Raw genomic sequence first — 227,520 nt, forward strand, 5'->3', positions numbered from 1 at the left:
TCATCCCGTTCGTCGGCGCCTGGATCGCGCTCAAGGAGCAGCCGGTCGACGTCGAGACGGAGGCCTATGTGGCACTCGCCGGTCCGCTAGTCGGGACCGCGGCCGCGCTTGCGGTCTATCTGTGGGCGCGATCGGACGACAGCAATCTGCTGCTTGCGATCGCCTATTCCGGCCTGTTCCTCAACCTGTTCAACCTGCTGCCGATCTCGCCGCTGGACGGCGGCCGCGTCACCAGCGTGCTGAGTCCGCGCATCTGGCTGCTTGGCGTTCCCATGCTGCTGGCCTTGATGCTCTATCGGCCGAGCCCGATGCTGATCATCATCGCCATCCTCGCAGCCCCGCAACTGATGAAGGCCTGGCGCTACGATCCCGGCGCGCCCGAGAACGTCGCCTATTATGGCACGACGCTGCAGACGAAGCTCGAATATGCCGGGACTTATCTCGCGATCGCGGCGCTTCTCGCCGTCATGACCTACGACGTGCACGAGATGCTTGGGCACGTGCGTCAGTTTGGCTGAGTTGAGGTTGCCGCTTCAGTCGAGAAGCTTCATGTAGGTCAAAGGGCACCGCCTCGTCGTAAGGGATCGCCTCGTCGTAAGGACGTGGCCCTCTTCAACTCGGAATATCCGCTGCTGCAATGCAGCGGATATATTTGGTCCGCGCGCAGGAACCATGCAGTCCTGTAAGACATTCCGTGAGCCATGAGCGCGGCGCGCTATCACAATGCGCTGAGCGCAGAGCACGTCTCGGGATGTTCCCTTGCTCACTGGCATGTGGGAGACCAAAGTCGAGCCTGCCCGTCAGAGGCATAAGGATTCGGGAGGTTTCATGATTTCGCTCAAGTCCATCTTGCTTGCGAGCTGCGCAACTGCGCTCGTCTCCTCGGCCGCCTGGGCCGCAGACCCGATCAGGATCGGTGTCATCTCCGAGGCACAGGCCGTCGCCGGCTCGTCGATCGCACCCGCAGCGCAATTGGCCGCCGAGGAGATCAACGCCAAGGGCGGCATCGACGGGCGCAAGATCGAGATCGTCGTCTACGACAATCACTCCTCCTCGGCGGAATCGGTGCGCGCCTTCCAGCGCGCCGTCAGCGAGGACAAGGTCAACGCGGTCATCGCGAGCTACATCTCCGAGGTCGTGCTGGCGCTGGAGCCGTGGGCAGGGCGCCTCAAGACGCTGATGATCACGCCCGGTGCCGCGTCCGACGTCATCACCCAGAACATCGCCAAGAACTACGACCAGCTCAAATACACCTTCCACGGCTATCTGACCTCGACCTCGTTGGCCGGCCTCGTCTGCGACGCGGCCAAGGACCTGCTGGTCGAGCCCTACAAGATGAAGACCGCGGTGATCATGAGCGAGGACGCGGCGTGGACGACGCCGCTCGACGCCGGCTACGAGAAATGCCTGCCGGAGATCGGGCTCAAGGTCGTCGACCATATCCGCATGTCGCCTGACACCACCGACTTCACGCCGATCTTCAACAAGATCGAGGGCCTGAAGCCGGACGTCATGATCACCGGCATCTCGCATGTCGGCACCCAGCCGACCGTGCAGTGGAAGAGCCAGCAGGTGCCGATCCCGATGTTCGGCATTTCCTCGCAGGCGACCAACTCGACCTTCTGGAAAGACACCAACGGCGCCGTCGAGGGCGTCATGTACAATGCCGTGTCGGGACCGGGCGTCGCGGTGACGCCGAAGACGCTGCCGTTCGTGGAGGCCTATCAGAAGAAGTTCGGAAACTTCCCGTCCTATGCCGGCTACACCTCCTATGACGACGTCTACATGATCGCGGATGCGATCCATCGGGCCGGCGGCACCGATCCCGACAAGATGGTCGAGGCGATGGAAGCGACCGACTATGTCGGGACGATCGGCCGCATCGCCTTCAAGCCGAAGGGCGACCCGAACCCGCACGCGCTGCGGACCGGAAAGGGCTACATCACCGGGCTGATGCTGCAATGGCAGAACGGCAAGCAGGTCAACGTCTGGCCCAAGGAGCTCGCCGCCGGCACCGCCACCTGGCCGTCCTTCATCAAGCTCAAGGCGGCCAGCAACTGACGCATCGCGGGCCGCTCCTTCAAGGAGCGGCCCATTTTCTTGGTGCCTCAGTCTGACGTTGCAGGTCGATTTTCAATGCTTTTCTGGCAGATCTTGATCGATGGCTTTGCCATCAGCGCGCTGTATGCCCTCGGCGCGACCGGCTTCACACTGATCTTCGGTGTCTCGGGCGTGCTCAACCTTTCCCACGGCGCCATCATGGTCGGCGCCGCGGTTGCAGCCTGGGCTGCCGCCAGCGAATTCGGTGTCGGGCCCTACACCGGCGCGCTGATCGGAGTCCTCGCCGGCTTCATTTTGGCCTTCGCCACCTACTTCATCGCCGTCAGGCCGATCCAGCGCTCCAAGGTGATTGCTGAATCGGAGAAGGAGATCTTCATCCTGACCGCGACGCTGCTGTGGGGCATCATCATCCAGGAGGCGATCGCATATTTCTTCACCAACAATGCCAAGACCGTGCTGCCGATCGTCGAGGGCGTCACCACGGTGTTCGGCGTGCGCACACCACGCAACGAATACTTCACCGCCGTGATCTGCTGGGTGGCCATCGGGCTGTTGTGGTTCCTGGTCAACCGCACCAGGCGCGGCAAGGCTGTCATGGCGGCGTCGATGAATCCGCGCGGCGTCACCTTGCTGGGCATCGAACTATCGTCGATCTACCTCACCGTCTGGGCCATCTACGGCCTGCTGGCGGGGGTGGCCGGCATCCTGCTCGGCATGTTCTTGGGGGTCAGCTCCTACAGCGTCGGGCCGCTGACGGCGAGCGCGTTCTCGATCGTGGTGCTCGGCGGCCTCGGCAGCGTGTCGGGCTCCCTGATCGCGGCCTATGTGGTGGGCTATCTCGAGACCGGAACGGCCTATCTGATCTCGCCGGCCTACCGGACGATCCCGGCGCTGCTGCTGCTCGTCGTCGTCATGTATCTGCGCCCGCAAGGGCTGTTCGGACGGAGGTGAGCATGCCTGCATTCGTTACGTCGCGGCTGTTCTGGATCGCGCTCCTGACCGTGATCGTGGCTCTGGTCCTGCCGGCCTACGTCTCGGGCTACGTCCTCGGGCTGCTGACGGTCGCGTACTACACGGCCGTGTTCGCGATGTCCTGGGACCTGCTGTTCGGCTTCGCCGGCGAGGTCAATTTCGGACCGACCTTCCTGATCGGCGTCGGCGCCTATACGGCCGGCATTCTCGATGCGCACTTCTCGCCGGGCCTGTCGATCTGGCTGTGCATCGCCGCCGGCGCCCTGGCGGCGGTCGTCGGCGGCGTCGTGCTGGCGCTGCCGGCGCTGCGCGTCAGCGGGCCGTATTTTGGCCTGACGACGCTGGTCGCCGTGCTGATGCTGCAGAACTTCATCGTCGTCGCCGCGGGGCTGACCGGCGGCGAGATCGGCCTCGCCGTGCCGGACGTGATCTCGATCGACGCCAAAACCAACTACTGGATCGCGCTCGGCTTCATGCTGGTGAGCGGTGCGATCCTGTTCGGCTTGTCGCGCAGCGCCATCGGGCTGATCCTGCAGGCGAGCGGGCAGGACAAGATCCAGGCCGGCGCGCTCGGCTTCAATGTCACCAAGCACAAGCTCGCCGCCTTCGTCGTCAGCGCGTTCTTCTCCGGGCTCGCCGGCGCACTGATGGTGTTCTACATGGGCACGGCCTCGGTCTCGACCTTTGTCGATGTCGGCGTCGGCGTGCAGATCATCATCGCCGCGGTGCTCGGCGGCCGCCGCACCGTCATCGGCGCCGCGATCGGCGCGATCTTCCTGATCGGCATGGGCGAGCTGCTGCGGCCGCTCGGCGAGCTCGCCACCCTGATCGTCTCGGTGATCGCGCTCGTGGTCATCCTGTTCTTCCCCGACGGCTTCCTCGGCATGATCAGGGGAGGGGCCAAAGCATGAAACAAGGCATGAGCAGCGCTCCGATGCTGGAAGTCAGCGGCCTCACCAAGCGCTTCGGGGGCCTCGTCGCCGTCAAGAATTTGAGCTTCTCGATCCGCCGGGGTGAGATCCTCGGCCTGATTGGGCCGAACGGCTCGGGCAAGTCGACCGCGATGAAGAGCGTCATGGGCGTCGAGCGGCCGACCGCGGGCTCGGTCAGGCTCGACGGCATCGAGCTCGCCGGCCTGCCGTCGCACCGCATCGCGCGCATGGGCGTGGGGCTGGTGTTCCAGCATTCGCGGCCGCTGGCGCGCCAGACCGTGCTGGAGAACATCAAGGTCGCGCTGCTGCCGGACAAGCTGACGCGGCTGTTCGCCGACAAGGACGTCGATGCGCGCGCACGCGCGATCGCCGAGCGCGTCGGCCTCGGCAGCGTCATCGACCGGCGGCCGCCGACGCTGGCATTTGCCGACCTGCGCCGGCTCGAGCTCGCCAAGGCTGTCGCGCGCAGCCCGAAGCTGGTGCTGGTCGACGAGCCTTTCGCCGGCCTCACGGCGTCCGAGGTCGCCGACTTCTCCGAGCTCATCCGCGAATTCCGCGACGACGGCCACGCGGTGCTGCTGGTCGACCACAACGTCAAGAGCGTGTCGGCGCTGGTCGACCGCGTGCTGGCGATGTATCTCGGCGAGAAGATCGCCGAGGGCAGGGCGACCGAGGTGATGCAGGACGAGACCGTCCGCCGGGTCTATCTCGGCGGCGCGCTGGTCTCGACCGCGCGGCCGGAGGCGAGCTTCAAGGACGTCACGCCGGCGCTGCAGGTCGACAAGGTCGGCGTGCTCTACGGCAAGGCGCAGGCGCTGCAGGACGTTTCGCTGCACGTCCATGAGGGCGAGTTCGTCTCGGTCGTCGGCCTCAACGGCGCCGGCAAGACGACGCTGTTCAACGCGATCTCGGGCCTGGTGCCGTATTCGGGCGACGTGAAGTGGGCAGGGCGCAGCCTTGCCGGCGGCACGGCGGCGCAGATCGCCCGCTCAGGCATCGTGCAGTGTCCGGAAACGCGCGAATTGTTCGGCGACATGAGCGTGCGCGAAAATCTCGAGCTCGGCGGCAATGCGCTGTCCGACGCCGAGCGTGCTGAGCGGCTCGAATGGCTGTTCGGTCTGTTTCCGATCCTCAAGTCGCGGCAGCCGCAGCTGGCGCGCACGCTGTCCGGCGGCGAGCAGCAGATGCTGGCGATCGCGCGCGCACTGATGATGAAGCCGAAGCTCCTGATCCTCGACGAGCCGACGCTCGGACTTGCGCCGGTGATCCTAGAGACGTTGTCGAAGGCGCTCGATCGACTGCGCGAGACCACCAAGATCACGGTGCTGCTCGGCGAACAGAACGTCACCTTCGCGCTCCCGCACGCCGACCGCGTCTACGTGCTGGATCATGCCAAGATCGTCTGGGAAGGTCCGCCGGATCGGTTCGAGGCCGAAGCCGCGGCGAACTATCTGTGAGGGACGGGGGCAGGGAGCAGGGGCGTCCCTGCTCCCTGCCCGGATCTCATGAGTTCGGAGCTACGGGAAACGAGGCGGGCGCGCCTGTGGCGGCCGGGGCGCGAGGCGCGCCGCGGCGCCGACGGTCGTCGGCTCGGTCTTCGCTGCGCGGAACGCGCGTGCGAGCTGGTCCTGGCTGGCCTGCAGCTGTTCGATCGCCCTGGCGTGATCGCGGTTGGCCTGTTCCTGGCCGGACTTGAACTCCTGAAACCCGCTCTGCAGTTCGGCCAAGTCATGCGCGATCTTGTCGATCAGCGGCGCGACGTCCCGGTCGGGAGCAGACGGCACGTCATGCTCCGGCGTAGCCTCCGCCATCGCGGAGGATGGATCGCTGGCGCGCGTTGACGTCGATGCTGATGACGTCTCCGGTGTTGGTGAAACGGACGGTGATGGTAAGGCAGGGGCCGTCTCGGCCGCACTCGATCCGTTCGCCGCCGTCTCCAGTGCCACCGGCGGATTCGCCGCCTGAGCGTTCTCACGCCGGATGGATTGAACCGCCGCTTCGATCCGGTCGGTGACGGAGGTGATGGTCTCGGTATGGTCCCGCGCCAGGGTGATGGCAGCGCCGATGAGCCCGGCCGACGCCATCAGCGTGATCATGGCCCGCAATACGGGCCGGCGCCGGGCCGGAGGAGGCGTTTCCACGTGCTCGCTGCCTGCAGCGGGTTCGACAGCCTCGACCGCATCAGCAGCGGCCTGGGCCTCGATGTCGGCGATCCGCTGATCGATACGTGCGCGCACCTCGGCCAGCACCCGCTGATAGATCTCCTCGCAGACAGCGTCGTCAGGCGGCAGCGCGACATCACCCGGATCAACTTCCTTCGACGTCGACTGAACTGGCATGTCTTCGGATCCCATTCACGATACGCCCGTGCCCAATCCTGAAGGATGCGGTTTTGACCTCTGGGCTTTGACCAAACGAAGACTGCGGGGTGACGAGGCGGGGGCGATTTCGCACAGGCGCCGACGTGCGCTGGGCGGGCCGATGTGCGGCTTCCACGGTCAGGCAGTCGCCCATAGTCAATTCGCATAAGGTATATTATGGAATATTTATATGCATAGGGAGTTCAATGACTTGGCGCAAAATCCTCGAATTTGCGGCAGCCGCGGGCCCTTCAGACCCCCCGGCCAGCCCGAGCTGACGGGCGTTCGCCGTGGCCGAGACTCGCGCTGCGCATGACCTGCTGCGAACGCCGATATTGCTGCTGCGGCCCATCGCTGCAATAAGCGCAGATGACGTCGCTGATGTCGCTGGATTCGTCTGGCGATGCTTGCGGCGGCGCGATGCAACAAGAAGAAGCTTCTCCAGGGAGAAACGAGAATGAGCCTGTCACGACGCGCGCTGTTGAAGGCCTCCGCGGCGACAGCCGTACTGGGTGGAATTGGCACCGTCGCAGCGCCGCATGTGGCGCGTGCGCAGAGCGCCGAGTTCACCTACAAATACGCCAACAACCTGCCCGACTCCCATCCGCTCAACGTCCGCGCCAAGGAGATGGCGGCGGCGATCAAGGCCGAGACCGCCGGCAAGTTCGACCTGCAGATATTCCCGAACAACCAGCTCGGTTCCGACACGGACATGCTGAGTCAGATTCGCTCCGGCGGCGTCGAGTTCTTCACGCTGTCCGGCCTGATCCTGGCGACCCTGGTGCCGGCCGCGTCGATCAACGGCATCGGCTTCGCGTTCCCGGACTACGACACGGTCTGGAAGGCCATGGACGGCGATCTCGGCGCCTACGTGCGCGGCCAGATCAACAAGGCCGGCCTGGTGGTCATGGACAAGATCTGGGACAACGGCTTCCGTCAGACGACGTCGTCGACCAAGCCGATCAATGGGCCCGACGACCTCAAGGGCTTCAAGATCCGCGTGCCGGTGTCGCCGCTGTGGACCTCGATGTTCAAGGCGTTCGAGGCCGCGCCCGCCTCGATCAATTTCAGCGAGGTCTATTCGGCGCTGCAGACCAAGGTGGTCGAGGGCCAGGAAAACCCGCTGGCGATCATCTCGACCGCCAAGCTCTACGAGGTGCAGAAATACTGCTCGCTGACCAACCACATGTGGGACGGCTTCTGGTTCCTGGCGAACCGCCGCGCCTGGGAGGCCGTGCCGGCCGACATGCGCACGATCGTCGCCAAGCACATCAACGCGGCCGCCGTGAAGGAGCGTGACGACGTCGCCAAGCTCAATGCCGGCCTGCAAGCAGAGCTCGCGTCGAAGGGCCTGACCTTCAATCAGCCCAACGTCGCGCCGTTCCGCGACAAGCTTCGTACCGCCGGCTTCTATGCCGAGTGGAAGGGCAAATATGGCGACGAGGCCTGGGCGCTCCTGGAAAAGGCCGTCGGCAAGCTGTCGTAAGCGGGTCTGAGTTGCGCGCGTTCGGGTGACGTCATGGCGCATGCCGAGTACACGGAAATCGCGATCGGCGAGGTGATCATCGAGTCCCCTCGCCGCCGGTCGTTTCTCGATACGCTCGACGCGGGGCTGGGTCTCCTGGTGGAGATTCCCGCTGCGCTATTGGTCGTGGCCGAGATTGTCATCCTGTTCGCTGGCGTCGTCGCGCGCTATGGCCTGCACCGGCCGCTGATCTGGTCGGACGAACTGGCCTCGATCCTGTTCTTGTGGCTAGCGATGCTCGGCGCTGTCGTCGCATTCCGCCGGGCCGAGCATATGCGGATGACGGCGGCCGTCGCCATGGCAGGCCCTCGACTAAGGGCCTTCCTGGACGTCGCGGCGACCGTCGCGGCGCTGGCATTCCTGCTGATGGTGGCTTGGCCGGCCTATGAATACGCCTATGAGGAAAGCTTTATCACCACACCGGCGCTGCAGATCGCAAATATCTGGCGGGCGGCGGCGTTGCCGATTGGCATCGGCCTGATGGCGATGTTTGCGGTGCTGCGGTTGGCGCGGTGCGGCGACCACCGGCTAATCCTGGGCGCGATTCTATCGGTTGCCGTCATTATCGGGCTTTACTGGTATGTGCTCCCTCACCTGTGGGTGCTACCGCTTCCCAAACCGGCGAGTTGGCTCGGGGCGCTGGCTGTTGGTACCTGCTTGGCAGTGCTGTTTGCCTTCCTGCTGCTAGCGCGCAGCAGCCAGAACAGGTTGGTCGTAGGCGCGATCATGTGTGTCGTTGCCGTGGTCGCGCTGTTCTGGCTGGCGCAGCCGGCGTTGAAGCCGCTCGGCAATCTCAACCTGATCATCTTCTTCGTCGGGGTGGTCGGCTTCTGCGTCTTCGCCGGCGTCCCGATCGCGTTCGCGTTCGGGCTGGCGATCTTCGGCTATCTGGCGCTGACGACGCGCACGCCGCTGATGGTGCTGGTCGGCCGCATGGACGAGGGCATGAGCCACCTCATCCTGCTGTCGGTGCCGCTGTTCGTCTTCCTCGGCCTGCTCATTGAAATGACCGGCATGGCGCGTGCGATGGTCGCGTTCCTGGCGAGCCTGCTCGGTCACGTCCGCGGCGGGCTGCATTACGTGCTGGTCGGCGCGATGTATCTCGTGTCCGGCATCTCCGGCGCCAAGGCGGCCGACATGGCCGCGGTCGCGCCGGTGCTGTTTCCGGAGATGAAGGCGCGCGGTGCCAAGCCGGGCGATCTCGTCGCCCTGCTCGCCGCGACCGGCGCGCAGACCGAGACCATCCCGCCGAGCCTGGTGCTGATCACGATCGGCTCGGTCACCGGCGTGTCGATCGCGGCGCTGTTCACCGGCGGCCTGCTGCCGGGCGTCGTGCTCGCGTTCACGCTGTGCACGCTGGTGTGGTGGCGCTATCGGGGCGAGGACATGAGCGGCGTCCGCCGCGCCACCGGAGCCGAGATCGGCAAGGCGTTCATTGTCTCGCTCCCTGCCCTGGCCCTGCCCTTCGTGATCCGCGCTGCCGTCGTCGAGGGCGTCGCGACGGCGACGGAGGTCTCGACCATCGGCATCGTCTATGGCGTGCTGGCGGGCCTGCTGGTCTATCGCCATTTCGACTGGCGCCGCCTGGTGCCGATGCTGATCGAGACGGCGGCGCTGTCCGGCGCCATCCTGCTGATCATCGGGACGGCGACCGGCATGGCCTGGGGCCTGACGCAGTCCGGCTTCTCACGCGCGCTGGCGGCGGCGATGACCGGGCTGCCGGGCGGCCCGGCGACGTTCATCGCGGTCTCGATCGTCGCCTTCACGATCCTGGGCAGCGTGCTCGAGGGCATCCCGGCGATCGTGCTGTTCGGGCCGCTACTGTTTCCGATCGCGCGTGCCGTCGGCGTGCACGAGGTGCATTATGCCATGGTGATCATCCTGGCGATGGGAATTGGCCTGTTCGCACCGCCGTTCGGGGTCGGATATTACGCCGCCTGCGCGATCGGTCGGGTCGATCCCGCGGAGGGCATCCGCCCGATTTGGGGCTACCTGCTGGCGCTTCTCATCGGCCTCGTCATCGTTGCGATTTTTCCGTGGATTTCGATCGGGTTCCTGTAAACTCTTCAGATGACGAGGGAGGGTGGTGATGAGCACGAACCAGTATCAGCTCGGTCTGGGCAAGACGCCGGCCAACTACGTGCCGCTGACCCCGCTCAGCTTCCTGGCGCGCAGCGCGGCCGTCTATCCCGACCACGTCAGCACGGTCTATGAAGGCCGCAGCTTCACCTGGCGCCAAACCTATGACCGCTGCCGGCGCTTCGCGTCGTACCTCGCGGGCCGCGGCATCGGCGTTGGCGACACGGTGGCGGCGATGCTGCCGAACATCCCGGCGATGAACGAGGCGCATTTTGCCGTGCCGATGGCCGGCGCCGTGCTCAACACGCTCAACATCCGCCTCGACGCGCCGTCGATCGCGTTCCAGCTCGATCACGGCCAGGCCAGGATCATCCTGGTCGATCCGGAGTTCTCCGGCGTGATCAGCGAGGCGCTGAAGCTGATGAGCGGCGCAAAGCCGTTCGTGATCGACGTCGACGACGCCTCCTATGCCGGCGGCAGCCGCATCGGGGAGATCGAGTACGAAGCCGCCGTCGCCTCGGGCGATCCGCTGTTCGCGCCGCGCCGTCCGGCGGACGAATGGGACGCGATCGCGATGAGCTACACCTCGGGCACGACCGGCAATCCCAAGGGCGTCGTCACCCATCACCGCGGCGCGTACCTCAACGCCGTCAGCAACATTCTCGCCGGCGGGCTCGGCCAGCATCCGGTCTATCTGTGGACGCTGCCGATGTTCCACTGCAACGGCTGGTGCTTCCCCTGGACCATGGCCGCCGCGGCCGGCGTCAATGTCTGCCTGCGCAAGGTCGAGCCGACCCGGATCTTCGAGCTGATCAAGGCCCACGGCGTCACCCACATGTGCGGCGCGCCGATCGTCTACAACGTCCTGATCAATGCGCCCGACGCGCCCAAGGGCAAGCGCGACAAGCCGGTGGTGGGGCTGATCGCGGGCGCCGCGCCGCCGGTCGCGGTGCTCGAAGGCGCCGAGAGCATCGGCATCAAGCTGACGCATGTCTACGGCCTCACCGAGGTCTACGGCCCCGCCTCGGTCTGCGCCGAGCAGCCCGGCTGGGACGACCTGCCGGCGCCTGAGCGCGCGCGGCTGAAGCGGCGCCAGGGCGTGCCCTATCCGCTGCAGGAAGCCGTCACCGTGCTCGATCCGGAGACGATGCAGGAGGTGCCGCGCGACGGCGAGACCATCGGCGAGGTGATGTTCCGCGGCAACATCGTCATGAAGGGCTATCTCAAGAACGAGAAGGCGACGCAGGAAGCCTTTGCCGGTGGTTGGTTCCACACCGGCGACCTCGGCGTGCTCGACGAGCACGGCTACGTCATCATCAAGGACCGCTCCAAGGACATCATCATCTCCGGCGGCGAGAACATCTCCTCCGTCGAGGTCGAGGACATCCTCTACAAGCACCCGGCCGTGCTGTTCGCCGCCGTCGTCGCCAAGCCCGATCCGAAATGGGGCGAGGTGCCCTGCGCCTTCATCGAGCTGAAGGACGGCGCGCAGGCGACGGAAGCGGAGATCATCGCCTATTGCCGCAGCCACATGTCCGGATTCAAGACGCCGAAGGTGGTCGTGTTCGGCCCGATCCCGAAGACGTCGACGGGCAAGATCCAGAAATTCCTGCTGCGCAACGAGGTGAACTCGGCGAAGGCGATCTCGGCATAGGTGCCCATGAGTAGCCCATGAGTAGGGCGGGTTAGCGCCTTGGCGCGTAACCCGCCGTCCATGACGCCAGAATGGCGGATTACGCTCCGCTAATCCGCCCTACGCACTGCGCTCGCAATGACGAAAATGATCAAGAGCCCCTGCTCTTCTCCGGATAGTATTGCGGCGCCTCGCGTCGGTCGTACATGCCGTAGTCGCGGGTGACTTCGACAACGCGGATGTTGTCGGCGCCGGGTTCGGCGAGCAGATGCGTGCTCAGTGCGACGCCGGTCGGCTCGTCCGGCAATTCGACGAGATGCGCGAAGCGTCCTTCCCGGTAGACGCTGGAGAAGCTCGCGACCGGCAGGTCCTTCACGCCGCTCAATTGCGGGGCCGCCGTCTCGACGGCCAGCACATACGTCGGCGCACGCCGCTTCGGATCATTGTAGGTGCCTCGCCGCTCCGGCTGCCAGGCCGCCTGCCCTGGCTTTACCTCGTGGACCAACTCGGCGATACGCAGGCGATAGTCCGAGAACACCTTGTCGCGGCCGAGGGTCTGGATGTCGTGATGATGGGCATGGACGCGCCAGGCGGTCATGGCGCCCTCGTCCTGCCAGATCTGGTAGGACAGGATCAGATTGTCGCGCGACAGGCTCCGGAAGCGGTCGAGGAACAGGCAGCCGCCGAGCGCATCGAGCTCGGGCCGCAGCGCCGCGGCGAGTTGCAGATACTGGTCGAGGCGGCCCAGCTTGACCTCGACTTCGAAGAACAGCGACAGCATGGCAGCGTCTCCGTGTTTTTGGTGTTGGCCGAACTTGAAACCTCGTGGCCAACCAAAAGCGTCATTGCGAGCGAAGTGGAGCAATCCAGAGCCCCGTGACGACTCTGGATTGCTTCGTCGCCTTCGGCTCCTCGCAATGACGGCCTCGGTGGCTGAAGAGTCCTACCCCAGCTCCAGCCGCATTCCGTCATACGCCGGCACGACGCCGTCGGGCAGGCTCTGGCGCAGCACCTCGTAGTCGAGATCGGCGGTCATGTTGGTGATGACGGCGCGCTTCGGCTTGAAGCGCTCGATCCAGGCGAGAGCGTCGTTGACCGAGAAATGGCTCGGATGCGAGGCAGGGCGCAGGCCGTCGACGATCCAGAGGTCGAGATCCTCCAGCGCGCCCCAGCTCTCCTCGGGGATGTCGTTGAGGTCCGGCGTGTAGGCGGCATCGCCGATGCGATAGCCGAGCGCGGGGATGTTGCCGTGCTGGACCAGGAACGCCGTCAGCTTCAGCTCGCCGCCCTTGCCTTCCACCGCCTGGGTCTCGCCCGCCTCGATCGCGTGCTGGGTCAGGATCGGCGGATAGTCGCTTCCCGGTGGCGAGATGAAGCAATAGGAGAACCGGTGCATGATGTCTTTCGCGGTCGACTGGTTCAGGTAGACCGGAATGCGCCGGCGCTGATGCATCACCACCGAGCGCAGATCGTCGATGCCATGGGTCTGGTCAGCATGCTCGTGCGTCAGGAATACCGCGTCGATGTGATCGACGTTGGTGTCGATCAACTGCTCGCGCAGATCCGGCGACGTGTCGATCACGACCCGCGTGACGCCATGGGCTCCGCGGCGCTCAGCCAGAAGCGAGCAGCGCCTGCGGCGGTTCTTCGGGTTGTTGGGATCGCAGGCGCCCCACCCCAGCGCCGGGCGCGGCACGCCGGCCGAGGAGCCGCAGCCGAGGATGGTGAGCGTCAGCGTCATGCAGCCTCCTTTGGCCGCGGCACCTTGGAGAACAGCTTGAAGAAGGTCTCGGTGGTCTGGCGCGAGAATTCCTCGAACGAGACGCCGCGGGTCTCCGCCAGCACCTTCGCGGTCTCGACGACGTAGGCCGGCTCGTTGCGCTTGCCGCGGAACTTGCCGGGCGCGAGATACGGCGCGTCGGTCTCGACCATGATGCGGTCGGCCGGCACCTCGGCGGCCAGCGCGCGAAGTGCGTCCGACTTCTTGAACGTCACGATGCCCGTGAACGAGATGTGCAGTCCGAGGTCGATCGCCTTCATCGCCAGCTCACGCCCGCCGGTGTAGCAATGCAGCACGGCCTGGAAAGGTCCGCGCGCCATCTCCTCCTCGAGGATGCGGCTGCACTGCTCGTCCGCTTCGCGGGTGTGGATCACCAGCGGCAGGCCGGTTTCGCGGGCGGCTGCGATATGCGCGCGAAACCCGCGCTCCTGGGCGTCCTTCGAGCCGTGATCATAGAAGTTGTCGAGTCCGGCCTCGCCGAGCGCGACCACCTTGGGGTGATCGGTCAGCGCGATCAGCTCCTCGGCCGGAATGCCGTCCTCCTCGTCCGCATTGTGCGGATGGGTGCCGACCGAGCAGAACACGTTCTCGAACCGCTCGGCGATGGCGAGCAGCTCAGGAAGCCGGCGCACCCGCGTCGAGATCGTCACCATGCGGCCGACGCCGGCGGCGGCGGCACGCGTGACGATGCCATCCAGATCCTCGGCGAAATCCGGAAAATCCAGATGGCAATGGCTGTCGACCAGCATCACGCCGCCGTCGGCTCGATGTAGCGCGGGAACACCGCCTGCGGTGCCGGCAGCTGCGTGCCAGCCGCAATCCGGACGTCGCCGCCGAGTCGCGCAAAATTCCGTTCGTCCTCGGGAATGCCGAGGCTGTCGAGCAGCTTTGCCGACGCGGCCGGCATCACCGGCTGGGTCAGGATCGCGACCTGACGGATGACCTCGGCGGTGACATAGAGCACCGTATGCTGGCGCTGCGGATCGGTCTTCGCCAGCGCCCACGGCGCCTCGCCCGCGAAATAGCGGTTGGCCTCGGCCACGACCGACCAGACCGCATTGAGCCATTGGTGGATCTGCTGCGTCGCCATGGCCTTGCGCGCCGCGCCGATCATCGCATCGGCCTCCGCCAGGATCGCCTTGTCATTGGCCGAGAACTCGCCGGGCTCCGGCAGCACGCCGCCGAGCTGCTTTGCGATCATCGACAGCGAGCGCTGTGCGAGGTTGCCGAGGTCGTTGGCGAGATCGGCGTTGATGCGCGCGACGATCGCCTCGTGATTGTAGTTGCCGTCCTGGCCGAACGGCACTTCGCGCAGGAAAAAATAGCGCAGCTGGTCGACGCCATACTGGTCGGCAAGATTGAATGGATCGACGACGTTGCCGACCGATTTCGACATCTTCTCGCCCCTGTTGAACAGGAAGCCGTGGGCATAGACCCGCTTCGGCACGGGCACGCCGGCCGACATCAGGAACGCCGGCCAGTACACCGCATGGAAGCGGATGATGTCCTTGCCGATGACGTGCACGTCGGCAGGCCAGTATTTCCAGTTTGCATCGCTCTCGTCGGGAAAGCCGACGCCGGTGATGTAGTTGGTCAGCGCGTCGACCCAGACATACATCACGTGCTCCTCGTCATGAGGCACACGGACGCCCCAGTCGAAGGTGGTGCGCGAGATCGACAGGTCCTTCAACCCGCCCCTGACGAAGCTGATGATCTCGTTGCGGCGCGCATCCGGCCCAATGAAATCGGGCTGGCTCTCATAGAGCGCGAGCAGCTTCTCCTGATAGGCCGACAGGCGGAAGAAATAGCTCTTCTCCTCGACCCACTCCACCGGCGTGCCCTGCGGTCCGCGGCGGACGTTGTCCTCGCCGACGACGGTCTCATCCTCGGCGTAATAGGCCTCGTCGCGTACCGAGTACCAACCCGCATAGCTGTCGGCATAGATGTCGCCATTCTCGCGCATGCGGTTCCAGATCGCCTGGACGGAGCGATGATGCGCGGGCTCGGTGGTGCGGATGAAGCGGTCGAACGAGACGTTCAGCCGCTCGTCCATCTCGCGGAACCGGCCGGCATTGCGGGTCGCGAGTTCGGACGGCGTCATGCCCTCGTTCTGCGCGGTCTGCACCATCTTCAGACCGTGCTCGTCGGTGCCGGTCAGGAAGTACACGTCCTTGCCGTCGAGCCGCGCAAAGCGCGCGATGGCGTCGGTCGCGATCGCCTCATAGGCGTGGCCGATATGCGGGTTGCCGTTGGGATAGGCGATCGCTGTCGTGACGTAGAAGGTGTTCTTGTCGACGGGAGCTGCCGCGACCTGCGCTACGATCTCGTCGATCTCGACGACCACGGCCTCGACCTTCGGCTTGCGCGGTGCCTTCGGCTTCGCGGCGCGTGGCGGCTTCGGCGCTTCAACGATGGCCGGCGCGACCTTCTTCGGTGCAGCCGGCTGTTTCGGAGCGGCGGGCTTTCTCGCGGCCGAAGGCTTGTTCGTTGCTGCCGCGGGCTTGGCGGCCGTCTTCTTGACCGGCGCTGTGGCGGGCTTTGCCACGGCCTTCTTGGCCGGAGCCTTCACAGCTTTCTTGACCGCTTTCTTGGCGGCGCTCTTCGACGCTTTCTTGGCCGCGCTCGCCGCCGGGGCTTTGCTCTTGGCTTTCGCGGGCGCCGTCTTGGATTTGGCGGTCTTTTTCTTGGCGTCCTTGTCCTTCGCCGCCTTCGCCTTGGCGGCGCTGGCCTTGCCCTTCGCAGGCCCCTTGGCGGCAGCCTTCTTCGCGCCGCTCTTGCTCGCGGGCTTGCCCTTCTTCACGCTTGTCTTGCTGGCCTTCGCCACGGCAGATTCCTCTTTGACGACGTCGGTCGACGGATTGATCCTGATGATCCCGGGATGATGGTCGGCGCGGTTACCGCGTGGCTTCGGCGAGCATCCCGAACACCGAGAAAACCAGCGGTTTTCGCTCCAGATTATAGGATTCGGTGTCGCGCGCGGCGCGGACGATCTTTTCCCATACCTCCGCCAGCCGTGCAAGGCGCGGCAGTTCCGCGTTGGGATCTGCGGCGCGCAGCCGCTCCGCCACCCAGCGCTCGATGCTGTCGAGGAAGCTCGCCAGCGCGACGCGGTCGCTGGTGCCGAGCGCATCGCCCAGGGCATGCAGCTCGCCCGGGTCGATCCGAGGCAGGCTCGCGAGCAGCGCGGCGGTCCGGGTCTGCAGCTGCAGCCCGTCGCCGCCCAACAGCATGAGGGTCCGGGCGACGCTGCCCTCGGAGGCCCTGGCGGCCTCGCGCAGCGCCGGATCGGCTCCGTCCATTCCGGTGGCCTCGGCCGCGGCGCTGACGACGTCGTCGGTGGACAACGCCCGCAGCGCCAGCCGGCGGCAGCGCGACTTGATGGTGGCGAGCACCCGCGCCGGGGCGTTGCTGACCAGCAGGAACAGCGACTGCTGCGGCGGCTCCTCGAGGATCTTGAGCAGCGCGTTGGCGGCGTTCGGATTGAGCTCGTCGACGGTGTCGACGATGCACACCCGCCAACCCTCGACCGCCGCCGTCGAGCCGAAGAACGAGATCGTCTCACGGGTCTCGTCCACGGTGATGACGGTGCGCAGCACGCCCTTGTCGTTGGCCGAGCGCTCCAAGGTGAGCAGCCCGCCATGAGCCTCGGAGGCGATCAGGCGCGCGACGTGGTCCTCCGCGTCGACGTACAACGAATCGGCAGCGCGCACCTCGGCGGTGGTGGGATCGCGGTGGGCCAGCACGAAGCGCGCCATGCGGTAGGCCAAGGTGGCCTTGCCGATGCCTTGTGGGCCGCCGATCAGCCAGGCATGCGCCATCCGTCCGCTGCGGTAGGCGGACAGCAGCGCCGCCTCGGCGTCGCGATGCCCGAACAAGGCGGTGGTTTCGCGTGGATGGCGGACCGCGATCTCCGGCTCGACCTTGCGTGCGCTCATGACGCCGCCGCCACTTCCGTGAACAGGCGCTCGCGCACGGCGTCCCAAACGAGCTGCGAGACCGTTTCCGCGCTCGCCGTAGCGTCGATCAGCACGCAGCGCCGGGGATCCTCGGCCGCGATCTTGTGAAAGGCGTCGCGCAGCCCCTTGTGGAACTTGATGTCTTCGCCTTCGAACCGGTCCGGGGTTCCGGCGCCGCGCCGCGCCCCGGCACGCTGCAGACCGATCTCGACGGGAACATCGAGGATGAGGGTGAGATCCGGCTTGAGGTCGCCGATCGTGACCCGCTGCATCGCATTGAGCACGTCCGGCGCGACCTTCCCCTGGCTGCCCTGGTAGGCCCGGGTCGAATCGAAGAAGCGATCGCACAGCACCCAGCTGCCCTGGTTCAGCGCCGGCAGAATCACGTTGCGGACATGGTCGTCCCGCGCGGCCGCGAACAGCAGCGTCTCGGCCTCCGGGCCCAGCAGCTTGCCCATGCCCGACAGCACGAGGTGGCGCATGATCTCCGCGCCGGGCGATCCCCCGGGCTCGCGGGTCAGGACAACGCGCACACCCTCTTTCTGCAGATGGTCCGCCAGCATCTTGATCTGCGTCGATTTTCCGGCGCCCTCGCCGCCCTCGAAGGTGACGAATCGGCCGCGGCCAGGACCACGTTTCAAAGCTGCATCCGCCATCTCTCTAGAGCTTCTCGGCCCCGGCGCGGAACATCCCGATCACGAGCTCGCTGACCCCATCGATCGCACGCCGCATCGTGGATCCCCTGCCCACCGCCTCCGCAGCATAGACAGGGGCCTCCATGGCGATATTGGGGCCGCGCCAGACCCTGACAACCCCGACCTTCTGCCCGGGCTCGATGGGAGCCCTGACCGGGCCGCTGTAGACGATGCGGGCGATCAGCTTGTCGCCGCCGTTCTTCTGAACCATGACCTTGACCGGCACCGGGCTCGACAGCTTGACCGAGCGGCTCTCGCCGCCGAACACCTTGGCATAGCCGATCGGCTGCTCCGCGGCGAACAGGGTGCGGGTCTCGAAATTGCGGAAGCCCCATTCCAGCATCTTCTTGGCCTCGGTGGCGCGGTCCTCGGAATCCTCCAGGCCATTGACGACCACGATCAGCCGCGTGCCGTTCTGCACGGCCGAGCCGACCATGCCGTAGCCGCCTTCCTTGGTGAAACCCGTCTTGAGGCCGTCGGCGCCTTCCATCGCGTTCAAGAGCGGGTTGCGGTTCTGCTGGCGGATCTTGTTCCAGGTGAACTCCTTATCGCCGAAGATCTTATAGAACTCCGGGAAATCCAGGATGATGTGCCGGGCGAGCATGGCGAGCTCGCGCACCGTCATCTTGTTGCCGGGATCGGGCAGCCCGTTGGAATTGGCGAAGGTCGATTTGGTGAGGCCGAGCTCGCGCGCCCGCTTGGTCATGTAGTCGGCGGCGAAGATCTTCTCGTTGCCGGCCATGCCCTCGGCAAGCGCGATGCAGGCGTCGTTGCCGCTCTGGATGATCGCGCCATGCAGGAGGTCGCTCACCGACACCTTGCTGTTGAGCGCGGCGAACATCGTCGAGGTGCCGGAGGGCGCCCCGCCCCGGCGCCAGGCATTCTCGCTGATGCGGTATTCGTCGTTGAGCTTGATCGTGCCCTCCTTGACGGCGTTGAACACCACCTCGGCGGTCATCAGCTTCATCATGCTGGAGGGCGCTCGCAGCTCGTCCGCGTTCTTCTCGAACAGCACGCTGCCGCTGTTGGCCTCGATCAGGATCGCGGTCGGCGCATCGCCGTCGAAGCCGCCATCCTCCTTGCGCGCGCCCTGGACGCTCTGGTTGGCGGCGTACAGCGCGCCGCTCCAGCCGACGGCAACCGCCACCGTCAAGGCGATGAGCGCACGCGTCGCCCGTCCGGACGTGAAACCGGAGCGGCGCAGCGGTAAGGTCATGAAATTCATCGGCTAAGCTCTGGAGCGCACTGGGATTCTAGCAGTTGCGGGGGACGCAAACAACTCGGCAATCCCGCGGATGCGTCCGCTGTCCCGTGGATTTGCACGGCCCGTCGCGCGGTGCGATAGGTCGAGCGTCGGCAATCAACACGGCCAACTCGAAAATCGAGCGATCGAGGGTGGAAACAGTGTCATCGACGCGGATCATCAAGGCCAACGGAATCGAGCTGTTCGTGCGCGAACAGGGCGAAGGCCCCCTCGTGGTGCTCTGCCACGGCTGGCCCGAACTGTCGTATTCGTGGCGGCACCAGATCCCGGCCCTCGCCGCCGCCGGCTATCGCGTCGTGGCGCCCGACATGCGCGGGTTCGGCCGCTCGCAGGCGCCTGAGGATATCGGCGCCTATACCATCTTCGACACGGTCGGCGACATGGTCGGACTGGTCGGGGCGCTCGGCGAGCGTCGGGCCGTCATCATCGGCCACGACTGGGGCGCGCCGGTGGCCTGGCATGCGGCGCTGTTCCGTCCGGACGTGTTCACGGCCGTCGCGGGCTTGAGCGTCCCTCCCCCGTTTCGCGGTCGCGCCCGGCCGCTCGACACGCTCAGTGCCGGCGGCATCGAGAACTTCTACTGGCAGTATTTTCAAACGCCCGGCGTGGCGGAGGCCGAGCTCGAGCGTGACGTGGCGCTGACGATGCGCACGATGCTGGTGCGCGGATTCTCCGATCCGCAGTCGCTGTTCGTCGCACCGGACAAAGGCTTTCTCGGCGACGTCGCCCCCGATCTGCCTTTGCCTGCGTGGCTGAGCGAGGACGATCTCGCCGAGTTCGTCGCGGCTTACGGCGCCTCCGGCTTCCGCGGTGGCCTGAACTGGTACCGCAACATCGATCGCAACTGGGAGCTCACCGCGCCGTGGCAGGACGCGCAGATCCGCCAGCCGTCGCTGTTCATCGCCGGCAGCGCGGACGCCGTCGTGACCGGGCTGATCGGCGCCAAGCGCATCCAGGACATGGCGCGAGTTCTGCCGGATCTGCGGCGCAAGCTGATCATCGAGGGGGCCGGGCACTGGATCCAGCAGGAACGCTCTGCCGAGGTGAATGCGGCGCTGATCGCGTTCCTGCGCGAGGTGGCTCCCGTTCGCTAGCGCGCGAGCGGCAGCTCCATCATGCGATGCGACGCCATCGCCTCGTCCGCCACATCGCGGAACCCCAGCCGCACGTAGAACCGGATCGCGTCCTCATTCGTCGTCGCGACCGCGAGCGAGAGCACGTCGGCGCCCTGCTCCCGTGCCGCCGTTGCGACCGCCTGCATGATCTCGCGTCCGACACCGGCGTTGCGCGCGCCCGGCAGCAGCGCGAGATCGACCACGTGCCATCGCGACGCCGCGCGGTCGAGCCGCAGCCGCCCGACCGGCGCGGCATCGCGGAGAATGATCAGCGACTGCGCTGCCGGACATTGCGCCGCGTGGCCCGCGACCTGGGCGCGATACTGCTGCGCCAGCACGAGATCGAGCATCGCCGGCGGCAGACCGGCCGCGGCGAGCTGCGCACCTCTGACGGAGCCAAATAGGTCGCGCAGGAACGGCTCGTCGGCGGTCTCGGCGGGCCGCAGCCGCAAGCGAACATCCCGCGAGACGAGCTCGCTCCCGGTCGTCACTCCGAGCCTGCTCGGCTCAGGAGTTGTTGAACGACGGGAAGATACCCGCATAGCAGATGCACCAGATCAGTGCCTGGGTCGGCTGCATGTTGTCGTGCGGGATGCTCTGCCCGGACGTCGTGACCGCGTTGGGAGCGAGGTTGACGTTCGCCGGCGGCGCCACGAAGCCGTTGAACGAGGGATCGATCGCCACCATTGTCCCGGGCGTCCCCGGCCCAGGGGCCGCGTTCGGCGCGGACCTGCTGCCGAGCTGCAGGTTATGCGTGTGCGCGGGCATTTCGGCCGAAACCAGCCCGACAGTGCTGCTGCCCATCATCTCGCCGATCACGCGGGGCTGCAGGCCGGGTCCGTCGCCTTGGCCGTTGGTGATCGCGCCGCTCAGATTGGGGAGCTGGAAGTTGGTCGTGCCGTTGCCGCCGAAATAGGTGCCGATCAAGGCGAACAACGGCGTGTATTGCTGAATTGGAAGCAGCTGGCCGAAGCACGGCAACCACGCACTATTGAAGCCGCCGGTTGCAAAAGTGAAGGGAAAAGCCTGGATTTCGCCAACAAAGGGATCAGACACGTCGTCTCTCCTCGAGAATGTGCGATGAAGCCGGTCGAACCGCGACGCCTCAGCCTGGCGAGGGATAGACGCCGTTGATGCAGATGCAGTAGTTGCCCACGACGGTCGGCATGATGTTGTTGTGCGGGACGCTCTGTCCCGCGGCGGCCACGCAGGGCGCCATGACCGAGTAGGTGCCGGCATCGGCGATGGGGGCATCGAGATTCCCGGTGGACGCGGTCGCCAGATGGACCGTGGGTCCGGGGATCGCCGTGTCGGCCGTGACCGTCGACGACAGCAGGGCATGGCTATGCGCGGGCAACTCGGTCGTGATCAGCAGGTGCTCGTCCTCGCCCGCGACCTCGCCAAGCACATACGTTGCGCCACCGGGCGGCGTGCCCTGCCCGAGCGGCACGCGGCCGCGCAGATCGGGCAGGTTGAAGGTCTGGATGCCGTCGCCGCCATAGGTCGTTCCGAGGATCGTATAGAGCGCATCGTAGTTTGAAATGGACAGCGAGCTGCCGTCGCAGGCCAGCCAGCCGTCCGGTATGCGCGGAAAGGCGAACAGCCTGATCTCACCGAGAAACGGGTCTGACATCCCGACATCCTTTCATTGAGCCGTGGGCGCCGCGAGAGCAGGCGCGGCGCGGAACTGGGGGGATTTGATCGATCCGAAGACGCTCAGTTGCGCGAGGGGAAGACGCCCTGCATCGCGATCAGGTAGTTGATCACGAGGTAGGGCTGCATGTTGTTGTGCGCCTGCCCGCCGCCGATCTCGGGAATGTTCGTGCCCACGGCCAGCGGGACCTCGCCCGATCCTGCGGTCGCGAAGATCTTCTTGGGATCGTCCGCCGGCAGCGTATTGGTCCCGAACAGATTGTTCGTGGGACCCGCGCTTCTGCCGGCACCATTGGTCGTCGAGGCCTGCACCAGGTGATTGTGAGCCGGCATCTGAGCGAGGGTCAGCGTCACGGTCGTTTCGCCGCTGACCATCCCTGCGGGAAACTGACCGGAGCTGCCCGTCGATCCGAGGATGGCCCGGCCACGCAGATCCGGCAGCGCGAATGTCGTCACGCCGTTGCCGCCGTAATAGGTGCCGAGCAGTGAGAACAGCGCCTGGTTGGTCTGGATGGCGACTAGCGCGCCGTTGCAGAACGCCCACCCTCTCGGCGGCTGAGATCCCGCAAAAGGCATGATCTGCCCCAACACAGGCGTCAACGGCATGCGCGTCTCTCCCCAATGTCATTTTGAAACGAATGGCGGCGGCTTGATCAAACAGCCTCCGCATTGAAATTTTTGAGAGCGTGAGAAACAACCTGTAGGAGAAGTCTAGGTTGCGTCGCTCGGATCCGTCAAGACAATAAAGTTCCGTAGATTGCGCTGTTGCCGCTATGCAACGCCAAGCAGAAGTCGTGCCCGGTCTGGTTGAATCGACTTGCCCGGAAGGCGCTGCTTCTCCAAGGTTACGATTGCGTTACCAAAATTTCTTCGAACCAATTTTTTTCAGCGGCACTCTCAGCCAATGAGGGGCCGTAAGGGGCACGACCAAATTGTCAACCGGGACTTGGCGCCGGAATTTTCATGCGGCATGCACGCCTCTGCGGCGTGCGCTGGGTTTTGTTTCGGTGGTTCTTGCCTTGATGCTCGCCTCGATGGTGGGCGCGCAGGCGGCCTGTAACTTCACGACCGGCTCGACCACCAGCACCAGCATCACCATCAACGGAACGGGCGCCGGCAATGCCGTCGGTCTGTGCGTCACCAACGACGTGGTGCTCTGGGGTCTCTACGGACACTCGAATGGCACCAACAGCCCGCCGATTGATGCGTTCAACAATCTCCCGATGACGGCGGGCGGCCTGAGCTACACCAATCTCAGCTACACCGGCGCCAAGGCGACCTACACCCTGATTCCCGTGCCGATCGGCGGCGACTTCACGCAGGTGCCGGAATACACTATCCGGATCGATTCGCTGTCCGGATCGGGAACCGAGAACATCACGCTCTTTTATGCGAGCGACTGCTCGCACACCGCCGGCAATTGTAGCGGCGCCGGCACCACCAACACCTCGTTCACGATCACCGTCACGTTGCCCGGCCCGACCGCGACGCAGGCCATCGCGTCGAAGTCGCTGACCGTCAATACCGCCGCGACATCCTTCACGCCGGTCACCGGCTCCGGCGGCACCGCACCGCTCAGCTATGGCATCGCCCCGACGCTGCCGACCGGTCTGTCCTTCAACACGTCCACGGGCGCCATCACCGGTACGCCCACGGTCACCAGTGCCGCGACCACCTACACGGTCACGATCACCGATGCCAACTCCGCGACCGCCAGCAATACCTTCAGCCTCACGGTCAACGGCGCGGTGACGGCCACGCAGTCCGTTGCCTCCAAGACGCTGACGCAGAATCAACCATCGACCAACTTCACGCCGGTCACCGGCGGCGGCGGCACCCCGGCCTACACCTACAGCGTGTCACCGTCCCTGCCCACCGGTCTCACGCTCAACACATCGACCGGCGCGATCACCGGCACGCCGACGGCCGCGAGCGGCGCCACGACCTACACCGTGACCGTGACCGACGCGAACAGCGCGACCGCCTCGAACACGTTCAGTCTGACAGTCAACTCGGCCGTGACCGCGACCCAATCGGTCGCTTCGAAGACGCTGACGCAGAATGTGGCCGCGACATCGTTCACGCCGGTCACCGGCGGCGGCGGCACCCCGTCGCTCAGTTACAGCATCGCGCCCGCGCTGCCCGCCGGCCTCTCGCTCAACACCTCCAGCGGCGCGATCACGGGCACGCCGACCGCAAGCAGCGGCGCGACCACGTACACGGTGACGGTCACCGATTCCAACAGTGCCACAGCCAGCAATACGTTCAGCCTGACGGTGAACACCGCCGTCACCGCGACGCAGTCGGTGAGCTCGGCCACGGTGACCGTGAACACGGCCATCACGACGTTCACCCCTGTCACCGGCGGTGGCGGCACAACGCCGCGGTCCTATGCCATCGCGCCGACCTTGCCGACCGGACTCAGCTTCAACACCAGCACCGGCCAGGTCAGCGGCACGCCGACGGTGACCAGCAGCACGACCACCTACACGGTGACGGTGACGGATTCCAACGGCGGCACCGCCAGCAACACCTTCCAGCTCACCGTCAATGGGCCGGTGAGCGCGACGCAGGCGATCGCCTCGAAGACGCTGACGCAGAATGCCGCAGCGACGTCGTTCACGCCGGTGACCGGATCGGGCGGCACGCCGCCGCTCTCCTACGGCGTTGCCCCCGCGCTGCCGACGGGCCTGACGCTCAACACCTCGACCGGCGCGATCACCGGCACACCGACCGTGACCAGCGGCGCTACGACCTACACGGTCACGGTCACCGACGCCAACACTGCCACGGCCAGCAATACGTTCAGCCTGACGGTGAACAGCGCGGTCACCGCGACGCAGGCGATCGCCTCGCGGACCTTCACCGCCAACCAGGCCATCACCGCCTTCACCCCGGTCACCGGTGGCGGCGGCACGGGGACACTGACATATTCGATCTCTCCGTCCCTTCCGGCCGGCCTCAGCATCAGCGCCTCCACGGGCGCGATCTCCGGCACGCCTTCGACGAGCGCGGCGACCGCGACGTACACCGTGACCGTCACCGACACCAACAACGGGACCGCCACGAACACCTTCAGCCTGACAGTCAACGGCGCTGTCAGCGCCACCCAGTCGATCCCGGCCAAGTCCCTGACCGTCAATGTCGCCGCGACATCCTTCACCCCGGTGACCGGGGGCGGCGGCACGTCGCCGCTCACCTATGGCATCGCACCGACACTGCCCGCCGGGCTCAGCTTCAACACCTCGACGGGTGCCATCACGGGCACGCCAACCGCGATCAGCACGGCCGCGACCTATACGGTCACCGTGAGCGACGCCAACAGTGCCAGCGCCAGCAACACGTTCAGCCTGGCCGTCAACGGTGCCGTGACGGCGACCCAGGCGATCGCGTCCAAAGGATTGACCGTCAACACGGCGGTGACCTCCTTTACACCGATCACCGGCGCCGGCGGCACCTCGCCGCTGAGCTACGGCATCGCGCCGGCGCTGCCCGCAGGGCTCGCCTTCAATACGACCTCGGGTGCGATCACGGGCACGCCGACGGCCACCAGCGGCGCCACGACCTATACGGTCACGGTCACCGACGCCAACACTGCGACGGCGACCAATACGTTCAGCCTGGCGGTGAACGGCGCGGTCAGCGCGACCCAGGCGATCGCGTCGACCACCCTGACTGCGAACCACGCCGTGACGCCGTTCACGCCGGTCACGGGCGGCGGCGGCACCGCGCCGCTCGCCTATTCCGTCTCGCCGACGCTCCCCGCGGGACTGTCCCTCAATGCGGCCAACGGCAGCATCTCCGGAACGCCCACGGTGACCAGCGCGGCGACGACATTCACCGTGACCGTGACCGACGCCGCCAACGCGACCGCGAGCAACACATTCAGCCTGACCATCAATGGTGCGGTGACGGCCACGACGGCCGTGCCGTCCAGCTCGCTGCCGATCAACCAGGCGGTGACGCCATTCACGCCGGTCACGGGCTCGGGCGGTACGGGCACGCTGGTGTTTGCCGTTTCACCGGCCCTGCCGGCCGGCTTGAGCTTCAACACGAGCAATGGCCAGATCACCGGCACGCCGACGGTTCCGGCGGCAATGACCACGTATACGGTGAGCGTGACCGACACCAACAGTGCCTCGGCCAATGCCACCTTCAATCTGTCGGTGGGCCAATTGGTCACGACGGTCGCGCTGACCTCGTCGCAGAACCCGAGCCAGTTCGGGCAGCCCGTGACCTTCACGGCCACGGTTTCAGCGTCGGGCGGCACCCCGACCGGAACGGTCACCTTCAACGACAATGGCACGCCGATCGGCACGGCGACGCTGGCGGGCGGCGTTGCGACGTTCGCCACCTCGACGCTCGCGGTCGGCAGCCACACGATCACGGCGAGCTATGCCGGCACCACGCTGTTCACGGCGAGCACCTCGCCCGGCCTTGCCCAGACCGTCAACGTGCCGGTCGACAGCGTTCGGCTGCGCTCGCTGCAGCAGACCGTGAGCAAGCTGGTCGCGCAGAATTCCGGGCAGGCGATCTCCGGCGCGATCGATGACGCCATCGCCGACGGCTTCAACGATGGCGGTTCGTTCCTGACGCCCGGCAATGCCCGCATGCGCTTCAACTTCTCGGCCGATCCGCGCGATCAGGACGAGCGCTCCCCGGCCGGCGACCGCGCCGGCAGCGGCGACAGCAACGCCTATTCCTCGCTGCTGCCGGGCGCGTCCCAGCCACGTGGACGTGGTCGCGGCCGGATCGACGATGCGTTCGCGGCCATCGATCGCGGCGACAGGAAGCAGGCCGCGCCGAAATGGCACGAGCAGAAGGAGTGGCTGCTGTGGGCCGATGTGCGCGGTTCTGGCGTCGACCGCTGGGGCAGCACCAGCATCGGCGGCGTCACCCAGGCCAGCCAAGCCTCGATCTATGGCCAGCAGCTCAACGCCACGATGGGATTGACCTACCGCGCCGCGCCGAACTTCCTCGTCGGCGTGCTCGGCGGCTACGAGACCTTCAGCTACACCCAGCAGGACATCAACGGGAAGCTGAAGGGCGACGGCTGGACCACCGGCGCCTATCTCGGCTGGAAGATCATTCCCACGCTGCGCTTCGATGCAGCCGTGGCCTATTCCGGCATCGGCTATGACGGCAGTGCCGGAACCGCCCAGGGCAATTTCAGCGGCCAGCGCTGGATGGTTTCCACCGGTCTGACCGGCACGTATAAATGGGCCGGCCTGGTGCTGGAGCCGTCCACCAAGGTCTACGCATTGTGGGAACACCAGAACGCCTATACGGACTCGCTGGGCACGCGGCAGGGCACCAATGATTTCGCCAGCGGCCGCGCGTCGGGGGGCCTGCGCGCCGCCTACCCTGTCGTCTGGCTCGATAGCGGGCTTCTTCTGACGCCGTTCGTCGGCCTGTACGGCGACTACTACTTCACCAGGGAGGATGCCAACACGCTTGCCGCCGGCGCGCTGGCCTCGACGCCGCTGCTGCAAGGCTGGTCGGCCCGCGCCACCGGCGGTCTCGGCATCCAGACAGCCGGCGGCATCGGTGTCGGCCTCGGTGCCGAGCTCGGCGGCATCGGCAGCAACACCCGCGTCTGGACGTTTTCGGCCAAGGCGCGGGTGCCGTTCAGCGCCCAATAGGCATTCCCAATAGCCGTTGGCGGCGCACTCGAATCGAAACCGCCCCGGCTGGGGCGGCTGGTTCGACGTGCGAGATCGTATGGAAGATCAGTACAGTCCGCGGCCGCCAAGGATCTCGCGGGCCTCGTCAGCGCCGTCCGCCGCGCCGCTCGATGACGGCACGTATCGGCCGCCCTGATCGTAGGACACCGCGCGCGGGTTTTCGAGGCTCCGTCCGCGGGTCCGGCTGGAGGCCGACATCTCCGACGTCGCGGCAACCGATGCCAGGTCGGCGGAGGTGTTGCCGAGCGTGTAGGGACGCCCCTCGGGCAGCGGGACCTCGCCGCGAATCGGGCGGCCTGCGCCGATCTCGGGAACGAACGGCCGGGCGGAGGCGACGCGGACGAGAGAAGGCGCCGGCGCCGGGATGCCGGTGCGCAGGGTTGCCATCAGCTGGGTATCGTCGGACCCTTCGAGAGGGGCGCGGCCGACATATTCGACGCGGACGCGGGCGACGCCGTTGCCCTTGAACTCGAGCAGATCGGCCGCCTTGTTGGAGACGTCGATCAGCCGGTTGCCGTGGTACGGGCCGCGATCATTGATGCGGACGATGAGCGATTTGCCGTTGGCGAGATTGGTGACGCGGGCGTAGCTCGGCAGCGGCAGCGTCGGATGGGCAGCCGTCAGCGACGTCATGTCGAAGACCTCGCCATTGGCGGTCAGCCGGCCGTGAAAATCATCGCCATACCAGGAGGCCATGCCCTCGGCGCGATAGTTGGTATCCTCCTCGGGAACATAGGTCTTGCCGGCGACGGTATAGGGCTTGCCGATGCGGTAGACGCCACCGCCCTTCGGCACCGGCTCGCCGAATCCGACGACGCGCGGGCTCGACGACACGCCGTATTTCGGATCGACCTTGCTGGCGAACTTGTTGGAAGAGGCGCAGTTCGCGACCATCAGGCAGGCGAGGACGGCGACGGCACTGCGCACCGCTCTCTCGACCGGATCTGTTTGACCAATCCCCATCGACCCCAATTACCAATGTGCCGGTCGCAGCCGAGCCATCCCGTCAGGCCCGCGCGTCCCGGCTTGTCCCCGAGTCGCATCCCCGCAACTCAATGCACAAGGATAACGCAACCCGAAGACGGCGGAAATGGGGTGGGCCCCGCCGTGGTTAACCGGAGCTTTCCTGCGGTTGTGACGTGGACGGTGGCCGCCCAGGCGTGCACTCCGCTGTGCCTCCGTGTTGCGAGTGCACCTTTTTGGACACATATGTTGCGTGAAATCCTCACCTACGAGTGTTCTCATTTCCCGGGACCTGAATCATTTTGACTGTGCAGGGCTGCACGTCGTTTGCTTCACGTGGGGCGCAACAGGGTGTGTTCGCTATGATCGAAGCAATGACGGCAGTGATGGGCTTGGTTGGCGCCGGGATCTTCCTTGCTCATGCGTTTGAAGGCGTCCGCTCGCGGGCCTGAGTCCGGACAGATCGGACAGCCGACGCCATGGTCGGCTCTCGTCCGCGTCGATGTTTGCGTCCGCTTCAATAACGACACTTCAGGAGCATCCCTGAAGCTGGCAGTTTCGACCAGCAGATCATCCAGACCGCTCATCGCCCGGCCCTCGGTTTTCTCCGGCCGGTGCGAGATCGGACCGGTAGCGCAGCCGCAGCAGGTGGCCCATGCGACACCAAGATTTACGACATCAAGCGTTGCGACACCAAGACCTGCTCTCGGGGAGCTTTCTCGCCCTGGCAGCGCTGAGCACGGCAATCTTGTGCTCCGGCCTGATGGCTTTTGCGCTCAGGTGAGCGCGGGCTTTGAGCTGAGGCCGTCCGGGCAGGCGTGAATGCGCCGTTGACGAGCCGCAAGCCCGCACCCTAAACAAGGATCGCGTCGATACCGCGCCGCCGTGGCGTGGACGTCGCCGACGTCCCGGACACGACGCCGGATGGAAGGGTGGCCGAGTGGTTTAAGGCACCGGTCTTGAAAACCGGCGTGCCCGCAAGGGTACCGTGGGTTCGAATCCCACCCCTTCCGCCAAGACATCAATAAAATCAATAATTTGCAGAGCGCTTAGGCTTCCAGCGCGCAATCCAAGGCACAATGCGCTCAGGATTGCTTTCGGCCTTGTCCTGCTGACTGCCCTGCTCTGGCTGTCCTTGTGCTTGGCGGTCCTGTCGAGGGCAAAGGCTCGCGCTCGGCCATTCCTTGAAGCTGTCCGGATGCCAAGCGCGATGCTTTGACCGGGTGCGTTGTTGCCGATTGCATAAGGGGATGCACTCGCCCCCGCGGCCCAACCATGGGCTTCGAGAGGAGGTGAGTTGGCATGACACAATGCGAAGCTTGCGCGGGCAAAGGCTATCACGTGGAAATGCGGCCGGTTCGATGGGGCAAGAAAAACGAGCCCTATCGTGAGTGTCCAAAGTGCGAAGGGACTGGAAAAACCAAACCAGAGGCGTTCGACTAGGGCGTAGTCCGGGCCAAACACTAAACCCGCCGGTGCGGAGCCGGCGGGTCGTTCTCAGATCAGCTTTGCGACGATCTCGTCCTCTTCCACGTCCCCGAACTTGTTGCTGATCGCAGTGCGTGCGATGGACCGGCTGGCTGCGCAACGCTGGCGAGGCGCCCGCCGCCTCCCCGTGCTCAGAGCCGGGCGCCTGGCCAACGACCAGGGTGCGCTCCAGGGCTTGCCTGCGGCGCGCGGTGGCCGTTCACAGCGCCGGCGGTCTCGGGCGGCACGCCGACCCGCTCCATCAGTTCGCGAACGTCGCGGATGCGGCTGTCGAGAAGGCCGTGCATCTCAGTCAGCGTCCAGCGCAGCTCATCCACCGCGCCCGGCGCCGCGTCGGGAAAATGCGAGAGATGATAGATCATCTCGTTGAGCACCTGCCGCAGCCCGTACAGGTCGTCATGGGCGAGCTTCTGGACGTCGAGCTGGCCGAGCAGCCGCTGCACGAAGCTGCGCCGATCGGGCGGCACATGGCGCAGATCGACGAACCGGTTGACGTGGAAGGCGCGCGGCGCCTCGGCACTGCCGGCCGCTTGGGCCAGCGCGAGGCGCACGCTGTCCGCGTTGAGGTCCTCGGTATCAACGGAGAGCGTGTTGGGGAACAGGCTCTTGTAGCGTTCGATCAAGGCGTGGGTCTTGTCGTAGTACCAGCCGAACTTGTCGGCCAGCGACAGATCCATCCATTGCTGCTTCGACATCTCTTCGAAGTGGAAAGCGGTCGGACGCTTGCGCTGCGCGGCCGGCGAGTCGGCGTAGTAGAGGTGGTTCTGCGGCGACAGCTCGGCATTCTCCACCAGGCTTGCGATGCATGCCGCGCGGTCACGCCGGCGCAGATGCACCAGCGTGACCTGATCGCCGAGGAGCTCGGCGATGATCGGCAGCACGGCCGCATAACCATTGCCGACGACGCACGCATGGGGGCAATCGAGGATCGTCTGACGAATCTGATCCGTGAAGCCGGGATCGTTGGTTTCCTTGAGCTGGCAGAAGAGCTCATTGAGCTCGCTCGACGCCCATTCGTGCACGGCCCTGTCGCCGTTGCCCTGGTTGTCGAACACCTCCTGCATCATCCGCGTCAGCGACGTCGTGCCGTCCCGGCCGGTGCCGACGCACAGCACCCGCAGCGTGGAAGGCGGAGAATTCCTCAGGGCCGCGTCGCGGCCATTGCCGGAGGGGCGCGTCGCTCCATTGTCCGAGACCACGGCCAGGCGCTTACGCGCCAGCCGGCGAAGCTCCGCGGACGCCGCCTCCCACTCCAGCCTATAGCCGTCGCGCTCGTCGCGCAGGCGGCCCATGATCACGCCCCTTTCTTCCGTGATGCGCCTGTACCGCTCGGACTCGTCCTTCGCGGCGATCAACTCCGCTTGCAGCGCATCGACGAAGCGTTTCACATCCGCATCGAGGCGGCTTTCGGTGCTGGCGGTGTCAATCCCCAACCGGTTCTCGATCCACCGGCGCAGTCGCACTCTCGACAACAATAATCCTCCAAGAAATCGAGCCGAACGGCCTGCTGATCGTCAGCCGCCCGATCGCTGCTGCGATTCAGCACGCCTGCGAAGACCGCCCTGCCGGCTCCGGCTCTCCATGTAATACAATTGCAATGTACATCAAACTGCATCGCAATTCGGTTGCAGAGGCAGCGATGTTGGCCGGCACGTTGCGCGAGCCGCGCCCGCTCGTGCCCGAAAAATGTGCATGCCGCGCGACTAGTGGCCATTTGAGGGTATTAATACACCGCGATGCGGCGCGAGTGCGGTGGTCATGCGTCACGGCACGCCGCTGCTGCCAACGGGCACGGCCGCGACGACGCCAACTCCGTTGAGCTAGTCCAGCCCGCGCTCGCGACTCAGGCGCACCATCTCGTCGATGAAGATCTGCTTCTGCTTGTCGTCGAGGCTGGTGAACAGCGGTTCCGATGTGTCGGCCACCGCGCGCTGGTCGGCGGCGCGATCGACCAGGAACTGAGCCTCGTTGCGCATCTGCTCGACGATGTCGTCCGGCGGATCGCGCTTCGACCGCGCGATGCGCAGCTCGAGTCGATCCGCGCCGTTGCGGCCGAGCGCGTGCATCGCGTTGGCGAACGGACCCCAGTTCTTCGCCTGCTCTTCCGTCAGGTTCAGCCCGGTCTTCAGGCGCTCGATATTGCTATCGCTGTTGGCGACGATCTGGTCGGCCGTGAGTTGCGGGGCGCCCGGCTGCGTCAGCATCGGCGTCGCCTTGGCGACCTTGCTCGTCTTCGTCGCCTTGGAAGGCTTCGCCTTCCTGCCCTCGGCCGGCGGCGCCTCGGGCTGCGCACTCTGCTGGCCGCTGTTGCCGGTGAACGCCCCGGTCACGCCGGTGACCACGCCGACGACACCGCCGATCGCGCCGCCGAGCACACCGCCGACCGGGCCCGCCGCCCTGTTGCCTTCGCGCGCACCCTGCTCGACGCCCTTGAACAGGCCCTGCGCGGCAGGCTGACGCGCCAGGCCCACAAGGCCAATGAGGCCTATTGACACTCCTATTGCGATGCACCGGAAAGACCGGCGCCAGATGCCGGGGCTCATCATCATCAGTTCAGGCTCCGTGCGCAGTCGCTGGTCGTGACGACCATGATTCCAACGAATTCTACCGTTGCCGCAACGCGCAAGTCCATCTGCCGCACGCGGCGCGATGCATCGGACGTGCCCAGCTGCACTGGTTCCTCTCGGCTTCCTGCTCGGCCGAGACGCGCTTTGCACTGCAACGCTCAGCACTGCGATGCAATCAGTTGCGGAACCTGCGACGAAATGTGCACGCCATTAGTTCTAGGATTCGCCTCACCGGCTTTCTCGACAGCCGCTCGCAATTCTGCTCTGATTGCATCCAAGCGAAATCCATGCGCGCATGACGCGACGCAACAACTAACAAATCGGATTCGCATCGACAGAATGCTTGGCTCACCAGGGAGGGAACGCCATGTCACGGAGGAAGCTGAACCGCCGACAATTCGTTGCTGCGACCGCTGCCACCTCGGCGGTCATGATTGCCGCGCCCTATGTGCGTGGCGCCCACGCCGCCGGCAAGCTCTCGATCGGCTTCTGGGACCATTGGGTTCCGGGCGCCAACCAGGCTTCGACCGATCTCGTCAACGAGTGGGCCGCCAAGGAGAAGGTCGAGGTTCAGATCGACTACATCACCAGCCAGGGCAAGAAGATCGAGCTGACGATCGCCGCCGAGGGCGCCGCGAAGTCCGGCCACGATCTGATCGCCATGCCGACCTGGTGGCCGCATGCGCATGCGGAACTGCTGGAGCCGGTCAACGACATCATGGAGCCGATCATCCAGGAGAACGGCGAGGTCAACGGCACCGTCAAATATCTCGGACAATCCGGCGGCAAATGGCTCGCCGTGCCGGCCTGCGTCGGCAGTCAGATCAAGGGTCCCTGCTCCCGCATCGATCTGATGAAGAAGCATGCGGGCATCGACGTGCAGGAGATGTATCCGGCCGGATCTCCACCGAAGGCCGACAATTGGACCACGGAGACCTTCCTGAAAGCGGCGGAGGCCTGCCATAAGGCTGGCGTGCCGTTCGGCATCGGGCTTGGCGAAACCACCGACAGCGTGGACTCCGCCGGCGCGTTCTTCCAGGCGTTCGGCGCGGATCTCGTCAACGCCAAGGGCGATGTCACGGTGAAGACGGATGCCGTGCGCCAGGCGCTCGAGTTCTACAAGCGGCTGATCGCGGCGCTGCCGCCGGATGTCGCCTCGTGGGACGACGCATCGAACAACAAATGGCTGGTCTCGGGCAGGGGCGCGATGATCATGAATCCGCCGAGCGCCTGGGCGGTGGCCAAGCGCGACGCGCCGCAGATCGCCGAGCAGTGCTGGACCCACGGCTTCCCGGCCGGCCCCAAGGGCCGCTTCGCGCCGTTCCTGCCCTACTTCTGGAGCATCTGGTCGTTCTCCAAGAACAAGGAGGCGGCCAAGAGCCTGATCGTGCACCTGTCGAAGCCGTCATCGATCGAGAAGATGGTGGTGGCGAGCGGCGGCTACGATCTGCCGGCCTATCAGAAGCTGACGACGCTCAAGGTGTGGCAGGAGGAGGGACCGCCGAAGGGGACCCTCTATCACTATCCCAACCCCTATAATCACCAGACGCTGTCGATCGCAGCCTCCCCTGCTCCGCCCAAGATCGCGCAGCAGATCTATGCGCAGGCGACGATGACCAAGATGTGCCTGCGCTACGCTCAGGGCGAGAAGATGGAATCGACCCTCGCCTGGGCTGAAGGCGAGTGCGAGGGCTTCATGCGCAGCTGAGGCATGCTCGAAGCAACGCCGGCGGTCCGCTTCAGCAGGCGGGCCGCCCCCTTTCACCTTGTCAGTGTTTCCCATCCAGTGAGGACCCCGCTGTCGCAGGGGACATCACGAGGAGCCTTTTCTCATGGTTGATGCCGCCATCGGTGAAAACGCCGTCGCCCGCCCTCGCGCGGCCCGCCGCAATGGTCTGCACAGGGCGTTGAAGCGGAAATCGACCGCCGCTTTCCTGATGACGCTGCCGCTGATCCTGCTGATCGTGCTCCTGGTCGTCTATCCCGCCCTGTATTCGGTGCATCTGGCGACCCTGAACAAGTCGATGCAGCGCTTCGTCGGCTTCGGCAATTTCGAGTTTCTGTTCAAGCGCGACACGTTCTGGCTGGTCGTCAAGCAATCCTGCATCTTCGCCATCACGGCCGTCGTGTTCAAGGCGCTGATCGGCTTCATCGTCGCTCATTTCGTCCACAACATCCCCGCCAAGGGGCAGCGCAAATGGCGCGGCATGCTGCTGGTACCCTGGGTGATCCCGCCGGCGATGAGCACGCTGGCCTGGCTGTGGCTGTTCGACCCGTCCTACAGCGCTTTCAACTACACGCTCGCCTTCTTCGGCATCGGCCCGATCCCGTGGACCGGGGATGCCGCCTGGGCGCGGTTCTCGGTGATCCTGGTCAACATCTGGTACGGCGCGCCGTTCTTCATGATCATGTACCTGGCCTCGCTGAAATCTGTCCCGGATCAGCTCTATGAGGCCGCGGCGATCGACGGCGCCAATTGGTGGCAGCGGATCTGGTACGTGACCCTGCCGATGATGCGCAACATCATCGCGATCACGACGCTGTTCTCTCTGATCGTGACGTTCGCCAATTTCGACATCGTGCGCATCCTCACCGCCGGCGGCCCGCTCGACAAGACGCACATCTTCGCGACCTGGGCGTTCCGCGTCGGCATCGAGGGCAGCGACATTCCGCTCGGCGCCAGCGTCTCGCTGTTCATGGTGCCGATCCTGGCGGTCGCCGCCATCTTCATCCTGCGCGACGTCAACAAGCGGGGGAACGAGTCCTGATGAGCACCGTCACGATCGACAAGGCCGGCCCGACCCGTACCGTCAAATATGGCTCGATGAGCCGCGACCGCGCCTGGGCGCTGCGCTGGTCGTATTTCTTCCTGACGCTGTTCGCGATCTTCTCGCTGGTGCCGCCGCTCTACATGCTGATCACCTCGCTGAAGGGCAGCGCGGAGATCTCCGCGGCGACCAATCCGTGGTGGGTGTTCCATCCGACGCTGGAGAACTATGTCGAGCTGCTCACCTCGAACCAGTTTCAGCGTTTCTTCTTCAACTCGGCCATGGTCTCGATCGTCGTGGTGATCATCACCATGCTGATCAGCATCCCCGCCGCATTCGCGCTGTCGCGGATGAAGTTCTGGGGCTCGGCGACGCTGGCGACCGGCGTATTCCTGACCTATCTGATCCCGGACAGCCTGCTGTTCATTCCGCTGTTCAAGATGTTCGCGCTGATCGGCGACGTCACCGGCATCCAGTTGATCAATCGCTGGTACGTGCTGCTGTTCATCTATCCGACCCTGACGGTGCCGTTCTGCACCTGGATCATGATCGGCTATTTCGCCTCGATCCCGAAGGAGCTCGACGAGGCCGCGATCATCGACGGCGCCTCCTGGCTGCAGACGCTGACGCGGATCTTCATTCCCGTCGCCCTGCCCGGTCTGATCGCCGCGACGATCTTCGCCTTCACCGTCTCCTGGGCGCAGTTCCTGTATCCGCTGGTGTTCACGACCTCGACCGACCAACTGGTGCTGCCGGTCGGCATCGTCACGAGCCTGATCAAGGGCGACGTCTTCAACTGGGGACAGATCATGACCGGCGCGCTGCTGGGCGCGGCGCCGCCGCTGATCATCTACGCGTTCCTGATGGACTATTACATTGCCGGGCTCACCGCCGGCGCGACCAAAGGCTGATGACGGGGGTTGATCACAGATGGCTGAAGTGAGCTTGCGCAAGGTCGTGAAGCGTTACGACGACGTCGAGGCGGTCAGGGGCATCGATCTCGATATCGCCGACCACGAGTTCGTCGTGCTGGTCGGCCCGTCCGGCTGCGGCAAGTCGACGACATTGCGGATGATCGCAGGGCTCGAGGACATCTCCGACGGCGACATCACCATCGGCGGCGACGTCGTCAACGACGTGCCGCCGAAGGATCGCGACATCGCCATGGTGTTCCAGAACTACGCCCTCTACCCGCACATGACGGTGGCCGAGAACATGTCGTTCGGGCTGCGGCTGAAGCACTACCCGAAGGCCGAGATCAAGAGCCGCGTGGCGGAGGCCGCGCGCATGCTGGACATCGCCGACCTCGTCGACCGCAAGCCCAAGCAGCTCTCCGGCGGCCAGCGCCAGCGCGTCGCGATGGGCCGTGCGATCGTGCGCAATCCCAAGGTGTTCCTGTTCGACGAGCCGCTGTCCAACCTCGACGCCAAGTTGCGCGTGCAGATGCGCATCGAGATCAAGAAGGTGCACCAGAAGGTCCGCACCACGACGGTCTACGTCACCCACGACCAGGTCGAGGCGATGACCCTGGCCGATCGTGTCGTGGTCATGAACAAGGGCCGCATCGAGCAGATCGGCACGCCGAACGAGCTGTACCACAATCCGGCGACACGCTTCGTCGCCGGCTTCATCGGCTCGCCCGCAATGAACTTCGTGCCGTGCCGGCTCGAGGAGGCCAATGGCCGGCTCCACATCCGCCTCACCGACCGGATCGCCTTTCCGCTGCCGCCGGCGCGCGCCGCGCGCTATCAATCCGTGTCGCGGAACGAGCCGCTGCTGCTCGGCATCCGGCCCGAGCACATCGCCGAGACCAAGCCGCATGCGGAGCCTGGGATTGAGCCGTTCGAGGCGCTGCTCGACGTCACCGAGCCGATGGGCATGGAGACGCTTGTCTACTTCACCCTCAACGAGACGCCGGTCTGCGGGCGGGTCAACCCCAACGCCGGCGCGCGGGATGGCAGCCCTCTGCGCATGGCAATGGACCTCAACAACATGCACCTGCTAAATGAGGCTTCAGGCCTCGTCATCTGACGAGCATAAGAAGCTTCAAGGGCAGGACATGACCACCAGGACGGCAACCAACAAGAACAAGATCCTCGTCACGGAATCCTTCTCGGCCAAGGGCCGCGCGCTGCTGGCGGCGCGCGATGATGTCGAGATGATCGAGTTCCCCAACATGATCTCGGCGGTGGATTTTTCCGACCTGCTGAAGTCCCACGCGCCGGTGCACGGCGTCGCGCTCGGCGCCACGCGCTTCGGAGAGCCGGAGCTGATCGCGGCCGGCGACATGAAAGTCGTCACCCGAATCGGCGTCGGCTTCGACGCGGTCGATGTGCCCGCGCTCTCCAGGCACAAGGTGCCGCTGATGGTCGCGGGCACGGCGAACTCGCCCTCGGTTGCCGAGCAGGCGCTGTTCATGATGCTGACGCTGGCCAAGCGCGCCAACGAGATGCATGCGATGGTCAAGGACGGCACCTGGGGCGCGCGGCTCGGCGTGCTGCCGTTCGATCTCTACGGCAAGACCGTGCTGATCATCGGCTTCGGCCGCATCGGCACCCGCACCGCCAAGCGCTGCCTCGCGATGGAGATGCAGGTCCTGGTCTACGATCCCTACAAGCCCGCAGCCGACATCACCGCCGCGGGCTGCGAGCCCGTTGCCGATCTCGACACTGCGCTCCCGCGCGCCGACTTCGTCAGCATCCACTGCCCGAAGACCCCGGAGACCATCGGCCTGTTCAACGCCGCGCGTCTCAAGCTGATGAAGCCGACGGCGTATCTGATCAACACCGCGCGCGGCGGCCTGATCGACGAGGCCGCGCTCTATGACGCGCTGTCCTCGGGCCGGCTCGCCGGCGCTGGCCTCGACGTGTTCGAGCAGGAGCCGCCGCCGGTCGGCCACGCGCTGCATGCGCTGCCCAACGTGATCATGGCTCCGCACGTCGCTGGCGTGACGCGAGAGGCGGTCGACCGCATGAGCGAGCAGACGGCGCGCAACATTCTCAGCGTGCTCGATGGCGATCCGATTCGGCAGAACGTGATCAATCAGGACGTCTTGTAGTCGTCCGGCCGGTGCAATGGTCCTGTCCCGTCGGCGACGAGGCAGGACCCGCCCTCATCACGCGGATGTCAGGACCTTTCTCCACCGCTTTGGCGCCCAACTTTCAACGCATTCTTGCAACTTGGCCAAATCCAGCTACAACTGTGACTATCGGCGCCGGATTTTACGCGCGCCGGTAGGAACAGAGGCGGCCATGAGTGTTGCGACCGAGCACGCGCTCGCAACGATAGCGAGCATTCTCGATCAGCCTGAAGCGACGAGGTCGGCAGACAAGGCGGCGCCGTCGTCGAAGAAGGCTGCCGCGACTGTCGTCTCTCTCGATCAGGCCGACGGCTACACCAAGCTCGGACCTGGGCCGATTTCCGCGATCCGCTTCCGCTGGACGGCACGGCGGGGCGAGGACGGCTACTATGTCGACGAGACCGTCGGGCCGACCTCGATCGCCGTGAGCAGCGGACCGATGACCGCCGAAGCTGCCGTCAAGACGGTCGACACCCGCGCGCGAGAGGCGATCGAGCGCTTCGAGGCGCTGAAGAACGAGATGACCGGCAAGGGCCCGGTTGCGCCCAGCGAGAGGTAGCGCTCCGGCCGCCCGGACCACTCCGTCTTCGTTGCGATGTCTCCAAATCCCATGGCCGGGTTCCATCCTGGCCATTCGTATTTTGTGGACCTTGAGGCCGCCTGCCGTCCCGCTCCGGAAGGGCCTACCTCCGCGCGCCCAGATAGTCCGGCTTCGCCAGCGGCACGCCGGCGTGACGCAGGATGTCGTAGGCCGTGGTGACGTGAAAGAAGAACTGCGGCAGGCTGAACGTGAGCAGCAATGAGCGGCCATCGTCGAAGCTGCGCGTCGCACCGTTGCGGAAGGTGAAGCTGACCTCCCGCTTCGCGCCCTCCTCGATCGCCGCAGGTGGCACGCTGCGCACATCGTCGATCGCGGTTGCAATCCGCGCCTTCAACCCGGCCATATCCGTGTCGCTGTCGGCAACGGTCGGCTGCGCGCGGCCGGCGAGCAGCGCACAAGCGATGGTGGCGTGGCGGTTGGCTTCGCAGACCTGCCGGATCAGGTTGTACATGTCAGGCGCCAGCCGGGCCTGCAGCAGGTCGGCGGGATCGATGCGGCGCGCCTCGGCAAAGGCAGCGGCCTTGTCGAGCACCCCCGAGAGGTTGTGAAGATAAGGCACGAACACCTCGACCGACGCCTGCACCAAGGAAATGCTCATCAACCAACCTTCCTGCTTGCCCCTCGTCGCGCGTGGCGACCTCCGCTATGAATAGCGCGGCCACATCATGCGAGGTGATTCAATATGGGATTTTTCAACCGGACCGTCGCCGCCGTGACCGCAGCCGTGCTGGCCTGCGGTCTCGCCACTGCCGCACTCGCCGACCAGCCCTCGCGCCTCGACGAGATCGTGCAGCGCGGCAGCTTACGGGTCGGCATGACCGGCGACTACAAGCCCTTCACCTATCTCGACAAGGCGACCGGAAAATTCTCCGGCTTCGACGTCGACATGGCCGAGGCGCTCGGCAAGGCGCTCGGCGTCAAGGTCGAGTTCGTGCCGACGAGCTGGCCGCAGCTCATGAAGGATTTCGAGGCCGACAAGTTCGATGTCGCGATGGGCGGCGTATCGATCACGCTCGACCGCCAGAAGAAGGGCTTGTTCTCGACGCCGATCATGCGCGAGGGCAAGACCCCGATCGCGCGCTGCACCGACACCTCGAAGTACCAGACGCTGTCCGACATCGACAAGCCCGGCACCCGGGTCGTGGTCAATCCGGGCGGCACCAACGAGCGCTTCGCCCGCGCCAACATCAAGTCAGCCGACATCCGCGTCCACCCCGACAACGTCACCATCTTCGACGAGATCGCCAAGGGCGACGCCGACCTGATGATGACCGACGCCTCCGAGACGCGCTATCAGCAGAAGCTGCATCCCGGCGTGCTCTGCGCCGTGCACCCGGAGAAGCCGTTCGATTTCTCCGAGAAAGCCTACTGGCTGCAGCGCGACGTGGCGCTCAAAGCGTTCGTGGACCAGTGGCTGCATATCTCGACCGAGAACGGCAGCTACCAGGCGATCTACAAGAATTGGTTCGAGTAACATGTCCGCGGTCTTCCGTCGGGCAATGATGACCGGATGATCTTCTGGCCCGCCAGCAAAGGACGACATGCGATGAAGTGTCTTCGGATCTACGCAACGCCCGACGGCGAGTCCCGCTTCGGTGAAGTGGATATCCCGACGGCGGCGGCTGTGACCGTCGCCCCCGGCGCCAAGCCGTTTCAAGTTTCCAAGCGCTATATCGCCTCAAGCGTCGAGTTTACGCAGATCCCCGCCGGTATGCGCCAGGTTGACTGGCACACCGTTCCGGGGCGGGTGTTGACCGTCAGACTGAGCGGGGCGGTCGAATACGAGACGAGCGACGGCGAGGTGCGGCGCGTCTCCGCAGGCGAGTTTGTGCTGGTGGAGGACACGCACGGAAAGGGTCATCTGTCGCGTCACTCCGCGGACGCGCAAACCGTCCTGTGGATCAGGCTGCCTGACGGCCTCGATTTGCCGAGTGCATAGTCCCTGGAAGTCGCTGCCGTCTGCCGGCACCTGAGGAGAACCCGCAAGGAAGAGCTGCGCCGAAACAAAATGTTCTTTCGCAATTTCAGTAGGAAGACCCCTGTCCAGTCCCCGGGCGAAAAATATTCGACTTTCGTTTTTCAGAAAAATATGGTTCACTGCCGCCATCCCGCCTCATCGAAGAGGGGCGTCGCGCGCAATCGTCACGACACGCGAGGTGGGGAGGCGATGGCCGCGAGATGCCGAAAGCGTGCTTGCACGCGGACGAACGGCAGCTTGCGGACGTGAAGTCGCAGGGTCCTGACACCCCGACGCTGGTGTCACGTTCGCGGCGGCGCTAACGCGCCGCGCGGACCATGGTGGCCAACAAGCCCGGCGCACCAGGGAGACTGCGTATAAGCGTTAAGACCGTCGCGCAGGGAATGCCGGTTGATCGGCAGCACCTGTGGTACCTGCCGCCTGCATTTTTTTCGCAGGCGGGCCATGGGTGAGGCCCTCACCCGGCATTCCCTGCGCCCTCTTCTGATTGAGAGGGTTCGACTGATGGATCACTCGGACGCCATGCGTCGCGAGAACGCCAGCTCATGTGTAGCGATGTCATGCAAGCGAAAGTCTGTCAGCACACTCGCTGTCATTCCGGGCGCGCGCAGCGGAGCCCGGAATCCATACTCCGAAGCGGACTTTGTTGGAACGAGATGGAGCAGCCGGCGTGCCCAACACGTCCACGTGTGGTTATGGATTCCGGGCTCGCGCTGCGCGCGCCCCGGAATGACGGCGTCATGTGTGGATGGCTCGCGACGACACCACGGCCGGTGCTTATGAGTCCCGGCTCGGAGGCCGGGACGACAGCGGAGTGTGGCGTGGGAGCCCGGCTCACCGCGACGCTGCGAGGGACGATGAAGCCGCCCTCACCCGTTGCGATACGTGTAGCTGTAGCCGTTGATCGCCGGGGCGCCGCCGAGATGCGCATAGAGCACCTTCGACCCTTCCGGGAAGTAGCCCTTCTTGACCAGGTCGATCATGCCCTGCATCGACTTGCCCTCATAGACCGGGTCGGTGATCATCGCCTCGGTGCGGGCGGCCAGGCGAATGGCCTCGTTGGTCTCGGCGCTCGGCACGCCATAGGCCGGATAGGCGTAGTCGTTGAGGATCACGATCTCGTCGTCGCGGACCTTGCGGCCGAGCTCGACGAGCTCAGCGGTGTTGTCGACGATCTGCCGCACCTGGCTGCGGGTCTGCTGCGGCGTGCCGGAGGCGTCAATGCCGATGACGCGGTCGGCGCGGCCGTCGGCAGCGAAGCCGACGATCATGCCGGCCTGGGTCGAGCCGGTGACGACGCAGACGATGATGTAATCGAACTTGATGCCCATCTCGGCTTCCTGCGCCCTCACCTCCTCGGCGAAGCCGACATAGCCGAGACCGCCGAACTTGTGCACGGAGGCGCCGGCCGGAATGCCGTAGGGCTTGCCGCCGGCATCCTTGACCGACTGGATCGCATCTTCCCAGCTCTTGCGGATGCCGATGTCGAAACCGTCCTCGACGATGCGGCTGTCGGCGCCCATCAGGCGCGTCATCAGGATGTTGCCGACGCGATCATAGACGGCGTCCTCGTGCGGCACCCAGCTCTCCTGCACGACGACGCACTTCATGCCGATCTTGGCCGCGGTCGCCGCCACCATGCGGGTATGGTTCGACTGCACGCCGCCGATCGAGACCAGGGTGTCGGCATTCGATTCGATCGCATCGGGCACGATGTATTCGAGCTTGCGCAGCTTGTTGCCGCCCATCGCGAGACCGGAATTGCAGTCGTCGCGCTTGGCATAGATCTGCACCTTGCCGCCGAGCGCCGCGGTCAGCCGCGGCAGATGCTCGATCGGGGTGGCACCGAAGGTGAGCGGATACTTCTTGAACTTGTCGAGCCGAAGCACGGGTCTCTCCGTGGGTGGATGAAAGGGCCGGCCGAAACATACGAAAAAGGCGGAGAAAGGTGCTCTCTTTATTGGCCTGCATTTTCGTGCTTACGTCCGCAAGAATTGACCCAGGCAAGAGATATGTTCGCATATGACGGAAAAAATGAGAGAATCTTCCACCACTGACCTCGACCGGGTCGATCGGCGCATCCTGCAACTGCTGCAGAAGGACGGCCGGATGAGCAATGCCGAGCTTGCCGCCACCGTTCATGTCAGTCCGGCCACCTGCCATCGCCGCACCCAGCGCCTGTTCGAGGAGGGCTACATCAAGGGCGTGCGCGCCCAGATCGCGCCGGAGAAGGTCGAGCGCAGCGCGCTGGTGCTGGTCGGCGTCGTGCTTGATCGCTCGACGCCGGAGAGCTTTCGCACCTTCGAGGCGGCGATCCGCAAACTGAAATTCGTGCTCGATTGCCATCTCGTCGCCGGCGATTTCGACTTCTTCCTGAAGATCCGCGTTCGCGACATGCACGACTTCAACCGGATGCATGGCGACCAGCTGATCTCGCTGCCGGGCGTGCGGCAGACGCGCACGTTCTTTGTGATGAAGGAGGTGGTCGACAATGCGCCGCTCGATTTCTGAGCAGGCCGGGCATTGAACCGGTGGCGCCGCATCGGCGACTTACCAGCGCGTGAGCTCGCTCACATCAGCAACCGACATCGCGGAGACACGGATGAAAAGGCTGTTGGCCGTCGCGGCTTTGGTTCTGGCCAGCAGTGCCGCCGAGGCGCAATACGTCATCGAGTATGGCGGCAAGACGATCCGCATCGATCCCGACCGCGGCACCGTGCAGATCCCCGGCGTCTACGACAATACCGAGCAGAAGAAGACCAAGCGCACCAAGCGCGACCAGGACAATACGGCCAAGCCGCCTCCGGCGCCCACCGAGGCGGCGGTCACGCCGGCCCCGCCCGCGCAGGCTCCGGCTACGACCGCGCCCCCTGCTCCCGTCCCTGCGGCGCCCGCTCCGACGGCAGCCGCACCAGCGAGCCCGCCGGCGGCGCCTCCTCCCGTCCAGGCGGCCGCGCCACCGGCGCCGCTGCCGCCACCTCCGGCGGCCCCAGCCGCCAACGCCACCGCACCGGTTGCGCCGCCAGCCGCTGCAACGGCCGCCCCGGCTCCCGCCGCCGCGCCGCCGCCAGCCCAGACGCCTGCCGTGACCACGGCAGCCGCGCCGCCCGCCGCGGCGCAGACCGCCGGTCGCGATCCCAGCTCGCCGGTCGGCATCTGGTTGACCGAGGAGAAGGAGGGCCAGATTCGCATCGAGCCCTGCGGCACCAATCTCTGCGGCTACGCCGTGGATGCGAAGACCAAGCAGAACGGCGAGCAGATCCTGATCAACATGCGGCCGAGCGACAAAGCCCAGGAGAAGAAGTGGACCGGCCGCATCTTCGATCCGAACAGCGGCAGCACCTACGATTCGACCATCGCGCTGAAGGGGGCGGACAGTCTGCGCGTGCAGGGCTGCGCCTTCGGCGGCATGTTCTGCGGCGGCCAGACCTGGACGCGGGTGAACTGAGCCCGGCGCGCGACGCGCCTCCAAACGCAAAGCGCGCGGCCCTGCGACCGCGCGCTCGCACCGTTCTCAGTGATGTATCAGCCGACCGGGGTGGCGTATTCCTCGTCGGTGACGTGCTCCATCCAGGTCACGTGCTCGCCATTGAGCGATTCATGCATCGCGACGTGGACCATGCCGGTGGTCGGCGCGGCGCCATGCCAATGCTTCTCGCCCGGCGGGATCCAGACGACGTCGCCGGCCTTGATTTCGCGCACCGGCCCGCCCTTGGCCTGCACCCGGCCGACGCCCTGGATGACATAGAGCGTCTGGCCGAGCGGATGGGTGTGCCAGGCCGTGCGCGCGCCCGGCTCGAACGCGACGCGCGCCGAGGCGACGCGGGCTGGAGCCTGCGGCGTGATGATCGGGTCCTGCCAGACCGTGCCCGTAAAGCTTTCCGCGGCTGCGCGACGCGTGGGACGCGAGCCCGCGAGATAAACGTCGACCATTGTTCTGCCTTTCCTGAAGCTGTGTCGTTGATCAATCGGCGTCGTGAACTACTTCTTCGACGCGGCGTAGCGCGCCTTGGTCTCGGCGTTCATCGGATAGAGACCCGGCAGCACCGCGCCCTTGTTCACCTCGTCGACGATCCAGGCTTCCATGCGCTCCTGCTCGGGACCTTCCGCGAGCACGTGATCGAGCATCGCCTGCGGGATCAGCACGGCGCCATCCTGGTCGGCGACGATGACGTCGTTCGGAAACACGGCAACACCGCCGCAACCGATCGCCTCGCCCCAGCCGACGAAGGTGAGCCCTGCGACCGACGGCGGCGCGGCGTACCCATCGCACCACACGGGAAGGCCGGTGCCGAGCACGCCTTCGAGGTCGCGCACGACTCCATCGGTGATCAGCGCGGTGACGCCGCGCTTGACCATGCGGGCGCACAGAATGTCGCCGAAGATGCCGGCGTCCTTGACGCCCATCGCATCGACCACGGCGATGCAGCCTTCGGGCATGGCCTCGATCGCGGTGCGGGTCGAGATCGGTGACGACCAGGATTCCGGGGTCGCCAGATCCTCGCGCGCAGGCACGAAGCGCAGCGTGAAGGCGGGACCGACCAGCCGCTTCTGTCCCGGGCGCAGCGGCTTGGCGCCGCGCAGCCAGACATTGCGCAACCCCTTCTTCAGCAGGACCGTGGTGATGGTCGCGGTGGTGACTTGAGACAGGGTGGCGATGGCTTCGGGAGTGAGGGACATCTTGAGACTGGCGCTCCAAACGGGCTGGCTGAAAAAGCAGGCGCATCTTGCGAGCGACGAAGGCGGCGTCAAGGGCATGCGCGGTGCGTCCGGCGCATGCGGGGCTTGCGTGCACCCGATAAGGCCTTCTTATCGCAAGACATCCGATTAATTTATTGAATTTTCGAGACTTTTTGCCTTGGACCCAATTCCACTGGCGCATGAAAACAGCTAGATGAGGAACACCAACGCGGATCACTTCGGACTCATGGCCGATCCTTTTCCACCTCCTCGCCTGCTGCCCAGCGGCGACAGCGCCGTCACCGTCGAGTTCAGCCGGACGATCGACGAGACCGCCAACCGCCGCGTCCTGGCGCTCGACCATGCGGTGGCAGCGGCCGGGATCGAGGGCATCACGGAGACGGTGCCGACCTATCGCTCGCTGCTCGTGCACTATGATGCAGGTGTGATCGACCACGACACCCTTGGAGCAAAGCTGTTGGCGCTGTCGGCCGGGTCGTTCGCGCCGGAAAGTGAGGTCAGGCGCTGGCGGGTTCCAGTCTGCTATGGCGGAGAGAATGGCATCGACCTCGAGGATGTCGCCAAGGCGTTGAGCCTCACGCCGGACGAAGTCGTCGCACGCCATATCGCCAGCACTTATCGCGTCGCAATGATCGGCTTCACGCCGGGCTGGTCCTATTTGTCCGGTCTCGATCCCACGCTGCAGATGTCGCGCCGCCAGAATCCGCGGCTCTGGACACCGGCCGGCATCATCGCCATCGGCGGCATCCAGACCGGCATCCAATGCCTTGCCGGCCCGTGCGGCTGGCACCTGCTTGGCCGCACCGCGATGCGGACATTTCAACTGCATCGCGAGCCGACCTTTCTGCTCGAGCCCGGCGACGAGGTCAGCTTCTATGCCGTTGACGTCAAGACCTTCGCCGAGCAGGAGCGCGCCGCCGAGAGCGGCGAGCTCATCGCCGAGCGGATCACCGCATGAGCACGCTCGTCGTCTCACAGATCGGCCCGGCAAGCTCGGTCCAGGATGGCGGGCGTTTCGGCGCGCAGCGCTACGGGCTGACGCCGTCCGGCGCGATGGACAAGCTGGCGCTGGCGGCAGCCAACAGCCTCGTCGGCAATGCGCTGATGGCGGCTGCGATCGAGATCGGCCCGTTCGGCGCGACGTTCGCGGCGAAGGGCGGCGCGGTGCGCGTGGCGCTCGCCGGCGCGCAACGGCCGGCGGATGTCGCCAAGCGGCAGGTCGAGATCAACACGTCGGTGACGCTGAACGACGGAGAGCAGCTCACGCTCGGCTTTGCGCGCGGCGGCTCGTTCACCTATCTCGCCATCGCAGGTGGCATCGCCGGCGAACCGATGTTCAACAGTCTCTCGGTGAATGCGCGCGCCGGGCTCGGCAGCCCCTACCCCCGCCCGCTTCAGGCCGGCGACGTGTTCGAGGTCGCGCCCGCCGGCGATGCGCCGGAACTGCGGATCGATCTGCCGAAAGCCGGCGGCGCGATTCGCGTCGTCATGGGACCGCAGGACGACGAGTTCAGCGACGAGATGAAAGCGCTATTCCTCGGCAGCGACTGGATGGTCTCGGCGACCAGCGACCGCATGGGCTATCGCCTCGAGGGGCCGCAGATGCGCCACCTGCACGGTCACAACATCGTCTCGGACGGCACCGTGGACGGCAGCATCCAGGTTCCCGGCAACGGTTCGCCGATCGTGCTGATGTCGGACCGCGGCACCAGCGGCGGCTATCCGAAGATCGCGACCGTCATCACGGCCGATTTCGGCCGCCTAGCGCAGACGCCGGCCGGCACGCCGTTCCGCTTCAAGGCCGTGAGCATGGCCGAGGCGCAGGCCGAACTGCGTCGTTACAAGGATCTGCTGCGCAGCTTGCCCGGGCGCGTCACCGAGCTTACGAGCAGCGACTTCAACGTCGATGCGCTGTTCACGGCCAATGTGGCCGGTCATGCCGTCAGCGCAACCGACGCCACCACCTGGCCCGGAGTCACTCCCGATTAGTTTGATCTCATCTCACGTTGCTTCGGACCCATCAACGAGCGGACCCTGACATGACCAGCACCGTCGATCTGAACTGCGACCTCGGAGAGAGTTTTGGCCCGTGGGAAATGGGCAATGACGCCGCCATGATCGAGCTGGCGACATCGGTCAACGTCGCCTGCGGCTTTCATGCCGGTGACGCCGACATCATGCGGCGGACGGTCGAGATGGCGAAGGCCAAAGGCGTCAGCGTCGGCGCGCATCCCGGCTATCGCGATCTGCATGGCTTCGGTCGGCGTCCGATGCCGGGGATGAAATCATCGGAGATCGAGAACCTCGTCGCCTATCAGATCGGCGCCCTGCAGGCGATCGCCACCGCGGCCGGTCACAAGGTCACGCATGTGAAGGCACACGGCGCGTTGTCCAATGTCGCCTGCGAGGACGACATGACGGCGAACGCCATCGCCAAGGCGATCAAGGCCGTCGATCCGAGCCTGATCTTCGTCGTGCTCGCCAACTCCAAGCTGGTGACCGCTGGCGAGAAGGCCAATCTGAGGATGGCTCACGAGGTGTTTGCCGATCGCGCCTATGGCGACGATGGACTCCTGGTGTCGCGCAGCAAGCCCGGCGCCGTGCTGCACGATCCCAAGCTCATCGCCGATCGCGTCGTGCGCATGGTTCAGGACGGCGCGGTGATTTCGGTGACTGGCAAGGTGATGAAGATGCGGACCGACACCGTCTGCATCCATGGCGACACCGCCGGAGCGGTCGAGATTGCGCGGGAGGTCCGCAAGGCGCTCGACGCGGCCGCCATCACGGTCGCGCCGTTCAAGAGGTGATGAGAATCAGAACGGATGCGTGAAAGACGTGCCCAGGGTGATCGCGGCAATCAGCGCCATCGCGCTGTAGAAAGCAACCAGCGCGACGGTTGCGCCGCGCTCGCGAATGGCGCGGGCCTGGGGCATCCGTCGCAGGGGCGTCGATATCGTGCGCATGGCCGGTCTCCTGAAGTTCCGGCCATGAGAAAAGCGTTCTCGCGAGCCGGTGCAAGGTAACCGGCGAAATAACGACAAGCCCCCTGTTTCGGGTCCGCTTGGAACCAAAAAATTCTCGGCCGATGTTGCGACCGAGAATATTCTCCGCCGGGTTCCAGCTCAGTAGACGTCGAGCTGGAACCGGCCCTTCTTCTTGAGGTCCGCGACGAAACTCACCGCCTCGTCCGTCGAACGCGCGCCGAACTGGGCGACGATGTCGACCAGGGCGCGCTCGACGTCCTTGGCCATGCGCTTGGCGTCGCCGCAGATGTAGAGATGGGCGCCGTCGGCGAGCCAGGTCCACACCTCGCGGCCGACCTCGCGCATGCGGTCCTGGACGTAGAATTTCTTGTCGCCGTCGCGCGACCACGCCAGCGACAGCCGCGTCAAGAGGCCGGCAGTCTTCATGGCGTTGAGCTCGTCGGCGTAGAAGAAGTCGCAGTCGCTGCGCTGATGGCCGAAGAACAGCCAGTTCTTGCCCGGCGCGCCGGTCGCCCTGCGGTCGTGCAGGAAGGCGCGGAACGGCGCGACGCCGGTGCCGGGACCGACCATGATGATCGGCGTCTTCGGATCGGCCGGCAGCGCGAAGCCATGCGCCTTCTGCACATAGACGCGCAGCTTGTCGCCGGGATTGATCCGCTCGGCCAGGAAGGTCGAGGCAAGTCCCAGCCGCTTGCGCTTGCCAACGACGTAGCGGACGCAGTCGACCGTCAGCGACAGCTTGCCGGGCGTGGCATTGTGCGACGACGAGATCGAGTAGAGCCGCGGTTGCAGCGGCTCCAGCGCCTCGACGAAGGCCTCGGGATGCGGCCGGACGCCGGAGAACTTCTGCAGCACCGCCATCACATCGAGCGTTGCCGCGTCGCCATCGGGATCCTCGCCCTGCGCCAGTTGCCGCGCCTTCTCGCGGGTCGCGCCGCCGGTGATGAAGGAGATCAGCTCGAACAGCGAATCCGGCGCCGGCGCCAGCGAGACGTCTTCGAGCAGGCACTGCCGCAGCGGCTTGCCGTTCACCTCGGTCATGTGCGAGGCGCCGAGCAGCGCGATGATCTGATCGACGAGGCCGAGATCGTTCTTGGCGAAGATGCCGAAGGAATCGCCGACGACGTAGTCGAGCCCGCTCTCTCCGAGATCGAACTCGATGTGCCAGGTCTCCTTCTCCGAGCCCGGCTTGTTGAGCAGACGCCGCGACAGGAACGTCGCCTCGACCGGATTGTCGCGCGAGCGACCGGGCTCGCTGACGACGACGGAGACGGTGGCCGGCGCAGCCGCAGCGGGCTTGGCCGCGGCCGGAGCCTTGTCGATCTCCTCGTAGAGCGCCTTGAGCATCCGCGCGGTTTCCTTGCCGCCGGGGACGCACAGGTTGAGCCGCGCCTCGCTGCGATCGGCAATCGCATCCGAATAGTCGCTGCAATTATAGCCGCATTGGCCGCAGTCCTGCTGTGCCATGGCCGCCATCATGCGCCGGCGCAGCGGACGGCCCTCGGCGAGCTTCATGCGCTCGCCGATCGGCATGGTCTGATCGTGCCATGGCGCCTCGCCGTCATCACGGTCGCCCGCGGGCGCGAGCACGGCGCCGTTCTGCGCAGGCGACAATGCCGTCGCGCCGTCGAGACCGAGCGCTCCGGCCAGGAAGCCGTTGAGCCACGAGCGCTGCGCCTCGGAGAATGGCGCCGTCGGAGGAATGATCTCGATCTTGGACATGGGCGTGATCTGGTTCATGCTGAGACCTCCGACGAGATCTGGGCTTCGGCGAGATTGCGCAGCGCTTCGCCGTCGTGACGGCGTGCGAACGACAGGAAGGTCTCCTCGGGCGAGGCGCGATGGGCGAGATAGGCCTTGAGCAGCTTCTCGACGGTTACAGGCGCATCCGCCGCCTTGAGGTCACGATAGACCTCGCGGCCGATGTCGGCCTGCGGGCCGAAGCCGCCGCCGGCGAACAGATGATAGCCTTCGACCGTTTCATCGCCGTCACCAACCGGCACCTTTGCCGCGATCATGCCGATGTCGCTGATGTAGTGCTGGGCGCAGGAGTGATGACAGCCGGTGAGATGGATGTTCAGCGGCGTGTCGACGTCCACCCTGCTCTCGCACCAGTCGCCGATCTCGGCCGCATGTTTCTTGGTGTTGGATGCTGCGAACTTGCAGCCGGCGTTGCCGGTGCAGGCGATCAGTCCGGCGCGGATGTACGAGGCCTTGACCGACAGTCCGATCTGCTCGACTGCGGCGCAGGCCAGCGCGACCTTGTCGTCGGGAACGCCCGAGAGCAGCAGGTTCTGCCAGACCGTGAGCCGGATCTCGCCGTCGCCGAGATCGGCTGCGATCTTCGCGAGCGCACGCATCTGATCCGTGGTCAGCTTGCCCAGCGGCAGCACGACGCCGATCCAGTTCAGCCCCTGCTGCTTCTGCTTGTGCACGCCGATATGGGCCATCCGGTCCGAATCGGGACGCGGATTGAGCGCCTCGTCCGGCACGCGCGTGAGCTTGCGGCCGAGCCTGGCCTCGACGGCTTCCATGAACTTGTCGTGGCCCATGCTGTCGAGCACATATTTGAGCCGCGCCTTGAGGCGATTGGTGCGATCTCCGATCTCGATGAACAGCCGCACGACGGCGTCGGCCACCTCGGTCGCCCGCTCCGGCTCGACGATGATCCCGGTCGGCTTGGCGAAATCCTTGTGGCCGGTGATGCCGCCGAGGCCGAGCTTGAACCACACGCCCGGCGCAACGCCGAATCCGTCCTTCACCTCGACCGCCGAGAACGCGATGTCGTTGGTGTCCTCCAGCGCCGCGATCCGACCGGCGCCGTCGAAGGCGACATTGAACTTGCGCGGCAGGCCGTAGAGCGAGCGGTCGTTGAGGATGTGGAAGTGCCATTCGCGGGCATAGGGCCGCGTGTCCAGCAGCTCCTGCGGATCGATGCCGGCGGTCGGCGTGCCCGTCACGTTGCGGATGTTGTCGGCGCCGGAGCCGCGCGCGGTGAGGCCGAGATCCGACAGACCTTCCAGCAGCATCACGGCATGCTTGGGCGGGATCTCGCGTAGCTGCAAATTGGCGCGCGTCGTGACGTGGCTATAGGGACCGCAGAGCCGGTCGGCGAGGTCGGCAAGCCCCGCGAGCTGCCAATGCTTCATCACGCCGTTGGGAATGCGCAGGCGGCACATGTAGGAGTCCTGCGCCGGCGCGACATGGAACAGGCCGTAATAGCGCCAGCGGAAATTGTCCGCCGCGGACGGCGCAGCATTGCTGCGGGCCTGCTCCTTCAGCCGCTCATAGGCATCGAACGGGTGCAGCTCGCGCTTGACCTTCTCCTGGTCGGCGAGCTTGCGCCCGGATGCGATGACCTTGTCCTGCGCCTTGATGTGAATGGCGTCGGGCCCGGTCGGCTCGGCAGCCGTCGTCGCAGCAGCCTGCCCGCGGCCGGGGAGCGTGACCTTGAGGCCGGCGGCGAACCCTTCGAGGTAGCGCTTCTGCTCGTCGTTGAAGTCGACTGACAAGGGTTCGATTTTCATGATGGCGGACGAAGCTCCAGCGGCCAGGACGAATGGCGTTTGCGGATGGGACGAGGATCGCGTCGTCGAACGGCCGATGGGGCGCGGTTCAAATGAGCGATCCGACCAGCTTCGTTGCTGCGGAAATCCGATAATGGACTGCAGTCAGCGGCATCTGTGGCGGCTGACCGCACTGCAATATTCAAATTGCGTGCCAGCCGGGACAAGCAGGAAATGTAAGAGAATTCAGAGGGCTGCTCAAATCGGCGAACCCGCGCTGGCAGGCTCAAGCCCTCAAATGCGGGCACTTCGCCCAAAACTTGATCGGCGGAGCGAGTTGCCCAAATTAAGTACTGAGTGGAAGACTCAGGCCGTCCAGCGGCCGATCTTGAAGGCCTTGAGGTGGCCGATCACGTCGTCCGCCGCGAAAGGCGGACCGGCGAAGGCGCCGACGGCGCCATCCGTGCCAACCGCGGCCGTGCCCATCGCCGCGTCGTAGATGTCCGGCCGGAACACGCCCATGGCGGTGCCCAGGGCTTCAGCGCTGAGGGGAGTCTGGCCCCACCGCACCATCTGGGCATAGAGCCAGGCCGCCTGGATCTTCTCGGGCCGTCCCGCCTCTTCCCGGCCCACCAGCAGATAGCGCGAGCTTTCGCGGAAGGTGCCGTCCGGCGAGATCTTGAGGCGGCCGTCCAGCGTGCGCTGGAGCACCTCCGCATTGACGCCGATCCGCTCCGGCTGGGCTAGGATACGTGCGGCTTCTGCGTGGTTCTGCTCGATGAAATCGGCGGCCTTGGCGCAGGCGCGGACCAGGCCGGCGAGGGCGCCGGGATTCTTGTCAGCCCAGCTCTGCCTGACCGCCAGCACCTTTTCGGCCGCGCGCACCAGCACGTCAGACACGAAGTGGAGAATATGGCCGATGCCGAGATCGACCGCGATCGAGTTCCACGGTGCTCCGACGCAGAACGCGTCGACGTGACCGTTGGCGATGCTCTCCACCATGTAGGGCGGCGGCAGCACCACGAGACGGACGTCCTCATCGGGGTCGACACCGCCTGCGGCCATCCAGAACCGCAACTGATAGTTGTGGGTCGAGAATGGGAACGTCATGCCGAACGTCAGCGGCTCGGCGCCGGCCTTGCGCCGTTCAGCGACGACGCGCGCCAGGGCCAGCGCCGTCGCCATCGGGTTGAAACGATCACCCTCGAGGTGGGCCATGATTGCCGCATGCAGCGCCGGCGTCACGGTGATCGCGTTGCCGTTCACGCCGAGATTGAACGGCGCGACGATCGGAACCTTGACGTGGCCGATACCAAGACTGGACGCAATGGCCACCGGTGCCAGCAGATGCGCGGCATCGAACAGGCCAATGTTGAGCTTGTCGCGGACGTTCGACCAGGAGACCTCGCGGACGAGGGTGACGTCGAGCCCCTCCGCGGCCGTGAAGCCCTTATCGACGGCGACGATCAGCGCGGCGGCATCGACCAGCGGGATGAAGCCAATGCGAAGCGGGCCGGTCATTTCAACATCTCCGAGGCGGTCAGGATCGATTGCGCGATCTCGCCGATCTTCTTCTTTTCGCGCATCGCTGTGGAGCGCAACAGCACATAGGCTTCCTCTTCGGTGAAGCCCTTCATCTTCATCAGAATGCCCTTGGCGCGGTCGATCACCTTGCGGTCTTCGAGCGCGGACTTGGTGCGCTCGAGCTCGTCCTGAAGCTTGGAGAACGCATTGAAGCGGGAGATGCAGAGATCGAGGATCGGCTTGATCCGCTCCTTCTTCAGGCCGTCGACGATGTAGGCGGAGACGCCCGCCTCCACCGAGGCCTGGATCGAAGCCGCGTCGCTCTGGTCCACGAACATCGCGATCGGCCGGCGGACGGCGCGACTGACCTGGAACATCTGCTCCAGCACGTCGCGGCTCGGGTTCTCCAGGTCGATGACGATGACGTCCGGATCCAGGGCATAGATGCGCGCCAGGAGACCTTGCATCTCGCTGACATGCACGACGCCGGTAAAGCCCGCTTCCCGCAAGCCTTCCTCGAGGATGGCCGCGCGGATCGGGCTTTCGTCGACGATCACGATTTTAGGCGATTGCTCGGCGCTCATCGATCACCAGGTTGTCCGGGCCCTCACCCATAGCATGGACGTGGCCGCGTCAAAGCCTTGTCTTTCTGGGCAATTCGGACTAGCTGACGCCTATCTCATCAGGCAGTTCCAAGATGCAGCAGGGTTCGGCGCCCAAGATCAGCTTTGTTTCGCTCGGATGTCCCAAGGCTTTGGTCGATTCCGAGCGCATCATCACGCGCCTTCGCGCCGAGGGCTACGAGCTTGCCCGGAAGCATGACGGCGCCGACGTCGTCATCGTCAACACCTGCGGGTTCCTCGACAGCGCCAAGCAGGAATCCCTGTCGGCGATCGGCTCGGCCATGGCCGAGAACGGCAAGGTCATCGTGACCGGCTGCATGGGCGCCGAGCCGGAGCAGATCGAGCAGGCCTATCCCGGCGTGCTGTCGATCACCGGCCCGCAGCAGTACGAGAGTGTGCTGGACGCCGTCCACCGCGCATCGCCGCCTGCGCACAACCCTCATCTCGACCTGGTTCCTCCGCAGGGCATCAAGCTCACGCCCCGGCACTACGCCTATCTGAAGATCTCCGAAGGTTGCAACAACCGCTGCACCTTCTGCATCATCCCGAAGCTGCGTGGCGATCTGGTGTCGCGCCCCGCAGCCGACGTGCTGCGCGAGGCCGAGCGGCTGATCGCGGCCGGGGTCAAGGAACTCCTGGTCATTTCGCAGGACACCTCGGCCTATGGGCTGGACCTGAAATATGCCGAAAGCGCCTGGAAGGACCGCAGCGTCCGGGCTCGCTTCCTCGATCTGGCGCGCGAGCTCGGCGAGCTCGGCGCCTGGGTCCGGCTGCATTACGTCTACCCCTACCCGCATGTCGACGAGGTGATCGGCCTCATGGCTGACGGTAAAATATTGCCTTATCTCGACATCCCGTTCCAACATGCCAGCCCGAACGTCCTGAAGGCGATGCGCCGCCCGGCGGCGCAGGACAAGACGCTGGACCGGATCAAGGCGTGGCGGACCACCTGCCCTGACCTTGCGCTGCGCTCGACCTTCATCGTCGGCTTCCCCGGAGAGACGGACGCCGATTTCGCCTATCTGCTGGACTGGCTGGATGAGGCCGAGATCGATCGGCTCGGATGCTTCAAATACGAGCCTGTGGCCGGCGCGACCTCCAACGCCCTACCCGACCAGGTCCCGGACGCGGTCAAGCAGGAGCGCTGGGACGCCCTGATGGCTCGCCAGCAGAAGATCTCGGCACGCCGGCTCAAGCGCAAGGTTGGAACGCGTCAGCAGGTGATCATCGACGAGGTCGGGCCAAGCGTCGCCAAGGGCCGCACCAAGGCTGATGCCCCCGACATCGATGGCGCCGTTTATCTGTCCAGCCGGCGGCCGCTGCGTGTCGGCGAGATCGTCACGGTCAAGATCGAGCGTGCCGACGAATACGACCTGCACGGCACGGTTGCTGGGTTCTAGCGCGGCTCTGTCGCGTCTCGGGCCACCCGCCGGGAACTCGGGGTAATCGCAGACGGGCGTGTAAATGAGTCCTGGACCTGCGACCGCCCCTCAGTGCGAGGAGCCCGTGGTGCGAACCGACCAGAGATTCAGCAGGCGAAGCGCCTCGTCCTGCTTCAGTTCGAGATATTTGTTCTTGAGCTTGGTCAGCTCGTCGGGGGGCGTTGCACCTGAAACGAACCGGCTATCGAGGATCGCGGCAACCGTGACCCAGCTCAGTCCAGCGGCCTTGCACGGCACGAGAATGCCGTCGCTGCGCAGGCTCTGCATCAGCGGCCGTACCAGCTCGATACTGCATTTCGCGAGCTCCGCGATGGCCGCGATCGTCTCGCCGTAGCGCCGCTGGCGGGCAAATTCGAGCAACTCGGCCTCGGTGAGCTTTCCGCCCTGTTTGAGTTGGCCGATCGCCGCCTTGGCGCTGCCGCCGACGCGGTTTCGTGACATATCGCGCTCGGCGTCGAGCGTGGCCGCTGAAATGGCGCTGCGGATTTCCTCGTAGAGATGCGGCGGCGCCGAGGCGAGCAGGCGCACCCTCACCGCCTCCGTCGCGCGCTGCAACAGGGTCCTGCGCAAGGCTGCCGGCAGATCGGCGCGGATGCCGGCCGCGACCGTGAGCTCCGCATCTCCAGCCGCTTGCGCCACGATGGCGGCAAATCCGGCGGGAGACACCCGCGCACCGGGATTCTTCATCAGTTGCCGGCTCACGCTCGGATAGCGTCGCGCGAGCAGCGCATCGGTGACGATCTCCTGCAGCCACCAGCGCCCGGCGATCGCCACCAGGTGCTTCTCGCTGCGCGTCTGCGCGATCTCGATCAGATCCTCGCTGCTCAGCCGCGGCGATTCCGAAAGCACCGGCCCCGCGACGGCGATGTCGTCATGATGAGCCAGCCGCCGGATCACGCCAGCCGGCGCCTGCGGGATCGGGGCAAGCTGGGCGCTGAGTTCGGCGAGTGCGATCCGGGCACCGACGTCGGCCAGCGCGCGCAGCTCGATGGTGTTGACGAGACGCTCGAAGACGTCGGCAAACAGCGCGTGCTGCTCGATATCCAGGCTGCCGGCGGAGGCGACGAACAGGGAGGCGACCCGCTCGGCCACGCCGGAGCAGCGGTCGGCTGAGCCGGTGGCTATGGCCGCCTGCACTTCTTCGGCGATCGTGAGATGGGGGTTCGACATCGCTCATCCTGAGCAGCTTGCATTTTCAAGCTGGCCGGCAAAGTAAACGCAGCCGCTAAATGTTTGGTAAAGTTGTCACTAAAGCGCGAGACCCGAGATTGGATCGTGCGGCCTTCGCGCCGGCCGGCGCTTCCCTCGCCGCTTCCCGGAGCGGCGGCCCGTATTGCACCCTGCAGGCCGGCATCTTGACACCGGTTGCGATTTGCCTGTATGGCCGCCGCATGATCTTCAACCGGACCAACCGCCGCGCCGCCGTTTGCCGTCGTCACCGCCGTGACGATGCCGGGGCGCGCCATGTCCGAAGACGTTGCTGATCAGCTAGCTCATCAGCTCCAGGTTTTCGAGAAGGCCGCTCCCGCAAAGGAGCGGCCTTCTCGCTTTTTGGCCCACCGTTTCACCCCTGAGCACAGGAGATTGCACATGCTGACCGCCTCCCATCCCTACGACGCTCTGATGGAGATCACGGCGCGTCCGCGCACCGTCTTCGTTCAGGGCAAGGGCTCCTGGCTATGGGACGACGACGGCAAGCGCTATCTGGACTTCATCCAGGGCTGGGCCGTGAACTCGCTCGGCCATGCGCCGCCGGAGCTGGCCAGCGCGCTCGCCAGCCAGGCGGCGCGCCTGATCACCCCGAGCCCAGCGTATTTCAACGACACCAGCCTGCAGTTCGCCAAGGCACTCGTCGACCGCTCGTGCTTCGACCAGGTGTTCTTCACCAATTCGGGCGCCGAAGCCAATGAAGGCGCCATCAAGCTCGCGCGCAAATACGGCGCTCTGCGCAAGAACGGCGCGTATGAGATCATCACCTTCGAGGGCGGCTTCCACGGCCGCACGCTGGCGACGATGTCGGCTTCTGGCAAGAAGGCGTTCGAGCCGCTGTTCGAGCCCAAGGTCCCGGGCTTTCCAAAGGCACGCCTGAACGACATCGCCTCGGTCGAGGCCCTGATCTCCGACAAGACGGTGGCGATCATGCTCGAGCCGATCCAGGGCGAGGCCGGCGTGTGGCCCGCGACGGACAGTTTCCTGCAGCAGTTGCGGGCGCTGACCACCAGGCACGGGCTGCTGCTGATCGTCGACGAGATCCAGACCGGCATGGGCCGCACCGGAAAGCTGTTCGGCTATGAGCACGCCGACGTCCTCCCGGACATCATGACCTTGGGCAAGGGCATCGGCGGCGGCGTTCCGCTCGCCGCCCTGCTGGCGACCGAAGCGGCGTCTTGCTTCGAGCATGGCGATCAGGGCGGTACCTTCAACGGCAATCCGCTGATGTGTGCGGCGGGACTCGCCGTGCTCGACGTCATCGAGAAGCCGGAGTTTCTGAAGGCTGTCACGGACAACGGGATCTATCTGGAGAGCGAGTTGCAGCGCATCTCGGCAAGGCACGGCCTGGGCGAAGTGCGCGGCCGCGGTCTGTTGCTTGCGCTCGACGTGATCAGGCCGATCGCGCCGGCGATCGTCGCGCATGCCTTCGAGCTCGGCCTGCTGCTGAACGCGCCGCGTCCGGATGCGCTGCGCTTCATGCCGGCCCTCAATGTGACGCGCGATGACATCGCGGCGATGATCGACACGCTGGACGGAATCCTGACCAAGGTCGGCGCTGCGCGCTGCGTCGCCTGATCGAATGCCGTTCGGGACGCAGGCTCCGTGCCATACGCGAAGCCTGCGTCCCGCTGCCTACAGATGAGGCACAAACATCGAGGTCGGGCTCGCCGCCATTTGACCTGGATCAAGGACAGCCGTCCCTCTGAACAACGATCCTGATCGCGCCAAACACCTGCGATCCGATGACTTACGTTATATCTATACTGATATAGCGTTGTACGGGATGTGATCAGCTCGGAGGAAAGAGGCTTGCCGGGACCAAGCTGATGATCATCCGCCGACAACGAGGTCGGCACCATAGAGGAGATGCAAGAATGGCGAGAGACAATCTGGCTCGGGCGTTGCCGGTCGAAGACAGCGGCAGCCAAATCGCCCTGGCCGCGACCGAAGAGGTGCTGATCCACGTTCGCTTCTTCCCGAACTCGGACATCAACTCGATCGGCGAGAAGCCCGCCAGCCTGACCGCCAATGAATGGTATGAGCGCCTGCTCGACATGGCGCGTCCGCATTATCAGACCTTCGCCGGCGGCCGCGGCTTCTTCCGCATCCCCCGCCCCTGTTTCGAGGCGATCCTGAAGGGCGTTGCTGCCTGACGTCGGCTCTCTCTCCGGATGAGGCCGCGAGCGTCCTCTCTGCCTCATCCCTGTCGACCGCGGTGCGCCGGGTGCGCCGCGGTCGCTGGCGTTTTGGTCCGTGCGCGCGTCGGAGGACAACATTGAGCGAAGCGGCTTTCAACGGACTGCGACGGGTCTTCAACGCGCTGCTGGCGTCCGGGCTGGACTCGCAGAACCTGGCAGACATGCTCGCCGACCGCGCCTTCGATCTGTTCGAAGCCAACATCGATGCCCAGACGGCGCATCTGCCCACCCTCGCCTGCGCCAAGGGCTGCCCCTCCTGTTGCGCGCTGCGCGTGACCGCGACGGCACCGGAGATCTTCCTGCTCGCGCGCTACGCCCGGCAGATCGATCAGCGCATGCCGGCAACCGCGCTCGGCTCGCTGTCACGCCGGATCAAGCTCGCCAACCGCGCGACGCGTGGCCTGAGCGAGACCGAGCGAATGAAGCTGCGCCAGCCTTGCCCATTCGTCGTGCGCGGCGGCTGCATCATCCATCCCGCGCGTCCGCTCGCCTGCCGCGGCCATGCCTCGTTCGACCGGCGCGCCTGCGCGCAGGCCATGGCCGGCCGCGAGGTGGACGTGCCGGTCTCGGCGCCACACGTCGCGCTGCGCGCCCTGGTGCAGGATTCGCTCAGGGACGCGCTCGGTGCTGCGGGGCTCGCCTCTGGCCTCTATGAGCTCAACCAGGGTCTCGTTCTGGCGCTCGACGCCCCCGAGCGCGAGCGCGCCTGGCGCGACGGACAGGACAGCCTCGCGCCGGCGCGGATCGAGGCGTCGACGACGGCAGCGCAGACGGACGCGGTGCTCTGGAGCTCGGCGGCGGGTGACGCTTCGATCCGGGACGAGGTTCCAGAGGCAGAGCCAGGTCGCCAATCTCCTATGGCTTGAGGATCGAGGCCCCGGTCGTGACGCGGCTTTCGAGATCGGCGTGCGCCCGGCCCGCATCCTTCAGCGCATAGGCGTGATTGATCTGCACGTGCAGCTTGCCGCTGATCACCGCCGAGAACAGCGTGTCGGCGCCCTCCAGCAGCTCGGATCGTTTGCCGATGTAGTCGTTGAGCTTCGGCCGGGTCGCGAATAGAGAGCCGTGACTGTTGAGCTCGGCGATCGAGAATGGCGGCACCGGACCCGAGGCATTGCCGAAGCTAACGAACAGACCGCGCGGCTTCAGGCAGGACAAGGAGCCGGGGAAGGTCGACTTGCCGACGCCGTCATAGACCACGTCGCACAATTCGCCGCGGCTGATCTGCTTGACCCGCGCGACGAAGTCCTCCTCGTTGTAGAGGATGACGTGGTCGCAGCCATTGGCCAGCGCCAGATCCGCCTTCGCCGTGGAGCCGACGGTGCCGATGACGTGCGCGCCGAGCGCGCGCGCCCACTGGCAGGCCAGCAGGCCGATGCCGCCCGCGGCGGCGTGGATCAGGACGCGATGGTGCGGCTCGACCTTGAAGGTCTTGTGCAGCAGGTACCAGACCGTCAGCCCCTTGAGCATCAGTACCGCGCCCTGCTCATAGGTGATGTGGTCGGGCAGCTTGACCAGCCGCTGCCAGCCGATGTTGCGCTCGGTGGCATAGCCGCCGAGGTTCTCATAATACGCGACGCGATCGCCGGGATGGAAATGCGTGACGCCCGGCCCCACGGCGATCACCTCGCCGGCCGCTTCGTTGCCGGCGATGAACGGCAGGCCGGGCGCCTTGTACAGTCCGGTGCGATAGTACACGTCGATGAAGTTGAGGCCGATCGCGTGCTGGCGGATGCGGACCTCGCCGGGGCCGGGCGCGACGAGATCAACCGGCTCATAGACGAGCGCTTCGGGGCCTCCCACCTTGTGCACGCGCACCGCCTTGACCATCCCGCCATCTCCCCTTCGGACTCTCCATCGCCGCGTCCGGGAAGCCGGCGAAAGAACCTTCGACACTTACCTGATTCTCATCGGACATCCGGCTCCGTTGAAGGAGCCGACCTCCGGCCGCGCATCGGGCGCTGCCGGCGGCAAAAGCGAAGGCGATCACGACGGCCTTGTCAACTCGGCGCCTGTCAGGCGTTGCGCTTCCTGCGGTTGCGCGAGGCCATCACGTTGAAGGCTTCGACTGCCAGCGCAAAGACGATCGCGAAGTAGATGTAGCCGCGCGGGATGTGGAACTCGAAGCCGTCGGCGACCAGCGCGACGCCGATCAGCACCAGGAAGGCGAGCGCCAGCATCTTGGTGGTCGGATGGTTCGCCACGAAACGCGCTACGGGTCCCGAGGACACGTACATGATGACGACAGCGATGATGACGGCGGCGATCATGATCTCGAGATCCTGGGCCATGCCGATCGCGGTGATGATCGAGTCCAGCGAGAACACGAGATCGATGACGATGATCTGCAGGATCACCCAGAAGAACTTGTTGGCGCCGCCGCCCTGCGCCCCCTCCTCCCCCTCGCGCGCCTCGACCTCGGCATGGATCTCGTGCGTGGCCTTGGCGATCAGGAACAGGCCGCCGGCGATCAGGATGATGTCGCGCCAGGAGAAGCCGAGGCCACCGATCGTGAACACCGGCTGCGTCAGCCCGATCAGCCAGACCAGCACGCTGAGCAGCAGGATGCGGAAGATCAAGGCCAACGCCAACCCGATCTGGCGGGCGCGTGTCGCCTGCGGCTGCGGGATGCGCGAGGTGATCACCGACAGGAAGATGACGTTGTCGATGCCGAGAACGATCTCGAGGGCGGTCAGGGTGAGCAGCGCGGCCCACGCTTCGGGACTGGTCAGAAGGGCGATCATGCTTTCAAGGATCTCAACAGGCGGATCGCGGAGTCGCTCGCGACGATGTAGAGGGCGATCGCGCACAACAAAGTCGTTACGATCGGGCCCACGGCGAAGTTGTTTCCCAGCACGTCGATGACCAGGACGCCCCAGAGCGCGACCAGCGGCAGCGTCAGCCAGCGCAGCCGTTCGACGCGCACCGGGTGGATGACATGGAATGGGACGAAGGTCAGCGCGATCAGGACCGCGAGACCCAAGGTCGCCAACGATGGCGAGGGATGCAGCAGGAACAGGTAGAATGCCGCGATGTTCCAGAGTCCCGGAAACCCGCGAAAATGATTGTCGTCGCTCTTCATGCGGCGATCGGCGAAATACAGTGCGCCGGTGACGGCGATGCCGACGCCGATGACCGGCGCGGCGAGCGGCAGCAGCATCCCGCTGGCGGTGATGGCGTAGGCCGGCACGAACACATAGGTCGTGAAATCCACCACCAGATCGAGCACGTCGCCCGACCAGTCCGGCTGCACATGGACGACGTCGAGCCGGCGCGCCAGCGGCCCGTCGATGCCGTCGATGATGAGCGCGCCGCCGAGCCACCAGAACATCGCAGTCCAATGCTCGCGCACGGCCTCGAGCATCGCGAGCAGCGCGACGCCCGCACCGAGCGCGGTGAAGACGTGCACCGAGAACGCCGCGGCACGATGCGCGGGCGTTGCGGCCACCCTGCTCTCTGGTCTCAACTGATCCATGCGACGCCAGTGCTATCAGGAATCGGAGCCAATTGCATATCCGCCGTTGCGGCCATGCGCCGCGCAGGCTCACGCAATACCCTTGAAAAAGCCCTGCAGGAACGTCAAATGTTCCCGCATGAGCAACACAGACGCCAGCTTTGATGTCATCGTCGTCGGCGGCGGACCCGCCGGGCTCGCCGCCGCGATTGCATTGTCGCAGACCGGGGCGCGGACGGCGCTCGTGGCCCGCAAGGCTCCATATGCCGACAACCGCACCACCGCCCTGCTCGGCGGCTCGGTCGATTTCCTCGACGAGATCGGCGTCTGGTCATCGTGTCGTGACCGCGCCGCCGGCCTGAAGGCGATGCGGCTGGTCGACGATACCGGCCGGCTGTTCCGAGCCCCGGAGGTGCGCTTCGTCGCCGACGAGATCGGTCTCGACGTGTTCGGCTACAACATCGCCAATGCCGCCCTGGTCGACGCGCTGGAACAACGCGCCGGCGAGATCGTCGGCCTGGTGCGGATCGCCGAGGATGCGGAAAGCGTGCGCAGCGATGCCGATGCGGCGACCGTCACCAGCGCATCGGGCCGCGTGCTGACGGCACGGCTCGTGGTCGGCGCCGATGGCCGGCATTCGCTGTGCCGCGAGGCCGCCGGCATCGGCGTGAGCCGGCGCACGCTGCAGCAGTCTGCGCTGACCTTCAACATCACCCATGCGCGGCCGCATCACAACGTGTCGACGGAATTCCACACGCCGCAGGGCCCCTGCGTGTTCGTGCCGCTGCCGGGCGACCGCTCCAGCGTCGTCTGGGTCGCAGCCCCGAAGGAGGCCGACCGGCTGTTCGCGCTCGACGACGACGCCCTGTCCGACGCCGCCGAGCGGCAGTCGCATTCGATCTTCGGACGCGTTCGCGTCGAGCCGGGCCGCCATGTGTTTCCGCTCGCGATCGAGCGGCCCCTGCGCTACGCGCAAAACCGCATCGCCCTGGTCGGCGAGGCCGCGCATGTGGTGCCGCCGATCGGTGCGCAGGGACTGAACCTCGGCCTGCGCGACGGCATCGACATCGCCGATGTCGTGCGCAAGGCCAATGCGGCCGGCGAGGATATCGGTGCCCCGCAGGTGCTCGCGCGCTACGGTGCCGCGCGCCGCGCCGACATCCTGAGCCGCACCTTCGCCATCGACGTCGCCAACCGCTCGCTGCTCAGCGATCTCCTGCCGATGCAGTCGCTGCGCGCCGTCGGCATGCACCTGATGAGCGGCATCGGTCCGCTGCGGCGGCTCGCGATGCGCGAGGGCCTGGCGCCGTCATGGAGAGCCACGCGCAAGGCCGGTTGAGCACCGTCAGGGAAACACCAGCCGGCCAGTCTGGATCAGCCACATCACGCTGGTCAGGGTGATCACCGAGGCGAAGGTGCCGATCAGCACCGCCGATGAGGCCGGCTCGATCCAGCTGTCATTCTGGCGCGCGATCACGAACACATTGAGCGCCGGCGGCAGCGCCGCCATCAGCACCGCAGTCGCCGCCCAAGGCTGCGCGAACGGCCCGAACAGCAGCATCAGCCCGAACGACAGCAGCGGGTGGACGACGAGCTTCACCACGGTCAGGACCGGCACCTCCCAGGGCAGCCGCTCGAACGGGCGCAGCGCCACGGTCACGCCGAGCGCGAACAGCGCCGTCGGCGCGGCGGCGTTCTGCAGGAACTGCAGGGTGCGGTCGAGCACGGTCGGCGGATGCAGCTGAAACGCCGCCGCCAGGATGCCGGCTGCCGTCGCCATGATCAGCGGGTTCTGCAGGATCTGGCGCAGCACCGTGCGCAGCGCATGCACCACCGAGGCGTGGTCGCGCTCGGTCAGCTCGACGAGCAGCGGCACGATCGAGAACAGGAAGATGCTGTCGCAGCAGAAGATCAGCGCGGTCGGCGCCGCCGCCTTGGTCCCGAGCACGGCCAGCGCCAGCCCAGGCCCCATATAGCCGATGTTGCCGTAGCCGCCCGCGAGCCCGGCCATGGTCGCCTCGCGTAGCGACAGCCGCCCGATGGCCTTGCCGAGCACGAGCGCCAGGGCGAAGGTGAGCATGGTAGCGAGCGTCGTTGCAACCAGGAAGGGAGGGTTGCTCAGCTCCGTGAACGGCGTGCGCGCGATGAGGTTGAACATCAAAGCGGGCAGCGAGACGTAGAGCAGGAAGAAGTTCATCCAGGCGAGCCCGGCTTCGGGCAGCCTCCTCCACTTACCGCAGGCGAAGCCTATGAAAACGACGCCGAAATAAGGCAGGGCCAGATTGAGAATGTCGAACATGGGCTCGGAAGATGACCCCCTGAGGGGGCCTGGGAAGGGCCTGGAATGCGGGGGCGTCGCGGCTTGACGCGAATCGGATCGGTCTAGATCAAATCCGCCCGCGGGGCACTAGCATCGCTCCCCATCCTGGTCTATTCGACTGGGATGATCAAAGCGCGAACTGCCAAGTTTCAGATCGGCCAGATCGTCCGGCATCGGGTGTTCTCGTTCCGGGGCGTGATTTTCGACATCGATCCGGAGTTCAACAACACCGAGGAATGGTGGTTGTCGATTCCCGAGGAGGTCCGTCCGCACAAGGACCAGCCATTCTATCACCTGCTGGCCGAGAACGCGGAATCCGAATACGTCGCCTATGTCTCCGAGCAGAACCTGGTTCCCGACGAGTCCGGCGAGCCGATCCGCCATTCCCAGGTTGCGGAGATCTTCATCAAGGACAAGTCCGGCGGCTATCGTCCGCGCAATCCGCTGATGAACTGACCTGTCGACCGGAGGGCTTCAACCCAGCGCCGGCGGCGCAGGCTTGATCTTTGGTCCCGGCGCGCAAGTTCCCCTCACATCCGTCCGCAGAACGAAAAAGGCGCTCCGAATGGAGCGCCCTTGATTTTGCGGAATGGACCCGACCGGCGTTACTGCTTCGCCTGCGGCTGGCCCGGCTGGGTCTGCTCGAGCTTCTTGCGCTGCTCCTCGGCGCGCTTCTGCAGCTCTTCCTGCAGCTTCTTCTGGGTTTCTTCGAACTGCTTCGGGTCGGTCGGCGGACCATCATAGGCCTTGGCGAAGCTGCTGTTGCCTTCCTGCAGCGGCAGCGGCAGCGTCAGCGCGGTGCCGTTCGAGTTGATCGCCTGGACGTAGAGGGTCTGGCCCTTCTTGAGGCTGTTCACGAATTCGGGCGTTGCTTCGTAGTCCGACATGCAGCCGTTCTGGAAGCAGATGACGTATTTGCCTTCCATGAACTGGTTGTTGTCGATGACGATGCGGGTTCCGGGCTGCAACTGCATGCCGAGCGGCAGGGTCACACGCAGGATCTTCTTCGGCTCGCCTTCGGGCTCGATGATGACCGCTGCAACCACAGGCTGACCGGATTCGATGCGGCCGTCCTTGCCAATGAAGCAGACCTGCTTGGCGTTGGCATCCTGCCCCTTCAGGCAGAACTTGGTCCACGGCGCATAGATCAGCTGCGGCATCTCCTGCTGAGCCTGGGCCTGAGGCTGGCCGCCGGCGGGAGGAGTGGCAGGGGCCTGGGCGGCCGGAGCGGGAGCCTTGGGAGCGGCAGCCGGAGCCTTCGCCTTCGGCGCTTGAGCCTGCGCAACCGAAGGAGCGAAGGAAACGGCCAGCGCGGTGACCGCGAGCAGCGCGACAAGCCGCCCACGCGGCCCAACCGACGAGGCCAAGTCACGGAAATTCATTGCGGAAAACCCTTTCTGAACGGCAGCGCCCGAGACCGCCAAAGGCGCCACACCAAGCCGTTGAAGCGGCTGTCTCCTCAGGAAATGAGGCGGTTGAGTGACAGGCGTTACCGCCGTAACTCAATCGCCCGCCTTCTTAACGCGGTGCGCGGAAGAATCAATGCCGCGAGACCATGTCGAAGCCGCGGTCTAGCGCTGGCGAGCGTGTGGTAAAAGCCCCTTGTGACCTGTTCCGAATCAAATGCTTGCGCCCCGATCCTGATGCTGCAGCGCATGTTCAGCGCGGCCGTGCGATGTGTCGCCGTCACCCTGGCATTGTTGCCCGAGGTCTACACTCCCATGGCGAAAGCGGCAGAAACTGCGGCGATCGCCATGCATGGTCACCCGGCCTTGCCCGCCGACTTCGACCACATGGCGTACGCGAATCCCGACGCGCCCAAGGGCGGTCGTCTGGTCTGGGGACTGCTCGGCACCTTCGATAGCCTGAACCCGTTCACCGTCCGCGGTATCGCAGTGCAGCAAATCCGCAGCTATGTGGTCGAGAGCCTGCTCACCCGCGGCAATGACGAGCCGTTCACGCTGTATGGCCTGCTGGCGAAAACCGTCGAGACCGACGAGAACAGGACCTATGTCACCTTCCGGCTCGACCCGCGCGCCCGCTTCGCCGACGGCAGCCGGGTGCGCGCCGAGGACGTGGCGTTCTCCTTTGCGCTGCTGCGTGATCACGGCCGCCCCAACCACCGGCAATACTACGGCAAGGTCGCCAGGGTCGACGTGCTTGATCCGCTGACCATCCGGTTCGATTTCGGCGGCGCCGAAGACCGCGAGTTGCCGCTGATCCTCGGCCTGATGCCGATTCTGGCGAAGCACGCGACCGACCTGGCGAGCTTCGAGGACACGACGATGACCGCGCCGCTCGGGTCGGGCCCGTATCGTGTCACCGCGGTGCAGCCGGGATCCAGTGTCACCCTCACCCGCAATCCGGACTATTGGGGACGCGACCTGCCGGTCAACCGCGGATTGTGGAACTTCGACGAGGTCCGGCTCGATTACTACCGCGAGTCCAATGGACAGTTCGAAGCCTTCAAGCGCGGGCTGTACGACTTCCGCGTCGAGACCGAACCGCTGCGCTGGCACGACGGCTACGACTTCCCGGCCGCGCGCAATGGCGAGGTCATCCGCGACAGCTTCACCTCGGGGATGCCGCAGCCCTCGCAGTTCCTGGTGTTCAACACGCGGCGGCCGGTGTTCGCCGACGTGAAGGTGCGCCGTGCGCTGACGCTGCTGTTCGATTTCGAATGGATCAACCGCAACTACTTCTTCGGGCTGTACCGCCGCAGCGGTGGCTATTTCGCCGGATCCGAGCTTTCGGCCTATGGACGTCCAGCCGATGCGGCCGAGCTCGATCTGTTGAAGCCGTACGCCGCGCAGATCCCCCCCGATATCATGGACGGCAGCTACCGCCTGCCGATCACCGACGGGTCCGGCCGCGACCGCGCAACGCTGAAGGCGGCGCTCGATCTGCTTGGCGAGGCCGGCTATGGCTTCGACGGGACGGTCTTGCGGTATCGGACGACGCGGGCCCCCCTCGCCTTCGAGATCCTGGTCACGACGCGCGACCAGGAGCGTATTGCGCTGGCTTACGCCGGCAGTCTCAAGCGGGCCGGCATCAATGCGTCCGTCAGGGTCGTCGATCCCGTGCAGTTCGACCAGCGCCGCCTGAGCTTCGAGTTCGACATGATCCAGAACCGCTGGGACCAGTCGCTGTCTCCCGGCAACGAGCAGGCGTTCTATTGGGGCAGCGAGGCCGCCGACCGCACCGGAACCCGCAACTACATGGGCGCCAAGGACCCGGCGATCGACGCCATGATCGCGGCGCTGTTGCGCGCCCGCGACAGGCCGGAATTTATCTCGACGGTTCGCGCATTGGACCGTACCCTGATGGCGGGGTTCTACGCTATTCCAGTGCTCAATGCCGCCGAGGAATGGATCGCGCGGTGGAATCGTATAGAACGGCCAGAGAGGACAGCTTTGACGGGAGCGCTCCCGGAGAGCTGGTGGCAGCGGCCGGAGCCGGCACGGAAGTGACCAATCGGGGCAATTGGTCGTGGCCGGGTCCGTGAAAGTACGGGGCAACAGGTGAATCAGGCCAATACGTCGCCGACGCTCGACGCGTTGTTTCAACGCATCCTGGCGCGCAAGCCGGATGCGGTTGCGCTGGTCGATCCGATCAACAAGCAGCGCGTCACCGGGCGACCGCCGATGCGCCTGACCTATGCCGAAGCCGATCGCGTGATCTCGGCGCTGGCCGCGCACTTCGTCGACGCCGGCCTGCCGGCTCATTCGGTGATCGCGGTCCAACTGCCCAACACGATCGAGTTCGTGCTGACGGTGCTGGCCGCGCATCGCGCCGGCCTCGTGGTCGCCGTATTCCCGCTGCTGTGGCGTCAGTCGGAGCTCGTGGCGGCGCTGAACCGCACCAGCGCGCGCGCCATCGTCACGATGTCGAAGATCGACGGCGTGATTCACTCCGATCTCGCGATGAATGCGGCGGCGGAGGCGTTCTCGATCCGCCACGTCTGCGGCTTCGGCTCCGATCTGCCCGAGGGGATGTATTCGCTGGACCAGTCGATCGCAAAACCCTCGCGCTCGACGCGCGGGCTCATGCCGGACGGCCGCAAGGCCGCGATCGTCTCCTTCGACGTGACCGCCGACGGCTTCCGCGCCGTGCCGCGCACCCATTTGAGCCTGATCGCCGGTGGGCTCGCCGTCTCGCTCGAGAGCGATCTGCCGCAGGGCGTGAACATGATGTCGGCCTTCCTGCCGTCGTCATTCGCCGGCCTCGCCGCCTCGGTCGTGACCTGGCTGTTGTCCGGCGGCACCCTTGCGCTGCACCACCCGTTCGACGCCGACGCGCTGGAACAGCAGCTCGCGGAGCTGGCCTGCGATACGCTGGTCGCCCCGGCTCAACTCGCCTTGCGTCTCGACGAGGGCAATCTGGCCGCGCGGCTGCCGAACCTGCGCTATGTGCTCGGCCTGTGGCGCGCGCCCGAGCAGGTGGCGTCGAGCGCATCGTGGAGAACGCGCGACATCGAGATGACCGACGTCTATCTGTTCGGTGAAGCCGGACTGTTCGCCGTGCGCCGCACCGCGGCCGATGGCAGTCCCGGGCCGGTCAAGCCGGGCCGCCAGGGCGCGCCGCGCGAACAGCCGGGCTCGTCGATCGCCGGCGAGATCCTGGTGACGCCGAAGGGCACGCTCGGACTGCGTGGGCCCATGGTCGTGTTGGCCGCCTACGCGCCGCCGCAACCGCCGAGCGACTCGCTGATGCCGGCAGCGCCGCGCGACTACGTCGACACCGAATACGCCGTGCGCCTCGACCGCGCCCAGGACACGATCTCGATCACGGCGCCGCCGGCCGGCGTGATGGCCGTTGGCGGCTACCGCTTCCTCGCCCAGGATCTGCACGAATGGTCGAGGCGGCTGGGCCAGGGCGCGCTGCTGACCGCTCTGCCCGACCGTCTCAGCGGTCACCGCCTCGCGGGCCGCGCGATGGACAATGCGCGCGCGCGGGAAGCGCTTGCCGAGCTGGGACTCAATCCGCTGATGGTCGAGGCCTTCCGCGACCGCGCCGGCTCGGGCGGCTGATCCTGCCGTCCGGACAGCTACGGAACCGTCATGTTTGGAACAGTGTTGACGCTGCGTTAACGGGAGGGACCCTAGGATCGCGATGTAACGTCAGCGTATCCTGAGTTCCCTGGATGTCCCCACAAGGCCCGCTTCTCATCGTCTCCTCGTCCACGCGGCCTTCGCTGAGTGCGGCCCTCGCGGTGGCGCAAATTCTCCCCTCCGTCGAGACGCGCTGGGCTGATGCGATCAGCATGATGTCCAAGGTTCAGCCGGCGGCGGTCGTTGCCGTCGTCGAGGATGTTGATGCAACCGAGCTTGCGGCGTTCTCGCGTCATGTCGGCGCGCGCAAGCCGTACGTGCCGCTGATCGCAATCGCACCCGGTGGCGCTGTCCTGCCCGACCACGCCATTCCCTTGCATGGCAGCGACAATCACGAGCGGCTGCTGGCGCGGCTGCGCGCGGCGTTGCGCGTCCGCACGCTGCACACCACCGTGCTGCGCCGTCTCGATGAGAAGAAAGCACCCGACGCCACATTGCCGGAAACAGATCCGCTCGATGACGCGACCGTGCTGCTGCTCGGCCGCGGCAGCTCCCTGCCCGGCCTGTCGGTCGCGCTCGGCGAACGCATGGCGGTCGTCGGCGCGCTGAGCATCGAAGCCGCCGCCAAACATCTGTCGAGCCGCGACATCGACGGCATCGTGCTCGGCGAAGGGTTTTCGCCGCGCGTGGTCGATGCGTTCCTCGCGGTGCTCGCCGAGGACACCCGCTTCCGCAACCTTGCCGTCGTCGTCACTGCCAACCAGCCGGCGCCGCTGCAGGAACTCGCCAATCTCGAGATCATCGCCGGCGCTCCCGCGCACATCGCGGCCAGCGCGCTGCCCTTGATCCGCCAGCACGCCTTCGAAGCGCGCCTCAACCGCACGCTGCGCGCCATCGAAGCCGGCGGCATGCTCGACCCGCAGACCGGCCTGCTCACCCGTAACGCTTTTGCGCGCGACTTTGCCACCGCCGTCAGTCAGACCCAGAAGAGCGGCGGCAGCCTAGCGGTGGCCCGCTTCGCCTTCGATCCGGTCAATCCGCGCGCCCAGTATGACGGCGCCCGCATCATCAGCCGCCTGATGCGGCGGATGGATTTCGGCACCCACGAGGACAACGGCTCCGTCGTCGTCGTGTTCGCCGAGACGGATCTGCGCTCGGCCCACGCCATCGCCCGCCGCCTCTCCAGCGTGATGCGCCACACCTCGCACGGCAAACGCGACACGCGCACGGAGCCTTCGGTCACCGTCGCCGCGCTGCAGCCGGGCGACACCGCGCGCACCTTGCTGGCCCGCGTCTACGGCGAGGCGCAACGCGCGGCTTCATAGAACGATGTTTCCTGCGTCACGGGCGTCATTGCGAGTGACCTGCCACCGAAGTTTCATCCAGTAGCATTTAGAGTCCTGTTGGGTTTTACGCCGAGTGGCGTGGGTGCAGCAACGGGCGATTGGCGGAGCTGGTGGGGGTTGCGCATCCGATCGCCCGTTGCGGTGAGATTGGCCGCATAGGCCGCAAACTCCTAGGGGCAGGTCACTACAACAAAGTATATAATGTCAGATCTGAGCCCTTCGTCTGGACCAAGAAAAAGGCCCGGCAACGCCGCTTCAAAGACCGCCGTATCACCGAGCTATGATTCCGGGTACCAGGTCCGCTTGCGCACGCCAGTTGAAACGGTCTCGTGTGCACGCACATGGGTGCAGATCGTGATAACGAGCGCAAGCCGGCTGCACTGCCAGTCAGCGCCGAGCGCGGCGCTAGTGGGTGACGTCACGTTGACCGACAATAATGCCGCTACGCTGGCAAACATCACGCACGCCGCGATCAGCACCGCTCCCTTGTGGGTCCTTGGGTGGGAAATCATGGCCTTGGCTCCTGTACGATGGCCGGAAGAATAAAGGGCAGGCTCCACAGTCCTTGTGAACTAATTCACGACCTGACCCAAAGTTTTCGCTGGTGGCCCGAAGGCGTGCGCGATTGCTGGCGCTGGATCAGCGCCGCAGCCGGACTCGCGCACCGGAGCAAACAGCATCTTTGTTCGGCCACCTCGTCGGCCCGAGGCGGGCGGCGTGGACGGAATGTCAACGCCGAGCGCCTTGGCTGTCTTGAGATTGACGACCAGCTCAAACCTGGTTGTCTGCTCGACGGGCTTCGCGTCCGGCTGCTGCCTCGGCTTGATCTTGATCAAGTTCAGCAGCGTCGCCGCCACGATCATCACCAGGACGCCGCCAACACTGAGCGCGATCTGCATCGTCAGCCCCTCCGAGATGCCGAGCAGCGCCAGGCGGCTGGCGAACGTCAGCAGAACGCCGAGGCAGTAGATTGGCAGCGAGTTCTGGCCACAGAGAACGGCGCCGCGCATCACCGCCGTCGTCAGCCCTCGCCAATTGCGAGGCACTAACCATACCACCAAAACCGCAAGGGCCAAGAAATGCAGCAGTCGCAATGGATCGAGATTAGATTTGTCCATCGGGTAAAGCAGCGTCAGCAGCGCCTGCGGGACCAGCGCTTCCAGCGGTTTGATGCTCCAGCTCAATGCGATGATGAGGCTGAACACCAGATAGAGAGCGGCAGCCACAAGCGCGGTGCGTGAGGTCACCCATGGCCGGGCTCTCTTGTCTTCGATCATCCACCACACGCCAAGCACGACCAGCAGCTGCCAAGCCAGCGGATTGAAGGCCCAGTGGCCGTTCGGCCATGCCGGGATGGTCCATCCGAAGACGTGCACCAGTGCGTAAAGCAACAGCGACGCGCCGAGCGTTGCGTTCGGCGCTCGCAGCAGCAGCCACAGCAGCGGCGCGAACAAAAGGTGATAAAGCACGAAGAGCGGCAAGACGTCGGTGTTGACGGGGCAGTATTGCAGGATCGCCGCATGCGCGAGCGTCACGCCCGGCTGTTCCAACAGAATGCGCGTATTGCTCTCGTCGGCAAGATGGCCGCCGCCTGCGAGGTGAACCATGATGGCGCAGGCGAGCGTGAGCAGCAGAAATGCGACATAAATATCCCAGCTTCGCCACAGCGTCCGGCCGATCACGCCGGTCCACCCCCCGCAGCGCCATGCCTTGCCGTAGGCCAACGCGCAGGTTACGCCCGACACGAACATGAACACTTCCGCGGCATCGCTGAAGCCGTAGTTCCGCAGTGTCAGCCAGCTCCCGATGTTGTTGGGGACATGATCAAGAAAGATGCACCAGAGCGCGATGCCGCGGCAGGCATCAATGCGCAAATCGCGGCCGTAGCCTTTCAGCTCCGGCAACGCGCCTACCGATGGCTTCAGGTCGGCAGTTCGATCATGCATCTGATTGCCCCGTCCGGCGTACGAGCACGCTTCAAGAGGGACCGAATTTGACAGAAAGTCACCGCCGCGCTGCCGGATCGTGACAACGCCGCAATCTAGATTTGCTTCACGCCGACCCCGGCCACCAAAGCTATTACGATAATGATCATATGGCGGCTGGCGGCGCTTGGTAGAACCTGCTGGCGCGTGAGGCTGTCCGTTTGACGATCATCGTTCAAACGGCAGAGCGCGTAAATCAGCCGGAGGTCCACAGAGAGAGGTTCCTAGGTCCTATGATCAAGGTACCGTACAGATCTCGGCATCAATCACCTTTGCCTACAGGCGAAGGAGACCCTGAGTCCCACGACTTTCGTGGTCCGTACTCGCGCTCCTACCGTGCGGTGACTACAATTACACCACACAACGGCATTCGGCTCCTACCTTGAGTGCCCGGCGGCGAACCGCTGGTTGGGCCAAGGATGATGGTGGATAGACGGTATCGAGAGCCAGTCTTCCGCCAGCTTCTTCCTCGCCAAAGACCCGAAGGTGGGTGTATGTTTTTTGAGTTGGATCTCCGTGCAATGGGATGACGGAGAGCTTTTATGAAAGTTCTTATTGTCGACGACCATGCATTAATCCGCGAGGCGTTGCACGCTGTCGTGAAACAACTGAAGCGAGACTCCGTCATTTTTGAAGCTTCGAACGGCCGTGAGGCAGTGCACATAGTCGAGGAACATCCTGACATCAGCCTCATTTTGCTTGATATCAATTTGCCTGATCGAGATGGCTTCTCTGTCCTCCGCGAACTGCGTGACCGCTATGCGACCATTGCTATCGTCATTCTCTCGTCCTCGGATGATCAAGATACAGTCAAGCGTGCCTTCAAACTTGGCGCTCTGGGTTTCATCCCGAAAACTACCGAACGTGAGGTCATGCTCAACGCCATCAAGTTAGTGTTCTCTGGCGGCATTTACATTCCCTCGGAGATACTTGAGGAACCAACGTCTCCGCGGCCTGCAAATAAGCTAGCGACGCGGGACTCTCCCAAGGGTCTCGGGTTGACCGATCGGCAGATTGAAGTGCTTGCGCTCCTGATGAAGGGAAAAAGCAACAAGATCATTGCCAAGACCCTCGATATGGCCGTGCCGACCGTGAAGAACCACATCACGGTCGTTCTCAAGGCACTCAATGTAACGAGTCGCACCGAGGCAGTAATAGAAGTAGGAAAAATGGGCTGGGACTTGTCGCCGAAATCTGATTCATAGCGCCGCCCCGGTGTCTCTCCTATCGCCTTGATCCCTCAAGAACTCGTGCATGACAGCGCGGAGCCGCATTGGGTCGACAGGTTTGTGCAGCAAAATGTACCCTCTGTCCTTAGCGTCACGTAATGGTTCGGGTGCCGTATCGCCGCTGGTGAGGATAGCTGGAATTGACGAGCCAAACGCCGCACTAATTTGTTCAATTGCTCGGATACCGGTCTTTCCGCTGGCAAGATGATAGTCCGAGATTATAAGATCGAGGCGTTGTTGGCGCTCAGCCAGTCGGATGAGCGCAGCTTCGTCGGATCCGGCGGTAAGGACGGAGTATCCCCATTTGCCAAGCAATCCGCCCGTCTCCTCTCGCACAATTGGAGCATCGGCAATAACAAGAATTACCTTACCTTCGACCGCTGCGGGGCGAGGTGAGTCGACGGGCTCAGTGGACCTGACGCATTTATCGGCCATCGGAATCAGGATTGAGAATCGCGAACCTCGGCCCACAGTCGAAGCTAAGTCGACTTGATGGTTGAGAAGTACGCGAAGCCTGTCGACAATAGCCAGGCCGAGCCCCAGGCCGCCGTACCGGTTCCGTTCTGGGCCGGGTAGTTGAAAAAACTCGCCAAAGATATTCTGCTTCTGATCCTCAGGAATGCCGGGACCGCTATCCCATACTTCGATACGCAACATTTCACCGCGCCGACGACATCCGACGATGATCCCGCCCCGTGACGTATAGCGCACAGCATTGGATACCAGATTGAGCAGTATGCGTTCGAGCAGCATGGCGTCGCTCCGCACCCAGGCGTCACTTCGCCGAACGCGTAGACGCAAGCATTTTTCTCGCGTTGCCTGATCAAACGTAGTCTCAATTGTTTGCAACAGGCGCGCGATCGGGAATTCGGTAATTTTGGGTGTAAGGATTCCAGCATCGAGCCTGGAAATATCCAGGAGCGAGTTGAACATTTCATCCATTTCTTTGCGCGTTGCATCGATCCGCTCGATCGTCTTTGTCCTTTCCCCCGATTTGAGCGGCGTGCGCAGCTGTGCAACGAACAGGCCTAGTGCATGTAATGGCTGCCGCAAATCATGGCTTGCCATGGCAAGAAAGCGCGATTTTGCTGCATTGGCGAGCTCCAGCTCTTGCGTACGCTCAGCGACCTTCCGTTCGAGTTCCATCTGCGCGTGGCGCAGACTTTCCTCCGCTTTCTTGCGCACCTCGACGTCGGCGCTCAGTAGCAAGCTTGGAACGGCAATACTGATCAAAAACATCAATACCAGCAGGAATGAAACGTTGAGATCCACGGTCGTGAAGGGGCCGCCGCCCGTGAGCGTCCCCCAAATCGTGATCCCCGCAAGCACCAGCGCAACCGTTGCGGTGTCACGTGGACCGCGGCGCAGCGCCGCCCACAACATTGGCAGGATCGCGAGAAAACCCAATGGATTTCGGCTCGGCGTTTGCTCGATCAGGGGGCTGAAAGCAATGAGTCCAACAGCCGCCGCTGTTGCGAGGACGCCGACCGTCTCCAAAAATTCCTTGCGGTTGAAAGCATGGTAGGGGCTTGATGCCCAAAGCACGATAACGGGGGCAATGACCAGCGCGCCGGTCACATCTCCCAGCCACCATGTGACCCAGGCGTTTGCGAAATTCGTCCGTTCGATGTACCCGGCGGTTGCCAGGCTGGACAGTCCAATGCTGGCGCTGATCGGTGTCGCGATCACGAGGCAAATCAAGGTAAACTTCGCGACAGAATATGGCGTCGAAAACGTATTACATCCGCTCGACCATCGATTGATTAGGTAAGCGCCAACAACCGCTTCAAGAGAGTTACCGGTCGCAATCGCAATCGCGGTGGCAACCGAGCCGGCGGTCGTCGCATTGGCGATCACCGCCGCCGTGAAAATTGCGGGCCAAGTCCGATATCCCCACAACAGCACCGCCGCCAGCGCGACACCTGTCGGTGGCCAAATTGGCGTTGCACTGGGATGAATAGAGGCGAGAGCAAGGCCACCTTTTGCCAGGGCGAAATAGATCAGTCCAATTGCGACCAGACCGCCGGCATAGCTAATGCCTCGGCGGAAATTTATCTCCGGCGATAGTGATCGTGGATCGGACATCGTCGATGCCTGAACTAGGCAGTTGGATCGCCCCCCACAACTGACCTTTGATCTTCTTGAAGATCTGCGAAACTGATCTCGTTGATAAAAATCTGTGAAACATTAATCCTCTTTAGGGACTCGTGCGACCATCTCAAGGTTGCACACGCGTTCGAGCCGGACTTAGCTAGCGCTCGCATGATGCCGATACCGGCGAGCATCGCAGGCCCGCCCTGTTCTGCAACTGACCTGCCACCGAAGTTTCATCCGGTAGGATTTAGAGTCCTGTTGGGTTTGACGCCGAGTGGCGCGGGTGCAGCAACGGGCGATTGGCGGAGCTGGTCGGGGTTGCGCAGCCGTTCGCCCGTTGCGGGGAGGTTGGCGGCTGAAGAATGGCGGCGGCCTTGCCGTCGCGCGCTTCGCCTTCGATCACGTCAACCCCCGCGCCCAATATGACGGCGCGCGCATCATCAGCCGGCTGATGCGCCGGATGGATTTCGGGACCCACGAGGACAACGGCTCGGTCGTGGTCGTGTTCGCCGAGACCGATCTGCGTTCGGCCATGCGATCGTGCGGCGGCTGTCGAGCCGTGATGCGCCATACCTCGCATGGCAAGCGCAACGCGCGCATGGAGACGGCGGTGACCGTCGCCGCGCTGTAGCAGGGCGACACCGCACGCACGCTGCTGGCCCGGGTCTATGGCGAGCCGCAGCGCGCGGCGTCGTGAAGCCCACTAGTAAGCCTGCCTCAGGCAAGCACTTCAATTCCGATGAGCCGCCCATCCGCATCGAGATCCAGGATTATGTCGGCGCCAACGTATGAAAGAAGGTCAGACAATGGTACTTGCCTGGCAGAGCACCCCTTTGTTCCTGACCCGGGATGCTCAGGCAACATCAGATACGCCACGTTCGGATCGTCTGCACTGATGCGAAGTGCGATGTTACGTTGCGTCATCGACATCTCCCAAGCAGGCGCATCAACGTCCGTAAGGTGGGTACACGCGCATGCACGATCTCGCCATATGTGAGCGCAAGACGGCGCCGTGCCCGCCATCCCAAGAAATTAGCCGAGCGTACCATAAATTGTAAGGGATCGCTTCCAGCAAGTCCAAGACACGGCGTGTGCGCGTGGCTCGCATATCCTGACTTCGGTCGTCAGATCTCATCGGCTTGGCCACGATCTCAACCGAACACTGGCATCTTCAGATCGCGCATTTGCCCCACTCGTCTGATGCTATCACCCTTAGTTCGGGGGCGTCTGACGAAGCGAAGGATGGCGCGATGCAAAACCGACAATCTCGCGATGAGACCGACTGGATCAGCGTGATCGCGATCGTCTCAGTCTTCACGATCGCCAGCCTTGCGTTGCATTTCGGCTGGATGCTTCGCTAACGCTCCATTGCGCTACGCCGCCTTCTTCTTCTCCGCGAGCTCCGCCAGGTCCTTCAGAATATCCGTGGTCCCGGCCAGCCGCTCTTCCAGCGTCTCCCAGACCTGCAGGAACACGACCTTCATGTCCGGGCGGACCTTGGCGGCCTGGCCGTGACGCTTGATGAAGGCGACGAGGCGGTCCGGATAGGCAAAACTGTTGTCGCGGAAGGCGATGACGGCGCCCTTCGGGCCGGCATCGACCTTCTCGACATTGGCGCGGCGGCAGTAGTTCTTGATCGCGGCGACCTTGAACAGATAGCGCGTCTCGTCCGGCAGCTTGCCGAAGCGATCGCGCAATTCGGCGGCGAAGTTCTCGATCTCGTCGTCGGTCTCGAGATCGGCGAGCCGGCGGTACAGCGACAGCCGCACGGAGAGGTCGGAGACGTAGTCCTCGGGGATCAGCACGGGCATGCCGATCGTGATCTGCGGCGACCAGCGGTCGACCGTCGGCTCGGTGATGCCGGCCTTGAGGTTCTCGATCGCCTCCTCCAGCATCGACTGATAGAGCTCGAAGCCGACCTCCCTGATGTGGCCGGACTGTTCGTCGCCCAGCAGATTGCCGGCGCCGCGGATGTCGAGGTCGTGGCTGGCGAGCTGGAAGCCGGCCCCCAGCGTCTCCAGCGACTGCAGCACGCCCAGGCGCTTTTCGGCCAGTGGGCTGATCTTGTGCGTCGACGGCAGGGTGAACAGCGCATAAGCGCGCAGCTTGGAGCGGCCGACGCGGCCGCGCAGCTGATAGAGCTGGGCAAGGCCGAACATGTCGGCACGGTGCACGATCAGCGTGTTGGCGCGGGGAATGTCGAGGCCGGATTCGACGATCGTGGTCGACAGCAGGATGTCGAACTTGCCGTCGTAGAATGCGCCGATGATGTCCTCGATCACGGTCGGCGCCATCTGGCCGTGCGCGACCGCGACCTTCATCTCCGGCACGGTCTTGTCGAGGAACTCCTTGACCTCGGCGAGATCGTCGATGCGCGGCACCACGTAGAACGCCTGGCCACCGCGATAGCGCTCGCGTAAGAGCGCCTCGCGGATCATCACGGGATCATGCGGCGCGACGAAGGTGCGAACGGCGAGACGATCGACTGGCGGCGAGGCGATGATCGACAACTCGCGCACACCGGTGAGAGCGAGCTGCAAGGTGCGCGGGATCGGCGTTGCCGACAGGGTCAGCACATGCACCTCGGCGCGCAGCTGCTTGAGCCGCTCCTTGTGGCTGACGCCGAAATGCTGCTCCTCGTCGACGATGACGAGGCCGAGATCGCGGAACTTGATCGCCTTGCCGAGCAGCGCATGGGTGCCGACGACGATGTCGACCGAGCCGTCGGCGAGGCCCTTCTTGACCTGATTGAGCTCCTTGGTGCTGACCAGCCGCGACGCCTGTGCGACGTTGACCGGAAAGCCCTTGAAGCGCTCAGCGAAAGTCTTTGCATGCTGGCGCGCGAGCAGCGTGGTCGGCACGACGACGGCGACCTGCTTGCCGTCGAGCGCGACCGCGAACGCGGCCCGCAACGCCACCTCGGTCTTGCCGAAACCGACGTCGCCGCAGACCAGCCGGTCCATCGGACGTCCCGCTTCGAGATCGGCGAGCGTCGCCTGGATCGCAGCGAGCTGATCCTCGGTCTCGTCATAGGGGAAGCGCGCGCAGAACTCGTCATAGAGGCCGGCCTGCACCGGCAGCTTCGGCGCCTCGTGCAGCATGCGTTCGGCGGCGATCTTGATCAGCTCGCCGGCCATCTCGCGGATTCGGTTCTTGAGCTTGGCCTTGCGTGTTTGCCAGCCGGAGCCGCCGAGCTTGTCGAGCTCGACATTGGTCTGGTCGGAACCGTAGCGCGACAACAGCTCGATGTTCTCGACCGGCAGATACAGCTTCGTTTCGCCGGCGTAGCGCAGCTCGAGACAGTCATGCGGCGCGCCGGCGACCTCGAGCGTCTGCAGCCCGACGAAGCGGCCGATGCCGTGATCGACATGAACGACGATGTCGCCGATCGCGAGGCTCGTCACCTCCGAGATGAAATTGTCGAGCTTGCGGCTCGCCCGGCGCGGCCGCACCAGGCGGTCGCCGAGAATGTCCTGCTCGGAGATGACCGCGATCTGATCGGTCTCGAAGCCGGTCTCGAGACCGAGCACCGCGAGCATGGTCTCGTTGCGCGGCGTCGCCTGCACCACGCGCCAGGTGTTGACGCTGGTGACATGGATCAGCTTGTGATCCTTCAGCATGCTCGCCATGCGGTCGCGCGAGCCTTCGCTCCACAGCGCGATCACGACCTTCTTGCGCACCGATTGCAGCGCCTGCACGTGCGCCACCACGGCCTCGAATACGTTGACGGCGGAATCGTTGCGCTCGGGCGCGAAGTTGCGGCCCTGTCGCGCGCCGATGTCGACGACGTTGGCGCTCTCCGGCACCGCGAACGGAGTGACACGCGCCAGCGGGACGGCGGCGAGCCGCTCGGCCCATTCGGAGGACGTCAGATAGAGGCGGTCGACCGTCAGCGGCTTGTAGATCGCCCCGCCGCCGGGATGCTCCATCGCCTCGCGGCGCGCGTCGTAATAATCGATGATCTGCTTGAAGCGCTCGCGCGCGGCATCCTCGCCCTGCGGCTCGATCACGATGGGTGTGTTCGGCAGATAGTCGAACAAGGTCTCCATCTTGTCGTGGAACAGCGGCAGCCAGTGCTCCATGCCCGGATAGCGGCGGCCTTCGCTGACGGCCTCGTACAGCGCATCGTCGCGCTCCGGCGCGCCGAACTCGGCGACATAGCCCATGCGGAAGCGGCGGATGGTGTCGGTGACGAGCTGGAATTCGGAAACGGGCACGAGGTCGAGCGAGCGCATGTCGAGCAGGGTGCGCTGGGTCTCGGCGTCGAAGGTGCGGATCGATTCCAGGCTATCGCCGAAAAAGTCGAAGCGCACGGGCTGGTCGAGGCCGGCCGGGAACAGGTCGAGGATGCCGCCACGCACGGCATATTCGCCGCTTTCGCGGACGGTCGACGAGCGGTGGTAGCCATTGTGCTCAAGCCAGGCGATCACCGAATCCATCGGCACGACATGGCCCGGAGCGACCGACAGCGCCTGCCCCGCCATGGTGTCGCGCGAGGGGACGCGCTGCACGATGGCGTTGACGGTGGTCAGCACGATCAGCGGCTTGTCGCTGCCGGCGAGGCGCGACAGCCGTGCGAGCGTGGTCACGCGCTGGGCGAGGATGCCGCCATGTGGCGAGACGCGGTCATAGGGCTGGCAGTCCCAGGCCGGGAACTGCATCACCGGCAGATCCGGCGCGAAGAAGTCGAGCGCTCGCGCCAGCTGCTGCATCCGGTTGCCGTCGCGGCAGACCACGGCGAGGCTCACCGCCGGCGGCTTCGGCTTGGCCGCGGTGGCGCGCGCGAGGTCGGAGACGACGAGGCCTTCGGCGCCTTCCGCGACGTTGGCGAGCGTGAGCGCGCGCCCCGGCGCGAGGTGCTCGGCGGGCGACTTGACCGGGCTCTTCATCAATCGGCGCCCACCGCGCGGAACGCCTTGATGCGCTCGAACAGCGCCGGAGTCTGCTCCGGCGGCAGCGGCCGGGCGCCGGTGACCGCGGCATAGAAGTCCGGGTCGGGGACTTCGAGCAGTTGCTCGAGCTCGGCCAGCTCGCCTTCGCTGAGGGCGCCGATCTCGGCGTCGGCAAAGCGGCCGAGGATCAGATCCATCTCGCGGGTGCCGCGATGCCAGCAGCGGAACAGGAGCCGCTTGCGGCGGTCGTCAAGGCCTTGGCTCGATCGGGTCGTTCCGGTCATCGCGACATCCTGCTGTTCAACGCCAAAAGCCCGGACGGTGCCGGGCGCGGTTGATATAGCGGTGCACAGCGCCCCTGTCAGCCCCTCCCGGGCTGCAGAACCGGCATGCCCGGCACCTCGAACCTGAGAAAAAGACGTGGATGTCTCGGCATTCGCGGCTATTCCGGCTCCCAAACCGCTTTAAGTGTTCGCTCCATGCGCCCCAGCATCCTCAATCCTCTGTTTGCGCCGGTCACGACCCTGTCGGGGGTCGGACCGAAGCAGGACAAGCTGCTGCGCTACCTGCTCGGCTGCACCGAGACGCCGCGGCTGGTCGACCTGCTGCTGCATCTGCCGGCCAGCGTGATCGACCGCCGCAACCGGCCGAAGGTCCGCGACGTCGAGGTCGGAACCGTGGTGACGCTCGAAGTCACGGTCGACCGCCACCGTCCCTCGCGCAACGCGCGCGCGCCATACCTCGTTTACGCCAGCGACGAGACCGGTGACGTCGTGCTGACGTTCTTCCGGCCCAAGGGCGACTACATCGAGAAGATGCTTCCGGTCGGCGCCAAGCGCTACGTCTCCGGCACCGTGCAGATGTATGACGGCGTGCCGCAGATCGTGCATCCCGACCGCATCCTGGACGAGGCCGGCTTCGCCAAGCTCTCGGGCATCGATCCGGTCTATCCGCTGACCGAAGGCTTGGCGCTCGGCTCGCTGCGGCGGGCGATCGCTGCGGCGCTGACCAAGCTGCCTGAGCTGCCGGAATGGATCAGTCCGGAGGTGCTCCGACGCTGCAACTTCCCCTCGCTGAAGGAGGCGCTGACGCGGGTGCACGTGCCGCAGGAGCTGACCGACATCCTGCCGGAAAACCCGTTCTGGTCGCGGCTGGCCTTCGATGAGCTGCTCGCCGGCCAATTGGCACTGGCCCTGGTGCGGGCGCAGCTGCGCCGGCCCGCGGGCAACCGCCATGCCGGCGACGGCCGGCTGCGCCGCAAGATCATCGACGCCCTGCCCTATGCGCTGACGAACTCGCAAGCCGAGGCGATGGCCGCGATTGCCGCCGATCTCGAAAAGCCGGTGCGGATGCTGCGGCTGCTGCAGGGCGACGTCGGCTCCGGCAAGACGGTGGTAGCGCTGCTGGCGGCGGCCGCCGTGGCCGAGGCCGGCAAGCAGGCCGCGCTGATGGCGCCGACCGAGATTCTGGCGCGCCAGCATGCCAAGACCATCGCGCCGCTCGCCGCGCGCGCCGGCATGAACGTGGTCATCCTGACCGGACGCGAGAAGGGCAAGGAACGCCGCGACATCCTCGCCCGACTCGAAGCCGGTGAGATCGACATCCTCATCGGCACGCACGCGCTGATCCAGGACGACGTGGTCTTCAAGTCGCTGGCGCTCGCCATCGTCGACGAGCAGCATCGCTTCGGTGTGCGCGAGCGGCTGGCGCTGACCTCGAAGGGCGAGGCCGTCGACGTGCTGGTTCTGTCGGCGACGCCGATCCCGCGCACCCTCGTGCTGACCTATTTCGGCGACATGGACATTTCCGAGCTGCGCGAGAAGCCGGCCGGTCGGCAGCCGATCGACACCCGCGCGGTGGCCGACACCAGGCTCGGCGAGGTCGTCGACGCCGTCGGCCGCGCGCTCGATGCCGGCAAGCTGGTGTACTGGATCTGCCCGCTGGTCGAGGAATCCGAGGCCGAGGGCATCGATCATCTCACCAACGCGACGGATCGCTTCGAGAGCCTGCGCGAGCGCTTCGGCGACAAGGTCGGCCTCGTCCACGGCAAGATGAAGGGCAGCGAGAAGGACGAGGTCATGGGGCGGTTCGCGGCCCATGAGCTGCGCCTGCTGGTTGCGACCACCGTGGTCGAGGTCGGCGTCGACGTGCCGGCGGCCAGCATCATGGTGATCGAGAACGCCGAGCGCTTCGGCCTGGCGCAGTTGCACCAGCTGCGCGGCAGGATCGGCCGCGGCTCGGAAGCCTCGACCTGCATCCTGCTCTATCGCGAACCGCTCGGGCCGATGTCGAAGGCCCGCCTCGCCGTGATCCGAGAGACTACTGACGGCTTCCGTATCGCCGAGGAGGATCTCAAGCTGCGTGGCGAAGGCGACGTGCTCGGTATCCGCCAGAGCGGCCTGCCCGGCTACCGCATCGCGCGGCCCGAGGTGCATGCCCAACTGATCACCCAGGCCCGCGACGAGGCGCTGCGGATACTCAAGGAAGACCCGAAGCTGAAGGGCCCGCGCAGCGATGCGCTGCGCTGCCTGCTGTATCTCTACGAACGCGACGAGGCGATCCCGCTGCTGACGGCGGGTTGATCAGCAGAAGGTGCATCAACAAACTCCCCTGTCGTCCCGGCCCTGAGCCGGGACCCTTAACCCCAGGGATCAGTTTGAGGCAGGATGGCGATGGGCTTTTTCGCACCTCACAACCGCCGCGGAGTATGGGTCCGGGTCTGCGCCACGATGGGCTATCGCGCGTCGTGGCTCGCACGGGACGACGAGCTGAAATCGTCTACTTCGTTTTGCAACTCTCGGCGAACGCCACCAGCTGCGCCGCGTCGGTGCCCTCGCCCTGCACGTCCGCCGCAATGTGCTCGAACAACCGCGCAAAGCCCTCGTAGATCAGAGCAGCCGGATGATCCTCGCCGAGGAACCCCGCGATCTCGCGCATTTCGGCGACCCAGCGATAGGCCTTCGGCAGCATGTCCGGCAGTGCGTTGGCGAGACGGGCCTGGACGTGCGGCAGGCTCAGCGCCAGCTCGTCGCGCAGCGCGTCGGCGGCGCCGGCGCGGGTGGCGGCCAGCACCATCGCGGCGCCGAGCCCTGTCAGTCCCTTGTTGATGCCGGCATAGGCCATCTTCAGCGCCGAAGCCGCGCCGATCGGCCCTTCGATCCGGCGCAGATCGAGCCCGAGTTCGCCCAACGCGGCGACATCGGCTGCCGCCTCGCCGCTCACATAGAAGGCCGGTCCCTTCGTGCCGGGCTTCGGCGGCAGACCGATGATGGCGGCGTCGACCAGGCGCGCGCCCGACGACAGCACGATGTCCTCGATGGTCCGGATGGTCTCGACGTTGACGGCGTTGCAGTCGACGATGATGGGCTTCTTCGAATTCCGGTTGATGACCGTCGCGAGCTGCTCCGCCAGCGCCACAGCCTCGCCCGGCGGCACGATCGACAGGATGATGTCGGCATTGGCGATCTCGGCGTCGCTGGCGCCGACCATGCCGGATGCGGCCGCCCTCGCCCGCGTCGCCGCGCTGCGTTCCTCGAGCGACGTCAGAACCTTGCAGCCGTGCTCCACGAGACGGGCGGCGATGGCGCTGCCCATGGCGCCGGGCGCGATGACGGCAATGCTGGGAGGCATGATGACGCTCCGATTCCAACGATGGTCTCGAAGACTATGCGCACCCCATGACAAAATTGAAGGCACGAAAACGAAGGGCAGCCCTTCCGGGCTGCCCTCGCCTTGGCCGCAGCGTCAACGCTCCCCTCAGAGCCCCCGAGAACGCTGACCGCCGCGGCAGACCTCAGAACGCGATCTTCAATCCCCCGCTGCCGAAGAAATCGTCGCCACCCGTGCGTCCGATGGTGCGCGACACGTTCACCGTCAGCGCCACATTGCTCCAGAACGGCGCCACGACGCCGGCGCTCACCCGGCCGTAGACGTTGTGCGAGGTGCCGTTCGGAACCGTCCAGTTGTTGACGATGACGGGCGCCGAGGTCGCGCTGTACTGAATCAGGCGGCCGTTGCCGATGATGTCGTCATCGAGCGTCAGGTTCAGGTACGGATTGATGACGTTGCCCTGCACCTGGAACGGGGTGCGCAGCTGCACGCCGACGCTGCCGATCAGGGTCTCGGCGGTCTGCGAGCCGACCGCGAGCGTGAGCGCAGGATCGCCGGTCTCAGTGAAGCCGTCGACACGGGCGCGGGCATAGGTCAGCCCGCCGATCGGGCCGAGCTTCGCCGTGCCTGCATCGAACAGGTAACCGGCTTTGCCGGCCGCGACGAAGGTGGTGCCGCCGGGATTGGAGGTGATGGTGTCGACCACGCCCGGCCGCGTGTTGCGATAGTCCTGATGGCCGATCGTCGCCAGGCCCTCGGCAAACAGGCTGCTGCTGGCCCAGGCCCCGTAGAGGCCGAACTGATAGGAGTTGGCATCCGTGGTGCCGGCGCTGTTGAACAGCCTCGCCTTTGGATTGGAATAGTCGAAGGCGGTACCGATCATGGTGTTCGCCGACAGCCGGTACTCGACGCCAATGGTGCCGCCGATGCTGTCGAGATTGAAGCCGTTCGAGGCGGCGCTGCCCTGGCGGTCGCTGACGCCACCATTGCCCTGCATGTAGAACGACCATGGACCGACCGGCGCGAGCGGCGGCGCCTTGGTGTAGGGCGGGCGGCCCATTGCCCCATAGGCGTTCATCGTCGACGGAGCAAAGCCCGCGGTCTCGCGGAACATGTCGAGCTTGCCGAACAGGGTCGAGGCGAAGCCCATCGCGGTGATCGACCCCACCTCGCCTTGCGGCGCGAAGGTCAGCGGCGCGTTGAGGCGGTTGACGATGTACTGCCCCAGCACCTCGAAGCCGTGTGACGTCAGGTGCACGCCATCGACGTAGAACAGATACTGGTTCTGCAGCGCAGGATTGCCGATGCAGGCGATCGGACAGGCGCCGACATTGGTGAAGCCATAGCGCGACGGATTGGCCTGGATCAGCGTGCCGATCAGTCCGGTGTCGACGTACTCGACACGCACGCCCGAACGCGCGACGCCAGCGAGCGACTGCTGCATCAGGCTGTTATAGGTCGTGCTGTAGGCCTTGCCGGCCGGGGCATTGGCGTTGCCAACGGCCTCCGGCAAGGTGCTGACATCGCCGGCCGTGAACACGATACTGCGCGCGCCGTCCCCGACCAGCGCGTTGATGCCGGCCATGGCCTGCTGGGCCGTGACGGCCGCGGCCGTCGGCGCGCCAGCGAGCGAGCCGCCGGCGCGGTAATAGGCCCGCGCATCGTTGCCGCCGACCGAGATCTCGACCAGGTCTGTCGACGAGATCCTGCCGGAGAAGCCCGTCAGTCCGCTCCATTCCTGGAAGAAGCCGGGAATGCCCGGCGCCACCACGTTGGTATCGCCCGCCATGGCGCCGCCGATCGCGTAGTTGAGCTGGGGAATGCCGAGCAGCGCCGAGGTCGTGTCGACGAAATTCGTGCCGCCGCTGAAGCGACCGGTGGGATAGAGCGGCAGCTTGCCGGCGCCGCCGGTGAAGGTCCAGAGATTGCCCGTGTCGGCGTAGCTGTCGCCAAAAGCCTGAATGCGCGTATAGGTGGTCTGGGCCGCTGCCGGCGCGGTCAGTTGCAGGGACGCCGCGGACAGCGCGACCGCACACAACAATGTCGTCCTACTCACAGGCATCCTACGCGCCTCCCCAACGCCCTACTTTTGTTTGCCCGATGTTTCCATGGTGACCATTCGAAACACCACCGCCCGCTGGTTGTAGGAACGACGACATCCGTGGCTGTGCTTTCCGCGCATCATCATGCAGTGCAAAGCGCCGCGATGCGCACGTTTGCCCGCTGGGCGGACCGGACCGCCACCGACCATGCTCACGAAGGCTGCTGACAGAATCTGGCAGAGGGCTCGGCTAGTCGTGTGGCTGAAGCGCCGCAACCGGCGCCGCCACCGGAGAGACGACGATGCCCGACTTCAATTTTCTGATCCTCTATGTCGACAACCCGCCGAGGAGCGCGGCCTTCTATGCGGATCTGCTCGGGCGGCCCGCGGTCGAACAATCGCCGACGTTCGCCATGCTGCCGCTGCGCGAGGGCGTCATGCTGGGCTTGTGGTCGCGGCACACGGTCGAGCCGCCAGCGACGGGCGCCGCAGGCTTCGGCGAGGTCGCGTTCGCGGTCGGCGATGCCGGCGAGGTCCAGAGGCTGCACGACGACTGGAAGGCGCGCGGACTTTCGATCGCGCAGGCGCCGACACGGATGGATTTCGGAACGACGTTCGTCGCGCTCGATCCGGACGGGCATCGCCTGCGCGTGTTCGTTGCGCAGGATGCGGCCTAGCTCTTCCGCGGTGGCTGGCCTTTCGCGCCAGTCGGCCTTTCAGCCTAGTCCGCCTTGGCCGGCTCGGGCTCGCGGTGCGGCGCTGGCTGCGCGGGTGCGTTGGCGAGGCGCGCGGCGTTGGCCATGTTGGCCACCGCCGCGACCTTTTTCTGCTGGTCCGATCCCGGCTGCACCACGCCGCAGGACATGATCAGCGTCGCCGCGTCCTCGGCGCTCATGTCGACCTCGATGATCTTGCTCCGCGGCAGATAGAAGAAGAAGCCGGTGGTGGGGTTCGGTGCGCACGGCAAGAACACCGAGATCTGCTCGTCGTCACCGGGCAGCCGGCTCGAAATCTCCGCGCTCGGCGGCTGCGAGATCAGGACGATCGACCACATGCCGGGCGAGGGAAACTCGACCAGGCCGACACGGCGCAGGCTCGAGCCCTTGCCCGAGAACAGCGTCTCGAACACCTGCTTGAGGCCGCGATAGATCGCCCGCACCGCCGGGATGCGGCCGAGCAGCCGCTCGCCGAGGTCGACCAGGGTGCGGCCGATCAGGTTGGCCGTCAGGAAGCCGAGCAGCGTCAGTCCGATCACGGCCACGATCAGGCCGGAGCCGGGCACGCCGAACGGCAGATAGGTCTCCGGACGATAGACCAGCGGCACGAACGGCCGGACCAGCCCGTCCACCCAGGTCACGAACCACCAGGTGATGTAGAGCGTGATGGCAACGGGACCGGCGACGACGAGGCCGGTCAGGAAATAGTTGCGAAACCGGAACATCAGCCCATGGTGGGGCGTCTCGGCCGGAGCATCGGCCAAGGGATCGGTCTCAGGCGGCAGGTCGTCGCGGGAACTCATGCGAACTTCCGGGTCGGATCAAATCTCACCTAGGGGTCTTAGCAGATTTTTGAAGGGCGAAGGCCCTCTTTCCGACACATGCGCGCTTTGCCGCTGACCTGTGGCCCGGCAGCCGGGCACCAAGTCAACGCGCAAGGCGTCGATTTTTCAATCCCTGCTGCGGCGAGGAGCCACTCATAAGGGCCAACGCGCCGCCCTAGGCGCTACGCAGCGGCAGGGCCAGCCCGACCGCCACGAAGATGCCGCCGCAGACCTGGTTGAAGCGCCGCCCGACCCGCGCGAGCCATGGACGAACCTGGGCCGCCGCGCTGGCAATGGCGCATTCGGTGACAAACTCGGTCACCGTATAGGTGACGGCCACGACGGCGAACTGCACCGCCAGGCTGCGATCGGGGTCGATGAACTGTGGCAGCAGGGCGCTGAAGAACAGCAGGCATTTCGGGTTGGTCGCCGCGGTCAGGAAGCCCTGGCGGAACAGCACGTGCGAGCGGGCCGCCACGATCTGGCCGGCCAGATCGACGCCCACCGGCGGGGCGAACCATAGCTTGATCCCGAGCCAGGCGAGATAGAGTCCGCCGACCCACTTCAGGACCACGAGCCAGGTAATCGACGATTGCACCAGCGCACCGATGCCGAACATGCACAGCGCGATGACGAGGATGAAGCCGATCAGGCCGCCCGCGATCGTGAACAATGTCCTGCGGCCGCCATGCAGCGCCCCGTGGGTCAAGGCGAGCAGGCCGTTCGGCCCGGGCGTCAGGGAGATGCCCACCGACGTGACGAAGAACAGCAGCCAGGTGTTGAGGGCCATCGGGATCCCTATCCGGAAGCGGACCGGCCGATCCGCTGCCGGGGTCGTCGCGACATGCTGATGTCGGATTATGGATCAGATGACAAGCGCGTCGTCGGTAAAATCAGGGCTGCGGCAAATCCGGCAATTAACTCCGGGTCATGCCCGGGCTCGTCCCGCCTGCGCGGCCGAAGCCGCTTCGGCGCGGCGACGGCCCCGTCCTCCACGTCGTGCTCAGCGCGCCGGAGAACCTGGATGGCCGGGACAAGCCCGGCCATGACGATGTGACGAGAGCGAGGCATGAGCCCACAAGGTGCTGGCTCCAGCAGCGAAGCATCCCAGGCGACGTCGCCGCCTACTCCACCGTGACCGACTTGGCGAGATTGCGCGGCTGGTCGACGTCCGTCCCCATCACCACGGCGGTGTGATAGGCCAGGAGCTGGACCGGGATGGCGTAGACGATCGGCGTGAACGTCGCGGCCATGTCCGGCATGATGATCGTGACCAGCGAGTCCACGGTCGCCTCCTCGGCGCCCTTGGCATCGGTCATCAGGATGATCTTGCCGCCGCGCGCGGCGACCTCCTGCATGTTCGACACCGTCTTCTCGAACACGCGATCATAGGGCGCAATGACGACGACCGGCATGGTCTCGTCGATCAGCGCGATCGGGCCATGCTTGAGCTCACCGGCGGCATAGCCCTCGGCATGGATGTAGGAGATCTCCTTCAGCTTCAGCGCGCCTTCCAGCGCCAGCGGATAGGAGGTGCCGCGGCCGAGATACAGCACGTCCTTCGACTTGGCGATCTCGCGCGCGAGCTTCTCGATCTGCGGCTCGACCGTCAGCGCCGCCGCAATCAGCCGCGGCACCTCGACGAGGCCGTGCACCAGCTTGGCCTCGTCGGCCTCAGAGAGCTCGCCGCGGCCGCGGCCGGCGGCAATCGCCAGCGCCGCCAGCACCATCAGCTGGCAGGTGAAGGCCTTGGTCGAGGCGACGCCGATCTCGGGGCCCGCAAGCGTCGGCATCACGATCTCGCTCTCGCGCGCGATCGTCGAGGTCGGGACGTTGACGACGGAGAGCGTATGGACGCCCTGCGACTTGGCGTAGCGCAGCGCCGCCAGGGTGTCGGCGGTCTCGCCGGATTGCGAGATGAAGATGGCGAGATCGCCCTTGCGCAGCGGCGCCTCGCGGTAGCGGAACTCGGAGGCGACGTCGAGCTCGACCGGCACCCGCGCGAAGCGCTCGAACCAGTATTTGGCGACGAAGCCGGCGTAGCTTGCGGTGCCGCAGGCGGTGATCGAGATGCGCTGGATATCTTTGAAGTCGAACAGCAGCCGCGCCGGCAGCATCACGCGCTCGGTGCCCATGTCGACGTAGCGTGCCAAGGTGTGGCCGACGACCTCCGGCTGCTCGTGGATTTCCTTGGCCATGAAATGGCGATAGTTGGCCTTGTCGACCAGGAACGACGACGCGCCGGATTTCAGCACCTCGCGCTTCACCACCGCGCCCGTTGCATCGTGGATGATGCCGGCGTCGCGGGTGATCTCGACCCAGTCGCCGTCATCGAGATAGCTGATCGTATCGGTGAACGGCGCCAGCGCGATCGCGTCCGAGCCCAGGAACATCTCGCCGTCGCCATAGCCCATCGCCAGCGGCGAGCCCTTGCGGGCGCCGATCAGGAGATTGCCGTGGCCCTTGAACAGGAACGCCAGCGCGAACGCGCCCTTCAACTGCGGCAGCGACGCAGCCACGGCCTGTTGCGGGGTGTGGCCCTTCAGCAGATAGGAATTGACCAGATGGACGACGGTCTCGGTGTCGGTCTCGGATGCGAACTTGGCGCCCTGCTTTTCGAGCTCGGCCCGTAGTTCGCGAAAATTCTCGATGATGCCGTTATGCACCACGGCAACGTTGTCAGTCGCATGCGGATGCGCGTTGCTCTCGGTCGGTTTGCCGTGGGTGGCCCAGCGGGTATGACCGATGCCGGCGTGTCCCTTCAGCGGCTGCTGCCCGAGCCGCTTCTCGAGGTTCTTCAGCTTGCCCTCGGCGCGCCGCCGGTCCAGATGATCGCCCTCGAGCGTGGCGACGCCCGCGGAATCGTAGCCGCGATATTCGAGACGTTTCAGGGAATCGACGAGATGCTCGGCAACCGGCCCGCGTCCCAGGATCCCGATGATTCCGCACATCAGCGCCAGTCCCCAAATCGTCGAGAGAGATTCAAAAGCGTGGCATTGTCTTAACGAAAACGGCGCGCTTTCAGGTTCAATAATTATTGCGGATTGCGACAGGGTTAAGTGGGAGCCCTAACCGAGGGCCTGCAGGCAACTCCGGTTCGATGCGGAGGTCCAGTTCGGAGCGCACTTAACGCCAGGTCAACGCTTTTGCGCAGAGACTGTCGCGTCGGAGAGGACGCCATGACCTATAGCCGCCGCCCAACTGATCCCAAGGGCACCAGCCCGCTGAGCCTGTCGCATCCGACGTCCGGGAGCCATCTGGCGCACTGGCCGCCGCCGACCTTGAGCAACGAGCTCAAGCCGATGCCGATCAAGCACCGTACCAACGAGCCGGTCAAGCACGCCACCCGCCGCGGCTGGCGCCTGACGCGTGCGATGTTCGCCGAGTTCCAAGACGACGAAAGCTGATGTCTCAGCTCACTTCTTGTGGCGTTGCTTGGCATTCCGGAAGCGCGCCGCGGCGCCTTCGCGCGTCGTCTGCGGACTGCGCTCCAGCGCCAGCGCATCGTCGGGCACGTCGCGCGTGATTACCGAGCCTGAGCCGATATAGGCGCGCGCGCCGATGTTGATCGGCGCCACCAGCGAGGTGTTGGTGCCGATGAAGGCGCCCTCGCCGATGTTCGTCTTGTGCTTGTTGAAGCCGTCATAGTTGCAGGTGATGGTGCCGGCACCGATGTTGGAATTGGCGCCGACATGGGCGTCGCCGATATAGGACAGGTGATTGACCTTCACGCCCGCCTCCAGCACCGCGGCCTTGGCCTCGACGAAATTGCCGATCTTGGCGCCGTCTCCGAGCGACGTACCGGGCCGCAGCCGCGCGAACGGCCCGAGCAGGCTGTTGCGGCCGAGCTTGGATTGCACGATGTGCGAGAACGAATGCACCACCGCGCCGTCGCCGATCGACACGCCGGGACCGATCACGACGAACGGCTCGATGGTCACGTCCTTGCCGAACGTCGTATCCGCGGCGAGATAGACGGTCTCCGGCGCGATCAGCGTCACGCCCGCATCCATCGCCGCGCGGCGCAACCGGGTCTGCATCACGGCCTCGGCCTCGGCGAGCTGCGCCTTGGTGTTGATGCCGCGCACTTCGTCTTCAGACGTCTCGATCACGACCGCGTCGAGCCCCTGCTCGCGCGCGATCGCCACCGCGTCAACGAGATAATACTCGCCCTTGCTGTTGGCATTGCCGATCCGGTCGAGGATCGCGAGCGCGCGACGACCGTCCATCGCCATCACGCCGGCGTTGCACAGCGTGATCGCCCGCTCCGCTTCGCTTGCATCGGCCTGCTCGCGGATCGCGACCAGCTTCGATCCGTCGAGCAGCAGGCGTCCGTAGCCGGTCGGATCGGCGGCGCGAAAGCCGAGCACGGCGAGCGCTGCGCCCTGCGCCAGCGCCGCCCGCAGCCGCGCGAACGTCTCGGCCGTGATCAGCGGCGTGTCGCCGAATGCGACCAGCAGATCGTCTGCGCCGCGCGCGATCGCCTGCCGCGCCGCCAGCACCGCATGCGCCGTCCCCAGCCGGTCGCGCTGGACGAAGATATCCGCATCCGGGCGCAGGCGCCTGGCTTCCTTTTCGACCGCGTCGTGCCCCGGCCCCACCACCACGGCGATGCTGGCGCCATCCCCGTGCGGCGCCGCCGCCAGGACGTGCGCGAGCAGTGATTCGCCGGCGATGGGATGCAACACCTTGGGCACGCTCGTGCGCATCCGGGTGCCCTCGCCTGCCGCAAGCACGATGGTCAGACTGGATCGAGCGGTCATGAAACACCTGGGATGAAGGGAGCGCATAGGTCGCGCTGTCATAATGCGTTTTCTGCGCGGGGCAAACCGCACCGGCTGAAGCCCCTGGTGGTTTTCCTGTTAATGTTCGCTTCGTGATTCGATTAAGGCAGGTTCATGGCTAAGGACTCCCGCAAATCCGCCGGCGCAAATGCAGCTGAGAAGACGGGCACCACTCTGTCTGGACTGTTTGCCGACGAGAACGAGTTCGATCGCCGCGCGCTGTGGCGGCTCGGCTGGTGGGGGGCTGGCGCCGTCGGCGCCGTCGGCCTGGCCGTTTTCACCAATCAGGCCGCACAGGGATGGCGGCAGGACCGTGTTTCCGCGGCCGATCTGTCGCGCCAGGCGCAACTGCTGCAGTCGCTGGCCCGTGAGACCCAGGGCGAGGCGCGCCAGCTCGGCGCGGCCATCGAGACGCTCAACACCGATCGCGACCGGCTGTACGCGCGCGTGACGGTGCTCGAGCAGGGATTGGACTCGGTGACCGGCGCGCTGGCCAAGCAGAGCGCCCAGGCGACCGCGAATCCCGCCCCCGGCAGCAAGGCGCCCCCCGCGCCACAGATCGCTGCCGTCGAGTCCCAGGCCCCGGTGGCGGCCCCGTCGGGTTCCCCGCCACCCGGCCCCTTGCCCGCATACGCGAACGCGTCGCCGTTCATGCCGGTTCCCAACGGGGCGGCCGGAACCAGTCCGGCTCAGCCGAGTACCCCGCCGGCTGCCGCGAGCGCCGACAAGACGAAACAGGAGCAGGCCAAGCCGATGTCGGCCGGGCTATCGGGGGCTTCGTCATCGCCGGTCTCTTCCGCCCCTTCGCCGACACCGTCAGCCTCGTCCGCATCGCCGGCTGCGACCGGTTCCAAGCCGACTGGTGGTGCCTCGGACCCGGCCGGCAAGCCGGCCGAGACCGACAAGCTCGCAAGAGCCGAACCCGCAGAGGCCGCCGGCGCCAAGGGCAGTGACAGCACCGACGCCGCGGTCACGGCGGTCCAGAAGACCGAATTCGCCGTCGATCTCGGCGGAGCCAACTCGCTCGGCGGCCTGCGGGCGCTATGGCGGGATATCGTGAAGACCCATGCCGACCTCGCCCTGCTCAGGCCGATCATCATCCTGAAGGAAGGCCGGGGCGGTCCAGGTATGCAACTGCGGCTCGGCGCCGGCCCATTGGGCGACGCGGCGACGGCGGCGAAGATCTGCGCGGTCCTCGCCGAGAGCCAGCGCGCTTGCGAGACCACCGTCTATGACGGCCAACGCCTCGCGGTCCGCGAGGAGCCGGAGGCGGCCAAGCCGGCCGCGCCCGCGGCTGCCGCCCAGAAGCCGGTGCAGCGCCGGCGCACGTATCAGCCACAGGCCCAGCAGCAGCGTCACGGCAAGCGCGAGGAGCCGCCGGCCGCGGCCGCGCCGGCACCGCCGCCGGCAGAGGCGCCCAAGCCCGAACAGCCGTCGGCGCTGTCGTCGTTCTTCCGCCGCTCCTGAGGCTCGAATCGACGTGCGGCCAAAGCCGGTTGGGACGGATTGTGAAAGCAGTCCGCGAACCGGCTTTGCGGCTTGTCCGCACGTCCTTTCCGCAGCATAGTCCCGCGCATGAAAAAGACCCCGTTCCGCCTCTCGCCCTATCAGGTGCAATGGCTCCTGATCATAGGCTTCGTCACCGTCGGCTATGCCCTCTATCTGCGCTATCTGGCGATCGAGCTGTCGAGCGTCGCGCTCGCCTGCGACGCCGGCCTGCAGACGCTGGCCTGCAAGAGCCGGGCGGTTGCGACCACGCTGTTCAAGAATTCGGTGTTCGGCGCCACGGCGCTGGTGATCGCAGTGCTGCACGTGATGCGGCCGTCGATCGTGCTGCTGACCGGCGGGCTGATCGCCGCCGGCCTCGGCATCGTGCTCTACAACATCGTGCTGTCGGGGCTGGCGATCGGCCTGCTCATCCTCGGCTTTGCGCGGCCCGCGCCCGCCACAGCGTGAACGCCAGCAGCAGATACATCGCGCAGGTCCACATCGCCTGCCAGTTGTCGCGGCCCTCGTTGTAGATCACGTAGACCGAGGAGATCGCGAGCAGGCCGGCGAAGCTGGCCTCGGCGATCGGCCGGGGACCCTGCGCCGGACGATTGCCGAGCAGCATCGCGAACGGCACCACCGCCATGGTCAGGCTGGCGAACGGGAAATCGCGGTAGCGCGGGTCGAACACGAAGCCGAGCGCCGTCTCGGCCGCAATCAGCACCGCCACGACGAGGACCAGGCCCAGCAGGTAGGTGATCTTCAACTGCTTGCGGCCGTCATTCGGTCCGAGCAGGTCGAGAAAGGTCGGCAACGGCCGCCCGGCCATCGTCGCATTGGCGCTGAGGATCGGCGCCAGGACGCCGGCCGCGAGCAGCGCCCCCCAATGCAGCCAGCCGCCGGCACCGAGACTCTCATAGAACATCTTGTCCGCGGCCATGCCGAACAGCACGCCCGCCGTCGTCGCGGAGATCCCGACCCCGACCCAGGCCGAGAGGTGCGGCGGCCAGGGCCGGCGCCGCACCGTCAGCCAGCCGGCCAGGAACACCACGAAAGACAGGATCATGCCGCCGCCCATCTGCAGCTTCCAGAGCGGATAATTGCTGACCGGCTCGCCCGGCGGATATTTCAGCGCCCGCGTATCGTCGCTGATCAGGCCCCAATAGCCGCCGACCGTGCCTTCGAGCTTGCGCTTCCACGGCTGGTCATAGGCCTCGATCAGGTTGACGCGGAAGTTCTCGCGCTTGGCGAGGCTGAGGATCTCCGACACCACGCGGGCCTGGTTGGCCCGCGACGGCAGCGCGCCCTCGCGCATGCGCCCCTCGCTCGGCCAGCCGGTCTCGCCGATCAGGATCTCCTTCCCCGGAAAGGCGACGCCGACCTGCTGGCGGATGGCGTCGACATGGGAGGCGGCGAATTTCGCGCGCACCGGGATGTCCTCCCAGTACGGCAGGATATGAACCGTGACGAAGTCGACGATGTCGTAGAGCTCGCGGTTGCGCAGCCAGAACTCCCAGACGTCGGCATAGGTGACGGGAATCGTGACCTGCGCCTTGACGCCGCGGATGGTCGCGGCCAGATCGGCTGATGTCATCTCGCCGCGCAGCAGCACCTCGTTGCCGACCACGACGGCCGTGATTACCTTCGGATAGCGCTTGATCAGGTCGACCGCGATGCCGATCTGCTGCTGGTTCTTCAGCTTGTTGGAGCCGAGCCAGATGCCCTGGATCACCTTGATGCCGACGCGGGCGGCGATTCCCGGCACCTGGTCGAGACCGTTCTCGATCGAATAGGTGCGCACGCATTCGGAGATCTTGGCGAGCTGCACCAGGTCCTGCTCGATCTGCTCGGCGTCGATACGGGTGGTCGGATCCAGCGGGCTCTGCTGGCCGCGGAACGGCGCATAGGACACGCACTGCAGCTTCGAAGCTGGCTCGATCGGCGCGCGCGCGAGCATGATCGGCTGGGCCAGCCACCACCACGCGGCGGCGATGACACCCAAGGATATGAGCAGAAGCGCCAGCGGCGTAGGAAGGGATTTCAGTTCCGTGTCTCCAGGCAGGGTGGTGTCGATTACCCGGTCGGCGGCGATCTGCCAAGTAGGCGATCGGGCCCTCCGGCGCTCCCGGCGTACCCGCTCCACATCGCCCTTTTACGATGACGCGAGAAAGTTGGTACGTTGCTGGACAAAATCCGAGATTCCGGTCATTGGGAATCCCGGTTGGCCCCGGCCGTCGCAACGTCGCAACCCAGATTGGGCCCCTGCGCAAGCGCCCGTTAGGAACGCTCTGCGACAGTCGGAATCAATCTCCCGCCGCAATCGGGGCTGATTTGATCGGCATCAACACTGCGTCCGTCAGGGGACGGCACGAAGGCAACAATCGGGGAATTTATGGGTCGACGCGTGCTCCACTCCAAGTTTTCGGTTTCGCGCCTGTCGGCGGCTCTGGGCCTCGTGCTCCTCATCGGCGCGCCAGGCGCGCTCGCCCAGAGCGGCAGCGACCATCCCCAGGACCAAAAGCCGCAGGCGGCCAATCCGGCCGACGTGTCGAAGGAGAACCAGCGCAAGGCCGACGAATTCACCGAAGCGTCCCAGGCGCTCAGTGGCGGCCCGGCCGGCAATCCCGAATGCGTCTGGCTCGGCCGCCGCGTCGTCCAGTTGATGTACAACGACGACCTCGATACCGCCTTCCGCCACCTTGATCTCTATGACCGGTTCGGCTGCCCCGGCGGCCACGTTCAGGCCGCCTTCCGCTGCCTGACGCGTTTCATCCCGCAGATCGATCCGAAGGTGCCGAACTCGCTGAACAACCACGTCCACGGCTGCTGGATCAATCCGGACGCCAAGCCGCAGGTGGCTGCGGCGCCTGCGCCGGGCCCGGCCTCGACCCCGGCCGCGCAGGCTTCGCCAGCGCCGACGCAGCAGCCCGCTCCCCAGGCCTCGCCATCACCCGCGCAGCCTCCGGCGAAGTGACCGGCGCCTGAAGGCGGGCAGGACGCACGATCCCGACGACCGGGCGCCATGCGCGGCTGCGGCATGACAGCGCTCCGATCACGTGGCAGGATACGGCCGAGATACGATCGAGGTCGTCGACGCGCGCCTGAGCCTCGCCCCGGTTCAGGCACCGTTCAGCAGGATTGGGCTCTGTTGGGATGACATATGATGTCGCGGCCTTCGGCTGTGACGGCGTGAGAATGATCGCCTTCGCCGCTCGTCGTCGGACGTCGCCCGCGAACGTGATCCCGGTAGCATCGCATACCCGAGATGGAACGGCGATCGACCGCTCCGCTTCACCGCTGACTTGATCCTAGGAATGGTTGCCCCTCCAATGCGTGCCGTTGTCGCCGTCCTGCTCCTCGTCACCGCTGTGCACGCCGCCCTCTGGGGACTGCTGCAGGACAAACAGGAGGCCCCCAGTTTTACCGGCCTGCTGCAGAGCGTCTCCTACGATCCGCATGAAGGAACCGGGGCCCCCGGCGCCAACACCGTGGCCTCGCCGGAACGCATCCGCGCCGACATGAAGAAGCTCGCCACGATGACGCGGGCCATCCGGCTCTACTCGTCTACCGGCGGCCTCGAGATCGTGCCGCCGCTGGCGGCGGAGGCGGGGCTGAAGGTGATGCTCGGCGCCTGGATCGACAAGGATCCGGACCGCAACGAGCGCGAGATCCAGTCGGCCATCACCCTCGCCCGCCGCAACAGCAACGTCATCGGCATCGTGGTCGGCAACGAGACCATCCTCACGGCGACCCAGAAGGTCGATGAGCTGATCGAGAAGATCAAGCGCGTGAAGAAGTCGGTCAACGTGCCCGTCACCACCGGCGACGTCTGGAACACCTGGCGCGACAACCCCGAGCTCGCGGCTAATGTCGACTTCATCGCCGCGCACGTCCTGCCCTATTGGGAATTCTTCACCGACGACCAGGCCGTCGATCAGGCGGTGGATCGCTATCAGCTCCTGAAGAAGCAGTTCACCGGCAAGCGCATCATGATCGCCGAGTTCGGCTGGCCGAGCCAGGGCTACAGCCGCAGCGGCGACGGCCGCGGCCCCGCCGTGCCGGGCCCGCTCCGCCAGGCCAAGGTGCTGCGGAATTTCCTGGCCCAGGCCGCATCGATCGGCATGGAATACAACATCGTCGAGGCGATCGATCAGCCCTGGAAATATTTCGAAGGCGGCGTCGGCCCGTACTGGGGCGTCCTCAACGCCGAGCGCGAAGCGAAATTCGCCTGGACCGGCCCGATCGTGAATCCCGACTATTGGCAGCTCGCGACCATCGCGCTCCTGGTCGGCGTGCTCTTGTCGCTGCCGATCGTGCGGCTGCGCCAGCCGACCGTGCTGCAGGCGACGATGCTCGCCATCACGGCACACGGCGTCGGCGCCTGGGTCTCCAACGTCTTCGCCTATTGGAACGTGCACTATTTCGTCTGGGGCTCGACCTTCGCGCTGACGCTGGGCCTGATCCTCCTGGTTCCCCTGATCCTCATCGCGATGGCCCGCATCGAGGAGATCGCCGCGATCGCCTTCGGCCACGAGCCGCAGCGCCTCTTGACCCGCGACAAGGTCGCGCAAGAGCGCGCCGCGATGCCGGAGGGCTATTGCCCGAAGGTGTCGATCCACGTGCCGGCCTATTTCGAGCCGGTCGACATGATGAAGCAGACGCTCGATGCGCTGGCGCGGCTCGACTACCCGAACTACGAGGTCGTCTGCATCATCAATAACACGCCCGACCCGGCGTTCTGGCAGCCGATCCAGGATCACTGCCGCATGCTCGGCGAGCGCTTCAAGTTCATCAACGCCGAGAAGGTCAAGGGCTTCAAGGCCGGCGCGCTGCGCATCGCGATGGAGCGCACCGCCGTCGACGCCGAGATCATCGGCATCATCGACGCCGACTATGTCGTGACGCCGGACTGGCTCTCCGACCTCGTGCCCGCCTTCGCCGACCCCGCCGTCGGCCTGGTGCAGGCGCCGCAGGAGCATCGCGACGAGCACCTGTCGCTGATGCACTACATCATGAACGGCGAGTACGCCGGCTTCTTCGACATCGGCATGGTTCAGCGCAACGAGGAGAACGCGATCATCGTGCACGGCACGATGTGCCTGATCCGGCGCGCGGCGATGGACATGGCCGGCGGCTGGTCGAGCGACACGATCTGCGAGGACACCGATCTCGGCCTCGCGATCCAGGAGCTCGGCTGGCAGACCCACTACACCAACACCCGCTACGGCCAGGGCCTGCTGCCCGACACCTACGAGGCGTTCAAGAAGCAGCGCCATCGCTGGGCCTATGGCGGCTTCCAGATCGTCAAGAAGCACTGGCGCCGCTTCCTGCCCGGCCACAGCCGGCTGACCTCGGACCAGAAGCGCGAGTTCTCGCTCGGCTGGCTCAACTGGCTCGGTGCCGAGAGCCTCGGCGTCGTGGTCGCGATCCTCAACCTGATCTGGACGCCGATCGTTGCCTTCGCCGGCATCGCCATTCCCGACAAGATCCTGACCATCCCGATCCTCGCCGCCTTCGTGGTCTCGCTCGCCCACTTCCTGATTCTCTACCGGCTGCGGGTGGCGGTGAAGCCGTGGCAGATGCTGGGCGCGATGATCGCGGCGATGTCCGTGCAGTGGACGGTCAGCCGCGCCGTGGCGCAGGGCCTGATCACCGAGCATCTCGCCTTCGCCCGAACGTCCAAGGGCGGCCTGTCACGGATGTCGATCGAGTTCCAGGCGTTCTGGGAGGCCGTGATCGGCGCCCTGCTCCTGATCGGCGCCACCATCCTGATCGTGACCAACACCCTGCAGATCACCGAGCTCTACATCTTCGCCGCCGTCCTGATCCTGGAGAGCCTGCCGTTCCTCTCAGCGGTCGCCATCGCGCTGCTGGAGATGTCCCGCATCAACTCCTTCGAGTTCTGGCGCCACGCCACCGTCCGCACCGCCGAGCTGATCGGCCTGCGCCCGGTCTGGGTGCCCGAGCTGGCGGGGCCCGGGATGCAACCGGCGCCGTTGAGCGCGGCGGCAACGAAGGCGGCGGATAAGGCGTAGCGCCGAGCGAGGCCTGCGGAAGCCTGCGCCGCGTAGCCCGAATGAGCGGACGCAAGGGCCCGAAGGGCGCAGGCGACAGCGACGTCCGGGGTCATCGCGACGGCCCATGAGACCCCGCATGTCGCCTCCGCCGTCGCTCTGTCGAGCGCCGACGGCGGCTCATGATGGCGGCTCATGGCGGGCTACGGCACCGTCATCGCCGCGCCCGAAACGATCGTCGATCTCCCGTGGTTTCCCCCGCCCGCCCTATTGACCGGAACGGACCCACCCCCTACACAGCGCCCACGACAGCATGCGGCCCAAGGTCGGGTTTTTTTGCCGCCCCGATCTCATGCCGCAGTGAACCACGGCCACGCCTAAAGCGTTCCGATGGGGACCTGCCGACGATCCGGACCGTGACGGCCCTGCCGTCGCACCGCTTCTTGGAAGCGAGCGCGTAGCTCAGCCGGTAGAGCACGTGACTTTTAATCATGGGGTCCCGGGTTCGAGTCCCGGCGCGCTCACCAAGATCCCGAACGATCGAATAGTCAGCCTGGCAGACGCCTCCCTTGGCCACGTCGGAACATCGGTAAGACGATGCGTGGCCTCGATCGCCCGTAAGCGGCGGGCTGAATGGGTCTCGATCGCAAACTCGATTTCATATTCGATGAGTCGAACGCCCTCGATCCTCACGCGGCTTTGGATCCTCAGTCATTTCCTTGGCTACGATGCTCGTGCGAACCTGGCGAGACGTCTCCATGATCTCTTCCACCAAGGCGATGTCACGAAGAAGCTGCCCGATCACCGCGCGTCGCTCTCGCGCGGCAGCTCGATCATGTCGGCACCTCCACGTCTGCCGGAATTGCAGTCTGCGCAAGCAGGGTGCTAAGGTCGACAACCAAAGGTATCGCAAGTCATTTTCATCGAATTCCAGTAAGGCCTTTTTGGCAAGGCGTTCGCGCCAGTGGAGCCAGCATGTCTGCAAGCTATGGCGCCGTGATCAACCGGCTGCTCAACGGCGTCGGCTTCCAACTCATTCGCCAATCGACGCTCCATCAGCTGGTCTCGTCGGCCCACAATGGACATGCAAGCGAGCAGGACAACGAGGCAGGACCGAACGACGCCGCCGAACTCGATCCCGCGCGATTGGGCAACGAAGGTGAGGATCAGGTCCCAACGGATTCGCAAGCCAGCGAACCGACGGAGACGGTATCGGCCAGCTATCTCCAGAACCTGCAGCGCGAGAGTTTGGCGCTTCGTGAGATGTCGACCGAGCTCATCAAGCTCAAGCTGCAGCTGGCCGGAGCGAACGACGGCACCAACACGAGCGAGCCCTCGACTCCGGACGTTGCCGGCCCCCGGCTCTACACGCCCGTATACGACCACGCGGGACTGCGGACCGATCCCGCGATCGTGCACAACCATGACTTCATGCGGGATCCCCGCTTCGTCGCCGCCTACGAACGTGGCGCCGCCGCCGAGGGCTATGAGCCTCGCTATTTCTGGCGGACGCATGTTGCACTGTGGTGCGCCAGCATCGGCGTCAGCCTTGGCGGCGATTTCGTCGAATGCGGCGTCTGTCGCGGCATGCTCAGCTCTTCGATCATGCACTATCTCGACTGGAACAACCTCCAACGTCGATTTTTTCTGTTTGATACGTTTACCGGTGTCGACGAGCGCCTCGTCACCGATGAGGAGGTCGCAAGTGGCAACCTCGGCTACTTCAGAGAGATGTACAAGACCGACATCTATGAGGATACCGTTCGCAACTTCTCCGAATACAACAACGTCGAAATCATTCGTGGCAGTGTCCCATCGAGCCTGTCGACCGTCGACATCAATGCCGTCGCTTATCTGTCGATCGACATGAACAACGTCACGCCCGAGATCGCGGCCATCGACCACTTCTGGAGCAAGCTCCAGCCCGGCGCCCCGGTTCTGCTCGACGACTATGGTTTCGTTCGCTACGAGGTCCAGAAGCGTGCGTTTGACGCCTGGGCCGCTCAGCATGGCGTCGCCATTCTCGCGCTTCCCACAGGACAAGGCCTGATCATCAAGCCGCCACCGGCGCCGGGGGCTGTACGCCGGAAGCGGCGCTTCATAGCTCCATTTTTGTGCACCGCCACCGTGAAGCGGTTTTTTGGGATGACGACGGCGTAAGGTTGTCCACATGCCGACTGGCTTGTTCGGCCAATCCAAGGCACAATCGAGCGTTGCAGTCCTTGAATTATTGCCGGGGCGTTTCGATGAATTGGGCAAGAACGGTCGTCGCGATTCCATTGGCAGCCATTGCCTTGTCGGGCTGCATCACGACATCGATGCAGGGATATGCCGACCGACAATTGCCGGCGAAGCCGATCGGCAGCATGGTCGCTTACGTCTCTGGACCCGGTCCGCTCGTCACGAGCATTCAAACCAACATCGCCGAGGAGGCGCGGAAACGCGGCGTCGTCGCTGACGACGCGCTGATGCTGTTCCCGCCGACACGGACCTACACCAATGCCGAGGTTCAACAGGGGCTCGCGCGTGACGCGATTGAAGGCGTCCTCGTCATCAGCGTGGGCGATAGCGGTGTGCAGCAACAATACGCCGGGACGATCTTGTCGGGCCAATACACCGGAACATCGAGCTCGATCGGTACCGTCAACACCTTCGGCAACACGTCGACCATATCCATGAATGGGACGTCCTCAGGCATGGTGGTTGCCACCGCGACGCCGACCTACCGCTACAAGCGTCAGACCACGTTCACGGCGCGGCTTCTTGAGGCAAGCACCGGACGAAACCTCTGGGTTGGAAATGGTCAGGTCAACGCCGGCGGCCTTCTGTTCGTCGGTGACGGCGCAAATGCTTCGAGCTCGGTCGCAGCCATTTTTGACGACTTGCAACGCAAGGGTATCATCGGGTCATCCAGTTGATCAGGAGGGGCTTCATGAGTCTCCCGTAACCCACCTCATCGGAATTATTGAGTGCACTGTCACCGTAATTATGCATCTCATCTGCAGGTAGCCAAAATCACCAAAGCAATACACGGCACCAAAAACCGGAGATCCTCCGAATGTCTATTAAGCTGAACATCGATAGCACAACAAAGAAATACACAGATGGCGTTGTTGGTCGAATCGAGCATCACGCCAAGGAAGTGGAAGCCGCCTTTGCTGCAATCATGGGTTTCGTACTCGTTTATTCCGACAGCGGCTCAATGGCTGTGCGCGAAGGTCGCGTTCAAGAAATCGGCAACATGGGTTGGGCCGAGTTCGGCGGTCGCCGTGTTGCTTTCCGCTATGAACACGCCACGAGGAAAATTGAGGTCCGCGACGGATCAGTACAGGGTCCGATGCTCGCAGATTTCGACAACAACACCGAACTCACCGCGCTCCTCGATTTCTTCAAGAACCTTTAGTCGAAGAAGAGGAAAAGGTCGCGTTTAGCATTCTCCATGCTCACCCTACGACTGATTGCCCCCAACGACTACGCTGTCCGCGAAGAGTAAGAGCGCATCGACTGCGTCCGCTACGCGAGTGCGCGCCGGACAAATGGCACCGGCCCGCCATTCGGCGACGCCGCGGCTAAGACGGCGCGGGAAGGATCAAGGAGAAGCAGAATTCGGCGGCAGGTCACAGAGCACCAAATTGGCGCTCGTTTTCACCCCTGGATAGAGTGCATTGTCACCATTATCCTTCCGCGCGCGTGAAGTGCACTGTATTCTACGGTAAGATTTCGATCGGACTTATGGCATTCGTCCCGGCAGCGGCCCTCTAGGGAACAATGCGAATTATGGAGGCAGAACATGAGTTGGTGTGACAAGCTCGCGTCAACACCTACTGTCGGATTCGCGTTGACGCCCCACTTTGCTTTTGGCGGCATAGTCGACGCTCTTTCGCCCATCATGGATCGAATGGTCGATAGATTTCGTAACCCGACTTTCACGGTTAATGATAGTCAGAATAGCGCTTTGTCCTTTACCACAGAGGACGGCTTCACTTACGCAGTTGATCCGGCGAGGGTTACAGTCTCATTCCAGCACCGGTTAAGGGCGAAGCCTGTAAGTGCGGGCTTGCCTGTCATGGACATGGTATCAAAGCCTCTCCCCTACACCGAGATGCTACCAAGTATATCAGAACGACTTATCGAGGCTGCTCGCTTACTTCCGCGGGTTGAAGAAAGGAAGATACTCCAAGTTGGGATTGTATCGACTACATCCGTCTCGATGGAAGACCTGCCACCTGGGATCAATAGTCTCGTGGAGCATCTAGCGCGGCCCTGGGCGGGATCACTGGTAAATTTCAACGTCGCCATAAATTCCGAACTTGGCCAATCCGATAATTGGATCGACCGATGTCAGCATACTTTGGCTAAAGTAGAAGACCCAAATCAGCTCATGACTCTCATTTTCGACTTCCATAGACAATTCAAGAAGCCGCAATCGACAGCCGAGCCGGCAATGAAGACCTTGCTGAATAGATGCACCGAAGATGCGTTGAAGTACTTTGAAGAGCTAGCAGAAGGCAATATGTTCGATGAGCACCTCATCAGCGATACAAACAAGCTTTGATTTTCTTGACTCTGAGCCTGTAGCTATAAGCTCTAGCTCGAATCGCGGACGTAGAAAAGCACAGTTGAGAAGCGCCTCCTCCGCTACTGTAGTGAACTTCCCAACCTTCAACTACTCCTCAGTAGAGTCGGCTGCTGCGTCGCGCGTCGCAGGTAGAATAAACGCGGCTTCGATCAGCGAACAGGAGCATCAAGCTTGGCTCAAGGAGCGTCAAGCGCTCCTGGACAAGGAGTTTGCTGGCACAATCACCCGAAAAGAGGCAAATCGGTTACGATATGTGTGCTGGTCCTTAGATCGCGTTGACGATGCTCGATATGGACAAGATCTCGAATTGCTTGAAGCTGCGGTCGCCAGATATGAGCAGCTACACTCAGACATCGAAGAGCTAAAACGGCAACTTGAGCAGCATCTGCCAAAGCGGAAACGTCGATGAGTAGTGAATCGAAAGCTCAGGGTACTGGTCCGCTGGAGGACCCGCGATTGATACGTAGGTCGGTGGTTGAGCCCGGCAAGAGATACCCGGATTATCGACAGACTTTACGGCACGACTTCTATCATGCGTGCGCTTACTGCACCATCATGGAATATGAAGCGCAGTCTATCGGGATGGTGATTGACCATTATGAACCGCAAAAGGCTCGTCCTGATCTCACCAACGACTATGACAATTTGATGTACGCGTGCAGCGTTTGCAATGAGCGCAAAAGCGACCGTTATCCTCCTCCGGAAGCGCGCCGCGATGGAAGACGGTTTTTTCGTCCGGATCACGACGCCAGGGAGGAGCACTTTTCCAGAGAGGGACTCCTGCTAGAGCCTCTGAGCGAAGTCGGCAAATATTCGATTTCTGCGCTTCATTTGAATCGCGCGATGTTGTTGAAGCTTCGCGATATTCGCAAGCGCGCATCAAATTGTGAAGCTCTTATTTCACACGGTATCTCCGCCCTGCGGTCACTGCCAATCGATAGCCTGCCCCAGCATATAAAGGGGCGCGCCGCGAGTACCGTAAGCCGAGTCATGGAAGCGGCCGAAACTATGAGCGATGATCTCGATTCAATCCTGAGGACAGCAGCCAAATCAGAATTGATCGACCCCGATCCTAACGCAAAAGCCTACGCTAAAGAGAGGGATGCCTTTCTAGCAAAGGTAGAGGCTCTATATCCGGGTAAACCATTTAGGCCGCTGAAGACACGCGCGACTCGAAAAGCCCGTAGATGAGCGATCATCCCGTCAAGCGTGACGATCCCGGCACCGAATCTCCTTCGGAGCGAATATGGTGACAGTGCACGAAACTCCCAGGGACGTTAGTTAAGGCGGCCGCGCTCACCCATTCACCGCAAACCCAAGCACCAACTGTCTCGGGCTCTGCTTGAATTCCTTGATCACCGCGGCCCGGACCTTCTCCGACAGCTCCGGTAGCGGCTTGGCGGTGTAGAGCTTGGGGAAGGTCACCATGACCGACGTCAGCGTGCCGTTGTTCCAGTTGAAGCCGACTGCGGGACGCACGCCGGTTTCGGCGAGGAGGTCGGCTTCGACAGCCCGGCTGTAGGCAAGTCCGTTTTGAACGGCGTCGACCATCCCGCAGCCGGCGAGGCATGCGATCAGGGGGATCAGCGCGAGGGCTCTCATGGTCGTCCACTCCAGGGTTCAGCATCCGGCGACGCGCCGTCGCCACGCATGGCGCCTGCCGAGGTTGCAGCGGCCGGCCAGCATGAATGCTGGCCACGGCCGGATCATGGCGCGACGGCGCAAGGTTTTCCAGCTTGACGCGCCGGGACAGGTTAGACTGGCGTGAGCCATCCATGAAGGCGGACAATCGTCAGGCATTGGCGTGCATGGTGCTGATCGCTGTCCTGGTGGTCGCGCTCCTGTCGGCCAAGTATCAAGTATGACGACTGCCGGTGGCGCGGACAGTCCGAGACCGAGTGCTTGCGGCAGGCCCGGGGACTGCCTCCGGTCGGGCGGCCTTGAGCGAGAATTCCGGTGCGCTAAATTGACCTCGCTACTTGGCGCGGCAGTTTCATGCACTGTCACCGCAACCGTAACCGCCAATGACGAAAGATCCGTCCCTTACCCGCCGGGGGCATCGGCCTCCAGCACGACCTTCGCCACGGGATAACGCCAGTCGTTCTTCGTGTTGTCGGCGGCCGCATCGATGCCTGCCACGATGACCGCACCAAGGATCCCGCCGTTGACGCCGCTGGCCAGACGAGCCTGGCGCGTCGCATCGAACGGCGCGACCGTGATCATCCGCTTTTGATAGCCGGGCTTTTGGCAGGTCACGGCAAGCGTGCTCGACTGTCCGCGATAGAGCGGCACGCGCACCTTCGCGGGGCTCGTCATGGTTGCGCTGAAACCGGAGGCTTCCAGTGAGCAGGAGGCCCCGGCCATCTCGACCTCGCCTCCTCCGCCGGGATTGTGAAACGTCCGCACTTCCACAAGCTGGTCACCCGCGAACTCGGGCACGCTTGCGTCGGTTCGGCGCTTCGGCTCGTAGACGTCGATTCCTCGGCTGCCCGTGCTCGACCTGATGTCGGTCACGTTGTTCACTGCGAGCGGCGCAGCACACCCGCCAAGACACGCCCCTCCAAGGATGGCCAGCCAGGTGGCCATCCAACGCAAATAGTCCATTTGAGCCCCCACAGCACCCCTACTGTTGTTGACTAGCGGTAGCAGGGGCCGATCTGGGGAACAATAGCCGCAACCTTAGGGGGAATAGAGCGACTATCAAAAACCGATGACGTTGCGGACAGGACACAGTCGCTGTCGTCCCCCAGCATCAAATACGTCGGTGGTCATGTGTCAGACGATCGCCAGCGGCGGGAATTCAGGGTCATCAACATGACGCGGTTGCTCCGCCACGACCTTCCTCGCGATCAATGCCAGGGCGGCGCGTTCGGAACCCGCACAGGTTGCAGTGACCGGTGGGCAGCCCGGATCATGGCGCGACGGCGCTGCGCTTTCCAGCAACATGTGCTGTGAGGATGCGCGGACAAACTTATTTCATCAGGCCGCTCAACACGATCACCTCTGTCCAGTCCGCTTCTGAAAAATATTCCTCTTCCATTTTTCCGAAATTCATGATTGACTGTCCCCATCCCGTGCTCCTCGAGAGGGGCGGATCGCGATCGTCACGGACGTTGGGCGCGGGATGCGGTGGCCGCAGGCGGGTCGCAGCGTGCTTGAGGCGCGCGGACGAACGACCCCGTGCGGACGTGAAATCGCGTGGTCCTGGCGCCCCGAAGCTGGCGCCAAGTCCTGGGGGTGATGATCCCCGAGGGCGACGGTGGCTATCAAGCCGGACACCGGGGAGATCGCGTATAAGCGTGAAGACCATCGCGCGGGGAATGCCGGGTTGATCCGGCTGAACCTGTGGTGACTGCCGCCTGCTTTTTCTTCTGCAGGCGGGCCATGGGTGAGGCCCTCACCCGGCATTCCCCGCGCCCTCTGTTTCATGGGGGCGAGACGACCGGCACAGCTCGGGCGCGCAAGGCGTCGCGACGATGGTTGACCGCGCCCACCTGCCCCGCCCCCCCCCTGCAACGTGATGAGGTTCAGATGGTCAGGCCGATAGGTCGTCATGCGGCGGGACTGAGCGACGTCGCCCGTTGCGTCCCTGCGGTGCGGACGCGCGCGGCTTGCAATCACCGGCTGCCGGGAGTGCGCGCACGAACAGCAACAAGATCTTACATGGCGACATCCGACCTGCGCAAAAGCGCCGCGTCCGCGGCGTGTGTTCGCATGTGTGGCCGCACGCGATCGAACCGATGGCGATCGTCGCGGTGCAGCCGCGATCGCGTCAACCGTATCGTGAGGAAGTCCCGATGTCGTCACCCACGCCCACAGGACGGCGGGCCATGCTCGTCCTGCTCGCCGTTCTCCTCCTCGGCAACATCGCCGCCATCATCGCCTGGCCGTCGCATTGCGGCACGAGCCCACGGCTCACGATCGGCGGGGTCATGCTCGCCGGCTGCGGCGAGGCCGACGCCGCTGGTCCTCACCTCGAGGCGATGCGGCGGCCGCATCGGGCGCCCGAGCCGGTTGAAATGGCGAGGGCTCCCTGACATCGTGGCCGTCACCCGTGGTCCGCGATCAGCAGCCCGCTGAGATCGAGCGCGACGACGCGTTGAGGCTGCTGCCGCGCCTTGCTGATGCGCCTCGTCTCGCCCAAGGAGCTTCCCCGATGTCCACCGCCTTCCTCTTGACCTCGCTGATCGTGGTGGCCTCGCCCGGCACCGGCGTGCTCTACACGCTCGCGGTGGCGCTGACGAAGGGGTCGCGGATGAGCGTCGCCGCGGCGTTCGGCTGCACGCTCGGCATCATCCCGGCGATGCTCGCTGCGATCATCGGGCTTGCCGCCGTGCTGCACACCAGCGCGCTGGCCTTCGCCGCGCTGAAATGGTGTGGCGTTGCGTATCTCTTGTACATGGCCTGGCAGACGCTCGGTGAGCGTGGCGCGCTCTCGGTGGAGGCCAAGGATGACGCGAAGGACGCGGCGCGCTCGGCCGGGCGCGTGGTGCTGACCGGCTTTCTGATCAACATCCTCAATCCCAAGCTGTCGATCTTCTTCCTCGCCTTCCTGCCGCAGTTCATCGCCGCGGACGACGCGCATCCGCTCGCCGCCATGCTCGAGCTGTCGGGCACGTTCATGGCGATGACGTTCGCGGTGTTCGTGGTCTACGGGCTGTTCGCGGCAGCGGTGCGCGATCGCGTCGTCAGCCGCCCCCGGGTGATGGCGTGGCTGCGCCGGGCGTTCGCCGGCGGCTTCGCCCTGCTCGGCGCGCGGCTGGCGCTGAGCGAGCGCTGAGGTGGTCGCGCTGGGGCGAAGCGGTCGCGGATGACGAGACAATCCTCAGCCACACGAAGTTGGTCAATTTGTTACTCGTCATGCCCGGGCTTGTCCCGCCTGCGCGGCCGAAGCCGCTTCGGCGCGGCGAAGGACCGGGCATCCATGGCGTTCCAAGGACGCCGATCGACGTGGATGGCCGGGACAAGCCCGGCCATGACGGTGTGGAGCGAGTGCGCCACAAACCTTAAGCCGGGTACGCGACCGCACTCCGCCGTTAGGCGTACCATCAAAAAGCGAGACCCGCCTGAAGCCATTGGCTCCAGACGGGTCTCATCAGTTCAGCAGTTCACCCGGCAGAGATCAGCCGAACTGGTTCATCGTGTTGTGCGCGCCGCCGGCCTTCAGGGCCTTCTCGCCAGCGAAGTACTCCTTGTGGTCGTCGCCGATGTCGGAGCCGGCCATGTTCTGGTGCTTGACGCAGGCGATGCCCTGGCGGATCTCGGCGCGCTGGACGTTCTTGACGTAGCCCAGCATGCCCTGCTCGCCAAAGTACTCGCGGGCGAGGTTGTCGGTCGAGAGCGCGGCCGTGTGGTAGGTCGGCAGCGTGATCAGGTGGTGGAAGATGCCGGCGCGCTTGGCCGAATCCGCCTGGAAGGTGCGGATGCGCTCGTCGGCTTCCTTCGCCAGCGGGGTGTCGTCGTACTCCGCCTTCATCAGCTCGGCGCGGTTGTACTTGCTGACGTCCTGGCCCGCCTCCTTCATCGCGTCATAGACCTGCCAACGGAAGTTGAGGGTCCAGTTGAACGACGGCGAGTTGTTGTAGGCGAGCTTGGCGTTCGGGATCACCTTGCGGATGCGGTCGACCATCTTGGCGATCTGCTCGATATGCGGCTTCTCGGTCTCGATCCACAACAGGTCGGCGCCGTTCTGCAGCGAGGTGATGCAGTCGAGCACGCAGCGGTCCTCACCGGTGCCGGGACGGAACTGGTAGAGGTTGGAGGGCAGCCGCTTCGGACGCAGCATCTTGCCGTCACGGTTGATGATGACGTCGCCGTTGCGGGCGTTCTCGGGCGTGACCTCCTCGCAGTCGAGGAAGCTGTTGTACTGGTCGCCGAGATCGCCGGGCTGGCTCGAGAAGGCGATCTGCTGCGTCAGGCCGGCGCCGAGCGAGTCGGTGCGGGTGACGATGATGCCGTCCTCGACGCCGAGCTCCAGGAAGGCGTGGCGGCAGGCGCGGATCTTGGCCAGGAAGACGTCATGCGGCACGGTGACCTTGCCGTCCTGGTGGCCGCACTGCTTCTCGTCCGACACCTGGTTCTCGATCTGCAGCGCGCAGGCGCCCGCCTCGATCATCTTCTTGGCGAGCAGATACGTCGCCTCGGCATTGCCGAAGCCGGCGTCGATGTCGGCGATCACAGGGACGACGTGGGTCTGGAAGCCGTCGATCTTGGCGATGATCTCGGTCTCCTTCGCCTTGTCGCCGGCCTTGCGGGCCGCGTCGAGGCTGCGGAACAGGTCATTGAGCTCGCGCGAGTCGGCCTGGCGCAGGAAGGTGTAGAGCTCCTCGATCAGCGCGGGCACCGAGGTCTTCTCGTGCATCGACTGGTCCGGCAGCGGGCCGAACTCGGAGCGCAGCGCCGCGATCATCCAGCCCGAGAGATAGAGGTAGCGGCGGTCGGTCTTGCCGAAATGCTTCTTGATCGAGATCAGCTTCTGCTGCGCGATGAAGCCATGCCAGCAGCCCAGCGACTGGGTGTACTTGGTGCTATCATTGTCATAGGCGGCCATGTCGGCGCGCATCACGGCCGCGGTGTAGCGGGCGACGTCGAGGCCGGTCCTGAAGCGGTTCTGCAGGCGCATGCGCGCCACGGCTTCGGCGGTGACGCCGTTCCAGGTCGGGTTGGTCTCGAGCAGCGCACGCGCCGCCTCGACCTCGGCCTGGTAGGACGAGGGGCCCTGGAGAGCCTGGTCGTTCAGTCCACGCGGTTGAAAGTTCATGTCCGTGATCCCTTGGTTAAGGACAACCTGGGACCTGTTGTAAGCACCCGGCGCCGGCGGACCAGACATTGCGCGGAAAACTTGTCACACTTTACAAACTTCTCGTGTATAGCTGTAAGGAGATTACAAGACCGGAATTTGGCCATGACCACCGCCACGGCACGATCGATCTTCATGGGCCCGCGCCTGCGCCGGCTCCGGCGCGAGCTCGGCCTGACCCAGGCCGACATGGCCGCGGACCTCGAAATCTCAGCGCCTTACGTGGCGCTCTTGGAGCGGAACCAGAGGCCGGTGACGGCCGACATGCTGCTGCGGCTGGCGCGGACCTACAAGATCGACCTTGCCGATCTCGCCGGCGACGGCGGGGCCGACCACACCGCGCGGATGCAGTCGGTCCTCAAGGACCCGATGTTCTCCGACATCGACATCCCCGCGCTGGAGATCAGCGATCTCGCCGTCAGCTATCCCGGCATGACCGAGGCGTTCCTGCGCCTCTACACGGCGTATCGCGAGGAGCAGCTCGCGCTGGCCGAGCAGCGCGCTCCGGTGCCGGCCGGCAGCGCGCCCCGCGTTGGCAATGACGGCTTCGACGCCAACGATCCCGTCGCCGATGTCCGCCGCTTCCTCGCCGCCCGCCGCAACAACTTTGCCCAGCTCGACGATGCCGCCGAGCGGCTGGCGCAGGCCATCTTCCAGGGGGCGCCGACGGGGGCTCCGCAGGTCTCCGCCGGGCCGGCCGGCTTCATCGAGCGCTTTCGCGTCCGGCATAATCTCCAGGTCCGCTACATGCCGCCGAACGTGATGCTTGGCTCGCTCAGGCGGCTCGACCTGCACCGCCGGCAATTGCTGATCGAGGACTCGCTGGACAGCGCGAGCCTGAAATTCGAGCTCGCCCGGCAGCTCGCTTATCTCGAGCTCGACACCGAAATCGGCGCGGCACTCGAGGATGGCAAGTTCGCCAGCAAGACCGCCGAGCTGCTGGCGCGCCGCGCGCTCGCGGCCTACGCGGCGGCTGCGATCATCATGCCCTATTCGATCTTCGCCAAAGCCGTCGATGCCAGGGCCTACGATCTCGAGGCGCTGGCGCGGCAGTTCGGCACCAGCTTCGAGCAGACAGCGCATCGCGTCACCACCCTGCAGAAGCCGGGCGCGGAGCGGATCCCGTTCTTCCTGATCCGCGTCGATCCCGCCGGCAACGTGTCGAAGCTGCTCGACGGCGCCGGCTTCCCGTTCGCCCGGCATGGCGGCGCCTGCCCGCTGTGGTCGGTGCACGGCATCTTCAAGACGCCGCGCCAGATCGTGACGCAATGGCTGGAGCTGCCGGACGGCCGCCGCTTCTTCTCGATCGCCCGCACGGTGACCGCCGGCGGTGGCTCCTACGGCGCGGTGCGCGTCGAGCGGGCGATTGCGGTCGGCTGCGCCGCCGAGCATGCGGGGCAGCTGATCTATACCCGCGACGGCCACGGGCCTGACGCCGACGCGCCGACCCCGATCGGCGTCGCCTGCCGGGTCTGCCACCGGCCGAAATGCGCGGCACGCTCCGCGCCGCCGATCGGGCGCGAGATCCTGCCGGACGATTTCCGGACGTCGTCGGTTCCGTTCGGGTTTTCGGCGGATTGAGCAGGGGATGGTCGTGGAACCAGGAACTGGTCGGTATGCCTGGCCGCGGGCGAGAATCCGCCGGATCGGGCTGCAAATCGGCCCGGGACGCCATGGCCCTTGACGGAACAGCCATAAACCGGACAAAGATTGCGCCAAAATGTCGCGGCGGAGGTTGGCCATGAGATACGTCGACGGCGTTGTGATGTTCCTCAGCCTGTGGCTGCTGGCATCGATGGTTCTGGACGCCGTGACGCCGCCCGAGCTGAACTTCTACATGATCGGCCCGATCATTGCGCCGGCCGCGATCATCACCGGCTTCCTGTACTGGCTCCGCATCCCCTCCCGCGACTTCGTGCTGGCGTCCGCAGCCATCTGGATGGTCTGCGAGATGACGATGGAGATGGTCACCCCCAAGCCGCTGTCGCCGCTGCTGGCGGTGGCCGCCGTCGCGCCGCTGCTGGTGGCCGGCATTCTCCTGCACGTCCAGCACTGGCGCCAATCGCGCGGCCGCTTGCCACCGCCCGCTTCGACGCCGACGACCAATCTGCCGGGCTCCTCCAACGCGATGTCGAGCCGGCGGCCGTTCTGAGCCGCGCGACGCCGCGGCAATGGCGGATAGCGTGCAGATTTTCCGTTGTTCTACGGGATCGAATGTTTACGAGGAAATCAGAAACCCCCTCTTAAGTTCCGCGGGTCCATCTGTAGCCGACACACCAGCCGCGCGGGGACCATGCTGAACGAACTTCTCGTGATCGAAGATGCCGACGTTCATCTGTCGATCCTGCGCAAGATCGCCGTGCAGGCAGGCTTTGCGACGACCGGCGTGAACTCGGTCGACGGCGCGATGAGCGTGCTGCGCCGGCGCAATTTCGAATGCATCACGCTCGACCTGAATCTCGGCGAGCGCTCCGGCACCGAGGTGTTGCAGCTGTTGGCGGACATCAAATCCCGCACCCCGGTGCTGATCATCAGCGGCTCCGACGATCAGACCCGCGACGTCACGGTCCGCGCCGGCAAGATCCTCGGCCTGAACGTCTATCCGCCGTTCTCCAAGCCGGTCGACCTCGCTTTGCTCCGACAGACGCTGCGCCAGATCGCCGCCGACACCGACCGGCAGCGCCTCGTCAAAGCCAGCATCCGCTAGCCCGAACGCACGCTCGTTTTCCCGCTTGATCCAGATCAAGGCGCCATACCTCTGCCGCTTGTTGGCTGCCGAGGGGCGAGCGGAAATGAGATGCGATGACGGCAGCGAATTCGGCCAACGAAGCAGAAGCAGTTGTGAACGAGGCGACGCCCTATGAGCTCGTCGGCGGCGAAGCCGGCGTGCGCCGTCTGGCGGAGCGCTTTTACACCATCATGGACCAGGAGCCCGGCGCCAGCCGCATCCGCGCGATGCACGACGCCGATCTCGGTCCGATCAAGCAGTTGCTGTTCGAATTTCTCAGTGGATGGTTGGGCGGGCCAGCGCTTTATTTCGAGCGGGCCGAACATCGCTGCATCATGTCCGCGCACCGTCCGTATCCGATCGGCGACGCCGAGCGCGACGAGTGGATGACATGCATGCGCCGCGCGATGTTCGATTGCGACATCACCGGCGACATGTATGCGTTGCTGGATCAAGCGTTCCTGCGGATGGCGAACGCGTTCCGGAGCCGCAAGGCGAGCTGACAGGAACTCCCCGTCAGCCCGACTTGGTGGCGGCCTCCCGCGCCAGACGCTCGGCCCGGAGCCGCTCGCGGTTGGCGTAAAAGGCCCGCTGGGCCGCCTCGTGCTCGCGCATGGCTTGTTCGGCATCAGCCCTGCGGGTGGCGTCACGCGCCCGACGCTCTTCCGGCGTGAGGACGCGAGGCTGTCTGTCTGTGTTATCGTAAGGCATGGACAGATAACGCCCAGGCAGCCGGAATGTTCCCAGCACGCGACGGTTCAGTCCGGCTTTCGTGGAAACAGCTGGTCGCGGATGTAACGCGACGTCGGCGTCAGGCTGAGTCCGTAGGGCTTTTGCCACACCGCGCGGTCGATCTCCTTCTTGTCCCCGATCTCCAGGCGCCCTTTGGCATGCTTGGCGATGAAGATAGCGTCGCTCATCTTGCGACCCGAGCGCTTGTTCTTGGCGGTGACTTCCTTCCATAGCCGCAGCCGGCCGAGCTTGAGCTTGGGAAGCTCCTCCTTGATTTCGCGCTTCAGGCAGTCCTTCGCCGTCTCCTGCGCGCGTTTGCGGCCACCCGGAAACATCCAGCGCCCGTCGGCCCGGCGCCGGACCAGGAGAACCCTTCCGCCCTTGGCGGCAACCAGCTTGGACGCCTTGGTCATGGCCCCGGAGCTCTCACCTCTCGAACAACGAAGAACAATGAAGTGGAGTCTATCAAGATTCGCTCCAACTCCCGCTCCGGAGCTTTGCGGAGATTCGGCCAGAACCGCAGCGGCCAACCAAGCTCACCGCAGCGCTCCGACCGTCGGCAGCGCTCAGTAGCAGGAGCGCGGATCGACCGCGACATACTCTCCCGACGGATATCGATAGTAGCAATTGCCCTGCGACAGATAATAGCCTGGTCGCGCCGCAGCCGTAGCGCCGGCGATCGCGCCGGTGGCACCACCAAGCACGGCGCCCGCCGCGGCACCGCCCGCCTTGCCGGTGAGGATACCGCCGAGCACCCCGCCGATGATCGCGCCCCCGAGCGCGCTGGCGCCCGGATCGACTTCGGCCGGAGGCGGCGCCGGCTCGTAGGCAACCGGCGGGGGCGCCTCGTAGGCCGCCGACGGCGCATAGACCACATCGTCAGCATAGTCCTCCGACACGTAGGTCGGCGGCCCTTCCATGGGCTCGGGATAATAGTACCAGACGCCACCGACGTCCCACCACCAGCCCGGGCGGCCGTTGTGAACCTCGTGCCGCCATCGGCCACCCTCCCAGCCGACCCGGCCGCGATAAGACTGCCCGCCATAGTCGCGCACCGCGACCCGGCCGTGCGCATAACGCGCATCCGGTCCCCGCCCGGCCATCGCCGGACCAGGGCCCGCTGCGTAGCCCTGACCGGCTCCCGGCGGACGTCCCTGCTGCGCCACCGGCGCAGGCTGACGTCCCTGAGGGACAACGGCAGCCCGCGGCGGTGCGCCCGGCTGTGCTCCCTGCGGCTGGCCGGCCATGGGGCCGGCTTGCCGCGGGATCTGGACATGGGGCTGGCCGGCCGGTTGCCCACCCTGGGTCGGCGCTTGGCGAATGACACCCGGCGGGCGGGCCTGGGGCGAATGCCCGGGGCCAGGACCAGCCTGGTCCTGGGTTTGCGCCCAGGCTTGGGCGGGGATCACGACCGCGGTCAGGATTGCGATCGCGGGCAGCCACCGTGTGCTCTGGTTGGACAACGTCATTCTCCCCTACCCTTGATCGCCCGCCGTCTGCGCTGGTTGCCGCGCACGCGGGGTGTGATGCGGATTGATGATCCCGGATCGCCGGCTTCGGCGTGTATGGTCCGGACACACCATAGTTTGCGCGACAAACGGGTAAAATCCCGACGATTTTGCGGCCAAGTCAACCTGCTGCCGTCAACCTGCTGCCGTCAGGTTAACCGAGACGCCGGCTGATTCGCCGCTCCGATCATGCAAACTCGCTAGAGCGGCCTTGCCGATCCGGTACGGGCAGATCGGCGGTCACCGGTCGGGCACGATCACATTGCAGTTGGTTCGTCCCGACATCAGGCAATCCTGCATCCGGCTTGCGGAGGTCAGGCTGCGGGCCAGCCACAAGCCGAAGGCTATGACGAGCGCCGCGAACACGAGTGCCGCCACGGCGCCACGTCTATCCGGCCCCTGCGTACTCATCGCCGATGCGCCTAGGCGGCACGCAGGCCAGCGGCCTCACCGTGGGGTTGCTGCTGCTGGCGCGATGCCGGCGAGATCGATTCGATCCGGGTACAGCTCGTCACCCAGAACAGCTGCCCGCATTCCCATTCGGAACCCAGCACACCAGCCGAAACGGGCCTCGGGCGGGCGAGGACCGCCGTCATCACGCATGCGCTGACCACGAGAGCGACGAGCGCGAGGCCGAGCGCCATGCGCCCGCGGCGAACAGAGGTCATGCCGGTCAACTCCGTTGGATGTCGCACCCGGGCGGTGCGCTGGTGCCCGCGAGGCGTGAAGCGACTCACGGCCGGCCGACCTGCGTCAGCGACGGGGATGGTTACATAGCCTCCGGCGAGCGCCATGCAAGCGCCAGGCAGGACGGATGTGGAGGAGCGGCGATAAAGCATTTGTCATCGACGCATGCGATCCTATACACACGGGCTCGCGTCGACCTCCGCTCGTGTTCACGATCTCGTGGAAGAATTGCCTGGCGGCGCGTGCAGCCCCTGACCGACCACACCCTGATCGAACACCCAAATAGCGAAGTGACGACGTCTCCATGAGAGGATTCAAGGAACCTGGATTTGCCGATCGGCAGAAGGCCGCGCAGCAGGCCCGCCAGAGCATCGTGCAGAAGTTCAAATCGCAGCCGGGACCGGACGATCCCGAAGTCGTGAAGCGACGGCAGGAGCGCGAGGCCGCCGCCGCCCGCCGCGAGCAGCAGCGATTGGAGCGCGAGGCCGCCAAGGCTGAGCAGAAGCGTCTCGAGGAAGAGGCCAAGGCCGCCGAGAGTGCCCGGCTTGCGCGCGAGGCGGAAGAAGAAGCCGCCCGCTTGGCCGAGATGGAAGCCGAGCAGAAGGCGAAGCGTGATGCGCGCTACGCCGCGCGCAAGGCCCGTGGAAAGAAGAAGTAAGCAGCGCCGCCGCCGCCGCGAGACCTGCGTGTCGTCGCGTCTGGCATCGCGCGACTCCTCAATTCATCGGCGATGGGACTGATACGGTCGTCCCATCGCACGATGCCCGGCGAGACGAGCTAGTTCTTCTTCATCATGCCGTCGTCCTTCTTCATCCCGTCCTTGGACATGGCATCGTCCTTCTTCATGGCGTCTTTCGCCATCGAGTCCTTCTTCATGCCGTCGTGGGAGATCGCGCCCTTTTTCATCCCATCGTCCTTGCTCATCTTGTCCTCCGCGAAGGCCGCCGGCGCGACGGCCACGTTGAACGCGAGAGCGGCAGCGGAGATTCCGAGGATGAGGCGGCTACGATTGGTCATGATGATCGCTCCTTCGTATGACAGGGGTCGACGGCGACGGAGGCGCCGTTCTTGGATATCGACGTTCCGATGAAGGCGATTGTTACGAGCGCGGGCGAGAATTTTGTTCGATCAAATTTGACTCGAATGCGTCCCGTTCCGGAATCGAGGACACAATTTTGCCCGGCAAGATCATGTTAGTACAACCGCGCAAGGGATTCACCGGCGGGTACGTGCGCCGCAGCAATATGTCGCTTCCCATGCATTTGGCCTCGAACGAACTGTCTAGTTCGGCTAGAGGTAAGCTCGACAGATTGGCTGGTATAAGTCACGCCAACGAACCGGGTCGGGAACCCAACCAGAAGTTGTTCAGGGGAAATCTCATGCTCACACGCCGTCATGTCATCGCATCCGCGCTCGCTGCGCCGGCCATTCTGCGTTTTGGAACCGGTACGGCCCACGCAGCAACGACGCTGAAGATCTCTCACCAGTTTCCCGGCGGCACCATCGACAAGGGCGATTTCCGCGACCGGCTCTGCCGGGTGTTCTCCGAGGAGGTTGCGAAGCGCTCCGGCGGCGAGATCGCGACCGAGATCTATCCCAACTCCTCGCTCATCAAGACCGTCGCGCAGTTCTCGGCCATGCGGAAGGGCGCGCTCGACATCAGCCTCTATCCGATGCCTTACGCCGGCGGCGAAGTGCCTGAGACCAACATCGCGCTGATGCCGGGTCTGGTCACGACCTACGACCAGGGCATGCGCTGGAAGAATGAGCCGGTCGGCAAGACGCTGAGCGATTTTCTGGCCGACAAGGGCATCATCCTGCTGACCTGGGTCTGGCAGGCGGGCGGCGTTGCCAGCCGATCGCGGCCGCTGGTGACGCCGGAGGACGCCAAGGGCATGAAGGTGCGCGGCGGCTCGCGCGAGATGGACATGGTGCTGCAAACCGCCGGTGCCTCGGTGCTGTCGGTGCCATCGAACGAAATCTACACCGCAATGCAGACCGGCGCCTGCGATGCCGGCATCACCTCGTCGACCAGCCTGATCTCGTTCCGCCTGGAGGAAGTGTCGAAGGCCCTGACCTCCGGCGCCAAGGCGTCGTACTGGTTCATGCTCGAGCCGCTGATGATGTCCAAGGCCTCGTTCGACAAGCTGCCGAAGAACCAGCAGGACATCCTCCTCGCGGTCGGCGCTGAGATGGAGGCGTTCGGGCGCAAGGGCGCGCAGGACGACGACATCGAAGTTGCCAAGGTCTACGAAAAGGCGGGCGCGAAGGTTGTGGAGCTCGATGTCGAGACCGTCAACAAATGGCGCGACATTGCCCGCGACACGGCCTGGAAGGACTATGGCGGCAAGTCTGCGAACTGCGCCAAGCTCCTCAAGCTCGCTTCCGACGTCGCGGCCTGATTGATGCACGCGCCCGTTATCGATACCGAGGCCACGACAGCCATCGGCGCCAGCGGTCCGCTGGCGCCGCTCCAGCGTGTTGTCTCGCTGCTCAATCGCATCATCGTGGTTCTGGCCGCGTTCGCACTGGTCGCGGCCTGCCTCATCCTGAGCTACAGCGTGGCGGGCCGTGCACTGTTCAAGGCCGCCAACTACTGGCAGGACGAAGCCGCCGTGTTCTTGCTCGTCGGCGCCACCTTCATGACTGCGGCCTATGTGCAGGAGCATCGCGGCCACGTCAGCATCGAAGCCTTCGTTGGGCTGATGTCGCCGCTCGCCAACAAGATCAGGCTCTGGCTGGTCGACGTCGCGAGCTTTTTGTTTTGTGCCTTCTTCACTTGGAAATCCTGGACCCTGACACATGAGGCCTGGGTCGATGGTCAGGTCTCGAATTCGATGTGGTCGCCGCCGCTGGCGATCCCTTACGGCCTGATGGCCGCCGGGATGACCCTGCTGTGCCTGCAGATGCTGCTGCAGATCGTGGCTCCGCTGACCGGAGCGCGTCGATGAGCGTGTTCGGAATTGGGGTTGCCTACGGACTCTCGACCCTGTTTGCGATGTTCGCGGGCATGCCGATCGCGTTCGCGCTCGGCGCCGTGGCCGTCGTGTTCATGGCCATCTACATGCCTGCCGCGTCGCTCGATACGGTCACGCAGAACGTCTACGAGGAAATGGCGTCGATCACGCTGCTATCGATCCCGCTGTTCATCCTCAAGGGCGCGGCGATCGGCCGCTCCCGCGCAGGCCAGGACCTCTACTCGGCGCTGCATGCGTGGCTGCATCGCGTGCCCGGCGGATTGGGCGTCGCCAACGTGTTCGCCTGCGCGCTGTTCGCGGCGATGGCGGGATCGTCCCCCGCGACCTGCTCGGCGATCGGCTCGGCCGGAATTCCCGAGATGCGCAAGCGCGGCTATTCCGGCGGCTTCGCCGCCGGCATCATCGCGGCCGGCGGCACGCTCGGCATTCTGCTGCCGCCCTCGATTACGATGATCCTGTTCGCGATCGCGGCGGAGAAATCGCTGGGACGGCTGTTCCTGGCCGGTATCGGCCCCGGGCTGCTGCTGGTGACCCTGTTCGGCGTCTATTCGGTGGTGCGCTTCCGGCAGGAATATGCGCGCGCGAAAGCCGTCTATGAGAAATCGGGCGCGTGGTCGGACATCCTGACCAAGGACGATTTTACGATGGCGCAGCGCTTCTCCGTGCTGCCACGCGTGATTCCGTTCGTGCTGCTGCTGACCGGCGTCATGGTCGCGCTCTATGGCGGCCTCGCCACGCCATCGGAAACAGCCGGTCTCGGCGGTATCCTCGCGCTCGTGCTGATCGCGATCATCTACCGCGTCTGGAGCCCGGCCGATCTCGCGCCCATCATGAAGGCGACGCTGCGCGAATCGACCATGCTGATGCTGATCATCGGCATGTCGCTGCTGTACTCCTACGTGATGAGCTACCTGCACATCTCGCAGTCGGTGGCGGAGTCCATCGTGGCGATGCACCTGCCGCGCTGGGAACTGTTGTTCGCGATCCTGCTGATGGTGGTCGTGCTCGGCTTCTTCCTGCCGCCGGTATCGATCATCCTGATGACTGCCCCGATCATCCTGCCGCCTCTGCGGGCAGCAAACTTCGACATCATCTGGTTCGGCGTGGTGATGACGATCGTGATGGAGATGGGCCTGATTCACCCGCCGGTGGGTCTCAACATCTTCGTCATCAGGAACGTCGCGCCGGACATCCCGCTGCGCGAGGTGATCTGGGGCACGCTGCCGTTCGTCCTGCTGATGATGGCCGCCGTGCTGCTGCTCTGCTTCGTGCCGCAGATCTCGACGGCGCTGCCGGATCTCGTGATGGGGCCGGATCTGAGCCGCTGACGCGGCCCGTGAATGGCGAATAGGCATTAGCGAATAGGGATCTAGCGAGTGGGCCCCCTATTCGCTACTCGCCATTCGCTATTCGCCTGTTCTTCGCGTTCAGCGCCGCTGCAACACGGCTGACGGGTGGCCGACCGAGCAGCCGGCTCATGTCGTTGGTGGCGGCCAGCAGTTTCGTCATGTCGACGCCGGTGCGGATGCCCATGCCTTCGAGCATGTAGACGACGTCCTCGGTCGCGACGTTGCCAGTCGCGCCCGGCGCAAACGGGCAGCCGCCGAGGCCGCCGGCCGCGGCATCGATGACGCGGACGCCCTCCTCCATGCCCGCATAGAGATTGGCCAGCGCCTGGCCGTAGGTGTCGTGGAAATGCATCGCCAGATGCGTCACCGGCACATCGTCGCAGACGGCGCGCAGCATCTGCTTGGCCTTGAGCGGCGTCCCGACACCGATCGTGTCACCCAGCGAGACCTCGTAGCAGCCCAGATCCCACAGCGCCTTGGCTACGCCGGCTACGGCCTGCGGCTTGATCTCACCTTCATAGGGACAGCCAAGCGCGCAGGAGACGTAGCCGCGCACCTTGATGCCGTCGGTCCTGGCGTGGGCGATCACCGGCTTGAAGCGCTCCAGCGACTCCGCGATCGAACAGTTGATGTTGGCGCGGGAGAAGCTCTCGGAGGCCGCAGTGAACACGGAAATCACCCTGGCGCCGGCGGCGCGCGCGGCCTCATAGCCCTTCACATTGGGCACCAGCACATGGAATTCGCCGGGCAGTGCAGCCACGCTGCGCATGACCTCGTCCGAGCCCACCATCTGCGGGATCGCCTTGGGCGAGACGAAGGCGCCGACCTCGACCGTGGTCAGGCCCGCCGCGACCAGCGCGCGGATGAAGGCGATGCGATCGGCGACGCTGATCGACATCTTCTCGTTCTGCAGGCCGTCCCGCGGGCCCATTTCGATGATGCGCACGCTCTCGCTCATGCCGACCTCTTCGGTTCGAGGATCAGGCGGACGGTTCGAGGTCCGCCAGTTCGACGCCTTCCTGCACGATGTCGCCGACCTTGCACTTGATCGCCTTGAGCCGGCCTGCGAACGGCGCCCGCAGGGTCTGCTCCATCTTCATGACTTCGAGCGTCAGGATCGCCGCACCCTTCTCCAGGACGGCGCCTTCCTGCGCAAGCAGCGCCACGACGGTCCCCGGCAACGGCGCCACGATCTTGTCCTCGCCGGCCTGCTCCTCGTCGTCACCGCCGAACGGATCGATCCAATGCAGATCGAAACGGCCGTTGCGGGTCCGCAGGTACAGCTCATGGCCCTCGATGACGGCCACCACATGGGATTTGACGCCGTCGCACACAAGGTCGAAGCCGCCGTCATCAGTCGGAAGTGCCGAGAACGAGGTCTCACGGCCCTCGATCGACAGGCGCTGCACGCTGGGACCATAGGCCAGCGTGGCGGTCCGCGGTTCATTCCCAGCGCTTTGGCGGAACGAGAACACGCGCTGCCGCAGCCCCACCGGCATCCAACCGGATGCGCGCCACGGCGAGCCTTGCTCCTTGGCCGCAGTCTGCTCGCCGATGAGAATGGCCGCGACGGCTGCACTGAGCTCGAGGTCGCCGGCCACCGCCCCCGACGGGGTCAGATGTGTCAGATGGCGCTCGATGAAACCGGTGTCGATCGCGTTCGCCACGACGTCGGGATGCGTTAGCAGCGACGACAGGAACGGGATGTTGCTGACGATACCTCGGACGTCGGTGTCCTCAAGGCCGCGGTTGAGCCGCTCGATCGCGACCTCGCGGGTCGGCGCCCAGGCGATCATCTTGGCGAGCATCGCGTCGTAATAGGGCGAGACCACATCGCTCTCGCGATAGCCGGCATCGATGCGCAGGCCGCCGGTTTCAGCGGGAAGCCGCCAGGTCTTGATCGTGCCGACCGAGGGCATGAAATTCTTGGCGGGATTCTCCGCGTAGACGCGTGCCTCGATGGCATGGCCATGCAAGCGGATCTGGTCCTGCGTCAGCGGCAGCGCGTCGCCGAAGGCGACGCGCAACTGCCATTCGACGAGATCGACGCCGGTGATCAACTCGGTGACGGGATGCTCGACCTGCAGGCGCGTGTTCATCTCTATGAAGAACACGTCGCGGCCGTCGGAGACGAACTCGATGGTGCCCGCCCCGACATAGTTGACCGCGCCGGCCGCGCGACGCGCCGCGGCGCAGACCGTCTCCCGCTGCTCCGGCGTCAGCGTCGGCGACGGCGCCTCCTCGATCACCTTCTGGTGCCGACGCTGCAAGGTGCATTCGCGCTCGAACAGCGACACCAGATTGCCGTGGCTGTCGCCGATGATCTGCACCTCGATGTGGCGCGGGTTCTGGACGAATTTCTCGATCAGCACACGGTCGTCGCCGAACGCCGCCTTGGCCTCGCGCTTGGCGCTGGTGACGGCATCAGCGAGATCGCCGGCTGCATTGACCACGCGCATGCCGCGGCCGCCGCCACCGGCGGAGGCCTTGATCAGAACGGGAAAGCCGATCCGCGCGGCTTCATTTGCGAGCGTCGCCTCGTCCTGCGCCTCGCCGTGATAGCCGGGCACCAGCGGCACGCCGGCCTGCTCCATCAGGAATTTGGAGCCGGACTTGGAACCCATCGCGGTGATCATCGCGGCCGTCGGCCCGACGAACACCAGGCCCGCGTCGAGACAGGTCTGCGCGAATTCGGCGCTCTCGGACAGGAAGCCATAGCCGGGATGAACCGCCTCGGCGCCTGTCTGCCTCGCAGCCTCGATCAAGCGCTCGATGTTGAGATAGGAATCGCGGGCGCGTGCGGGGCCGAGCAGCACCGCCTCGTCGGCGAGCGCGACATGCAGCGCGTTTCGATCCGCCTCGGAGTAGACCGCGACGGTCTTCAATCCCATCGCGCGTGCCGTGCGGATGACGCGCACGGCGATCTCGCCGCGGTTGGCGATCAGGAGCTTGCGGAAACGACGATACAATCCGGGACGAGCCATGATCACATCCTGAACAGGCCGAATTTGGTCGGCTCGACCGGGGCATTGGCGGCGGCAGACAATCCGAGCCCGAGCACGAGGCGGGTATCGGCGGGATCGATCACGCCGTCGTCCCACAGCCGCGCCGTCGCGTAGTAGGGATTGCCCTGGGCCTCGTATTGCGCACGGATGGGGCTGCGGAATTTCTCTTCCTCTTCCGCAGGCCAGCTCTCGCCCTTGGCCTCGATGCCGTCGCGGCGGACCTGGCTCAGCACCATCGCGGCCTGCTCGCCGCCCATCACCGAGATGCGCGCGTTCGGCCACATCCAGAGGAAACGCGGCGCATAGGCGCGGCCGCACATGCCGTAATTGCCGGCGCCGTAGGAGCCGCCGATCACCACGGTGAACTTGGGAACCGACGCGGTCGCGACCGCAGTCACCAGCTTGGCGCCGTCGCGGGCGATGCCGCCGGCCTCGTATTTCTTGCCGACCATGAAGCCGGTGATGTTCTGCAGGAACACCAGCGGAATGTTGCGCTGGCAGCACAGTTCGATGAAATGCGCACCCTTCAGCGAGCTCTCGCTGAACAGGATGCCGTTGTTGGCGATGATGCCGACCGGATGGCCCCAGATGTGGGCGAAGCCGCACACCAGCGTCTGGCCGTAGAGCTTCTTGAACTCGTCGAACTCCGACCCGTCGACCACCCGCGCGATGATGTCGCGCACGTCGAACGGCTTGCGGCCGTCGACCGGCACGACGCCGTAGATCTCTTCCGCCGCATAGCGCGGCTCGCGCACCTCGCGCATGTTCAGCGCGCTGCGCGCGCCCGGCGGCTTCAGTGTGCCGACGATGCGACGCGCGATGCCGATCGCATGGGCGTCGTTCTGTGCGTAGTGATCGGTGACGCCCGACTGGCGTGAATGCACGTCGGCGCCGCCCAGTTCCTCGGCCGTGACGACCTCGCCGGTCGCCGCCTTCACCAGCGGCGGGCCGCCAAGAAAAATCGTGCCCTGATTGCGCACGATGATGCTCTCGTCCGACATCGCCGGCACATAGGCGCCGCCGGCGGTGCACGAGCCCATCACGATCGCGATCTGCGGGATGCCTTGCGCCGACATCTGCGCCTGATTGTAGAAGATCCGGCCGAAATGCCGCTCGTCCGGGAAGATCTCGTCCTGCAGCGGCAGGAAGGCGCCCCCGGAATCGACCATGTAGACGCAGGGAAGGTTGTTCTGCCGCGCGATGTCCTGGGCGCGCAGGTGCTTCTTCACCGTCATCGGGTAGTAGGTGCCGCCCTTGATGGTGGCGTCGTTGGCGACGACGACGCATTCGCGGCCGGCAATGCGGCCGATGCCGGTGACGATGCTCGCCGAATGGACGTCGCCGCCATAGAGCCCGTGCGCGGCCAATGGCGACAGCTCCAGGAACGCCGTTCCAGGGTCGAGCAGCAGGTCCACACGCTGACGCGCCAGCATCTTGCCGCGCGACAGGTGCCGCTTGCGCGAGGCCTCGCCGCCGCCCTCGGCGACCTGCCCCAGCTTCGTCCTGAGGTCGGCGACCAGCGCGCGCATGGCGTCGGCATTGCGGGCGAAATCGGAGGACGATGGATCGATCGTGGAGTGAAGCGTCATGACCGGCGTCTTCGTTGCGAGGCTGGAGGGGGAAGCCGTGGGAGCACGCGTCAGAGCGGTCGCGGCCGTTCAGGCCGCTGAGAGCCCGGGTGTACCATCTTTGCCCGCATGCTGTCCTCCCTGCCCGTCGGCTGCCCGGTCTGCGGCCGTCCGTCCTTCTCGAATTAAACGATCATACGTTTTTAAATTCTATTCTCAAGCGGATTGTTGTAGGGTCCGGGGTGAACAGCATTTGCTTGAGACCACGGAATTTTCAGACTTCACTACGGGGCCCCTCCCGAGGCGGATCCGCCGCGATCGGCACCGGGACTGTCCAGCGAGGACGAGATGGCGCGCACGATCGGGTCACATGGTCCGACGACGATGGAGGCGATCCGCAAGGCCGGCCTGCGGCTGATCTTCCAGCACGGCTATGAGGCCATGAGCCTCCGCCAGCTCGCCGCCGAGGTCGGCATCCAGCCAGGCTCGCTCTACAATCACATCAGCACCAAGCAGGAGCTGCTGGCGGAGCTGATCCAGGACCACATCAACAACCTCCTGCGCGAGCTCGACCAAGCGCTGCGCGACACCCATGGCCCCGTCGAACGCCTGCGGGCGTTCGTCGCCTTCCACGTCAGCTATCACATGACCCGGAAGCGCGAGGTCTTTATCGCCAATTCGGAGCTGCGCAGCCTCGATCCCCGCAACTATGAGGCGGTTGTGGCGCTGCGCGGCGCCTATGAGCGCCGGCTGGCCGACATCCTCGGCGACGGTGTGGCGCAAGGCGTGTTCGACGTCGACGACATCCAGGTCGCGACCTTTGCCATCATCGCGCTCCTGACCGGGCTGTGCAGCTGGTACCGTCCTGGCGGCCGGCTCACCAGGGAGGCGATCATCGCGGCCCACGAGAAGCTCGTGCTCTCCGGCGTCATGCCGCGCACCGTCGGGACCGATCAGGCCGGCGGTGGCCGGCCTGATCACCCGACCGGCTGAACGGGCCGCGCCGATGGCTGGCAGCCCGGAGCTCGACGCGATCGATCGCAGGATCCTGGCGGAGCTCCAGGCGGATGGCCGGATCCGCATGAACGAGCTCGCCGACAGGGTGGGGATCTCGCATCCGAACTGCCTGCGCCGGGTGCGGACGCTGCGCAGCAGCGGCGTGATCAAGTCCATCCGCGCCAGCGTCGATGAACGGTCGCTGGGCTATGAGGTGGTCGCGTTCGTGTCGATTCAGCTCGACAGCCAGCACCAGACGGCGCTGGAATCGTTCGAGGCCGCGATCGTGACATTGCCCTGGGTCCAGCAATGCTGGCGGCTGTCGGGAGATACGGATTTTCTGCTGAAATGCGTGTCGACCGGGGTCGAAGGCATGAGCCGCCAGCTCCGCCAGTTCGCCGCCCTGCCCGGCGTCCGGGCCATCAGGAGCTTCCCGGTGCTCGGCCTGTCCAAGGACGCGCCGCTGCCCATCCCCGGCGGGCCGCCTCAAACAGGGTGAACGGATGACGGCCGGGCCGGCCCCTCAATGCGTCCAGGGCTCGCCGCGGCGGAACGAGAAATTGTCGGCATAGGCGATCTGCCGCTTCACCGGCTCCTTCGGCTCGATCACCTGATAGGGAATGCCCTTGCGCTCGCAATAGGCGATCGCCTCGTCCTTGGTGTCGAAGCGCAAGGTGACCTGCTGCTTCATGTCCGAGGAGGACGTCCAGCCCATCAGCGGCTCGACCGAACGCGGCTGCTCCGGCTCATAATCCAACTGCCAGTCCCGGGTCTTGGCCTTGCCCGATTGCATCGCGTTCTTGGCGGGCTTGAAAATGCGTGCGGTCATGGCTGGAAGAGCCCCTGGAAGCTGCGTCGTCATGCGTTTGGCGGAAACGGCCGGGATGGGGTACAGGCAAGCGTCGGCACGGAACGGTGATTCCCATCCTGGACATGACCGTCTATCGTGCCCCGTATAGTCATTCTGCCGTCCCGTGACAATCTCGGTCGACTGCCACGGCGCCTCTGCTCCCCGAACGCTTTCCATTCAAAACAGTGCGTTGAAGCGGCCATGAAAATCAATGCCACGCTGCCCGAGCGAGGGCGCGACCTTCGGCTCGACCTGTTTCGCGGAATCGCCAACTGGGCGATCTTTCTCGATCACATCCCGGACAATGTGGTGAACTGGATCACCACGCGGAATTACGGCTTCAGCGACGCCGCCGACCTGTTCGTGTTCATCTCCGGCTATACCGCCTCGTTCGTCTATGCGCGCATGATGATCGACCGCGGCTTCATCGTCGGCGCCACCCGGCTGTTCAAGCGGGTGTGGCAGCTCTACGTCGCCCACATCGTGCTGTTCGTGATTTATATCGTGGCCATCAGCTATCTGGCGACGCGGTTCGGCGTCTCCGAGATCATCGACGAGTTCAACGTCGCAGGCCTCGTCGACCACGCCAGCGATACGCTGGCCCAGGGACTGATCCTGAAGTTCAAGCCGGTCAATCTCGACGTGCTGCCGCTCTACATCGTGCTGATGGGCTTCTTCCCGCCGGTGCTGTGGATGATGCTGCGCCAGCCCGACCTGACCATGATCGCCTCGATCGTGCTTTGGCTCGTGGCGCGACAGATGGGCTGGAATTTCGCGGCCTATCCGGCGGGCACCTGGTACTTCAATCCGTATTGCTGGCAGGTGCTGTTCGTGTTCGGCTCGTGGTGCGCGCTCGGCGGCGCCCGCCGCTCGATGGGCATCATCATGGCGCCGGCCACGCTTTATTTCTGCATCGCCTATATGGTGCTCGCCCTGGTCATGACGATGGCCGGCCGCTTCCCCGAGCTCGGATCGATGTTTCCGAACTGGCTGTATTCGGCCTTCAATCCCAACGACAAGACCAATCTCGCGCCGTACCGCTTCCTGCATTTCGTGGTGATCGTCATTTTGGTCATCCGGTTCGTGCCGAAGGAATGGCCGGGCCTGGAGTGGAAGGCGTTCGATCCCCTCATCGTCTGCGGCCAACAGTCGCTGGCGGTGTTCTGCGTCGGCGTGTTCCTGTCCTTCATCGGCCACTTCACCCTGATGCTGAGCTCAGGTTCGCTGCTGGCGCAGATCCTCGTCAGCGCGGCGGGCATCGCGATCATGACCACCGTGGCCTACTACATCTCCTGGTCGAAGCGGCAGGACAAGCCGCTGCCGAAGCCGCCTGCGCCGAAGTAAACCCCGCACATCATGGGCGCGGGGGCGGTCCCGCGTCCGTTGACCTGCATCAAGCCGGCCACGATCGGGCTCGCTAAGGTTTGCTTCACAACGGGTGCCGCCTTCCGCGGCGCGCGTTCCATGGCGAACGCGCAAGGCCGCCACGCGGCGATTTGCTGACAAGGACCAGAATATGCCGACCCATTTCCACGCCGTCGTGTGGCTCGATCACAGCGAGGCCAAGGTGTTCCACATCGGATTGACCGGTGCCGACGAGCTGACGCTGCATCCACACCTGCAGACCAAGCATCTGCACCACAAGGCCAACGAGATCGGCAGCGGCCACGCGGCGCCCGACAAGAATTTCCTCGAGGAGGTCGCGCACGCGCTCGATGACGCCGGCGAGATCCTGATCATCGGCCCGGCCAGCGCCAAGACCGAGCTTGCCAAGTACCTGCACGAGAAGCATCCTGCGGTCGGAAAGCGCATCGTCGGCGTCGAAGCTGCCGATCACCCGACCGATCGCCAGATCGTCGCCTATGCCAAACAGCACTTCAAGATGCCTCCGCCCCGCGTGGCGACGGGCACTGCCGGCTAAGTATAGCCTTTCTCCCGTCGCAGGGTCCGTTCGATCATGGACATGCTGACGCCGGACCGATCCAACGCCATTGCTGCCCCGCCGGCCGTCGATCGCGGCCGGCGTCGTTTTCCGTGGCGCGGCCTGCTCTCGATCATCCTGCTGTTCGGCGCGCTGGCCGGGCTTGCCACATGGTGGGTGCGTGGACCGCTGATCGCGACCGCCCGCATCACCCGCGGCACGGCGGCCGAGATCGTGTATGCGACCGGCGCGGTGGAGCCTGAGACGTGGTCGCGGAGCACGCCCCTGGTCCGCGGCCGCATCGTCGAGCGCTGCCGCTGCGAGGGCAAGCTGGTCAAGGCCGGCGACGTGCTGGCGCGGCTCGACGACAAGGAGGCGCTGGCCACCTTGAACGATCTGCGCGCACAGGAGGAATTCCAGCGCCACGAGTTCGAGCGGCAGTCGCAGTTGCTGGCCCGCGGCGCGGCCACATCGCAAGCGTACCAGCGCTCCGAAAGCGATCTCGCCCGCATCCGCGCCCAGATCGCGGCCCAGACCCAGCGCCTCGACTACTTCAAGCTGGTGGCGCCGATGGACGGCGTCGTCCTCAAGGAGGACGGCGAGGTCGGCGACATGGTCGATCCCGGCACCATCCTCTACCGCGTCGGCCTGGAGAAGCCGCTCTGGGTCGTCGCCGACGTCAACGAGGAGGACATCCCCCGTGTCCAGGTCGGGCAGAAGGCGCTGCTACGCGCCGATGCGTTCGGCAACCAGGCCCTGCCCGGGACGGTGAAGCAGATCACGCCGGCGGGTGATCCCGTGGCCAAGACGTTCCGAGTGCGGATCGGCTTGCCCGACAACACGCCGCTGCGCGTCGGCATGAGCGTCGAGGCCAACATCGTCAGCCGCGAGACGGGCGACACGCTGCTCGCGCCGGCCAATGCCGTCGTCAACAACAGCCTCATGGTGATCGATGGCGGCCGTGTGCACCGGCGCGCGGTGCGGATCGGCATCCGCGGCTCCGCGGCGGTCGAGATCCTCGACGGCGCCCGCGAGGGCGAGCTGGTCGCGGCGCCGGCGACGGCCGACATCAAGGACGGCGAGCGGATTCGCGTGATCGAGCCCGAGACGTCCGTGCCATGAGCCTCGTCCTGACCATCGCCTGGACCCATGTGCGCCATCGCGCCCGCCAGACGCTGGTCGCGATCGCCGGCGTGATGACCGGCGTGGCGTTTTCGGTGATGATGGCGGCAATGATGGAGGGCTCCCAGGACGACTTCATCCGCACGCTGGTCGACGCGCTGCCGCACATTTCGATCACCGACGAGCTGCGCCAGCCGACCCGCCAGCCGGCCGACCAGGTCTATGCGGCGGCCGAATATCATCGATTGACCCCGAATGTCCGCCGCCCCGGCATCAAGAACCCGATGGCCACCATCGCCTCGCTGCAGGGCTGGGTGCCGGGCGCGCTGACGGCGTCGGTGCAGTCCAAGGCCGTGCTGCGCTTCGCCGGCCGCAACCTGACGGTCGCAATCATCGGCATCGATCCGCGCACTGAAGGCCAAGTCTCGACGCTGGCGAGCCACATGCGGCAGGGCAATCTCAATTCGCTGTACCGGTCCTCGCACGCGATCCTGCTCGGCGACCGGCTCGCGGCCAAGATCGGCGCGCGGGTGAACTCCAACATCACGCTCGCCTCGGCCCAGGGCATCAGCATGAACGCGACCGTCGTCGGCATCTTCCATTCCGGCTTCCGCGGCACCGACGAGACCACCGGCTACGTGCTGCTGCGCACCGCGCAGATCCTGGAGCGCCAGACCGGGATCATCAACGAGATCCGCGTCCGCACCAACGATCCGATGCAGGCGCGCCTGATCAGCGAGCGCATCGGCGAGCAGACCGGCTACAAGGCGGTCTCCTGGCAGGAGGCGCAGGAGGACCTGCTGGCGGCGATCACGCTGCGCAACGTGCTGATGTACACCATCGTCGGCGCCATCCTGCTGGTCGCGAGCTTCGGCACCTACAACATCATCTCGACCATCACCCACGAGAAGACCCGCGACATCGCCATCCTCAAGTCGCTCGGCTTCCGCGACCGCACGGTCCGCACCATCTTCATCGTCGAGGCGCTGTTCATCGGCCTGACCGGTGCCGCCCTAGGCTGGGCGCTCGGCTACCTGCTTACCCGCGGGCTGGCCTCGCTCGAGTTCAAGACGCCGTTCTCCGACTACAATCATCTGCCCGTGCTGTATTCGCTGAAGCACTATCTGCTGGCCGGCGCGGTCGCGCTGATCTCCAGCGCGGTCGCCGGCTACTTTCCGGCCCGCGCCGCGGCGCGGTTGCATCCGGTCGACATCATCCGGGGGGCGACGTGAGCCCGCCCCTGATCGAGGCGCGGCAAGTGACGAAGGTGCTGCCTGGCGAGGTGCCGGTGACGCTGGTCGCCGACATCGATCTCGTAATCCATCCGCGCGAGCTCATCGCCATCACCGGACCGTCGGGCTCGGGCAAATCCTCCCTGCTCTACCTGCTTGGCCTGCTCGACCTGCCGAGCCAGGGCGACGTGCTGATCGACGGCCGCTCGACGACCGGCATGAGCGAGGATGAGCGCGCCGAGGTGCGACTGTCGCGGCTCGGCTTCGTCTTCCAGTTTCATTTCCTGCTGCCGGAATTCTCGATCACCGAGAACGTCGCGCTGCCGATGCGCGCGCTGGCACGGCTGTCGCCGCGCGCCATCACCCAGCGCGCCGAGGAGCTGCTGGAGTCGCTTGGGCTGGCCGAGCATCTGCGCAAGACGCCGGACAAATTGTCGGGCGGCCAGCGCCAGCGCGTGGCGGTGGCGCGCGCGCTCGCCAACGATCCGCCGGTGATCCTCGCCGATGAGCCGACCGGCAGCCTCGACACCGCCGCGACCGCGCAGGTGTTCGGCATCCTGCGCGATCTGGTCACGCTGCGCGGCAAGACCGTCGTCGCGGTCACGCACGACCTCAACCTCGCCGCTCAGATGCAACGGCGCGTGCACATCATCGACGGCCGGCTGGCGCCGGACGAGTTGGCGCGCTGATCCGCCCGCCGCGACCTCGGCACGGTGGACGCGCGAACCGCCTCCTGCGCCTGATTTGATTTAGCGCAAAGACGCGAGATTTCGATTCAGAGGATGCTGACGACCAGCGGATGTTCCTTCCCCGGATTCACCCGCACACTTCGGATGCTCCCGGGTTTTGCCGCTGCGGGAGCATCCGAATTTTTTATCGGCCCAGCCGCGCTCGCTCGTACCGATTGACGTCTGGCGGCCTGGCCGAAATCCTTCTCGCTATCGTGAGCGTCGAGCCGGAGTTCGCACCAGCAATTGGCCTCACCCGGGAAGCCGCGCCGCTGCGGAGATGGTCGGGGCAGCTGGATTCGAACCAACGACCTGCAGTACCCAAAACTGCCGCGCTACCAGGCTGCGCTATACCCCGATGGTCTCGAAGGACGATTGTCCTCGAGGACCCGTCACTACACGGTCGCGGCCTCCGCAGCAAGACTGCGGCCCGTCCGTGAAGATGGAGCCGGCATGAAAAACGGCCCCAGGAAACGCCGTTCCGGGGCCGTCAAATGCGGTGGTCGCAGCAAGCATTCGCTCAGTGCGAGGACAATGCCGGCGAGCCCGTCTCGGGGTGGATCTCGGCCGCCATCATGCCCTTGGAGCCGGGCCCGTAGCGGACCAGCACCCATTGGCCGGGGCGCAGCTCGGTCATGCCGTAGCGGCGCAGGGTCTCCATGTGGACGAAGATGTCCGGGCTCCCTTCCCCGCAGGTCACGAAGCCGAAGCCGCGCAGCCGGTTGAACCACTTGACCTGGGCTCGCTCCAGCCCGCTGGTCGGCGTGACCGTCACATGGGTGCGCGGCGGCAGCATCTGCGCCGGATGGATCGCCGTCGACTCGTCCATTGAGACGATGCGGAAGGCCTGGTAGCCCTTGGAGCGCTGCACGCACTCCACCACCAGGCGAGCACCTTCATAGGCGGTCTGGTAGCCGTCGCGCCTGAGCACCGTGACGTGCAGCAGCACGTCCGGCCAGCCATTGTCGGGAACGATGAAACCGTATCCCTTCGAGGCGTCGAACCATTTGATGACACCGCTGATTTCGACGAGGTTCTCGCCAAGACCGGTCATCGCATCGATTGCCGAGTCGCGCGCGACGCCGGTTTGATATTCCGCCCCGAGCCGGGTTGGTGTCGATACACCAACGACCGGCACCCCAAGCTTCTTGGACTCAAATCCGTCCGACCCCATAACCCCGGACCTCACATATGAATTGTGAGCCGCCACCCCTGCAACGGCGCCCTCATACACGTGCTCACCACCTATACCCACGATGAGTCACGCGAATCTCTCGAATCAAAGATAACATTCCCTCGTGCCGCGCATAGATAAAAATCGGTTTCAGTGAGGCATATGAACAGAGATGCCGACAAAAATGCATCAATTTCCGTTCAATTACGGACGAACGATCCGAGTACTTCGCCGATGTCGTGGTGGATAACGAGGTCTGCAACGTCGTCCTGATCGGTCGGTTCCCGGTTGATGATCACGAGTTGCGCGCCAGCCCGCTTTGCCATCAATGGAAAGCCCGCGGCCGGCCACACAACCAGCGATGAGCCGATCGCGACGAACAGATCGCAGTGCTGCGCGAGTTCGCTGGCACGCTGCATTTCATGCTCGGGCATCGACTGACCAAAGGATACCGTCGCGGTCTTCACCGGCTCCGCGCATTCGGGGCAATCCGGCGCGGCACCGTCGGCCTCGAAGCGCTCGCGCACCCAGTTGAGCTCATAGCGCTGCCCGCATCCGATGCATCGCGCGTAGGTGGTGTTGCCGTGCAGCTCGATGACGTGATCCGGGGCGAAACCGGAGTCCTGGTGCAGGTTGTCGATGTTCTGAGTGATGACGGCCGGAATTTTCCCCGCACGGTAGAGCGACGAAAGCGCCAGGTGGCCGCGGCCGGGCCGCGCCGCGGCAAACGTCTCCTGCATCGCGAAGCGCCGCCGCCAAGCTTCGTCCCGCGCCTCCTGGCTGGCGACGAATTCGTCGAAATGGATCGGCCGGTTGCGCGTCCATAGACCGCCGGGAGAACGGAAATCCGGAATGCCCGTCTCGGTCGATATTCCAGCACCGGTGAAGGGGACGATCACCCGCGCCGCAGCGATCATGTCTCCCAGGCGGTTCACCCCGTCGTGCAGATCGGATGCAATCATCAGCGGCGGCCCCGAAGCATGAAACCTCGCATCATCATTGTCCTCCCTTCATAGCACGGCAAGCTGGCCCCCGCCTCTGGGCGTGTCCGGCTCGGCTGCGTCGTTGCGCCACTCCGCATCCACCGGAACCGGTCGTGAACGACGCAACTGCAAGCAAAGCGAGTCAGATTGTTTCGTGTCTACCGGAAGACGTTGGCGTTGCTCGCCTTCCGTCCCCAGCAAAACGCGCGAGCCGCCTGCAGCCGGGGCCGACCGTCCGCAATCACGCCCCAATCGGACATCCACATCGCGCCAGCGATTCGCCAGGAAGTTTGTCACGCGTCTCAGGGCGAGGCTCGCCGGATAGCGACCGGAGCAGAGAGGATCCGTGAGGCAGAACGAGACGCAGGACGACCGCCGCGCGAAGGAGCGCGCCGACATCACCGCAAGGATTGCACGGTTCAAGTCGACCCAGGAGAAGTTCGCGCGCGAACGCGAGGAATATGCCCGCTTGGCGTGGAAGAAGGCGCAGCGCGGCGAGGCCGCGGAATAGCAGGGATGAAAGAAGAGCCCGGAGGCTTTCGCCATCCGGGCTCTCCTTTTCACAACTGGCGCTTACCAGTGATGACGCCAGTGGTGGTAGCGATGATAGTACGGTCCGCCGTAATAGGCATACGGCCCGGGCGCGTAGACGTAACGCGGGCCGTAGTCGTAGTAGTCGTAGCCCGGACCATAGTAATACGGGTGCGAGGCCGCGATCGCGCCGGCAGTCAACGCTCCCGCCGCGAGGCCGAATGCGAGACCCGGGCCGATGCCGCGCGCCTGTGCCGGTGCGGGTGCCGCGAGTGCGGTGATGGCGACGGCGCCCGCGGTCGCCAGAACAGCCAATGTCTTTCTCATGATCGAATGTCCTCCAATTCCCATGCGTCCAAACAACGCAGATGCGGGGGAGTTGGTTGCAGCCCGGCTCACCGCCGCGCGCGTTGGAACCGTGACCGTCGCCACACGTTCACCGCCATGAGGGAAATCCCCGATGGCATCCTGGCTGGAACTTCTGTTCAACATCATCGGCTATGGCGGATTCGTCGTGCTTGCGTCCTGTCATCCCAGGACCGAGGCGGCCGGTGCGGCGCCTGAAATAGCTGCGGACGACGGAGCGGATCTGACCGGCGAGCGCCGCTGAAGCCGAGCTTTGCGGGCGAGCGCCGGGCCTTCATCCACAGCGGATCCAACGCTTATCCACAGCTCCTCGGCTGGGCTCTTCGGATCGCGGATCAACGGCTTGCTGCGCCGTATCCACCGGCTTCTCCCCAGCGCGCGCGACGACGCTCCCGCGCAGGCCGGAGGGCGTACGGGCCGGTCAATCTTCCCGCAAAGACCTTTGAACCTTCCTGCGCCTCCCCGAGACACATCAGTACTGGGGATTTCAGGGCCCAGTTTCGAGGGTGGCGCCACGCGACGAAGATATTCCGTCGCGCTGGCGCTGCTGTCGTTTTTCGGGCCCCCGCGGTGCCAACCTTCGCGGTCCGGGGACGCCGGCGCTTCGGCGACCGCAACACTCAGCCGCGCTGCAACCACACAGCCCGCAACGAAAAAGGCCTCCTTTTCAGGAGGCCTTTGACGTGATCACGACCGTGACTGACGGTTCAGATCAGGCAACCGCGTCCTTGGCGGCCTTGACCGGGCGGGCGCGCACGATCTTGCGGGCCGGCTTGGCCTTGAACATCATCTCTTCGCCGGTGAAGGGGTTGGTGCCCTTGCGCGCCTTCACGGCGGGCTTCTTGACGACGACGAACTTGGCGAAGCCCGGCACCAGGAACACGCCGTTCTTCTTCAGCTCCTTGTGGCCGACGTCGGTGAGCGTCTCCATGACGTTCTTGACGTCGCGCTTGGACAGCTCGGTCGAGGTCGCAATCTTCTCGATCAGTTGCGACTTGGAAAGTTGGGTAGCCATCGTATCTCCTTGTGATTGATACCGGTGAATGACGTGACGACTGCGCGGCTATCAGCGCATTGCTGCGCAGACTGGTCGGGGCTTTCTGGCTGCATTGCACAGCCGGGACTTCAGTCGTCTAGTGGCGTATCACCCCGCGATTTTCGGGATTCTCCTGCATTTCAAGGGGCCCCGAAGCACCCACAGCGGCGCCAAAATTCCAACGGAGCGCGCAGAAGTCAAGCTGCGATGGCGATCGAACGGAGCAAGCGATTCATTTTCCCCTATATTTCCAGGCATTTTCGACGGTCCTGCGTGATTTTGGCCGCACATTGCAGGGGAAACATGCTGAAATCCCTGCATGCGGTCGCATCGCGCTCGTTCATCCATGCCGCGAATCACTGCCAAAACAGCGATTCGCTGGCATACGGAGGGGCTCTCGCAACACCGCGCAGCCCCGTCGAACGCGTCGTCGCGCGCACCGCACATCCGAGCGAGCCGGCGCCGCCGCAGCATCAGGCTCGATACACGGGCGGGCGAATTGCTGCTATGGATCGGCGTCCGCAGGCGGCCGTTGACCATCCGCTTCGAGTTCAGGGAGAGAAGACACGATGCGTTATCTCCACACCATGCTGCGCGTGCGCAATCTCGACGCCGCGCTCAAATTCTATTCCGATGCGCTCGGCCTCAAGGAGGTGCGCCGGATCGACAACGACAAGGGTCGCTTCACACTGGTGTTTCTCTGCGCACCCGAAGATGAATACCTGCTGAAGAGCCTGCCGCCGACGCGTGGCGCCCCGCTGGTCGAGCTCACCTACAATTGGGACGAGGAGAGCTATGGCGAGGACCGCTTCTTCGGCCATCTCGCCTATGAGGTCGACGACATCTACGCCACCTGCGACCGGCTGATGAAGCTCGGCATCACCATCAACCGGCCGCCGCGCGACGGCAACATGGCCTTCATCCGCTCGCCCGATCTGCACTCGATCGAGCTGTTGCAGAAGGGCGAGCCGAAGGCGCCGGCCGAGCCCTGGCTGTCGATGCCGAACACCGGACATTGGTGAGTCATTCGCCTTCATGATCCAGCCGGAACATCGTGGCCACCCTCGCGTTGTCGCTCCGATCGATGGAGAGGATACGAGGAGGCCGAGATGGGTCGAGGACTTCTATTGTGGTTGTTGGGCGTGCCGATTCCGGTGATCATTCTGCTCTGGCTGTTCTTCGGCCACTGATCGCCGCGAACGATGCGTTCGTCGGAAAAGCCCCGCTTCGAGCGGGGCTTTTTGCGTAACATGCGCTAACGATGACGCTCGCCCAGAGAGGAGCCGAACGTGTCCGCCGACGACAGACTGACGATCTGGGGCCGCCCCAATTCGGTGAACGTGCAGAAGGTGCTGTGGTGTCTCGCCGAGCTCGATGTCGCTTATGACCGTATCGACGCGGGCATGCAGTACGGCCGCAACAACGAGGCGGACTATCTCGCAATGAATCCGAACGGCCGCATCCCGACGCTGGTCGATGGCGATTTCGTGCTGTGGGAGAGCAACGCGATCATGCGCTATCTCTGCCTCGCTTATGGCGACGGCACGCCGCTTTATCCAACGACGCCACAGCACCGCGCCGCGGTGGAGCGCTGGCTGGACTGGACGCTGTCGACGGTGCAGCCGATCGAGCGTCCGCTGTTCTGGGGCTTGGTGCGAACGCCGCCGGAGCAGCGCGACATGGCCGCCTTGCAGAAGGCGGCCGACGACGCCGCGGCGATGTGGCGCATCCTCGACGCGCATCTGACCACGCGCAGCCACGTCGAGGCCGAGCATTTCACGCTCGCCGACATTGCGCTTGGCGCCTATGCCCGGCGCTGGTTCGGAGTCGAAGGTGTCGTCAAGCCGGAGCTGCCGAGCCTCGCGCGCTGGTACGGACAGATCGCGCAACGCCCGGCCTTCATCCGCCACATCGCGCCGCCGCTGTCGTGAGCACCTCAGCGGCTGGTCGAGGTGCCCATCTCGACGCGCAGGGCGCCGCCGACCTTCACGCAGGTATCGGTTCCCTCGACGCGTACGAAGTTGGCGCCGTAGGACGCGCAGGGATTGCTGGTGGCGGCGCCTGAACGGGATGCGGCCTTATTCGGTCCAGCCGCCTTCGGCCCGGGAAGCGATGGCGCAAGAAGCGACGACCCCGGCGAGCCGGCGGCTGCCACGGTCACGGCGGCGAGCACCGCGAGGGCGCCCAGGATGAGAGATCGACACATGCCGCTTGTTAGCGCGTCTGCCGCAGCGAAGCGACACCGGCCGTCTATTTGCCGATGAACTTGACGCCGACCGAGGCGCCGCGGCGCCACACCACCTGGCACTGGCGGCCCGTTCTTGCGTCGCGCGCGAAGGCGAGCCGGATGGTCGCCGGCAGCGCCGCCGCGTCCTGCAGGGTCAGCTTGGCGCCGGCGCTGGAAATGTCCTGAACCAGGCAATGGCGCACGGCGAACCCGCCATCCAGCGTGATCCACGCCGGCTGCTTCATCGATTTGCGGGCTTCCCGCTTCTTGGGCGCGGCCATCATCCTGCTCCTGCTCGCCCGTTGCAGTACGGCAAGGACCCTAATGGACGGTTGACCGGACCCCGACTGCGCGTGCGATTCATCGCTGCAGAACCTCGCGCCGACCGCGTCTCGGCGCAAACCGTCCGTTTCAAGATCGAAGATGGAAGGAAAGCCGGCGCGGAGTGGCGCTCCCTAGCGGAATCGAACCGCTCTCTCCACCGTGAAAGGGTGGCGTCCTGACCGATAGACGAAGGGAGCAATACGCACGATGCCAGAGGGCACGAGGCCCCGGTGCCATCGCCGCTTGCACGTTTCGGTAAAACCTTCAGCAAATCAGCCGCTTGAGGCGATGATCTGCGAGGTCGGCTGAACCACCGACGGTGATTCCGTGCCGCGCGCCGAACGTATAGAGGCGTTTCGCCGGCCGGGCAAGCCACCCCGTGGCGGTGTTTCCGGTCTCTTCCCGCGTGCTCAACGGGCCGCAAACAGCGGAGCGATACCGTCCGTGTCGATGTAGACCACGCCGTCCTCGACCTTGACCGGATATTGCGCCAGCGCGCTCTCCGGCGGGTGGAGCGGCGTACCGGTGAAAGCATCCCACGTCCAATTGTGCACGGGGCAACTGAGCACGCGGCCGTCGAAGCCGGCCTCCTCCATCGGCGCCGCCGTGTGCGGGCAGACGCCCTGGAACGCTTTGAGCTCGCCATTGTCGGGCCAGGCAAGGATGACGAGCTGGGCGTCGGCGATGACGAGGCGCATGCCGCCTTCGTCGATGGTGTCGGCCTTGCAGACGCGGGTGAACATTCGCTGGCCTCATGCTCCATTGCGACCATCGCAATCGAAGGACCACGAGCAAAACTCGTTCCGCGGACCGCGCTGTGCCCGCGAGCCCGACAAGACCAAGCCCGACAAGACCGTGGCACCCTTCTTGCTGCCCTTCCCGGCATCTCTCGTCGAACGAGCCATCGTGTCGCAAAGGCGACAGACCGCTCGGCGGCGAGTTGCGGCGGAGTGCGACATGACCGACATGACCGAGCTGAGAACACGCAAGGAGCCGCTCAATCTCGCCATCGTGCATGTCGATCCCGACGCCTTCATCGCCAACCTCATGGCTTGGCTCGAGATCACCACCTTCATCAAGGCGCAGCGCGTCGGCGAGGCCGCGGTGCCTGCCGACGGCAAGACACCCGCATTGTCGGCGGCGCAATTGCAGAACGGCGGCGTCCACGAGGTCGGCAACGACGCGCTGTTCGCCTTCGCGATGACGGCGTCGCTGAAGGGCGACAAGGCCGCGGTCGACAAGGTCGAGACCGCCTTGCTCGACGGCATGGGCAAGGATTTTCCCGGCTCGTTCGCGCTGTGGCACTTCCGCGCCACGATCGATGCGCCGACCACGCTCGACGATTTCGTCGGCCAGGCCGGCAAGAAGATGCTGACAGGCGATCTGCCGCCACCGCCGCTGCGCGCCAAGGAATATTGGAGCGCCGGACTGCGCTTCTTCGAGAAGGCGCGCAAGTCGAACTTCGTCCACGAGATCATGTATCCGCTGGCGAAATGGACGCGGGCGCGCTGGACCGAGACGGCGGAGAAAGGCGTCGCCTTTCTGCATCACATCGAGGACAACGTCCCGGTGCTGCGCGAGGTGCTGGAGGAGCCGCGCAACGACCAGGCGTTCATCGCCAATGTCCTGCTGAAGCTCGCGCCTGCCGTCGATATGGAGTTGAACGAGGAATATCAGGGCTTCCTGCGCTCGCTGGCGCGGCGCAACTGACGCAAGGGTGCGGTGGTCAATTCCAGCCGACCCGCCCACGCAAAAAGGCCGGCGGGCGTTACGCCGCCGGCCTCTTGTCGCGACTGCCGGCTCCGGCCGTCCGGTTCCGTCGCATTCCTGGGGTATGCGAACAGGGTCGCGCGATCTGGTTAATGATAGGTTAACGCACGTATACCGGAATAACCACGATCATGAACTACAACCATGATCCCGGGTTTGCGTTCCGGCCATGAACCAGCGCGGGGACCATCGAGCGGCGAGATCGGACAAGGCCGTCAGCTCAGCTGCAAGGCGCGCTTCGTCTCACGGCGCAGCGCCTGCTCCTGGCAGCCCGACAGCCGGACGAGTTCCTGGGGATACATGTCATAGCCATGGCTGCCAAAGGCACTCTGCTGCGCCATCGGGACCTGCGCAGGGGTTCGGGCCGCATCTGCCCCTGCCCCTGCATTCGACGAACCTCGGACCGGATCGAGCCCAGTGTTCAAAGCGGCCATAGCCAGCTCCGCGAAAGAGTGCCTGCCCCCACTGGAACTATAGTCCACCGGTCGCGGGGCGCAATTGGGCAAAACGCCATCAGCCGGCGGTGGCGCGCGCCTGCTCCGCCTCCTGTTCCCAGCGCAGGATGGTCCGCTCGAGATTGTGGAATTTCTCGGCGACGTCGCCGTCGAACAGCGGGTCCTTGCGGTCCGACATGCGGGCGTCGATATCGGCCCAATCCTCCGCCTGAAGGGCGCGCAGCGCCGCCGGAAACAGCAGGGTCTCCTCCTTGCGCAGATGCTCGCGCTGGCTGTCGATGAACTCATGCACGGCGGCGTGGAAGCTCTCGCGCAGGATCTCCTGGTCCGACAGCACCGCGTTCACGGCGTCGGCAAAGCCGCGCAGCCGCTGCGCCTCGGTCTCGTGCTCGTCGTCGACGTCGCCATAGGCTGCGGCCGCGGCAGGGTCGCGTTCGCGCAGCTTGCCGAAGATCATCTCCTCCTTGGGATGATGACAGCGCTGCGGATAGTCCTCGAAATAGGCGATGATGCTCTGCAGGATGTCGTAGTCCGGCCGCCGATTGTGATCGAACAGCTCCAATTCGTGCTCGAGCACCGAGAGAAGCTTCTCGAGATTCTCGTGCTCCTGCAGCAGCGCTTCGATGATCCTTGCCATGGCCGCCCTCGCCTGTGCGCCGGCTGGGCCTTGCCGAACCGGCATTTTCCCTGAACGCAACAGACTACGCCCGCGCGAGCGCGGGCGGCATTGCGGCAGATCAAACTGACAGACCGATGTGACAGGTCAGCGGAAACGGCTCACTCCGCGGCGAGCGCCTGCGGCGCCCGCGCAAGGCCGAGCCGGTCCCAGACGTCGACCAGCGCCTCGGCCAGGGCGTCGATCAGGCCGTCATCATGGTAAGGCGATGGCGTGATGCGCAGCCGCTCCAGGCCGCGCGGCACGGTCGGATAGTTGATCGGCTGGATGTAGATGCCGTGCTCGGACAACAGCAGGTCGGACGCCGTCTTGCACTTCTCGGGATCGCCGACATGCACCGGCACGATGTGGGTGTCGGACGGCATGACCGGCAGGCCCGAGGCGTTCAGCACGGCCTTGAGCCGCGCCGCCCGGTCCTGGTGCCGATCACGCTCCCACTGCGAGGTCTTGAGATGGCGGATCGCGGCGGTCGCGGCGGCGCAAACCGGCGGCGGCAAGGCTGTGGTGAAGATGAAGCCCGGCGCATAGGAGCGGACGGCGTCGATCAGATTGGCATTGGCGGCAATGTAGCCGCCGAGGCAGCCGAAGGCCTTGGCGAGCGTGCCCTCGAGGATGTCGATGCGGGCCATCGCGCCGTCGCGCTCGGCGATGCCGCCGCCGCGCGGGCCGTACATGCCGACCGCATGGACCTCGTCGACGTATGTGAGCGCGCCATAGCGCTCGGCGAGATCGCAGATCCGGTGCAAGGGCGCGACATCCCCATCCATCGAATACAGGCTCTCGCAGACGATCAGCTTGGGACGGTCGGGATCGGCCGCCCGCAGCAGCTCTTCGAGATGCGCGAGGTCGTTGTGCCGCCAGACCTGCTTCTCGCTCCCGGCCTTGCGGACGCCCTCGATCATCGAATTGTGGTTGAGCGCGTCCGACAGCAGCAGGCAGTTCGGCAGCAGTTTCGCGATGGTCGAGATGCCGGTCTCGTTGGAGACGTAGCCCGAGGTGAACACCAGCGCCGCTTCCTTGCCGTGGAGATCGGCAAGCTCGCGCTCGAGCTCGATCAGCGGATGGTTGGTGCCGGCGATGTTGCGGGTGCCGCCGGCGCCGGTGCCCATGCGCGCGGCAACGTCGACCATGGCGCCGATCACCTTCGGATGCTGGCCCATGCCAAGATAGTCATTGGAGCACCAGATCACGACATCCTTCGGCCCCTCCGGCGAATGCCAGATCGCGCGGGGGAAGCGGCCGGCGAGGCGCTCCAGATCGGCGAAGACGCGATAGCGCCGTTCCTGGTGCAACTGGTCGAGGGCACGGTCGAAATAGCTGTCGTAGTTCATCACCTGATCCGTCCTTCCCCTGCCCGCGTCCCGAACCTGCGTTCCGGCGCGCCCTTGGAGGCCTGTTCGGGGTCGGACCAAAGCGCAATCCGTCGCGTCCTTCGTTGATCCAGATCAGGGATCGCGCACGATGCCGGGCATCCGGATGCCGCTCGCCGCGGTCCGCGACGCCCTCGGAGGCGTTCAGGCGCGCAGCGGGTTCTCCGCATCGGCAACCTCGAGCCGCAGCGGCGCACCGGTGTCGAGGAAGGCGGACAGAGCCGCCTCGTACGGCGCGGGGTCGAGACCGCGCGCGGAGAGCCATTGCGGCTCGTAATAGGTTTGGCGATAGCGCTCCCCGGAATCGCAGATCAGCGTGACCAGTGAGCCGCTCTGTCCATCCTGCCGCATCTCGGCCGCCAGCCGGCACAGCGCCAGGAAGTTGGTCCCGGTCGAGCCGCCGACCGGCCGGCGCAGCCGCCGCGTCAGGACGTTCATCGCCGCGACCGAGGCGGCATCCGGCACCTTCATCATGCGATCCACGACCCCCGGCACGAAGGATGGCTCGCAGCGCGGACGGCCGACGCCCTCGATCAGCGACGGCCGTTCGCACGTCCGGGCGCTGTCGCCGTTGCAGAAGGCGTCGAAGAAGGCCGAATGCTCGACATCGGCGACGCACAGCCGCGTCGGATGCCGGCGGTAGCGCAGATAGCGGCCGATCGTCGCCGACGTGCCGCCGGTGCCCGCGCCCATCACGATCCATTCCGGGAGCGGACGGCGCTCGCCCTGCAACTGGTTGAAGATCGACTCGGCGATGTTGTTGTTGCCGCGCCAGTCGGTAGCGCGCTCGGCGAAGGTGAACTGGTCCATGTAATGGCCGCCGAGCCGGCTCGCGAGCGCGGCCGCCTCGGCATAGAGAAACCGGCCGTCATCGATGAGATGGCAATTGCCGCCGTAATGCGTGATCGCGGCGATCTTCTCTTCCGAGGTGGTGCGCGGCATCACCGCGTAGAACGGCACGCCGATCATCTGCGCGAAATAGGCTTCCGATACCGCTGTCGACCCGGAGGAGGCCTCGACCACGGGCGTGCCTTCCCGGATGTGGCCGTTGCAAAGCGCATAGAGAAACAGCGATCGGGCCAGCCGATGCTTGAGGCTCCCGGTCGGGTGGGTCGATTCGTCCTTCAGGTAGATGTCGATGCCGGCGAGCGCGGGCACGATCAGCCGGATCAAGTGCGTGTCGGCGGTCCGGCACTGGTCGGCCTCGATGGCCGCCACGGCGTCGTCGACCCAGCCACGGCGATAGCGTGGACCACAGGCTCTGTCGGAAGCTGACCAAGACGGCGAATTCATCGCGGCAACCGACCATGATCCCTTCGCCGCATCAAGCCCGCCCGGCCGCCCATGCCGAGCAAGCTGGGGGCAAATGGCAGTTCGGCGCCGGCTGCCGCGCCTTGGCACCGCAACGGAGCGAAAGGGCTTCGCGTTTGCGCCAGCGAAAAACGCTCGCATCGCTTGCAACTCATGGAATGCACGCGCGAATTTCGGAAGAATTTTTGAATGACGGCGAGAATGGTCAAATATTTGCACGCTTTTGCGGCCAAGCTGGGCATCATCGAATGGCACGACCGAGTCGAGCCTGCATCACGGGCGACCCAAGCCTGCTCCGAGGGGCACCATGAGAGTTCTTTCGATTGTTCTGGTTGCGTGCGCGATCAGTCAGGCCGCTTTCGCTGAAGGTCTGGAATGCCGGCGTGTGGCCGACCCGACACCACGATTGAGCTGCGTGGAAACGCCGACGACCGCCCAGGCGCCAACCACCTCCCGCACCGACGCCTGGACCCCGGTCGAACCGCGCCAGGAGGCCCCGGTGCGCGGCGGCGATGCGACGGCGCCGAGAGCCTCCCGGCCCCGTTGAGACCAGCCGGGCGGCAGCCGACGGCGGCTGCACTCGGCCCTGCAGCGGTCCCTCCCCCAATCGAGCCCCCGGACGGGGTTCTTTCCCTTGAAGGGCGGCTCATTCTGCCGACATGTAGATCTTGCCGTGCGGCCACGGACCGATGTCAAATCCATTCTCCGCGCGGGTGGTGGAGGGTCGGTTCGGCCCCGCCGCATTGGATGATCGGAGACCATGGCTTACTTGCCATCGCAAATGAACCTTCTCGAAGCCCTCGCGACCGTGATCGGCACCGCCGCGATCGCGCCCGCGCTGCTGATCCTCTGGCTGGTGGTCGCCGCCGGTGACAATTCAGGCCCTCCGCTCAAGATCTGGACCGCCTTCCTGCTCGGGGCGGCCAGCGTGCTCCTGCTCGGCATTATCAGGACGCCGTTCCAGCATGTCGGGCTGACATTGGAGAATCCCTGGATCGCCCAGGCGGTCCGGGCCCTTTTTGGCGTCGCCTTGCCGGAAGAGCTCGCCAAGGTCGCGGTGATCGCCGCGCTGTGGTCGCGGCGCCGGCAGGTCGGCAATGCCATGGACACGGTATTCTACGGTGCCGCCGTCGGGCTCGGCTTCGCGGCTTACGAGAACCTGGCTTATCTCGTCCAGCATGCCGAGATGTGGCGCTCGCTGGCGGTGCTGCGCAGCGTGCTCACCGTGCCGTTTCATGGCGCGCTCGGCATCATTGCCGGTGCCTATCTCGCGATCGCCCGCACCAGTACGGCGCTTGGCGCCAACCGCCACAATCGCGAAGGGGCGCGGCTGTCGAGCTGGGCGCTGGTGCTGGCCGCACCCGTGATGCTGCATGCGGCCTTCGACTATCCATTGCTGTTGCTGCAGCGGGCATCGACCCTCGACACCGCCGCGCGCCTCTGGCTCGGCGGCATCAGCGTGCTGATCGGGTTCTCGTCGATCGCCCTTGCCGTGCGGCTGGTGCGCCGGGTCGCCCATCACCACACGCCGCGCACCGAGGTGGCGCGGGCAAGGCTGAGCCAGCTGCGCAGGATGTGGGCGCTGCTCCTGCTCGGCGGCGCCGCCGGCTTCGTCGGGCTCGGATTCGTGCTGACCTCCATCCGGCATTGGCTGCTCAACCCTGACCGCAATGTCGCCGCGGTTCTGGTTCCCCTCGGTCTCACCGCGATCATCGTCGGGATGGCCCTTCTGATTGTCACAACGACGATCTATGTTTTCGGTCGCAACCGGATTCGGACGACGGCATAATCCCGGCATCGCGGGGCCGGCAGAGCAACCAAATGCGCATTGCGCGCTTGTCCGGGCCGCAGGTCCTCACCATGTGCGTGGGCAGGCGGCCGCGGCGTTAAGCGCGTGAGCTTGCCCGGAGTGACGATCATGACCCTTCCCCAGGATACGATTCCGCCCGAGCTCGAGCGCATGAAGTCGCAGATGGGCGCAGCCGTGCGCGCGCATTGGAAGGCCTTCCTGATCGAGGGCATCCTGCTCGCCGTTCTCGGCCTGCTCGCGATGATCCTCACCCCGCTGGCAAGCCTCGCGGTCACGATCTTCCTCGGCTGGATGTTCCTGATCTCGGGCATCGCGGGACTCGCGCTCACCTTCTGGGCCCGCGGCATGCCCGGCTTCTGGTGGTCGCTGTTGTCGGCAGTGCTCGCCATCGTCGCCGGAGTCATCCTGGTGGCGCAGCCGGTCCAGGGGACGGTGACGCTAACGATCGTGATCGGCGTCTATTTTCTCGCAGAAGGCGTCGCCACCATCATGTATGCGCTGGAGCACCGCCGCGAGCTGTCCGGGCGCTGGTCGTGGCTGGCAATCTCGGGCGTGGTCGACATCGCGATCGCCGGCATCATCATTTCCGGTCTGCCCGGCACGGCGTTGTGGGCGATCGGTCTGCTGGTCGGCATCAACCTGCTGTTCGGCGGGCTGTCGATGATCGGCATGGCGCTCGCCGCGCGCAACGGTTGACGCCGGAGGGCTCGATTTTCGGGATGACAAGCGGCCGCGCGGCCGCTATAGGATGGGCATGATCAACGCCGCCACCAGCTTTTATTGGTACTTTAGCTACGACAGCTCGCTGGCGGCGGGAGGATCGCGCTCAATCTGACACATTGCAGCAAGATATCCGAACGAGCCGCCAGACCTGGCGGCTTTTTTATTGCCGGCAGGTGCCCACCCAAGAGACCCAGGAGCCCGCTGTGCTGAGCACAACAGACGATCTTCGTATCAAGGAAATCAAGGAATTGAGCCTGCCGGCGGAGGTGATGGGTGAAATCCCCCGCACCCTCACCGCCACCCGTGTGGTGATGGCCGCGCGCAATGCGATCCACGCTATCCTGACCGGCAGCGACGACCGCCTGCTGGTCATCGTCGGCCCCTGCTCCATCCACGATCCCGACGCGGCGATCGACTATGCCGGCCGCCTCGCCGCCTTGCGCGAACGCCTCGCCGACCGCCTCGAAATCGTGATGCGGGTCTATTTCGAGAAGCCGCGCACGACCGTCGGCTGGAAAGGCCTGATCAACGATCCCGGCCTCGACAATTCCTTCGATATCAACAAGGGCCTGCGGCTCGCGCGCAGCGTGCTGTCCGCCGTCAACAATCTCGGCCTGCCGGCGGGATGCGAATTCCTCGACATGACGACGCCGCAGTACATCGCCGACCTCGTCGCCTGGGCCGCGATCGGCGCGCGCACCACCGAGAGCCAGATCCACCGCGAGCTGGCCTCCGGCCTGTCGTGCCCGGTCGGCTTCAAGAACGGCACCGACGGCAACATCCGCATCGCCGCTGATGCGGTCAAATCCGCGGCCCACCCGCACCATTTCATGGCGGTGACCAAGGGCGGCCGTTCGGGGATTGCGGCCACAACCGGCAACGAGGACTGCCACATCATCCTGCGCGGCGGCAGCGGCCCCAATTACGACGCCGCCCATGTCGAGCAGGCCGCGGCCGAGCTGATCAAGTCCGGACTGCCGGCGCGGCTGATGATCGACACCAGCCATGCTAATTCGAGCAAGAAGCCGGAGAACCAGCCGCTGGTCGCCGCCGACGTCGGCCGCCAGCTCGCCGCAGGCGAGCAGCGCATCATGGGCGTGATGATCGAGAGTCACCTCATCGCGGGACGCCAGGACGTCAAGCCGGGCGTGGCACTGACCTACGGCCAGAGCATCACCGACGGCTGTATCGGCTGGGACACGACGGTGGAGGTGCTGGAGCAGCTCGCCGAAGCCGTCGCCGCCCGGCGTGCGGCGCTTCGCAACTCCCCGCGTGAGCGCTCGGCGTAACACTCACGACCGATCAAGCGGCGCGCGTCGGGCGCGCCGCAGATCGCGCTCAGCAGCCGCGGCAGATGCCCTTGATCTTGCGATCGAGCTCGCGGTCTTCCTTGGTCGTGCCGCTCATCGAATTGTCCTCGGCCTGCTCGGCCTTCGGCAGGTCGCTGGGGCGCACCTGACGATGGCCGACCGGCGCCTGCGGCGGCATGCCGCTCTTCGATCCGGTGCCGGCGGAGGAGCCGCTGCCGCTCTGCGCCAGCGCGATGCCATCGGTGACGGCCATCAGGAGCCCCATCGCGATCGCAAATTTCTTCATGTTGCTCCTCCGTGTCAGCGGAATCGGCAGGACACTTCATCCCGCGGCGGGCGGATAGAGGTGCGCCTCACCGCAATAGTCAATCACACGATAGCGCGTTTGCGCAGCTGCCGCATGATCCTGCTCAACAGTTTCATCCGCAGTGAGGTATTGCGGCCCCACTGGCGCCTTGCCGTAGCCGCCGGGAATGTCGAGCACGTAGTCGGGCTGGCACAGGCCGGACACCCGGCCGCGTAGCGTTCGAATCAGCGCCTGCCCTTGCGCCAGCGTGGTGCGCAGATGCGCCGTGCCCGGCGCGAGGTCGCCATGGTGCAGGTAATACGGCTTGATGCGGGTCTCCACGAAGCCGCGCATCAGCGCCTCCAGGGTCGCCGCGTCATCATTGACGCCGCGCAGCAGCACCGACTGGCTGACCATGGGAATGCCGGCATCGATCAGCCGCGCGCAGGCCGCGCGCACCGGCGGACTCAATTCGCGCCGATGATTGGCATGCAGCGCGATCCAGGTCGTTGCGCCCGGCGCCTTCAGCGCGTCAACCAGCGCCGGCGTGATGCGCTGGGGATCGGCGACCGGCAAACGGGTGTGGATACGGACGATCCTGACGTGATCGATGCCGGCGAGATCGGCCATGATCTCCTTCAGCCGCCGCGGCGACAGCATCAGCGGATCGCCGCCGGTGAGGATCACCTCCCAGATCTCGTCATGTGCGCGGATGTAGTCGAGCGCCGCGCGATAGGCCTCCTCCGACAGCGCATTGTCCTTGCCGGGCCCGACCATCTCGCGACGGAAGCAGAAGCGGCAATAGACCGCGCAGACATGCACCAGCTTGAGCAGCACCCGATCGGGATAGCGGTGCACGATGCCCGGCACCGGCGCATGCGAATCGTCGCCGATCGGATCGCCGCGCTCGCCAGGCGCGGCCTTCAGCTCATCCGTGCTGGGCACGAACTGGCGCGCAATCGGATCATTCGGATCGTCGACGTCGATCAGGTCGGCGAGATGCGTCGTCACCGCCACGGCATAGCGCTGCGCCACGCGCGCCAGCGCCGGCTGGTCCGCCGCGTCAGCCAAGCCCTGCGCGACGAGATCCTCGGCGCTGCGCAACGTGGTCGGACGTTCGATCCTGTTCATCGCTCACCTGCCGGCGGCGTCCACACCACCTGATCGATCCTGGTGGCGCCGGCCGCCAGCATCACCAGGCGGTCGAAGCCGAGCGCCACGCCGCTCGCCTGCGGCATCGCGGCCACGGCGGCGAGGAAGTCCTCGTCGAGCGGATAGCGCTCGCCATAGCGGCGCTCCTTCTCGGCCATCTCCTGCTCGAAGCGGCGGCGCTGCTCGGCGGCGTCGGTGAGCTCGCCGAAGCCGTTGGCGAGCTCGACGCCGCAGGCATAGACCTCGAACCGCTCGGCGACGCGGGGGTCGGCCGCCACCCGCGCCAGCGCGGCCTCCGGCGCCGGATATTCATGGAGCACCGTGAGCCGACCCTGCCCGAGATGCGGCTCGACATGCTCGACCAGCACCTTGCTGAACAGGTCCGACCAGGTGTCGTCGTCGCTGATCCGGATCTTGCCGGCGGCGGCCTGGGCCAGCGCCCCACGGTCGCCCGCACCGTCGCGGATGGTCGCGAGCAGGTCGATCCCGGCATGGCGCGCGAACGCGCCGGCAACCGTCAGCAGCTCTGGCTCGGCGAAGGGATCCGCGGTGCGGCCACGGAAGGCGAACCGCCGGATTCCGGTCGCCTGAGCCGCATGGGCGATCACCACGACCGTGTCGGCCATGATCGCGTCGTAGGGCACCTCCGCCCGATACCATTCCAGCATGGTGAATTCCGGCAGATGCAGGTCGCCGCGCTCGCGGTCGCGGAACACGCGGGCGAACTCGAAGATCCGCCGCTCCCCGGCCGCCAGCAGCTTCTTGCAGGCGAATTCCGGCGAGGTTCGAAAATACCGCCGGTGCCGGGTCCCGTCCGGCGCCGTCAGGTCGGTGCGCGGTGCGTGCAGATGGGTCTCGTTGCCCGGCGACACCTGCAGGATGCCGGTCTCGACCTCGGTAAACCCCTGCTCGTCGAACCAGGCCCGCAACGCCCTGGTGATGGCGGTCCGGGCGAGCAGGAACGGCCTGACATCGGCGTGCCGCTGCGGCGACCACCACGGCGAAGGCGCGGGCTCCCGGGACATCAGGAGGTCGCCCGTTCGGGCCGCAAAAGACTGGCAACCCCGGACAAAATCAGTATGTTGCCGCCCGAAACCGCATTCCGCGTCGCGTGGCGCCCCGGCTTTGTCCGGCGCCCCCTTTTCAGTGTCAGGAAAACAGCTTTGAAAGTCATCGCCAGCTCTATTCGCAAGGGTAACGTCATTGAGCAAGATGGAAAGCTCTATGTCGTCGTGACCGCCGAGAACATCCATCCCGGCAAGGGCACCCCGGTCAGCCAGATCGAAATGCGCCGAATCAGCGACGGCGTGAAGATCTCCGAGCGCTTCAAGACCACCGACCAGGTCGAGAAGGCTACGATCGAGGAGCGCAACTTCACGTACCTCTACGAGGATGCGGACGGCTTCCACTTCATGAACCCGGAGACCTACGACCAGGTCCAGGTGCCGAAGGACGTGGTCGGCAACCAGGCCGCCTATCTCCAGGAGAACATGACGGTCAAGCTGTCGATGCACGACGTGGTCCCGGTGGCGATCACGCTGCCGCAGCGCGTCACGCTCGAGGTCGTCGAGACCGAGCCGGTCACCAAGGGCCAGACCGCGTCGTCGTCCTACAAGCCGGCGGTGCTCTCCAACGGCGTTCGCACCGGCGTGCCGGCGCACATCACGGTCGGCACCCGCATCGTCGTCATGACCGAGGACGGCTCCTACTGCGAGCGCGCCAAGGACTGAGGCATCTCGAGGATCTGACGCCGGGGGGCGCGGGGGGATTTGGGGGCACGGGTCATCACACTCATCGCCGCCCTGGCGGCGATCATCACGCTGGCCGCGCCGTCCACGACGCGCGCGGCCGATGACTTTGCTCCGCCCGCCCTCACCATCAACCGCGCCGACTGGCGCGCGGCGCTGGAGCAGCTCCGCTCCGAACTCAACGCGGCGCCCGAGGTCGCTGCCGACTTCGCTCTGTCCGCGCACCGGAGCAGCGTTTCGGCCGGCGATGCGCGGCGCAGGCCCGCGCTGGTCCAGCTCAACGGCGTGACCTCGACCATCTTCACGGGGATCGGACGCAGTCCGGTCCCTGTTTTGCTGCCGTTCGACGCCACGTCTTATCTCGCTGCGCGCCGCAGCGCCGCCATCGCGGCGCGCGATCTGCCGCGCTATCAGGCCGACTTCCAGACCGACCTGTTCGATGCCGGCCCGTCCGGCTACGACGCCGTGTTCTCGCTGCCGCCGGAGATGACCTCCGGCCTTCCGCCGCGCGTCTTCGCAAAGCCGGTCGAGATCCAGATCACCGGCTCGCTCCTCACCTACGATGTCGCCGATCCCGCCGGCGGCAAGGGCGAAGGCGTCAAGGCGCTGTCAGCGCAATATCCCGATCTGCGCCGCTTCATCCGCGAGGGCTATGTCCGCTACGCCTTCACGCGCTTCGGCGTGCCCTACGTGGTCTCGATCCAGTGCCTGGACAGCGCGCCGCGGCCGCGCCGGCTCGCCTGCCGCGAGGCCTATCCCATCGCCGAACGCTTTCTCAAGGCGCTGCGCATCGCCGGCGGACAGCCGTCGCGAATCCCGCCGGAGATCGCGCCGCTCGCCGCCGAGCGCCCGCTCACGCTGGATGCCGATTTCACCTATCGGCCTGTTGGCGACATCGTCGCCAACAGCGGCGGACGCGGCCGGAGCGGGCGGGCCGACCGCACCGTCTATTCGCAAATCCGCTATCCGCTGGATGCGCCGGCCTATGTGCATTCGCAGTCGTTCGGCCGCCGGCGCGCGAGCGACAAATTCGACCAGCCATGGAGCCAGTATCCCTGGCGCGACAATTTCTGCGAGGCGCGCAGCTTCAACGTCGGGCAGTGCGCCAGCGGCTTCGGCCATCAGGGCCAGGATCTCAGGCCGGGCGCCTGCCCTGTGCGCCGCGACGGCGCGGACGGCTGCAACCCGTGGCGGCAGCGCGTGCTCGCCGTGCGCGACGGCGTCGTGATCCGCTCGACCCGGCAGCAGGCGGTGACGGTGCAGGTCAACAGCGGCACCGAGCACATCCGCTTCCGCTACATGCACATGAACCCCGCGGCGATGGATGCCGACGGCCTGCTCAACGGCCGCAGCCTTCGCGAGGGCGAGCCGATCGGCGTGGTCTCGAACTATCTCGACCATCCCAACGGCACCACGCGCCATCTGCATTTCGACGTCCAGTTGTTCACGCGCGACGGCTGGATCTGGGTCAATCCCTACGTGACGCTGATCACAGCCTATGAGCGCCTGATCGGCGGCCGCGGCCGCGAGGTCGGGCTGGAGGAGATCGCCGCGTCGCCGCCGTCGACGACCGGCGCACTCGGATCGTCACCGCTCGGACCAGCGGCCGACGCCGCCGCAGGGCGCGACCGGAACTGATCGCCGGCGGGCCCGGAACCGAGACCCACCGCTCCGGGTTGTCTGGTCAGGAGGATCGCAGATGATGACAGCCAACCCGCATCGCAGAGCCGGACCCGCGCTCGTTTCAACCGCGATTGCGCTGCTCTGCGTGGGCGCGCTGACGATGCTGGTGCGCGACCGCTGGCATCCGCCGGAAATCAAGTCCGCCGAGGCGGCACGGCATTCGATGACCGGCCAGGTCGCCCGCGCCGCCGGCGCGCGCGTGATGCCGACCGACCCCAGCCTCGCGGTCGAGCCGAAGCCGGAAGGTCCCCAGCGGGCGCAGCCGGCGAATCCGTTTTGAGCGCAGCCCCCTTGCTGATCGGTTCGAGCTGACTGCAAGCGGCATGTGTCTCTTGCAACTCCAAGGAGACGGCCAAGGAGCAAGAAGTCATGCCGACCACTTGTCCTCTTCGCGGCGGTGCTCCTCGGCGTTGAGACGATCCGCAATCTCTTGCGCCATCGCCTCGTTCTTCGTCGTTGCGATCGGCTTGCCGTCCTGGCGCTGCACGCGCTCCTTGTCGGCTTCCAGCGGAAAATCCTCCGGCTTGAGCGGTTCGTCCGTCCCGGTCATGCGCGCCTCCTCTGCCTCCCGCGTATAACCCGCCGGGCCGTGCTGCGGTTCCGGACAACTCACGAGGCCGCCCGCACCGGCCGCTCCGCCGGCGTCCAGCGGAAGGCGACGCCATAGCGATTCCAGAGATTGATCACGCCGACCGCCGACGTCAGGAACACCAGCTCCGTTTCCGAGAATTCGGCCCGGGCCTGAGCATAGACCTCGTCGCTGACGCCGCCCTGCAGCGTGGTCAGCGCCTCGGTGAACGCCAGCGCCGCGCGCTCGCGGGCCGAGAATTGCGGCGCCTCGCGCCACACCACGACGAGATTGATCTTGTCGGCGGACACGCCGAGCTTCTCGGCCAGCAGCACATGATGCTGCACGCAGAATGCGCAGCCGTTGATCTGCGACGCCCTGATCTTGACGAGTTCGAGCAACTGCTTGTCGAGGCCGGCCTTCGCCGCCTGCTGACTCACCGCAAGGATGGCATCGTAAAGCTCCGGCGCCTGGCTCCGGAACGCGGTGTACTCGCTTCGCGCATGTGACATGGGCCTGTCTCTCGTGTTATCAGATGTCTGACAACTTATCAGGGCTCTGATGATATGCGCAAGGCACCGGAATTGACGACCGCGCGAGCGCCGCGAAAGGCCGGCCCCGCGCGTCGGCCCAGGAGTCAAACCCGGACTCGACCCAGGACGGCGGCCCGCCCGCCATCGCCCGGCGAGGGCAAGCGCGGCGAGGATGGCTACCTCGCCTATCTGCTGCGCCAGGCGCAGGCCGCGGCGCGGCTGTCGCTCGACCGCGCGCTCATCCCAACCGGGCTGACCCATCCGCAATTCGTGGTGCTGACGATGCTGAAGGCCTATCCCGGGCTGTCCGGCGCCGACCTCGCCCGCGTCGCGCTGCTGACGCCGCAGACCGTCAACGTGATCATCGGCAATCTCGAACGCGACGGCGCCATCGAGCGCACGCCGCATCCCGTCCATGGTCGGATGCTGCGATGGAGCCTGACGCGCCGCGGGCTGGCGCTGTTGGCCAAGGCGCGCCGGCAGGCCACCATCATCGAGCGCAGGCTTGCCCGCGGCTTGAAACGGAGCGAGCTCGCGACCATCCGCCGCTGGCTGGCGCACGTCGCCGCCGACCTCCACGGCGCCTAGCGGGTTCCCGCCGCTCCCAAGGCTTTGCCGCGCCCCGCCCTTACCGGGTAGACTGGCGCCATGACCCAGCCCGATTCCATGACCCGCCGCGCCTTGCTCCGCTCCGGCTTTGGCGCTGCCGCGCTGCTCGTCCCCGCGCTGCCGGTAGCGGCTGCCCCAGCCGAATTCGAGACCTGGCGCGACGGCTTTCGCGCCCGCGCGCTTGCCAAGGGCATCTCGCAGGCCACCTGGACCCGCGTCATGGCACGGCTCGAGCCCGACATGACCGTGTTCAAGGAGATGCGCAACCAGCCGGAGTTCAAGGAGCAGCTCTGGCAATACATCAACCGTCGCGTCTCCGACTGGCGCGTCATCAACGGCAAGATCGCGCTGCAGAAGAACGAGGCGCTGTTCGCCCGCATCGAGAAGGACTTTGGCGTCGAGCGCGGTACGCTTCTCGCGCTGTGGGGCGTCGAGTCCGCGTTCGGCGATCCCCTGGTGCAGCAGAACCACATGCGCCCGGTGTTTCCGGCGCTCGCCGCGCTCGCCTGGAACGAGCCGCGGCGCAAGGCCTATTGGGAGACCGAGCTCACCAATGCGCTGAAGATCGTCGACCACGGCTGGAGCACGCCGGAGGAGATGCGCGGCTCCTGGGCCGGCGCCATGGGTCACACGCAATGGATGCCCGAGGTCTGGCTCAATGTCGGCTTCGACTATGACGGCGACGGCAAGATCAACCCGTTCGGCCGGCCCGACGACGCGCTCGGCTCGACCGCGCGCTATCTCGTCAACCGCGGCAAATATCACCGCGGCGAGCACTGGGGCTACGAGGTGCGCGCGCCCGGCAACATGTCTGGCAGTCGCAGCTATGCGGCGTGGCAGGCGGCCGGCGTCACCCGCGCCGACGGCCAGCCGTTCCCGCAGCCCAATGCGTCAGCGCAGCTCTGGATCCCGGTCGCAGGCGGCCCCGCCTTCCTGCTCGGCCCGAACTTCTACTCGGTGAAGTCCTACAATCCGGCCATGAGCTACGCGCTCGCGATCTGCCATCTCGGCGACCGCATCCTGGGGGCACCGCCGTTCCTGCAGCCCTTCCCCGGCTCCGAGCGCGCGCTGACCTTGGCCGAGGTGCAGGAGATGCAGAAGCGCCTGACCGCAGCTGGCTTCGACACCGGCGGCACCGACGGCCGCGTCGGCAACGACACCATGAAAGCGATCCGCGACTTCCAGGCCAAGGCCGGTATCACCCCCGCCGACGGCTATGGCGGCTTGAAGGTGCTGGCGAAGCTCAGACAGGGCGGGTAAGCGCTCGCACTCCAGTGCGCAAACCACCTCTACTTTTATTTTTTTGTACGAGCCATTTTTGATTGCCGCATGCCCACCGCCTCGACAAAATGGCTGCGTCACAATCCATTTTCATGAGCACGGACAATTCCATGAAGGCAATCGATCGACCATTCACAAAGATCATAAACGGCATCACCCAGTTCGTAATCCCCGTATTCCAAAGAGACTACAGTTGGACCGAGACGCAGTGCGAGCAGCTTTGGAAGGACTTGGTTGCGATCGCCGCCGATCCCAGCGAGCGTGGACACTTTCTAGGGTCTGTCGTTTATATTTCGACAGGCGATTCTTCTGCAGGCTTTACGCGGTGGCTTCTTGTGGATGGACAACAGCGCGTAACAACGTTGATTCTGCTCCTTGTTGCGCTACGCGATCATATAAAGGAAAGCAACTGGAGCGGGGCAGACGAAGGCCCAACCGCCAGACGAGTGGATGCGTATTTTCTTAAGAACCTTCAGGAGGACGGTCCACGCCACCATAAACTCGTACTAAGACGGCGTGATCAAGCCACGCTTCGCGCCCTGCTCGACGAAGCCGAGTTACCAGCCGACTCATCAGACCGAATCCGCGACAACTACGAGTTCTTTAAGGAACAACTCAAGTCTTCTGATCCAGATACCGTATATCGAGGCATCGGCCGACTGATCATCGTTGACGTGACGTTGGATAGAGGGGTCGACGATCCACAGCTGATCTTTGAGAGCTTAAATTCGACAGGCATGGACCTTAGTCAGTCCGATCTAATCCGCAACTTTATCCTGATGCGCCTGCAAGAGCAGGACCAGACCCGCTTCTACGACCAGTATTGGTGCAAGATCGAAAATCTATTTCGCGGGTCCGAAAAAACCTTTGATGCTTTCGTCCGCGATTTTCTAGCTCTACATACACAAGCAAGTAAACAAGAAAAGACCGAGAACATATATTCAGCGTTTAGGCGAGAATTCAGCTCCATCGGAACAGATACGTTTGCGCTAGGCACGTTTTTGCAGAAGCTTCTAACGTTTGCTCGATATCATGCAGCCTTTAGTATCGGGACCGACACGCCCGGTCCGTTGAAACAGCCCTTTTCTAACTTACGCAAGCAGGTCGATGTACCCGCCACGTTGATCATGCGCCTTTATGCGTGTCACGATGCAGGGAGCTTAGTTGAATCCGACTTCGTTAGAGCCGTCGAATTGCTTGATAGCTACGTCTTTCGCCGTGCAATTTGCGGCGAACAAACCCGAGGTTACTGGCAGGTTTTTGCGAACCTGGCCTATCGTATCGATCCATCCCGCCCACTTGAATCTCTTCTGGTCGGCCTGGCATTGCAGCGTGATGCATATCGATTTCCCGACAACGAAGAATTCAGGAACGCCTTGGAAGAACGGGATATTTACGGAAAGCGCGTCTGCTTCGATCTCCTTGATAGACTAGAGAATAATAGGAACAGAGAGCCGACCGACACGAGTGGATATTCGATCGAACATGTAATGCCTCAAAATCCGAAGCTCTCGCTCGAATGGCGCAAAATGCTCGGAGACAACTGGCGCGAAATCCAGCGCCAATGGGTTCATCGCCTTGGGAATCTAACTCTCACCGGGTACAACAGCACTTATTCCGATCGCCCCTTCGCCGAAAAGAAAACGATCAGAGGCGGATTCGAGGAAAGCTCAGTTCGACTCAATCGGTTTATCCGAGATCAGTCCGTCTGGACATCTGAAGAAATGGAGAAAAGAGGAAAGAAGCTAGCAACGGAAGCACTTTCTATCTGGCCTTCCTTGACCGTCGACCAGCGCCTGGTTGACATTGCAAGAGAGAAAGAAATGAGAGCGCAATCGTTGCAGCAAGATGTGGGCAAGATACCCATGACTCAGCACGCGAAATACTTATTCGACGTTCTTCGTACGAAACTCAAAGAAATCGATAACAACATTATTGAGTTAGCTGAGGATAAATCTATTAGCTATCATGGACCCGACTTCTTTCTCGAAGTTTTGCCAAGAAAAAATCGGCTGACATTATTGCTCAACCTTGAATTTAATGAAGTGGATGACCCCCTATCAATTGCGCGAGATACGTCGGAATTTAAATTTATCGTGAATGCCGTTTACGAGGGAGGAGTTTTGGTTTCAGTTTATGATCTAGACGACATCGAAAAGTCTCTACCGATTATTAGGCAAGCGCGGGAGCGAAGTTAGCCCACGAACCCTGATTTGTTGCGACGGGTCCGAACTTCTGCTCGGTCAAATCTTACAATCCAGCGCCATTGTTGCAGGCAGCGAGATACCCAACCTGATGTCAACACGCGCAGGCGTGATCACGGCTTGGCCGTCGCCTCGCGGTGGCCGGACCTCGACGCCCGCGCCTTGGGCTGCGACGCGCTCGCCGCCTTCACGCGGATGCGCACCGAGCCGCCGCCCTTGGACTGTTCCTCGATCTCGAAGCCGCCCGTCTTGCGCACGAGGTCGCTGAGCTTGCGGCAGCCATAGGTGCGTGGATCGAAGTCGGAGACCAGGTTGGAGAGCTGCTTGCCGACCTCGCCGAGCGCGACCCAGCCGTCCTCGCTCTCCATCTGCGTGATGACCTTCTTGATCATCGGCGTCGCCGCGCTGATCGGCAGCAGCGACTTCGGCGCCGCAGCGCTGTCCGCGTCCTTGCTGCTCGCCGCGTCGCTGCGCAAATTCTCCGTGTAGATGAACCTGCGGCAGGCCTGCCGAAAGCTCTCCGGCGTCTTCTGCTCGCCGAAGCCGAACACGTCGATGCCCTGCTCGCGGATGCGCGCCGCCAGCCGGGTGAAGTCGCTGTCGGACGACACCAGGCAGAAGCCGTCGAAGCGTCCGCTATGCAACAGGTCCATCGCATCGATCACCAGCGTGATGTCGGAGGCGTTCTTGCCGGTCGTGTAGGCGAACTGCTGCTGCGGCACGATCGCGTGGCGCGCCAGCGTATCGGCCCACGGCCTCGAGCGCGGGCTGGAGAAGTCGCCATAGATCCGGCGCACGCTCGCCTCGCCGATCTTGGCGATCTCCTCGAACAGCCCGTCGACGATCTTGGCGGAGGCATTGTCGGCGTCGATCAGGACGGCCAGACGCGGCGAGCGGGGTTCGGACGGCATCAGATGGTCCTTGAGTAGGCCTTGGTCTCATTCCTTATACGCGGACCGACGTCCATTCGAATGATTTTCTTGAGGCGAATGACGGGACTCGCGATGCGCGACAGGGCGCGGCCACGCGAGGCGCGGCGTGCAGAGGCCACAGAGATATGCGCTGCTGCGCCCCCCACCATTCGTATACGAACAAATTCCGGGTTCCCGGCCTGTTCTGGCGATCGTTTTCACCTTCCCTTAATTTGGGTCGCACAACGATGCGCCCACCCAACGATGGGATCTGCGGCAGATGATCAAGGAAGGCACTTATTCGGCCTGGTTCAGGACCCCCAAAGGCCAGGGAACCGGGATCGTCGAGCTGGTGGGCGGCAAGGTGTGCGGCGGCGACACCGTGCTGAGCTATGCCGGAAGCTACGAGGCCCATGGCGATCGTTTCACCGCCATCATCAGGACGAAGCGCCATGCCCCGGGACAGCCGTCGTTGTTCGGCCCGGACGAGCTGACGCTCAGCCTCGAAGGATGCTGCAGAGGCACGCCCGTCACGTGCACCGGTTATGCCGCGGAAGCACCCGACGTGCCGTTCGAGGCGTTGCTGCTGTTCTCGGCGTCCGACGACGCCCCATCTCCGCCCGCGCCCCGGCCGACGGCAAAATTCAGTCCCGATCATCTGCCGAAGCCGTCCTGGCGCTAGCATCCGACGCGATTGACGTCATCCTTTCCCCTGGGAACCGAACGCCTACGCGGTCGCAGCGGCAGCTTGCGTTCGGCCACGATCCGCACCGGCGGAAACACGACGCAATCAATCGCATCGGAGGTTGATCGCCAGGGCCATCGACGTCCTGCTCAAGGAACCGACGCGCTGATCTTGCCGACGAGATCGAGGAAGCGCTGCGTTCGGACGCCTGTCCGATTCACGGCCAGATCGACCAGCTCGACGACCACCAGGTGCTTCGAGGGAACGACCACGATCTGCTGTCCGCCGTAGCCGGAGGCAAAATAGCCGCTGATGCCGGATCGGACGCTGCTGAAGGTCCACCAGAGATAGCCGTAACCCCGTCCGGGCTGCTCGGTGTCCGAGAGACGGCTGGTCGATTCCGTCACCCATGTCGGCGGGATCAGTTGAGCCCCATTCCAGCGTCCGCCGTTCAGGAACAGCAGGCCAAACCTCGCCAGGTCTCGCGCGCTCATCCGAAACACATAGGCCGGATGCGACGAGGAGGCTTCCTTCACGTACACGCCGTCTGCGGCGGAGAAATCCTCCATCCCGATCGGCCGGCCGATCCGTCTGTCGAAGCTTGCGAACACGTCGTCGACGGACTGCCGATAGATCGTGCCGAGCGCGTTGAAATCCCAGTTGTTGTAGTACCAGAAACTGCCCGGCGGATGGCTCTCGCGCGCCGGCCGCCTCTGCTTCATCTGCCCCGTCTCATAGGACGCGAGATGATAGACCCCGGAGCGCGCCATCAGTAGCTGACGCACCGTCGCGGTCTGCTCGGCCGGCGAAAGCCCCGGCGGAACGTCGTCGATCTCGAGCGCGGCAAGCGTGCTGTCGAGGTTGATCCGGCCGGCTTCGACGGCGATGCCATACAACGCGCTGAGCAGACTCTTGCGCACGGACCGGACATTGACCTTCGCACCGAGATCGCCGAACGAGGCAACAATGTCGTCGTCCCTCACGACCATGATCGCTGTCGGCTTCTGTTCGACCGCAAACTCCTGCACCTCGCGTGCGATCGGTGCAGACCAGGGCGTCTCGTCCGGGCTTGCCGTCCGCCAATGCAGTCCCGGCTCGGCCTGAGCCCAGGACCAACCCATCGCAAGGATTGCCAGCACGGCAAGCGGACGTCGCATTGGCACGTTCATTCCCGTCTCGACAAAACCGATGTCGAGAATGCTAGAGCAAGACCGACGGACGGTACAGAGGTCACCGGCCATCGATGTCTCTGTCTGCATGGCCGCGGATCTCCACCGCTCGATGACGCAACATGCCCCGCTGCATTTTTTTTATTTTCACCCGCAGCATCAGCCAGATGGCCGCCGCAGCCAGCCCCGCCCTTAAACTTTCCGCTTGCTTTTGTTCCGAAAATCGGAAATAACATCCGCATCCCGTCCTCATGAGAGGGACGTTTCGCGATCGTCATGAACGTGGAGGGCGGGATGCGGTGGCCGCGATCGTGTTGCAGCGTGCTCGATGTACGCGGACGAACGGCAGGTTGCGGACGTGAAATCGCGTGGTCCTGGCGCCCCGATGCTGGCGCCAAGCTCTTGGGAGATGATGATCCCGGGGGCGACGGTGGCTAACAAGCCGGACACCGGGGAGATCGCGTATAAGCGTTAAGACCTCCGCGCAGGGAATGCCGGTTGAAACGGCTTTGCCTGTGGTGACTGCCGCCTGCTTTTTGTTTGCAGGCGGGCCATGGGTGAGGCCTTCACCCGGCATTCCCTGCGCCCTCTTTCATCGGGAGGGTCCTTGACGATGCATCACTCGGGCGCGATGGCGCGGCGGGATGTGAAATCATGCGCGCATTATGGGAAGCGCGACGGCCGTCATACTCCGATGTCGTCCCGGCCTCCGCGCCGGGACCCATACCTACCGGGAGCAGTTCGAGGCACGATCGAGGTGGGCATCTCGTTCTCACAACAACGGCTGCGGCATATGGGTCAGGATCGGCGCTTCGACGACGCACGCAGCTTGTCCGGGACGACTCGTCGATGTTGCTCTACCTGATCATCGCCGGCCCATGGTCCGGCACGGCGACATCGAGCACGCGCAGCTGCACGCGCTCGACACCCTGGTAGCGGTCGACGGTGAGGGTGCCGGCGACGTGCAGGATCTGGCCGCGATGCTGAACCAGGGCGTTGCCGAGCTTCTGGCCCACGCTGCGGAATGCGATCGCATTCACGGCGGCGCCGTCGCCGGATTTGAAGCGCAGCTTGAGATGCGCCTGCCCGACCTCGTCGGCGTAAACCAGCTGATGCGACGGCAGCGCCACGATGGGCTCGGGATTGCCGCTGCCGAAGGGACCGGCGCGATTGAGCGTCGCGACCAGCTCGGGTGTCGCGGCGCGCGCGCTGATGGCGCCGTCGATCAGGATCTCGTTGACGTGACGTGCGTCGGCGACGTCGGCGGCGAGCGCGCTTTCGAGAAAGGCGCGAAACTCGGCCAACCGCTCCTTGCGCAAGGTGACGCCGGCGGCCATCGCGTGCCCGCCGCCCTTCATCAGGATGCCCTGCTCCACGGCGTGGCGGACGGCCTTGCCAAGATCGACGCCCGGAATCGAGCGGCCCGACCCGGTGCCGATGCCGCCCGGCTCGAGCGCGATCGCAAACGCCGGCCGGGCAAACTTTTCCTTGAGCCTGGATGCGACCAGCCCGACCACGCCGGGATGCCAGCCTTCGGATGCGGTCACGATGACGGCGCCCTTGTCCTCCAGCCCGAGCGAGGCCAGCGCCTCCGCTTCGGCCTGCGCTTCGGCCTGCTGCTCGATGATCCGGCGCTCGCTGTTGAGCCGGTCGAGCTCGGCGGCGATGCGCGCGGCTTCGGAGATATCGCTTTCCAGGAGCAGCCGCACGCCGAGATCGGCGCGGCCGATGCGCCCGCCGGCATTGATGCGCGGTCCCAGCATGAAGCCGAGATGCCAGGCTTCGGGCGGACCGTTGAGCCGGGCGACATCCATCAGCGCGGTGTGCCCGACATGGTCGCGCCGGCGCATCGCGATCAGGCCCTTGGCGACAAAGGCGCGGTTGAGCGCGATCAGCGGCGCGACGTCGGCCACGGTGCCGAGCGCGACGTGATGCAGCATGCTGAGCAGATCCGGCTCCGGGCGCGTGCTGCTCCAGAAGCCGCGGCCGCGCAGCTCGCGATTGACCGCAACCAGCGTGACCAGCGTCAGCCCGACCGCGGCGAGATAGCCGAGGCCGGAAAGATCATCCGGCCGGTTCGGATTGACCAGCGCCTCGACCTCCGGCAGCTCCTCGCCGCATTGATGGTGATCGATTACCACCACGGACATGCCGAGCCGCCGCGCCTCCGCCAGCGGCTCGAGGCTGGTGGTGCCGCAGTCGACCGTCACCAGCAGCGTCGCGCCTTTGCTTGCCAGCGCGCGGATCGCCTCGACGTTCGGGCCATAGCCTTCGAAGATGCGGTCGGGAATGTGGATCAGCGGATCGAGCCCGCAATGGCGCAGATGCCAGGCGAGCAGCGCCGCCGAGGTCGCGCCGTCGACATCGTAGTCGCCGAAGATCGCGACCGTCTCGCCCTTGACCGCGGCGTCGGCAATGCGCTGCGCCGCCGCCTCCATCTGCGTCACCGTGAACGGATCCGGCATCAGCTTGCGGATGGTCGGATCGAGGAAGTCGTTGACCGCGTCGATCTCGACGTCACGCCCGGCGAGCACGCGCGCCAGCATCTCGGGCAACTGATAGCGCTGCACCATCGCAAGCGCGCGCGCCGCGCCGCGCGCATCCAGCCGGTCGCGCCACAATTTGTTGGTCAGCGACAGCCGCACGCCCAGGAACGCCTGCGGGGCGCTCAGGGGCAGTGCAAGGGCGGATGGTGCCATGATGCGCGGGGCCTCGCTTGCAGCGCAGCGATTCGAAATGGACGCAGTCGAATCTACAGCAACTGGCCTGCCTCAGCAGGTTCCATCCATGAAACCCACCAGAATCGTCCCAGAACTTGGCGGAACTCACAGGAAATCAGGGAAATGCCGCCATATACGGCTGGTTGCCTAAAATTAGAGCTGCGTTCGATGGAGTGCATTAAACAGCCATTAGGCGAACTCCGTAACATTTCAATCAATTATTACGTCCGATTTGTCCGCCCTCTTCGTGCCGACCAGGAGGCGCGGCAACATGGAGTTCATTGCCGATGCTGACCGCGCCCGAGTTGAAGACGCAGCCCTCCGCCGCTCCGGCACAAACGACTCCCAAGGATAACGAGACCGACGTCTCGGCGCTGATCGCGCGGCTCACCGGCGAGGTCAATCAGATCGCCTGCGAGAAGACCAAATCGATCCAGCAGATCACCAACCAGATGAAGATGCTGGCGCTGAACGCGCTGATCGAGAGCTCGCGGGTGGGCGCGCAAGGCGCAGGCTTCGCCGTGGTGGCCCAGGAGGTGCGCGCCGTCGGCCAACTCGTCGAGACCATCGCGCGCGAGCTGGAGGGCCAGCTCACGACGCGCACCGGCAATCTGAAGAGCTCGATCGAGCGCATGACCGAACGCGCCCGCGGCGAGCGCATGGTCGATCTGGCGCTGAACGCGATCGAACTGATCGACCGCAATCTGTATGAGCGGACCTGCGACGTCCGCTGGTGGGCGACCGACTCCGCCGTGGTCGATTGCGCCGCCGCGCCCGATGCCGCCCGCGTCACGCACGTCTCCGAACGGCTCGCGGTGATTCTCTCCGCCTACACCGTCTATCTCGATCTGTGGCTGTGCGATCCGAGCGGCAAGGTGATCGCCAACGGCCGCGCCGACCGCTTCAACGTCGTCGGCCAGAGCGTCGCCGACACCAAATGGTTTCGCGAGGCGCGGGGCTTGCGCTCGGGCGACGACTACGTCGCCGGCGACGTCGAGTGCCAGCCGCTGCTCGGCAACGCCCAGGTCGCGACCTATTGCGCCTCGGTGCGCGAGGACGGCAAGGCGCATGGCAAGCCGCTTGGCGTGCTCGCGATCCATTTCGATTGGGAAGCGCAGGCGCGCGCCATCGTTCAGGGCGTGCGCGTCAGCGAGAGCGACAAGGCCCGCGTGCTCCTGGTGGATTCCAATCTGCGCGTGATCGCATCCTCGGACGGTCAGGGCATTCTCAGCGAGCGCGTTTCACTGAAGCTCGATGGCAAGCGCAGTGGCTTCTATCAGGACATCTCCGGGCGCATGGTCGCGTTCCACGCCACGCCCGGTTACGAGACCTACAAGGGGCTCGGCTGGTACGGCGTGATCGTGTCGGGCGCGTGAGGCAGGACGATCAGCAGCCGAGCCGGTCGGCGATGCCGTTGAAATCATCGGCGACGATGTCCCAGGCGCCGGTGGCGTCGAAGTCGCGGCTCTGCAGCGGGCCGTATTCGGTGGGGCGGGCGACGAAGGCGGTCTTCAGTCCGTAGCGTTGCGCCGCCTCGAGATCATTGTTGTGCGCGGCGACCATCATCACCTCGCCGGGCGCAAGACCGAGCAGACGCGCGGCGCCGAGATAGGTCTCGGGGTCGGGCTTGTAGTGCTGGAACAGCTCGGCGGAGAGAACGAGGTCCCACGGCAGACCCGCGAACTTCGCCATGTTGGTGAGCAGTGCGACATTGCCGTTGGAGAGCGGCGCGATGATGTATTTGGATTTCAGCCGGGTCAGCCCGGCGACACCGTCGGCCCACGGATGCAGCCGGTGCCAGCCACGGGTGAGATGATCGAGATCGGCTTCGGTCAAGCCGGTGATGCCGAGCTGGGCGACGAGCGTCTCCAGCGAGCGCCGGTGCAGCACGTCGAGGATGACGTAGCCGCGCTCCGGATGCCTGCGGACCTCGTCCATCGAGCCGACATAGAGCCCGCGCCAGCCATCGACCAGCGCGGTCCAGTCGCCCTGGATGCCGCGGGTCTTCGACCACGCGGTGAAGTCGTTGATCAGGCTGGTGCGCCAGTCGACGACGGTGCCGAACACATCGAACACCAGCGCCTTGACCATGGACAGGTCGGACATGCTGAGCCGCTCTCCAATTTCGTCATTCCGGGATCCGCGCACAGCGCGCAGACCCGGGATCTCGCGCCACAATCTCGAGATTCCGGGGTCACGCTCCGCGTGCCCCGGAACGACTGTGCTGGATCAGTCGAGGTGGAACTTCGCCAACTGGCGATGCTCCGCGCGGATGTAGCGCACCGTGCCGGTGACCGAGCGCATCACGACGGTCTCGGTCTCGATCACGCCGTCCTTGCGGAACTTGACGCCGGAGAGCAGCGAGCCGGTGGTGACGCCGGTGGCCGCGAACAGACAGTCGCCGCGGGCCATGTCCTCGATGCCGTAGATCATCTTGGGATCACCGACGCCCATCTTGTGGGCGCGCTCGCGCTTCTCCTCGGTGTCGAGGATCAGGCGGCACTGCATCTGGCCGCCAATGCAGCGCAGCGCCACCGCGGCCAGCACGCCTTCCGGCGCGCCGCCGGTGCCGAGATACATGTCAACGCCGGTGTTGTCGGGATCGGCGCAGTGGATCACGCCGGCGACGTCGCCGTCAGTGATCAGGCGTACCGCAGCGCCGGTCGAGCGGACGCCCTGAATGATGTCGGCGTGGCGCGGACGGTCGAGCACCAGCACCGTGATCGCGCCGGGCTCGACGCCCTTGGCCTTGGCGAGCCGGCGCACGTTGTCGGCCGGCGTCGCGTCGATGTCGACGACGCCCTTGGCGTAGCCGGGGCCGACCGCGATCTTCTGCATGTAGACGTCGGGGGCATGCAGCAGCGTGCCGCCATCGGCCATCGCCATGGTCGCGATCGCGCCCGGCATGTTCTTGGCGCACAAGGTCGTCCCCTCGAGCGGGTCGACCGCGATGTCGACCTTGGGCCCGGCATTGAGGCCGACCTTCTCGCCGATATAGAGCATGGGCGCCTCGTCACGCTCGCCCTCGCCGATCACGACCGTGCCCTCGATCGGCAGCTTGTTGAGCTCGCGGCGCATCGCATCCACGGCCGCCTGGTCGGCCGGCTTTTCCTGGCCGTGGCCGCGCAACCGCGCCGCCGACACCGCCGCCCGTTCGGTCACGCGCACCAGCTCCAGCGTCAGGATGCGCTCGAGCAGCAATTGTTGCGGGACAGAAATCTGCGTCGACATCGATCAACTCCTCAAGACGTCAAGGCGGACATCCGCCATCAAAATCTACCGCTCGCACGCCGCCCCCCTGGGCGGCATCCGGGTCAGGCGGTCGGCACGAACGGCCGCTCCCCGCCTGTCTATTCTCCCGGTTTGAGCATGAACCTATACCAAACGCCACGCGTTTGTTTGAGCAGGGACAAGTGGTTCCCTGGGCATCATGCGCTAGTTCTTCTCGATCCGGATCACCTGCGGCTTGCCGCTGATGACCTTGTCGCGCTGCACCGCCTGGAGCGCGCGATGCACGGCGTCCTCGTGTGTCGCATAGGTGATCAGGATGACCGGCACCGGCGCAGACTTGCCGGCCGTCTTTGCCGGCTCGCTGCCATTGGGATGGCGCTGCACGATCGATTCGATCGATATCTTCTGCTCGGCGAGCCGGGTGGCGATGGTCGCGGCCGTGCCGGCATGGTCACGCGCCATCAGGCGGATGTAATAGCCACCCTCGTGCCGCTCCATCGGCGCCTTCTCGGTCGCCTGCAGCCTGTCGACCGGACGCCCGAACGGCGCGGCGCGGATGCCGCGCGCGACGTCGGCAATGTCGGCGACGACGGCGGACGCCGTCGCGGCCCCCCCTGCTCCCGGTCCGACCAGCGTGATCGGCGGGATACCGTCGCCGTCGATCGTGACCGCGTTGGTGACGCCCATCACCTGGGCGATCGAGGAGGATTTCGGCACCATCGTCGGGTGCACCCGCTGCTCGATGCCCTTGGCGGTGCGCACGGCAACGCCAAGCAGCTTGACGCGGTAGCCGAGCTCCGCCGCCGCGCGCAGGTCCTCCGGCGCGATCGAGGAGATGCCTTCGACATAGACCGAGTTCTGCGCCACCTGGGTGCCGAAGGCGAGGCTCGCCAGGATCGCGAGCTTCTGCGCGGTGTCGTGGCCATGGATGTCGAACGACGGATCGGCCTCGGCATAGCCGAGACGCTGGGCGTCCTTCAGACATTCGTCGAACGACAGCCCCTCCTGCTCCATCCGAGTCAGGATGTAGTTGCAGGTGCCGTTGAGGATGCCATAGACGCGGCTGATGCCGGTGCCGGTGAGCCCTTCGCGCAGGGTCTTGACCACCGGAATGGCCGCGCCGACGGCGGCTTCGAAGTTCAGCGCACCGCCATGCTTCTCGGCCGCCTTGGCGAGCTTCAGGCCATGCTTGGCGATCAGCGCCTTGTTGGCCGTCACCACCGACTTGCCGGCCTTGAGAGCGGTGTCGATCGCCGACAGCGCGGGATCGCCGGCACCGCCCATCAGCTCGACCAGGCAGTCGATTTCGGGATCGCTCGCCAGCGCGATCGGATCCTTGGCCCATTTGATCCCGGACAGATCGATGCCGCGCTTCTTGGCCTTCGACCGCGCCGTCACGGCGATGACCTTCACCGGGCGCCCCGTGCGTTCGGTGAGCACGCGTCCCTCACGCTCGATGAGACGAACGACCTCGACACCCACGGTGCCGAGGCCCGCGATGCCCACTCTCAGGGGTGCGACCATGGAATCAAAGAACCTGTCGAAAGGAAAGTACGGGAGGGCTCAGCGCCGGTTGGCGATGGGAACGACGTTGTGCAACGTTTCGATCCCGCTTTCAAGGAAGCGGCGGACGCCGCGCGCGGCCTGCCGGATGCGCTGCTCGTTCTCGACCATCGCGATGCGGACATAGCCTTCGCCATGCTCGCCGAAGCCGACGCCCGGCGACACCGCGACCCCGGACTTCTCGACCATGAGCGTCGCGAACTGCATGCTGCCGAGGCTCTTGAACTTCTCTGGCAAAGGCGCCCAGGCGAACATCGACGCCTCCGGCGACGGGATCTCCCAGCCGGCCCGGCCGAACGCCTCGACCAGCGTGTCGCGGCGCTTGCGGTAGACGTCGCGCATCTCGCGAATGCAGTCGTCGGGACCGTTCAGGGCAGCCGTGGCCGCGACCTGCACCGGCGTGAACGCGCCGTAATCGAGATAGGATTTCACGCGCGCGAGCGCCGCGATGATGCGCTCGTTGCCGACGGCAAAGCCCATGCGCCAACCGGCCATCGAATAGGTCTTCGACATCGAGGTGAACTCGACCGCGACATCCATCGCGCCAGGCACCTGCAGCACCGACGGCGGCGGGTTCTTGTCGTCGAAATACACCTCGGCATAAGCGAGGTCCGACAGGATCAGGATCTCGTGCTTCTTCGCGAATGCGACGAGGTCGCGATAGAAGTCGAGGCTCGCGACATAGGCGGTCGGGTTGCTCGGATAGCAGACGATCAGCGCAAGCGGCTTCGGGATGGAATGAATGATCGCGCGCTCGGCCGCCTCGAAGAACTGCGGCGTCGGCTCGGAAGGCACCGACCGGATCACGCCGCCCGCCATCAGGAAGCCGAAGGCGTGGATCGGATAGCTCGGATTCGGGCAGAGAATGACGTCGCCCGGCGCGGTGATCGCCTGCGCGACGTTGGCAAAGCCTTCCTTGGAGCCGAGCGTCGCCACGATCTGGGTGTCGGGATTGAGCTTCACCCCGAAACGGCGATCGTAATAGGCGGCCTGCGCCCGGCGCAGTCCGACGATGCCGCGCGAGGCCGAATAGCGGTCGGTCCGCGGCTTGCCCAGGGTCTCCCTGAGCTTCTCCAGCACGTGCGGCGGCGCCGGCAGATCCGGATTGCCCATGCCGAGATCGATGATGTCGGCCCCGGCGTTCCGCGCGGCCGCCTTGGCCCGGTTGACCTGCTCGAACACGTAAGGCGGCAGACGGCGGATGCGATAGAAATCTTCCATGGGTCTCTCGGCTCCGGCAACCGGGGGCGGATTCGCCAGCAGAGCTGGCGCTGCGGCGGCGCACGCCATGCCTTGAAACCGGTGCTGGATCAGGAGCTTAGCACGGGCTCGCGGCTTGGCTGGCAACGACACGCGGAGGTGTTGATTCCGGTTGTTTTATCATGGCCGCCGCGCCGCGCCAGACAATTACGCCGCTCCGGGCGGCCGATCGCCCAGCCCTTGTCCCTGGCCGATCATTTGGGCCTGGTGCTGGTGCCCGCCGAGGCTTGGCGGTCGCGCGCCGCGAGCAGCTCCTTTTCGATCTTGTCGCGCTCCTGCGGCGAGATGATCGGCGCATCGCGGTCGCGCGGCACGTCGTTGACGGGCAGATACCCGCCCGGCTCCTTGGGCCGGGCGATCGCATCCGCGTCGAGCGAAGGCATGTCCGCTATTGGACTGGAGCACCCGGCAAGCGCGAGCGCGCCGAACACAACGAGCCCCGCAACAGGGGCGCGCCGTCCCGAACTCCAGCCTCGCCCCTGCGTCCCCACGCGCACGTCCCTCAGCCCCCAACTTCCAGTCGACGGTCCCCGGCCCGACCGCAACGCGGCGCATTTTGCCGCAGCACAACCAATTGTCACTCGAAACGTGACCGGCTTGAACAGGAATTTCATCCAGCTACGTGATCATGATGTCGGAAGCGAGAGATTTTTTCGCAACGCAACAATCAGAAATCGAATTTGCCGCAAACTCGCGGATTATTGATCTCGCTCGGTGACGAAACGGTCCCGACGCGATAGTGTGATCCAGCCATGACCGACGTTCAGAACAGCAGCAATCCAGAAAAAACATTCGATGCGGAAGCGTTCGCGATGAACATCGCGAAAGCCATGGAAAGCAGCGGCAAGGCGCTCTCGGCCTACCTGAAGCCGCGCGAGACGGGCGAAGTTCAGGACCGGCCACCAACCGAATTGACCGAAGTCGTCAAATCCTTCACCGCCGTCGCCGACTACTGGCTGTCGGACAAGGATCGCGCCAGCGACATCCAGACCAAGATCGCCAAGGGCTATCTCGATTTGTGGGGCTCGGCCGCGCGCCGTCTCGCCGGCGAAGACGTACCCCCGGCCATTTCGCCCTCCCCGCGCGACAAGCGCTTCGCCGATCCGGAATGGAAGTCGAACCAGTTCTTCGATTTCGTGATGCAGGCCTATCTGCTGACGACGCAGTGGGCGCAGGACCTTGTCCACAATGCCGAGGGCCTCGATCCGCACACGCGCAAGAAGGCCGAGTTCTACGTCAACCAGATCACCAATGCGCTGGCGCCCTCGAATTTCGTCCTGACCAATCCGGAGGTGCTGCGGCAGACGGTAGCGTCGAGCGGCGATAATCTTGTGCGTGGCATGCAGATGCTCGCGGAGGACATCGAGGCCGGCAAGGGCTCGCTGAAGATCCGCCAGTCCGACCCGGCCAATCTCGAGGTCGGCGTCAACATGGCGACGACGCCGGGCAAGGTGATCTTCCAGAACGAGATGATGCAGCTGATCCAGTACGCGCCGTCGACGGAGAGCGTGCTGCGGACGCCGCTCCTGATCGTGCCGCCCTGGATCAACAAGTTCTACATCCTCGATCTGCGCCCGGAGAAATCCTTCATCAAATGGTGCGTCGATCAGGGCCTGACGGTGTTCGTGATCTCCTGGGTCAATCCCGACAAGTCGCTCGGGACCAAGACCTGGGAGGACTACATGAAGGAAGGCCCGCTCACCGCGATGGACGTCATCGAGAAGGTGACGGGCGAGATGAAGGTGCACACGCTCGGCTATTGCGTCGGCGGCACCATGCTGGCGACGACGCTCGCCTGGCTGGCCGACAAGCGCCGCCAGCGCGTGACCTCGGCGACCTTCCTCGCCGCACAGGTCGACTTCACCCATGCCGGCGATCTGCTGGTGTTCGTCGACGAAACCCAGATCTCGGCGCTGGAGCGCGACATGCAGGCTTCGGGCGTGCTCGAGGGCAGCAAGATGGCGATGGCCTTCAACATGCTGCGCTCGAACGACCTGATCTGGTCCTATGTCGTCAACAACTACCTGAAGGGCCAGCCGCCGCAGGCATTCGACCTGCTGCACTGGAACTCGGACGCCACGCGGATGTCGGCGGCGAACCATTCCTACTACCTGCGCAACTGCTATCTGGAGAACCGGCTGACGCAGGGCACGATGGTGCTGGACAACACGCTGCTGGATCTCTCCAAGGTGAAGGTGCCGGTCTACAACCTCGCCACCCGCGAGGACCACATCGCGCCGGCCGACTCCGTGCTGTACGGATCGCAATTTTTCGGCGGTCCGGTGAAGTACGTGCTTTCGGGCTCGGGCCACATCGCCGGCGTCGTCAATCCGCCCTCCTCCGGCAAGTATCAGTACTGGACCAATGACCAGATCCACGACATCTCGCTGAAGGACTGGATGAAGGGCGCGCAGGAGCACAAGGGCTCGTGGTGGCCGGACTGGCGCGAATGGCTGAGCCAGCTCGATCCGGAAGAGGTTCCCGCGCGCGGCGTCGGCAGCGAGGCCTATCCACCGCTCGAGGATGCGCCGGGCTCCTATGTCCGCGTCCGCGCATAGCGCGATCCGCCGCGATTGACTATAAACGCTCCGTCCCGCCGGGACGGGACGGGAATCAGTTGAGGGGATCTCGATGACGCGCGAACTGTTCTGGCTGACGCTCACGGTCATTCTGACCGGCCTGCTGTGGGTTCCCTACATCCTGAACCGCTGCCAGGTCCGCGGCCTGACGGGCGCGATGGCCAACCCTTCCCGCAACGACAAGCCGCACGCGCCGTGGGCGACCCGGCTGATGTTCGCGCACGACAACGCGGTCGAGAACCTCGTGATCTTCGCGCCGCTGGTGCTGATCCTCAACGCGATCGACTATTCGACCAAATGGACCGTGCTCGCCTGCGCCGTCTATTTCTGGTCGCGCGTCGCCCACGTCATCGTCTACGCGATCGGCCTGCCCGTATTTCGCACCCTTGCGTTCGTCGTCGGCTTCATCGCCCAGGCCGTCCTGGCGCTCGCGATCTTCGGCTGGCTCTAGGCCTGTCGGCTAGGGAAGATTGTCCCGCAGGAAGATGTCGATGCGGATGCGCTCCTGATCGGGGCTGATCGGCTCGCCCGAGCAATGCGCGAGCAGGACCCGCGCAGCCGAGCGCGCCTCGTGGCCGGGATCCTGGTTGATGATGGCGTCGCACGTGCCGCGGACCAGGAACCGCCTGGTGTGCTGGGTCAGCTCATGGGTGATCCAGACCACCTCCCGGGCGCGGCCGGATGCCTCGAGGGCATCGGCGATGCCACGGTTGCCGGCGCCACAACAGTAGATGCCGCGCAGATCCGGATGGCGCGCGAGCAGCGCGGCGGTCAGCTCCCGCGTGCGCTCGCTCTCATCGCGGCCTTCGATTGCCGGAAGCGCGAGCAGGTTCGGGTACTCGCTGGACAGGATCTGGTGAAAGCCGAATTGCCGCTCGGCGTGATCGCGCAGCGACAATGATCCCGCGATCACGGCAACCGTCCCCTCGCGACCGCCGAGATAGCGCCCCATCAGCGTGGCCGCCGTCCGCCCCGCGGCAGGGTTGTCGATGCCGACGTAGTGCAGGCGGCGCGAGCTCGGGGCGTCCGAGACCAGGGTCACCACCGCGACGCCGCGCGCGGTGAGTTCGTCGATCGCGGCGCGCACTCTGGGGTGATCCAGCGCGATGACCGCAACGCCCTGATAGGCCGGCGACAGGTTCTCCAGCGCACCGGCCAGCACGTCAGGATCGAACACGTCGACGTGGAGGATATCGATGAAGCCGCGCTGACCGGCCAGCCACTCTGCCGTGCGCTGGACCTGCTCGGTCAGGATGGTCATGAAGCTGTTGCCACCGGTCGGCAGCACGAAGGCAAAGCGGAAGCTCTGGCCGCGCGCGAGCCGTGCCGCTGCGACGTCGGCGCGATAACCCAGCTTGGCAACAGCGGCCTCCACCCGGGCAACGGTCTTGGCACGCACGCCCTCGCGCCGGTTGATGACGCGGTCGACGGTGGCGAGCGACACGCCCGCCGTCCGCGCGACGTCCTCCAGCGTGGCCCGGACCGGTAACGGGTTCGCGTCAGCCGTCACTCGCGCGCCGCCCATAGCATGCCGCGGGTCATCAACGTCCGGATCTCCGGCACGTCGAGCTCGTAGGCACGGTGGCCGAGCGAGGAATAGAACACCCTGCCCGCGCCGTAACGCTTCTTCCAGACCACCGGCATCACCACCCCCTCGATCCACGGGGCGTGCTCTCCGGTGAAGGTCGTGGTCGCCAACACCTCGTTGGCCGGATCGACGTGCATGTAATACTGCTCTGAACGGTGCTCGAAACTTGTCAGGCCCTTCATGATGGGATCGTCCGGCCTGGTCAAGTCGACCCGATAGTCGATGATGTTGCCGGGATGGGCGACCCATTGCCCGCCGCACAGGAACTGGTAGTCGACCGAATCGCGGAAGGCATCGCACATGCCGCCATGATGGCCGGCGAGCCCGACGCCGCGGCGCACCGCCGCGCAGAGGTTGAGCGCTTCCGCCTTCTCGATCTTGGACATCGTGTAGATCGGGATGATCAGCGACAGATCGTGGATCGCAGGATCTGCGAACGCGGCCGTCGTGGTCTCGATCCGCACCTCGAAGCCTTCCGCCTTGAGCCAGCCGCGGATCATCGAGGCACAGAGATCGGGGTCATGTCCTGGCCAGCCGCCCCATACAATCATTGCCTTGCGCATGTCTCTGTCCTCAGTCGATCTGTCCGGTGTCGCGTCCAACAGGCAACATCGCCGGCCGCTCCACACGGCTCTCGATCCTGACCCGCCGCCCTTCGCTTGCGGAGGTCTGGAACGCCTCCATGACCTCCAGCACGTGGAAGGCGAGCGCACCGCTGGCCCGATGCGGCCGGTCGTTCAGGATCGCGGTCGCCATATCGGCCACGCCGATGGAGCGGAACTCGCCGTCGACGTGACCATGCGTCAACGGCATCGTCTGCCAGTCCCCGCCGGTCTTGGCGATCTGGACCTCGCCGCCGAAGCGGTTCGGGTCCGGCACCAGCATGCTGCCCTCGGCGCCATAGATCTCGATGGGCGCGTGCCGGTGCTTCGGAACGTCGAAACTCATGGTGACCGAGACCACCGCCCCGCTCTCGAACTCGAGCGTGCCCGCGACGTGGGTCGCGACCTCGACCGGGATCAGCGTGCCGTTCATCGGCTGGCTGGTGACCAGGCGTTCGGATCTTGGGCGCGCGGTCGAGCCCATCACGCTCGCGACCGGGCCAAGCAACTGCACCAGATCGGTGATGTAGTACGGGCCCATGTCGAGCATCGGCCCGCCGCCGCGCAGGTAATAGAAGCCCGGCGCCGGATGCCAGCGCTCATGGCCGGGACAGCCGAAGAACGCGCTGCCCGCGACAGGCGTGCCGATCGCGCCGTCGTCGATCAGCTTGCGCGCGGTCTGGTGGGCGCCGCCGAGGAACGTGTCGGGCGCGCAGCCGACCCGCAGGTTCTTCTGCGCGGCAAGCTCGATCACCTTGCGGGCTTCCGCGACGTCGATTCCGAGCGGCTTCTCGGAATGAACGTGCTTGCCGGCATTCAGCACGGCGAGACTGACGTCGGTATGGGCGAGCGGCACGGTGAGATTGATGACGATCTCGACGTCATCGCGTTTCAGCAATTGATCGACCCGCATCGCCGGCAGGCCGAAGGCTGCGCCCTGTCGCTCGGCTGCGTCGCTGCGCATGTCGGCGAGCGCCTTGATGTCCAGAACGGGGAAGCGCTGGGCGGCCTTCAGATAGGCGGTGCTGATGTTGCCGCAGCCGATGATGCCGATGCCGACTTTTCTCATTGGGGTCTCCGTGAGGTCCGGTTCATCCCTTGACCGCGCCCGACGTCAGGCCGGCAACGATGTGCTTCTGCGCCAGGAGGAAGAGGATGATCGTTGGCAGGATGGTCAGGGTGATGAAGGCGAGGATCAGGTGCCACTCGGACGAATACTCGCCCTGATAGACCATGATGCCGAGCGGCCATGGATACAGCGCATCGGTGTTGAGCATCACCAGCGGCAGCAGATAGGCGTTCCAGCTGTTGACGAAGGTAATGGTGCCGACCGTCGCCAGGATCGGGCGCGACAATGGCAACGTCACGTAGCGGAAGAATTTGATATAGCTGCAGCCGTCGACCAGCGCGGCCTCGAGCAGCTCGTAGGGGATGTCCTTGAAGAAGCGGCGCAGCAACAGCACGCTCATGGCGAGGCTGAAGGCGACCTGCGGCAGCGCGACGCCGAAATAGGTGTCGAGCAGCCCGAGATCGCGCACCTTGATGAACAGCGGCAACACCGCGGTCGCCGCCGGAAACAGCAGGCCGAGCGTCAAATAGCTCAGCAGCATCGAGCTGCCGTAGAATCGGACATGGGCAAAGGTGAAGGCCGCCATCGACGCGACGATGAGAGTCAGAACGACCGTCAGCGTGGAGATGATCAGCGAATTGCGCAGGAGCTGCCAGTAGCGCCCGGAGAACAGGATATCGGCATAGTTCTGCCACGCCCAGTGCTGCGGCAGGCCGAACGGATTCACGCGCAATTCCCCGAGCGACTTGAAGCCACCGAGCAGCGTCGCAAGCAGCGGCACCAGCACGAAGATGGCGACGATCGCGAGGAACACCGTCTTGAACAGCACGGCGGGATCGAATGGTGCCCGGAACGTCTCCACCTTATTCATCGCGCATGAACCATCGCTTGTAGGTGAAGGCAAAGGTCACGCAGATCACGAACAGGATGACGCCGATGGCGCTGCCATAGCCGACCCGCATCCGGGAGATGCCGTTGTTGTAGAGAAAGCTCACCATTGTATTCGAGGAGTCGGCGGGCCCTCCGCGCGTCAGCGGCATCACCAGGTCGAACAGCTGCAGCGAGCCGACGATGGCGAAGAACACCGAGAGCCGAATCGTCGGGTAGAGCAAGGGAATGACGATGTGGCGCAGGCTCTGCGACCGCGTCGCACCGTCGATCCGGGCGGCCTCGATCAGGCTCTTGTCGATGCTCTGCAGCGCGGCGATGAACAGCATCATGTGGAAGCCGAAATACTTCCAGACGATCACGATCAGCACCGCCAGCATCGCCGTGTCGGTCGAGGCCAGCAGATGCGGCGGCTCGGCGCCGAAGCTGCGCCAGATCGACGCGACCAGGCCATAATCGCCGTCATAGACGAAGCTGAAGATCAGCCCGGTCGCGATCTCGGCGAGGATATAGGGCATGAAGAACAGCATCCGCAGCGCCACCGCGCCGCGGAACCGCTCCGCGAGCATCAGGGCCAGAGTCAGCGCCAGCGGCAACTGGACACACAGCGAGACCGCAATGATCAGGCCGTTGTTGCGCAGCGCGAGCCAGAACGCGCGCGTCTCCAGCACGAAACGATAGTTGTCAAAGCCGATCCAATGGGTCGGCCTGCCGAACCCATTCCAGTTGAAGCCCGAGTACCAGGCGGCCTCGCCGATCGGCAGCACCACGAAGAGCGTGAACAGCAGCAGCGCAGGCGGCAGGAACAGGATCAGGACGGTGAAGCGGCCGTCCCAGCTCGGGCCGCCCACCGCGCGCGTGGAGAGCGATGCCGGCGATACACCCATCGCCGGCGAACTCGCGATCGGACGTGCCACGTCAGTTGCCCTGCTTCCGCGCTGCCTCGATCGCCTTGGCAGCCTCCTGCGGACTCATGCTGCCGCCGGCGATCTCCGCGGAGACATCGTTGACGACGCGACCGACGGAGGGGCCGAGGCTCTGGTCATAGAAGTTCTGGTGATAGTTCGATTTGGCCAGATTGGACGCGATCAGCTTCATGAAGGAATTGTTGAGGCCGGCGTCCGCGCCCTGCACCACCGGGATGATGAAATTTCCCGCCGCCAACCGTGTCTGGACGTCCTTGGAGATGAAGTACTTCAGGAAATCGACGGCTTCCTTGGGCGAGCCCTTGGTGACCAACCAGCCGGTGATGCCGCCGAGCGTATCCGTCGGCGCGCCCTTGCCGCCTTGCACGACCGGAAAATCGAACCAGCAGATCTTGTCTTCGCTCAAGCCGACCTTGTCGGCGGCGAGCGCCCGCTGCAGATTGTAGACGGAGCTGATCGCGAGCGTCATCGCCGCCTTGCCATCGCCGAAATATCCGACGGCCTGCGGGTTCTTGAAGCCAAGAAAGCCATTCTGGAATGGCTGGAGATCGACGAGCTGCTTGAACAGCTCGCCTGATTTGACGAAGGTGTCGCCGGCAAAGCCGCCATTCTCGCCGAGCAGCGCCGCGTCGAATGCCGGCTTGCCGCCGATCCGCACCGCAAGATGCGTCCAGTAGAAATGCAGCGGCCATTTGTCGGCGCCGCCGACCACGATCGGGGTCACGCCGGCCGCCTTCAACGTCTTCACGGCGCTCAGCAGATCGTCCCAGCTCTTGATCGCCGTGGGATCGACCTTGGCCTTGGCCATCAGCTCCTTGTTGCAGACGAAGCCGACCTGCGACAGCGAGATCGGAAGGCCGTAGACGTGGCCGCCATCGGTGAATGCCGCGAGCGCCGCCGGAGTCACGCTGTCGCTGTAGCCTTTCACCTGCTCGGTGATGTCCTCGAGCACGCCAGCCTCGATCTGCGCCTTCAGGACACCGCCCGCCCAGCTGTAGATGATGTTCGGCCGGTCCTTGGACTGCAGGATGGTCGGCAGCTTGGCCTTGTAGGCCTCGTTCTCGAGGAACTGCATCTCGATCTTGACGCCCGGATGCGACGCCTCATAGGCGCGGGCCACCTCCTCCCAGATCTTCACCTGGGCTGGATTGACCTCGATATGCAGCCATTTCACGGTGGTATCGGCGCTCGCGACGGTGGCCCAGAGCAGGCATGCGGCAGCGGCGAGTCCCAGCTTCGCGAGCAGTCTCATCACAATCCTCCCAACCGTCTTCTTTGTTGCGGTAATCCTGTCCTCATTTTTTGAGGTGCGCAACTGAAATTCTGACAGAGCAAACCTCAAACGTGTTCGCATTTGCGAACAGCTTCACGAGTAGACAGAGAGATTGCTAATTGGGCTGAGCAAGACTCGGCGGGCAGCCGCACGCGCCTTTCGCCTGGAAAAGGCGGAGCGGGCGTCTGCCGCACCGCGAAGGATATGCTGGAGATCGCCTGACGCTCAGGTGCAGCGCGCCTTGAAATTTGCGGCGACAAGCTTCGCCATCACGTCGTTGAGATGCGCCTGGTCGCGCGTCTCGATCACCAGCTCGAGCAGGGTTGCCTTGGCCGGCAGGTCCGAGAACGTTCGCTGATGCGACACCTCGATGATGTTGGCGCCGGCATCGGCGAGCAGCGTCGACACGGCAGCGAGTTGTCCGGGACGATCGACGATGTCGATCGACAGCTGCGTCAGCCGCCCCTCGCGAGCGAGCTCGCGGGTGAGCACCGAGGCGATCAGTCGGGTGTCGATGTTGCCGCCGCTCAGCACCAGGCCGACATTGCGGCCGGCAAACTGCGCGGGGTGCGCGAGCACTGCGGCGAGACCGACGGCGCCGGCGCCTTCGACCACCGTCTTCTCGATCGAGATCAGCGTGGCGAGCGCACGCTCGATCTGCGGCTCGTTGACCAGCAGGATATCGTCGACGAGATGGCGGATAATCTCGGTCGTGATCCGGCCCGGCGATTTCACCGCGATGCCCTCGGCGAGCGTGTCGCCGCGCATCGGCAGCTGACTGCTGCGGATGGCGTTGTACATCGACGGATAGAGTTCGGCCTGAACGCCGACGATGCGCAAGCCCGGCTTGATTGCGCGCGCCGCGACCGCCATGCCGGAGATCAGCCCGCCGCCGCCGATCGGCACCACGAGCGTATCGAGCTCGGGGACCACCGCGAGCATCTCCAGCGCCACCGTGCCCTGCCCTGCGATGATCAGTGGATCGTCGTAAGGATGGATCATGGTCATGCCGTGCGCCGCGCCGTGCTCCCTGGCGAACGCGCCCGCCTCCTCCAAGGTGGCGCCGGAAATCACGACCTCGGCGCCGTGCCGCTTGGTGTTCTCCACCTTCACCATCGGCGTGCCCACCGGCATCACGATGGTCGCGGGAATGCCGAGACGCCGCGCGTTATACGCGACGCCCTGCGCGTGGTTGCCGGCCGACATCGCGATCACGCCGCGTTCGCGCTGCTCGGCGGACAGCGCATTCAGCCGGTTCAGCGCGCCGCGCTCCTTGAACGACGACGTGAACTGCAGGTTCTCGAATTTCAGCCAGACGTTGCAGCCGCAGATCTCGCCGAGCGTCCGGCTCTGGTTGCAGGCCGTCGCGAGCACGGCGCCACCGATGGTCTCGGCGGCGGCCCGCACATCGTTGGCGGTGACGGGCAGCGCGTTCAGATCAGTGGCGGTCATGGGTCTGCCCATCCCTCAGCGTGCGTCATTGCACGCGATGCCGGCGGCGCGCCGACCTCGCATGATGTTGCCGATCGTGCCGGCGCGTCTGCGGCCGGACGATCCAGATCGGTCTCAGCTCCCGAGATCGGGCAGTCCGAGCATCAGCCGCATGTTCTGCACGGCCGCGCCCGAGGCGCCCTTGCCGAGATTGTCGAGCCGCGCCACCAGCACCGCCTGGTGATGCTGGTCGCTGGCGAAGACGTAGAGCTCGAGCTTGTTCGTCTCGTTCAGCGCCTCCGGCTCGAGCCGGCCGCTCTTGGCCGCCGCGCCATCGAGCGGCATCACCGAGACGTATTTGCTGCCGGCATAATGCTTCGCCAGGGCCGCCTGCAGGTCCGAGCCTGACGGCTTGCCCGGCAGTGTGTCGAGTTGCAGCGGCACGGAGACCAGCATGCCCTGCCGGTAGTTGCCGACGGAGGGAATGAAGATCGGCCGCCGGGTCAACCGCGAATAGAGCTGCAGCTCAGGCAGATGCTTGTGCTCGAGGCCGAGACCGTACAGCTCGAAGTTCGGCGCGGTGCCATTCTCAAAGGCCGCGATCATCGTCTTGCCGCCGCCGGAATAGCCGCTCACCGCGTTCACCGTGACCGGATAGTCCTGCGGCATCAGTCCGGCATCGACCAGCGGCCGCAGCAGCGCGATGCCGCCGGTGGGATAGCAGCCGGGATTGGAGACCTTGCGCGCATTCCGGATCTTGTCGGCCTGGTCGGCGGCGAGCTCGGGAAAGCCATAGGCCCAGTCCGGCGCGACCCGGTATGCGGTCGACGCGTCCAGCACCTTCGGCGCAGAGCTGCCCATGCCGTCGATCAGCGCCACCGTCTCCTTGGCCGCATCGTCCGGCAGGCAAAGGATGACGAGATCGACCTCGGCCATCAGCGCCCGCTTGGCCGCCGGATCCTTGCGCTTGTCCTCGGCGATCGTCTTCACGACGATGTCCGGCTGGTGCCGGAGACGCTCGGCGATTCCCAGGCCGGTCGTTCCCGAGCCGCCGTCGACGAACACGGCGCGTGTCGCAGTCCCGGAGGCGGCGTGAGCTATCGGCACGTTGCTGTCGATCACGGTCATGACACGCTCCTTAGGTCTGGGTTTCGCCGGCAAAGGCCTGGGGCCGCGCCTGCCGCATGAGAGAGGAAATCTGTTGCGAGCCAATGTCGGGCTGCTCGCCGAGCCTCGTCGCGATCGTCGCGTAGTCGGTCTCGGACTTGTGCTGGTTGAGCTTGAAGCTGCCTTCGACCTGATCGATCGTCATGACGATGCCCACAATCGCCTTGCGCATCGCCTCGAGGCGTCCCGCCGTCATCTTGTCCGAGGTCCAGGGCTTCTTCGGCAGCAGCCGCTGCTCGAACTTCGCACTGACCTCATCCGTCTGCCGCGCGAGCTCGGCCTCCGACAAGATCCGCGCCGTACCGGTCAGATGCACGGCCTGATAGAGCCAGGTCGGCACCTGGTCGGGCGACACATACCAATCGGCGGAGACGTAAGCATCGGCGCCGCTGACGGCCAACAGCCAGGGCGTCGTACCGTCGGCGATCCTTGCCAGCGGATTGCCGCGCGCGACATGGAAGAACGCCTGCGGCGTGCCATCGTTCAAGGCGCCCAGGTGAAACGGTACCGGTGACGCGATCGGCTTTGTGCCGTCCCACGCGCAGACCATGCCGAAGCCGCGCGCGTCAGCGAAGCCGAGGCTCGCGGCGCGATCGGGCTTGAAGGGCGGTGGCGTGTACATCGGAAACTCCTGCTGGACGAAGGAGCCGCCTGATCAATCGCGCTGCAAGGAGAAAGTCTGCCGCGGGATCGGATCCGGCGGCAGGGGCTGTGATCTAGACGCAGATCATCGCCCGTACCGCGGAGGTACGACGGCGCATTTCGGCGATCATGTGGGTCGCTGCGTTGATCATGGGGGCAGGCCTATAAGGCTGCCGGGTTCCTGCGTCAAGCTCGCAAGTCGGCCCGGCGCGTTCAGGGCTGGCGTCAGACCGCATGCCACAGCCATTCCATGATGCGCCCGATGATGTCGCCGAACAGCAGCAGCACCGCCGACCACACCAGCGCCGACACGAAGTTGGCGATCTGGAACACCATGTAGGGCATCTCGAAAATGCCCGCCGCCAGCGGCACCGATGCGCGCAACGGGCCAAAGAACCGGCCGATGAAGATGCTCGGCACGCCCCAATCGCGCACGAAGGCCTCGCCGCGCGGCAGCAGCTCCGGGTAGCGCGACAGCGGCCACATCTGGGCGACGCGGTCCTTGTAGCGGTAGCCGAACCAGTAGGAGACCCAGTCGCCGAGCGCGGCGCCGATGCCCCCGGCCAGCCATATCGGCCAGAAGCTGATCCCGGTGGCGCCGATCAGGGCGCCGATCGCGACCAGGGCGCCCCAGGCGGGAATCAGGAGCGAGACGAAGGCCAGGGACTCGCCAAAGGCAAGCAGCAGGACGATCGGAGCAGCCCAGGCCTGATGGTCGCGCACGAAGTCGGCAACCGCGCGGCCAAAATCTTCCATCTGCTCGACGCCTTTCTGCTCCGCGGCGCTTAAGTGCTTGAAGGCCTTCGCGGTTCCATGGCGCAGACTGGTACGCCACCGAACCCGCCCACTTCAAGTCACAACAACCGGCTGAACCGCGTGAACAGCGGCGATCCGACGTTCGGAACCGGCCAAGACGTGGCGGGCCGGTGAACGTCGTTGTTTCCCGGGGTCATTGTTTTATGCCGGTCCATGGCATAGTCAGGCCCAACGATTCGTTCCATCTTGCGCACACGCAACATCAGATTCCATGGGTAAGCCGTTGAAATCAGCTGCAAAAGCCAAGGCCAAGAGCGTCACGGACCCGTTGGCGGCGTTCGCCGCCAAGGGCAAGGCTCCGGCCAAGCCAGCCGCCCGCTCGGCGAGTGCCGAGGGCGATTACACTGCCCGTGACATCGAGGTCCTCGAGGGCCTGGAGCCGGTGCGGCGCCGCCCCGGCATGTATATCGGCGGCACCGACGAAAAGGCGCTGCACCACCTGTTTGCCGAGGTCATCGACAACTCGATGGACGAGGCGCTGGCCGGCCACGCCACCTTCATCGAGGTCGAGCTCGACGCCGAAGGCTTCCTCACCGTGACCGACAACGGCCGCGGCATTCCTATCGATCCCCATCCCAAGTTTCCGAAGAAGTCGGCGCTCGAAATCATCATGTGCACGCTGCACGCGGGCGGCAAGTTCGACTCCAAGGTCTACGAGACCTCGGGCGGCCTGCACGGCGTCGGCATCTCCGTGGTGAACGCGCTGTCGACCCGGCTCGAGGTCGAGGTCGCCCGCAACCAGAAGCTCTACCGCATGGTGTTCGAACGCGGACATCCCAAGGGCAAGCTCGAGGAGGTCGGCAAGGTCGCCAACCGGCGCGGCACACGGGTGCGTTTCCAACCCGACCCGACCATCTTCGGCGCCAAGGCGACGTTCAAGCCGCAGCGCCTGTTCAAGATGGCGCGCTCGAAAGCCTATCTGTTCGGCGGCGTCGAGATCCGCTGGAAGTGCGATCCGTCGCTGCTGAAGGGCATCGAGGACGTCCAGGCCGAGGCGACGTTCCATTTCCCCGGCGGTCTGAAGGACTACCTGGCCGCAGCGATCCATGCCGACACGCTGGTCCATCCGGATATCTTCGCCGGCAAGTCGGGCCGCACCGGTGGCCATGGCGGCTGCGAATGGGCGGTCGCCTGGACCGCCGATGCCGACGGCTTCCTGTCCTCCTACTGCAACACGATTCCGACGCCGGACGGCGGCACGCACGAATCCGGCATCCGCAGCGCGCTTCTGCGCGGCCTGAAGGACCACGCCGAGCGCGTCGGCCAGGGCAAGCGATCGGCCAACATCACTTCCGAGGACATCATGGCGGGCGCCGCCATCATGCTCTCGGTGTTCGTGCGCGAGCCGGAATTCCAGGGCCAGACCAAGGACCGCCTCGCCACCGCAGAGGCCCAGCGCATCGTCGAGCAGGCCGTCAAGGACCCGTTCGACCACTGGCTGTCCGGCAATCCGGTGCAGGCCAACCGGCTGCTCGATTTCGTCATCGAGCGCGCCGAGGAACGCATCCGCCGCCGGCAGGAGAAGGAGACGGCGCGCAAGACCGCGACCAAGAAGCTGCGTCTGCCGGGCAAGCTCGCCGACTGCACCGACGCCGGCACCGAAGGCTCCGAGCTGTTCATCGTCGAGGGCGATTCGGCCGGCGGCAGCGCCAAGCAGGCACGCGACCGCAAGAAGCAGGCGGTGCTGCCGCTGCGCGGCAAGATCCTCAACGTCGCCTCCGCCGGCAAGGACAAGCTGACCGCCAACGCCCAGCTCGCCGATCTCGTGATGGCGATCGGCGCCGGCACCGGCACGTCGTATCGCGAGGAGGATCTGCGCTACCAGCGCATCATCATCATGACCGATGCCGACGTCGACGGCGCCCACATCGCCTCGCTGCTGATCACCTTCTTCTACCGGCAGATGCGGCCGCTGATCGACGAGGGGCATCTCTACCTCGCCGTGCCGCCGCTCTACCGGCTCACCCATGGCAGCAAGACGTTCTACGCGCGCGACGATGCCCATCGGGACGAGCTCCTGAAGCGCGAGTTCAATGCCAACGCCAAGGTCGAGATCGGCCGCTTCAAAGGTCTCGGCGAGATGATGCCGGCCCAGCTCAAGGAAACCACCATGGATCCGGCCAAGCGCACCCTGCTGCGCGTGGTTCTGCTGGCCGAGGATCGCGACGGCACCGCCGACTCGGTCGAGCGGCTGATGGGGACCAAGGCAGAGGCCCGCTTCGCCTTCATTTCGGAAAAGGCCGAATTCGCCAGCGACGAGCTGCTCGACGTCTAGCTTTTGACCCGATTTCACGCCTCGATTGCAGGTTCCATTCGCTCGCGCGAGCCTGCAATCGATCTTTCCAATCAAAGGGTTACGAGAATCCCGAGCATCCCGCAGCGCACTTTCCCCTCCGGTGTGCTCAACCTGCAACAGCTTTTGGGCACCAATCGGCTATAGTTCTGGCACATCTGGCGAGGGAATCGCCGCCGCAACCCGGCACCTGCGACACGACGATCTTGGGGAATTGGATATGAAGAAGTTTTTGCTTGCTGCCACTGCGCTGGTTGCGATCACGGGTGCCGCCTCTGCTGCTGATCTGGCGGCTCGCCCCTACGTGAAGGCTCCGATGATGCCGGTGGCGCCGAGCTGGACCGGCTTCTACATCTTCGGTGGCGCTGGTGGCGGCCTCTGGGATGCAGACTCCCACACCAACTTCAACGGCGTGCCGGTGACGATCGATCAGCGCGTCGGCGGCGACGGCTTCCTCGGCACGGTCGGTGCGGGTTATGACTGGCAGGTCAACCCGACCTGGGTCTTCGGCCTGTTCGCTGACGGCCAGTTCGGCAGCCTGCGCGGCACCCTGCAGGATCAGTTCGCTGCCCTGACCGGCCGCATCAAGATGGAAACCGCCTGGGCCGCGGGCGCCCGCGTCGGTTACCTGGTTGCGCCGAACGTGCTGTCCTACGTCAACGCGGGCTACTCCGGTTCGCACTGGTCGGGCACCGGCCTGACCACCCTCACCGGCGCGGCCTCCGGCTTCCACACCGACTCGTTCAACCGCAACGGCTGGTTCGTCGGCGGCGGCGTCGAGAACAACCTGAACATCTTCGGCATCTCGGCGCCGGGCTGGTTCATGAAGACCGAATATCGCGCTGCCTATTACGATCGGAAGGACATCGCGGTCCGCACCGACGTCGGCAACCTCGCAACGACCGACTCGGTCAGCTTCAAGCCGTGGGTGCAGACCATCAGCACCTCGCTGGTCTACCGCTTCAACTGGACCGGCCCGGTCGTCAAGTACTGAGCCGAACGCACTCGGTCTTTCAATAATTCTGCGAAAAGCCCCGGTAGATCCGGGGCTTTTTGTTTTTGGCTCGGATATTGGCGGCTGGAGCCGCTGGTCATCTGCCGCGCCGGCCGCTAGCCTCCTCGTCACAAAACTTCACAAAAAAGACGGCAGCAGCGTTTCCGATGCTGTGACGCGGTCGACGAGGGAGGACATGGTCATGCGGAAATTCCTGATGATCGGCGGCCTGCTTCTGCTCGCCATCGGCCTGCTCTGGGTCGGTCAGGGCACCGGGGTGGTGGCATGGCCGCGGACGAGCTTCATGATCAACCAGCTGCAATGGGCCGGCTATGGCGTCGGCATGGGTGCACTCGGCCTGGTGATGATCTGGCAGGGCACCTGCTGACGTCTGACAACAACGACATGGAGACACGACATGGCGGGCCGTTTCGACCTGAGTGGCAAGGTTGCGATCGTGACGGGAGGCAACGGCGGAATCGGCTTGGGGATGGCGCGCGGGCTTGCCGATGCCGGCGCCGACATTGCCGTGGTCGGCCGCAACGAAACCAAGTCACGGGCGGCGGTGGCTGATCTCGCCGGTCGCGGCGGCCGTGCCATCACCGTCACAGCCGACGTCAGCGACAAGGACGACGTCGCCGCCATGGTCGCGCGCGTGACCAGCGAGCTCGGTCGCATCGACATCCTCATCAACAATGCCGGCATGAGCATCCGCAAGCCGCCGCACGTGCTCGAGCTGGAGGAGTGGCAGCAGGTGATCGACACCAATCTCACCAGCGCGTTCCTGTGCTCGAAGGCCGCCTACCCGGCCCTCAAGGCGAACGGCGGCGGCAAGATCATCAACATCGGCTCGATGCTGTCGATCTTCGGCGCCAGCTTCGCGCCGGCCTATGCGGCCAGCAAGGGCGGCATCGTGCAGTACACGCGCGCCTGTGCCTGCGCCTGGGCGCCCGACAACATCCAGGTCAACGCGATCTTGCCGGGCTGGATCGACACCGACCTGACGCGCGCGGCGCGCAGCCAGATCGACGGCCTGCACGACCGCGTGCTGGCGCGCACGCCCGCGGCACGGTGGGGCGACATCGACGACTTCGCCGGCATCGCGACGTTCCTGAGCTCGCCGGCCTCGGACTTCGTCACCGGCACAGCCATTCCCGTCGATGGTGGCTATTCGATCATGGCCTAGCCGAGGCCTCAGCGTCGAAAGCTCTTGATCTCGGAGACGCTGCCGTCGCGATAGGTCAGCTCCACCGAGACGAACTTCGTCGCCGGCGGCAGCTTCAGATAGGGCGTGGCGTTGGAGGGAATCGCAATGGGATCGCGCATGTCGCAGCCGGGCATGTTCAAGACCTTGTCCGGCACGGCCGTATCGATGCCGATGCGGACCTCGCGGATGGCGCAGCGATACGACATCAGGTGCGTGTAGTAGACCAGGAGACCGTTGAACTCGCGGAACGACAGCCAGCTCGTCGCGGTCATGTCGAGGATCTTGCGCTGGTCATGCACCAGCGCGGCCTCCGGCTCGAAGCGGATCGGAAACGGTCCCTGCATCTCGCCGGATGCATCGACATAGCGGACCTGGATTGTGCCCGCGGGCGCATCCGCCGGCAGCTGGATCGAGGGATTGGGCATGCGCTTGCGCGTGCGCGGATCGAGCACGTCCATGAAGCCGGTCTCGCGAAACTCTCCTGCCTCACCCATGCGCCAGGAAATGCCGAGCGTCGGATCGGCGATCGAGAAGGTGACGGTCCAGCCGCCATTGTGGCGCGAGAACATCGCAATCGGTGCGTTCAGGCTCTCGTTCGCCGGCGGAATGCGCGGCGCCGAGACGGGAGGCAGCGCCGCCAGCTTCTGCTGCGGCTCGGCCGGCTTGTCGGCTGCAGCCGGCCCCTTCGCCATGCCGTTGAGAAAGACATCGTCGACCATCTGGTCGAAATAGACCGGAATCTGCTTGTGCCGCACGGTCTCGGCGAGCTCGCTGACCAGCCGGCGGGTGCGTTGCGCCACCTGCACCAGATTGACGCCGGGCTGCGTCAGCTCCTTGGCGAAGGTGCGCGTGAACACCGAGTTTGGATTGACGTCATCGTTGGAGAGCCGGTCGAGCGCGGTCTGGCGCGGACCGGCCGAGAACACTGAGAATACGCCTTCCGGCAACTGCGTCATCGGCGCCAGGCCACCCCCGCCCGCCACCGCGCGCGTGCCCGAGCGCTCGAACGGATTGTTGCGGCAGGCGTCGAACACCAGGATCGAGGTGCGCGCCTTCTTGTTCTGCAGCCGCTCGATGACGCGGTCCGCGAGGATCGAGGCGTCGCGTACCAGCTCTTCCTGGCCTTCGGTGGCCGCGGGCACGTCGGTCGGCAACAGGAAGTTCTGACCGGCGATTTCGAAGCCGTGACCGGCATAGAAGAAGAACGCGGTGTCGCCCGGCTCGACGGCGTTGTCGAACGCCAGCAGTGTCTGGCTGAACTGCTGGCGATTGAGATTCTCCGCGACCATGACATTGAAGCCGAGTTGCTTCAGCGTGTCGCCCATCGTCCGCGCGTCGTTGACGGCCTTCTGCAGCTTCGGCACGAAGCGGTAGTCGTTGTTGCCGATCACGAGCGCAATGCGCTTCTCGGCACGCGCGGCGGCCGGCGCCAGAACCACTGCCAGCATCGCCAGCCCGCACGCCAGCCACGTCCGCATCGATCTCATCGTTCGTCCCTGCCCTCATCGCGTGGGCTGCCGCCCTCGGATAGTCGACGGCACCGCGCCACCGGTTCATGCCCGGCGGCACACGCGGCTGCTCCCCTGCCGAACACACGCCGCAATTCCATCGACAATTCGACCAGAGCGCTTTCCGCGACCGGCCGTAGGAAGCTTCGGAGCACCCGAATACGACAGCTCGACGACAGGTTGCCTGCAAATAATGCAAAAACATTAAGCTTTTTCGGTACTTCGCTCCCCTCTTCCATTGACTTTGCAGAATTCGCCCCTATCTTCCGGAGCAGCGCGGCCGGATCGCATCCGATTCCTGAGAGATTGACCGCGGGTCGGCGTTAGTCAGAAAACCCCCAGCTTCGTTAGAGCATGCCGTTTCGGGGTTGAGCGCGACCACAGCCTTTTACCCTCGATTCCTAACGGCGGCGTCGAATAGAGGCCCCGTCGCCTATCGGCGCGTGACATAGAGGCTCGATGTCTTTTTCCAATCTCGGCTTGTCCGACAAGGTGTTGGCTGCAGTTGCGGCCACTGGTTACACCACCCCGACCCCCATTCAGGAACAGGCGATTCCTCATGTGCTGGCGCGCCGCGACGTGCTCGGCATCGCCCAGACCGGCACCGGCAAGACCGCCGCTTTCGTCCTGCCGATGCTCACGATCCTCGAGAAGGGCCGCGCCCGCGCCCGAATGCCGCGCACCCTGATCCTGGAGCCGACCCGTGAGCTGGCCGCCCAGGTCAAAGAGAACTTCGATCGCTACGGCGCCGGACAGAAGCTCAACGTCGCCCTGTTGATCGGTGGCGTCTCCTTCGGCGACCAGGACGCCAAGCTGACTCGCGGGGTCGACGTGCTGATCGCCACGCCAGGCCGACTGCTCGATCATACGGAACGCGGCGGATTGCTGCTCACGGGCGTGGAACTCCTGGTCATCGACGAAGCCGACCGCATGCTCGACATGGGTTTCATCCCCGACATCGAGCGCATCTGCAAGCTCGTCCCCTTCACCCGCCAGACCCTGTTCTTCACCGCGACCATGCCGCCGGAAATCCGGCGCATCACCGAAACCTTCCTGCACAACCCGCAGAAGGTCGAGGTCTCCAAGCCGGCCACGACCGCCGTTACCGTGACCCAGTTGCAGGTCCCATCCGGACGCGAGGCGCATCAGAAGCGCGAGGTGCTGCGCAGGCTGTTGCGGAACGCCAAGGATCTCAACAACGCGATCATCTTCTGCAACCGCAAGCGCGACGTCGCCATCGTTCACAAGTCGCTGCAGAAGCACGGCTTCAGTGTTGGCGCCCTGCACGGCGACATGGACCAGTCGGCCCGCACCGCTGCGCTCGATCAATTCCGCAAGGGCGAACTGCCCTTGCTCGTCGCCTCCGACGTCGCCGCACGCGGCCTCGACATTCCCGAAGTCAGCCACGTCTTCAATTTCGACGTGCCGCATCATTCCGACGACTACGTTCACCGCATTGGCCGTACCGGCCGCGCCGGACGGACCGGCACGGCAATCTCGATCGTGGCCCCGGCCGACCAGAAGTCGATGGTCGCCATCGAGAAGCTGATCGGACAGGGCATTCCGACGATCGAGGGTGACTACGAAGTGCAGGAGTCCTCGGGCGACGAGGATACGCGTGAGCGACGTCCGCGTGACGCCGCGCGTCGCGGCAGCCGCGGCAAGGCGCGGGAGCGCGATGCGGCCCCGCGCGAGCGTGATCCAGCCCCGCGGGAGCGCGAGCCGCGCGCGGCAGCTCCGCGCGCCGCACAGGCAAATTCTCCGCGGCCTGCGCCGAGCGCTCGCAAGGAACAGCCTCGCAACGAACAGCCTCGCAATGAAGCGCGGCGGCCGCGGCGCGACCACGACAACGAGCCCGCCGATCACTCACATCTGCCCGCCTTCCTGCTTCGCCCGGTGCGGGCACCGCTTCCCTGAGCGCGGGCACAAGATTCCGGGCTGCCCCCCCCATGCGGTCGCCCGGAACATCAGCCGCTGCATTCGTAGACCTGACTTAAGTCGACAGCGCTGAGCTCTCGGCGAGGCGTGCGTCGAGCGAACAGTTCCAGCTCGCGTCAGCAGTTTCCGGCAGCATCCTATGTAGCTCATTGAACATATGAGCTGCCGTTCCCGTATCCACGGCGCGGCGCATCCGGGACTCTACGGCCGTATTTACCCCTGGTTCACAAACGTCCTTTAGCTTGGCCGGCATTGTTTATTTCATTGCTGTGACGACGACGGCGACGCGGGCGATTGGGGGGAACCTGTGGTGGTCAATGCGCTTGACGAACACGAACGCACGATAGGCTTCGCCGAAGTCGCGCTCAGCCAGATCAGAACGCTCCGCCATTCGGCCAATCCGCGCAATTACGAGGTCTGGTACGTCTACGCGACGGGCTACAACGCACCGCTGAACGAGATCATCAACGAGACGCTTTCGCGCAACGGCAAGCTGTCGCAGTCCGATCTCGATCAGCTCTACGACTCCTACCTCGCGCAGCTCAAGACGTCGGATCGCATCGACAAGGTCGGCGCGCGCGTCGTCGGCGAGATCGACGACCTGGTGAACATGCTCACCGATGCTCTCGGCAGGACGGCGAGCTACGATGCGAGCCTCGCGGGCGCCGATCAACGACTCGCGTCGGCCACCAGCCGCGAGCAACTGGTCGACATCATCGAGGCGCTGGCCCATTCGACCAAGCAGATGCGCGAAACCAACCGGATCCTCGAAGAGCGGCTGACGCTGTCCAAGGACGAGATCAGCGGGCTGCAGCACAGCCTGGAGGTCATTCGGGCCGAGAGCCTGACCGATCCCCTCACCGGCCTCGGCAATCGCAAATATTTCGACCGGATGATCGAGACGACGGTGCAGTCGGGGCTCGCGACCGAGCAGCCGCTGTCGCTGTTGATGTTCGACATCGACCACTTCAAGTCCTTCAACGATTCCTACGGACATCTCACCGGAGACCAGGTGCTGCGCCTGGTCGGGATGACCCTGAAGCACGCCATCAAGGGCCAGGATATCGCAGCGCGCTATGGCGGCGAGGAGTTCGCCGTCGTGCTGCCCAACACCTCGCTACAGCACGCGCTGACGGTGGCCGATCACATCCGCCGCGCCGTCACGGCAAAGGAGCTCAAGAAGAAATCGACGGGAGAGATTCTCGGACGTGTGACCATCTCGGTCGGCGTATCCGTGCTGCGGGCCGGCGATGACACCGACGCCCTGATCGAGCGCGCGGACGCCTGCCTCTATGCCGCCAAGCGCAACGGCCGCAACAAGGTGGTATGCGAGAACGATCCCGAATACGCGACGACGACGCGAGGTCAGGTCGCCTGACGGCAAGGTCGCCAGCGACGCATATGGAGCATCAGCGTGCTCGCGATGATGCTGCGCGCGACGTCTGCCGGCCCCGCGCCACTGTCGCGCTGCGTGTTTTGCGACCGGCGGGACCCTTGTCTGCGCTCTTGTCAACGCTCTTGGCCACCTTTCCCGTCTTGGCCGGCTTGGTCTTTTTCACTGCCGGCCTGGTTGGTCCAGGCTTCGCCCCACCCCGGGTCGGGACCAGTCCGTTGCCCCGCGCCGCCCGCTTCTTGCTGGTCCGCTTGCTCAAGGCCGCCCTCTGGGCCGCTGCGAATGCATCTCTCGCCCAGACCGCGAACTCGTCGGTGTCATCGAACAGATGTGCCGGCACCTGCCAATACGACCGCACCGTCATGGTCCGCGCGCGGGTCTCGTAGGAAAACGGCTTGGATCCGGCCTCCTCGAATCTGGCAAAGCTGGTTTCGTCAGCACGGAGATAAAGGCCGCTGCGCAGCGCGAGCGCGAAGTTGATGCCGTCGGCGGAGATGCCGAAGCCGGAGAACATCCGCCGGATCGTGACCGGACCGAAGCCGGCGAACAGATCGATCAGGAATTCGCGGTCCATCGCGCCAGCTCCCGCCAACACCCCACTTGCTCGCCCGGAGTTTTCGGTCGGGAAGGTGGCGCGTGTCAATGTCCGGAACGCGACAGCTCCGGAGCCGCACTGGCTGGAAGCGGACGATCAGACCTCGGCCGGCTTGAGCTGCACCGACTCGCCGCAGCCGCAGGCACTGATCTGGTTCGGATTGTTGAAGACGAACTGGGCCTGCATCTTGTCAGCCTGATAGTCCATCTCGGTGCCGAGCAGAAACAGCACGGCCTTGGGATCGACCAGGATCTTGACGCCCTTGTCCTCGACGACCTCGTCGGTCGGCCGGATATCATGGGCATACTCGACCGTGTAGGACTGACCGGCGCAGCCGCCATTCTTGACACCGACACGCAATCCGATGATCTCGGACTCGGCGCGATCGGTGAGCTCACGGATGCGCTTGGCCGCCGCATCGGTGAGCCGCATCACCTGCGGGCGGGGCCGCGGCTTGGGCTTGGCAACAGGCGCTGTCGAATTCGTCGTGCTGGTCATGGCGTCATCCCGGCGGGGTATGTGATCCGCCCTTACTATTCAAACTTCGTGCCCGCTCGTCTCACCACATGTTCAGGACGAGCCGGGCCTCGTCGCTCATCCGGTCCGGCGTCCATTGCGGCTCCCAGACGATGCTGACGTTGACGACGCCGACACCCGGGACGCTCGCGATCGCGTTCTCCACCATGGTCGGCAGCTCGCCAGCCGCCGGACAGTTCGGCGTCGTCAGCGTCATCATCACGTCGACGCTGCGGTCGTCCTTGATGTCGACCTTGTAGATCAGGCCGAGCTCGTAGATGTCGGCCGGGATCTCCGGATCGAACACCGTCTTCAGCGCCGCGATGATCTCGCTGGAGAGCCGCTCGGTCTCCTCCGGCGGCAGCGCCGAATGCGTTTCGACGGACTGAGTTTTGACGTCGGCCGTGTCGGTCATGCAAACAATTCCCGCGCCTTGATCAATGCCTGTGCAAGCTGATCGACCTCTTCCCTCGTATTGTACATGCCAAACGAGGCCCTGCAGGTCGCCGTGACGTTGAATCTCTCCAAAAGCGGCATCACGCAGTGCGTGCCCGCACGCACCGCGACGCCCTGCCGATCGATCACGGTCGCGATGTCATGGGCATGCGCCCCCTTCATCTCGAACGAGATCACAGGGCCCTTGCCCTTGGCGGTGCCGATCAGCCGCAGCGAGTTGATCTCACGCAGCCGATCCTGGGCATAGGTGAGCAGGTCGTGCTCATGCGCGGCGATGCGCTCCTTGCCGACCGAGTTGACGTAATCGATCGCGGCGCCGAGCCCGACCGCCTCGACGATCATCGGGGTGCCAGCCTCGAACTTGTGCGGCGGATCGCCATAAGTGACCCAGTCGCGCGCAACCTCGCGGATCATCTCGCCGCCGCCATTGTAGGGGCGCATGGCAACGAGGTGGTCGTACTTGGCGTAGAGCACGCCGATGCCGGTCGGCCCGTACAGCTTGTGGCCGGTGAAGACGTAGAAGTCGCAGTCGATGTCCTGGACGTCGATGGCGAGATGCACGGCGGCCTGGCTGCCATCGACCAGCACCGGAATGCCGCGCGCATGCGCAATGCGCACGACCTCCTTCACCGGGACCAGCGTGCCGAGCATGTTCGACATCTGGGTGATAGCGACCAGCTTGGTTTTCGGCGTGAGCAGCTTCTCGAACTCGTCGATCAGGAAATTGCCGTCGTCGTCGACCGGAGCCCACTTGATCACCGCGCCCTGGCGCTCGCGCAAGAAGTGCCAGGGCACGATGTTGGAATGGTGCTCCATGATCGAGAGCACGATCTCGTCGCCCTCGCCGATGTTCGGTCCGCCCCACGACGACGCCACGAGATTGATCGCCTCGGTCGCGTTGCGGGTGAAGATGATCTCCTCGCTGCGCCGTGCATTGAGAAAGCGCGTGACCCGCTCGCGGCCGCCCTCATAGGCCTCGGTCGCGGCGTTGGCGAGATAGTGCAGGCCACGATGCACGTTGGCGTATTCGCTGGTGTAGGCCTGCGTCATGCGATCGAGCACCGCGCGCGGCTTCTGCGCCGACGCCGCGTTGTCGAGGTAGACGAGCTTCTTGCCGTAGACCTGCAGCGCCAGCGCAGGAAAATCCTCGCGGATGCGGGCGACGTCGTAGGATCCGTTGGAGACGGCGGGATGCGTGCTCATGCGCGCGCCTCCATCCAGTCCTGGGCGGCTGCAATGACGCGCTCGCGCAGAGCATCGTCCTCGATCGCTTCGATCGCCTCGCCGACGAAGGCCTGGATCAGCAGCGCCTGGGCCTGCTTCTCCGGCAGGCCGCGGGCCTGCAAATAGAACAACAGGCTGTCGTCGAGCGCGCCGGCAGTGGCGCCGTGGCCGCAGGAGACGTCGTCGGCGAATATCTCGAGCTCCGGCTTGCTGTCGGCCTCGGCCTCGTCGGACAGCAGGAGCGCACGGGTCATCATCTTGCCGTCGGTCTTCTGCGCGTGGGGGCGGACGACGATGCGGCCCTGGAACACGGAATGAGCACGATCGTCGAGCACCGCGCGGAAGTTTTCGCGGCTGGTGCAGCCCGGCACCGCGTGATCGACGACGAGCGTCAGGTCGCCATGCTGCTTGTCACGCAGCAGGTTGACGCCGTTGACGATCAGCTCGCTGCCTTCGCCCTTGAAAGTAATGAAGCCCTGCAGACGACTGACGGCGCCGCCTGTCGCCATGTTGAAGAGATTGAGTTTCGACCGCGCACCGACCTCGTACTTGGCTGAAGTGATGTTAACGGCGTCCCTGGCATCGCGCATCAGACGAATGGTGGACAGCGCAGCGTCATCACCGAGGGAGACGACCACGGCGTCATTGGCCTGATAGCCCGAGGCACCATCGGCAGCGATCGCGCTCTCGATCAAGGTGGCCTGCGCGCCGTTCCCCACCGAAAGATGTGAGCGACTGGCGCGCGATGCTTGCGATGCTGTCGCGATGTGGATGATCTGCAGCGGATGCGAGAGCTTTGCACCGTCCGTCACGGAGATCAGGACTCCGTCGGTCGCAAGCGCCCCGTTCAACAGGACCATCGCATCGTTGACAGTCGTCTCCAGCAACCGCTCGCTGCCGGCGCTCTGCAGCGCCTCGCGAAGCGTGTGAACCTTGACACCATCCTCGGAGGCCGAAATATCCGAGAGCTCCGCCACGAACACGCCGTCGACCAGCACCAGCTTCCGAGCACCGTCGACGGCAACAGAAGCCAGCACGGCCTTTGCCCGCGCCAGCGCCGCCGCGTCCGGCGCGCCTGCCAGCGGCAGCACCTCGCGCATCAGCGCACGCAGATCAGTGTACTTCCATTCCTCGATACGACGGTGCGGCAGGCCGGTGCGCTCGAAAGCCGAGAAGGCTTCGCGCCGGATATCGGCCACCTTGCCGGTGCCGGGCAGACGGCCCCAAGCGGCAGAGAGCAAGCTGCTCGCCGCCGGACCGCTGTCGTTCTTAACCAAAGCTACGTTCATCACAGATCCATTCACGCGAGGCTCAGGCCGCGTCTTCGAACTGGGCGTAACCGGACGCCTCCAGCTCGAGCGCGAGCTCCTTGCCGCCGCTCTTCACGACGCGGCCCTTCGACATCACATGAACGACGTCGGGGACGATGTAGTTCAGCAGCCGCTGATAGTGGGTGATCACGATCATCGAGCGCTCAGGCGAGCGCAGCGCGTTGACGCCGTCGGCGGCGATGCGCAGCGCGTCGATGTCGAGGCCGGAATCCATCTCGTCGAGGATGCAGAGCGACGGCTGAAACAGGGCCATCTGCAGCACCTCGTTGCGCTTCTTCTCGCCGCCGGAAAAGCCGACATTGACGCCGCGCTTGAGCATGTCCTGCGGAATGCTGAGCGATTTCGAGATCTCGCGCACCTTCCTGAGGAAGTCCGGCGTCGAATACTCCTCCTCGCCGCGCGCCTTGCGCTGCGCATTCAGCGCGGTGCGCAGGAAGGTCATGGTGGCGACGCCGGGGATCTCGACCGGATACTGGAACGCCAGGAACACGCCCTTGGCGGCACGCTCGTCCGGTGCCATGGCGAGCAGATCCTCGCCCTTGAACAGGATCTCGCCGCCGGTCACCTCGTAGCCCGGCTTGCCGGCGATGACGTGGGACAGCGTCGACTTGCCGGAGCCGTTCGGCCCCATGATCGCGTGCACCTTGCCGGCGTCGATCGACAGCGTCAGGCCGTGGAGAATCTCGCGCTCCTCGACGCGGACCTGCAGGTTGTTGATTTCGAGTAGTGCCATGATCTGTTTCCGCTCAACGCTTGCCCTGGCGACACCGATTCCATCGGGTCCGAGGTCGAATGATATCGATGTCAGTACGAGCGGGCCGCGCCGCGGCCCCGCTGCAATGTGGCCTCAGCCGACCGAACCTTCGAGGCTGATCGAGATCAGCTTCTGCGCCTCGACCGCGAACTCCATCGGGAGCTGCTGCAGCACGTCCTTGACGAAGCCGTTGACGACGAGCCCGACCGCCTCCTCCTGCGAAAGACCGCGCTGGATGCAGTAGAACAGCACGTCCTCGGAGATCTTGGACGTGGTCGCCTCGTGCTCGAAGGTGGCCGAGGAATTCTTGGCCTCGATATACGGCACGGTATGCGCGCCGCATTTGTCGCCGATCAGCAGCGAATCGCAGGCCGTGAAGTTGCGCGCGCCGGTGGCTTTGCGATGCGCCGTGACGAGACCGCGATAGGTGTTCTGCGAGCGGCCTGCGGCGATGCCCTTGGAGATGATCCGGCTGGTCGTGTTCTTGCCGAGATGGATCATCTTGGTGCCGCTATCGACCTGCTGATAGCCGTTCGAGATCGCGATCGAATAGAACTCACCGCGCGAATTGTCGCCGCGCAGGATGCAGCTCGGATATTTCCAGGTGATCGCCGATCCCGTCTCGACCTGGGTCCAGGAGATCTTGGAATTGTCGCCGCGGCAGTCGCCACGCTTGGTGACGAAATTATAGATGCCGCCCTTGCCTTCCGAATTGCCCGGATACCAGTTCTGCACCGTCGAGTACTTGATCTCGGCGTCGTCATGCGCGATCAGCTCGACCACGGCGGCATGCAGCTGGTTCTCGTCGCGCTGCGGCGCCGTGCAGCCTTCGAGGTAGCTTACGTAGGCGCCCTTGTCGGCGATGATCAGCGTGCGCTCGAACTGGCCGGTGTTGCGCTCGTTGATGCGGAAGTAGGTCGACAGCTCCATCGGGCAGCGCACGCCCGGCGGCACGTAGACGAACGAGCCGTCGGAGAACACCGCCGAATTCAAGGTCGCGTAGAAATTGTCGGACGTCGGCACCACGCTGCCGAGATATTTCTGTACGAGCTCGGGATGCTCGCGGATCGCCTCCGAGATCGGCATGAAGATCACGCCGGCCTTCCTCAGCTCCTCCTTGAACGTCGTCGCCACCGACACCGAATCGAACACGGCGTCGACCGCGATCTTGCGCGTCTCGGGGCTGCCGGCGCCGGGCACCGGCTCGACGCCTTCGAGGATCGCGACCTCGCGCAAGGGAATGCCGAGCTTCTCATAGGTCTTCAGGATCTCCGGATCGATCTCGTCGATCGAGGAGAGCTGCTTCTTCGGCTTCGGCGCCGAGTAGTAGTAGAGATCCTGGAAATCGATCTTCGGATAGTCGACGCGCGCCCAGGTCGGCTCGGTCATGGTCAGCCACCGGCGATAGGCCTCAAGGCGCCATTCGAGCATCCAGGCGGGCTCGTTCTTCTTGCCCGAGATGAAGCGGACGGTGTCTTCGGAAAGCCCCTTCGGAGCCTTCTCGGATTCGATGACGGTCTCGAACCCATAGCGATATTGGTCGACGTCGATCCGCCTGACGCGGTCGACCGTCTCTTGTACGGCTGGCATTCAATCCTCCGCTCGCGGTTTCAAGGACCGCGGTGGACACGTTCTGGAACCGTCTTACGACGTTTCCTCGACGAAATCACGCCCTTAGAATCACTCAAGCACGGTTTCGTCGCCACCTTTAAGTAGGGTCAATGACAGCTTTCGCCAAGCCTGCAGGCCGCGATCGACGTCCGCCTCCGTCGTGGACCAGCCCAGACTGAGGCGCACCGCTCCCTGGGCTGCTGCGGAACTGGCGCCCATCGCTTCCAGGACATGGGAGGGCTGGACCTTGCCGGACGAGCAGGCCGAGCCGGAAGACACCGCGATTCCTTCGAGATCGAACCCGATCACGGCTGTCTCGGCCTTCAGCCCCGGCGCCGTGAACAGCGTCGTGTTCGGAAGCCGCGCCGCTTCGGAGGAAAATACCGTCACGCCAGCGGTTTGACGAAGGCCCGTTTCCAGCCGGTCGCGCAGCGCCGTGATCCGGGGCAGGTCGACCTCGAGCTCAGCCAGGGCAGCACCGGCCGCGGCGCCAAATCCGGCAATTCCTGCCACGTTTTCGGTTCCAGCCCGGCGACCGCGCTCCTGGCCGCCACCGCGGAGAACCGGAATCGGCTCCTCCACACCAGCGCCCAGAACCAGCGCGCCGACGCCCTTGGGTCCGCCGATCTTGTGCGCAGAGATGGTTACAAGGTCTGCGCCCATCTCTTTGATATCGAAGGGTATTTTTCCAAATGCCTGGACCGCATCGACCTGCAGCAGGCCGCCCGCCTGGTGCACGATCTCAGCAACTTTCGAAGCCGGTTGAAGCACCCCGGTCTCGTTGTTGGCGGCCATGACGGATACCAGCGCCGGCGGCCCTCCGGCCAGCAGGGCTTCCAGGCGGCCGAGATCGACCACGCCGGAGGAGTCGACCGGGATCGTCTGCACCGCTGATGGCGCGAACCGGCCGCCGGCCAGCACCGAGGCATGCTCGACCGCCGACACCAGCAGCCGCTCGACCGGGCCGGCCGGCGCGCGCAGGCCGGGGCTCAAGGCGAGCACATTGGCCTCGGTTCCGCCGGAGGTGAACACCACGCGGCGCGCGACGGTGCCGAGCCCCCGGGCGATCACCTCGCGGGCCTCCTCGGTCAGCCGCCGCGCCTTGCGGCCTTCGGCGTGAACCGACGAGGGATTGCCGACCAGATCCATGGCGGCGAGAATCGCCGCGCGCGCTTGCGGTCGCAGCGGGGTCGTCGCATTCCAGTCGAGATAGATCCTGTCGGCCATGGCTCGTTCTTATCAACTCGGGCCACGAACGACCATCGCTCGCCCGCGCCATGATGATGCGCGACGGCCAGCGTGATATTGTCGGGCGCGAGATTGAGATAGCGGGTCCGTTGCCATGAACAAGCTTGTCGGCTCGATGCTGCGTCCGAATGATCGGACCTTCTACGCGATCATGGCCGGGCTCTCGCTCGGCATCGGCGTCGTCAACGCCCTTTCCGCCGCCCACGATGCCGTCAGGCTGGGCGCGGCCTATGATCTGGAAAAACAGTTGCTGTGGGAGATGACGAGCATTGTCGTCCTCATCCTGCTGGCGCCGCTGCTGGTCGCTACGGTTCGTTCCATCCGGCTGGGTCCGGCTACCATGGCACGTCACATCGCGCTCGCAATTGCCGCCGTGGTCGCCTTCTCTGCGCTTCACATGATTGGCATGGTGACGCTCCGCAAGCTGCTGATGTGGACCGCGGGCGGCGCCTACGACTTCCAGCTCTCGCTGGCCACCATCGTGTACGAGTTCCGCAAGGACGTCATGACGGCGCTCCTCATCGGTGCCACGCTCTGGCTGTACGACGGCTATCGCGCGAGCGCTGTCCGAGAGCCGACACGGCGATCCGAGCCGCCTGCCCCTGCCACGCTCTGGCTGCGCGACGGCGCGAGCCGCATCCGCATCTCGCCGGCCGACATCCTGTGGGTCGCCGCGGCCGGCAACTACGTCGAATATGCCATGGCCGACGGCAGGCGACATCTGATCCGCGGCACCTTGTCGGCCGCCGAGGTCGAGCTCGCTCGCTTCGCGCTCGTCCGCATCCACCGCGGCCGGCTGGTCAACATGGCCCGGGTCGCCGCGCTTTCGGTCCTGCCAACGGGCGATTTCGGCCTGACCTTCGACAACGGACAATCCGCGCAGGGCAGCCGCCGCTATCGCAGCGCCGTTGCGCAACTGGAGCACACGGCGTCGCTGCGCTGAACGGCCGGGCCGCAGACGAAAACGCCAGTATTTTCATCGAATTGCAGGCGCATTCGGATCACGTTCCGCGACCGCTTCGCCCCGCCACTGTATCGGCGGCCCGGTCTGCATCCCTGCCGCAGCCGCCTTGCCGGGCGTTGAAAATCCTTGCTTTTTGCCCCGCGCTCCATGCTAGAAGGCCAACTTCCAGTCACGCCAGCGCTGCTCCGTCCAAGCGAACGGATGGCGCTCGATCACCACTTTTCCTGCTGAACTCGTCGGCGAGGCGCCAGATGAAGCATGGACGAAGTCGGTCGACGCTCTGCCAAGGATTCTCTGATGCCTGAAGTCATCTTCAACGGTCCGGCCGGCCGCCTCGAAGGCCGTTACCATCCGGCGAAGCAGAAGAACGCGCCGATCGCGATGATCCTGCATCCGCATCCGCAGTTCCACGGCACGATGAACCATCAGATCGTGTACCAGTGCTACTATGCCTTCGCGCATCGCGGCTTCTCGGTGCTGCGCTTCAATTTCCGCGGCGTCGGCCGCAGCCAGGGTTCGTTCGATCACGGCACCGGCGAGCTGTCCGATGCGGCCTCCGCGCTCGATTGGGCGCAGACCATCAACCCCGAAGCTCGCGCCTGCTGGGTCGCCGGCTTCTCGTTTGGCGCCTGGATCGGCATGCAGCTCCTGATGCGCCGCCCGGAGGTCGAGGGCTTCATCTCGATCGCGCCGCCCGCCAACCTCTACGACTTCTCGTTCCTGGCGCCCTGCCCGTCCTCGGGCCTGATCGTGCACGGCGAGCGCGATGCGGTGGTGCCGCCCAAGGACGTCAACACGCTGGTCGAGAAGCTGAAGACGCAGAAGGGCATCGTGATCGACCAGCAGGTCATCCCCGGCGCCAACCACTTCTTCGACGGCAAGCTCGAGCCGCTGATGGAAACCATCACCGCCTATCTCGACATGCGCCTCGCCAATGTGAGGTGAGGTTGCGTCATCACCCGCGAAAGAAAGCGGGTGATCCAGTACGCCGCGGCTTCTCGGCTGATCATCAGCGTCTCGGATTACTGGATCGCCCGGTCAAGCCGGGCGATGGCACTGTGAGTGGCGTGAACGCTCGGTACGACAACAACGTTCCTACGCCGCCTGCTTCAACAAATACGCATCGTGCCGCGCGAGGAACGCGCGCAGCAGCTGCGGATAGTCGGCGCTGACCGCCGTCCTCACGCTCGGCCGCTGCGCGAGCCGATCGCGCCACGCCCGAACCTTCGGCGTGGACGCAAAGATGCCGAGATCGCCGTAGCCATCGAACACATCGAAGTAGCGGAAGATCGGCGCGAAGACGGCGTCGACCAGGCTGAAGCGGACGCCATCGAAATACGGCCCCTCGCCCAACGCAGCCTCAACGCGGACGAACTTCGCCGTCAGCGCCTCGCGCTTGGCCGCGAACACCGCGGCATCCTGCGTCGTCTCCAGGCCCCAGAGATCGCCGAGGATCGCTGAACCGAACTCCATCCAGGCGCGATGCTGCGCACGCGCGAGCGCGCCCTCGGGATGCAGCCGCGCGCCGGCTTGCGTGTCCTCGATGTACTCGCAGATCACGTTGCTCTCGAACAGCGCCACCTCGCCTTGCGCCGTCGGCACGACCAGCACCGGCACCTTGCCGAGCGGCGATATCTTCAGGAACCAGTCGGGCTTGTTGGCGAGATCGATGTCGATCCGCTCGAATGCGACGCCCTTCTCGGTGAGCGCGATGACGGCGCGTTGCACATAGGGGCAGAGCTTGTGGCTGATCAGCTTCAGGGCAGGCGCCATGACATCCTCGGCAGTTTGATGCAGATGCATCAAACTAGATGCACGCGCATGGAACTGTCAAGGTTCATGCAGATGCATAGATCATGGTCGCGCGATCACTCCGCCGGTCATCGGAAACGGCACGCCGGTGGTGGTGGGATAGCTCAGCGGCAGGCCCTTCATGCCGCGGACCGCCAGGAAGCCGAACGCCTGGGCCTCGATGGCGTCCGCCGACCAGCCCAGCGCATCGGCCGATTCGACGCTCGCCGGCGCGACACGCTCCCGTAGCATCCGCATCATGGTATGGTTGCGGGCGCCGCCGCCGCAGACGATCCAGCTCGCCGGCGGCTTCGGCAGCAGCGGGACGATGCGGGCAATCGCTGCGGCCGTGAACGCCGTCAGGGTCGCGGCCCCGTCCGCCGGCTTCACATCGCCCAGCTTCAGCGCGGCAAAATCATTGCGGTCGAGAGATTTCGGCGGCGGCAGCGCGAAGAAGGGCATTTCCAGCGCGCTGGTGATCCAGGCCTCGTCCGGGTTGCCCTGCTCCGCCACGCGGCCATCCTGATCGAATGCCTGTCCCGTGGTCCGGTGCATGAAGTCGTCGAGCAGCGCATTACCGGGACCGGTGTCGCAGGCGATCAGCACGTCGTCGCCGTCGATATAGGTGATGTTGGAGACGCCGCCGATATTGACCACGGCGATCGGCCCCGCGCGCGACAGCGACTGCGCCAGGGCGCGGTGATAGACGGGTACGAACGGCGCGCCCTGCCCGCCGAAATCGACGTCGGCGGCGCGGAAATCGTGCATCACCGGGATGTGGACGGACTTGGCAAGCACGGCCGCGTCGCCGATCTGCACGGTCAGGCGGCGCTCGGGGCGGTGCAGCACAGTCTGGCCGTGGAAGCCGATGATATCGATGTCCTCGGGCTTGAGCCGGTGCTGCGCCAGGAACGCGGCGACCGCCTCGGCATGCGCCACCGTCACGACGCGCTCGGCGTCGCGCACCCGTCCGGGGCGCGCATCGCGCCGCTCGATCTGCACCGCATCGGCGAGCGCCTCGCGCAGCAGGCTGCGCTCCGCGGCGCTATAGGCCCGGTAGCCCGAGGGACCGAGGCTCTTGACCTGCCGCCCATCGGTCTCGATCAGGGCCACGTCCACCCCGTCGAGCGAGGTGCCACTCATGAGGCCAAGTGCGGTCAGAATCATTGCAGTCGAACCTGAAAACCCTGCCCTGCTTGCCAAGTACGGCCGATTTGAGGTCCCGCCCAGGCCGTGCACATGCTTGTACAAGCCCGGCGCATCTTATAATGCCACAACGCCCGTATCCGTGGCATGTGCCTCCCGCACGTCCCCGCGACAAGCGGTCAATACCGTAAACAAATGCTCAGAGTCGCCGACAATGACTGGCTTCAAGTCTGATTTCCTGAACGTGCTGCAGAGCCGCGGGTTCATTCATCAGTGCTCGGATTTCGAGGGGCTGGATGCCCTCGCCGCCAAGGGCCAGGCGACCGCCTATGTCGGCTACGACTGCACCGCACGCTCGCTGCACATCGGCAACTTCCTGACCATGATGATGCTGTATTGGCTGCAGCAGACCGGGAACAAGCCGATCACCCTGATGGGCGGCGGCACGACGATGGTCGGCGATCCCTCCGGCAAGGACGAGACCCGCGCGATGCGCACGGTCGAGGAGATCGAGGCCAACAAGGCGTCGATCCGCGGCGTGTTCGCCAAGGTGCTGCGCTACGGCAATGGCGCCACCGACGCCATCATGCTCGACAATGCCGAATGGCTGACGAAGCTGAACTGGATCGAGATGCTGCGCGACATCGGCCGGCATTTCTCGGTCAACCGCATGCTGACCATGGACTCGGTCAAGCTGCGGCTTGAGCGCGAGCAGGAGATGAGCTTCATCGAGTTCAACTACATGGTCTGCCAGGCCTACGACTTCGTCGAGCTGGCGCGGCGCACCGGCTGCCGGCTGCAGATGGGCGGCTCCGACCAGTGGGGCAACATCGTCAACGGCGTCGAGCTCGGACGCCGCATGGGCACCGAGCAGCTCTTCGCGCTGACCACGCCGCTCTTGACCACCGCATCCGGCGCCAAGATGGGCAAGACCGCGCAGGGCGCGATCTGGCTCAATGCCGACCAGTGCAGCCCGTATGATTTCTGGCAGTACTGGCGCAACACCGAGGACGCCGACGTCGTCAAGTTCCTCAAGCTGTTCACCACGCTGCCGCTGTCCGAGATCGAGAAGCTCGGTGCACTGCAGGGTGCCGAGATCAACGAGGCCAAGAAGGCACTGGCCGATGCGGCCACCACCTTGCTGCATGGCGAAGAGGCGGCACGCACCGCTGCCGAGACCGCCCGCCGCACCTTCGAGGAAGGCGCCATCGCCGAGAACCTGCCGACGGTCGAGGTGCCGCAGGCCGAGCTCGACGCTGGCCTTGGCGTGCTCAACGCCTTCGTCAAGGCCGGCCTCGTCGGCTCCAACGGCGAGGCGCGGCGGCAGATCAAGGGCGGTGGCCTGCGCGTCAACGACATTGCGGTCACCGACGAGAAGATGGCGCTGACGCCGGCTGCACTGACCAGCGAGGGCGTGATCAAGCTGTCGCTGGGCAAGAAGCGCCACGTGCTGGTCAGGCCTGCATAGCCGCATTCGCTTTTGCCTGCTTGTCAGGGAAGGCCGAAAGGCGCTCCCTCAGGGCATGACGATCAGCGCGCCGCGAGAGCCTGCGCAAGCCGAGGAAACTCCGACAGCTCCACCACGCGTGCGCATGGCGTTCGTGGTGCTGGGTCTCTGCTTTGCGCTATCGGTGATTGGCCGCGGGCTGGGAGAAAGCTTCACCGTCTTTCTCAAGCCGATCTCCGACAGCTTCGGCTGGGACCGTTCCGAAGTCGTCTCGATCTATTCACTGACGGCGCTCGCCGGCGGCCTCGCCGCACCGCTGATCGGGCGGCTGTTCGATTACTCCGGACCACGCGCCGTGTATGCGCTCGGCCTCCTGCTGCTTGGTTCCGCCTTCACGGCCGCGGCGCACGCGCAGGCGCTGTGGCAGTTCCAGATCAGCATCGGCCTGTGCGTCGGCATCGGCATCGCGCTGATCGGCAACGTCCCCAACTCGATCCTGCTGGGCCGCTGGTTCGGCAAGAAGCTGCCGACCGCGATGGCGGTGATCTATTCCGCCACCGGCGCCGGCGTGCTGATCCTGCTGCCGGGCTCGCAACTGCTGATCGACGCGACCGGGTGGCGCAGCACATATCAGGCGTTCGGCGCCGCCGCCTTCATCCTGCTGGTGCCGCTGGCGCTGCTGCCCTGGCGGCTGTTTGCCGCCGGCGCGCCCCACATCACCAGGCCTGTCGCCGACGAGCTCGCCGGCGATGCCTGGACCTTGTCGCGGGCGCTGCGCCATCACGCCTTCTGGGCGTTGTTCTCGACCTTCTTCTTCACCGCCGTTGGCATGTATGCGATCGCGCCGCAGGTCGTCGCCTATCTGATCGATGCCGGCTTTGCGCCGCTGCAGGCCGCCACCGCCTGGGGCTTCTCGGGCGTGGTGCTGCTGTTCGGCATGCTCGGCGTCTCGGCCCTCGACGGGCTGATCGGCCGGCGGCCGTCGGTGCTGTTCTCCTACGCCGTATCGATCGCAGGAATCCTGATGCTGTGGGCGCTGCAATTCTCGCCGAACATCTTCCTGCTCACCGGCTTCGTCGTCTGCTTTGGCAGCATGATCGGCTCGCGCGGGCCGCTGTTGTCGGCGACCGCGATGAAGATCTTCCGCGGCAGGCGGCTTGGCACCATCTACGGCACGATCACGATCGGCAGCGGGCTCGGATCGGCACTAGGATCATGGAGCGGCGGCGTCATCCACGATCTCACCCACGGCTATGATGCCGTCATTCTGCTCGCGCTCGTGAGCGTCGTCATCGGCATGATCCCGTTCCTGGTCGTTCCGGCCCTTCGCACGTAATTGGCCCGCGGTCCAAGCACGATGTGCTTGCGCGCTCCGACAGCCGCCCGTCCACATAGTGGACGGCGCACAACAACCACGCGTTCATGATTAGTAGGCTGCTTGATGATAGTTGTTTCGGCAAGGACGCGCCGTCGAAAGCGCGCGCCATACCGACGGGATCGTCCGCGCCCTGGCCGATGGCGCCAAGCAGATCGAGCACGTCGCCGAGCTGATCTCGAGCATCGCGGGCCAGACCAACCTGCTGGCGCTCAACGCCACGATCGAGGCCGCGCGCGCCGGCGAAGCCGGGCGCGGCTTTGCCGTGGTCGCGGCGGAGGTGAAGAGCCTGGCAAGCCAGACCGGCACAGGCCACGCAGGAGATCGGCGACCGCATCGCCCGGATCCAGAACGCGACGCGGGAAGCGGTCGGCGCGCTCGACGGCATCACCCTGACCATCGAGGAGGTGTCCGCGATCGCGGCCACGATCGGATCGGCGATCGAGGAACAGGGACCGGCCACCGCGGAGATCGCGCGCAACGTCACCCAGACCGCGCAGGCCACCCGCGAGGTCACCGCCAACATCGGCGGCGTCTCGACGGCGGCCAATGAGACCTGGAGCGCCGCCGGCCACCTGCTGATCGCGGCCGGCAACCTCTCCAAGCAGGCCGAGCAGCTCTCCCGCGAGGTCGACACCTTCCTTGCTGGCGTCAGAGCCGCCTGAACCGCATCGATCGGGTCTGTTGACGTCGCCGAACGCCGGCGGCCGGCAGCGTCAATTGTTCGGCGGCAGCTCCGCCGGCGGGTATGGCTGTTTGCCGGTGTTGAAGTCCATGATCTTGCGCGTCACGCCCGGCAGCATGGCCGAGATCGGGTTGATGCGCACCACAGGCTGGCTTGGCGTGCCCACAACCTCATAGGTCACGCCGAACAGACCTTCATTGCTGCCGCCGAGGAACAGCCCGACGATAGGGATCTGGTTGAACATGTTGTTCAGCCCGTACAGCGGCACGATCGTGCCCGAAGCCCGGACCTGGTTGACGTTGTAGTCGATGCTGCCCTCGATGGTCAGGCCGAGCGTCGGTCCCTTGACGACTCCGTCGCGGATCGAGAGCAGCCCGTTCTGCCGCGTGAACTCCGCGCGCAGCATGGTGAAGGCGATGCCTTGCGAGGCGCCCTGTGCTGCGCCGGAGGCGGCGCGATCCAGCGCCTGCTCACCCCTGACGGTGAAGTTGCGAACGATCGCCAGGCCTTCCTTGGGGCTGGAGTCGGCCGTCGGCGGCTCCATCGCCAGTTCCAGCTCGCCGCCAGCCATCTTGGAATAGGTGTCGGCGAAGCGCAGCAGCGCGCCGGCATCGTTGGTTACGAGATAGATCACCTCGCGGCCCTGGCGACGCGCGCGAGGATCGGCGCTCGGCGCCTCGCGGCCGACGCGGATGTCGGCGGTGACGGGCGTGTCGCGGCCGACCTTGCCGGTCAAATTGAAGCTCTTGAAGGCGCCGCCGCGCCTGGAGAACTTGAGGTCGACGCTGCGCAGCGCCTCGCCGTTGAAGCCGGCAACGGCGCCGAGCTTGACCTCGGCGTCGAAGTCGAGGTTGGAGCGTGCCTTGTTCTTGTCGGCGTCCTTGTTGGTGCCCGAGATCGCCGACTTCAGGAAGCCGCGGCCGTCGAATACGTCGCCGCGCATCGACAGCTTCAGCACGCCGTCCTGGCCGCGCTCGGCCTTGAGCTGCGTCTTGTCGCCTTCCGACGGCGAATAGGTCGGGAAGTTGGCGTTCATCAGGTCGCCGTTCTGGTCGACTTCCAGCGAGCCCTTGATGGAGACGCCGCCGCCTTCGATGTTGATGTCCTCGAAGCGTGTCGATTGCTGCTTGGCGACAACGTTGAAGGTGGCCTTGCCGGATTTGCCCGGATTCTTCACCCAGCCCGGCAGCAGGTTGTCGAGCTTGAGCTGGGTCAGATCGGCCTCGACGCCGATGCGGCTGTCGCGATCGCTGGAGCCGGCGATCTTGCCATTGAGCTTGAGCGGCACGTTGCCGGTGATCGCGGTGCCCAGATCCATGCCGAGCCGGGCCCGGCTGGCATCGTCGAGGATCGCCTGCATCTTGATGTCGGCGTCGCCTTCCGTCGGCTTGCGATAGTCGAGCGTGGCCGGCTGGCCGTTGATCTTGACGTCGCCCTTCACCTGATAGCCGGCGGTGTTGGCCACGATCTTGAGCGTGTTGGCCTCGAGCTTCTGGTTCATCACCAGTTTGTCGGCGGCAAAGCCATTGAGATCGGCCGTGACCGCGTAGCTGGTGTCGGCCTTGGTCAGTTCGCCCTTGACCGGCATCGCGAGATTGACGCTGGCCTGGAACGTTCCCTTGGTCTGGTTGGGATCGATCGGCATCGACGACAGATCGTTGAGCCGGTCGGAGGCGAGGATTTCGGCGGCAGCGGCGACCTGCCCTTCGACGCGCATGCGTACCCGCGACGGCGACGGCTTCGGCGCCATGTCCGGTACTTCGAACACGACGTCGGAGAAGTTGAGCTTGCGCCCGGCCGGCGTATCCGCGACGCCCTGCCCGATCGTCACCGTCGCGGTGCGGCCGGTGACATGCGCCTTCACGTCGGCATCGCGCACCGACGGCAAGCCGTCGACCGGATGCACGGTGACATTGGTGGCGACGATGTTGACGTCGAGACCATCGTCGGGAATCGGCGGCCCCTTTCGCGGCAGGTTGCGCGTCGGCGAATTGACGGCGACGTCGATCCGCTGCACCGAGCCGCGCTCGATGCGCTCGATGATCCAGGCCCGCACCTCCGGCACGATCAGCGCCGGCCAGATCCGTTTCATCGCCAGCGCGGGCATCGGCGTCGCCGCGAAGCCGAGCTTCAGCCGCGGCTCGCCGGCATAGTCGACGCTGCCGGTGCCGGCGACGCCGATCTCGCCATTGGAGACCTCCGCCTGCGTCAGCAGCACGCGCTTGCCCTCGGTGTCGAAGCGGAAGTTGATCGAGATGCGGTTGAAGATCAGCGGTGGCTCGTTTTCGATGGCGCCGAGCAGAATGGTGCCGCCGTTGAGACCCAGCCGCCAGTCGTTTGCGGTGTCGTTCGGAGGCTCGAGATTGGCGTTGAGCGTGATGCGGTTGGCGCCCGAGATCACCTTCAATGGCGCGATCAGCACGCGGCGCCCGGCGTCCCATTCCATGCTGATCTCGGCGGAGTCGATCGCCATCGGATAGTCGGGCGTATCGGTGTCGATGATCTTGCCCGCGCCGATGTTGATCTTGCCGCGCAGATAGGTCGGCAGCCCGTCGCGCGCGAGCTCGCCCTTGATCTCGCCGGTCATGGGCAGGTCCGCCATGTAGGTGAGATCCTTGAGCCGCATCGCCAGCAGGATGTTGCTGGTGGAGACCTTGTCGGCCTTGATGTCCACCGTGCGCACGCCGTTGGCCTGGGGCCCGACCAGGATGCGCAGCTGCCACGGCTTGGCGCCCTCTTCGCCGAGGCTCAGCGCCACCCCGCCGCCGGACGGCCGGCGCAGGCTGAGGCTGATGTTCTCGAACGTCCATTTGTTGCCGCGCTGCTGGTCGTCGACGATCAGCACGCCGTTCTTCAACCCGATCTCGTTCAGGTTCTGGCCATCGAGCCCGGTGAGGCTGAGGCTGTCGAGCCAGTCCAGGCCGGCGAGCAGGCCGTTCGGCGCAGCGGTCGCGGACACAGTCGACATGGCCGGCGGTGCTGGCTGCGAGCCGGCCTGCGGTCCCGGTGCGTTGGGCGGTGGCGCGGCCTGTCCCGGTCGCGGGAATGTCGGCGGCAGGCCGGCATCGCGCTTGGAGGCGACGCCCGTTGCCAGCGGCTTGGTGGTCTCCCCCGTCGACACCGTGACGGTGCCGTCCGGGGTGATGCGAATCGCGAGCTCGGCGTCGACCAGCTTGAGGCTCTCGGCACGCAACTGGCCCATCAGCAGCGCGGCGCCGGACAGCCGCACCTCGGCCTTGGGCGCGCTGGCGACGATGGCGTGATCCTGATCGCGCACGATGATGTCGCGGATCCGGACCGCGATCCTGATCCGGCCGGCACGCTCGATCTGGGTGCCGCCGACCTCGACGGTGTTGCCGTGGCCGATATTGTCCTCGATCGCCGCCGCGAGCCACGGCGTCGCCAGATCGAGGCTGATCGGGCCCGCACCGAGCCGCAGCCACAGGCCGGCGAAGCCGAGCCCGACGAGCAGCATGAGCGATGCCAGCGTGATGACGATCCGCTTGGCCACGCGGCCGCCCGGCAGACGCGGACGCGCCCAGCCGAATCGACCGGTGCTCCCGCCCGAATCGGGCCGCGACAACAGGCGCCGGGCGCGCTGCCCGACCGTCTCGTCGTGCTCGGCGGCAGCCTCATACTGGTCGGCCACATCCCAGTCGGCCTCATCCCACTGCTGGCCCTGGGTGTCCGCTTGCAGATGGGGCCGGTGGGGTGATGTCTGTCTTGCCATTGCCTCTCGGTGCCGGCCCCTCGTGTCCGAAACATTCGTGCCAACCTGGCCTCGGCCAGGTTGGTCGCCGGTGTGGCCCCGCCCGTTCACGCAGCGCGCGTGCTCACTGCCGGCAGGACTCGATGCCCCAAATGATCCCGTCACGCTTCGGCGGGTGCTGTCAACACGCCGCTGGCGCTTCGCCGGCGGCGCGGACGACGCGCGACATCCTCGTCACTATACCCCGCCGCCGTCAGGTTTGCCCACCTGCTCGCGCCAGCGGACCGGCGCCTCTCCACCGCCGGACGAATTCTGTGGCGGGGACGTCTGATCCGGAGACGGTACGAGAGTCGTCATTGCACTGTGCTCAACTGCGCTGGTGCTCACGCCTGCTGGTAGCCGTGATCTTCGCTTCATCGCAAGAGACACGATCCCCTGCGCGCCGCGAAGCACGGATTCCAGATCGATCCCGGGACACCGGACAAGAACCGAGATACTTTCATTTTTGAGCCGCCGAAAGCGACGAAAGGAAGGCGTATGTCAAAGGAATCACAAAAGAAATCCTCCAACCCGGCGTCCTACGGGGCGATTGACGGGAACCGGCTCGCCACCGCGGCCAAGAAGGCCACCAAGAAGACGGCCAAACCGGCAGTGACGAAAGCCACCAAGACGACCTCCGCAAAGACGACCTCCGCAAAGACCGCGACGTCCAAAGCCGCGACCACCAAAACGGGAGCTGCGAAGGCCGGGCCCAGGACGCCAGCCACCACTGGAACGGGCCTCGCCGAGGGCGTCAAGGCACCCGCGTTCAAGCTGCCGCGCGATGGCGGCGGAACCGTTTCGCTGGCCGACTACGGCGGCCAGAAGCTCGTGCTGTTCTTCTATCCCAAGGCCAATACGCCCGGCTGCACCAAGGAGGCGATCGACTTCACCCGCCTGTCGAAGGACTTCGCTGCCGCCGGCGCCGCAGTGCTCGGCGTCTCCGCCGATTCGGTCAAGGCGCAGGACAATTTCCGCGACAAGCACGATCTCGCCGTGCCCCTGATCTCGGACGAGACACATGAGATGCTGGAGGCCTACGGCGCCTGGGGCGAGAAGTCGCTCTATGGCCGCAAGTTTCTCGGCATCATCCGAAGCACCGTCTTGATCGGCGCCGACGGCCGCGTCGCCAAAGTGTGGCGCAACGTCAAGGTCGACGGCCATGCCGACGCGGTGCTCGCGGCGGCGCGCGCGCTCTGAGAATGCGCCTGACGGCGTTGGCGGAAAATTAACCATGCAGGGGTCAAATCGCTCCCGTAAATGACGCCGCTGGAACGACGATCTCCGGCCGGCGCGGGAGTGCCGATGTCGTATCGTTCCGGCCATCACGCCGAATATCCCCAGCACCATTCTCATGACCGTGGGCACGCCCATCACCATCGGCGCGCCCACGTCAGCCATCCGGCGCCGGTCGCGGCCGCGTCGCAGAGCGACTACACGCTGGTGCATGCCGGCAAGCAGGTGCGCATCGGCCCGGTGGTATTCTGGATCGTGGTCGGCACCGTCAGCCTGCTCGGGCTGTGGTCGGCGGCGACCGCGACCTATTTCGCGTTTCGCGACGACGTGCTGACGCGGCTGATCGCGCGCCAGGCCGAGATGCAATACGCCTATGAGGACCGCATCGCCGAGCTACGCGCCAAGGTCGATCGCGCCACCAGCCGGCAATTGCTCGACCAGGAGCAGTTCGACCAGAAGCTCGACCAGATCCTGAAGCGCCAGAGCGCGCTTGAAGGCCGCGCCACCGCGCTCGGCAGCATGCCCGACATCACCGGCTCGATCCGCGCCCCGGCGCGCGCGCCTGTCGCGATCGAGCCGCCGTCGGCGCCAGCCACGCCCAAGCCGTCGCCGATCAGCGACACCGTGATCTTCACCGCGCCGCCGGACCGCGAGGCCCGGCTCGAATCGCGCAGCCCCGTGATGGCCAACGCGCAGCCGAACCCATCGACCAAGCTCGCCGGCGTCGACAACGTGCTGACGCGGTTGACGCGCTCGCTCGACCAGGTCGAGGCCCGGCAGATCGCGATGCTGTCCTCGGCCGAGGAGACGCTGGAATCGAAGCTCCGCCGGATGCGCGGCGTCATCACCGATCTCGGCCTCGACATGGGTCAGCTCGAAGCGGCGGCACCGAAGGGCGGCATGGGCGGCCCGTACGTGCCGGTCAAGCTCGGCGCCGAATCCGGTCCGTTCGAGCGCCAGCTCTACCGCATCAGCATCACCCGCGCCCAGGTCGAGAAGATGAATCGCACGCTGTCGCTGGTGCCCTATCGCAAGCCGGTGATCGGCGAGGTCGAGTTCACCTCCGGCTTCGGCGTGCGCTCCGATCCGTTTCTCGGCCGACCAGCCATGCACACCGGCCTCGACTTCCGCGCCGCCACCGGCGATCCGGTCCGCGTCACCGCCAACGGCAAGGTGGTCAACGCCGGCTGGGCCGGCGGCTACGGCCGCATGGTCGAGGTTGATCACGGCAACGGCCTCTCCACCCGCTACGGCCATCTCTCCGAGATCAACGTCAAGATCGGCCAGCATGTGAAGATCGGCGACATCATCGGCGAGGTCGGCTCGACCGGCCGCTCGACCGGCCCGCATCTGCACTACGAGACCCGCATCGACGGCGAAGCCGTCGACCCGCAGAAATTCCTGCGCGCCGGCGTCCGGCTGAGCGCGGGCTAGGTCAGTCAGCTCACATCAAGTTGGTGCGGTGCAGCGCCCCGCGGGTGCGCTCCGGAGCCGGACCTATCGCTTGGCCGGGAGCATGAAGACCTGCCCCGGATAGATCAGATCGGGACTTCGGATCTGCTCCCGGTTTGCCTTGTAGATGACCGCGTAGCGCGTGCCGCCCCCGAGCAGGCGGCGGCTGATGTGCCACAAGCTATCGCCGCGGGCGACCGTGACCGTCGTCATCTTCGGCTCGCCTCTGGCAGCGGGCACGATCGCCTCACGCGGGTTGCCTGCAGCCGCGACCAGCGTGGACTGAGCGGCCGCGCGTGCCTTGGCCGTCTCGGCCCCCGCAACAACCGAGGACAGCGATGCAGTCGTCGCGTCGTCGGGCAGGCTCAACGGGACCTCGGCGCGCGCCTGGACGGAGCCGGATGCCGGATCGACCTCGTCGAGCCTGATCCGGTCTTTGCCCGCCCGGCTGACGTCCTTGCCGATCGCGATGCTGAGACGTCCGTCGGCACCCGCCACCGTCGATGAGATCAGGCGATCGTTCAAATAAAGCCTCACCGTCGCGCCCGGACGCGCCCGGCCGTTGACGCGCAGGACGCCATTCGTCTCGTGATCCACCGCGTCCACCGCCAGCGCCTGCGGGATCGCGCCGGCCGGCTTCGACAGAACGCGCGTCGGCTCATCCGGCGACAGCAGAGCCACCGTGGCCTGCTGCCGCCCGGCCTCGACGTTCACCGCCACGCTCTGCTTCGACGTCACCTCGTGTCCGTCGGCGAGCTTCGATCGCAGGGTCAGATCGTAGGTTCCGGCAGGGAGACGGGGCGGCACCATGGCGAACTGTCCGGCCCGGTCGGCAACGACGCGGTCATGAACCTCGCCGTTGCGCAGCAGCTCCACGGTGGCGCCGGGCGCCGCGCGCCCGGCGACGACGGCGTCGCCCGAAGGAGCGACGTTGACGACATCGAACGCCGGACCATCGCTTTCGGCGCCCGACTGTGGAACCAGCGGGCCCAGCGCGTCGGCAAGACCACTCGCCTGCTGCTGCATCGTCGCAAGCGGGCTCGCGCCGCGACCATGGTCCGCGGCGGACGGCGCTTGCTCGGCGGTCGGAACCGATGCGGACTGGCCCGGCGCTTCGGCCGCCGGGATTGCCGCTCCGCTCGCGGCCGTTCTGTCCCGCCCGATGATCGGGACGTCACGGACCAGGGCGGGATCGAACACGACGACCAGCGCTGCCGCCGGGACAACGAGGGCCGCGACCCCAAGAATGATCCGGATCACCGGCTTGCCGCTCATGATCATGCCTCGGTCCGTTGCTGGTCGCGTCGATCGCGCGTGTGTCGAGCCATACCATCCGGTCCGGCGAAACACCAATTGCAGCCGGGCGGGCACGACACCGGACAATTCCGGGATACCGGCCGCCGAGGCCGCCCATGGCTGGCCCGGCCGCGCCCGGACCCGACCGGCTCACGCCGCGCCGAGCGCATCGACAAAGCGCGACAAATCTTCCCACAACTCGCCCGGCTCCAGCGCCGCCTCGTCCTGCGAGACGCCGATGCTGAGCCGCACCAGCACATCCTTGAGCGCCTTGCGCAAGGCCAGATCCCTCACCGTGATCGCGCCGAGCAGCAGGTCGGAATGGTCGCCGACCGCGGGCACGAGACAACATCCGGTCATTTGCGCGACGCGCGTGCCCTGCTCCGGCCTTCGGACGCAATCTGCGCCGCGCATTCGGCGAACACCTGGCGCAGGAATTTGTGGCTGGAGTCCTGATCCCTGAACGAGGGCCAGATCATGGACTCGTTCAGGCGCGGAATCTCGAACGGGAAGCCGACGAACTTCACGGGATAATGCAGCGCCAGATCCTGCGCGAGCAGCCGATGCAGTGTCGCGATCCGGTCCGTCCCGCACAACATCCTGGGCAGCAGGCAGTAGGAATCGACCGTACAGGCAATCTTTCGCGGCCGGCCGGCGCGCGGGAAGAACAATTCCTCGAACGAGAAGGTGCCGGCTTCGCCGAGGCGGACGTTGACGTGATCGGCCGCGAAATAATCGTCCTCGGACAGCTTGCCACGCCGCAACGGCCGCTCCCGGCACATCATGCAGACATGATCGTCCGACAGCAGATGCGTCTGCGGATGCGCTATCCGTGATGCATACTGCTCGGGCAATATCAGCAGGTCGATGTCGCCGAGCCCGAACACCTGCTCGACATGCTTGGGCAGATGCGCGATCTCGAGCTGGAATCCGGTCGCGCGCTGCGCGAGCGCGATCGCCACTCGCGACACCAGCACATAGGTCGCGTAGTCGGATGCACAGATCCGGAACGTGCGGCTGATCGTCGAGGGATCGAAGTCCGGCCTCGTGCTGATCGCGGCGCGCGCACGAACGAGCGTGTCCTTGACCGGCTCGACCAGCGCCTGGGCGAGCGGCGTCAGCTCGAACTGCCGTCCGACCTGGGTCAACAACTCGTCCTCGAAGAACTCGCGCAGACGCGCCAGCGCGGCGCTGGTCGCGGATTGACCGAGCCGGAGGCGATCCGCAGCCCGCGTGACGTTGCGCTCGTCGAGCAGCGCGTCGAGCGCCACCAGCAGATTGAGATCGAACCTGTCCAGCCGCATCGCAGCGCGCTCCCTTCCCCTGGACTTGTCACTTGGTATCGATCGTATCGATGACGATGCGCAATTCAATCGATTTTGCCGGATCACGGGTTCGACCTAGCGTGTGCTCGGACCAGCGTCGGCAGAGGGCGCGAAAGCCCGGGCCAAGGGGCCCCCGCGACTGGTCCGTTCACGGGGAGGGAAACATGAGCCGATCGAGCTCGGGTGGAGTCGTGCTCGCCACGTGCCACGTGGCCGGCATGCTGGACCTGGTGGCGCTGCCGGTCTGGGTCGGAACGTTCATCGAATTCTACGGTCTGTCGCCGGCGCAGGCGGGTGCGACCGTCACCAGCTTCCTGGCGGGCATCGTGCTCGCGAGCCTGGTGACCGCGCGATCGTTCACGCGGCTCGACGCGCGCAGCATCGTGGTCGGCGGCTTCATCGTGGCCGCTGCGGCGTTCGGCTATCTCGCCGGCAGGCCGCCAGAGCTGGTGCCATTCTGGGTTCTGCCGATCATCCACGCCATCGCGGGCCTCGCAGCCGGTGCCGCCTTGTCGATGACGCACGGCACGATGGGCCGTACCGACAATCCGCACCGCCTGTTCGGCCTCGCCAATGTCGCGCTCGCCGTCTTCAGCGTCGCCTTCTTCGCCACCGTGCCGGCCCTGATCCATGCGATCAGCCCGCGCCTGCTGTTCGCGGTGTTCGCAGCCAGCATGGCGGTCGCGGCGCTCCTGGCCTCTCTCGGCTTCCCGCGCTCCGTCGCCGCCGCCGAGACCGGCGGTGAGATGCTGCACGCGATGCCCGGCCGAGCCTGGCTGATCATCGCCGTCGTGATCTGCCTCGCCTTCAACCAGTCGCTCGTTTTCTCCTTCCTGGAGCGCATCGGCCGTCACAAGGGGCTGTCGCAGGACGACGTCACCAAGGTGCTGATCGCCGTCGGCTTCATCAACCTGCTTCCCGGCGCGCTGGCGGCGGCCCTGCAACGACGCCTGTCGCCGATCGCGATCGGCATTGCCGGCCCGCTGCTGCAGGCCATGCTGGCTTTCGTGATCGTCAATGCCCAGGGCTTCTCGACCTACGCGGCCTTTGCGATCCCCTACGTCTCGATCGTGATCTTCACCCACACGTTCCTGTTCGGACTGCTGTCGCAGATCGACCCGAGCCGGCGCGCAGTCGCGGCGACACCGGCGATGATGATGATCGGATCGGCCGCGGGACCCGCCGTCGCCGGCGCGATCGTGGAGAGCCTGGGCTACGGCGGCCTGAGCTACGTGGCCGGAACGATATCCACGCTCGCCGTCGTCCTGATGCTGACCTTCAAGGCACGCACCGCCGCATCACCGGCCATGCTGCGCTCCGCCTGAGCCCCCTGCCCCCAAGGAGAGTCCCATGAACAAGCACGTCACGCAGCACAACGGCCTGGAGTTTCCGCAGGATATCGTGTTCTCCGGCTATGCCGCTCCGGTACGGATCGAGGGCGAGGTGCACGACCTCGAGGTGATCGGCCGCATTCCGGCGGGGCTGGAAGGCGTCTACTACCGCAACAGCGCCGACCACACCTACCCGCCCCTGCTGGGCAAGGACATCTTCCTCAACGGCGACGGCATGGTGCACATGGTCCGCATCCAGAACGGTCATGCCGATCTGGCGATGCGCTACGTCCGCACCCGCAAGTTCCTGATCGAGCGGCAGGCGCGCAAGGCGCTGTTCGGCGCCTATCGCAATCCGTTCACCGATTCACCCGAGGTGGCGGGCGAGGATGCCAACACCGCCAACACCTCGGTGATGTGGCACCATGGCAAGCTCTATGCCCTGAAGGAATCCGGCCGCCCCTACGAGCTCGATCCGGTCACGCTGGAGACCCGTGGCGAGACCGATTTCGGCGGCCAGCTCCGGAGCCGCACCTTCACCGCCCATCCCAAGATGGACCCGCTCACCGGCGAGTGCATCGCGTTCGCCTATAATTGCGAGGGCACGGCCAGCAATGACATCGAGCTCTACACCATCGCGCCGGACGGCGAGTTCACCCGCACCGAGCGCTTTACCGCGCCCTACTGCTCGATGGTCCACGACTTCCTGGTATCACGCAACTACATCGCCTTCGTGATCTGCCCGATGGTCTGCGACTGGGATCGCGTCAGGAAGGGCGAGCCCTATTGGCATTGGGACAGCCACAGGCAGACCCATGTCGCCGTGATCCCGCGCCGGCAGGGCGTGGCCGGCATCCGCTGGTTCACCGCGCCGAAGCTCGCGATGCAGACCCACACCTTCAACGCCTGGGAGCACGGCAGCCGCCTGGTGCTCGACCAGTTCGTCACGGAGTCCGGCTGGCTCAGCCAGTTCCCGGACATCCGCGATCCCGAGGCCAAGGAGCTGCCGCCCTTCGGCGAACGTTGGACGATCGATCTGTCGAGTGCATCTGGCGCCATCGACATCTCGCGCTTCATCGGACACATCGGCGAGATGCCGGTCATCGACCAGCGCTTCGCGATGGCCCGCGTCCGGCACTTCTGGTTCGGCACCAACAATCCCAGGCTCGGCCCGATGCTGCCCTTCGGCCCCAAGGGACCGCCCTTCACCTGCCTCGGACATTTCGACGAGGAGACAGGCAAGCTCGACTTCTACTACGCCGGCCCCGAGAGCTCGCCCGAGGAGCCATGCTTCGTTCCCCACAGCGCGCACGCAGCCGAGGGCGACGGCTGGCTGCTCAGCATCGTCGGACGGCGGGCGGAGAACCGCACCGATCTCGTCATCCTCGACGCACGCAATCTGTCGGCCGGCCCCATTGCGACAATCCGCTTCCCGTGCCGGGTGCATGAGGGTTTCCACGGCATCTGGGTGAACGCCGACGTCCTTTAACGCATCCGGCCACCGGAGGCGCCAGCCGCGGATCCGCCAGCGCCTCGCGCTGAACGACAAACACTCCAATGACAAAGAGCCTCGCAGCAGGCCTGTCACAACCGGGGAAACACCATGATACGTCTGTACGGCTCGATGCACTCGCGCGCGCATCGCTGCGCCTGGATGCTGAAGGAGCTCGCGCTCGACTTCGAGCACGTTCCGACCGGCTTCACCGACGGCAGCACCCACACGCCGGACTTCCTGAAGATCAATCCCAACGGACGCGTGCCCGCGTTCGTCTCCGACGAGATCCGCCTGTTCGAGTCGCTCGCGATCAACCTTCATTTGGCGCGCCGCTACCGCAGCGACCTTTCTCCGGCCACCCTGGAAGAAGACGCGCTCGTCACCCAGTGGAGCTTCTGGGTCGTGACCGAGATCGAGAAGCCCCTGCTTCTCGCCGCAGCCAATCGCGTCCTGTTCGATGCCGACAAGCGCGATGCCGACGAGCTCGGGATCGCGCTCACCAAGCTCGGCCGTCCGCTGGCGGTCCTCGATCGGCATCTCACCGAGAGGCCCTATCTCGTCAGCGGCCGCTTCACCGTGGCCGACCTGAATGTCGCCGCCGTCATGACGCTGGCCCGGCTCGGCACGCTCGACATGTCACCATGGCCCCATGTCGACCGCTGGCTCGATCGCTGCCTGGAACGGCCGGCCGCTGCGGACTGGAAGACGATCAGTTTCCGCGTTCCGCGGCCCGAGAACCCTCTCGGCATCCTCGCGATGTTCGTCTGAGGCACTATCGCAGATTGAATGAGGAACCGCACATCATGCTGATGCTCGCCGACGCAGTGATCATCATCGACGCCGCGCTGCGCGAAGCGCGTGCGAAGAACCTCGCGCCGCTCGCGGTCGCCGTGCTCGATCCAGGCGGACACCTGATCGCCTATCAGCGCGAGGACGGCGCCGGCATCGTCCGCTTCGACATCGCCTTCGGCAAGGCCTTCGGCTCGCTCGGCATGGGCTTCGGATCACGCGAGCTGAGCCGTCGCGCCGGCAACATGCCGACATTCTTCACGATGCTATCAGCCACGACCGGCGGCCGCCTCGTCGCCTCGCCCGGCGGCGTCCTGGTGCTCGGACCGGACAGGCAGGTGCTCGGCGCCGTCGGCATCTCCGGCGATCTCGGCGACAATGACGAAGCCTGCGCGATCGCCGGCATCGCCGCGGCGGGCTTTCGAACGGAAGAGCCGCCCGGCGCGTGAACCGGTGAAGAACGGCCAAGCGGACCGCCGAAACGGTCCACGCGGCTGATCATCGCTTGGCCGGGAGCACGAAGACGTGGCCGGCCCCACCGCGGGCGGGTGCCCATCATTCGGCTGAAGGGGAGGACCACGCCCGGCAGCAACTCCCTCATCCGAATTCTCCCACGCGATTTTGTTATTTCTTTTTTCCAGAAATCATGTATGATCCCCCCATCCTGCCCTCTCTGCGAGGGGCGTACGCGTCGTCACGGACGTTGGGGCGGGATGCGGTGGACGCGGGCTGCGATGCACGACGGGCATGGCGGTCGCGGACGATGAAGTCGCGTGGTCCTGGCGCCCCGATGCTGGCGCCAAGTTCGTGCCGGTGCAGATGCGCTGGCGCGGATGACGGGGGCAAGAAAGCCGGTCCCCGGGGAGATCGCGTATAAGTTGTTAAAACCATCGCGCAGGGAATGCCGGTTACGGCTTTGCCTGTGGTACCTGCCGCCTGCATTCTTCTCGCAGGCGGGCCATGGGTGAGGCCTTCACCCGGCATTCCCTGCACCCTCGCGTCGAGGGGGCGCTGCCGAAAACCCCGGGTGCACCGCGCCGCGGGAGCTCTTTCTGCACGCTGAATCACATACTTGCGCGCGAGAGCGAGCATTCCATACAAATTGCAACCTTTATGAGCAGTGCGTAGTCGTACGGTGCCTAGGTTTTACGCAACTTTTAAGGAGTCGGCGCCTTCTAGGCGGTGATCTGAAACTCTGCATCCAGTGTCCGCATGCAGGTGGGACAATTTGGAGTCATACCGTGCGCAAAAATCTGCCTGTCACCCACAACGAATACCCGATCACCGACGAGACGCTGATCGTCTCGCGCACCGATCTGAAGGGCAAGCTGACCTACTTCAACGACCAGTTCGTCGATGCCGCCGGCTTCACCCCCGACGAGCTGATGGGCCAGCCGCACAACATCATCCGCCACCCCGACATGCCGGAGGCCGCATTCGCCAATCTCTGGGACACGCTGAAGCAAGGCAAGCCGTGGGCCGGCGCCGTCAAGAACCGCCGCAAGAACGGTGACTTCTACTGGGTACTGGCGAGCGCATCCCCCATCCGCGAGAACGGCCGGATCACGGGCTACACCTCCATCCGCACCAAGCTGCCGGCCGAGCAGCGCGCCGAGGCCGAGAAGGTCTACGGGCTGTTGAATCAGAACAAGGCGCAGGGCTACGCGATCAGCGCGGGCGTCATCCGCCGCCGCTCGGTGTTCGACCGCCTGTCGCTCTTCACGGGTACGCTCAGGGCGCGCCTGACGACCTTGGCCGCGGTGCTGGGCGTGTTCATGCTGATCATCGGCGCGGCCGGCCTGCTGTCGACCCGCTCCACCAACGTCGCCATGAAGTCGCTGTACGAGGATCGCACGATCCCGCTGGCGCAATTGCTCGAGATCAACGATCGCACCTTGCAGAACATGTCGTCGCAACAGTCTGCGGCGGCGAACGGCAAGGCCGGAAAACCGATCGACGGCATCAGGGCGCTGGTGGACGGAAACAGCGCCAGGATCACCAAGGTCTGGGCCGACTACATGGCGAGCTACCTGACGCCGGAGGAGAAGATCGTCGCCGATGCCTTCGCGATCAAGCGCAAGGCCTATCTGGAGGAAGGCATCAGGCCGGGATTGGCTCTGCTCGAGCAGGGCAAGTTCGACGAGGCGAGCCAGCATATCGCCACCAAGGGGCATGATCTGTTCGAGGCCGCCAAGCACGAGCTCGACAAGCTCGTTCAGATCCAGGTGAAGGAAGGCAAGGCGCTCTACGAGGAGGCCGAGAGACAATATCTGGTGGTGCTCGCGATCATTTCTGTGATGATCCTGGCCGGTATCGGAATCGGCGCTACGTTCAGCCTGCAGAGCATCCGCGCGGTGCTGCGGCCGCTCAAGGTGCTCAACGACGCCATGCAGAACATCACCGCCGGCAAGCTCGACAACCGCATTCCGGTGGAGCGCGACGACGAGCTCGGCGAGGCGCTGCGCAACCTGCAGACCGTGCAGGCGATCGTCCGTTTCAACAGCGAGGAAGTGAAGGCCGTGCAGCACTCGGCCGAGGTCAAGCGCAAGGCCGGAATGAACAAGCTCGCCAGCGAATTCGAAAGCGCGATCGGCGGCATCGTGCAGACGGTGTCCTCGGCCTCGTCGCAGCTCGAGACGTCCGCCGGCACGCTGACCTCGACCGCGACGCGCTCGCAGGAGCTCGCCACCACCGTGGCCGCCGCGTCCGAGCAGGCCGCGACGAACGTGCAGTCGGTCGCCTCGGCCACCGAGGAACTGACCTCGTCGGTGACCGAGATCAGCCGCCAGGTGCAGGAATCGGCGCGCATCGCCAACGGCGCCGTCGATCAGGCGCGCACCACCAACGACCGCGTCAACGAGCTCTCGAAGGCAGCCGCGAGGATCGGCGACGTGGTCGAGCTGATCAACACCATCGCCGGCCAGACCAACCTGCTGGCGCTGAACGCCACCATCGAGGCGGCGCGCGCCGGCGATGCCGGCCGCGGCTTCGCCGTGGTCGCGTCCGAGGTCAAGGCGCTCGCCGAGCAGACCTCGAAGGCCACCGGTGAGATCGCCCAGCAGATCTCGGGCATCCAGGCAGCGACACAGGAATCGGTGTCGGCGATCCGCGAGATCAGCACGACGATCGAGCGGCTGTCGGAAATCTCCTCGACCATCGCCGCCGCCGTCGAGCAGCAGGGCGCGGCGACGCAGGAGATCTCGCGCAACATCCAGGAAGCGTCGCGCGGCACCACCGAGGTCAACACCAACATCGTCGACGTCCAGCGCGGCGCCTCGCAGACCGGCTCTGCTTCGGGCAACGTGCTGTCGGCGGCGCAGTCGCTGTCGCGGGAGAGCGACCGGCTGCGGCAGGAGGTCGACCGATTCCTCGGCAACGTGCGGGCGGCCTGAGCCGCCCCGCGCTCACCGCCCGGTCAGCCGGATCGGGCGGCCCTGACTGATGAAGGCGTAATAGCCGGCGCCGATGCCGCCGACCATCAGCGCCTCGACGACGGGCTCGGCGATCTCACCGGTCGCGGCCCAGTCGATGACGAAATTGGCGCCGGTGCCGCCGCGGGTGTCCTTGATGGGCACGAAGACCTCGACGGTCGCGAACGGCCTCAAGGCGACGGGCTCGCGCAGATGCGCCTCCACCAGCGTGCCGGCCGTATCGTAATAGTTGATGCGCCGGACGATCAGCGGCCGCTGCTCGGAGGCGTTGTGGATGCTCAGCGTCACCGAGAAATCGGCCTGGACCCGGCCCGGGGTCATCGCAACGCTGGAATAGACGGGGACATAGACGGCGCCCGTGACCGTGACCGGCTCCGCCGGAACTGGCGTCAGCGAGCTCGCGAAAGCGGTGGTCACGTCGTCGGCGGCCTGCGCCGCGCCGGCCGCAACAGCTGCGATGAGCAGCAGCGCGAATGCGCCGGTCCGGATGTGACAGATTGCGGGTTTCCTTGCGCGGCGGCGCGACATAAATTGCCGCCTTGGGGGTTGCTTCATGCATGAACTGATCGGCGACATCACGCTCTGCATCCTGTTTGCGTGGGTGCTTGGACTGGCGGCACATAGATGGCGCCAGCCCTCGATTCTCGCTTATCTGGTCGCGGGCTTCGCCATTGGCCCCTTCGGCACCGGCTGGGTCAAGTCCCAGGAGTCGATTTCGGTGATCTCCGAGCTCGGCCTGATCTTCATGCTGTTCATGATCGGGCTCGAGATCGACCTCAAGAAGATCATCCGTGCCGGCCCGGTGATTCTGATCGCCGGTGGGGTCCAACTGCTCGGGGGTGCCGCGCTCGGCATCCTGTTCTTCGTCGCGATCGGCATGCGGATGGGCGCCGAGAGCTACGACGCACTCTATCTCTGCGTCGCCTGCGCGCTGTCCTCGACCGTCATCATCGTCAAGGTGCTGTACGAGAAGCGCGAGCTCGACACCCTGCCCGGCCGCATCACGCTCGGCGTGCTCGTGCTGCAGGACGTGTTCGCGATCCTGTTCCTGGCGGTGCAGCCGAGCCTCGACGACCTCCATGTCAGCGTGATCCTGCTGTCGTTCGCCCGCGCCGGCACACTGGTCGCGATCGCCCTGCTCCTCAGCCGCTACGTCTTGCCGCCGGTGTTCCATCGCATCGCGCGTACTCCGGAGCTGATCCTGCTCGGCGCGCTGGCCTGGTGCTTCCTGATCGGCGAGATCGCTGAAAGGCTGCACCTGTCGCGCGAGATGGGCTCGCTGGTCGCGGGCGTCTCGCTGTCGACCTTCCCCTACGCGCTCGACGTCACCGCCAAGGTCACGACGTTGCGCGATTTCTTCATCACGCTGTTCTTCGTCGCGCTCGGCATGACGATCCCGATCCCGACGATGTCCGTGGTGGGGCTGGCGCTCGTGATCGCGCTGTTCACGGTGGCGAGCCGGCTGCTCACGACGTTCACGCCGCTCTACATGATGCGGCAGGGCCTGCGTGCCAGCCTGCTGCCGGCGCTCAACCTCGCCCAGATCAGCGAATTCTCGCTGGTGGTGATCCAGACCGGCGCCGCCGCCGGGCACCTCAAGAACGGCACGTCGAGCGCAGCGTCCTTTGCTTTCGTGCTGCTCGCCGTGCTCTCGACCTTCGTCATCGTACGCTCCGATCCGATCGCGCGGCGAAGTATCCCGCTGCTCAAGCGGATCGGTCTGCGCGACCTCGATGCAAGCAAGGATGGCGAGGCCGGACATGAGGGCGGACACGGCGCCGGACGGCCGATCGTTCTCCTCGGATTCTTCCGCACGGCAAGCGCGCTGCTCAGCGAGATCGAGCGCAACGAGCCAGCGCTGCTGGAGCAGATCGGCGTGGTCGATTTCAACCCCGTCGTCTTCCGAACCTTGTCCGATCGCGGCATCCAGGTGACCTATGGCGACATCAGCAACGTCGACACGCTGATTCATGCGGGGGTGGGCCAGGCCGAGCTGATCATCCTGAGTATCCCGGATTCGCTGCTCAAGGGTGCCAATAACGAAAAGCTGGTGCGCCATGTCCGCAGCATCAATGCAACGGCCAAGATCATCGCGACCGCCGACCTGCTCGCCGACGTCAACGACCTCTACGCTGCCGGCGCCGACTACGTGACCGTGCCGCGGCTCAGCGATGCGCAGGTGCTGCTCAACCTGATCCAGGACGTCAGCGCCGGGCTCCTCTCCGAGCGCCGCAGCCAGGCGGAGACGATGCTCGCCGACCGCCGCGAGGTGCTGCCATGAGCCTGGCACGCATCCATCTCCCACAGAACCTGCGATCC

Annotated in this window: 207 protein-coding genes, 4 tRNA genes and 2 pseudogenes (1 of these 213 only partly in view); 103 read left to right on the plus strand and 110 right to left on the minus strand. The window is 65.3% G+C overall.

The window, feature by feature from the left end:
* The 5 genes from ACQR0U_RS06395 to ACQR0U_RS06415 form a co-directional block, all read left to right on the plus strand.
* Positions 1–518, plus strand: the 3' portion of a protein-coding gene (locus ACQR0U_RS06395; RefSeq protein ID WP_315751551.1) for a site-2 protease family protein. It extends 208 nt beyond the left edge of the window; only the last 518 of its 726 coding nucleotides appear in the window; its start codon lies off the left edge, out of view; its stop codon occupies positions 516–518.
* Positions 519–828: 310 nt separating this feature from the next.
* Positions 829–2,061: an ABC transporter substrate-binding protein gene (locus ACQR0U_RS06400; protein WP_315711922.1), complete on the plus strand. Its 1,233-nt coding sequence runs from the start codon at positions 829–831 to the stop codon at positions 2,059–2,061.
* Between the two features lie 75 nt (positions 2,062–2,136).
* On the plus strand, positions 2,137–3,012 hold the full coding sequence (locus tag ACQR0U_RS06405) for a branched-chain amino acid ABC transporter permease (RefSeq protein ID WP_315751552.1): 876 nt from the start codon (positions 2,137–2,139) through the stop codon (positions 3,010–3,012).
* A 2-nt stretch (positions 3,013–3,014) separates the two neighbouring features.
* The gene (locus ACQR0U_RS06410) at positions 3,015–3,944 is read left to right on the plus strand and encodes a branched-chain amino acid ABC transporter permease (protein WP_315751553.1); all 930 of its coding nucleotides are present in this window, start codon (positions 3,015–3,017) and stop codon (positions 3,942–3,944) included.
* Between the two features lie 8 nt (positions 3,945–3,952).
* Entirely contained in the window at positions 3,953–5,422 is a 1,470-nt protein-coding gene (locus tag ACQR0U_RS06415) for an ATP-binding cassette domain-containing protein (RefSeq protein ID WP_434843041.1), read from the plus strand.
* Between the two features lie 60 nt (positions 5,423–5,482).
* On the opposite strand, the gene ACQR0U_RS06420 is transcribed toward ACQR0U_RS06415, so the two are convergent.
* Positions 5,483–6,319 (minus strand): hypothetical protein, encoded by an 837-nt coding sequence (locus tag ACQR0U_RS06420; RefSeq protein ID WP_434843040.1) that lies wholly within the window; start codon positions 6,317–6,319, stop codon positions 5,483–5,485.
* Positions 6,320–6,782: 463 nt separating this feature from the next.
* Between ACQR0U_RS06420 and ACQR0U_RS06425 the strand changes: the two genes are divergently transcribed.
* Genes ACQR0U_RS06425 through ACQR0U_RS06435 form a run of 3 tightly spaced genes read left to right on the plus strand, consistent with a single transcriptional unit; the run spans position 6,783 to position 11,583 of the window.
* Positions 6,783–7,811 carry a TRAP transporter substrate-binding protein gene (locus ACQR0U_RS06425; protein ID WP_434843039.1) on the plus strand — a complete coding sequence of 343 codons (1,029 nt, stop codon included), beginning with the start codon at positions 6,783–6,785 and terminating at the stop codon, positions 7,809–7,811.
* 33 nt (positions 7,812–7,844) lie between these two features.
* The gene (locus tag ACQR0U_RS06430; protein WP_434843038.1) at positions 7,845–9,911 is read left to right on the plus strand and encodes a TRAP transporter large permease; all 2,067 of its coding nucleotides are present in this window, start codon (positions 7,845–7,847) and stop codon (positions 9,909–9,911) included.
* A gap of 28 nt (positions 9,912–9,939) precedes the next feature.
* Positions 9,940–11,583, plus strand: a complete 1,644-nt coding sequence (locus tag ACQR0U_RS06435) for an acyl-CoA synthetase (RefSeq protein WP_434843037.1) — start codon at positions 9,940–9,942, stop codon at positions 11,581–11,583.
* A gap of 130 nt (positions 11,584–11,713) precedes the next feature.
* On the opposite strand, the gene ACQR0U_RS06440 is transcribed toward ACQR0U_RS06435, so the two are convergent.
* From ACQR0U_RS06440 to ACQR0U_RS06470, 7 genes are all read right to left on the minus strand, one after another.
* Entirely contained in the window at positions 11,714–12,343 is a 630-nt protein-coding gene (locus ACQR0U_RS06440; RefSeq protein ID WP_434843036.1) for an antibiotic biosynthesis monooxygenase family protein, read from the minus strand.
* 162 nt (positions 12,344–12,505) lie between these two features.
* Positions 12,506–13,303 carry an MBL fold metallo-hydrolase gene (locus ACQR0U_RS06445; protein WP_434843035.1) on the minus strand — a complete coding sequence of 266 codons (798 nt, stop codon included), beginning with the start codon at positions 13,301–13,303 and terminating at the stop codon, positions 12,506–12,508.
* Entirely contained in the window at positions 13,300–14,091 is a 792-nt protein-coding gene (locus ACQR0U_RS06450) for a TatD family hydrolase (protein WP_315827614.1), read from the minus strand. Before ACQR0U_RS06450 ends, ACQR0U_RS06445 begins: the two co-directional genes overlap by 4 nt.
* A complete protein-coding gene (gene metG, locus ACQR0U_RS06455; protein WP_316187118.1) occupies positions 14,091–16,166 on the minus strand; it encodes a methionine--tRNA ligase in 2,076 nt (691 codons plus the stop codon). The genes ACQR0U_RS06450 and metG overlap by 1 nt, the downstream gene beginning before the upstream one ends.
* A gap of 70 nt (positions 16,167–16,236) precedes the next feature.
* Entirely contained in the window at positions 16,237–17,277 is a 1,041-nt protein-coding gene (locus ACQR0U_RS06460) for a DNA polymerase III subunit delta' (protein WP_434843034.1), read from the minus strand.
* Positions 17,274–17,954: a dTMP kinase gene (tmk, locus tag ACQR0U_RS06465; RefSeq protein WP_315751564.1), complete on the minus strand. Its 681-nt coding sequence runs from the start codon at positions 17,952–17,954 to the stop codon at positions 17,274–17,276. Before tmk ends, ACQR0U_RS06460 begins: the two co-directional genes overlap by 4 nt.
* 4 nt (positions 17,955–17,958) lie before the next feature.
* Positions 17,959–19,218, minus strand: a complete 1,260-nt coding sequence (locus tag ACQR0U_RS06470; protein ID WP_316192558.1) for a D-alanyl-D-alanine carboxypeptidase family protein — start codon at positions 19,216–19,218, stop codon at positions 17,959–17,961.
* Positions 19,219–19,397: 179 nt separating this feature from the next.
* On the opposite strand from ACQR0U_RS06470, the gene ACQR0U_RS06475 reads away from it, so the two are divergent.
* Positions 19,398–20,351 carry an alpha/beta fold hydrolase gene (locus ACQR0U_RS06475; protein ID WP_434843033.1) on the plus strand — a complete coding sequence of 318 codons (954 nt, stop codon included), beginning with the start codon at positions 19,398–19,400 and terminating at the stop codon, positions 20,349–20,351.
* Here ACQR0U_RS06475 and ACQR0U_RS06480 read toward each other — a convergent pair.
* From ACQR0U_RS06480 to ACQR0U_RS06495, 4 genes are all read right to left on the minus strand, one after another.
* The gene (locus tag ACQR0U_RS06480) at positions 20,348–20,824 is read right to left on the minus strand and encodes a GNAT family N-acetyltransferase (protein ID WP_434843032.1); all 477 of its coding nucleotides are present in this window, start codon (positions 20,822–20,824) and stop codon (positions 20,348–20,350) included. The genes ACQR0U_RS06475 and ACQR0U_RS06480 overlap by 4 nt on opposite strands.
* 55 nt (positions 20,825–20,879) lie before the next feature.
* Positions 20,880–21,428: a phage tail protein gene (locus ACQR0U_RS06485; RefSeq protein WP_315751567.1), complete on the minus strand. Its 549-nt coding sequence runs from the start codon at positions 21,426–21,428 to the stop codon at positions 20,880–20,882.
* A gap of 49 nt (positions 21,429–21,477) precedes the next feature.
* Positions 21,478–22,005, minus strand: a complete 528-nt coding sequence (locus tag ACQR0U_RS06490; protein ID WP_315751568.1) for a phage tail protein — start codon at positions 22,003–22,005, stop codon at positions 21,478–21,480.
* 83 nt (positions 22,006–22,088) lie between these two features.
* Complete coding sequence (locus ACQR0U_RS06495; protein ID WP_434843031.1) at positions 22,089–22,631, minus strand: phage tail protein; 543 nt, start codon at positions 22,629–22,631, stop codon at positions 22,089–22,091.
* Between the two features lie 401 nt (positions 22,632–23,032).
* On the opposite strand from ACQR0U_RS06495, the gene ACQR0U_RS06500 reads away from it, so the two are divergent.
* On the plus strand, positions 23,033–27,667 hold the full coding sequence (locus ACQR0U_RS06500; RefSeq protein ID WP_315751570.1) for a beta strand repeat-containing protein: 4,635 nt from the start codon (positions 23,033–23,035) through the stop codon (positions 27,665–27,667).
* Between the two features lie 87 nt (positions 27,668–27,754).
* Here ACQR0U_RS06500 and ACQR0U_RS06505 read toward each other — a convergent pair whose 3' ends face one another.
* Positions 27,755–28,672: a septal ring lytic transglycosylase RlpA family protein gene (locus ACQR0U_RS06505; RefSeq protein WP_315751571.1), complete on the minus strand. Its 918-nt coding sequence runs from the start codon at positions 28,670–28,672 to the stop codon at positions 27,755–27,757.
* A 332-nt stretch (positions 28,673–29,004) separates the two neighbouring features.
* Positions 29,005–29,259 carry a hypothetical protein gene (locus ACQR0U_RS06510; protein ID WP_316167964.1) on the minus strand — a complete coding sequence of 85 codons (255 nt, stop codon included), beginning with the start codon at positions 29,257–29,259 and terminating at the stop codon, positions 29,005–29,007.
* Between the two features lie 339 nt (positions 29,260–29,598).
* Here ACQR0U_RS06510 and ACQR0U_RS06515 point away from each other — a divergent pair.
* Positions 29,599–29,688, plus strand: a tRNA-Ser gene (locus tag ACQR0U_RS06515).
* A 603-nt stretch (positions 29,689–30,291) separates the two neighbouring features.
* On the opposite strand, the gene ACQR0U_RS06520 is transcribed toward ACQR0U_RS06515, so the two are convergent.
* A complete protein-coding gene (locus ACQR0U_RS06520) occupies positions 30,292–31,593 on the minus strand; it encodes a hypothetical protein (RefSeq protein WP_434843030.1) in 1,302 nt (433 codons plus the stop codon).
* 387 nt (positions 31,594–31,980) lie between these two features.
* A complete protein-coding gene (locus ACQR0U_RS06525; protein ID WP_316203386.1) occupies positions 31,981–32,625 on the minus strand; it encodes a Spy/CpxP family protein refolding chaperone in 645 nt (214 codons plus the stop codon).
* Between the two features lie 469 nt (positions 32,626–33,094).
* Between ACQR0U_RS06525 and ACQR0U_RS06530 the strand changes: the two genes are divergently transcribed.
* The 6 genes from ACQR0U_RS06530 to ACQR0U_RS06555 all read left to right on the plus strand — a co-directional run bounded on the left by ACQR0U_RS06530 (position 33,095) and on the right by ACQR0U_RS06555 (position 39,133).
* Positions 33,095–34,435 carry an ABC transporter substrate-binding protein gene (locus ACQR0U_RS06530; RefSeq protein WP_315711956.1) on the plus strand — a complete coding sequence of 447 codons (1,341 nt, stop codon included), beginning with the start codon at positions 33,095–33,097 and terminating at the stop codon, positions 34,433–34,435.
* A 124-nt stretch (positions 34,436–34,559) separates the two neighbouring features.
* Positions 34,560–35,495 carry a carbohydrate ABC transporter permease gene (locus ACQR0U_RS06535; protein WP_315711958.1) on the plus strand — a complete coding sequence of 312 codons (936 nt, stop codon included), beginning with the start codon at positions 34,560–34,562 and terminating at the stop codon, positions 35,493–35,495.
* The gene (locus ACQR0U_RS06540; RefSeq protein ID WP_315711960.1) at positions 35,495–36,406 is read left to right on the plus strand and encodes a carbohydrate ABC transporter permease; all 912 of its coding nucleotides are present in this window, start codon (positions 35,495–35,497) and stop codon (positions 36,404–36,406) included. Before ACQR0U_RS06535 ends, ACQR0U_RS06540 begins: the two co-directional genes overlap by 1 nt.
* Before the next feature lie 19 nt (positions 36,407–36,425).
* Positions 36,426–37,526: an ABC transporter ATP-binding protein gene (locus ACQR0U_RS06545; RefSeq protein WP_315711961.1), complete on the plus strand. Its 1,101-nt coding sequence runs from the start codon at positions 36,426–36,428 to the stop codon at positions 37,524–37,526.
* A 28-nt stretch (positions 37,527–37,554) separates the two neighbouring features.
* Positions 37,555–38,553, plus strand: coding sequence for a hydroxyacid dehydrogenase (locus tag ACQR0U_RS06550; protein ID WP_315751577.1), 999 nt, complete (start codon positions 37,555–37,557; stop codon positions 38,551–38,553).
* A gap of 193 nt (positions 38,554–38,746) precedes the next feature.
* Positions 38,747–39,133: a hypothetical protein gene (locus ACQR0U_RS06555; RefSeq protein WP_315711965.1), complete on the plus strand. Its 387-nt coding sequence runs from the start codon at positions 38,747–38,749 to the stop codon at positions 39,131–39,133.
* A gap of 124 nt (positions 39,134–39,257) precedes the next feature.
* On the opposite strand, the gene ACQR0U_RS06560 is transcribed toward ACQR0U_RS06555, so the two are convergent.
* Positions 39,258–39,773, minus strand: a complete 516-nt coding sequence (locus ACQR0U_RS06560) for a DUF1993 domain-containing protein (protein WP_315751578.1) — start codon at positions 39,771–39,773, stop codon at positions 39,258–39,260.
* Between the two features lie 84 nt (positions 39,774–39,857).
* Here ACQR0U_RS06560 and ACQR0U_RS06565 point away from each other — a divergent pair, with 84 nt between their 5' ends.
* Together ACQR0U_RS06565 and ACQR0U_RS06570 are read left to right on the plus strand one after the other, a co-directional pair.
* On the plus strand, positions 39,858–40,649 hold the full coding sequence (locus ACQR0U_RS06565; protein ID WP_315711968.1) for a transporter substrate-binding domain-containing protein: 792 nt from the start codon (positions 39,858–39,860) through the stop codon (positions 40,647–40,649).
* 72 nt (positions 40,650–40,721) lie between these two features.
* Entirely contained in the window at positions 40,722–41,114 is a 393-nt protein-coding gene (locus tag ACQR0U_RS06570; protein ID WP_315712623.1) for a hypothetical protein, read from the plus strand.
* A 908-nt stretch (positions 41,115–42,022) separates the two neighbouring features.
* On the opposite strand, the gene ACQR0U_RS06575 is transcribed toward ACQR0U_RS06570, so the two are convergent.
* Positions 42,023–43,042 carry a 1-aminocyclopropane-1-carboxylate deaminase gene (locus ACQR0U_RS06575; protein WP_315711969.1) on the minus strand — a complete coding sequence of 340 codons (1,020 nt, stop codon included), beginning with the start codon at positions 43,040–43,042 and terminating at the stop codon, positions 42,023–42,025.
* Positions 43,043–43,187: 145 nt separating this feature from the next.
* Here ACQR0U_RS06575 and ACQR0U_RS06580 point away from each other — a divergent pair, with 145 nt between their 5' ends.
* Positions 43,188–43,664 (plus strand): Lrp/AsnC family transcriptional regulator, encoded by a 477-nt coding sequence (locus tag ACQR0U_RS06580; RefSeq protein WP_316170521.1) that lies wholly within the window; start codon positions 43,188–43,190, stop codon positions 43,662–43,664.
* Positions 43,665–43,755: 91 nt separating this feature from the next.
* Positions 43,756–44,601 (plus strand): DUF2147 domain-containing protein, encoded by an 846-nt coding sequence (locus ACQR0U_RS06585; protein ID WP_434843029.1) that lies wholly within the window; start codon positions 43,756–43,758, stop codon positions 44,599–44,601.
* Between the two features lie 77 nt (positions 44,602–44,678).
* Here the strand turns inward: ACQR0U_RS06585 and ACQR0U_RS06590 are convergent, their stop codons facing one another.
* Positions 44,679–45,086 carry a (R)-mandelonitrile lyase gene (locus ACQR0U_RS06590; protein ID WP_008965351.1) on the minus strand — a complete coding sequence of 136 codons (408 nt, stop codon included), beginning with the start codon at positions 45,084–45,086 and terminating at the stop codon, positions 44,679–44,681.
* Positions 45,087–45,134: 48 nt separating this feature from the next.
* Complete coding sequence (locus ACQR0U_RS06595) at positions 45,135–45,833, minus strand: ribonuclease activity regulator RraA (RefSeq protein ID WP_257164758.1); 699 nt, start codon at positions 45,831–45,833, stop codon at positions 45,135–45,137.
* 247 nt (positions 45,834–46,080) lie between these two features.
* Here ACQR0U_RS06595 and pxpB point away from each other — a divergent pair, with 247 nt between their 5' ends.
* Genes pxpB through ACQR0U_RS06610 form a run of 3 tightly spaced genes read left to right on the plus strand, consistent with a single transcriptional unit; the run spans position 46,081 to position 48,661 of the window.
* The gene (gene pxpB / locus ACQR0U_RS06600) at positions 46,081–46,812 is read left to right on the plus strand and encodes a 5-oxoprolinase subunit PxpB (protein ID WP_434843028.1); all 732 of its coding nucleotides are present in this window, start codon (positions 46,081–46,083) and stop codon (positions 46,810–46,812) included.
* On the plus strand, positions 46,809–47,843 hold the full coding sequence (locus ACQR0U_RS06605) for a biotin-dependent carboxyltransferase family protein (protein ID WP_434843027.1): 1,035 nt from the start codon (positions 46,809–46,811) through the stop codon (positions 47,841–47,843). Before pxpB ends, ACQR0U_RS06605 begins: the two co-directional genes overlap by 4 nt.
* A gap of 50 nt (positions 47,844–47,893) precedes the next feature.
* Positions 47,894–48,661: a LamB/YcsF family protein gene (locus ACQR0U_RS06610; RefSeq protein ID WP_434843026.1), complete on the plus strand. Its 768-nt coding sequence runs from the start codon at positions 47,894–47,896 to the stop codon at positions 48,659–48,661.
* Positions 48,662–48,667: 6 nt separating this feature from the next.
* Here ACQR0U_RS06610 and ACQR0U_RS06615 read toward each other — a convergent pair whose 3' ends face one another.
* The 5 genes from ACQR0U_RS06615 to ACQR0U_RS06635 form a co-directional block, all read right to left on the minus strand.
* Positions 48,668–48,817: a hypothetical protein gene (locus tag ACQR0U_RS06615; RefSeq protein ID WP_316188350.1), complete on the minus strand. Its 150-nt coding sequence runs from the start codon at positions 48,815–48,817 to the stop codon at positions 48,668–48,670.
* A gap of 159 nt (positions 48,818–48,976) precedes the next feature.
* Positions 48,977–50,578 carry a sulfite reductase subunit alpha gene (locus ACQR0U_RS06620; RefSeq protein ID WP_316188351.1) on the minus strand — a complete coding sequence of 534 codons (1,602 nt, stop codon included), beginning with the start codon at positions 50,576–50,578 and terminating at the stop codon, positions 48,977–48,979.
* Complete coding sequence (locus ACQR0U_RS06625; RefSeq protein ID WP_434843025.1) at positions 50,575–52,365, minus strand: NirA family protein; 1,791 nt, start codon at positions 52,363–52,365, stop codon at positions 50,575–50,577. Before ACQR0U_RS06625 ends, ACQR0U_RS06620 begins: the two co-directional genes overlap by 4 nt.
* 345 nt (positions 52,366–52,710) lie before the next feature.
* The gene (locus tag ACQR0U_RS06630) at positions 52,711–53,865 is read right to left on the minus strand and encodes a CmpA/NrtA family ABC transporter substrate-binding protein (protein ID WP_434843024.1); all 1,155 of its coding nucleotides are present in this window, start codon (positions 53,863–53,865) and stop codon (positions 52,711–52,713) included.
* Positions 53,862–54,452, minus strand: a complete 591-nt coding sequence (locus tag ACQR0U_RS06635) for an ANTAR domain-containing response regulator (RefSeq protein ID WP_008965342.1) — start codon at positions 54,450–54,452, stop codon at positions 53,862–53,864. Before ACQR0U_RS06635 ends, ACQR0U_RS06630 begins: the two co-directional genes overlap by 4 nt.
* A 113-nt stretch (positions 54,453–54,565) precedes the next feature.
* Between ACQR0U_RS06635 and rimO the strand changes: the two genes are divergently transcribed.
* Positions 54,566–55,891: a 30S ribosomal protein S12 methylthiotransferase RimO gene (rimO, locus tag ACQR0U_RS06640; protein ID WP_316185052.1), complete on the plus strand. Its 1,326-nt coding sequence runs from the start codon at positions 54,566–54,568 to the stop codon at positions 55,889–55,891.
* 90 nt (positions 55,892–55,981) lie between these two features.
* Here rimO and ACQR0U_RS06645 read toward each other — a convergent pair whose 3' ends face one another.
* On the minus strand, positions 55,982–57,103 hold the full coding sequence (locus ACQR0U_RS06645) for a DUF2336 domain-containing protein (protein WP_316167943.1): 1,122 nt from the start codon (positions 57,101–57,103) through the stop codon (positions 55,982–55,984).
* 420 nt (positions 57,104–57,523) lie between these two features.
* On the opposite strand from ACQR0U_RS06645, the gene ACQR0U_RS06650 reads away from it, so the two are divergent.
* The 3 genes from ACQR0U_RS06650 (at position 57,524) to ACQR0U_RS06660 (ending at position 60,209) form a co-directional block, all read left to right on the plus strand.
* Positions 57,524–58,720, plus strand: a complete 1,197-nt coding sequence (locus tag ACQR0U_RS06650) for an acetylornithine transaminase (protein WP_315751588.1) — start codon at positions 57,524–57,526, stop codon at positions 58,718–58,720.
* 299 nt (positions 58,721–59,019) lie between these two features.
* Complete coding sequence (locus ACQR0U_RS06655; RefSeq protein ID WP_315711990.1) at positions 59,020–59,298, plus strand: hypothetical protein; 279 nt, start codon at positions 59,020–59,022, stop codon at positions 59,296–59,298.
* 122 nt (positions 59,299–59,420) lie between these two features.
* The gene (locus ACQR0U_RS06660) at positions 59,421–60,209 is read left to right on the plus strand and encodes a YkgJ family cysteine cluster protein (RefSeq protein ID WP_434843022.1); all 789 of its coding nucleotides are present in this window, start codon (positions 59,421–59,423) and stop codon (positions 60,207–60,209) included.
* On the opposite strand, the gene ACQR0U_RS06665 is transcribed toward ACQR0U_RS06660, so the two are convergent.
* The 3 genes from ACQR0U_RS06665 to pcsA form a co-directional block, all read right to left on the minus strand.
* Positions 60,199–61,173 carry a quinone oxidoreductase family protein gene (locus tag ACQR0U_RS06665; RefSeq protein ID WP_315751589.1) on the minus strand — a complete coding sequence of 325 codons (975 nt, stop codon included), beginning with the start codon at positions 61,171–61,173 and terminating at the stop codon, positions 60,199–60,201. The genes ACQR0U_RS06660 and ACQR0U_RS06665 overlap by 11 nt on opposite strands.
* Positions 61,174–61,358: 185 nt before the next feature.
* Positions 61,359–62,087 carry a TerC family protein gene (locus ACQR0U_RS06670; RefSeq protein ID WP_434843021.1) on the minus strand — a complete coding sequence of 243 codons (729 nt, stop codon included), beginning with the start codon at positions 62,085–62,087 and terminating at the stop codon, positions 61,359–61,361.
* Positions 62,084–62,818, minus strand: coding sequence for a phosphatidylcholine synthase (pcsA, locus tag ACQR0U_RS06675; RefSeq protein WP_434843020.1), 735 nt, complete (start codon positions 62,816–62,818; stop codon positions 62,084–62,086). The genes ACQR0U_RS06670 and pcsA overlap by 4 nt, the downstream gene beginning before the upstream one ends.
* Before the next feature lie 118 nt (positions 62,819–62,936).
* On the opposite strand from pcsA, the gene ACQR0U_RS06680 reads away from it, so the two are divergent.
* Entirely contained in the window at positions 62,937–64,136 is a 1,200-nt protein-coding gene (locus tag ACQR0U_RS06680) for a UbiH/UbiF family hydroxylase (protein WP_434843019.1), read from the plus strand.
* A gap of 6 nt (positions 64,137–64,142) precedes the next feature.
* Here ACQR0U_RS06680 and ACQR0U_RS06685 read toward each other — a convergent pair whose 3' ends face one another.
* Complete coding sequence (locus tag ACQR0U_RS06685) at positions 64,143–65,096, minus strand: AEC family transporter (protein WP_316167933.1); 954 nt, start codon at positions 65,094–65,096, stop codon at positions 64,143–64,145.
* A 144-nt stretch (positions 65,097–65,240) separates the two neighbouring features.
* Here ACQR0U_RS06685 and hspQ point away from each other — a divergent pair, with 144 nt between their 5' ends.
* Positions 65,241–65,573 carry a heat shock protein HspQ gene (gene hspQ / locus ACQR0U_RS06690; protein ID WP_315711998.1) on the plus strand — a complete coding sequence of 111 codons (333 nt, stop codon included), beginning with the start codon at positions 65,241–65,243 and terminating at the stop codon, positions 65,571–65,573.
* Positions 65,574–65,722: 149 nt separating this feature from the next.
* On the opposite strand, the gene ACQR0U_RS06695 is transcribed toward hspQ, so the two are convergent.
* Complete coding sequence (locus tag ACQR0U_RS06695; RefSeq protein WP_315751592.1) at positions 65,723–66,499, minus strand: invasion associated locus B family protein; 777 nt, start codon at positions 66,497–66,499, stop codon at positions 65,723–65,725.
* Between the two features lie 261 nt (positions 66,500–66,760).
* Here ACQR0U_RS06695 and ACQR0U_RS06700 point away from each other — a divergent pair, with 261 nt between their 5' ends.
* The 3 genes from ACQR0U_RS06700 to ACQR0U_RS06710 all read left to right on the plus strand — a co-directional run bounded on the left by ACQR0U_RS06700 (position 66,761) and on the right by ACQR0U_RS06710 (position 71,493).
* On the plus strand, positions 66,761–68,587 hold the full coding sequence (locus ACQR0U_RS06700) for an extracellular solute-binding protein (RefSeq protein WP_434843018.1): 1,827 nt from the start codon (positions 66,761–66,763) through the stop codon (positions 68,585–68,587).
* A gap of 51 nt (positions 68,588–68,638) precedes the next feature.
* Positions 68,639–70,147: a class I adenylate-forming enzyme family protein gene (locus tag ACQR0U_RS06705; RefSeq protein ID WP_316167932.1), complete on the plus strand. Its 1,509-nt coding sequence runs from the start codon at positions 68,639–68,641 to the stop codon at positions 70,145–70,147.
* A gap of 113 nt (positions 70,148–70,260) precedes the next feature.
* On the plus strand, positions 70,261–71,493 hold the full coding sequence (locus ACQR0U_RS06710; protein ID WP_315828484.1) for a GGDEF domain-containing protein: 1,233 nt from the start codon (positions 70,261–70,263) through the stop codon (positions 71,491–71,493).
* A 53-nt stretch (positions 71,494–71,546) separates the two neighbouring features.
* Here the strand turns inward: ACQR0U_RS06710 and ACQR0U_RS06715 are convergent.
* The 3 genes and pseudogenes from ACQR0U_RS06715 to opgC form a co-directional block, all read right to left on the minus strand.
* A pseudogene (locus ACQR0U_RS06715) lies at positions 71,547–71,678 on the minus strand (IS3 family transposase); the annotation flags it as partial.
* 114 nt (positions 71,679–71,792) lie between these two features.
* A complete protein-coding gene (locus ACQR0U_RS06720; protein ID WP_315712004.1) occupies positions 71,793–72,026 on the minus strand; it encodes a hypothetical protein in 234 nt (77 codons plus the stop codon).
* Positions 72,027–72,086: 60 nt separating this feature from the next.
* Positions 72,087–73,460, minus strand: coding sequence for an OpgC domain-containing protein (gene opgC / locus ACQR0U_RS06725; RefSeq protein WP_316185041.1), 1,374 nt, complete (start codon positions 73,458–73,460; stop codon positions 72,087–72,089).
* Between the two features lie 581 nt (positions 73,461–74,041).
* Between opgC and ACQR0U_RS06730 the strand changes: the two genes are divergently transcribed.
* On the plus strand, positions 74,042–74,704 hold the full coding sequence (locus ACQR0U_RS06730) for a response regulator transcription factor (protein WP_315751597.1): 663 nt from the start codon (positions 74,042–74,044) through the stop codon (positions 74,702–74,704).
* Here ACQR0U_RS06730 and ACQR0U_RS06735 read toward each other — a convergent pair.
* The gene (locus ACQR0U_RS06735) at positions 74,699–76,813 is read right to left on the minus strand and encodes an MASE1 domain-containing protein (RefSeq protein WP_434843017.1); all 2,115 of its coding nucleotides are present in this window, start codon (positions 76,811–76,813) and stop codon (positions 74,699–74,701) included. The two genes, ACQR0U_RS06730 and ACQR0U_RS06735, sit on opposite strands and share 6 nt — an antisense overlap.
* Before the next feature lie 346 nt (positions 76,814–77,159).
* Between ACQR0U_RS06735 and ACQR0U_RS06740 the strand changes: the two genes are divergently transcribed.
* Entirely contained in the window at positions 77,160–77,453 is a 294-nt protein-coding gene (locus tag ACQR0U_RS06740) for a hypothetical protein (RefSeq protein WP_315712009.1), read from the plus strand.
* An 86-nt stretch (positions 77,454–77,539) separates the two neighbouring features.
* Here ACQR0U_RS06740 and ACQR0U_RS06745 read toward each other — a convergent pair whose 3' ends face one another.
* Positions 77,540–77,845, minus strand: coding sequence for a DUF2283 domain-containing protein (locus ACQR0U_RS06745; protein ID WP_410052262.1), 306 nt, complete (start codon positions 77,843–77,845; stop codon positions 77,540–77,542).
* Between the two features lie 116 nt (positions 77,846–77,961).
* Here ACQR0U_RS06745 and ACQR0U_RS06750 point away from each other — a divergent pair, with 116 nt between their 5' ends.
* Entirely contained in the window at positions 77,962–78,183 is a 222-nt protein-coding gene (locus ACQR0U_RS06750) for a hypothetical protein (RefSeq protein ID WP_315712011.1), read from the plus strand.
* Between the two features lie 12 nt (positions 78,184–78,195).
* On the opposite strand, the gene mfd is transcribed toward ACQR0U_RS06750, so the two are convergent.
* Both mfd and ACQR0U_RS06760 read right to left on the minus strand, forming a co-directional pair.
* A complete protein-coding gene (gene mfd, locus ACQR0U_RS06755) occupies positions 78,196–81,711 on the minus strand; it encodes a transcription-repair coupling factor (protein WP_316170511.1) in 3,516 nt (1,171 codons plus the stop codon).
* Positions 81,711–81,998 carry a succinate dehydrogenase assembly factor 2 gene (locus ACQR0U_RS06760; RefSeq protein ID WP_315751602.1) on the minus strand — a complete coding sequence of 96 codons (288 nt, stop codon included), beginning with the start codon at positions 81,996–81,998 and terminating at the stop codon, positions 81,711–81,713. Before ACQR0U_RS06760 ends, mfd begins: the two co-directional genes overlap by 1 nt.
* 195 nt (positions 81,999–82,193) lie before the next feature.
* Between ACQR0U_RS06760 and recG the strand changes: the two genes are divergently transcribed.
* The gene (gene recG, locus ACQR0U_RS06765) at positions 82,194–84,296 is read left to right on the plus strand and encodes an ATP-dependent DNA helicase RecG (protein ID WP_315826933.1); all 2,103 of its coding nucleotides are present in this window, start codon (positions 82,194–82,196) and stop codon (positions 84,294–84,296) included.
* Between the two features lie 196 nt (positions 84,297–84,492).
* Here recG and ACQR0U_RS06770 read toward each other — a convergent pair whose 3' ends face one another.
* Both ACQR0U_RS06770 and ACQR0U_RS06775 read right to left on the minus strand, forming a co-directional pair.
* Positions 84,493–85,344 (minus strand): NAD(P)-dependent oxidoreductase, encoded by an 852-nt coding sequence (locus ACQR0U_RS06770; protein ID WP_315826932.1) that lies wholly within the window; start codon positions 85,342–85,344, stop codon positions 84,493–84,495.
* Positions 85,345–85,507: 163 nt separating this feature from the next.
* Positions 85,508–87,385 (minus strand): autotransporter domain-containing protein, encoded by a 1,878-nt coding sequence (locus tag ACQR0U_RS06775; RefSeq protein WP_434843016.1) that lies wholly within the window; start codon positions 87,383–87,385, stop codon positions 85,508–85,510.
* Positions 87,386–87,666: 281 nt separating this feature from the next.
* On the opposite strand from ACQR0U_RS06775, the gene ACQR0U_RS06780 reads away from it, so the two are divergent.
* A complete protein-coding gene (locus ACQR0U_RS06780; RefSeq protein WP_315751606.1) occupies positions 87,667–88,041 on the plus strand; it encodes a VOC family protein in 375 nt (124 codons plus the stop codon).
* Between the two features lie 44 nt (positions 88,042–88,085).
* Here the strand turns inward: ACQR0U_RS06780 and ACQR0U_RS06785 are convergent, their stop codons facing one another.
* The 3 genes from ACQR0U_RS06785 to glmS all read right to left on the minus strand — a co-directional run bounded on the left by ACQR0U_RS06785 (position 88,086) and on the right by glmS (position 91,855).
* Positions 88,086–88,883 carry a DUF502 domain-containing protein gene (locus ACQR0U_RS06785; protein ID WP_434843015.1) on the minus strand — a complete coding sequence of 266 codons (798 nt, stop codon included), beginning with the start codon at positions 88,881–88,883 and terminating at the stop codon, positions 88,086–88,088.
* Positions 88,884–89,079: 196 nt separating this feature from the next.
* A complete protein-coding gene (locus ACQR0U_RS06790) occupies positions 89,080–89,694 on the minus strand; it encodes a LysE family translocator (protein WP_315751608.1) in 615 nt (204 codons plus the stop codon).
* Between the two features lie 334 nt (positions 89,695–90,028).
* Positions 90,029–91,855 carry a glutamine--fructose-6-phosphate transaminase (isomerizing) gene (gene glmS, locus ACQR0U_RS06795; protein WP_316202026.1) on the minus strand — a complete coding sequence of 609 codons (1,827 nt, stop codon included), beginning with the start codon at positions 91,853–91,855 and terminating at the stop codon, positions 90,029–90,031.
* A gap of 228 nt (positions 91,856–92,083) precedes the next feature.
* On the opposite strand from glmS, the gene ACQR0U_RS06800 reads away from it, so the two are divergent.
* Entirely contained in the window at positions 92,084–92,311 is a 228-nt protein-coding gene (locus ACQR0U_RS06800) for a hypothetical protein (protein ID WP_315712023.1), read from the plus strand.
* Positions 92,312–92,320: 9 nt separating this feature from the next.
* On the opposite strand, the gene glmU is transcribed toward ACQR0U_RS06800, so the two are convergent.
* Positions 92,321–93,667, minus strand: a complete 1,347-nt coding sequence (gene glmU / locus ACQR0U_RS06805; protein ID WP_316170504.1) for a bifunctional UDP-N-acetylglucosamine diphosphorylase/glucosamine-1-phosphate N-acetyltransferase GlmU — start codon at positions 93,665–93,667, stop codon at positions 92,321–92,323.
* Positions 93,668–93,802: 135 nt separating this feature from the next.
* Here glmU and ACQR0U_RS06810 point away from each other — a divergent pair, with 135 nt between their 5' ends.
* Together ACQR0U_RS06810 and ACQR0U_RS06815 are read left to right on the plus strand one after the other, a co-directional pair.
* A complete protein-coding gene (locus ACQR0U_RS06810; RefSeq protein WP_434843014.1) occupies positions 93,803–95,155 on the plus strand; it encodes a hypothetical protein in 1,353 nt (450 codons plus the stop codon).
* 108 nt (positions 95,156–95,263) lie between these two features.
* A complete protein-coding gene (locus ACQR0U_RS06815; RefSeq protein ID WP_284416120.1) occupies positions 95,264–95,644 on the plus strand; it encodes a hypothetical protein in 381 nt (126 codons plus the stop codon).
* Here ACQR0U_RS06815 and ACQR0U_RS06820 read toward each other — a convergent pair.
* Entirely contained in the window at positions 95,604–97,133 is a 1,530-nt protein-coding gene (locus ACQR0U_RS06820) for a beta-(1-6) glucans synthase (RefSeq protein WP_434843086.1), read from the minus strand. The two genes, ACQR0U_RS06815 and ACQR0U_RS06820, sit on opposite strands and share 41 nt — an antisense overlap.
* Positions 97,134–97,568: 435 nt before the next feature.
* On the opposite strand from ACQR0U_RS06820, the gene ACQR0U_RS06825 reads away from it, so the two are divergent.
* The 8 genes from ACQR0U_RS06825 (at position 97,569) to ACQR0U_RS06860 (ending at position 106,960) form a co-directional block, all read left to right on the plus strand.
* On the plus strand, positions 97,569–98,150 hold the full coding sequence (locus ACQR0U_RS06825; protein WP_315712028.1) for a beta-1-3, beta-1-6-glucan biosynthesis protein: 582 nt from the start codon (positions 97,569–97,571) through the stop codon (positions 98,148–98,150).
* A 355-nt stretch (positions 98,151–98,505) separates the two neighbouring features.
* Positions 98,506–101,211 (plus strand): glycosyltransferase, encoded by a 2,706-nt coding sequence (locus tag ACQR0U_RS06830; protein WP_434843013.1) that lies wholly within the window; start codon positions 98,506–98,508, stop codon positions 101,209–101,211.
* A gap of 430 nt (positions 101,212–101,641) precedes the next feature.
* Positions 101,642–101,717, plus strand: a tRNA-Lys gene (locus ACQR0U_RS06835).
* Between the two features lie 448 nt (positions 101,718–102,165).
* Positions 102,166–103,350 (plus strand): TylF/MycF/NovP-related O-methyltransferase, encoded by a 1,185-nt coding sequence (locus ACQR0U_RS06840; RefSeq protein WP_434843012.1) that lies wholly within the window; start codon positions 102,166–102,168, stop codon positions 103,348–103,350.
* An 86-nt stretch (positions 103,351–103,436) separates the two neighbouring features.
* Positions 103,437–104,108: a hypothetical protein gene (locus tag ACQR0U_RS06845; RefSeq protein ID WP_434843011.1), complete on the plus strand. Its 672-nt coding sequence runs from the start codon at positions 103,437–103,439 to the stop codon at positions 104,106–104,108.
* A 140-nt stretch (positions 104,109–104,248) separates the two neighbouring features.
* Positions 104,249–104,593, plus strand: coding sequence for a hypothetical protein (locus tag ACQR0U_RS06850; RefSeq protein ID WP_315785337.1), 345 nt, complete (start codon positions 104,249–104,251; stop codon positions 104,591–104,593).
* A 387-nt stretch (positions 104,594–104,980) separates the two neighbouring features.
* Positions 104,981–105,745: a hypothetical protein gene (locus ACQR0U_RS06855; protein WP_315785334.1), complete on the plus strand. Its 765-nt coding sequence runs from the start codon at positions 104,981–104,983 to the stop codon at positions 105,743–105,745.
* Positions 105,746–106,174: 429 nt separating this feature from the next.
* A complete protein-coding gene (locus ACQR0U_RS06860; RefSeq protein WP_434872107.1) occupies positions 106,175–106,960 on the plus strand; it encodes an HNH endonuclease in 786 nt (261 codons plus the stop codon).
* 105 nt (positions 106,961–107,065) lie between these two features.
* On the opposite strand, the gene ACQR0U_RS06865 is transcribed toward ACQR0U_RS06860, so the two are convergent.
* Entirely contained in the window at positions 107,066–107,371 is a 306-nt protein-coding gene (locus tag ACQR0U_RS06865; RefSeq protein ID WP_315785329.1) for a hypothetical protein, read from the minus strand.
* 441 nt (positions 107,372–107,812) lie between these two features.
* A complete protein-coding gene (locus ACQR0U_RS06870) occupies positions 107,813–108,373 on the minus strand; it encodes a hypothetical protein (RefSeq protein ID WP_316164807.1) in 561 nt (186 codons plus the stop codon).
* A gap of 1,226 nt (positions 108,374–109,599) precedes the next feature.
* On the opposite strand from ACQR0U_RS06870, the gene ACQR0U_RS06875 reads away from it, so the two are divergent.
* Together ACQR0U_RS06875 and ACQR0U_RS06880 are read left to right on the plus strand one after the other, a co-directional pair.
* Positions 109,600–109,806, plus strand: coding sequence for a hypothetical protein (locus ACQR0U_RS06875; protein WP_434843009.1), 207 nt, complete (start codon positions 109,600–109,602; stop codon positions 109,804–109,806).
* A 119-nt stretch (positions 109,807–109,925) separates the two neighbouring features.
* Complete coding sequence (locus ACQR0U_RS06880; protein ID WP_434843008.1) at positions 109,926–110,549, plus strand: LysE family translocator; 624 nt, start codon at positions 109,926–109,928, stop codon at positions 110,547–110,549.
* A gap of 342 nt (positions 110,550–110,891) precedes the next feature.
* Here the strand turns inward: ACQR0U_RS06880 and ACQR0U_RS06885 are convergent, their stop codons facing one another.
* Complete coding sequence (locus tag ACQR0U_RS06885; protein WP_315751623.1) at positions 110,892–112,529, minus strand: isocitrate lyase; 1,638 nt, start codon at positions 112,527–112,529, stop codon at positions 110,892–110,894.
* 144 nt (positions 112,530–112,673) lie between these two features.
* On the opposite strand from ACQR0U_RS06885, the gene ACQR0U_RS06890 reads away from it, so the two are divergent.
* From ACQR0U_RS06890 to ACQR0U_RS06905, 4 genes are all read left to right on the plus strand, one after another.
* Complete coding sequence (locus tag ACQR0U_RS06890; RefSeq protein WP_315712042.1) at positions 112,674–114,149, plus strand: helix-turn-helix domain-containing protein; 1,476 nt, start codon at positions 112,674–112,676, stop codon at positions 114,147–114,149.
* Positions 114,150–114,309: 160 nt separating this feature from the next.
* The gene (locus ACQR0U_RS06895) at positions 114,310–114,720 is read left to right on the plus strand and encodes a hypothetical protein (RefSeq protein ID WP_315712044.1); all 411 of its coding nucleotides are present in this window, start codon (positions 114,310–114,312) and stop codon (positions 114,718–114,720) included.
* A gap of 141 nt (positions 114,721–114,861) precedes the next feature.
* A complete protein-coding gene (locus tag ACQR0U_RS06900) occupies positions 114,862–115,275 on the plus strand; it encodes a response regulator (protein WP_315712626.1) in 414 nt (137 codons plus the stop codon).
* Positions 115,276–115,370: 95 nt separating this feature from the next.
* Complete coding sequence (locus tag ACQR0U_RS06905; RefSeq protein ID WP_316164804.1) at positions 115,371–115,799, plus strand: group II truncated hemoglobin; 429 nt, start codon at positions 115,371–115,373, stop codon at positions 115,797–115,799.
* A 13-nt stretch (positions 115,800–115,812) separates the two neighbouring features.
* Here the strand turns inward: ACQR0U_RS06905 and ACQR0U_RS06910 are convergent, their stop codons facing one another.
* The 5 genes from ACQR0U_RS06910 to ACQR0U_RS06930 form a co-directional block, all read right to left on the minus strand.
* Positions 115,813–116,007 (minus strand): hypothetical protein, encoded by a 195-nt coding sequence (locus tag ACQR0U_RS06910; protein ID WP_316164851.1) that lies wholly within the window; start codon positions 116,005–116,007, stop codon positions 115,813–115,815.
* A gap of 47 nt (positions 116,008–116,054) precedes the next feature.
* Positions 116,055–116,441 (minus strand): NUDIX hydrolase, encoded by a 387-nt coding sequence (locus ACQR0U_RS06915; protein ID WP_315800053.1) that lies wholly within the window; start codon positions 116,439–116,441, stop codon positions 116,055–116,057.
* A 153-nt stretch (positions 116,442–116,594) separates the two neighbouring features.
* Positions 116,595–117,497: a hypothetical protein gene (locus ACQR0U_RS06920; protein WP_434843007.1), complete on the minus strand. Its 903-nt coding sequence runs from the start codon at positions 117,495–117,497 to the stop codon at positions 116,595–116,597.
* A gap of 279 nt (positions 117,498–117,776) precedes the next feature.
* A complete protein-coding gene (locus ACQR0U_RS06925) occupies positions 117,777–117,914 on the minus strand; it encodes a hypothetical protein (RefSeq protein ID WP_434843006.1) in 138 nt (45 codons plus the stop codon).
* 44 nt (positions 117,915–117,958) lie between these two features.
* Positions 117,959–118,204, minus strand: a complete 246-nt coding sequence (locus ACQR0U_RS06930) for a hypothetical protein (RefSeq protein WP_315712050.1) — start codon at positions 118,202–118,204, stop codon at positions 117,959–117,961.
* Between the two features lie 323 nt (positions 118,205–118,527).
* Here ACQR0U_RS06930 and ACQR0U_RS06935 point away from each other — a divergent pair, with 323 nt between their 5' ends.
* Positions 118,528–118,881 (plus strand): DUF6481 family protein, encoded by a 354-nt coding sequence (locus ACQR0U_RS06935; protein WP_434843005.1) that lies wholly within the window; start codon positions 118,528–118,530, stop codon positions 118,879–118,881.
* Between the two features lie 119 nt (positions 118,882–119,000).
* On the opposite strand, the gene ACQR0U_RS06940 is transcribed toward ACQR0U_RS06935, so the two are convergent.
* A complete protein-coding gene (locus ACQR0U_RS06940; RefSeq protein WP_434843004.1) occupies positions 119,001–119,240 on the minus strand; it encodes a pentapeptide MXKDX repeat protein in 240 nt (79 codons plus the stop codon).
* Positions 119,241–119,602: 362 nt separating this feature from the next.
* Here ACQR0U_RS06940 and ACQR0U_RS06945 point away from each other — a divergent pair, with 362 nt between their 5' ends.
* Genes ACQR0U_RS06945 through ACQR0U_RS06955 form a run of 3 tightly spaced genes read left to right on the plus strand, consistent with a single transcriptional unit; the run spans position 119,603 to position 122,529 of the window.
* On the plus strand, positions 119,603–120,625 hold the full coding sequence (locus ACQR0U_RS06945; protein WP_434843003.1) for a TRAP transporter substrate-binding protein: 1,023 nt from the start codon (positions 119,603–119,605) through the stop codon (positions 120,623–120,625).
* 3 nt (positions 120,626–120,628) lie between these two features.
* A complete protein-coding gene (locus ACQR0U_RS06950; RefSeq protein ID WP_315751628.1) occupies positions 120,629–121,174 on the plus strand; it encodes a TRAP transporter small permease in 546 nt (181 codons plus the stop codon).
* Positions 121,171–122,529 carry a TRAP transporter large permease gene (locus tag ACQR0U_RS06955; protein ID WP_315712058.1) on the plus strand — a complete coding sequence of 453 codons (1,359 nt, stop codon included), beginning with the start codon at positions 121,171–121,173 and terminating at the stop codon, positions 122,527–122,529. Before ACQR0U_RS06950 ends, ACQR0U_RS06955 begins: the two co-directional genes overlap by 4 nt.
* Before the next feature lie 64 nt (positions 122,530–122,593).
* Here the strand turns inward: ACQR0U_RS06955 and ACQR0U_RS06960 are convergent, their stop codons facing one another.
* Genes ACQR0U_RS06960 through ACQR0U_RS06970 form a run of 3 tightly spaced genes read right to left on the minus strand, consistent with a single transcriptional unit; the run spans position 122,594 to position 127,144 of the window.
* Positions 122,594–123,508 carry a hydroxymethylglutaryl-CoA lyase gene (locus ACQR0U_RS06960; RefSeq protein ID WP_315751629.1) on the minus strand — a complete coding sequence of 305 codons (915 nt, stop codon included), beginning with the start codon at positions 123,506–123,508 and terminating at the stop codon, positions 122,594–122,596.
* 22 nt (positions 123,509–123,530) lie between these two features.
* Positions 123,531–125,534, minus strand: coding sequence for an acetyl/propionyl/methylcrotonyl-CoA carboxylase subunit alpha (locus ACQR0U_RS06965; RefSeq protein WP_315751630.1), 2,004 nt, complete (start codon positions 125,532–125,534; stop codon positions 123,531–123,533).
* A gap of 2 nt (positions 125,535–125,536) precedes the next feature.
* Positions 125,537–127,144 (minus strand): carboxyl transferase domain-containing protein, encoded by a 1,608-nt coding sequence (locus tag ACQR0U_RS06970; RefSeq protein ID WP_315712061.1) that lies wholly within the window; start codon positions 127,142–127,144, stop codon positions 125,537–125,539.
* Between the two features lie 327 nt (positions 127,145–127,471).
* Between ACQR0U_RS06970 and ACQR0U_RS06975 the strand changes: the two genes are divergently transcribed.
* Both ACQR0U_RS06975 and ACQR0U_RS06980 read left to right on the plus strand, forming a co-directional pair.
* The gene (locus ACQR0U_RS06975) at positions 127,472–128,116 is read left to right on the plus strand and encodes a TetR/AcrR family transcriptional regulator (protein WP_316194175.1); all 645 of its coding nucleotides are present in this window, start codon (positions 127,472–127,474) and stop codon (positions 128,114–128,116) included.
* 13 nt (positions 128,117–128,129) lie between these two features.
* Positions 128,130–128,618, plus strand: a complete 489-nt coding sequence (locus ACQR0U_RS06980) for an Lrp/AsnC family transcriptional regulator (RefSeq protein ID WP_434872117.1) — start codon at positions 128,130–128,132, stop codon at positions 128,616–128,618.
* A gap of 24 nt (positions 128,619–128,642) precedes the next feature.
* On the opposite strand, the gene ACQR0U_RS06985 is transcribed toward ACQR0U_RS06980, so the two are convergent.
* Positions 128,643–128,948 (minus strand): ETC complex I subunit, encoded by a 306-nt coding sequence (locus tag ACQR0U_RS06985; RefSeq protein WP_315751632.1) that lies wholly within the window; start codon positions 128,946–128,948, stop codon positions 128,643–128,645.
* 222 nt (positions 128,949–129,170) lie between these two features.
* Here ACQR0U_RS06985 and ACQR0U_RS06990 point away from each other — a divergent pair, with 222 nt between their 5' ends.
* The 5 genes from ACQR0U_RS06990 to ACQR0U_RS07010 all read left to right on the plus strand — a co-directional run bounded on the left by ACQR0U_RS06990 (position 129,171) and on the right by ACQR0U_RS07010 (position 133,933).
* Positions 129,171–130,313 (plus strand): OpgC domain-containing protein, encoded by a 1,143-nt coding sequence (locus ACQR0U_RS06990; RefSeq protein ID WP_315712065.1) that lies wholly within the window; start codon positions 129,171–129,173, stop codon positions 130,311–130,313.
* Positions 130,314–130,485: 172 nt separating this feature from the next.
* A complete protein-coding gene (locus tag ACQR0U_RS06995) occupies positions 130,486–130,890 on the plus strand; it encodes a translational machinery protein (protein WP_434843002.1) in 405 nt (134 codons plus the stop codon).
* A 42-nt stretch (positions 130,891–130,932) separates the two neighbouring features.
* A complete protein-coding gene (locus ACQR0U_RS07000) occupies positions 130,933–132,012 on the plus strand; it encodes an efflux RND transporter periplasmic adaptor subunit (protein ID WP_316170496.1) in 1,080 nt (359 codons plus the stop codon).
* Positions 132,009–133,244, plus strand: a complete 1,236-nt coding sequence (locus ACQR0U_RS07005; RefSeq protein ID WP_316164799.1) for an ABC transporter permease — start codon at positions 132,009–132,011, stop codon at positions 133,242–133,244. Before ACQR0U_RS07000 ends, ACQR0U_RS07005 begins: the two co-directional genes overlap by 4 nt.
* Positions 133,241–133,933 (plus strand): ABC transporter ATP-binding protein, encoded by a 693-nt coding sequence (locus ACQR0U_RS07010; protein ID WP_434872108.1) that lies wholly within the window; start codon positions 133,241–133,243, stop codon positions 133,931–133,933. Before ACQR0U_RS07005 ends, ACQR0U_RS07010 begins: the two co-directional genes overlap by 4 nt.
* Before the next feature lie 320 nt (positions 133,934–134,253).
* On the opposite strand, the gene ACQR0U_RS07015 is transcribed toward ACQR0U_RS07010, so the two are convergent.
* The 3 genes from ACQR0U_RS07015 to ACQR0U_RS07025 all read right to left on the minus strand — a co-directional run bounded on the left by ACQR0U_RS07015 (position 134,254) and on the right by ACQR0U_RS07025 (position 136,108).
* Positions 134,254–134,330: transfer RNA gene (locus tag ACQR0U_RS07015), tRNA-Pro, on the minus strand.
* Between the two features lie 162 nt (positions 134,331–134,492).
* Positions 134,493–135,146 carry a cold-shock protein gene (locus ACQR0U_RS07020; protein ID WP_315712071.1) on the minus strand — a complete coding sequence of 218 codons (654 nt, stop codon included), beginning with the start codon at positions 135,144–135,146 and terminating at the stop codon, positions 134,493–134,495.
* 200 nt (positions 135,147–135,346) lie between these two features.
* Complete coding sequence (locus ACQR0U_RS07025) at positions 135,347–136,108, minus strand: SIR2 family NAD-dependent protein deacylase (RefSeq protein ID WP_315751637.1); 762 nt, start codon at positions 136,106–136,108, stop codon at positions 135,347–135,349.
* Positions 136,109–136,475: 367 nt separating this feature from the next.
* Here ACQR0U_RS07025 and ACQR0U_RS07030 point away from each other — a divergent pair, with 367 nt between their 5' ends.
* On the plus strand, positions 136,476–136,640 hold the full coding sequence (locus tag ACQR0U_RS07030) for a hypothetical protein (RefSeq protein ID WP_315712073.1): 165 nt from the start codon (positions 136,476–136,478) through the stop codon (positions 136,638–136,640).
* A gap of 62 nt (positions 136,641–136,702) precedes the next feature.
* On the opposite strand, the gene ACQR0U_RS07035 is transcribed toward ACQR0U_RS07030, so the two are convergent.
* Positions 136,703–136,987, minus strand: coding sequence for a hypothetical protein (locus ACQR0U_RS07035; RefSeq protein WP_316170494.1), 285 nt, complete (start codon positions 136,985–136,987; stop codon positions 136,703–136,705).
* A gap of 133 nt (positions 136,988–137,120) precedes the next feature.
* Here ACQR0U_RS07035 and ACQR0U_RS07040 point away from each other — a divergent pair, with 133 nt between their 5' ends.
* Positions 137,121–137,270 (plus strand): hypothetical protein, encoded by a 150-nt coding sequence (locus ACQR0U_RS07040; RefSeq protein ID WP_315712075.1) that lies wholly within the window; start codon positions 137,121–137,123, stop codon positions 137,268–137,270.
* A gap of 468 nt (positions 137,271–137,738) precedes the next feature.
* On the opposite strand, the gene ACQR0U_RS07045 is transcribed toward ACQR0U_RS07040, so the two are convergent.
* The gene (locus ACQR0U_RS07045) at positions 137,739–138,041 is read right to left on the minus strand and encodes an HU family DNA-binding protein (protein WP_172109121.1); all 303 of its coding nucleotides are present in this window, start codon (positions 138,039–138,041) and stop codon (positions 137,739–137,741) included.
* Between the two features lie 590 nt (positions 138,042–138,631).
* On the opposite strand from ACQR0U_RS07045, the gene ACQR0U_RS07050 reads away from it, so the two are divergent.
* On the plus strand, positions 138,632–139,084 hold the full coding sequence (locus tag ACQR0U_RS07050) for a VOC family protein (protein ID WP_315712076.1): 453 nt from the start codon (positions 138,632–138,634) through the stop codon (positions 139,082–139,084).
* A gap of 267 nt (positions 139,085–139,351) precedes the next feature.
* Positions 139,352–139,993: a glutathione S-transferase family protein gene (locus tag ACQR0U_RS07055; protein WP_315712077.1), complete on the plus strand. Its 642-nt coding sequence runs from the start codon at positions 139,352–139,354 to the stop codon at positions 139,991–139,993.
* Between the two features lie 5 nt (positions 139,994–139,998).
* Here ACQR0U_RS07055 and ACQR0U_RS07060 read toward each other — a convergent pair whose 3' ends face one another.
* From ACQR0U_RS07060 to ACQR0U_RS07075, 4 genes are all read right to left on the minus strand, one after another.
* The gene (locus ACQR0U_RS07060) at positions 139,999–140,268 is read right to left on the minus strand and encodes a porin (RefSeq protein WP_316173691.1); all 270 of its coding nucleotides are present in this window, start codon (positions 140,266–140,268) and stop codon (positions 139,999–140,001) included.
* Positions 140,269–140,312: 44 nt separating this feature from the next.
* Positions 140,313–140,570: a PilZ domain-containing protein gene (locus ACQR0U_RS07065; RefSeq protein WP_315712079.1), complete on the minus strand. Its 258-nt coding sequence runs from the start codon at positions 140,568–140,570 to the stop codon at positions 140,313–140,315.
* Between the two features lie 165 nt (positions 140,571–140,735).
* Positions 140,736–140,810 (minus strand) — tRNA-Glu (locus ACQR0U_RS07070).
* Between the two features lie 213 nt (positions 140,811–141,023).
* Positions 141,024–141,356, minus strand: a complete 333-nt coding sequence (locus tag ACQR0U_RS07075; protein ID WP_315712080.1) for a Rieske 2Fe-2S domain-containing protein — start codon at positions 141,354–141,356, stop codon at positions 141,024–141,026.
* Between the two features lie 214 nt (positions 141,357–141,570).
* On the opposite strand from ACQR0U_RS07075, the gene ACQR0U_RS07080 reads away from it, so the two are divergent.
* Positions 141,571–142,323: a hypothetical protein gene (locus ACQR0U_RS07080; protein WP_315826901.1), complete on the plus strand. Its 753-nt coding sequence runs from the start codon at positions 141,571–141,573 to the stop codon at positions 142,321–142,323.
* Between the two features lie 275 nt (positions 142,324–142,598).
* Here the strand turns inward: ACQR0U_RS07080 and ACQR0U_RS07085 are convergent, their stop codons facing one another.
* The 4 genes from ACQR0U_RS07085 to ACQR0U_RS07100 form a co-directional block, all read right to left on the minus strand.
* Positions 142,599–142,724: a hypothetical protein gene (locus ACQR0U_RS07085; RefSeq protein WP_315712083.1), complete on the minus strand. Its 126-nt coding sequence runs from the start codon at positions 142,722–142,724 to the stop codon at positions 142,599–142,601.
* Positions 142,725–142,896: 172 nt separating this feature from the next.
* Positions 142,897–143,475, minus strand: a complete 579-nt coding sequence (locus tag ACQR0U_RS07090) for a hemerythrin domain-containing protein (RefSeq protein ID WP_315712084.1) — start codon at positions 143,473–143,475, stop codon at positions 142,897–142,899.
* 140 nt (positions 143,476–143,615) lie between these two features.
* Positions 143,616–144,845: a 5-aminolevulinate synthase gene (gene hemA / locus ACQR0U_RS07095; RefSeq protein ID WP_315712085.1), complete on the minus strand. Its 1,230-nt coding sequence runs from the start codon at positions 144,843–144,845 to the stop codon at positions 143,616–143,618.
* A gap of 183 nt (positions 144,846–145,028) precedes the next feature.
* Entirely contained in the window at positions 145,029–146,177 is a 1,149-nt protein-coding gene (locus tag ACQR0U_RS07100; protein WP_315712086.1) for a PLP-dependent cysteine synthase family protein, read from the minus strand.
* A 778-nt stretch (positions 146,178–146,955) separates the two neighbouring features.
* Here ACQR0U_RS07100 and ACQR0U_RS07105 point away from each other — a divergent pair.
* The 3 genes from ACQR0U_RS07105 to ACQR0U_RS07115 all read left to right on the plus strand — a co-directional run bounded on the left by ACQR0U_RS07105 (position 146,956) and on the right by ACQR0U_RS07115 (position 150,017).
* Positions 146,956–147,984 (plus strand): PrsW family intramembrane metalloprotease, encoded by a 1,029-nt coding sequence (locus ACQR0U_RS07105; protein ID WP_315751644.1) that lies wholly within the window; start codon positions 146,956–146,958, stop codon positions 147,982–147,984.
* A gap of 129 nt (positions 147,985–148,113) precedes the next feature.
* A complete protein-coding gene (locus tag ACQR0U_RS07110) occupies positions 148,114–148,701 on the plus strand; it encodes an HdeD family acid-resistance protein (protein ID WP_315712090.1) in 588 nt (195 codons plus the stop codon).
* Between the two features lie 230 nt (positions 148,702–148,931).
* Positions 148,932–150,017 (plus strand): 3-deoxy-7-phosphoheptulonate synthase, encoded by a 1,086-nt coding sequence (locus ACQR0U_RS07115; RefSeq protein ID WP_315826900.1) that lies wholly within the window; start codon positions 148,932–148,934, stop codon positions 150,015–150,017.
* A 49-nt stretch (positions 150,018–150,066) separates the two neighbouring features.
* Here ACQR0U_RS07115 and ACQR0U_RS07120 read toward each other — a convergent pair whose 3' ends face one another.
* Genes ACQR0U_RS07120 through epmA form a run of 3 tightly spaced genes read right to left on the minus strand, consistent with a single transcriptional unit; the run spans position 150,067 to position 152,501 of the window.
* A complete protein-coding gene (locus ACQR0U_RS07120; protein ID WP_315712092.1) occupies positions 150,067–150,324 on the minus strand; it encodes a hypothetical protein in 258 nt (85 codons plus the stop codon).
* A 36-nt stretch (positions 150,325–150,360) separates the two neighbouring features.
* The gene (locus tag ACQR0U_RS07125; RefSeq protein ID WP_316203590.1) at positions 150,361–151,455 is read right to left on the minus strand and encodes a lysine-2,3-aminomutase-like protein; all 1,095 of its coding nucleotides are present in this window, start codon (positions 151,453–151,455) and stop codon (positions 150,361–150,363) included.
* Positions 151,452–152,501, minus strand: a complete 1,050-nt coding sequence (epmA, locus tag ACQR0U_RS07130; RefSeq protein WP_315751647.1) for an EF-P lysine aminoacylase EpmA — start codon at positions 152,499–152,501, stop codon at positions 151,452–151,454. Before epmA ends, ACQR0U_RS07125 begins: the two co-directional genes overlap by 4 nt.
* Positions 152,502–152,639: 138 nt before the next feature.
* Between epmA and efp the strand changes: the two genes are divergently transcribed.
* The 3 genes from efp (at position 152,640) to ACQR0U_RS07145 (ending at position 155,187) form a co-directional block, all read left to right on the plus strand.
* Positions 152,640–153,206 (plus strand): elongation factor P, encoded by a 567-nt coding sequence (gene efp / locus ACQR0U_RS07135; protein WP_315712097.1) that lies wholly within the window; start codon positions 152,640–152,642, stop codon positions 153,204–153,206.
* A gap of 39 nt (positions 153,207–153,245) precedes the next feature.
* A complete protein-coding gene (locus ACQR0U_RS07140; protein ID WP_316203589.1) occupies positions 153,246–154,862 on the plus strand; it encodes a M23 family peptidase in 1,617 nt (538 codons plus the stop codon).
* 61 nt (positions 154,863–154,923) lie between these two features.
* Complete coding sequence (locus tag ACQR0U_RS07145) at positions 154,924–155,187, plus strand: hypothetical protein (RefSeq protein ID WP_315712100.1); 264 nt, start codon at positions 154,924–154,926, stop codon at positions 155,185–155,187.
* Positions 155,188–155,274: 87 nt separating this feature from the next.
* Here ACQR0U_RS07145 and ACQR0U_RS07150 read toward each other — a convergent pair whose 3' ends face one another.
* Both ACQR0U_RS07150 and ACQR0U_RS07155 read right to left on the minus strand, forming a co-directional pair.
* Complete coding sequence (locus ACQR0U_RS07150; RefSeq protein ID WP_315712101.1) at positions 155,275–155,457, minus strand: hypothetical protein; 183 nt, start codon at positions 155,455–155,457, stop codon at positions 155,275–155,277.
* 59 nt (positions 155,458–155,516) lie between these two features.
* Entirely contained in the window at positions 155,517–155,987 is a 471-nt protein-coding gene (locus ACQR0U_RS07155) for a carboxymuconolactone decarboxylase family protein (RefSeq protein ID WP_315751649.1), read from the minus strand.
* 54 nt (positions 155,988–156,041) lie between these two features.
* Here ACQR0U_RS07155 and ACQR0U_RS07160 point away from each other — a divergent pair, with 54 nt between their 5' ends.
* From ACQR0U_RS07160 to ACQR0U_RS07170, 3 genes are all read left to right on the plus strand, one after another.
* Entirely contained in the window at positions 156,042–156,596 is a 555-nt protein-coding gene (locus tag ACQR0U_RS07160; protein WP_315751650.1) for a MarR family winged helix-turn-helix transcriptional regulator, read from the plus strand.
* A 60-nt stretch (positions 156,597–156,656) separates the two neighbouring features.
* Entirely contained in the window at positions 156,657–157,877 is a 1,221-nt protein-coding gene (locus tag ACQR0U_RS07165; protein ID WP_316202035.1) for a lytic murein transglycosylase, read from the plus strand.
* A gap of 131 nt (positions 157,878–158,008) precedes the next feature.
* A complete protein-coding gene (locus tag ACQR0U_RS07170; RefSeq protein WP_434843000.1) occupies positions 158,009–160,096 on the plus strand; it encodes a GmrSD restriction endonuclease domain-containing protein in 2,088 nt (695 codons plus the stop codon).
* Positions 160,097–160,215: 119 nt separating this feature from the next.
* Here the strand turns inward: ACQR0U_RS07170 and ACQR0U_RS07175 are convergent, their stop codons facing one another.
* Entirely contained in the window at positions 160,216–161,013 is a 798-nt protein-coding gene (locus ACQR0U_RS07175) for an NYN domain-containing protein (RefSeq protein WP_316202037.1), read from the minus strand.
* Between the two features lie 280 nt (positions 161,014–161,293).
* Here ACQR0U_RS07175 and ACQR0U_RS07180 point away from each other — a divergent pair, with 280 nt between their 5' ends.
* Positions 161,294–161,695 carry a hypothetical protein gene (locus tag ACQR0U_RS07180; protein WP_316192595.1) on the plus strand — a complete coding sequence of 134 codons (402 nt, stop codon included), beginning with the start codon at positions 161,294–161,296 and terminating at the stop codon, positions 161,693–161,695.
* 152 nt (positions 161,696–161,847) lie between these two features.
* Here ACQR0U_RS07180 and ACQR0U_RS07185 read toward each other — a convergent pair whose 3' ends face one another.
* Together ACQR0U_RS07185 and recJ are read right to left on the minus strand one after the other, a co-directional pair.
* A complete protein-coding gene (locus ACQR0U_RS07185; protein ID WP_315712112.1) occupies positions 161,848–162,855 on the minus strand; it encodes a serine hydrolase domain-containing protein in 1,008 nt (335 codons plus the stop codon).
* Positions 162,856–163,724: 869 nt separating this feature from the next.
* Complete coding sequence (gene recJ, locus ACQR0U_RS07190; RefSeq protein WP_316185009.1) at positions 163,725–165,566, minus strand: single-stranded-DNA-specific exonuclease RecJ; 1,842 nt, start codon at positions 165,564–165,566, stop codon at positions 163,725–163,727.
* 308 nt (positions 165,567–165,874) lie between these two features.
* On the opposite strand from recJ, the gene ACQR0U_RS07195 reads away from it, so the two are divergent.
* Positions 165,875–166,963 (plus strand): methyl-accepting chemotaxis protein, encoded by a 1,089-nt coding sequence (locus ACQR0U_RS07195; protein WP_315712115.1) that lies wholly within the window; start codon positions 165,875–165,877, stop codon positions 166,961–166,963.
* Between the two features lie 10 nt (positions 166,964–166,973).
* On the opposite strand, the gene ACQR0U_RS07200 is transcribed toward ACQR0U_RS07195, so the two are convergent.
* From ACQR0U_RS07200 to ACQR0U_RS07220, 5 genes are all read right to left on the minus strand, one after another.
* Positions 166,974–167,693: a haloacid dehalogenase type II gene (locus tag ACQR0U_RS07200; RefSeq protein ID WP_434842999.1), complete on the minus strand. Its 720-nt coding sequence runs from the start codon at positions 167,691–167,693 to the stop codon at positions 166,974–166,976.
* A 123-nt stretch (positions 167,694–167,816) separates the two neighbouring features.
* Complete coding sequence (gene glpX, locus ACQR0U_RS07205; RefSeq protein WP_315712118.1) at positions 167,817–168,818, minus strand: class II fructose-bisphosphatase; 1,002 nt, start codon at positions 168,816–168,818, stop codon at positions 167,817–167,819.
* Between the two features lie 204 nt (positions 168,819–169,022).
* Complete coding sequence (locus ACQR0U_RS07210; protein WP_434842998.1) at positions 169,023–170,342, minus strand: homoserine dehydrogenase; 1,320 nt, start codon at positions 170,340–170,342, stop codon at positions 169,023–169,025.
* A 39-nt stretch (positions 170,343–170,381) separates the two neighbouring features.
* Positions 170,382–171,602, minus strand: a complete 1,221-nt coding sequence (locus ACQR0U_RS07215; protein WP_315712121.1) for an LL-diaminopimelate aminotransferase — start codon at positions 171,600–171,602, stop codon at positions 170,382–170,384.
* 233 nt (positions 171,603–171,835) lie between these two features.
* Entirely contained in the window at positions 171,836–172,024 is a 189-nt protein-coding gene (locus ACQR0U_RS07220; RefSeq protein ID WP_315712122.1) for a hypothetical protein, read from the minus strand.
* A 369-nt stretch (positions 172,025–172,393) separates the two neighbouring features.
* Here ACQR0U_RS07220 and ACQR0U_RS07225 point away from each other — a divergent pair, with 369 nt between their 5' ends.
* On the plus strand, positions 172,394–174,199 hold the full coding sequence (locus ACQR0U_RS07225; RefSeq protein WP_316164782.1) for a PHA/PHB synthase family protein: 1,806 nt from the start codon (positions 172,394–172,396) through the stop codon (positions 174,197–174,199).
* Between the two features lie 73 nt (positions 174,200–174,272).
* Positions 174,273–174,671, plus strand: a complete 399-nt coding sequence (locus ACQR0U_RS07230) for an MAPEG family protein (protein WP_315751659.1) — start codon at positions 174,273–174,275, stop codon at positions 174,669–174,671.
* Between the two features lie 9 nt (positions 174,672–174,680).
* On the opposite strand, the gene ACQR0U_RS07235 is transcribed toward ACQR0U_RS07230, so the two are convergent.
* From ACQR0U_RS07235 to ACQR0U_RS07280, 10 genes are all read right to left on the minus strand, one after another.
* Positions 174,681–175,730 carry a LacI family DNA-binding transcriptional regulator gene (locus tag ACQR0U_RS07235; protein ID WP_315712126.1) on the minus strand — a complete coding sequence of 350 codons (1,050 nt, stop codon included), beginning with the start codon at positions 175,728–175,730 and terminating at the stop codon, positions 174,681–174,683.
* Positions 175,727–176,371: a ThuA domain-containing protein gene (locus ACQR0U_RS07240; protein ID WP_316170481.1), complete on the minus strand. Its 645-nt coding sequence runs from the start codon at positions 176,369–176,371 to the stop codon at positions 175,727–175,729. Before ACQR0U_RS07240 ends, ACQR0U_RS07235 begins: the two co-directional genes overlap by 4 nt.
* 10 nt (positions 176,372–176,381) lie before the next feature.
* The gene (locus tag ACQR0U_RS07245; RefSeq protein ID WP_434842997.1) at positions 176,382–177,479 is read right to left on the minus strand and encodes a Gfo/Idh/MocA family protein; all 1,098 of its coding nucleotides are present in this window, start codon (positions 177,477–177,479) and stop codon (positions 176,382–176,384) included.
* Positions 177,480–177,501: 22 nt separating this feature from the next.
* Complete coding sequence (locus ACQR0U_RS07250) at positions 177,502–178,350, minus strand: carbohydrate ABC transporter permease (RefSeq protein ID WP_315826885.1); 849 nt, start codon at positions 178,348–178,350, stop codon at positions 177,502–177,504.
* Positions 178,343–179,284 carry a carbohydrate ABC transporter permease gene (locus ACQR0U_RS07255; protein ID WP_315712132.1) on the minus strand — a complete coding sequence of 314 codons (942 nt, stop codon included), beginning with the start codon at positions 179,282–179,284 and terminating at the stop codon, positions 178,343–178,345. Before ACQR0U_RS07255 ends, ACQR0U_RS07250 begins: the two co-directional genes overlap by 8 nt.
* A 1-nt stretch (position 179,285) precedes the next feature.
* Complete coding sequence (locus tag ACQR0U_RS07260; protein ID WP_434842996.1) at positions 179,286–180,545, minus strand: extracellular solute-binding protein; 1,260 nt, start codon at positions 180,543–180,545, stop codon at positions 179,286–179,288.
* Positions 180,546–180,791: 246 nt separating this feature from the next.
* A complete protein-coding gene (locus tag ACQR0U_RS07265; protein WP_315712136.1) occupies positions 180,792–182,018 on the minus strand; it encodes a threonine ammonia-lyase in 1,227 nt (408 codons plus the stop codon).
* A gap of 114 nt (positions 182,019–182,132) precedes the next feature.
* Positions 182,133–183,125 (minus strand): N-acetyl-gamma-glutamyl-phosphate reductase, encoded by a 993-nt coding sequence (gene argC, locus ACQR0U_RS07270; protein WP_434842995.1) that lies wholly within the window; start codon positions 183,123–183,125, stop codon positions 182,133–182,135.
* A gap of 10 nt (positions 183,126–183,135) precedes the next feature.
* Positions 183,136–183,786: an FMN-binding negative transcriptional regulator gene (locus ACQR0U_RS07275; RefSeq protein WP_434872109.1), complete on the minus strand. Its 651-nt coding sequence runs from the start codon at positions 183,784–183,786 to the stop codon at positions 183,136–183,138.
* 245 nt (positions 183,787–184,031) lie between these two features.
* Entirely contained in the window at positions 184,032–184,562 is a 531-nt protein-coding gene (locus ACQR0U_RS07280; protein WP_315712141.1) for a DedA family protein, read from the minus strand.
* A gap of 271 nt (positions 184,563–184,833) precedes the next feature.
* Here ACQR0U_RS07280 and parE point away from each other — a divergent pair, with 271 nt between their 5' ends.
* From parE to ACQR0U_RS07300, 4 genes are all read left to right on the plus strand, one after another.
* Positions 184,834–186,897 carry a DNA topoisomerase IV subunit B gene (parE, locus tag ACQR0U_RS07285; RefSeq protein ID WP_315751665.1) on the plus strand — a complete coding sequence of 688 codons (2,064 nt, stop codon included), beginning with the start codon at positions 184,834–184,836 and terminating at the stop codon, positions 186,895–186,897.
* Between the two features lie 238 nt (positions 186,898–187,135).
* Positions 187,136–187,909 (plus strand): outer membrane protein, encoded by a 774-nt coding sequence (locus tag ACQR0U_RS07290; RefSeq protein WP_434842994.1) that lies wholly within the window; start codon positions 187,136–187,138, stop codon positions 187,907–187,909.
* 202 nt (positions 187,910–188,111) lie between these two features.
* Positions 188,112–188,297: a hypothetical protein gene (locus ACQR0U_RS07295; RefSeq protein WP_315712631.1), complete on the plus strand. Its 186-nt coding sequence runs from the start codon at positions 188,112–188,114 to the stop codon at positions 188,295–188,297.
* A 30-nt stretch (positions 188,298–188,327) separates the two neighbouring features.
* The gene (locus ACQR0U_RS07300) at positions 188,328–189,095 is read left to right on the plus strand and encodes an SDR family NAD(P)-dependent oxidoreductase (protein WP_315712145.1); all 768 of its coding nucleotides are present in this window, start codon (positions 188,328–188,330) and stop codon (positions 189,093–189,095) included.
* Between the two features lie 8 nt (positions 189,096–189,103).
* Here the strand turns inward: ACQR0U_RS07300 and ACQR0U_RS07305 are convergent, their stop codons facing one another.
* Positions 189,104–190,603 carry a caspase family protein gene (locus ACQR0U_RS07305; protein WP_410052320.1) on the minus strand — a complete coding sequence of 500 codons (1,500 nt, stop codon included), beginning with the start codon at positions 190,601–190,603 and terminating at the stop codon, positions 189,104–189,106.
* Between the two features lie 480 nt (positions 190,604–191,083).
* On the opposite strand from ACQR0U_RS07305, the gene ACQR0U_RS07310 reads away from it, so the two are divergent.
* Both ACQR0U_RS07310 and ACQR0U_RS07315 read left to right on the plus strand, forming a co-directional pair.
* Positions 191,084–192,541, plus strand: a complete 1,458-nt coding sequence (locus ACQR0U_RS07310) for a DEAD/DEAH box helicase (RefSeq protein ID WP_315712146.1) — start codon at positions 191,084–191,086, stop codon at positions 192,539–192,541.
* A 331-nt stretch (positions 192,542–192,872) separates the two neighbouring features.
* Positions 192,873–193,940, plus strand: coding sequence for a GGDEF domain-containing protein (locus tag ACQR0U_RS07315; protein ID WP_315751668.1), 1,068 nt, complete (start codon positions 192,873–192,875; stop codon positions 193,938–193,940).
* Between the two features lie 31 nt (positions 193,941–193,971).
* On the opposite strand, the gene ACQR0U_RS07320 is transcribed toward ACQR0U_RS07315, so the two are convergent.
* From ACQR0U_RS07320 to ACQR0U_RS07355, 8 genes are all read right to left on the minus strand, one after another.
* Complete coding sequence (locus tag ACQR0U_RS07320; protein ID WP_316170477.1) at positions 193,972–194,529, minus strand: TfoX/Sxy family protein; 558 nt, start codon at positions 194,527–194,529, stop codon at positions 193,972–193,974.
* 117 nt (positions 194,530–194,646) lie between these two features.
* Positions 194,647–195,048, minus strand: a complete 402-nt coding sequence (locus ACQR0U_RS07325; RefSeq protein WP_315712149.1) for a HesB/IscA family protein — start codon at positions 195,046–195,048, stop codon at positions 194,647–194,649.
* 61 nt (positions 195,049–195,109) lie between these two features.
* The gene (locus ACQR0U_RS07330; protein WP_315712150.1) at positions 195,110–195,481 is read right to left on the minus strand and encodes an SUF system Fe-S cluster assembly protein; all 372 of its coding nucleotides are present in this window, start codon (positions 195,479–195,481) and stop codon (positions 195,110–195,112) included.
* Positions 195,478–196,725, minus strand: a complete 1,248-nt coding sequence (locus ACQR0U_RS07335; RefSeq protein WP_315712152.1) for a cysteine desulfurase — start codon at positions 196,723–196,725, stop codon at positions 195,478–195,480. The genes ACQR0U_RS07330 and ACQR0U_RS07335 overlap by 4 nt, the downstream gene beginning before the upstream one ends.
* Positions 196,722–198,035 carry a Fe-S cluster assembly protein SufD gene (gene sufD / locus ACQR0U_RS07340; RefSeq protein ID WP_434842993.1) on the minus strand — a complete coding sequence of 438 codons (1,314 nt, stop codon included), beginning with the start codon at positions 198,033–198,035 and terminating at the stop codon, positions 196,722–196,724. The genes ACQR0U_RS07335 and sufD overlap by 4 nt, the downstream gene beginning before the upstream one ends.
* 22 nt (positions 198,036–198,057) lie before the next feature.
* Entirely contained in the window at positions 198,058–198,810 is a 753-nt protein-coding gene (gene sufC / locus ACQR0U_RS07345) for a Fe-S cluster assembly ATPase SufC (RefSeq protein ID WP_315712154.1), read from the minus strand.
* Positions 198,811–198,924: 114 nt separating this feature from the next.
* Positions 198,925–200,421 carry a Fe-S cluster assembly protein SufB gene (gene sufB, locus ACQR0U_RS07350; RefSeq protein ID WP_315712155.1) on the minus strand — a complete coding sequence of 499 codons (1,497 nt, stop codon included), beginning with the start codon at positions 200,419–200,421 and terminating at the stop codon, positions 198,925–198,927.
* A gap of 90 nt (positions 200,422–200,511) precedes the next feature.
* Complete coding sequence (locus tag ACQR0U_RS07355; protein ID WP_316192601.1) at positions 200,512–201,669, minus strand: cysteine desulfurase family protein; 1,158 nt, start codon at positions 201,667–201,669, stop codon at positions 200,512–200,514.
* A 172-nt stretch (positions 201,670–201,841) separates the two neighbouring features.
* Here ACQR0U_RS07355 and ACQR0U_RS07360 point away from each other — a divergent pair, with 172 nt between their 5' ends.
* Both ACQR0U_RS07360 and ACQR0U_RS07365 read left to right on the plus strand, forming a co-directional pair.
* Entirely contained in the window at positions 201,842–202,633 is a 792-nt protein-coding gene (locus ACQR0U_RS07360) for a LytTR family DNA-binding domain-containing protein (RefSeq protein WP_434872110.1), read from the plus strand.
* Positions 202,634–202,951: 318 nt separating this feature from the next.
* Positions 202,952–203,599, plus strand: coding sequence for an alpha/beta hydrolase (locus tag ACQR0U_RS07365; protein WP_008971476.1), 648 nt, complete (start codon positions 202,952–202,954; stop codon positions 203,597–203,599).
* A 150-nt stretch (positions 203,600–203,749) separates the two neighbouring features.
* Here ACQR0U_RS07365 and ACQR0U_RS07370 read toward each other — a convergent pair whose 3' ends face one another.
* Positions 203,750–204,427: a glutathione S-transferase family protein gene (locus ACQR0U_RS07370; RefSeq protein WP_315712159.1), complete on the minus strand. Its 678-nt coding sequence runs from the start codon at positions 204,425–204,427 to the stop codon at positions 203,750–203,752.
* An 81-nt stretch (positions 204,428–204,508) separates the two neighbouring features.
* A complete protein-coding gene (locus ACQR0U_RS07375) occupies positions 204,509–205,612 on the minus strand; it encodes an anhydro-N-acetylmuramic acid kinase (RefSeq protein ID WP_315751675.1) in 1,104 nt (367 codons plus the stop codon).
* 193 nt (positions 205,613–205,805) lie between these two features.
* Between ACQR0U_RS07375 and tyrS the strand changes: the two genes are divergently transcribed.
* The 3 genes and pseudogenes from tyrS to ACQR0U_RS07390 form a co-directional block, all read left to right on the plus strand.
* The gene (tyrS, locus tag ACQR0U_RS07380; RefSeq protein WP_315712161.1) at positions 205,806–207,059 is read left to right on the plus strand and encodes a tyrosine--tRNA ligase; all 1,254 of its coding nucleotides are present in this window, start codon (positions 205,806–205,808) and stop codon (positions 207,057–207,059) included.
* Between the two features lie 55 nt (positions 207,060–207,114).
* Entirely contained in the window at positions 207,115–208,374 is a 1,260-nt protein-coding gene (locus ACQR0U_RS07385; protein WP_434842991.1) for an MFS transporter, read from the plus strand.
* Positions 208,375–208,498: 124 nt separating this feature from the next.
* Positions 208,499–209,078, plus strand: a pseudogene (locus ACQR0U_RS07390) (methyl-accepting chemotaxis protein); the annotation flags it as partial.
* A 51-nt stretch (positions 209,079–209,129) separates the two neighbouring features.
* On the opposite strand, the gene ACQR0U_RS07395 reads toward ACQR0U_RS07390, so the two are convergent.
* On the minus strand, positions 209,130–212,828 hold the full coding sequence (locus ACQR0U_RS07395) for a YhdP family protein (protein WP_316225440.1): 3,699 nt from the start codon (positions 212,826–212,828) through the stop codon (positions 209,130–209,132).
* A gap of 516 nt (positions 212,829–213,344) precedes the next feature.
* Here ACQR0U_RS07395 and ACQR0U_RS07400 point away from each other — a divergent pair.
* Positions 213,345–214,046 carry a peroxiredoxin gene (locus ACQR0U_RS07400; RefSeq protein WP_315826877.1) on the plus strand — a complete coding sequence of 234 codons (702 nt, stop codon included), beginning with the start codon at positions 213,345–213,347 and terminating at the stop codon, positions 214,044–214,046.
* A 105-nt stretch (positions 214,047–214,151) separates the two neighbouring features.
* Positions 214,152–215,516 carry a peptidoglycan DD-metalloendopeptidase family protein gene (locus ACQR0U_RS07405; RefSeq protein WP_434842990.1) on the plus strand — a complete coding sequence of 455 codons (1,365 nt, stop codon included), beginning with the start codon at positions 214,152–214,154 and terminating at the stop codon, positions 215,514–215,516.
* Positions 215,517–215,579: 63 nt separating this feature from the next.
* On the opposite strand, the gene ACQR0U_RS07410 is transcribed toward ACQR0U_RS07405, so the two are convergent.
* The 3 genes from ACQR0U_RS07410 to ACQR0U_RS07420 form a co-directional block, all read right to left on the minus strand.
* Positions 215,580–216,815, minus strand: coding sequence for a LysM peptidoglycan-binding domain-containing protein (locus ACQR0U_RS07410; protein ID WP_316184985.1), 1,236 nt, complete (start codon positions 216,813–216,815; stop codon positions 215,580–215,582).
* A gap of 165 nt (positions 216,816–216,980) precedes the next feature.
* Positions 216,981–217,172, minus strand: coding sequence for a hypothetical protein (locus ACQR0U_RS07415; RefSeq protein WP_315712167.1), 192 nt, complete (start codon positions 217,170–217,172; stop codon positions 216,981–216,983).
* Positions 217,173–217,186: 14 nt separating this feature from the next.
* Positions 217,187–218,134 carry a LysR family transcriptional regulator gene (locus ACQR0U_RS07420; RefSeq protein ID WP_316184981.1) on the minus strand — a complete coding sequence of 316 codons (948 nt, stop codon included), beginning with the start codon at positions 218,132–218,134 and terminating at the stop codon, positions 217,187–217,189.
* A 185-nt stretch (positions 218,135–218,319) separates the two neighbouring features.
* On the opposite strand from ACQR0U_RS07420, the gene ACQR0U_RS07425 reads away from it, so the two are divergent.
* The 5 genes from ACQR0U_RS07425 to ACQR0U_RS07445 all read left to right on the plus strand — a co-directional run bounded on the left by ACQR0U_RS07425 (position 218,320) and on the right by ACQR0U_RS07445 (position 225,162).
* Positions 218,320–219,480, plus strand: a complete 1,161-nt coding sequence (locus ACQR0U_RS07425; RefSeq protein WP_316184979.1) for an MFS transporter — start codon at positions 218,320–218,322, stop codon at positions 219,478–219,480.
* 25 nt (positions 219,481–219,505) lie between these two features.
* Positions 219,506–220,975 (plus strand): carotenoid oxygenase family protein, encoded by a 1,470-nt coding sequence (locus ACQR0U_RS07430; RefSeq protein ID WP_434842989.1) that lies wholly within the window; start codon positions 219,506–219,508, stop codon positions 220,973–220,975.
* A 114-nt stretch (positions 220,976–221,089) separates the two neighbouring features.
* Positions 221,090–221,749 (plus strand): glutathione S-transferase family protein, encoded by a 660-nt coding sequence (locus ACQR0U_RS07435; RefSeq protein WP_315751685.1) that lies wholly within the window; start codon positions 221,090–221,092, stop codon positions 221,747–221,749.
* A gap of 35 nt (positions 221,750–221,784) precedes the next feature.
* Positions 221,785–222,219, plus strand: coding sequence for a GlcG/HbpS family heme-binding protein (locus ACQR0U_RS07440; protein ID WP_315826871.1), 435 nt, complete (start codon positions 221,785–221,787; stop codon positions 222,217–222,219).
* 792 nt (positions 222,220–223,011) lie between these two features.
* The gene (locus tag ACQR0U_RS07445) at positions 223,012–225,162 is read left to right on the plus strand and encodes a methyl-accepting chemotaxis protein (protein ID WP_315826870.1); all 2,151 of its coding nucleotides are present in this window, start codon (positions 223,012–223,014) and stop codon (positions 225,160–225,162) included.
* Positions 225,163–225,174: 12 nt separating this feature from the next.
* On the opposite strand, the gene ACQR0U_RS07450 is transcribed toward ACQR0U_RS07445, so the two are convergent.
* Complete coding sequence (locus ACQR0U_RS07450; RefSeq protein WP_316184977.1) at positions 225,175–225,729, minus strand: DUF3124 domain-containing protein; 555 nt, start codon at positions 225,727–225,729, stop codon at positions 225,175–225,177.
* A 25-nt stretch (positions 225,730–225,754) separates the two neighbouring features.
* On the opposite strand from ACQR0U_RS07450, the gene ACQR0U_RS07455 reads away from it, so the two are divergent.
* A complete protein-coding gene (locus ACQR0U_RS07455) occupies positions 225,755–227,482 on the plus strand; it encodes a cation:proton antiporter (RefSeq protein WP_315712180.1) in 1,728 nt (575 codons plus the stop codon).
* Positions 227,483–227,520: the final 38 nt, after the last annotated feature.

This window comes from Bradyrhizobium sp. HKCCYLRH3097 (assembly GCF_051167875.1).
Taxonomy (GTDB): Bacteria; Pseudomonadota; Alphaproteobacteria; order Rhizobiales; family Xanthobacteraceae; genus Bradyrhizobium.

Coding starts and splice junctions, on each gene's coding strand:
- ACQR0U_RS06400 (WP_315711922.1), top strand. CDS start 829: ATGATTTCGCTCAAGTCCATCTTGCTTGCGAGCTGCGCAACTGCGCTC.
- ACQR0U_RS06405 (WP_315751552.1), top strand. CDS start 2,137: ATGCTTTTCTGGCAGATCTTGATCGATGGCTTTGCCATCAGCGCGCTG.
- ACQR0U_RS06410 (WP_315751553.1), top strand. CDS start 3,015: ATGCCTGCATTCGTTACGTCGCGGCTGTTCTGGATCGCGCTCCTGACC.
- ACQR0U_RS06415 (WP_434843041.1), top strand. CDS start 3,953: ATGAGCAGCGCTCCGATGCTGGAAGTCAGCGGCCTCACCAAGCGCTTC.
- ACQR0U_RS06420 (WP_434843040.1), bottom strand. CDS start 6,319: ATGGGATCCGAAGACATGCCAGTTCAGTCGACGTCGAAGGAAGTTGAT.
- ACQR0U_RS06425 (WP_434843039.1), top strand. CDS start 6,783: ATGAGCCTGTCACGACGCGCGCTGTTGAAGGCCTCCGCGGCGACAGCC.
- ACQR0U_RS06430 (WP_434843038.1), top strand. CDS start 7,845: ATGGCGCATGCCGAGTACACGGAAATCGCGATCGGCGAGGTGATCATC.
- ACQR0U_RS06435 (WP_434843037.1), top strand. CDS start 9,940: ATGAGCACGAACCAGTATCAGCTCGGTCTGGGCAAGACGCCGGCCAAC.
- ACQR0U_RS06440 (WP_434843036.1), bottom strand. CDS start 12,343: ATGCTGTCGCTGTTCTTCGAAGTCGAGGTCAAGCTGGGCCGCCTCGAC.
- ACQR0U_RS06445 (WP_434843035.1), bottom strand. CDS start 13,303: ATGACGCTGACGCTCACCATCCTCGGCTGCGGCTCCTCGGCCGGCGTG.
- ACQR0U_RS06450 (WP_315827614.1), bottom strand. CDS start 14,091: ATGCTGGTCGACAGCCATTGCCATCTGGATTTTCCGGATTTCGCCGAG.
- ACQR0U_RS06460 (WP_434843034.1), bottom strand. CDS start 17,277: ATGAGCGCACGCAAGGTCGAGCCGGAGATCGCGGTCCGCCATCCACGC.
- tmk (WP_315751564.1), bottom strand. CDS start 17,954: ATGGCGGATGCAGCTTTGAAACGTGGTCCTGGCCGCGGCCGATTCGTC.
- ACQR0U_RS06470 (WP_316192558.1), bottom strand. CDS start 19,218: ATGAATTTCATGACCTTACCGCTGCGCCGCTCCGGTTTCACGTCCGGA.
- ACQR0U_RS06490 (WP_315751568.1), bottom strand. CDS start 22,005: ATGTCAGACCCGTTTCTCGGTGAGATCAGGCTGTTCGCCTTTCCGCGC.
- ACQR0U_RS06495 (WP_434843031.1), bottom strand. CDS start 22,631: ATGCCGTTGACGCCTGTGTTGGGGCAGATCATGCCTTTTGCGGGATCT.
- ACQR0U_RS06505 (WP_315751571.1), bottom strand. CDS start 28,672: ATGGGGATTGGTCAAACAGATCCGGTCGAGAGAGCGGTGCGCAGTGCC.
- ACQR0U_RS06510 (WP_316167964.1), bottom strand. CDS start 29,259: ATGAGCGGTCTGGATGATCTGCTGGTCGAAACTGCCAGCTTCAGGGAT.
- ACQR0U_RS06530 (WP_315711956.1), top strand. CDS start 33,095: ATGTCACGGAGGAAGCTGAACCGCCGACAATTCGTTGCTGCGACCGCT.
- ACQR0U_RS06535 (WP_315711958.1), top strand. CDS start 34,560: ATGGTTGATGCCGCCATCGGTGAAAACGCCGTCGCCCGCCCTCGCGCG.
- ACQR0U_RS06540 (WP_315711960.1), top strand. CDS start 35,495: ATGAGCACCGTCACGATCGACAAGGCCGGCCCGACCCGTACCGTCAAA.
- ACQR0U_RS06545 (WP_315711961.1), top strand. CDS start 36,426: ATGGCTGAAGTGAGCTTGCGCAAGGTCGTGAAGCGTTACGACGACGTC.
- ACQR0U_RS06550 (WP_315751577.1), top strand. CDS start 37,555: ATGACCACCAGGACGGCAACCAACAAGAACAAGATCCTCGTCACGGAA.
- ACQR0U_RS06555 (WP_315711965.1), top strand. CDS start 38,747: ATGAGTGTTGCGACCGAGCACGCGCTCGCAACGATAGCGAGCATTCTC.
- ACQR0U_RS06560 (WP_315751578.1), bottom strand. CDS start 39,773: ATGAGCATTTCCTTGGTGCAGGCGTCGGTCGAGGTGTTCGTGCCTTAT.
- ACQR0U_RS06565 (WP_315711968.1), top strand. CDS start 39,858: ATGGGATTTTTCAACCGGACCGTCGCCGCCGTGACCGCAGCCGTGCTG.
- ACQR0U_RS06570 (WP_315712623.1), top strand. CDS start 40,722: ATGAAGTGTCTTCGGATCTACGCAACGCCCGACGGCGAGTCCCGCTTC.
- ACQR0U_RS06580 (WP_316170521.1), top strand. CDS start 43,188: ATGAGAGAATCTTCCACCACTGACCTCGACCGGGTCGATCGGCGCATC.
- ACQR0U_RS06585 (WP_434843029.1), top strand. CDS start 43,756: ATGAAAAGGCTGTTGGCCGTCGCGGCTTTGGTTCTGGCCAGCAGTGCC.
- ACQR0U_RS06590 (WP_008965351.1), bottom strand. CDS start 45,086: ATGGTCGACGTTTATCTCGCGGGCTCGCGTCCCACGCGTCGCGCAGCC.
- ACQR0U_RS06595 (WP_257164758.1), bottom strand. CDS start 45,833: ATGTCCCTCACTCCCGAAGCCATCGCCACCCTGTCTCAAGTCACCACC.
- pxpB (WP_434843028.1), top strand. CDS start 46,081: ATGGCCGATCCTTTTCCACCTCCTCGCCTGCTGCCCAGCGGCGACAGC.
- ACQR0U_RS06605 (WP_434843027.1), top strand. CDS start 46,809: ATGAGCACGCTCGTCGTCTCACAGATCGGCCCGGCAAGCTCGGTCCAG.
- ACQR0U_RS06610 (WP_434843026.1), top strand. CDS start 47,894: ATGACCAGCACCGTCGATCTGAACTGCGACCTCGGAGAGAGTTTTGGC.
- ACQR0U_RS06615 (WP_316188350.1), bottom strand. CDS start 48,817: ATGCGCACGATATCGACGCCCCTGCGACGGATGCCCCAGGCCCGCGCC.
- ACQR0U_RS06620 (WP_316188351.1), bottom strand. CDS start 50,578: ATGAACCAGATCACGCCCATGTCCAAGATCGAGATCATTCCTCCGACG.
- ACQR0U_RS06625 (WP_434843025.1), bottom strand. CDS start 52,365: ATGAAAATCGAACCCTTGTCAGTCGACTTCAACGACGAGCAGAAGCGC.
- ACQR0U_RS06630 (WP_434843024.1), bottom strand. CDS start 53,865: ATGACCGGCCCGCTTCGCATTGGCTTCATCCCGCTGGTCGATGCCGCC.
- ACQR0U_RS06635 (WP_008965342.1), bottom strand. CDS start 54,452: ATGAGCGCCGAGCAATCGCCTAAAATCGTGATCGTCGACGAAAGCCCG.
- rimO (WP_316185052.1), top strand. CDS start 54,566: ATGCAGCAGGGTTCGGCGCCCAAGATCAGCTTTGTTTCGCTCGGATGT.
- ACQR0U_RS06645 (WP_316167943.1), bottom strand. CDS start 57,103: ATGTCGAACCCCCATCTCACGATCGCCGAAGAAGTGCAGGCGGCCATA.
- ACQR0U_RS06650 (WP_315751588.1), top strand. CDS start 57,524: ATGCTGACCGCCTCCCATCCCTACGACGCTCTGATGGAGATCACGGCG.
- ACQR0U_RS06655 (WP_315711990.1), top strand. CDS start 59,020: ATGGCGAGAGACAATCTGGCTCGGGCGTTGCCGGTCGAAGACAGCGGC.
- ACQR0U_RS06665 (WP_315751589.1), bottom strand. CDS start 61,173: ATGGTCAAGGCGGTGCGCGTGCACAAGGTGGGAGGCCCCGAAGCGCTC.
- ACQR0U_RS06670 (WP_434843021.1), bottom strand. CDS start 62,087: ATGATCGCCCTTCTGACCAGTCCCGAAGCGTGGGCCGCGCTGCTCACC.
- pcsA (WP_434843020.1), bottom strand. CDS start 62,818: ATGGATCAGTTGAGACCAGAGAGCAGGGTGGCCGCAACGCCCGCGCAT.
- ACQR0U_RS06680 (WP_434843019.1), top strand. CDS start 62,937: ATGAGCAACACAGACGCCAGCTTTGATGTCATCGTCGTCGGCGGCGGA.
- ACQR0U_RS06685 (WP_316167933.1), bottom strand. CDS start 65,096: ATGTTCGACATTCTCAATCTGGCCCTGCCTTATTTCGGCGTCGTTTTC.
- hspQ (WP_315711998.1), top strand. CDS start 65,241: ATGATCAAAGCGCGAACTGCCAAGTTTCAGATCGGCCAGATCGTCCGG.
- ACQR0U_RS06695 (WP_315751592.1), bottom strand. CDS start 66,499: ATGAATTTCCGTGACTTGGCCTCGTCGGTTGGGCCGCGTGGGCGGCTT.
- ACQR0U_RS06700 (WP_434843018.1), top strand. CDS start 66,761: ATGCTGCAGCGCATGTTCAGCGCGGCCGTGCGATGTGTCGCCGTCACC.
- ACQR0U_RS06710 (WP_315828484.1), top strand. CDS start 70,261: ATGTCCCCACAAGGCCCGCTTCTCATCGTCTCCTCGTCCACGCGGCCT.
- ACQR0U_RS06720 (WP_315712004.1), bottom strand. CDS start 72,026: ATGATTTCCCACCCAAGGACCCACAAGGGAGCGGTGCTGATCGCGGCG.
- opgC (WP_316185041.1), bottom strand. CDS start 73,460: ATGCATGATCGAACTGCCGACCTGAAGCCATCGGTAGGCGCGTTGCCG.
- ACQR0U_RS06730 (WP_315751597.1), top strand. CDS start 74,042: ATGAAAGTTCTTATTGTCGACGACCATGCATTAATCCGCGAGGCGTTG.
- ACQR0U_RS06735 (WP_434843017.1), bottom strand. CDS start 76,813: ATGTCCGATCCACGATCACTATCGCCGGAGATAAATTTCCGCCGAGGC.
- ACQR0U_RS06745 (WP_410052262.1), bottom strand. CDS start 77,845: ATGGCGGGCACGGCGCCGTCTTGCGCTCACATATGGCGAGATCGTGCA.
- mfd (WP_316170511.1), bottom strand. CDS start 81,711: ATGAAGAGCCCGGTCAAGTCGCCCGCCGAGCACCTCGCGCCGGGGCGC.
- ACQR0U_RS06760 (WP_315751602.1), bottom strand. CDS start 81,998: ATGACCGGAACGACCCGATCGAGCCAAGGCCTTGACGACCGCCGCAAG.
- recG (WP_315826933.1), top strand. CDS start 82,194: ATGCGCCCCAGCATCCTCAATCCTCTGTTTGCGCCGGTCACGACCCTG.
- ACQR0U_RS06770 (WP_315826932.1), bottom strand. CDS start 85,344: ATGCCTCCCAGCATTGCCGTCATCGCGCCCGGCGCCATGGGCAGCGCC.
- ACQR0U_RS06775 (WP_434843016.1), bottom strand. CDS start 87,385: ATGCCTGTGAGTAGGACGACATTGTTGTGTGCGGTCGCGCTGTCCGCG.
- ACQR0U_RS06780 (WP_315751606.1), top strand. CDS start 87,667: ATGCCCGACTTCAATTTTCTGATCCTCTATGTCGACAACCCGCCGAGG.
- ACQR0U_RS06785 (WP_434843015.1), bottom strand. CDS start 88,883: ATGAGTTCCCGCGACGACCTGCCGCCTGAGACCGATCCCTTGGCCGAT.
- ACQR0U_RS06790 (WP_315751608.1), bottom strand. CDS start 89,694: ATGGCCCTCAACACCTGGCTGCTGTTCTTCGTCACGTCGGTGGGCATC.
- glmS (WP_316202026.1), bottom strand. CDS start 91,855: ATGTGCGGAATCATCGGGATCCTGGGACGCGGGCCGGTTGCCGAGCAT.
- ACQR0U_RS06800 (WP_315712023.1), top strand. CDS start 92,084: ATGACCTATAGCCGCCGCCCAACTGATCCCAAGGGCACCAGCCCGCTG.
- glmU (WP_316170504.1), bottom strand. CDS start 93,667: ATGACCGCTCGATCCAGTCTGACCATCGTGCTTGCGGCAGGCGAGGGC.
- ACQR0U_RS06810 (WP_434843014.1), top strand. CDS start 93,803: ATGGCTAAGGACTCCCGCAAATCCGCCGGCGCAAATGCAGCTGAGAAG.
- ACQR0U_RS06815 (WP_284416120.1), top strand. CDS start 95,264: ATGAAAAAGACCCCGTTCCGCCTCTCGCCCTATCAGGTGCAATGGCTC.
- ACQR0U_RS06820 (WP_434843086.1), bottom strand. CDS start 97,133: ATGCTCGCGCGCGCGCCGATCGAGCCAGCTTCGAAGCTGCAGTGCGTG.
- ACQR0U_RS06825 (WP_315712028.1), top strand. CDS start 97,569: ATGGGTCGACGCGTGCTCCACTCCAAGTTTTCGGTTTCGCGCCTGTCG.
- ACQR0U_RS06830 (WP_434843013.1), top strand. CDS start 98,506: ATGCGTGCCGTTGTCGCCGTCCTGCTCCTCGTCACCGCTGTGCACGCC.
- ACQR0U_RS06840 (WP_434843012.1), top strand. CDS start 102,166: ATGTCTGCAAGCTATGGCGCCGTGATCAACCGGCTGCTCAACGGCGTC.
- ACQR0U_RS06845 (WP_434843011.1), top strand. CDS start 103,437: ATGAATTGGGCAAGAACGGTCGTCGCGATTCCATTGGCAGCCATTGCC.
- ACQR0U_RS06850 (WP_315785337.1), top strand. CDS start 104,249: ATGTCTATTAAGCTGAACATCGATAGCACAACAAAGAAATACACAGAT.
- ACQR0U_RS06855 (WP_315785334.1), top strand. CDS start 104,981: ATGAGTTGGTGTGACAAGCTCGCGTCAACACCTACTGTCGGATTCGCG.
- ACQR0U_RS06860 (WP_434872107.1), top strand. CDS start 106,175: ATGAGTAGTGAATCGAAAGCTCAGGGTACTGGTCCGCTGGAGGACCCG.
- ACQR0U_RS06865 (WP_315785329.1), bottom strand. CDS start 107,371: ATGAGAGCCCTCGCGCTGATCCCCCTGATCGCATGCCTCGCCGGCTGC.
- ACQR0U_RS06870 (WP_316164807.1), bottom strand. CDS start 108,373: ATGGACTATTTGCGTTGGATGGCCACCTGGCTGGCCATCCTTGGAGGG.
- ACQR0U_RS06875 (WP_434843009.1), top strand. CDS start 109,600: ATGCTCGTCCTGCTCGCCGTTCTCCTCCTCGGCAACATCGCCGCCATC.
- ACQR0U_RS06880 (WP_434843008.1), top strand. CDS start 109,926: ATGTCCACCGCCTTCCTCTTGACCTCGCTGATCGTGGTGGCCTCGCCC.
- ACQR0U_RS06885 (WP_315751623.1), bottom strand. CDS start 112,529: ATGAACTTTCAACCGCGTGGACTGAACGACCAGGCTCTCCAGGGCCCC.
- ACQR0U_RS06890 (WP_315712042.1), top strand. CDS start 112,674: ATGACCACCGCCACGGCACGATCGATCTTCATGGGCCCGCGCCTGCGC.
- ACQR0U_RS06895 (WP_315712044.1), top strand. CDS start 114,310: ATGAGATACGTCGACGGCGTTGTGATGTTCCTCAGCCTGTGGCTGCTG.
- ACQR0U_RS06900 (WP_315712626.1), top strand. CDS start 114,862: ATGCTGAACGAACTTCTCGTGATCGAAGATGCCGACGTTCATCTGTCG.
- ACQR0U_RS06905 (WP_316164804.1), top strand. CDS start 115,371: ATGACGGCAGCGAATTCGGCCAACGAAGCAGAAGCAGTTGTGAACGAG.
- ACQR0U_RS06910 (WP_316164851.1), bottom strand. CDS start 116,007: ATGCCTTACGATAACACAGACAGACAGCCTCGCGTCCTCACGCCGGAA.
- ACQR0U_RS06915 (WP_315800053.1), bottom strand. CDS start 116,441: ATGACCAAGGCGTCCAAGCTGGTTGCCGCCAAGGGCGGAAGGGTTCTC.
- ACQR0U_RS06920 (WP_434843007.1), bottom strand. CDS start 117,497: ATGACGTTGTCCAACCAGAGCACACGGTGGCTGCCCGCGATCGCAATC.
- ACQR0U_RS06930 (WP_315712050.1), bottom strand. CDS start 118,204: ATGACCTCTGTTCGCCGCGGGCGCATGGCGCTCGGCCTCGCGCTCGTC.
- ACQR0U_RS06935 (WP_434843005.1), top strand. CDS start 118,528: ATGAGAGGATTCAAGGAACCTGGATTTGCCGATCGGCAGAAGGCCGCG.
- ACQR0U_RS06940 (WP_434843004.1), bottom strand. CDS start 119,240: ATGACCAATCGTAGCCGCCTCATCCTCGGAATCTCCGCTGCCGCTCTC.
- ACQR0U_RS06945 (WP_434843003.1), top strand. CDS start 119,603: ATGCTCACACGCCGTCATGTCATCGCATCCGCGCTCGCTGCGCCGGCC.
- ACQR0U_RS06950 (WP_315751628.1), top strand. CDS start 120,629: ATGCACGCGCCCGTTATCGATACCGAGGCCACGACAGCCATCGGCGCC.
- ACQR0U_RS06955 (WP_315712058.1), top strand. CDS start 121,171: ATGAGCGTGTTCGGAATTGGGGTTGCCTACGGACTCTCGACCCTGTTT.
- ACQR0U_RS06960 (WP_315751629.1), bottom strand. CDS start 123,508: ATGAGCGAGAGCGTGCGCATCATCGAAATGGGCCCGCGGGACGGCCTG.
- ACQR0U_RS06965 (WP_315751630.1), bottom strand. CDS start 125,534: ATGGCTCGTCCCGGATTGTATCGTCGTTTCCGCAAGCTCCTGATCGCC.
- ACQR0U_RS06970 (WP_315712061.1), bottom strand. CDS start 127,144: ATGACGCTTCACTCCACGATCGATCCATCGTCCTCCGATTTCGCCCGC.
- ACQR0U_RS06975 (WP_316194175.1), top strand. CDS start 127,472: ATGGCGCGCACGATCGGGTCACATGGTCCGACGACGATGGAGGCGATC.
- ACQR0U_RS06980 (WP_434872117.1), top strand. CDS start 128,130: ATGGCTGGCAGCCCGGAGCTCGACGCGATCGATCGCAGGATCCTGGCG.
- ACQR0U_RS06985 (WP_315751632.1), bottom strand. CDS start 128,948: ATGACCGCACGCATTTTCAAGCCCGCCAAGAACGCGATGCAATCGGGC.
- ACQR0U_RS06990 (WP_315712065.1), top strand. CDS start 129,171: ATGAAAATCAATGCCACGCTGCCCGAGCGAGGGCGCGACCTTCGGCTC.
- ACQR0U_RS06995 (WP_434843002.1), top strand. CDS start 130,486: ATGCCGACCCATTTCCACGCCGTCGTGTGGCTCGATCACAGCGAGGCC.
- ACQR0U_RS07000 (WP_316170496.1), top strand. CDS start 130,933: ATGCTGACGCCGGACCGATCCAACGCCATTGCTGCCCCGCCGGCCGTC.
- ACQR0U_RS07005 (WP_316164799.1), top strand. CDS start 132,009: ATGAGCCTCGTCCTGACCATCGCCTGGACCCATGTGCGCCATCGCGCC.
- ACQR0U_RS07020 (WP_315712071.1), bottom strand. CDS start 135,146: ATGGGGTCGGACGGATTTGAGTCCAAGAAGCTTGGGGTGCCGGTCGTT.
- ACQR0U_RS07025 (WP_315751637.1), bottom strand. CDS start 136,108: ATGATTGCATCCGATCTGCACGACGGGGTGAACCGCCTGGGAGACATG.
- ACQR0U_RS07035 (WP_316170494.1), bottom strand. CDS start 136,987: ATGAGAAAGACATTGGCTGTTCTGGCGACCGCGGGCGCCGTCGCCATC.
- ACQR0U_RS07040 (WP_315712075.1), top strand. CDS start 137,121: ATGGCATCCTGGCTGGAACTTCTGTTCAACATCATCGGCTATGGCGGA.
- ACQR0U_RS07045 (WP_172109121.1), bottom strand. CDS start 138,041: ATGGCTACCCAACTTTCCAAGTCGCAACTGATCGAGAAGATTGCGACC.
- ACQR0U_RS07050 (WP_315712076.1), top strand. CDS start 138,632: ATGCGTTATCTCCACACCATGCTGCGCGTGCGCAATCTCGACGCCGCG.
- ACQR0U_RS07060 (WP_316173691.1), bottom strand. CDS start 140,268: ATGTGTCGATCTCTCATCCTGGGCGCCCTCGCGGTGCTCGCCGCCGTG.
- ACQR0U_RS07065 (WP_315712079.1), bottom strand. CDS start 140,570: ATGGCCGCGCCCAAGAAGCGGGAAGCCCGCAAATCGATGAAGCAGCCG.
- ACQR0U_RS07075 (WP_315712080.1), bottom strand. CDS start 141,356: ATGTTCACCCGCGTCTGCAAGGCCGACACCATCGACGAAGGCGGCATG.
- ACQR0U_RS07080 (WP_315826901.1), top strand. CDS start 141,571: ATGACCGACATGACCGAGCTGAGAACACGCAAGGAGCCGCTCAATCTC.
- ACQR0U_RS07085 (WP_315712083.1), bottom strand. CDS start 142,724: ATGGCGCAGCAGAGTGCCTTTGGCAGCCATGGCTATGACATGTATCCC.
- ACQR0U_RS07090 (WP_315712084.1), bottom strand. CDS start 143,475: ATGGCAAGGATCATCGAAGCGCTGCTGCAGGAGCACGAGAATCTCGAG.
- hemA (WP_315712085.1), bottom strand. CDS start 144,845: ATGAACTACGACAGCTATTTCGACCGTGCCCTCGACCAGTTGCACCAG.
- ACQR0U_RS07100 (WP_315712086.1), bottom strand. CDS start 146,177: ATGAATTCGCCGTCTTGGTCAGCTTCCGACAGAGCCTGTGGTCCACGC.
- ACQR0U_RS07105 (WP_315751644.1), top strand. CDS start 146,956: ATGGCTTACTTGCCATCGCAAATGAACCTTCTCGAAGCCCTCGCGACC.
- ACQR0U_RS07110 (WP_315712090.1), top strand. CDS start 148,114: ATGACCCTTCCCCAGGATACGATTCCGCCCGAGCTCGAGCGCATGAAG.
- ACQR0U_RS07120 (WP_315712092.1), bottom strand. CDS start 150,324: ATGAAGAAATTTGCGATCGCGATGGGGCTCCTGATGGCCGTCACCGAT.
- ACQR0U_RS07125 (WP_316203590.1), bottom strand. CDS start 151,455: ATGAACAGGATCGAACGTCCGACCACGTTGCGCAGCGCCGAGGATCTC.
- epmA (WP_315751647.1), bottom strand. CDS start 152,501: ATGTCCCGGGAGCCCGCGCCTTCGCCGTGGTGGTCGCCGCAGCGGCAC.
- ACQR0U_RS07145 (WP_315712100.1), top strand. CDS start 154,924: ATGATGACAGCCAACCCGCATCGCAGAGCCGGACCCGCGCTCGTTTCA.
- ACQR0U_RS07150 (WP_315712101.1), bottom strand. CDS start 155,457: ATGACCGGGACGGACGAACCGCTCAAGCCGGAGGATTTTCCGCTGGAA.
- ACQR0U_RS07155 (WP_315751649.1), bottom strand. CDS start 155,987: ATGTCACATGCGCGAAGCGAGTACACCGCGTTCCGGAGCCAGGCGCCG.
- ACQR0U_RS07160 (WP_315751650.1), top strand. CDS start 156,042: ATGCGCAAGGCACCGGAATTGACGACCGCGCGAGCGCCGCGAAAGGCC.
- ACQR0U_RS07165 (WP_316202035.1), top strand. CDS start 156,657: ATGACCCAGCCCGATTCCATGACCCGCCGCGCCTTGCTCCGCTCCGGC.
- ACQR0U_RS07170 (WP_434843000.1), top strand. CDS start 158,009: ATGAAGGCAATCGATCGACCATTCACAAAGATCATAAACGGCATCACC.
- ACQR0U_RS07175 (WP_316202037.1), bottom strand. CDS start 161,013: ATGCCGTCCGAACCCCGCTCGCCGCGTCTGGCCGTCCTGATCGACGCC.
- ACQR0U_RS07180 (WP_316192595.1), top strand. CDS start 161,294: ATGATCAAGGAAGGCACTTATTCGGCCTGGTTCAGGACCCCCAAAGGC.
- ACQR0U_RS07185 (WP_315712112.1), bottom strand. CDS start 162,855: ATGCGACGTCCGCTTGCCGTGCTGGCAATCCTTGCGATGGGTTGGTCC.
- recJ (WP_316185009.1), bottom strand. CDS start 165,566: ATGGCACCATCCGCCCTTGCACTGCCCCTGAGCGCCCCGCAGGCGTTC.
- ACQR0U_RS07195 (WP_315712115.1), top strand. CDS start 165,875: ATGCTGACCGCGCCCGAGTTGAAGACGCAGCCCTCCGCCGCTCCGGCA.
- ACQR0U_RS07200 (WP_434842999.1), bottom strand. CDS start 167,693: ATGTCCGACCTGTCCATGGTCAAGGCGCTGGTGTTCGATGTGTTCGGC.
- glpX (WP_315712118.1), bottom strand. CDS start 168,818: ATGTCGACGCAGATTTCTGTCCCGCAACAATTGCTGCTCGAGCGCATC.
- ACQR0U_RS07210 (WP_434842998.1), bottom strand. CDS start 170,342: ATGGTCGCACCCCTGAGAGTGGGCATCGCGGGCCTCGGCACCGTGGGT.
- ACQR0U_RS07215 (WP_315712121.1), bottom strand. CDS start 171,602: ATGGAAGATTTCTATCGCATCCGCCGTCTGCCGCCTTACGTGTTCGAG.
- ACQR0U_RS07220 (WP_315712122.1), bottom strand. CDS start 172,024: ATGCCTTCGCTCGACGCGGATGCGATCGCCCGGCCCAAGGAGCCGGGC.
- ACQR0U_RS07225 (WP_316164782.1), top strand. CDS start 172,394: ATGACCGACGTTCAGAACAGCAGCAATCCAGAAAAAACATTCGATGCG.
- ACQR0U_RS07230 (WP_315751659.1), top strand. CDS start 174,273: ATGACGCGCGAACTGTTCTGGCTGACGCTCACGGTCATTCTGACCGGC.
- ACQR0U_RS07240 (WP_316170481.1), bottom strand. CDS start 176,371: ATGCGCAAGGCAATGATTGTATGGGGCGGCTGGCCAGGACATGACCCC.
- ACQR0U_RS07245 (WP_434842997.1), bottom strand. CDS start 177,479: ATGAGAAAAGTCGGCATCGGCATCATCGGCTGCGGCAACATCAGCACC.
- ACQR0U_RS07250 (WP_315826885.1), bottom strand. CDS start 178,350: ATGAATAAGGTGGAGACGTTCCGGGCACCATTCGATCCCGCCGTGCTG.
- ACQR0U_RS07260 (WP_434842996.1), bottom strand. CDS start 180,545: ATGAGACTGCTCGCGAAGCTGGGACTCGCCGCTGCCGCATGCCTGCTC.
- ACQR0U_RS07265 (WP_315712136.1), bottom strand. CDS start 182,018: ATGACCGCCACTGATCTGAACGCGCTGCCCGTCACCGCCAACGATGTG.
- argC (WP_434842995.1), bottom strand. CDS start 183,125: ATGACCGTGATCGACAGCAACGTGCCGATAGCTCACGCCGCCTCCGGG.
- ACQR0U_RS07275 (WP_434872109.1), bottom strand. CDS start 183,786: ATGTACACGCCACCGCCCTTCAAGCCCGATCGCGCCGCGAGCCTCGGC.
- ACQR0U_RS07280 (WP_315712141.1), bottom strand. CDS start 184,562: ATGGAAGATTTTGGCCGCGCGGTTGCCGACTTCGTGCGCGACCATCAG.
- parE (WP_315751665.1), top strand. CDS start 184,834: ATGGGTAAGCCGTTGAAATCAGCTGCAAAAGCCAAGGCCAAGAGCGTC.
- ACQR0U_RS07290 (WP_434842994.1), top strand. CDS start 187,136: ATGAAGAAGTTTTTGCTTGCTGCCACTGCGCTGGTTGCGATCACGGGT.
- ACQR0U_RS07295 (WP_315712631.1), top strand. CDS start 188,112: ATGCGGAAATTCCTGATGATCGGCGGCCTGCTTCTGCTCGCCATCGGC.
- ACQR0U_RS07300 (WP_315712145.1), top strand. CDS start 188,328: ATGGCGGGCCGTTTCGACCTGAGTGGCAAGGTTGCGATCGTGACGGGA.
- ACQR0U_RS07305 (WP_410052320.1), bottom strand. CDS start 190,603: ATGAGATCGATGCGGACGTGGCTGGCGTGCGGGCTGGCGATGCTGGCA.
- ACQR0U_RS07310 (WP_315712146.1), top strand. CDS start 191,084: ATGTCTTTTTCCAATCTCGGCTTGTCCGACAAGGTGTTGGCTGCAGTT.
- ACQR0U_RS07320 (WP_316170477.1), bottom strand. CDS start 194,529: ATGGACCGCGAATTCCTGATCGATCTGTTCGCCGGCTTCGGTCCGGTC.
- ACQR0U_RS07325 (WP_315712149.1), bottom strand. CDS start 195,048: ATGACCAGCACGACGAATTCGACAGCGCCTGTTGCCAAGCCCAAGCCG.
- ACQR0U_RS07330 (WP_315712150.1), bottom strand. CDS start 195,481: ATGACCGACACGGCCGACGTCAAAACTCAGTCCGTCGAAACGCATTCG.
- ACQR0U_RS07335 (WP_315712152.1), bottom strand. CDS start 196,725: ATGAGCACGCATCCCGCCGTCTCCAACGGATCCTACGACGTCGCCCGC.
- sufD (WP_434842993.1), bottom strand. CDS start 198,035: ATGAACGTAGCTTTGGTTAAGAACGACAGCGGTCCGGCGGCGAGCAGC.
- sufC (WP_315712154.1), bottom strand. CDS start 198,810: ATGGCACTACTCGAAATCAACAACCTGCAGGTCCGCGTCGAGGAGCGC.
- sufB (WP_315712155.1), bottom strand. CDS start 200,421: ATGCCAGCCGTACAAGAGACGGTCGACCGCGTCAGGCGGATCGACGTC.
- ACQR0U_RS07355 (WP_316192601.1), bottom strand. CDS start 201,669: ATGGCCGACAGGATCTATCTCGACTGGAATGCGACGACCCCGCTGCGA.
- ACQR0U_RS07360 (WP_434872110.1), top strand. CDS start 201,842: ATGGCCGGGCTCTCGCTCGGCATCGGCGTCGTCAACGCCCTTTCCGCC.
- ACQR0U_RS07365 (WP_008971476.1), top strand. CDS start 202,952: ATGCCTGAAGTCATCTTCAACGGTCCGGCCGGCCGCCTCGAAGGCCGT.
- ACQR0U_RS07370 (WP_315712159.1), bottom strand. CDS start 204,427: ATGGCGCCTGCCCTGAAGCTGATCAGCCACAAGCTCTGCCCCTATGTG.
- ACQR0U_RS07375 (WP_315751675.1), bottom strand. CDS start 205,612: ATGATTCTGACCGCACTTGGCCTCATGAGTGGCACCTCGCTCGACGGG.
- tyrS (WP_315712161.1), top strand. CDS start 205,806: ATGACTGGCTTCAAGTCTGATTTCCTGAACGTGCTGCAGAGCCGCGGG.
- ACQR0U_RS07385 (WP_434842991.1), top strand. CDS start 207,115: ATGACGATCAGCGCGCCGCGAGAGCCTGCGCAAGCCGAGGAAACTCCG.
- ACQR0U_RS07395 (WP_316225440.1), bottom strand. CDS start 212,828: ATGGCAAGACAGACATCACCCCACCGGCCCCATCTGCAAGCGGACACC.
- ACQR0U_RS07400 (WP_315826877.1), top strand. CDS start 213,345: ATGTCAAAGGAATCACAAAAGAAATCCTCCAACCCGGCGTCCTACGGG.
- ACQR0U_RS07405 (WP_434842990.1), top strand. CDS start 214,152: ATGTCGTATCGTTCCGGCCATCACGCCGAATATCCCCAGCACCATTCT.
- ACQR0U_RS07410 (WP_316184985.1), bottom strand. CDS start 216,815: ATGATCATGAGCGGCAAGCCGGTGATCCGGATCATTCTTGGGGTCGCG.
- ACQR0U_RS07420 (WP_316184981.1), bottom strand. CDS start 218,134: ATGCGGCTGGACAGGTTCGATCTCAATCTGCTGGTGGCGCTCGACGCG.
- ACQR0U_RS07425 (WP_316184979.1), top strand. CDS start 218,320: ATGAGCCGATCGAGCTCGGGTGGAGTCGTGCTCGCCACGTGCCACGTG.
- ACQR0U_RS07430 (WP_434842989.1), top strand. CDS start 219,506: ATGAACAAGCACGTCACGCAGCACAACGGCCTGGAGTTTCCGCAGGAT.
- ACQR0U_RS07435 (WP_315751685.1), top strand. CDS start 221,090: ATGATACGTCTGTACGGCTCGATGCACTCGCGCGCGCATCGCTGCGCC.
- ACQR0U_RS07440 (WP_315826871.1), top strand. CDS start 221,785: ATGCTGATGCTCGCCGACGCAGTGATCATCATCGACGCCGCGCTGCGC.
- ACQR0U_RS07450 (WP_316184977.1), bottom strand. CDS start 225,729: ATGTCGCGCCGCCGCGCAAGGAAACCCGCAATCTGTCACATCCGGACC.
- ACQR0U_RS07455 (WP_315712180.1), top strand. CDS start 225,755: ATGCATGAACTGATCGGCGACATCACGCTCTGCATCCTGTTTGCGTGG.